205 protein-coding genes, 4 tRNA genes and 4 pseudogenes (1 of these 213 only partly in view) are annotated in these 218,802 nt (G+C 35.6%); 102 read left to right on the forward strand and 111 right to left on the reverse strand.

Annotated elements, in window-relative coordinates:
- Positions 1–209, reverse strand: partial view of a hypothetical protein gene (locus FNOD_RS08255; protein WP_011994730.1) — the 5' end (the start) only. Its footprint begins 487 nt before the window's first position; the window shows 209 of its 696 coding nt (coding positions 1–209); the start codon lies at positions 207–209; the stop codon falls past the left edge of the window.
- A gap of 169 nt (positions 210–378) precedes the next feature.
- Here FNOD_RS08255 and FNOD_RS08260 point away from each other — a divergent pair.
- The 8 genes from FNOD_RS08260 to FNOD_RS08295 all read left to right on the forward strand — a co-directional run bounded on the left by FNOD_RS08260 (position 379) and on the right by FNOD_RS08295 (position 6,093).
- A tRNA-Ser gene (locus FNOD_RS08260) sits at positions 379–468 on the forward strand.
- Positions 469–542: 74 nt separating this feature from the next.
- A tRNA-Arg gene (locus FNOD_RS08265) sits at positions 543–619 on the forward strand.
- A gap of 146 nt (positions 620–765) precedes the next feature.
- Positions 766–1,992: a competence/damage-inducible protein A gene (locus FNOD_RS08270; RefSeq protein WP_011994731.1), complete on the forward strand. Its 1,227-nt coding sequence runs from the start codon at positions 766–768 to the stop codon at positions 1,990–1,992.
- Positions 1,980–2,981, forward strand: coding sequence for a LacI family DNA-binding transcriptional regulator (locus tag FNOD_RS08275; RefSeq protein WP_011994732.1), 1,002 nt, complete (start codon positions 1,980–1,982; stop codon positions 2,979–2,981). The genes FNOD_RS08270 and FNOD_RS08275 overlap by 13 nt, the downstream gene beginning before the upstream one ends.
- A 40-nt stretch (positions 2,982–3,021) precedes the next feature.
- Positions 3,022–3,972, forward strand: a complete 951-nt coding sequence (locus tag FNOD_RS08280) for a D-alanine--D-alanine ligase (RefSeq protein WP_011994733.1) — start codon at positions 3,022–3,024, stop codon at positions 3,970–3,972.
- Positions 3,973–3,999: 27 nt separating this feature from the next.
- A complete protein-coding gene (locus FNOD_RS08285; protein WP_011994734.1) occupies positions 4,000–4,983 on the forward strand; it encodes a M48 family metallopeptidase in 984 nt (327 codons plus the stop codon).
- A gap of 6 nt (positions 4,984–4,989) precedes the next feature.
- Positions 4,990–5,547: a metal-dependent hydrolase gene (locus FNOD_RS08290; RefSeq protein WP_011994735.1), complete on the forward strand. Its 558-nt coding sequence runs from the start codon at positions 4,990–4,992 to the stop codon at positions 5,545–5,547.
- A gap of 36 nt (positions 5,548–5,583) precedes the next feature.
- Positions 5,584–6,093 (forward strand): hypothetical protein, encoded by a 510-nt coding sequence (locus FNOD_RS08295; RefSeq protein ID WP_011994736.1) that lies wholly within the window; start codon positions 5,584–5,586, stop codon positions 6,091–6,093.
- A gap of 67 nt (positions 6,094–6,160) precedes the next feature.
- On the opposite strand, the gene FNOD_RS08300 is transcribed toward FNOD_RS08295, so the two are convergent.
- The gene (locus FNOD_RS08300; RefSeq protein WP_011994737.1) at positions 6,161–7,231 is read right to left on the reverse strand and encodes an ABC transporter ATP-binding protein; all 1,071 of its coding nucleotides are present in this window, start codon (positions 7,229–7,231) and stop codon (positions 6,161–6,163) included.
- A 41-nt stretch (positions 7,232–7,272) separates the two neighbouring features.
- A complete protein-coding gene (locus FNOD_RS08305; RefSeq protein ID WP_337998414.1) occupies positions 7,273–8,640 on the reverse strand; it encodes an ABC transporter permease in 1,368 nt (455 codons plus the stop codon).
- Positions 8,641–8,678: 38 nt separating this feature from the next.
- Between FNOD_RS08305 and FNOD_RS08310 the strand changes: the two genes are divergently transcribed.
- The 8 genes from FNOD_RS08310 (at position 8,679) to FNOD_RS08345 (ending at position 20,057) form a co-directional block, all read left to right on the forward strand.
- Positions 8,679–9,938: an IS110 family RNA-guided transposase gene (locus tag FNOD_RS08310; RefSeq protein ID WP_011993258.1), complete on the forward strand. Its 1,260-nt coding sequence runs from the start codon at positions 8,679–8,681 to the stop codon at positions 9,936–9,938.
- Positions 9,939–10,282: 344 nt separating this feature from the next.
- Positions 10,283–11,905 carry a YIP1 family protein gene (locus FNOD_RS08315; RefSeq protein WP_011994738.1) on the forward strand — a complete coding sequence of 541 codons (1,623 nt, stop codon included), beginning with the start codon at positions 10,283–10,285 and terminating at the stop codon, positions 11,903–11,905.
- Positions 11,886–14,165 (forward strand): DUF5696 domain-containing protein, encoded by a 2,280-nt coding sequence (locus FNOD_RS08320; protein WP_011994739.1) that lies wholly within the window; start codon positions 11,886–11,888, stop codon positions 14,163–14,165. Before FNOD_RS08315 ends, FNOD_RS08320 begins: the two co-directional genes overlap by 20 nt.
- On the forward strand, positions 14,158–15,012 hold the full coding sequence (locus FNOD_RS08325) for a carbohydrate ABC transporter permease (protein WP_011994740.1): 855 nt from the start codon (positions 14,158–14,160) through the stop codon (positions 15,010–15,012). Before FNOD_RS08320 ends, FNOD_RS08325 begins: the two co-directional genes overlap by 8 nt.
- Entirely contained in the window at positions 15,009–15,929 is a 921-nt protein-coding gene (locus tag FNOD_RS08330; protein WP_011994741.1) for a carbohydrate ABC transporter permease, read from the forward strand. Before FNOD_RS08325 ends, FNOD_RS08330 begins: the two co-directional genes overlap by 4 nt.
- Positions 15,930–15,962: 33 nt before the next feature.
- Positions 15,963–18,107, forward strand: a complete 2,145-nt coding sequence (locus FNOD_RS08335) for a beta-glucosidase (protein ID WP_011994742.1) — start codon at positions 15,963–15,965, stop codon at positions 18,105–18,107.
- Between the two features lie 20 nt (positions 18,108–18,127).
- On the forward strand, positions 18,128–18,994 hold the full coding sequence (locus FNOD_RS08340; protein WP_011994743.1) for a glycoside hydrolase family 16 protein: 867 nt from the start codon (positions 18,128–18,130) through the stop codon (positions 18,992–18,994).
- A 49-nt stretch (positions 18,995–19,043) separates the two neighbouring features.
- On the forward strand, positions 19,044–20,057 hold the full coding sequence (locus FNOD_RS08345; protein WP_011994744.1) for a LacI family DNA-binding transcriptional regulator: 1,014 nt from the start codon (positions 19,044–19,046) through the stop codon (positions 20,055–20,057).
- Positions 20,058–20,130: 73 nt separating this feature from the next.
- Here the strand turns inward: FNOD_RS08345 and FNOD_RS08350 are convergent, their stop codons facing one another.
- From FNOD_RS08350 to rho, 8 genes and pseudogenes are all read right to left on the reverse strand, one after another.
- A complete protein-coding gene (locus tag FNOD_RS08350) occupies positions 20,131–20,937 on the reverse strand; it encodes an ABC transporter permease (RefSeq protein WP_004103205.1) in 807 nt (268 codons plus the stop codon).
- Positions 20,931–21,704 carry an ABC transporter permease gene (locus tag FNOD_RS08355; protein ID WP_011994745.1) on the reverse strand — a complete coding sequence of 258 codons (774 nt, stop codon included), beginning with the start codon at positions 21,702–21,704 and terminating at the stop codon, positions 20,931–20,933. Before FNOD_RS08355 ends, FNOD_RS08350 begins: the two co-directional genes overlap by 7 nt.
- A gap of 11 nt (positions 21,705–21,715) precedes the next feature.
- Positions 21,716–22,453, reverse strand: a complete 738-nt coding sequence (locus FNOD_RS08360) for an ABC transporter ATP-binding protein (protein ID WP_004103201.1) — start codon at positions 22,451–22,453, stop codon at positions 21,716–21,718.
- On the reverse strand, positions 22,450–23,697 hold the full coding sequence (locus tag FNOD_RS08365) for a radical SAM/SPASM domain-containing protein (RefSeq protein ID WP_011994746.1): 1,248 nt from the start codon (positions 23,695–23,697) through the stop codon (positions 22,450–22,452). Before FNOD_RS08365 ends, FNOD_RS08360 begins: the two co-directional genes overlap by 4 nt.
- A gap of 407 nt (positions 23,698–24,104) precedes the next feature.
- Positions 24,105–24,377, reverse strand: a complete 273-nt coding sequence (locus tag FNOD_RS08370; RefSeq protein WP_004103200.1) for a hypothetical protein — start codon at positions 24,375–24,377, stop codon at positions 24,105–24,107.
- Positions 24,378–24,390: 13 nt separating this feature from the next.
- Entirely contained in the window at positions 24,391–25,794 is a 1,404-nt protein-coding gene (gene gltA, locus FNOD_RS08375; RefSeq protein WP_004103199.1) for an NADPH-dependent glutamate synthase, read from the reverse strand.
- A complete protein-coding gene (locus tag FNOD_RS08380; protein ID WP_004103198.1) occupies positions 25,785–26,648 on the reverse strand; it encodes a sulfide/dihydroorotate dehydrogenase-like FAD/NAD-binding protein in 864 nt (287 codons plus the stop codon). The genes gltA and FNOD_RS08380 overlap by 10 nt, the downstream gene beginning before the upstream one ends.
- 46 nt (positions 26,649–26,694) lie before the next feature.
- Positions 26,695–27,501 (reverse strand): annotated as a pseudogene (rho, locus tag FNOD_RS08385) (transcription termination factor Rho); the annotation flags it as partial.
- Positions 27,502–27,516: 15 nt separating this feature from the next.
- Between rho and FNOD_RS08390 the strand changes: the two are divergent.
- From FNOD_RS08390 to FNOD_RS08440, 12 genes are all read left to right on the forward strand, one after another.
- Positions 27,517–28,488 (forward strand): recombinase family protein, encoded by a 972-nt coding sequence (locus tag FNOD_RS08390; protein WP_236938446.1) that lies wholly within the window; start codon positions 27,517–27,519, stop codon positions 28,486–28,488.
- Positions 28,489–28,493: 5 nt separating this feature from the next.
- Positions 28,494–28,910 (forward strand): recombinase family protein, encoded by a 417-nt coding sequence (locus FNOD_RS08395; protein ID WP_004103225.1) that lies wholly within the window; start codon positions 28,494–28,496, stop codon positions 28,908–28,910.
- Position 28,911: 1 nt separating this feature from the next.
- Positions 28,912–30,483, forward strand: a complete 1,572-nt coding sequence (locus FNOD_RS08400; protein WP_011994748.1) for a recombinase family protein — start codon at positions 28,912–28,914, stop codon at positions 30,481–30,483.
- Between the two features lie 316 nt (positions 30,484–30,799).
- A complete protein-coding gene (locus tag FNOD_RS08405; protein WP_004103228.1) occupies positions 30,800–31,174 on the forward strand; it encodes an ArsR/SmtB family transcription factor in 375 nt (124 codons plus the stop codon).
- A gap of 13 nt (positions 31,175–31,187) precedes the next feature.
- Positions 31,188–31,709 (forward strand): cation transporter, encoded by a 522-nt coding sequence (locus FNOD_RS08410; RefSeq protein WP_011994749.1) that lies wholly within the window; start codon positions 31,188–31,190, stop codon positions 31,707–31,709.
- 70 nt (positions 31,710–31,779) lie between these two features.
- Positions 31,780–33,039, forward strand: coding sequence for an IS110 family RNA-guided transposase (locus FNOD_RS08415; protein WP_011993258.1), 1,260 nt, complete (start codon positions 31,780–31,782; stop codon positions 33,037–33,039).
- Positions 33,040–33,392: 353 nt separating this feature from the next.
- Positions 33,393–35,384: a glucodextranase DOMON-like domain-containing protein gene (locus FNOD_RS08420; protein WP_011994750.1), complete on the forward strand. Its 1,992-nt coding sequence runs from the start codon at positions 33,393–33,395 to the stop codon at positions 35,382–35,384.
- A 129-nt stretch (positions 35,385–35,513) separates the two neighbouring features.
- The gene (locus FNOD_RS08425; RefSeq protein WP_049751033.1) at positions 35,514–36,767 is read left to right on the forward strand and encodes an ATP-binding protein; all 1,254 of its coding nucleotides are present in this window, start codon (positions 35,514–35,516) and stop codon (positions 36,765–36,767) included.
- A 56-nt stretch (positions 36,768–36,823) separates the two neighbouring features.
- The gene (locus FNOD_RS08430) at positions 36,824–37,240 is read left to right on the forward strand and encodes a transposase (RefSeq protein WP_011993257.1); all 417 of its coding nucleotides are present in this window, start codon (positions 36,824–36,826) and stop codon (positions 37,238–37,240) included.
- A 32-nt stretch (positions 37,241–37,272) separates the two neighbouring features.
- Complete coding sequence (locus FNOD_RS08435; RefSeq protein WP_187146486.1) at positions 37,273–38,223, forward strand: IS3 family transposase; 951 nt, start codon at positions 37,273–37,275, stop codon at positions 38,221–38,223.
- A 55-nt stretch (positions 38,224–38,278) separates the two neighbouring features.
- The gene (locus FNOD_RS10000; RefSeq protein WP_420794727.1) at positions 38,279–38,479 is read left to right on the forward strand and encodes a PD-(D/E)XK nuclease domain-containing protein; all 201 of its coding nucleotides are present in this window, start codon (positions 38,279–38,281) and stop codon (positions 38,477–38,479) included.
- 18 nt (positions 38,480–38,497) lie between these two features.
- Positions 38,498–38,968 (forward strand): pyridoxamine 5'-phosphate oxidase family protein, encoded by a 471-nt coding sequence (locus FNOD_RS08440; RefSeq protein ID WP_011994751.1) that lies wholly within the window; start codon positions 38,498–38,500, stop codon positions 38,966–38,968.
- Positions 38,969–39,289: 321 nt separating this feature from the next.
- Here FNOD_RS08440 and FNOD_RS09880 read toward each other — a convergent pair whose 3' ends face one another.
- Positions 39,290–39,889 (reverse strand): DDE-type integrase/transposase/recombinase, encoded by a 600-nt coding sequence (locus tag FNOD_RS09880; protein WP_158510139.1) that lies wholly within the window; start codon positions 39,887–39,889, stop codon positions 39,290–39,292.
- Positions 39,890–39,913: 24 nt separating this feature from the next.
- Between FNOD_RS09880 and FNOD_RS09885 the strand changes: the two genes are divergently transcribed.
- Positions 39,914–40,342, forward strand: a complete 429-nt coding sequence (locus FNOD_RS09885) for a hypothetical protein (RefSeq protein WP_236938358.1) — start codon at positions 39,914–39,916, stop codon at positions 40,340–40,342.
- Here FNOD_RS09885 and FNOD_RS08450 read toward each other — a convergent pair.
- Both FNOD_RS08450 and hisE read right to left on the reverse strand, forming a co-directional pair.
- Entirely contained in the window at positions 40,284–41,009 is a 726-nt protein-coding gene (locus tag FNOD_RS08450) for a glycogen/starch/alpha-glucan phosphorylase (protein ID WP_033192267.1), read from the reverse strand. The genes FNOD_RS09885 and FNOD_RS08450 overlap by 59 nt on opposite strands.
- Positions 41,010–41,162: 153 nt before the next feature.
- Positions 41,163–41,342, reverse strand: a complete 180-nt coding sequence (hisE, locus tag FNOD_RS10005) for a phosphoribosyl-ATP diphosphatase (RefSeq protein ID WP_082204756.1) — start codon at positions 41,340–41,342, stop codon at positions 41,163–41,165.
- Between the two features lie 195 nt (positions 41,343–41,537).
- Between hisE and FNOD_RS08455 the strand changes: the two genes are divergently transcribed.
- Together FNOD_RS08455 and FNOD_RS08460 are read left to right on the forward strand one after the other, a co-directional pair.
- Entirely contained in the window at positions 41,538–41,948 is a 411-nt protein-coding gene (locus FNOD_RS08455; RefSeq protein ID WP_011994753.1) for a hypothetical protein, read from the forward strand.
- A gap of 1 nt (position 41,949) precedes the next feature.
- Positions 41,950–43,194: a CPBP family intramembrane glutamic endopeptidase gene (locus tag FNOD_RS08460; RefSeq protein ID WP_011994754.1), complete on the forward strand. Its 1,245-nt coding sequence runs from the start codon at positions 41,950–41,952 to the stop codon at positions 43,192–43,194.
- Here the strand turns inward: FNOD_RS08460 and FNOD_RS08465 are convergent.
- Positions 43,195–44,003 (reverse strand): annotated as a pseudogene (locus FNOD_RS08465) (transposase family protein).
- Between the two features lie 188 nt (positions 44,004–44,191).
- Between FNOD_RS08465 and FNOD_RS09520 the strand changes: the two are divergent.
- From FNOD_RS09520 to cas1, 7 genes are all read left to right on the forward strand, one after another.
- Positions 44,192–44,344 (forward strand): hypothetical protein, encoded by a 153-nt coding sequence (locus tag FNOD_RS09520; protein WP_238374586.1) that lies wholly within the window; start codon positions 44,192–44,194, stop codon positions 44,342–44,344.
- Between the two features lie 117 nt (positions 44,345–44,461).
- Positions 44,462–45,856 (forward strand): DUF2828 family protein, encoded by a 1,395-nt coding sequence (locus FNOD_RS08470; RefSeq protein WP_041256981.1) that lies wholly within the window; start codon positions 44,462–44,464, stop codon positions 45,854–45,856.
- Positions 45,857–46,025: 169 nt separating this feature from the next.
- On the forward strand, positions 46,026–46,475 hold the full coding sequence (locus FNOD_RS08475) for a hypothetical protein (protein WP_011994757.1): 450 nt from the start codon (positions 46,026–46,028) through the stop codon (positions 46,473–46,475).
- A gap of 39 nt (positions 46,476–46,514) precedes the next feature.
- Positions 46,515–47,039, forward strand: a complete 525-nt coding sequence (locus tag FNOD_RS08480) for a hypothetical protein (protein WP_011994758.1) — start codon at positions 46,515–46,517, stop codon at positions 47,037–47,039.
- A gap of 19 nt (positions 47,040–47,058) precedes the next feature.
- Positions 47,059–47,406 carry a hypothetical protein gene (locus FNOD_RS08485; RefSeq protein WP_011994759.1) on the forward strand — a complete coding sequence of 116 codons (348 nt, stop codon included), beginning with the start codon at positions 47,059–47,061 and terminating at the stop codon, positions 47,404–47,406.
- 245 nt (positions 47,407–47,651) lie between these two features.
- Entirely contained in the window at positions 47,652–48,095 is a 444-nt protein-coding gene (locus FNOD_RS08490) for a ribonuclease HI (RefSeq protein ID WP_011994760.1), read from the forward strand.
- Positions 48,096–48,163: 68 nt separating this feature from the next.
- Positions 48,164–49,168 (forward strand): CRISPR-associated endonuclease Cas1, encoded by a 1,005-nt coding sequence (cas1, locus tag FNOD_RS08495; RefSeq protein WP_011994761.1) that lies wholly within the window; start codon positions 48,164–48,166, stop codon positions 49,166–49,168.
- Positions 49,169–49,324: 156 nt separating this feature from the next.
- Here cas1 and FNOD_RS08500 read toward each other — a convergent pair whose 3' ends face one another.
- Positions 49,325–50,473: an IS110 family RNA-guided transposase gene (locus FNOD_RS08500; RefSeq protein WP_011994508.1), complete on the reverse strand. Its 1,149-nt coding sequence runs from the start codon at positions 50,471–50,473 to the stop codon at positions 49,325–49,327.
- Positions 50,474–50,791: 318 nt separating this feature from the next.
- Here FNOD_RS08500 and FNOD_RS08505 point away from each other — a divergent pair, with 318 nt between their 5' ends.
- Positions 50,792–52,051: an IS110 family RNA-guided transposase gene (locus FNOD_RS08505; protein WP_011994762.1), complete on the forward strand. Its 1,260-nt coding sequence runs from the start codon at positions 50,792–50,794 to the stop codon at positions 52,049–52,051.
- Positions 52,052–52,366: 315 nt separating this feature from the next.
- Here FNOD_RS08505 and FNOD_RS08510 read toward each other — a convergent pair whose 3' ends face one another.
- The 11 genes from FNOD_RS08510 to ord form a co-directional block, all read right to left on the reverse strand.
- Positions 52,367–53,212 (reverse strand): Fe3+ ABC transporter permease component-like protein, encoded by an 846-nt coding sequence (locus tag FNOD_RS08510; protein WP_011994763.1) that lies wholly within the window; start codon positions 53,210–53,212, stop codon positions 52,367–52,369.
- The gene (locus tag FNOD_RS08515) at positions 53,188–53,997 is read right to left on the reverse strand and encodes an ABC transporter substrate-binding protein (protein WP_337998415.1); all 810 of its coding nucleotides are present in this window, start codon (positions 53,995–53,997) and stop codon (positions 53,188–53,190) included. Before FNOD_RS08515 ends, FNOD_RS08510 begins: the two co-directional genes overlap by 25 nt.
- A gap of 24 nt (positions 53,998–54,021) precedes the next feature.
- The gene (locus tag FNOD_RS09775; protein ID WP_202965503.1) at positions 54,022–54,210 is read right to left on the reverse strand and encodes a hypothetical protein; all 189 of its coding nucleotides are present in this window, start codon (positions 54,208–54,210) and stop codon (positions 54,022–54,024) included.
- 73 nt (positions 54,211–54,283) lie between these two features.
- Positions 54,284–55,312, reverse strand: coding sequence for an L-Ala-D/L-Glu epimerase (locus tag FNOD_RS08520; protein WP_011994765.1), 1,029 nt, complete (start codon positions 55,310–55,312; stop codon positions 54,284–54,286).
- 23 nt (positions 55,313–55,335) lie between these two features.
- A complete protein-coding gene (locus FNOD_RS08525) occupies positions 55,336–56,685 on the reverse strand; it encodes a transglutaminase-like domain-containing protein (protein WP_011994766.1) in 1,350 nt (449 codons plus the stop codon).
- Between the two features lie 171 nt (positions 56,686–56,856).
- Positions 56,857–58,434, reverse strand: coding sequence for an L-glutamate gamma-semialdehyde dehydrogenase (pruA, locus tag FNOD_RS08530; protein ID WP_011994767.1), 1,578 nt, complete (start codon positions 58,432–58,434; stop codon positions 56,857–56,859).
- A gap of 33 nt (positions 58,435–58,467) precedes the next feature.
- Positions 58,468–60,669, reverse strand: coding sequence for a D-ornithine 4,5-aminomutase subunit OraE (oraE, locus tag FNOD_RS08535; protein WP_011994768.1), 2,202 nt, complete (start codon positions 60,667–60,669; stop codon positions 58,468–58,470).
- Complete coding sequence (locus tag FNOD_RS08540; RefSeq protein WP_011994769.1) at positions 60,669–61,052, reverse strand: ornithine aminomutase subunit alpha; 384 nt, start codon at positions 61,050–61,052, stop codon at positions 60,669–60,671. The genes oraE and FNOD_RS08540 overlap by 1 nt, the downstream gene beginning before the upstream one ends.
- Positions 61,052–62,479, reverse strand: coding sequence for a 2-amino-4-oxopentanoate thiolase subunit OrtB (ortB, locus tag FNOD_RS08545; protein ID WP_011994770.1), 1,428 nt, complete (start codon positions 62,477–62,479; stop codon positions 61,052–61,054). Before ortB ends, FNOD_RS08540 begins: the two co-directional genes overlap by 1 nt.
- Positions 62,476–62,811, reverse strand: a complete 336-nt coding sequence (ortA, locus tag FNOD_RS08550) for a 2-amino-4-oxopentanoate thiolase subunit OrtA (RefSeq protein ID WP_011994771.1) — start codon at positions 62,809–62,811, stop codon at positions 62,476–62,478. Before ortA ends, ortB begins: the two co-directional genes overlap by 4 nt.
- A gap of 39 nt (positions 62,812–62,850) precedes the next feature.
- Complete coding sequence (gene ord, locus FNOD_RS08555; RefSeq protein ID WP_011994772.1) at positions 62,851–63,861, reverse strand: 2,4-diaminopentanoate dehydrogenase; 1,011 nt, start codon at positions 63,859–63,861, stop codon at positions 62,851–62,853.
- Between the two features lie 424 nt (positions 63,862–64,285).
- On the opposite strand from ord, the gene FNOD_RS09525 reads away from it, so the two are divergent.
- A complete protein-coding gene (locus FNOD_RS09525; RefSeq protein ID WP_011994773.1) occupies positions 64,286–64,543 on the forward strand; it encodes a hypothetical protein in 258 nt (85 codons plus the stop codon).
- Between the two features lie 51 nt (positions 64,544–64,594).
- Here FNOD_RS09525 and purB read toward each other — a convergent pair whose 3' ends face one another.
- From purB to FNOD_RS08650, 18 genes are all read right to left on the reverse strand, one after another.
- The gene (purB, locus tag FNOD_RS08565) at positions 64,595–65,890 is read right to left on the reverse strand and encodes an adenylosuccinate lyase (RefSeq protein ID WP_011994774.1); all 1,296 of its coding nucleotides are present in this window, start codon (positions 65,888–65,890) and stop codon (positions 64,595–64,597) included.
- A 5-nt stretch (positions 65,891–65,895) separates the two neighbouring features.
- Complete coding sequence (locus FNOD_RS08570) at positions 65,896–66,567, reverse strand: tRNA1(Val) (adenine(37)-N6)-methyltransferase (protein ID WP_011994775.1); 672 nt, start codon at positions 66,565–66,567, stop codon at positions 65,896–65,898.
- A gap of 3 nt (positions 66,568–66,570) precedes the next feature.
- Positions 66,571–67,464 carry a flagellar hook-associated protein FlgL gene (flgL, locus tag FNOD_RS08575; protein WP_011994776.1) on the reverse strand — a complete coding sequence of 298 codons (894 nt, stop codon included), beginning with the start codon at positions 67,462–67,464 and terminating at the stop codon, positions 66,571–66,573.
- Between the two features lie 30 nt (positions 67,465–67,494).
- Positions 67,495–70,038 carry a flagellar hook-associated protein FlgK gene (gene flgK / locus FNOD_RS08580; protein WP_011994777.1) on the reverse strand — a complete coding sequence of 848 codons (2,544 nt, stop codon included), beginning with the start codon at positions 70,036–70,038 and terminating at the stop codon, positions 67,495–67,497.
- Positions 70,039–70,074: 36 nt separating this feature from the next.
- Entirely contained in the window at positions 70,075–70,560 is a 486-nt protein-coding gene (locus FNOD_RS08585) for a hypothetical protein (RefSeq protein ID WP_011994778.1), read from the reverse strand.
- Positions 70,561–70,563: 3 nt separating this feature from the next.
- Positions 70,564–70,851 (reverse strand): flagellar biosynthesis anti-sigma factor FlgM, encoded by a 288-nt coding sequence (flgM, locus tag FNOD_RS08590; protein ID WP_011994779.1) that lies wholly within the window; start codon positions 70,849–70,851, stop codon positions 70,564–70,566.
- 77 nt (positions 70,852–70,928) lie between these two features.
- Positions 70,929–71,390 (reverse strand): 23S rRNA (pseudouridine(1915)-N(3))-methyltransferase RlmH, encoded by a 462-nt coding sequence (locus FNOD_RS08595; protein ID WP_011994780.1) that lies wholly within the window; start codon positions 71,388–71,390, stop codon positions 70,929–70,931.
- A gap of 30 nt (positions 71,391–71,420) precedes the next feature.
- A complete protein-coding gene (locus FNOD_RS08600; RefSeq protein WP_238374587.1) occupies positions 71,421–72,716 on the reverse strand; it encodes an NYN domain-containing protein in 1,296 nt (431 codons plus the stop codon).
- The gene (locus FNOD_RS08605; RefSeq protein ID WP_011994782.1) at positions 72,706–73,218 is read right to left on the reverse strand and encodes a DUF501 domain-containing protein; all 513 of its coding nucleotides are present in this window, start codon (positions 73,216–73,218) and stop codon (positions 72,706–72,708) included. The genes FNOD_RS08600 and FNOD_RS08605 overlap by 11 nt, the downstream gene beginning before the upstream one ends.
- Complete coding sequence (locus FNOD_RS08610; protein WP_011994783.1) at positions 73,191–73,934, reverse strand: 50S ribosomal protein L11 methyltransferase; 744 nt, start codon at positions 73,932–73,934, stop codon at positions 73,191–73,193. Before FNOD_RS08610 ends, FNOD_RS08605 begins: the two co-directional genes overlap by 28 nt.
- 49 nt (positions 73,935–73,983) lie before the next feature.
- The gene (locus tag FNOD_RS08615) at positions 73,984–74,781 is read right to left on the reverse strand and encodes a LysM peptidoglycan-binding domain-containing M23 family metallopeptidase (protein ID WP_011994784.1); all 798 of its coding nucleotides are present in this window, start codon (positions 74,779–74,781) and stop codon (positions 73,984–73,986) included.
- Between the two features lie 118 nt (positions 74,782–74,899).
- Positions 74,900–76,780: a tRNA uridine-5-carboxymethylaminomethyl(34) synthesis enzyme MnmG gene (mnmG, locus tag FNOD_RS08620; RefSeq protein WP_011994785.1), complete on the reverse strand. Its 1,881-nt coding sequence runs from the start codon at positions 76,778–76,780 to the stop codon at positions 74,900–74,902.
- A 1-nt stretch (position 76,781) separates the two neighbouring features.
- Positions 76,782–78,089 (reverse strand): amidohydrolase, encoded by a 1,308-nt coding sequence (locus FNOD_RS08625; RefSeq protein WP_011994786.1) that lies wholly within the window; start codon positions 78,087–78,089, stop codon positions 76,782–76,784.
- Positions 78,090–78,128: 39 nt separating this feature from the next.
- On the reverse strand, positions 78,129–79,088 hold the full coding sequence (pfkA, locus tag FNOD_RS08630) for a 6-phosphofructokinase (protein WP_041256983.1): 960 nt from the start codon (positions 79,086–79,088) through the stop codon (positions 78,129–78,131).
- A 93-nt stretch (positions 79,089–79,181) separates the two neighbouring features.
- Positions 79,182–81,548 carry an ATP-binding protein gene (locus FNOD_RS08635; protein ID WP_011994788.1) on the reverse strand — a complete coding sequence of 789 codons (2,367 nt, stop codon included), beginning with the start codon at positions 81,546–81,548 and terminating at the stop codon, positions 79,182–79,184.
- Entirely contained in the window at positions 81,529–82,347 is an 819-nt protein-coding gene (ispE, locus tag FNOD_RS08640; RefSeq protein ID WP_011994789.1) for a 4-(cytidine 5'-diphospho)-2-C-methyl-D-erythritol kinase, read from the reverse strand. The genes FNOD_RS08635 and ispE overlap by 20 nt, the downstream gene beginning before the upstream one ends.
- Positions 82,302–82,889, reverse strand: coding sequence for an NUDIX hydrolase (locus FNOD_RS08645; protein ID WP_011994790.1), 588 nt, complete (start codon positions 82,887–82,889; stop codon positions 82,302–82,304). Before FNOD_RS08645 ends, ispE begins: the two co-directional genes overlap by 46 nt.
- Before the next feature lie 31 nt (positions 82,890–82,920).
- Positions 82,921–84,327 (reverse strand): GlmL-related ornithine degradation protein, encoded by a 1,407-nt coding sequence (locus FNOD_RS08650; protein ID WP_011994791.1) that lies wholly within the window; start codon positions 84,325–84,327, stop codon positions 82,921–82,923.
- Positions 84,328–84,598: 271 nt separating this feature from the next.
- Between FNOD_RS08650 and FNOD_RS08655 the strand changes: the two genes are divergently transcribed.
- The 4 genes from FNOD_RS08655 (at position 84,599) to FNOD_RS08670 (ending at position 89,699) form a co-directional block, all read left to right on the forward strand.
- Positions 84,599–85,678, forward strand: coding sequence for a sugar ABC transporter substrate-binding protein (locus FNOD_RS08655; protein ID WP_011994792.1), 1,080 nt, complete (start codon positions 84,599–84,601; stop codon positions 85,676–85,678).
- Between the two features lie 131 nt (positions 85,679–85,809).
- Positions 85,810–87,333 carry a sugar ABC transporter ATP-binding protein gene (locus tag FNOD_RS08660; protein WP_011994793.1) on the forward strand — a complete coding sequence of 508 codons (1,524 nt, stop codon included), beginning with the start codon at positions 85,810–85,812 and terminating at the stop codon, positions 87,331–87,333.
- 35 nt (positions 87,334–87,368) lie between these two features.
- Positions 87,369–88,541: a sugar ABC transporter permease gene (locus FNOD_RS08665; protein ID WP_011994794.1), complete on the forward strand. Its 1,173-nt coding sequence runs from the start codon at positions 87,369–87,371 to the stop codon at positions 88,539–88,541.
- Between the two features lie 27 nt (positions 88,542–88,568).
- Positions 88,569–89,699, forward strand: coding sequence for an ROK family transcriptional regulator (locus FNOD_RS08670; RefSeq protein WP_238374588.1), 1,131 nt, complete (start codon positions 88,569–88,571; stop codon positions 89,697–89,699).
- Between the two features lie 87 nt (positions 89,700–89,786).
- Here the strand turns inward: FNOD_RS08670 and FNOD_RS08675 are convergent, their stop codons facing one another.
- The 12 genes from FNOD_RS08675 to FNOD_RS08730 all read right to left on the reverse strand — a co-directional run bounded on the left by FNOD_RS08675 (position 89,787) and on the right by FNOD_RS08730 (position 100,975).
- Positions 89,787–90,347, reverse strand: a complete 561-nt coding sequence (locus FNOD_RS08675; RefSeq protein ID WP_011994796.1) for a LemA family protein — start codon at positions 90,345–90,347, stop codon at positions 89,787–89,789.
- A 67-nt stretch (positions 90,348–90,414) separates the two neighbouring features.
- Positions 90,415–91,341 carry a phosphoribosylformylglycinamidine cyclo-ligase gene (locus FNOD_RS08680; protein ID WP_011994797.1) on the reverse strand — a complete coding sequence of 309 codons (927 nt, stop codon included), beginning with the start codon at positions 91,339–91,341 and terminating at the stop codon, positions 90,415–90,417.
- A gap of 5 nt (positions 91,342–91,346) precedes the next feature.
- Positions 91,347–92,579, reverse strand: coding sequence for a phosphoribosylamine--glycine ligase (gene purD, locus FNOD_RS08685; protein ID WP_011994798.1), 1,233 nt, complete (start codon positions 92,577–92,579; stop codon positions 91,347–91,349).
- Positions 92,580–92,612: 33 nt separating this feature from the next.
- On the reverse strand, positions 92,613–93,569 hold the full coding sequence (locus FNOD_RS08690) for a phosphoribosylaminoimidazolecarboxamide formyltransferase (RefSeq protein ID WP_011994799.1): 957 nt from the start codon (positions 93,567–93,569) through the stop codon (positions 92,613–92,615).
- A gap of 28 nt (positions 93,570–93,597) precedes the next feature.
- Positions 93,598–94,209, reverse strand: a complete 612-nt coding sequence (gene purN, locus FNOD_RS08695; RefSeq protein ID WP_011994800.1) for a phosphoribosylglycinamide formyltransferase — start codon at positions 94,207–94,209, stop codon at positions 93,598–93,600.
- Positions 94,173–95,480 (reverse strand): amidophosphoribosyltransferase, encoded by a 1,308-nt coding sequence (gene purF / locus FNOD_RS08700; RefSeq protein WP_011994801.1) that lies wholly within the window; start codon positions 95,478–95,480, stop codon positions 94,173–94,175. The genes purN and purF overlap by 37 nt, the downstream gene beginning before the upstream one ends.
- Before the next feature lie 109 nt (positions 95,481–95,589).
- Positions 95,590–95,820 carry a DNA-directed RNA polymerase subunit omega gene (locus FNOD_RS08705; protein WP_011994802.1) on the reverse strand — a complete coding sequence of 77 codons (231 nt, stop codon included), beginning with the start codon at positions 95,818–95,820 and terminating at the stop codon, positions 95,590–95,592.
- 75 nt (positions 95,821–95,895) lie between these two features.
- Positions 95,896–96,549 (reverse strand): guanylate kinase, encoded by a 654-nt coding sequence (gmk, locus tag FNOD_RS08710; RefSeq protein ID WP_011994803.1) that lies wholly within the window; start codon positions 96,547–96,549, stop codon positions 95,896–95,898.
- A gap of 3 nt (positions 96,550–96,552) precedes the next feature.
- Positions 96,553–96,834 (reverse strand): DUF370 domain-containing protein, encoded by a 282-nt coding sequence (locus FNOD_RS08715; RefSeq protein ID WP_011994804.1) that lies wholly within the window; start codon positions 96,832–96,834, stop codon positions 96,553–96,555.
- Between the two features lie 58 nt (positions 96,835–96,892).
- Positions 96,893–97,768: a YicC/YloC family endoribonuclease gene (locus tag FNOD_RS08720; RefSeq protein ID WP_011994805.1), complete on the reverse strand. Its 876-nt coding sequence runs from the start codon at positions 97,766–97,768 to the stop codon at positions 96,893–96,895.
- 139 nt (positions 97,769–97,907) lie between these two features.
- Positions 97,908–99,779 (reverse strand): transketolase, encoded by a 1,872-nt coding sequence (locus FNOD_RS08725; protein WP_011994806.1) that lies wholly within the window; start codon positions 99,777–99,779, stop codon positions 97,908–97,910.
- A 38-nt stretch (positions 99,780–99,817) separates the two neighbouring features.
- On the reverse strand, positions 99,818–100,975 hold the full coding sequence (locus tag FNOD_RS08730; protein WP_011994807.1) for an iron-containing alcohol dehydrogenase: 1,158 nt from the start codon (positions 100,973–100,975) through the stop codon (positions 99,818–99,820).
- 81 nt (positions 100,976–101,056) lie between these two features.
- Between FNOD_RS08730 and FNOD_RS08735 the strand changes: the two genes are divergently transcribed.
- A complete protein-coding gene (locus tag FNOD_RS08735; protein ID WP_011994808.1) occupies positions 101,057–102,334 on the forward strand; it encodes a PhoPQ-activated pathogenicity-related family protein in 1,278 nt (425 codons plus the stop codon).
- 49 nt (positions 102,335–102,383) lie between these two features.
- Here the strand turns inward: FNOD_RS08735 and FNOD_RS08740 are convergent, their stop codons facing one another.
- Positions 102,384–104,894, reverse strand: coding sequence for an alpha-amylase family glycosyl hydrolase (locus FNOD_RS08740; protein WP_011994809.1), 2,511 nt, complete (start codon positions 104,892–104,894; stop codon positions 102,384–102,386).
- A 108-nt stretch (positions 104,895–105,002) separates the two neighbouring features.
- Between FNOD_RS08740 and FNOD_RS08745 the strand changes: the two genes are divergently transcribed.
- The 13 genes from FNOD_RS08745 to FNOD_RS08810 all read left to right on the forward strand — a co-directional run bounded on the left by FNOD_RS08745 (position 105,003) and on the right by FNOD_RS08810 (position 117,827).
- Positions 105,003–105,635: a response regulator gene (locus FNOD_RS08745; protein WP_011994810.1), complete on the forward strand. Its 633-nt coding sequence runs from the start codon at positions 105,003–105,005 to the stop codon at positions 105,633–105,635.
- A complete protein-coding gene (locus FNOD_RS08750; RefSeq protein WP_148202118.1) occupies positions 105,613–106,083 on the forward strand; it encodes a potassium channel family protein in 471 nt (156 codons plus the stop codon). Before FNOD_RS08745 ends, FNOD_RS08750 begins: the two co-directional genes overlap by 23 nt.
- Positions 106,080–106,739, forward strand: a complete 660-nt coding sequence (locus FNOD_RS08755; protein ID WP_011994812.1) for a potassium channel family protein — start codon at positions 106,080–106,082, stop codon at positions 106,737–106,739. The genes FNOD_RS08750 and FNOD_RS08755 overlap by 4 nt, the downstream gene beginning before the upstream one ends.
- Positions 106,740–106,768: 29 nt before the next feature.
- Positions 106,769–108,265 carry a TrkH family potassium uptake protein gene (locus FNOD_RS08760; protein ID WP_011994813.1) on the forward strand — a complete coding sequence of 499 codons (1,497 nt, stop codon included), beginning with the start codon at positions 106,769–106,771 and terminating at the stop codon, positions 108,263–108,265.
- Entirely contained in the window at positions 108,252–108,845 is a 594-nt protein-coding gene (locus FNOD_RS08765) for a DUF4897 domain-containing protein (protein ID WP_148202072.1), read from the forward strand. Before FNOD_RS08760 ends, FNOD_RS08765 begins: the two co-directional genes overlap by 14 nt.
- Positions 108,846–108,847: 2 nt before the next feature.
- A complete protein-coding gene (locus FNOD_RS08770; RefSeq protein ID WP_011994815.1) occupies positions 108,848–109,426 on the forward strand; it encodes a DUF6115 domain-containing protein in 579 nt (192 codons plus the stop codon).
- Between the two features lie 5 nt (positions 109,427–109,431).
- A complete protein-coding gene (gene amrA, locus FNOD_RS08775) occupies positions 109,432–109,950 on the forward strand; it encodes an AmmeMemoRadiSam system protein A (protein WP_011994816.1) in 519 nt (172 codons plus the stop codon).
- Positions 109,951–109,988: 38 nt separating this feature from the next.
- Entirely contained in the window at positions 109,989–111,218 is a 1,230-nt protein-coding gene (locus FNOD_RS08780; RefSeq protein ID WP_011994817.1) for an MFS transporter, read from the forward strand.
- A 24-nt stretch (positions 111,219–111,242) separates the two neighbouring features.
- Positions 111,243–112,091, forward strand: coding sequence for a tRNA (adenine-N1)-methyltransferase (locus FNOD_RS08785; RefSeq protein ID WP_011994818.1), 849 nt, complete (start codon positions 111,243–111,245; stop codon positions 112,089–112,091).
- A 46-nt stretch (positions 112,092–112,137) separates the two neighbouring features.
- Positions 112,138–113,277, forward strand: a complete 1,140-nt coding sequence (locus tag FNOD_RS08790) for a S41 family peptidase (RefSeq protein ID WP_011994819.1) — start codon at positions 112,138–112,140, stop codon at positions 113,275–113,277.
- Between the two features lie 39 nt (positions 113,278–113,316).
- Complete coding sequence (locus tag FNOD_RS08795; protein ID WP_187146489.1) at positions 113,317–113,814, forward strand: hypothetical protein; 498 nt, start codon at positions 113,317–113,319, stop codon at positions 113,812–113,814.
- 447 nt (positions 113,815–114,261) lie between these two features.
- Complete coding sequence (locus FNOD_RS08805) at positions 114,262–116,610, forward strand: efflux RND transporter permease subunit (protein ID WP_011994821.1); 2,349 nt, start codon at positions 114,262–114,264, stop codon at positions 116,608–116,610.
- On the forward strand, positions 116,607–117,827 hold the full coding sequence (locus tag FNOD_RS08810; RefSeq protein WP_011994822.1) for a glycosyltransferase family 4 protein: 1,221 nt from the start codon (positions 116,607–116,609) through the stop codon (positions 117,825–117,827). The genes FNOD_RS08805 and FNOD_RS08810 overlap by 4 nt, the downstream gene beginning before the upstream one ends.
- 19 nt (positions 117,828–117,846) lie before the next feature.
- Here the strand turns inward: FNOD_RS08810 and rsgA are convergent, their stop codons facing one another.
- Genes rsgA through FNOD_RS08835 form a run of 5 tightly spaced genes read right to left on the reverse strand, consistent with a single transcriptional unit; the run spans position 117,847 to position 122,344 of the window.
- Positions 117,847–118,755, reverse strand: coding sequence for a ribosome small subunit-dependent GTPase A (gene rsgA, locus FNOD_RS08815; RefSeq protein WP_011994823.1), 909 nt, complete (start codon positions 118,753–118,755; stop codon positions 117,847–117,849).
- Positions 118,755–119,570, reverse strand: coding sequence for a PASTA domain-containing protein (locus tag FNOD_RS08820; RefSeq protein ID WP_011994824.1), 816 nt, complete (start codon positions 119,568–119,570; stop codon positions 118,755–118,757). Before FNOD_RS08820 ends, rsgA begins: the two co-directional genes overlap by 1 nt.
- A 27-nt stretch (positions 119,571–119,597) precedes the next feature.
- Positions 119,598–120,644: a dual-specificity RNA methyltransferase RlmN gene (rlmN, locus tag FNOD_RS08825; protein WP_011994825.1), complete on the reverse strand. Its 1,047-nt coding sequence runs from the start codon at positions 120,642–120,644 to the stop codon at positions 119,598–119,600.
- 54 nt (positions 120,645–120,698) lie between these two features.
- On the reverse strand, positions 120,699–121,457 hold the full coding sequence (locus tag FNOD_RS08830) for a radical SAM protein (protein ID WP_011994826.1): 759 nt from the start codon (positions 121,455–121,457) through the stop codon (positions 120,699–120,701).
- On the reverse strand, positions 121,457–122,344 hold the full coding sequence (locus FNOD_RS08835) for a radical SAM protein (RefSeq protein WP_011994827.1): 888 nt from the start codon (positions 122,342–122,344) through the stop codon (positions 121,457–121,459). The genes FNOD_RS08830 and FNOD_RS08835 overlap by 1 nt, the downstream gene beginning before the upstream one ends.
- A 290-nt stretch (positions 122,345–122,634) precedes the next feature.
- Between FNOD_RS08835 and FNOD_RS08840 the strand changes: the two genes are divergently transcribed.
- Genes FNOD_RS08840 through FNOD_RS09940 form a run of 3 tightly spaced genes read left to right on the forward strand, consistent with a single transcriptional unit; the run spans position 122,635 to position 125,359 of the window.
- Positions 122,635–123,660, forward strand: a complete 1,026-nt coding sequence (locus FNOD_RS08840) for a M42 family metallopeptidase (RefSeq protein WP_011994828.1) — start codon at positions 122,635–122,637, stop codon at positions 123,658–123,660.
- A gap of 2 nt (positions 123,661–123,662) precedes the next feature.
- Entirely contained in the window at positions 123,663–124,643 is a 981-nt protein-coding gene (locus FNOD_RS08845) for a hypothetical protein (protein ID WP_011994829.1), read from the forward strand.
- Positions 124,644–124,675: 32 nt separating this feature from the next.
- Positions 124,676–125,359, forward strand: coding sequence for a ComEA family DNA-binding protein (locus FNOD_RS09940; protein ID WP_011994830.1), 684 nt, complete (start codon positions 124,676–124,678; stop codon positions 125,357–125,359).
- Here the strand turns inward: FNOD_RS09940 and FNOD_RS08855 are convergent.
- The 9 genes from FNOD_RS08855 to FNOD_RS08895 form a co-directional block, all read right to left on the reverse strand.
- A complete protein-coding gene (locus tag FNOD_RS08855; protein WP_011994831.1) occupies positions 125,353–126,768 on the reverse strand; it encodes an HD domain-containing phosphohydrolase in 1,416 nt (471 codons plus the stop codon). The two genes, FNOD_RS09940 and FNOD_RS08855, sit on opposite strands and share 7 nt — an antisense overlap.
- A 33-nt stretch (positions 126,769–126,801) precedes the next feature.
- Complete coding sequence (locus tag FNOD_RS08860) at positions 126,802–128,136, reverse strand: sensor histidine kinase (protein WP_011994832.1); 1,335 nt, start codon at positions 128,134–128,136, stop codon at positions 126,802–126,804.
- A gap of 32 nt (positions 128,137–128,168) precedes the next feature.
- Entirely contained in the window at positions 128,169–129,620 is a 1,452-nt protein-coding gene (locus tag FNOD_RS08865) for a substrate-binding periplasmic protein (protein ID WP_011994833.1), read from the reverse strand.
- Between the two features lie 29 nt (positions 129,621–129,649).
- On the reverse strand, positions 129,650–130,219 hold the full coding sequence (locus tag FNOD_RS08870) for a VanZ family protein (protein WP_011994834.1): 570 nt from the start codon (positions 130,217–130,219) through the stop codon (positions 129,650–129,652).
- A gap of 177 nt (positions 130,220–130,396) precedes the next feature.
- A complete protein-coding gene (locus FNOD_RS08875; RefSeq protein ID WP_041257252.1) occupies positions 130,397–131,713 on the reverse strand; it encodes a TldD/PmbA family protein in 1,317 nt (438 codons plus the stop codon).
- A 5-nt stretch (positions 131,714–131,718) separates the two neighbouring features.
- Entirely contained in the window at positions 131,719–133,116 is a 1,398-nt protein-coding gene (locus FNOD_RS08880) for a TldD/PmbA family protein (RefSeq protein ID WP_011994836.1), read from the reverse strand.
- Positions 133,117–133,233: 117 nt separating this feature from the next.
- Positions 133,234–135,000 (reverse strand): DNA mismatch repair endonuclease MutL, encoded by a 1,767-nt coding sequence (gene mutL, locus FNOD_RS08885; protein ID WP_011994837.1) that lies wholly within the window; start codon positions 134,998–135,000, stop codon positions 133,234–133,236.
- A 106-nt stretch (positions 135,001–135,106) separates the two neighbouring features.
- Complete coding sequence (locus FNOD_RS08890) at positions 135,107–136,306, reverse strand: hypothetical protein (protein WP_011994838.1); 1,200 nt, start codon at positions 136,304–136,306, stop codon at positions 135,107–135,109.
- Between the two features lie 15 nt (positions 136,307–136,321).
- On the reverse strand, positions 136,322–138,865 hold the full coding sequence (locus FNOD_RS08895; RefSeq protein ID WP_011994839.1) for a hypothetical protein: 2,544 nt from the start codon (positions 138,863–138,865) through the stop codon (positions 136,322–136,324).
- Between the two features lie 225 nt (positions 138,866–139,090).
- Here FNOD_RS08895 and flgB point away from each other — a divergent pair, with 225 nt between their 5' ends.
- The 3 genes from flgB (at position 139,091) to fliE (ending at position 140,253) form a co-directional block, all read left to right on the forward strand.
- Positions 139,091–139,474 carry a flagellar basal body rod protein FlgB gene (gene flgB, locus FNOD_RS08900; protein WP_041257253.1) on the forward strand — a complete coding sequence of 128 codons (384 nt, stop codon included), beginning with the start codon at positions 139,091–139,093 and terminating at the stop codon, positions 139,472–139,474.
- A 65-nt stretch (positions 139,475–139,539) separates the two neighbouring features.
- Positions 139,540–139,956, forward strand: coding sequence for a flagellar basal body rod protein FlgC (flgC, locus tag FNOD_RS08905; protein WP_011994841.1), 417 nt, complete (start codon positions 139,540–139,542; stop codon positions 139,954–139,956).
- 6 nt (positions 139,957–139,962) lie between these two features.
- Positions 139,963–140,253, forward strand: a complete 291-nt coding sequence (gene fliE / locus FNOD_RS08910; protein WP_011994842.1) for a flagellar hook-basal body complex protein FliE — start codon at positions 139,963–139,965, stop codon at positions 140,251–140,253.
- Between the two features lie 91 nt (positions 140,254–140,344).
- On the opposite strand, the gene FNOD_RS08915 is transcribed toward fliE, so the two are convergent.
- Positions 140,345–141,292, reverse strand: coding sequence for a hypothetical protein (locus FNOD_RS08915; RefSeq protein WP_011994843.1), 948 nt, complete (start codon positions 141,290–141,292; stop codon positions 140,345–140,347).
- Between the two features lie 336 nt (positions 141,293–141,628).
- On the opposite strand from FNOD_RS08915, the gene rpsO reads away from it, so the two are divergent.
- From rpsO to FNOD_RS08955, 8 genes and pseudogenes are all read left to right on the forward strand, one after another.
- Positions 141,629–141,883, forward strand: a complete 255-nt coding sequence (gene rpsO / locus FNOD_RS08920) for a 30S ribosomal protein S15 (RefSeq protein ID WP_011994844.1) — start codon at positions 141,629–141,631, stop codon at positions 141,881–141,883.
- 109 nt (positions 141,884–141,992) lie between these two features.
- Positions 141,993–143,000 (forward strand): tRNA preQ1(34) S-adenosylmethionine ribosyltransferase-isomerase QueA, encoded by a 1,008-nt coding sequence (gene queA, locus FNOD_RS08925; protein ID WP_041257254.1) that lies wholly within the window; start codon positions 141,993–141,995, stop codon positions 142,998–143,000.
- A 77-nt stretch (positions 143,001–143,077) separates the two neighbouring features.
- Complete coding sequence (ruvC, locus tag FNOD_RS08930; protein ID WP_011994846.1) at positions 143,078–143,578, forward strand: crossover junction endodeoxyribonuclease RuvC; 501 nt, start codon at positions 143,078–143,080, stop codon at positions 143,576–143,578.
- A 213-nt stretch (positions 143,579–143,791) separates the two neighbouring features.
- Positions 143,792–147,826, forward strand: a pseudogene (locus FNOD_RS08935) (PolC-type DNA polymerase III); the annotation flags it as partial.
- A 150-nt stretch (positions 147,827–147,976) separates the two neighbouring features.
- Positions 147,977–148,210, forward strand: coding sequence for a preprotein translocase subunit SecG (gene secG, locus FNOD_RS08940; RefSeq protein WP_011994848.1), 234 nt, complete (start codon positions 147,977–147,979; stop codon positions 148,208–148,210).
- Between the two features lie 50 nt (positions 148,211–148,260).
- Positions 148,261–149,457 carry a tyrosine--tRNA ligase gene (gene tyrS, locus FNOD_RS08945; protein WP_011994849.1) on the forward strand — a complete coding sequence of 399 codons (1,197 nt, stop codon included), beginning with the start codon at positions 148,261–148,263 and terminating at the stop codon, positions 149,455–149,457.
- A 109-nt stretch (positions 149,458–149,566) separates the two neighbouring features.
- A complete protein-coding gene (locus tag FNOD_RS08950) occupies positions 149,567–150,892 on the forward strand; it encodes an S-layer homology domain-containing protein (RefSeq protein WP_011994850.1) in 1,326 nt (441 codons plus the stop codon).
- Positions 150,893–151,043: 151 nt separating this feature from the next.
- Positions 151,044–152,393 (forward strand): hypothetical protein, encoded by a 1,350-nt coding sequence (locus tag FNOD_RS08955; RefSeq protein WP_011994851.1) that lies wholly within the window; start codon positions 151,044–151,046, stop codon positions 152,391–152,393.
- Between the two features lie 163 nt (positions 152,394–152,556).
- On the opposite strand, the gene eno is transcribed toward FNOD_RS08955, so the two are convergent.
- The 4 genes from eno to FNOD_RS08975 all read right to left on the reverse strand — a co-directional run bounded on the left by eno (position 152,557) and on the right by FNOD_RS08975 (position 156,941).
- Complete coding sequence (gene eno / locus FNOD_RS08960) at positions 152,557–153,852, reverse strand: phosphopyruvate hydratase (protein ID WP_011994852.1); 1,296 nt, start codon at positions 153,850–153,852, stop codon at positions 152,557–152,559.
- A 163-nt stretch (positions 153,853–154,015) separates the two neighbouring features.
- Complete coding sequence (locus FNOD_RS08965; RefSeq protein WP_011994853.1) at positions 154,016–155,380, reverse strand: alpha-amylase family glycosyl hydrolase; 1,365 nt, start codon at positions 155,378–155,380, stop codon at positions 154,016–154,018.
- Between the two features lie 45 nt (positions 155,381–155,425).
- Positions 155,426–156,688, reverse strand: coding sequence for a UDP-N-acetylmuramoyl-L-alanine--D-glutamate ligase (murD, locus tag FNOD_RS08970; RefSeq protein ID WP_011994854.1), 1,263 nt, complete (start codon positions 156,686–156,688; stop codon positions 155,426–155,428).
- A 176-nt stretch (positions 156,689–156,864) separates the two neighbouring features.
- Positions 156,865–156,941, reverse strand: a tRNA-Pro gene (locus FNOD_RS08975).
- Between the two features lie 216 nt (positions 156,942–157,157).
- On the opposite strand from FNOD_RS08975, the gene FNOD_RS08980 reads away from it, so the two are divergent.
- The 3 genes from FNOD_RS08980 (at position 157,158) to FNOD_RS08990 (ending at position 159,828) form a co-directional block, all read left to right on the forward strand.
- Positions 157,158–159,005, forward strand: coding sequence for an ABC transporter substrate-binding protein (locus FNOD_RS08980; protein ID WP_011994855.1), 1,848 nt, complete (start codon positions 157,158–157,160; stop codon positions 159,003–159,005).
- 126 nt (positions 159,006–159,131) lie between these two features.
- Positions 159,132–159,401 carry a DUF6364 family protein gene (locus FNOD_RS08985; protein WP_011994856.1) on the forward strand — a complete coding sequence of 90 codons (270 nt, stop codon included), beginning with the start codon at positions 159,132–159,134 and terminating at the stop codon, positions 159,399–159,401.
- Entirely contained in the window at positions 159,388–159,828 is a 441-nt protein-coding gene (locus FNOD_RS08990; RefSeq protein ID WP_011994857.1) for a PIN domain-containing protein, read from the forward strand. The genes FNOD_RS08985 and FNOD_RS08990 overlap by 14 nt, the downstream gene beginning before the upstream one ends.
- A gap of 57 nt (positions 159,829–159,885) precedes the next feature.
- Here the strand turns inward: FNOD_RS08990 and FNOD_RS08995 are convergent, their stop codons facing one another.
- Complete coding sequence (locus tag FNOD_RS08995) at positions 159,886–160,086, reverse strand: cold shock domain-containing protein (protein ID WP_011994858.1); 201 nt, start codon at positions 160,084–160,086, stop codon at positions 159,886–159,888.
- Between the two features lie 159 nt (positions 160,087–160,245).
- Between FNOD_RS08995 and FNOD_RS09000 the strand changes: the two genes are divergently transcribed.
- Complete coding sequence (locus tag FNOD_RS09000) at positions 160,246–160,923, forward strand: endonuclease III domain-containing protein (RefSeq protein WP_011994859.1); 678 nt, start codon at positions 160,246–160,248, stop codon at positions 160,921–160,923.
- Here FNOD_RS09000 and FNOD_RS09945 read toward each other — a convergent pair.
- The 23 genes from FNOD_RS09945 to FNOD_RS09105 all read right to left on the reverse strand — a co-directional run bounded on the left by FNOD_RS09945 (position 160,898) and on the right by FNOD_RS09105 (position 180,468).
- Entirely contained in the window at positions 160,898–161,029 is a 132-nt protein-coding gene (locus FNOD_RS09945) for a hypothetical protein (RefSeq protein WP_274376818.1), read from the reverse strand. The genes FNOD_RS09000 and FNOD_RS09945 overlap by 26 nt on opposite strands.
- A 241-nt stretch (positions 161,030–161,270) precedes the next feature.
- The gene (locus FNOD_RS09005) at positions 161,271–161,756 is read right to left on the reverse strand and encodes a ferritin-like domain-containing protein (protein ID WP_011994860.1); all 486 of its coding nucleotides are present in this window, start codon (positions 161,754–161,756) and stop codon (positions 161,271–161,273) included.
- 30 nt (positions 161,757–161,786) lie between these two features.
- Positions 161,787–163,634 (reverse strand): FAD-dependent oxidoreductase, encoded by a 1,848-nt coding sequence (locus tag FNOD_RS09010; protein ID WP_011994861.1) that lies wholly within the window; start codon positions 163,632–163,634, stop codon positions 161,787–161,789.
- Positions 163,635–163,651: 17 nt separating this feature from the next.
- Positions 163,652–164,755 carry an NADH-quinone oxidoreductase subunit D gene (locus FNOD_RS09015; RefSeq protein WP_011994862.1) on the reverse strand — a complete coding sequence of 368 codons (1,104 nt, stop codon included), beginning with the start codon at positions 164,753–164,755 and terminating at the stop codon, positions 163,652–163,654.
- Positions 164,748–165,311 (reverse strand): NADH-quinone oxidoreductase subunit C, encoded by a 564-nt coding sequence (locus tag FNOD_RS09020; RefSeq protein ID WP_011994863.1) that lies wholly within the window; start codon positions 165,309–165,311, stop codon positions 164,748–164,750. The genes FNOD_RS09015 and FNOD_RS09020 overlap by 8 nt, the downstream gene beginning before the upstream one ends.
- Positions 165,292–165,828, reverse strand: a complete 537-nt coding sequence (locus tag FNOD_RS09025; protein ID WP_041257256.1) for a NuoB/complex I 20 kDa subunit family protein — start codon at positions 165,826–165,828, stop codon at positions 165,292–165,294. Before FNOD_RS09025 ends, FNOD_RS09020 begins: the two co-directional genes overlap by 20 nt.
- A 37-nt stretch (positions 165,829–165,865) precedes the next feature.
- Complete coding sequence (locus FNOD_RS09030; RefSeq protein WP_011994865.1) at positions 165,866–166,741, reverse strand: respiratory chain complex I subunit 1 family protein; 876 nt, start codon at positions 166,739–166,741, stop codon at positions 165,866–165,868.
- A 2-nt stretch (positions 166,742–166,743) separates the two neighbouring features.
- On the reverse strand, positions 166,744–168,558 hold the full coding sequence (locus FNOD_RS09035; RefSeq protein ID WP_011994866.1) for a proton-conducting transporter transmembrane domain-containing protein: 1,815 nt from the start codon (positions 168,556–168,558) through the stop codon (positions 166,744–166,746).
- Positions 168,559–168,560: 2 nt separating this feature from the next.
- Positions 168,561–169,934, reverse strand: coding sequence for a complex I subunit 5 family protein (locus FNOD_RS09040; RefSeq protein WP_011994867.1), 1,374 nt, complete (start codon positions 169,932–169,934; stop codon positions 168,561–168,563).
- Positions 169,931–170,275 carry a sodium:proton antiporter gene (locus tag FNOD_RS09045; protein WP_011994868.1) on the reverse strand — a complete coding sequence of 115 codons (345 nt, stop codon included), beginning with the start codon at positions 170,273–170,275 and terminating at the stop codon, positions 169,931–169,933. The genes FNOD_RS09040 and FNOD_RS09045 overlap by 4 nt, the downstream gene beginning before the upstream one ends.
- Before the next feature lie 3 nt (positions 170,276–170,278).
- The gene (locus FNOD_RS09050) at positions 170,279–171,004 is read right to left on the reverse strand and encodes a Na(+)/H(+) antiporter subunit B (RefSeq protein ID WP_011994869.1); all 726 of its coding nucleotides are present in this window, start codon (positions 171,002–171,004) and stop codon (positions 170,279–170,281) included.
- Positions 171,001–171,288: a hydrogenase subunit MbhD domain-containing protein gene (locus tag FNOD_RS09055; protein ID WP_011994870.1), complete on the reverse strand. Its 288-nt coding sequence runs from the start codon at positions 171,286–171,288 to the stop codon at positions 171,001–171,003. Before FNOD_RS09055 ends, FNOD_RS09050 begins: the two co-directional genes overlap by 4 nt.
- Positions 171,285–171,638, reverse strand: coding sequence for a monovalent cation/H(+) antiporter subunit G (mnhG, locus tag FNOD_RS09060; protein ID WP_011994871.1), 354 nt, complete (start codon positions 171,636–171,638; stop codon positions 171,285–171,287). Before mnhG ends, FNOD_RS09055 begins: the two co-directional genes overlap by 4 nt.
- Positions 171,635–171,922, reverse strand: coding sequence for a cation:proton antiporter (locus FNOD_RS09065; protein ID WP_011994872.1), 288 nt, complete (start codon positions 171,920–171,922; stop codon positions 171,635–171,637). The genes mnhG and FNOD_RS09065 overlap by 4 nt, the downstream gene beginning before the upstream one ends.
- Positions 171,919–172,398, reverse strand: coding sequence for a Na+/H+ antiporter subunit E (locus FNOD_RS09070; protein ID WP_011994873.1), 480 nt, complete (start codon positions 172,396–172,398; stop codon positions 171,919–171,921). The genes FNOD_RS09065 and FNOD_RS09070 overlap by 4 nt, the downstream gene beginning before the upstream one ends.
- A gap of 390 nt (positions 172,399–172,788) precedes the next feature.
- Entirely contained in the window at positions 172,789–174,036 is a 1,248-nt protein-coding gene (locus FNOD_RS09075) for a 5'-nucleotidase C-terminal domain-containing protein (protein WP_238374589.1), read from the reverse strand.
- On the reverse strand, positions 174,024–174,629 hold the full coding sequence (locus FNOD_RS09900; RefSeq protein WP_238374590.1) for a metallophosphoesterase: 606 nt from the start codon (positions 174,627–174,629) through the stop codon (positions 174,024–174,026). Before FNOD_RS09900 ends, FNOD_RS09075 begins: the two co-directional genes overlap by 13 nt.
- 137 nt (positions 174,630–174,766) lie before the next feature.
- A complete protein-coding gene (gene pdxT / locus FNOD_RS09080) occupies positions 174,767–175,342 on the reverse strand; it encodes a pyridoxal 5'-phosphate synthase glutaminase subunit PdxT (RefSeq protein ID WP_011994874.1) in 576 nt (191 codons plus the stop codon).
- A gap of 3 nt (positions 175,343–175,345) precedes the next feature.
- Positions 175,346–176,221 carry a pyridoxal 5'-phosphate synthase lyase subunit PdxS gene (gene pdxS, locus FNOD_RS09085; protein WP_011994875.1) on the reverse strand — a complete coding sequence of 292 codons (876 nt, stop codon included), beginning with the start codon at positions 176,219–176,221 and terminating at the stop codon, positions 175,346–175,348.
- A gap of 39 nt (positions 176,222–176,260) precedes the next feature.
- Complete coding sequence (locus FNOD_RS09090; RefSeq protein ID WP_011994876.1) at positions 176,261–177,925, reverse strand: acyl-CoA mutase large subunit family protein; 1,665 nt, start codon at positions 177,923–177,925, stop codon at positions 176,261–176,263.
- Between the two features lie 42 nt (positions 177,926–177,967).
- Positions 177,968–178,288, reverse strand: a complete 321-nt coding sequence (locus FNOD_RS09095) for a flagellar protein FliT (RefSeq protein WP_011994877.1) — start codon at positions 178,286–178,288, stop codon at positions 177,968–177,970.
- Between the two features lie 30 nt (positions 178,289–178,318).
- On the reverse strand, positions 178,319–179,095 hold the full coding sequence (gene folK / locus FNOD_RS09100) for a 2-amino-4-hydroxy-6-hydroxymethyldihydropteridine diphosphokinase (RefSeq protein ID WP_011994878.1): 777 nt from the start codon (positions 179,093–179,095) through the stop codon (positions 178,319–178,321).
- Positions 179,092–180,468 carry a pyruvate carboxylase subunit B gene (locus tag FNOD_RS09105; protein WP_041257261.1) on the reverse strand — a complete coding sequence of 459 codons (1,377 nt, stop codon included), beginning with the start codon at positions 180,466–180,468 and terminating at the stop codon, positions 179,092–179,094. The genes folK and FNOD_RS09105 overlap by 4 nt, the downstream gene beginning before the upstream one ends.
- Before the next feature lie 238 nt (positions 180,469–180,706).
- Between FNOD_RS09105 and FNOD_RS09110 the strand changes: the two genes are divergently transcribed.
- From FNOD_RS09110 to queD, 26 genes and pseudogenes are all read left to right on the forward strand, one after another.
- Positions 180,707–181,243, forward strand: a complete 537-nt coding sequence (locus tag FNOD_RS09110) for a hypothetical protein (RefSeq protein WP_011994880.1) — start codon at positions 180,707–180,709, stop codon at positions 181,241–181,243.
- Positions 181,244–181,249: 6 nt separating this feature from the next.
- Complete coding sequence (locus FNOD_RS09115; protein ID WP_011994881.1) at positions 181,250–182,527, forward strand: nucleotidyltransferase; 1,278 nt, start codon at positions 181,250–181,252, stop codon at positions 182,525–182,527.
- On the forward strand, positions 182,524–185,295 hold the full coding sequence (locus FNOD_RS09120; protein WP_011994882.1) for a DEAD/DEAH box helicase: 2,772 nt from the start codon (positions 182,524–182,526) through the stop codon (positions 185,293–185,295). Before FNOD_RS09115 ends, FNOD_RS09120 begins: the two co-directional genes overlap by 4 nt.
- A gap of 58 nt (positions 185,296–185,353) precedes the next feature.
- A complete protein-coding gene (locus tag FNOD_RS09125) occupies positions 185,354–186,010 on the forward strand; it encodes a hypothetical protein (RefSeq protein ID WP_011994883.1) in 657 nt (218 codons plus the stop codon).
- Between the two features lie 2 nt (positions 186,011–186,012).
- Positions 186,013–186,297 (forward strand): EscU/YscU/HrcU family type III secretion system export apparatus switch protein, encoded by a 285-nt coding sequence (locus FNOD_RS09130; RefSeq protein WP_238374635.1) that lies wholly within the window; start codon positions 186,013–186,015, stop codon positions 186,295–186,297.
- 32 nt (positions 186,298–186,329) lie between these two features.
- A complete protein-coding gene (locus FNOD_RS09135; protein WP_011994885.1) occupies positions 186,330–187,277 on the forward strand; it encodes a PEGA domain-containing protein in 948 nt (315 codons plus the stop codon).
- A gap of 33 nt (positions 187,278–187,310) precedes the next feature.
- Positions 187,311–188,420, forward strand: a complete 1,110-nt coding sequence (gene prfB / locus FNOD_RS09140) for a peptide chain release factor 2 (protein ID WP_041256988.1) — start codon at positions 187,311–187,313, stop codon at positions 188,418–188,420.
- 20 nt (positions 188,421–188,440) lie between these two features.
- Entirely contained in the window at positions 188,441–189,256 is an 816-nt protein-coding gene (minD, locus tag FNOD_RS09145) for a septum site-determining protein MinD (protein ID WP_011994887.1), read from the forward strand.
- Positions 189,257–189,261: 5 nt separating this feature from the next.
- The gene (locus FNOD_RS09150; RefSeq protein ID WP_011994888.1) at positions 189,262–189,537 is read left to right on the forward strand and encodes a trigger factor; all 276 of its coding nucleotides are present in this window, start codon (positions 189,262–189,264) and stop codon (positions 189,535–189,537) included.
- A gap of 41 nt (positions 189,538–189,578) precedes the next feature.
- On the forward strand, positions 189,579–190,310 hold the full coding sequence (locus tag FNOD_RS09155) for a hypothetical protein (protein ID WP_011994889.1): 732 nt from the start codon (positions 189,579–189,581) through the stop codon (positions 190,308–190,310).
- Between the two features lie 29 nt (positions 190,311–190,339).
- Entirely contained in the window at positions 190,340–190,654 is a 315-nt protein-coding gene (locus FNOD_RS09160) for a hypothetical protein (protein WP_011994890.1), read from the forward strand.
- Positions 190,593–191,426 (forward strand): class I SAM-dependent methyltransferase, encoded by an 834-nt coding sequence (locus tag FNOD_RS09165; protein WP_011994891.1) that lies wholly within the window; start codon positions 190,593–190,595, stop codon positions 191,424–191,426. Before FNOD_RS09160 ends, FNOD_RS09165 begins: the two co-directional genes overlap by 62 nt.
- Before the next feature lie 43 nt (positions 191,427–191,469).
- Positions 191,470–192,384, forward strand: coding sequence for a signal recognition particle-docking protein FtsY (gene ftsY / locus FNOD_RS09170; protein ID WP_011994892.1), 915 nt, complete (start codon positions 191,470–191,472; stop codon positions 192,382–192,384).
- Positions 192,385–192,418: 34 nt separating this feature from the next.
- Positions 192,419–193,021 carry a DUF2225 domain-containing protein gene (locus FNOD_RS09175; protein ID WP_238374591.1) on the forward strand — a complete coding sequence of 201 codons (603 nt, stop codon included), beginning with the start codon at positions 192,419–192,421 and terminating at the stop codon, positions 193,019–193,021.
- Positions 193,000–194,580, forward strand: a complete 1,581-nt coding sequence (locus FNOD_RS09180; RefSeq protein ID WP_011994894.1) for a 3D domain-containing protein — start codon at positions 193,000–193,002, stop codon at positions 194,578–194,580. The genes FNOD_RS09175 and FNOD_RS09180 overlap by 22 nt, the downstream gene beginning before the upstream one ends.
- Before the next feature lie 46 nt (positions 194,581–194,626).
- Positions 194,627–195,052, forward strand: coding sequence for an RrF2 family transcriptional regulator (locus tag FNOD_RS09185; protein WP_011994895.1), 426 nt, complete (start codon positions 194,627–194,629; stop codon positions 195,050–195,052).
- Complete coding sequence (gene mnmA, locus FNOD_RS09190; RefSeq protein ID WP_011994896.1) at positions 195,049–196,095, forward strand: tRNA 2-thiouridine(34) synthase MnmA; 1,047 nt, start codon at positions 195,049–195,051, stop codon at positions 196,093–196,095. The genes FNOD_RS09185 and mnmA overlap by 4 nt, the downstream gene beginning before the upstream one ends.
- Before the next feature lie 55 nt (positions 196,096–196,150).
- Entirely contained in the window at positions 196,151–196,672 is a 522-nt protein-coding gene (gene hpt / locus FNOD_RS09195; RefSeq protein WP_011994897.1) for a hypoxanthine phosphoribosyltransferase, read from the forward strand.
- Positions 196,669–197,871, forward strand: coding sequence for an LCP family protein (locus tag FNOD_RS09200; RefSeq protein WP_011994898.1), 1,203 nt, complete (start codon positions 196,669–196,671; stop codon positions 197,869–197,871). The genes hpt and FNOD_RS09200 overlap by 4 nt, the downstream gene beginning before the upstream one ends.
- Before the next feature lie 31 nt (positions 197,872–197,902).
- Positions 197,903–198,523: a hypothetical protein gene (locus FNOD_RS09205; protein ID WP_011994899.1), complete on the forward strand. Its 621-nt coding sequence runs from the start codon at positions 197,903–197,905 to the stop codon at positions 198,521–198,523.
- 11 nt (positions 198,524–198,534) lie between these two features.
- Positions 198,535–199,044, forward strand: a complete 510-nt coding sequence (locus tag FNOD_RS09210; RefSeq protein ID WP_011994900.1) for a hypothetical protein — start codon at positions 198,535–198,537, stop codon at positions 199,042–199,044.
- Between the two features lie 88 nt (positions 199,045–199,132).
- Positions 199,133–199,217, forward strand: a tRNA-Leu gene (locus FNOD_RS09215).
- A 118-nt stretch (positions 199,218–199,335) separates the two neighbouring features.
- The gene (locus tag FNOD_RS09220; RefSeq protein ID WP_041256989.1) at positions 199,336–200,067 is read left to right on the forward strand and encodes a WecB/TagA/CpsF family glycosyltransferase; all 732 of its coding nucleotides are present in this window, start codon (positions 199,336–199,338) and stop codon (positions 200,065–200,067) included.
- Complete coding sequence (gene rsmG, locus FNOD_RS09225; protein ID WP_011994902.1) at positions 200,033–200,674, forward strand: 16S rRNA (guanine(527)-N(7))-methyltransferase RsmG; 642 nt, start codon at positions 200,033–200,035, stop codon at positions 200,672–200,674. The genes FNOD_RS09220 and rsmG overlap by 35 nt, the downstream gene beginning before the upstream one ends.
- Positions 200,675–200,690: 16 nt before the next feature.
- Positions 200,691–201,778: pseudogene (locus FNOD_RS09230) on the forward strand (Gfo/Idh/MocA family protein).
- A gap of 22 nt (positions 201,779–201,800) precedes the next feature.
- Positions 201,801–202,157 (forward strand): 6-carboxytetrahydropterin synthase QueD, encoded by a 357-nt coding sequence (gene queD, locus FNOD_RS09235; protein ID WP_011994904.1) that lies wholly within the window; start codon positions 201,801–201,803, stop codon positions 202,155–202,157.
- 75 nt (positions 202,158–202,232) lie between these two features.
- On the opposite strand, the gene FNOD_RS09240 is transcribed toward queD, so the two are convergent.
- From FNOD_RS09240 to FNOD_RS09285, 10 genes are all read right to left on the reverse strand, one after another.
- A complete protein-coding gene (locus FNOD_RS09240) occupies positions 202,233–207,185 on the reverse strand; it encodes a DNA-directed RNA polymerase subunit beta' (protein ID WP_011994905.1) in 4,953 nt (1,650 codons plus the stop codon).
- Between the two features lie 120 nt (positions 207,186–207,305).
- Positions 207,306–210,854 carry a DNA-directed RNA polymerase subunit beta gene (gene rpoB / locus FNOD_RS09245; RefSeq protein ID WP_011994906.1) on the reverse strand — a complete coding sequence of 1,183 codons (3,549 nt, stop codon included), beginning with the start codon at positions 210,852–210,854 and terminating at the stop codon, positions 207,306–207,308.
- A gap of 196 nt (positions 210,855–211,050) precedes the next feature.
- Positions 211,051–211,440, reverse strand: a complete 390-nt coding sequence (gene rplL, locus FNOD_RS09250) for a 50S ribosomal protein L7/L12 (RefSeq protein ID WP_011994907.1) — start codon at positions 211,438–211,440, stop codon at positions 211,051–211,053.
- A gap of 61 nt (positions 211,441–211,501) precedes the next feature.
- Entirely contained in the window at positions 211,502–212,047 is a 546-nt protein-coding gene (gene rplJ, locus FNOD_RS09255) for a 50S ribosomal protein L10 (protein ID WP_011994908.1), read from the reverse strand.
- A 236-nt stretch (positions 212,048–212,283) separates the two neighbouring features.
- Positions 212,284–214,044 (reverse strand): peptidoglycan D,D-transpeptidase FtsI family protein, encoded by a 1,761-nt coding sequence (locus FNOD_RS09260; protein WP_011994909.1) that lies wholly within the window; start codon positions 214,042–214,044, stop codon positions 212,284–212,286.
- Complete coding sequence (locus FNOD_RS09265; RefSeq protein ID WP_011994910.1) at positions 214,041–214,301, reverse strand: hypothetical protein; 261 nt, start codon at positions 214,299–214,301, stop codon at positions 214,041–214,043. Before FNOD_RS09265 ends, FNOD_RS09260 begins: the two co-directional genes overlap by 4 nt.
- A 149-nt stretch (positions 214,302–214,450) precedes the next feature.
- Positions 214,451–215,335: a 16S rRNA (cytosine(1402)-N(4))-methyltransferase RsmH gene (rsmH, locus tag FNOD_RS09270; protein ID WP_011994911.1), complete on the reverse strand. Its 885-nt coding sequence runs from the start codon at positions 215,333–215,335 to the stop codon at positions 214,451–214,453.
- A 252-nt stretch (positions 215,336–215,587) separates the two neighbouring features.
- Positions 215,588–216,523, reverse strand: coding sequence for a carbamate kinase (gene arcC, locus FNOD_RS09275; RefSeq protein WP_011994912.1), 936 nt, complete (start codon positions 216,521–216,523; stop codon positions 215,588–215,590).
- 42 nt (positions 216,524–216,565) lie between these two features.
- Positions 216,566–217,447 (reverse strand): bifunctional enoyl-CoA hydratase/phosphate acetyltransferase, encoded by an 882-nt coding sequence (locus FNOD_RS09280; RefSeq protein ID WP_011994913.1) that lies wholly within the window; start codon positions 217,445–217,447, stop codon positions 216,566–216,568.
- Positions 217,448–217,494: 47 nt separating this feature from the next.
- Entirely contained in the window at positions 217,495–218,331 is an 837-nt protein-coding gene (locus tag FNOD_RS09285; protein ID WP_011994914.1) for a M55 family metallopeptidase, read from the reverse strand.
- Positions 218,332–218,802 lie beyond the last annotated feature (471 nt).

Raw genomic sequence — 218,802 nt, forward strand, 5'->3', positions numbered from 1 at the left:
TTAGCGTTTGTTTCAAATGTATAAATGCCAATTAAACGTTTAAACAAGTCGATTTGGTCTGTATTTTCTAGAATTTTTGAAATAGCTGGCGAAGTATCAGTCAAAGCTAATCCATAAAAATCTGCGAATGTGTTTGTGTAAGAAAAGGCAAAAGTACTGAACAATGTAAAGAGAAATAAAACGAATTTGAATAATCTACCAATTTTCATATATACACCTCCAAATTTACTATTTATAGATTACAGTTGCTTACTCAAAAATATATTATAACACATAAATTTATATTTTAATTACTTAGATACTTGAAATTTTTCAAGTCTGTGGTACAATTTCTAAGCGGGCATATTCTTTATTTAATAATTTTACCGTTTTTTTAACGGAGAGATGGCCGAGTGGTCGAAGGCGCTTGCCTGCTAAGCAAGTGTGGAGGTTTCTCCACCGAGGGTTCGAATCCCTCTCTCTCCGCCAAAGTTGTGGTAGATGGTAGATTACTTTTTAAGCCATCTACCATTTATTATTAGAGCTTTCAATTAAAGTTAGACGTGCCCGTAGCTCAACTGGATAGAGCGTCAGACTGCGGATCTGGAGGTTGTGGGTTCAAGTCCCGCCGGGCACGCCAAGATTTTTAATATCTTAATATCAATACTTTAAATGTAAAAACTACACGAAGATTCGTGTAGTTTTTATTTTTTTATGATATAATTTATTTTGACTAACTTTTAAAATTTAATCTTAATCTTTTTACCAACTTGAGGGGGTTTACTTGTGAAGAAAGCTATTATTTTAGCCATAGGAAATGAATTAGTTGAGGGTTTAATTGTTGATACAAATTCTAAATATCTTGCTCAAAGACTTAAAGAATTTGGTTATTATATAGTTCGTACGGAAACACTTCCAGATAATTTTGATATAATGGTTTTGCGGATAAAAGAAGCTATAAAAGATGCTGATTTGATAATTACGAGTGGCGGTTTAGGACCAACAGAAGATGATTTAACAAGAGAAGCTGTGGCTCATTCGATTGGTAGAAAACTTTTAAAGAATGAAGCAATCGCTCAAGAACTTATAAACAGAGCCATAAAATATTATGGTAAAGCGCCTGAAAGTGTTGTAAAGCAGGCCTTTGTGATAGAAAATGCCGAAGTAATAGATAATAAGGTTGGAACAGCACCAGGTCAAATGTTAAAATATGATGGAAAAATAATAATCCTTTTACCAGGCCCCCCCGTCGAATTAATTCCCATGTTTGAAAGTATTTTGGAAAAGCTTAAAACAAACGATTCGCTTTACACGAGAAGAATAAAAACCATAGGGATACCCGAAGCTGTCTTGATGGATGAGTATAAGGATATATTATACTCAAATTCTCGTATTACTATAGCAACAATGGCTTCTTACGAACGAGGTGTTGAAGTTAGATTTACCGGTCCTATTGAAATTAAAGATGAGATAGACTATGTTGTAAACACACTTTTACCAAAGCTTGGTGAGAGTGTGTATGCTTTGGATGACAAGGAAATGCACGACGTTGTATATGAATTACTTGTCAAAAATAATTATACAGTCTCTTTTGCTGAATCATGTACAGGAGGACTGATTTCATCTACTTTCGTTGATATACCTGGGGTTTCTTCTGTGTTCAAAGGTAGCGTTGTTGCTTATTCTAATGAAGCAAAGATAGAAATATTAGGTGTTAGTAAAGAAACCATAGAGAAATTTGGAGCGGTTAGTGAAGAGTGCGTAATAGAAATGGCACAGGGCGCTAAAAAAATTTTCAATTCAAATTTTTCTGTCGCGGTATCAGGTATAGCTGGACCGTCTGGTGGTAGTGAGAAAAAGCCTGTAGGGACAGTGTGCATAGCTGTTTGTAGCCCTAACGGTATTAATTCAGCCACTTATAATTTGAGAGGCGATAGGCAGATGATCAGGAAAAGAAGTACATTAATTGCTTTTGATATGCTAAGGAGAGGGATTATCAAATGCCAAGGTTAAAACAAAAGATTAGGAGAATAACGATAAAGGATGTTGCAGAATTTGCTGGAGTTGGTGTTGGTACTGTCTCTCGAGTTTTGAATAATAACCCGCATGTAGATTCTAAAACAAGGCAGAAGGTTTTAGATGCCATTAAAAAATTAGGGTATATTCCCAACCCACATGCACGACGGCTATCAACTGGTGAGAGTAATCTTATAACGGTAATTACCCCAGAGATGAAAGGTGATTTTTATCAAATACTGTTATCTGCTATCGATGAAGTACTTATTAAAAATGGTTACTCTTCATTACTCTATCCATTGTACAATGAAAGGAAATACGAAGGATTAAAAAAATCATCTGATATATTACTTTCAACGGATGGCATAATAGTTGATGGTGTTAATGTAGACAATATTCTAAAGGGGTTTATCAACCCTCAAACGCCAGTTGTGTGTCTTGAGCAGGATTCAGACAAATATGATTCTGTGATTGTTGATAATTATTATGGTGGTATACTTGCCGGTGATTATTTTTCCGATTTTGATATGGATATATTTGTTGTTACTCATAGAAAATCACATGAACTTGAAAGTACGGTTTTTGACGAACGTTTAGAGGGGTTTCAAGAATCTCTTGAAAGAAAAGGAAGGAGTATAGATAAGATATATTACGTTCCACTCGATTGGGAAAGCACATTTGAAGTTGCAAGGCGCATTTTTTCGAGATACAAAAGATGTGCCATATTTACAACAACAGATTATCTGGCGGTACCTATCATCGAGGTAGCAAGAACTATGGAATTAAAGGTAGGAAAAGATGTTAAAGTTTGTGGATTTGATGATCTTCCAATAGCTCAGATATTGGAAATAACAACTATAAAACAGCCTATATACGATATGGGGAAAATTGCTGCGGATTTATTAATTAAGCGCATTAACGGTCGAATTAAAGAAAAAATAAAAAGGTATGTTTTAAAACCAGAACTTGTTGTAAGATCTACTTAATTAATGAAAAATTAAGACAAGAACTTAGGGAGGCAAAAAAATGTACTTAGGTGTTTTACTTGGTGGAATTTCAAGAGAAAGGGAGATTTCTATTAGGAGTGGAAAAAGGATAGCGCAGGCTTTAAGAAATATGGGACATGTAGTTGACGAAATCGATGTCGATGATAATTTTATCTACAAGCTCTCCGAATTGAAAAAATACGATGCATTATTTAATATTCTCCATGGAACTTTTGGTGAAGATGGTAAAATGCAAGCGATATTGGACTCCATAGGCATACCTTACACTGGTTCTGGAGTAGAAACGAGTGTTATTGCTTTTGATAAATATTTATGCAACCTTTTTGTTGAAAATACTATAGAAAGATATGAGGAACTAAGCGTTGTAAAGATACCTAATTTTCTTTTAATCAGCTCAGAGGAATTTGAAGAATCGAAAATATATATGATTGAAGAAAAAATAGGGTTACCATGTGTTGTGAAGCCAAGGAAAGAAGGATCAAGTATAGGAACACACATTTGTTTTTCAAAAGAAGAACTTTTAGATGCCCTTAAGAACGAATTCAAAAATTATGACGAAATGATTGTTCAGGAATACATTAAAGGAAAGGAAATAACAGTTTCTGTGATAGATATTAATGGTACTCCAACCGTTCTTCCGATACTTGAATTGAGGCCCAAAAAATTATTTTACGATTATGAAGCTAAATACACGGATGGAATGACAGAATTTATTATACCGGCTGAACTTGATGGAGAAACAACGGAAAAAATAAACCACGCAGTATTGAAGATATATAAATCACTTGGTTGTAAACACTTTTCGAGAATAGATGGAATAGTTAAGGATGGTGTTTTTTATTTTCTTGAAGTTAATACTCTGCCTGGTATGACTGAGCTAAGCGATTTGCCAATGTCAGCAAATGCTTTTGGTATTTCTTTCGATGAACTTGTTGATTTGATAATCAAAGAAGCATGCAGGAAGCTTTAGTTTAATAAAAATTCAGGGGTTGATTCAATGAGAGAATTTGGTAAAAAAGTACTTTGGGATAGGCAGAAAATAAACAAGGTTTCAACATACATTATATTATCCATGTTTATAATTTTCGCTATGCTTTTCGGAGTTTTACTTGACATTTGGTTGAAAACAAATGTTTTTTTTACAATACTATTTTTTATCTTCTCTGTCTTTCAAATTCTATTTGGTTTGTCTTTAACAGGCAGTTTTATAATAAAACTCCTTGATGCAAAGCGTTTAGGAGAAGAAAATTTGAGGGAAATAATAAAAAATAGTACTTATTTTTCTGATCCAGAATATATTAAAAACATTATTGACGAAGTTAAAAGAGTAGTTGATTGCGATAGTGATATTGAAGTATTTGTCATTCCATCTCAAATGATAAATGCGCTTTTAGTTGGGAGAACAAAACACGATTATAAATTATGCTTAACATATGGCACAATTGAAAAGTTGCCCCTTAATGAATTTAAAGCATTACTTTATCATGAATTTTTCCATATAATTACCAAAGATACAGAGTATCTTACAACTGTTAGTGGGACATTTGGAAGCCCGATGTTGTTATTTAAACTTTCATCAAATGCGATGAAGAACATTATTAAAAGTAAAAACAAAGTTTCAAATATGGATTTTTATAGAGATTTTATAATTTTTTCTTTTATATGTGCAGTCAGTGTTTTATTCCTTCCTTTATCATTATTAACAAACTTTTTTGTAAGCGTGAGAAAAGAATTCGATGCTGACATGTTTTCTGTAAACAATGTTGGGAAGGAAAGTATGATAAGTTTGTTGAAAAAAATTAAGGAGTCATGCCAAAGTTTGGACACAAGCTATTTCTTTATGCGGCATTTATTCTTTTCACATCCAAATTGTAAAGATATTACCAATAAGGTGAACAAAGCTATTGAAACATATCCAACAATAGATGAGAGAATTGAGTTTATAGAAAAGAGTTATTCTCAGGACAATAGAGTGGAGTGATTGAAAATGCCGAATTTGTTAACTCACCTTAGATTTGGGATGGTATCATACCCATTTTATTTAATTATTTATATTTCATTTTTAAGGTTTTTCAAAACGAATATATCACTATCTGTTTTGGATATCTCGTTAAGTTATTTGTTTTATATAGTTGGAAGTGATTTACCTGATCTTGATAGCAACAATGCTCCTTTGAGGGGTTTTACAAAAGCTTTGTCTTTAGGTTTTTCTATATACATATTTACAAATTTTATAATGGAAAAACTTTCTAATCTTCCCCAATTGAAAATTCCAGAAATTTTATTATTACCTATATCTGTTGCCATCTCGATGCTTATAGGTGCAGGGCTTATAAACCTTTTTTTGTCGATGCCGATATTTTCGCACAGAGGATTTGCTCATTCGGTAACTTTCGCTGGAATTTATGGCCTTTTAATTTATCTTTTCTCAACAGGAAAGAGCGATAACGCAATATTTTTAGGAATAAGTGCCTTTGCTGGAGTTATGAGCCACATGATTGCCGATTATAGAAAAAATCCAACAAAAATATTTAAACTATGGTAGACTTATAAATAATTACACATTTGAAGGAGTGATAAGATGAGATTTTTAGACGGAGTAAATGTTACTTACATTAAAAAGAGCGAGAAAGAAAAATATTCTAAAGTTCTTCGAGAAATTTCAAAAAGTGGCACAAGTTTAGAATTTAGACCAGTGAATGGTAAAGATTATGGTCATTATCGAATAGAATTTTACGAACCAACGGATAAATTACCAACAATGAAGGTCATAGGTTTTCTTACACAAGAAGCACCTTTAGACTGGTTAATGAGTTTGGATAATCAATCCGAAATTACTTTAAATGATGTTTTTCATGTTGTTGACACAGAGATCATTGAGGTTAACCAAGCTGATTTTATACATTCTGTTGTGATTGAACAGTATAAAGTTTATTCAATAATAAATAAGGAAAAAACCCAAGGATTAACGGTAAATGAACTTGTTAAATTAACACTTGAGAAGATGTTTGAAGTATATTTTGATGAAAAGTTCAATGAAGAAGAATATGATATAGAGGTTCATCCTGAGTTAACTGATTACTTTGTTTGATTTTAAAAAATAAAAAACGGTCGGCTGAATAAAATCTTACACCGACCGTTTTGTTTTTTAGTATAATTTAATCTTCAGGTATTATCTTGGCTATATCTGGTACTATATCGATTTTTACTTCACTACCTTCGACTAATTCACTTTCAAATGGTGGAACAATTTTAATCATAACTTCACCAAACTCTGTGTCTATATAGTATTCGATGAAATTACCAAGATAAACCACAGTTTTGATTTTTCCACTTATTGGTCCTTCTTTTGATATCTTTAACCCTTCTGGCCTACAACCTAATATATATTTTTCAGATTTGGCTGTTGGGAGAGCAGAAATTTTGTATGTTTTCCCTTTTAATCTTATCGTTGTTTCTTCTTTTCCAATTTCAAGAACTTCAATTGGGAAGAAGTTGATTTTTCCTATGAATTCAGCTGCAAACTTACTTGCAGGTCTTTCGTATATATCCTCTGGTGTGCCGATTTGCTCTATTTTTCCTTTATTCATTAACACGATTTTATCGGATAATGTCAAAGCTTCCGTTCTATCATGAGTAACATATATCGCAGTGATGCCTACTTCTCTTTGTATTCTCTTTATTTCAACTCTCATCTGTTCTCTCAACAGAACATCTAAATTTGATAAAGGTTCATCAAAGAGCAATACAGATGGTTCAACTACAAGGGCTCTTGCAAGCGCAACTCTTTGTTGTTGCCCACCAGAAAGGCTTGATGGTGGTCTATCGCCAAACCCTTCTAAACCAACTATTTTTAAAATGTTTTCAACCCTTTTATTTATTTCTTCTTTTGGAATTTTTCTCATCTTGAGTCCGTATGCTATGTTTTCTTTTACATTCATATGTGGAAATAATCCGTAGCTTTGAAAGACCATCGCGGTGTCTCGTTTCCATGGTGGAATTTCAACAACATTCGTATCATTTATCAAAATGCGCCCACTTGTAGGTTTTTCAAATCCAGCAATCATTCTCAATGTTGTTGTTTTGCCGCAGCCAGATGGCCCAAGTAATGTTACAAACTCACCTGGTTTGACTTCAAAACTTATATTATCAACAGCTTTTATTTCCCTACCCTTGTAGTCTTTGAATATCTTTGAGACACTTTCTATTTTTAAAGATACTTGCTTCACTCTCTATTCACGCCCCTTCTATAAATGAATAATCTTCTAGTTTACTGTACAATTGTTTTTTCAAGGTATTCGCTTTTTTTGACAAGAATTCTAAGTAGTCCAAATACTGTTAGTATTATTATTATGAGCACTGAAGATAAAACACTTGCAAGTCCGAATCTTAAATTTTCGGAGAAATTGTATATTTGCATTGTTATGTGATACCACTTGGCTGAAATTAAGAAAACCACAGCACTAACTGCTGTCATTGACCTAACGAAAGTGTAAGACAAACTTGAAATAAATGCAGGTCGTATCAGTGGTAAAATAATAGTTGAAAATACTGTTTGTGGGTTTGCACCTAAGTTTTGAGCGGCTTCCTCTATAGATGGATCTATCTGCTTTAATGTTGCAACTCCACCTTCTACCCCAACGGGTAATTCTCTAATAACGTAATTTATTACAATTATTGCGGCCGTGCCTACTAAAATAATTGGTGGTTTATTAAACGCTATAACGTAACTAATACCTATAAGTGTACCAGGTATTGAAAACGGTAGTAATACCAATCCTTGCAAAATCTTCTTTCCTGGAAATTTCTTTCTTACGAATAAAAATGCGACAATCATTGAAAAAATACCAGCTATTGGCATAGCAACACTTGCCAGTATAGTCGTATCTACAAGAGCATCCTTCCCTCTTTGGAGTGCTTCTTTTATATTTGCTGTTGTAAATGTGTAATCGATACCCCAATTTTTGACAAAGCACCCCATGAATATTGTTGAGTAAAGACCTATTAAAAAGAAAACTATAATATATACAAGCGTAGTTAAGAAAATTTTCGTTTTTGGGCTAACTATTTCAACTATTCTTCCACTTGGCTTGCCAGTTACTGTTACGTATGATTTTCTATTTACCACATATCTTTGCAAATAAAACGCTGTCAGTGTTGGTAGGAGCAACAGAAGTGATAATGCCGCACCTCTATCAAGTCTGTTCATACCGGTAACTTCAAGGTAAGCCGTAACGGATAAAACATTGAACTTACCACCAAGCATCAAAGGATTAGCGAAATCAGCAACAGAATTTGTGAATACCAAAAGCCAGGAACTAAGTAAACCTGGAAGTGAAAGTGGTAATGTAATTGTTGAAAAAATTTTCCATCTACTTGCACCAAGGTTCATTGCTGCTTCTTCTAAAGTACTATCAATAGACTCCAGTACGCCAACCATGGTTAAATAAGCTATAGGGAACATACCCATCGTTTGTGCAATCACAAGCCCATCTAACCCGTAAATATCCCAGTTCATTTTTAATAGTTGCTTAGTTATTAATCCGTTTGAACCAAAGAGTAAAATTATAGATAATGTTAATGAGCATTCCTGTAAGGAAAAATAGATTTTGAAAAAAGTATCGCCTCCTGATAATATATAATTACCCCATCACACTAAAATCAGGAGGCGATACCATGGAACAAAAGTATGTTAATCCAAAAGTTTCAAGAATTTCTCAAGACACTCTAATTGTCGGTATTGATGTTGCTAAAAGAAATCATTGGGTTAGGATGACTGATTATCGTGGAATTGATTTGATTAGCCCTTTCAAGATTAATAATACCATAGATGGTATTAAAATGTTAGAGGAAAAAATAAGAATTATTAAGCAAAAGGAAGGGTTAAACAACGTAATCTTAGGCATGGAACCATCAGGGCATTATTGGAAGGTTTTAGCTTGGCAAATGAAATCTAACGAGCAAGTAAATTATCTTGTTGGAGTAAATCCATATCATGTGAAGAAAAGCAAAGAATTTGATGATAACTCACCTAGTAAAAATGACAAGAAAGATGCAGGATTAATAGCCAAATTAATCAAAGATGGAAGATATTTCGATATGCATTTATCAAATGATGTGTATAGTGAGTTAAAAGTATTAACCACGACAAGGGAACAATTAGTAAGTAAGAGAAAAAATTCAAAAAATATTGTAATAGCTATAATAGACGAATACTTTCCTGAGTATGAGAAGATATACAAAAACATATTTTCGGAAGGTTCGATGAAATTATTAAAGACCTATCCATTTCCGGAAGAGATATTAAGAGTTGGAGTAGAAGAAATAGAAAGTGTATTGAAAGAATCGACAAAGGGGAAAGACTGGAAAAGTAGGGCGCGGAAGATATACGAAGCAGCGAGAGAATCGGTAGGAGTAAGAGCAGGGCAAAAAAGTGCGAAAATGAAATTAAGGATGCTATTGGAAGAAATAGAGCTATTAACAAGACAAATTCAAGAGCTAGAAGAAGAGATGAAAAAAATGATAGAAGAAACAGAAGAAGGGGAATATATAGAAAGTGTGCCAGGGATAGGAACGGTAATGACAGCCACGATATTAGGAGAGACAGGAGGGTTAAGCAGGTTTAAAAGCTGGAAACAAATAAGGAAATTAGCTGGATTGAACCTGTACGAAGAAAGTTCTGGAGAACACAAAGGAAAAACGCGGATAACAAAAAGAGGGCGGCCGTTACTGAGGAAAATAATATACTTGATGGCAAAAACGGTGATAAGACATAACCGTGAAATAATGGAAAAATATTTAAAACTGAGGAAAAGAGAAAAAAATCCATTAAAAGAGACACAAGCATTGATAGCAATAGGATTGAAAATGATAAGGATAATATTCAAGTTAGTGAAAAGCAAGACAAGATATGAACCGGAGAGAGTATATGTATAGGTGAGAAAGCCGGTCACCTCCATTAGGAAAGTAACCAGGATACGAGAATAAGCAAACTCACCATACCTCAAATAGGACGAAGGAATGTGAGAGTGTGGAACAAACCAGGTGGGCATAAGAGGGTTAGTTTGAGGGAAAATGGTGGGGAAGTAGTTAAAAAAAATAATCTAAGAAGGAATAAAGCGACATAAAAATAATGAATTAATTCATTAAAGATAAAAAATTAAAATTATTAAGATTTTAGATAAACTCTTTTGGAAAAGAAAGGGAAGTAAGAATTTTTTGAAAAAATAAGAAAAAACGTATTTCAGGAGGCTAATCAAAAATATTTCTTTGAAGAGGAAGTGAAAAGAATAGGTAGACCTACGAATCCACTCTTCGGTGAGACAGCTAATTACAAACCAAAGAAATTAGTCGTAGATAAAAGAGGCAATTTGTACATCGTTAGCGAAGGTACTTTTGAAGGAATTATACAACTTGATAAAGATGGACAGTTTCTTGGATACTTCGGTAGTAATACCGTTGGTTTAACATTTTTAGATAAATTCATAGATTTATTTTACACGAAAGAGCAAAAGGCAAAGTTGTTGAATAGAATTCCTAAACCATATACAAATATCACTATCGATGACAAAGGTTTGATATACACCGTAACACAGAAGGAATCTGGTAATGCAATAAAAAGGCACAACACTATCGGTATAAATGTACTGTCAGCTTCTCGTGATAGAAAGATGATCGATGAAGATAATTTCATCGATATAGCTGTTGATAAAGATGGGAGAATGTACGCATTAACGGAAACCGGTTTGATTTACGAATATGATCAGGAAGGTAACCTTATCTTTTCGTTCGGTGGACGCGCAATAGCAACTGAACGAAATGGACTCTTTTCCGTAGCTGTAGCTATAACAACTGATGAAAATGGGAATTTGTACGTGCTTGATAGAGAAAGAGGCCTTGTCCACATATTTGTACCAACAGAATATGCGAATATACTCCACAAAGCGTTGAATTTATATGAAGAAGGTAAGTACTTAGAAAGTAAGAAGTACTGGGAACAAGTAATGACCTATGATGGATATTCAAAGATCGCACACCATGGACTGGGTAAAGCATACTTTCAAGAAGGAGATTACAATAGAGCAGCTTTGCATTTCAAAGAAGCATTTTCACGTAGAGATTACTCCGATGCATTTTGGGAATTGAGGAATATGTTTTTGCAAAATCATATGGGGTTGATACTCTTTGTTTTCTTACTGATTATCATTCTATTCGTACTCATCGACTGGCTATCAAGAACCGGGAAACTTAGCGTAAAGGTAAAGGTAAAATCAAAGCTCATTTCAGATATTTTATACATGAAAAATATTCTAAAACATCCGTTAGATACGTTTTACTATATCCAAAAGAAAAGGCACGGTTCTGTGTTATCAGCTTCGATTATTTATTTGTTGTTCTTGATTGTTGTACTATTCGATTACTTCGGCAGGAGTTTTATATTCAATTTGAACACAAATGAGAGAAGTGTTGGGTTTGTGATTTTAACGGCAGCTGCACCAGTTGGATTGTGGGTCATATCTAATTGGCTTGTGAGCTCCATAAACGATGGGAAAGGAACGTTAAGGGATATATACATCTTCACCGCTTACACGTTCGCACCATATATACTCTTTCAACCGTTAGTCATTTTAAGTACGTATATACTCACATACAATGAGACGTTCTTAATCGATTTTGCCTCATTAATTATCATATCGTGGGTTGGTGTTTTACTCTTTACTGGTGTAAAAGAGATCCACGATTACAACATCAGAAATACGATAAAGAGTATTTTACTCACACTTGGTTGGATATTCGTGATGATTTTAATATATTCAATAGTATACATGTTGTGGGACCAACTAACGGAAACCGCTTTTGGTATAGTTCAGGAGGTGTTGTATCGTGTCAGGATTTCAAGGTAAATACAAATTTTTATTCACTATAATATACTTGCTTGTTGGCTATCTGTCTTTTTCTCAGGCGATAGGAAATGAATTCTTATCGAACAGGTTTACACGACCAGAGAAGTACGTAGATGTTAATTCTCCATTCACATTGGAAGGTTATACGAAGATAGGTGAATCAAGTGCTTTGGAATTATGGATCGATTTGAAAACAACATCGTTGAGGGTTGTCGATAAAAGAAGTGGATACATCTGGGGTGATGTCGTAACAACGCATGAAGCATTCTCTGAAATGAATGATACGTGGAAGGCAATAGCAAAGTCGATAGTTTTAATCGAATACTTCGATGATCGTGGTATTTCAAATGTGATTGGAAGTGCCGATGAAAGTGTTCAAAAAAGCTATAGTAGAGTCAATGATGGTATAGATTTTAAATTCAATTTCAAAAAAGTAGACATATCTTTCCTGTTGAGCGTAAGACTGAGTGGAGATAGAATTGTCTTTCAATTGAAGAATGGTACCATAAAGGAATCTGGAAAATACACGTTGGCTTCGGTTATCTTTGCACCGTTTCTTGGAAGTACAGTTTCAAATGAGATAGATGGATACGTGTTCGTACCGGACGGTCCAGGTGCGCTTATCAGATTTTCAAAGCCCGCTCATTATCTGAATTGGTTTGAAAAGAGGGTGTATGGTAAGGATTACGGTATCGATAACTTAGCTTCTGTCAACGACCTTCGTTCAAAAAGGCCAAATGATTTCTTACGTGAAGAACCGTCGATACTTACACCGGTCTTTGGAATTGTTCATGGTGTTAAAAGAAACGCTATATTTGGTGTCGTGACATCTGGTAAAGAGTACTCTTCTATCGTCGCTTATCCAAGTGGTATATTAAGCCTTTACAACTGGGTTTCCGCAAAATTTATATACCGCCAAAAATACCTTCAACCAACAAGTCGCAGTGGTGCAGGTATACAAGTCGCTCAGAAAGACATGAATAAATTCGATGCGAAACTTGAAGTATCGTTCCTAGCAGGTAACGATGCGGATTACGTTGGAATGGCAAAGTATTACAGAGATAATTATCTCAAAAACATCTTGGTGAAAAAGATCGTCGGTAGCAACGTGCCTGTTGCAATCTCTCTAATCGCTTCCGATATTGAAAAGAGAGTAATCGGTTATCGTACTATGCCGATAACAACGTTCAAACAGATTGAAAAGATAGTTAGCGAATTGAAAAATTCAGGGATAGGTAATTTGAAAGTGATAATCAATGGATGGCAAAAAGGTGGAATCCACGGGAACAAGATAAGTAAGCTTTCTTTTGAGGATAGCCTGGGTGATATAGACGATTTGATAAACTTTGTGAAGAATGGAAAGAAAAATGGTTACGATGTATACTTATTAGACAATGTGACGAAAGTTACCGAAAAGCAGATCAATTTGAAAAAAGAAGTCGGGATAAACTTGTCTCAGTCGGTTATATACGAAGATAGGGATAATAGGGAACTCTGGATTTACAGAAGTTATTATACAAACATCGTACTTGCAAGCCAGTACGTTTCTGAGAAACTCACAAAGCTGAGCGAAAAGGGAATTTCAAATTTTGCACTTAACGAATATGGTTCGAAGTTGTACGGTGATTTGAAATACGGACATGAATTTTTTAGAAGTGATGCGTTGAAACTTGTTGAAAGAACACTTGAAAACATTTCGAAAAAGACAGATAGCCTATATCTTTCAAATCCTAACGATTACACATGGAAGTACGTTGATGGTATCTTAGATATTCCAATGAATTGCAGCCAATACCTCTTTGAAACAGACACTGTACCGTTTTTACAGATCGTTTTGAGTGGTAGTATAGATTACTTCGCACCTTACGTAAATAATAGTTTCTTTTCACGAATAGATATACTCAAGATGATAGAATACGGCGCATTGCCATCTTTCTTATTAACATGGGTTGATAACTATTTGATAAAGAAGACTCCACTTTGGGATTATCCATCAACAAAATACGAAGACTGGAAAGTAAAAATTACCGAAATTTACAAGGAAGTTAGTGATGCTTTGAAAAATGTTCGCGGATCAAAGATAATTGACAGGTTTGTAGTTGAACCGGGAATCATCGTCGTAAGTTACAATAATGGAAAATCGATCGTTGTTAATTACACATCAAAGACTTACATTCTAAACGATCAGAAAATTAAACCACAATCGTGGATAGTAACTAATTCAAATTCTATAAACGTTGGAGTTGGTCAAAATGAGTAAGAAAAGACGTATGAGAAAAGCTTTGGCTGGATATTTGTATATCTCACCATGGATAATAGGTTTCCTAATATTCACAGCCTATCCATTTTTCTATTCGCTGTATCTGAGCTTTTTCAACGTAAATTTCACAGTTGAAGGTATAAAGGCAACTTTTGTTGGTTTGAAACATTATATCTATGCATTCAAGACAGATCCATCGTTTCCAATAAATTTTTGGAATACGTTATTAAGTATTGTATTGTCAACACCGTTGATTCTCGTATTTTCACTCGTTGTAGCGATATTGTTGAATAACAAATTGAAAGCAAGGGCATTTTTCAGGCTTTTGTATTTCTTACCTGTAGTCATAATAAGTGGACCTGTTATATCTGAACTTGTGGCAAACAACGCAGCACAAATTGTCGATCCGAGAAAATATTTTATATACAACTTCTTTACACTCCTTCCCAATACGATAAGTTATCCGTTTATTTATATGTTCAACAACTTGGTGCTTATTTTGTGGTTCTCTGGTGTGCAGATACTATTTTTCTTGGCAGGTCTTCAAAAAATTAGTGGAAGCATCTATGAAGCAGCGAAGATAGACGGAGCAAATAGTTGGGTGATCTTTTGGAAGATAACATTACCATTGATAAAACCATTTGTACTGATAAATGCGATTTACACGATAGTTGATCTAGCTTCTTTCGCAAATAATCCTGTGAACACGAGTATAACTCAGAGGATGTTTGATATAGACAAGCCTTATTCATACTCATCAGCGTTGTCTTGGATTTACTTCATCGCTGTGATGGTTATAATAGGAGTTGCTTTTTTGCTTTTAAAAGAAGGGAGGAAGAATAAGTGAGCAAAGTAAAGAATTTCAGAACCAGTTTTTATTATAAATATTTGAAGGCTCCATCAACGAAGTTCATTATATATTTTATTCTGATAGGTGTTGGATACGCTTACCTTTATCCATTGCTTTACATGATAACAACCTCATTTATGAGCGTTGAGGATCTTGTGAATCCAACTGTTAATTGGATTCCAACGAAAATTACGTTTGACAACTTTGCAAGAGCTTGGAAAGTATTGGAAGCCACAAAATCTTTGTTGAACAGTGCTTACATGTCAACTATTCCGGCGCTTTTTCAAACTTTCATCACAGCTCTGATAGCTTACGGATTATCACGTTTTGAATTCCCATTGAAAAGGTTTTGGATCGTACTTATGCTTGCGACGTTTTTGATACCGTCACAAGTAACACTTGTTACAAAGTACATGCTGTTCAGCAGACTGAACCTTACCGGTACACCATTTGTTAGTTTCCTTCCATCGCTAACAGGTCAAGGTATAAGGAGTGCTATCTTCATACTTTTGTACTATAACTTCTTCAACATGTTACCAAAGACATTTGATGAAGCAGCTGAACTTGATGGTGCAAATTCTTTTCAGATATTTTTTAAAATCGTCTTCCCACTTTCCATACCAGCTATGGTAACAACGTTCATATTTTCGCTGGTATGGTATTGGAATGAAACGTTACTAACAGGACTTTTGTTGGGAAATAACATAAGAACAATACCGATAGCTTTAAGAGACTTTGTGTCTAAATATTCCATTATGTTCCCATCAGCGGATGGCAGTGCGGCAAATAGGATAAACGAAGGGATAAGGATGTCGGCAACGTTGATCACTATCCTTCCGTTGTTGATTACTTATCTGATTTTGCAAAGACAGTTTGTTGAAAGTCTTGAAAGAACTGGAATCACTGGGGAATAAAATATTTCAACTTTTTGAAAGGGGATGAGTACTATGGATATGTTAGATATTGAAAAGGTCATTAGTCAGATGACCCTTGAAGAAAAGATACACTTTGTTGTTGGTGTTGGTGTACTTGGAATTGAAGACAATCCAAAAGCACGTGTCAGTGGTGCTGCAGGTGAGACTTTTGAAATTCCAAGACTTGGAATTCCAAGAACCGTTTACGCAGATGGGCCAGCAGGTTTGAGAATAGATCCAGAAAGGGAAAGTGATGAAAGAAAATACCATGCAACAGCGTTTCCAGTTGAAACGATGCTTGCTTCAACGTGGAATAAGAACATTTTGAAAAAAGTGGGAGAGGCGATGGGCGAAGAGGTGAGAGAGTACGGAGTTGATGTGTTACTGGCTCCGGCTATAAATATACACAGAAACCCACTGTGCGGTAGGAATTTCGAGTACTATTCAGAAGACCCATTATTGACCGGTGAACTGGCAGCAAGTTTTGTTGAAGGTGTACAATCACAAGGTGTTGGTGCTTGTTTGAAGCATTTCGTTGTCAATGAACAAGAGACCAATAGAATGACTGTAGATACAATCGTTTCTGAAAGAGCATTAAGGGAAATTTATCTTAAGCCATTTGAAATCGCAATTAAGAAATCTAAGCCATGGACAGTGATGAGTTCTTACAACAAATTGAACGGTTATTACACCTCTCAGAACAGTTGGCTTTTAACGAAAGTTTTGAGATACGAATGGCAATTCGATGGTTTTGTTATGACAGATTGGTTTGCCGGTGATGATGGAGCTAAACAGATGGCTGCAGGTAATGATTTAATCATGCCAGGAAAGAGCCACCAGGTTTTGAAACACAGAAGAAATGAGATAGATGATATAAGAAAGGCTATTGAGAATGGAGAGCTAACAGAAGAGGTACTCAACGAGAGAATTCGAAATATACTAAGAGTACTTGTGAAGATGCCTTCTTTCAAAGGATACAATTATTCCAATAATCCGGATCTTGAGAAGAACGCAAAGATATCTTACGAAGCAGGTTGCGAAGGTGTCGTATTACTCAAGAACAACGAAGTATTACCGATATCGAAAGATACAACAATTGCACTCTTTGGCACTGGTCAAATCGAAACTATAAGAGGTGGAACGGGAAGTGGTGAAACACATCCGATGTACACTATCAATTTCCTCGATGGAGTTGTTGAAAGAGGTCTTAATTTCGATAAAGAACTTGCGCAATTTTATAGAGCAAAAATAGAAGAGTTGCGAAACGGCGAGTACAGAATAACACGTGGACAGTGGAACGAAGAAATCAAACCGAAATTGCCAGAAAATCTCTTTATTGTTTCTCAATTGGAAGATATAGCCAAGCGAAACGATGTTGCAATAATCTTCATAACGAGGATATCAGGTGAAGGATACGATAGAAGAGCAGAAAAAGGAGATTACTACTTAACCGACGATGAATACGAATTGATTAAAAACGTATCTGAGACATTCCATAAATATGGTAAAAAATCACTTGTTGTACTCAACATCGGTTCTCCTATAGAAGTTGAGAGTTGGAAAGAGTTAACTGACGGAATATTACTGGTTTGGCAACCTGGTCAAGAAGCTGGGAGAATATTTGCCGATGTAATTTCAGGAAAGGTTAATCCATCAGGTAAATTAGCAACAACATTCCCGAAGGATTACAAGGATGTACCGTCAAGGTCGTTCCCTGGAGAGCCAAAGGAAAATCCTACAAGCGTTACATACGACGAAGGAATATACGTTGGATACAGATATTACGATACATTTAGAGTCGAGCCAAGTTTCGAATTTGGTTTCGGACTTTCGTACACCAAGTTTGAATACAGTAATTTGAACCTGTACAAAGATGGTTCTTCGATAGTTGTTTGTTTCGATGTCAAAAACGTTGGAAACGTCCCAGGAAAAGAGATAACACAACTTTACGTTCGAGCACCAAGGGTGAAAATAGATAAACCGTACCAAGAGCTCAAGGGCTTTTTTAAAACAGACACGCTAGCTCCGGGAGAAATGCAAAAGGTGAAGATAACAGTGCAAATCAGTGACCTTGCTTCTTTCGATGGTGAAAAATGGGTTGTTGAAGAAGGTATTTATGAGTTTAGAGTTGGTGCATCATCGAGAGACATACGTTTGAAGGGTACTTTGAATTTGTAAATCCTGAAGGGAGAGAGAGTATGAAAGTTAAATATTTCTCAAATATTTTGAAAATTGCTTCGATTATCGTTTTGTATCTTTTTTCATCATGCAATATATCGGAGGCGCTCGGCGTGAATGTGATGAATATAAGTGATCCAAAATGGAAATTGGTCTGGTCGGATGAGTTTGATGGTAAGGAGCTTGATAAAAACAAATGGAGATTTGATATAGGAAATAACAACGGATGGGGAAACAACGAACTTCAGTATTACACAGAAGGAAAAAACGTTAAGATAGAAAACGGGATGTTGATAATCGAAGCACGAAGGGAAGATGTCAAAGATGGTAATCGTACTTACAATTACACATCTTCGAGAATAAAAACTGAAGGGTTATTTTCAGTCCAGTATGGTAAAGTGGAAGCGAGGATAAAATTCCCGTATGGAAAAGGACTGTGGCCCGCATTTTGGATGCTTGGTACAAACATCAGATACGTCGGTTGGCCTATGTGCGGTGAGATAGATATCGTTGAATTCTTGGGTCATGATAAATGGACGGTGTACGGTACAATCCACGGACCTGGTTACAACGGTGGTAAAGCCATATCGAAAAGTTTTAAAGCTGATGCCACGAAAGACAAATCCTTCGTTGATGAATTCTATGTTTATGGTATCATGTGGAATGAAGACGAGGTTGTGTGGTACGTTAACGATAAAATCTATCACCGTGTTTCGAGAGAATCTTTAGAGAAACAAGAGAAACTCTGGGTCTTTGATCAACCGTTTTTCATCATACTCAACCTTGCAGTTGGTGGTAACTGGCCCGGATATCCAACGTTCGAAACACCATTCCCAGCAAGGATGTACGTAGATTATGTCCGTGTATACAAGCTTGAAAATGAGTGAGAAGCTCTCTGGAAAATCAAGTTAAAATGAGTCAAAAGAGGTGGGAGTTGTGGCAAATATCCGTGAAGTGGCTAAACTTGCCAACGTTTCGATAGCCACCGTCTCACGAGTACTCAACGGAAGTGATAAGGTATCTCCTGAAACAAGAAAAAAGGTACTCAGTGCTATGAAAAAGTTAGATTACAAACCTTCGTTCTCTTTTAAAGATAGTACAACTAAATTGATGCATACAATTGGTGTGCTCATGCCTGATATCCGTGGTTACCATTACAGCGATATAGTTATGGCTATAGAAGAGTACGCTTATTCTAAGAATTTCGACATCATGCTTGCTCTTCCAAAATGGGAAATCGATATAGAAAAGCATGTACTTGACCAATATTTCCGCAGGAAAGTCGACGGTATTATACTGGGTGAATTATTCGCAGGTCAAAAGATGAGAGAAAGATTCAAAAAAAGTGGTGTACCTATCGTCGTTATAGACTTTCGAGTTGATGAGATCGATTTCGATGTGGTCAACGTGGATAACGTAACCGGTGGTTATCTGGCTATGAAATATCTTTACGACCACGGACACAGAGATATATTGTTTATCCCTGGTCCTGAGTTATCTCCAGCAGCGCAAGACAGGGAAAAAGGTATTCGCAAGTTCCTCGATAAAATATCAAAGAAAGATGAAGTAAAGGTGTACCTTGGTGAACACCGTGGGTACAACTCCGAGCATGGATGGGTTAGTGTAACACAACATCTAAACAAATACGGATTGAACTTCACCGCAATATTTGCCGTAAACGATTGGGCGGCTCTTGGCGCAATAGATGCACTGAAAGATTACGGTATAAAGGTACCTGACGAAGTATCGATAATAGGTTTCGACGATGCACCGTTTGCACAATACACAAACCCGAGATTAACAACTGTGATGCAACCACGCTGGGAGATGGGCACAACCGCAGCACAACTTTTGATAGAACGTATCCTTGACAAACATCTCAGATTACCAAGAAACGTTATATTACCCACAAAAATAATCGAACGAGAATCTGTGAAAAAGATAATGTGATCATATGAAAACAAAACCATCCCCGGAAAGATTGTTTGATAGTCTCTGGGGATGGTTTATTTTTGCAAACATTTTAAAACCCATGTACTCCTTTTTGGCGTGCTTTGTGTTGGAGTATAACGTAACTCAAGTAACCAGCGATAATATAGAGAAAAGATATCACTGTGAAAATCATAAACTCACTTTTCAAATCAAAAATCGTTTTTGTACCCATCAGAAAATGTCTTGATAAATCTAAGCCCCACGTAAAAGGAAAGACGTACGAAACGTAACGTAAGAACTTCGGTAATACGGTCACTGGAAAGAACATCCCACCTATCAAAGGTGCAGCGTTTCCTACCAAGCTTACCAGTTCATCGGCGTCCTTTAAAAGTAACGTTAACCCAAAGAAAAGGAAGACAAATCCGAACGATGCAATAATGGAAATAACAAATGAACATATAAAAAGTAACAAGTTTAGTGGTTTTATTGTCAATAAATTGCTCAAAAGTGCAAGTATTAATATAGGTACAGATTCTATGGTTACTCTTGAAATGCCGAACACACTCCAAGATAGAATGTACTCAAGTCCGCTCACTGGTGTTAAGAAAATTTCTTCAAATTGTCCTATTCTCATGTAACGTCTCAATGTGAAGATTACTCCCCACAGAATTTCAACGTAATTCCAGTAGGCAGCACCAAGCGCAAGGTAACCGAAGATATTCGTTGTATTCGATGTCCCATAGAAAAACTTTACGATATTCGATTTACTACCAAGATAGTACAAGAATAATAACGGAATTATTGTGAGCAATGGCACGAAGAACGAACCGTAAAAATCTATCTTGTACCTTTTAGCCGAAAGAAATTGTGCTTTAATCAAGTACAAACCTCTTACCATTCTTCCCATTCTCCTTTTTGCCTTATCAAGTGTTCTGCTTTTTTCAACATCGCAACACCGACAACAAGATACACTACACTAATGATACTCACTGTAAGTAAATTAAAGAAAAACTTCGTAACATCGTTGGAGTTTAAGATTACCCTTCCAGCTTCGATTAAATACGTTAATGGCAGTAAGTAACTTGCTATACGAATATAGAACGGGAAATTGCTAACAGGATTTACCATACCAGATAGAAGACCTATTCCGTACTGAATCGAATAATTTAAAGTTCCGATGCGTTTGTACAGAAGATTCAAACCAGCAAAAAATATCGAAAAGAAAGTAATATAAAGCCCACTCACAAGTAACAATAAAAAGAAATAGAACGATAAATAAATATCTATGCCAAGCAACCAAAAAAACAAGAGTGTGAAAAGTGTTATGTACAAATTCATAATGAATGTATCAATTGCTTTTGAAAATAAAAATGCAACTGTGGAAATCGGTGATAAAACAATTGTTACAAGTGTTCCTTCCATACGTTCTTCCGAAAAGCCATCACCAACACCGAAAAAGTATTGATTCAACCAATACCAAAGGAGTGTACCAATAAGTATGTTGTTTACTATATCTTGCTGAGTTGTTATCTTTGCACTGAAAACGTACGGTGCAATCATAAAAAATGGAGTGAGCGCCATATTTATCCAGACAAATTTGTACTTCCTACGCACTTTCAAGTCTTTCATCGCTAAGATAAACACACTTTTTAAAGTATCCAGCACGTTCTTCACCTTCATTCGTTTTCAGCATATTCGGAAGATTGCAAAAAGAGTTCAGAAAGCTGGTTGTAAACATCTTTACTTGCGAAAATATCACCGTACCTTGAAATAAGCTCAATTTTTCCATTTTTCAGAAGTACTATCTTTGCATCCTCACTCAAATTGTGCAGTATGTGACTTACCATAACGACAGTCACACCATCTTTGCTCGACTTTTCTAAAAAAGAATTAACCTGAATGACGGCGTTAACATCGAGACCATTCAAAATCTCATCTATGAAGAGAATCTTTGGTTGATGAATTAAAGCTTTACAAAGTAACAATTTCTTACGCATTCCAGTTGAATAATCTTCAACGAGCTTATCTTTGTCATCGTATAAACCAAAAAAGTTAAGTAACTCTTCGGCACGTTCTATTCGCTTCTTTTTTGGAACATTGTAAATTCCACCGAATATGTCAAGGTTTTCCCAAGCCGTTAGCTTCCAATATAAACTTCTTTCGTTAGCAAGCACAACACCGATATACCTTGCGAGTTTTTTCCAGTGCTTTTTTACGTCAAAACCTAAGATGTTCACTTCACCTTCATCTGGTAAAAGTAAACCTACCATGATTCGCAAAAGCGTACTCTTACCAGCGCCGTTTGGACCTACCAATACGGTGAATTCACCTTCTGAAATGTTCAAACTTACATTTTCAAGCACTCTTTGGTCTCCAAAGGATTTACTAACACCTTTCAATAAAACAAGACTCAAGGAACGATCACCCTTTCTTGATTTAATACATATAATTCAATTAAATCTGAACTATACAATGTTTCTAAAAATTCTTTCCAACAATCTTTCGGAGTTTGCTTTAAAAATGAGTTGTATTTACAGCCACCATCACAAATTGGAAGAAAAGTACAACTCATACAAGTTTTATCATGAGAAATGGATTCTAAGAAATTAGCATATTTTTTAATGAATATCTCTTCGTTAGACATTATCTCTTCGTAATTTGCGATTTTGAAATTACTTACTCCAATTCCAGAAATACAATTGTATACATCACCATTCGGAGCTAAGACAAGGTCGGATTCTTTTTTGTATGTGCAAGGCCAAACATTTAGAAAATCGATGATCCTAAAGCCAAAATTAATCACAGATTTGACTGCTTCAACGTATTTTTCGGCGTACTCTTTTTGACAAATATTGATTCCTTTTAATGATAATCCACCATTTTCTGGATTCGTTAATAAACCAATATTAAAAATAACCCTTTCTGATAATACTTTCACTCCGAATATCTCAACGAGCTCGTCTAGCATCTTCTTGTAATAAAAATTAGAGTTTGTCTCATCTAAAACGGTATGAATCACCACAGTTGAATTTGAATAACAAAATATTTTACTCATGTTATCCATTATTCTGTCCCAACTACTTGCCCCATCTTTTCGTGGACGTCTTGCATTATGGAGCTCTCTTGGACCATCTAATGTCAACTGAATAACTCCAAATTTTCTGTGGTTTAATATTGAAAACAAATCATCAAAAACAAAATTTCCATTTGATATTATATTAAACTGTTTAAACTTTTCTTCAGATTCAATTTGTTCAAGAACCTGCTGCAAATAATCAATTTTTAGCGAAGGTTCCCCGCCAAAAAATGTAATAATAAATGATTTTGGATTGAAGATACTGAGAAGTTTTCTGTAAAGTTCCACTTTCTTCACAGTTTCAATTTCCAGTTGGGTTTTGTCTATTTTTGGTCCATTTTGCATGCAATATACACAACTTAAATTACAATCATAGGTAATTGCATCTGTTATTGACAAAGTATCGTTTGAATATTTTATCTTATTATTAATATAATTCATTAATGCAATTCTTTCATCTGAATCATAACTTTCGAATTTTGTGTTCAATGAGTTCTTATTTACTATCTTAATTTCACGCATTAAAAGATCATAATATATTATCTTATCATATTTATCAATTTTTACAACAAATCTACTCATTTCGGTTCCTCCCTATTTCGAATTTCAGTTATTTATTCTGAAATTCAAGTCTTCTAATTCGATCCAATAAAATATTAGACCCGGGTCTAGTAACATTAAACCATTAGGTTATTTTTTACTAATCTCAATGCTCGCACATCTTTGACTTCTATTTATACAACCACCAAGTGGAACATTACCATTGATTAATCTTTTCAAAATATTCATCTGTTATACCTCCTTGTAAGAATCAATAATTTTTAACACGATTTACTCTGCGCAGAGTTATTTTAATTATATCAAAAAAAAAAAAAAAAAAAGTCAATACTGTAACACCATATTCGTTGAATAGAAATAAAATCACCTATAAGATATAAAAAATCCCCCGACGAAGTTAAATGTGTTTCCGGGGGATGTTCATTTCTCAATTACTTTTGCCTTTGAAATTTTTCCGCACTGATGGTGACGATGTATTTGTTGCCATCAACTTCAACTTGGTAATTTATCGAAAAAGTATCAGGTAGGTTTTTCAAAACCGTGTCATCGATCGTTTCCCAAAAGATATTTTCCGCTTTTAATTGGGCTTTCTCTTGCCTTAGTGCTTCTTCAAGCATGTTTCTTTGCATGGGGATAGTTGATAAGACTATTGCAACGAGTATTAGAAGAACAATTATCGCAGATAGTATTTCGATGTAAATCACATCATCTTCACCTTCATCTGTTTTCTGATAGGAATTTCATTATACCTTGCGCAGCTTTTTTACCAGCTCCCATGGCTAAGATAACTGTTGCTGAACCTGTTACAATATCTCCTCCAGCGAAGACTTTCGGATTACTTGTCTGACCGTATTCGTCTGTTATTATGTAACCGTATTTGTTTGTCTTTAAATCTGGAAATTGACTGAGCAGAAATTTATTCGCTTCAGTACCTATCGCTTCGATAACTGTATCCATTTCCAAGATAAAGTTACTGTTTGGAATCTCAACAGGTCGTCTTCTACCACTTTCATCAGGCGCGCCAAGTTCCATCCTGATACATTCGATAGCTACCAAATTACCATTTTCATCACCGATGTACTTGACAGGTGTTGCGAGTGTGTAAAATTTAACACCCTCTTCTTTCGCATGTTCGATTTCCGCTTTTCTCGCTGGCATTTCTGCTTCTGTTCGACGGTATATTATAGTGACGTCTGCACCAAGTCTTAGAGCACTTCTTGCTGCATCCATTGCGGTGTTTCCACCACCGATTACAGCCACTTTTTTGCCGATTCGTATAGGTGTATCGTACTCCGGGAATTTGTACGCTCTCATAAGGTTTATCCTTGTTAAAAATTCGTTGGCAGAATACACACCGTTCAACTCACTTCCGGGTATGCCCATAAATTTAGGTGTGCCAGCACCGACACCGATGAAAACGGCATCGTAAGATTCGAGGATTTCCTTAACGGATATAGCGTATCCAACTGGTATATTCTTGAAAAATCGCACATCGAGTTTTTCAAGTGCGGCAATTTCTTTTTTGACTATCGATTTTGGTAATCTGAATTCTGGTATACCGTACGTCAATACACCGCCGAATTCGTGCAGGGCTTCGTATATATCCACGGTGAAACCATATCTACCAAGTTCAGATGCAACCGTCAATCCGGCTGGTCCAGAGCCGATTATAGCCACTTTCTTATCTTTTGCTTTGCTTATGTTGAATTGAAATTTAGTATTTTCATTTTCGTATTCGATGTTGTTTTCATCCGCCCAATCTGCGACGAATCGTTCAAGTGCACCTATGTTGATTGATCTTCCAATTTTATTTAAAATGCATAACCCCTCGCATTGTACCTCTTGTGGACATACACGTCCACATATTGCTGGCAGATAATTGTAAGATTTTAAAATCTTATACGAACCTTCGAAATTACCCTTAGCTATCTCTTTAATAAAGCCCGGTATATCGATACCGACCGGACAACCGGATATACACGTTGGTATTTTACATTGTAAGCATCGTGAGGCTTCCTGTTGCGCCAATTCTGGTGTGTAACCGAGCGATACTTCCAAAAAGTTAGTTTTTCTTATTTCAGCAGGTTGTTCTGGCACGTGGACTCTGTCTTTCACAGCCATGTAGGTTCACCAACTTCTTTCAGATATCTTTCAAGAGCCAATTTTTCTTGTTCTTTGTATTGGTTTAGCCTTTTGATGAAGCTATCCCAATCAACGTATCTACCATCGAATTCTGGTCCATCAACGCATACGTACTGTATCTTTTCGGAATTATCAGTTTTTATCACCGTTCGGCAACCACCACACATACCAGTACCATCTATCATGATAGAATTCAACGAAACCCAAATGGGAATGTTGTATTTTGTGGCAATTTCACTTGAAAGTTTCATCATGATAGCTGGTCCTATCGACCAAATTACGTTGTAATTTTCTTTTTCAAGCTCGATTTTCATGGCATCTATCACGTTACCTTTGTATCCGAAACTTCCATCGTCTGTTGTTGGTAAAAGTTTATCGGCAAATGTGAATTCATCTCTTAATATCAAATCTTGGATTGTTCTTGCTCCAATTATAACTGTTATGTTGTTGCCTGCACTTTTTAGCGCTTTTGCAATTGGTAATATAGCGGCTATTCCAACTCCACCACCGATTATTAGTACGTTTCCATGATACTTAATTTCACTTGGCTTACCGAGTGGTCCAACTACATCGTAAAGTATATCGCCTTCGTTGAGCGAGCACAGTTCGTATGTGGATTTCCCAACCGCTTTGACAACGATTCTGAACGCTTCACCATTGGACTCGGCTATCGTTAGAGGTATGCGTTCGCCTTTTTCACTTATCCTCACTATAACAAACTGACCAGGTTTAGCTTGTCTACCAATGAGATCATTTTTAATCCAGACATCATGAACTCCGTAGGCTAATTTACGCTTACGCAATATCACGTTGTTAAGCTCTTCTTGGTTCATTGATAATTCCTCCTATACTTAGGTGAGCAAAGAAAAAAATGTATTGTTATACTGTTTTCTGGGCGTCTATTAAAGCTAAGAACTCTTCGTTCGATTTCGTTTCTTTCAATTTTGAAAGTATGAGTTTGAGACCTTCTTCTTCAGACATAGAGCTCAACATACGCCTAAGGATCCACACTTTCTTCAATTCGTTTTGCCCAATCAATAATTCTTCTTTTCTTGTACCCGAAAGTGCAAGATTGATGGCTGGGAAAATCCTTTTGTTAGCAAGCTGTCTTGAAAGCACAAGTTCCATATTACCTGTACCTTTGAATTCTTCAAATATCACTTCATCCATCTTCGATCCAGTCTCTATGAGTGCGGTTGCGATGATGGTTAAACTTCCACCTTCTCTTGTGTTTCTTGCAGCACCGAAGAAATGTTTGGGTTTGTAAAGTGCAGCCGGATCAACACCACCAGTCAACAGTTTACCACTTGGTGGAACGGTTATGTTATAAACCCTTCCAAGTCGTGTAAGACTATCAAGGAGCACAACAACGTGATTTCCATATTCAACAAGTCTTTTGCACATTTCAAGCGTAAGTTCAGCAATTTTTATCTGCTTATCGGAAGGCATATCAAACGGGGCTGCTATAACCTTTGCATCTACCGATTCTTTGATATCTGTAACTTCTTCAGGTCGTTCATCGATGAGTAATACGATTCTAATTGTATCAGGATGGTTAGTTGCAATTCCGTTGGCAATTTCTTTGAGTATCGTGGTCTTACCGGTCTTCGGTGGAGCGACGATCATTCCCCTTTGTCCTTTACCTATCGGTGTGAACAAGTCAATCAACCTTTGGTGGTAAACCCTGAGCAGGCAGAAATCGTGAAGTATATTTTCGCAGAAGTATTATCGGGCAAAGGTACACAGAAAGTTGCAGATGATCTTAATCAAATGGGTATACCTACTAAAAGAGGTGCTCGTTGGACTGCTACTACAATTCGAGGGATATTAAAAAATGAGAAATATACTGGGGATGCTATACTGCAAAAAACTTATACAGATTCCCGATTTAATAAGCGCACCAATTATGGTGAGAAAAATAAATATTTAATAGAAAATCACCATGAGGCAATTATCAGCCATGAAGTATTTGAAGCAGTAGAAGCTGCCTTAAATCAAAGGGCAAAAGAAAAGGGCATAGAAAAGCGTAACAATAAATACCAAAACCGGTATTCTTTCTCTGGAAAAATTATTTGCTCGGAATGTGGTAGTACCTTTAAAAGGCGAATTCATTCATCTGGTGCAAGAAAATACGTAGCCTGGTGTTGTAGCAAACACTTAAAGCAGATAACAGAATGTTCCATGCAGTTTATTCGAGATGAGGATATAAAGAAGGCATTTGTTACGATGATGAATAAGCTGATTTTCGGCAGAAAACTTATTCTACAACCACTATTAGAGGCTTTACGTGGAATGAACAAGTCTGATAACCTTTCAAGAATTCAGGAATTAGAGAAGCAAATTGAAAAAAACGCGGAACAGAGAGAACTGCTTGTAAAGCTTATGGCGAAGGGATATCTAGAACCTGCCCTTTTTAATCGAGAAAACAATGAACTGCAAATGGAAGCAAACAACTATATGGAGCAAAAAGAAGCATTAATTCATGCCTTAAATGGAGAATTATCAAAGGTGCAGGAAGTCAGTAACTTAATAAAATTTACAAATAAGGCTGAAATGTTAAGTGACTTTAACGACCAACTTTTTAATGATTATGTTGAAAAAATAATTGTCTTCTCAAGAGTAGAGATAGGTTTCATTTTAAAATGCGGAATCACACTAAGGGAAAGGATGTGAGAAAAGTGGCACATACGCCTTACGGCTATAGGATAGAGAATGGTAGAGCAGTTATCGATGAAGAAAAAGCTGAAAAGGTTAGGAGTTTGTATAGGGGATACTTATCAGGCCTTTCTTTATCGGTCGCAGCAAAGACTGCTGGAATAGATGCTTATCATGGAACTGCTGGAAGGATGCTAAGAAACGAACGTTATCTTGGTGATGATTATTACCCTGCCATCATTGATAAAGAGACCTACGAAAAAGCAGAAGCAGAGAGGGTAAAGAGAGCGAAAAAGCTAGGTAGAATCTTTGAACCCAAGAAAGAAGACAAACCTACTATTTCTAAGAAGTTTACCATAGGACAAGTAATTCAGAAGTATACAAATCCTTTTACACAAGCGGAGTATGTTTATAGCTTAATAGAAAGTGAGGGACAGTAAGATGGCAGTTAGTAAAAATGTAATGATTATACCTGCAATAAAACGCATGGGCAACAATCGAAAAGAAGATGAAACACCAAAACTTCGGGTTGCTGCTTATTGTCGAGTTTCTACCGACAGCGATGAACAAGCTAGTAGTTACGAAGTGCAGATTGAACATTATACTGAATTTATTAAGAAAAATTCAGAGTGGGAATTTGCAGGGATCTTTGCTGATGATGGTATCAGCGGTACAAATACAAAAAATCGTGATGAATTTAATCGAATGATTGATGAGTGTATGGCTGGGAAAATTGATATGGTTATTACCAAATCAATAAGCCGATTTGCTAGAAATACCTTGGACTGTCTACAATACATCAGAAAACTTAAAGATAAAAATGTTGCGGTATATTTTGAGAAAGAAAATATCAATACACTGGATGCCAAAGGTGAAATTATGCTTACCATTATGGCATCCTTAGCGCAACAAGAGAGCCAGTCACTAAGCCAGAATGTAAAGCTTGGTTACCAATACCGATACCAACAGGGAGAGGTAATGGTCAATTGTTCTAGGTTTTTAGGATATACCAAAGATGAAAATAAGCGATTAGTAATTGTGCCGGAGGAAGCTGAAATTGTTAAAAGGATTTACCGAGAGTATCTTGAAGGCTCCAGTATGGATAAAATCAAAAAAGGACTTGAAACTGATGGCATACTTACGGGAGCGGGGAAAAAAAGGTGGCATACCAGTACTATAAGGAAAATATTAAGCAATGAAAAATACATTGGTGATGCATTGCTCCAAAAAACTTATACGGTAGATTTTCTTACAAAAAAGAGGGTTGTGAATAACGGAATCGTACCTCAGTATTATGTAGAGAATAACCATGAAGCCATTATCCCGCGTGAAATTTTCATGCAGGTACAAGAAGAGTTAGTTCGTAGAAGTAGAGGACATATAAGTACTAGTGGAAAGAAAAGAAACTTTAGTTCAAATCATGTATTTTCGCAAATTATCTTCTGTGGTGAGTGTGGCGAAATATACCGTAGAGTTCATTGGAATAATCGAGGTAAAAAATCGATTGTTTGGAGATGCGTCAGTAGACTTGAGAATACAGGGTTAACTTGTCATTCCCGAACCGTGCTGGAGGATATGATAGGTATTGCTACGGTAGAGGCAATTAATAAACTAATAGGGCAAAAGGATGGCTTTTTAACTATCTTAAAGGAAAATATAGAAACAGTGATAAGTGAAACGGGCAATAATGTTGTTTCCGAGATAGATAAAAAGCTAGAGGAATTACAAAAAGACCTTTTGAGACTGGCCAATTCCAAAGAGGATTATAACGATATAGCCGATGAGATTTACAGGCTCAGAGAGGAAAGACATAAGGCTTTAGCAGAAGAAGCTGGCAAAAAAGGCTCCAAGCAAAGACTAGAAGATATGGAAAAGTTCCTAAATGAACAATCCACCCTCCTTGAGGAGTATGATGAGCAACTAGTAAGGAGACTTATAGAGAAAATAACGGTTTATGATGACAAACTAACTATTGAATTTAAATCTGGTGTAGAAATTGATATAGAAAAATAAAACGAATTTGACCGCCGATTGAGGAGAAATACTTCTTGATGGGCGGTTCTTTTCTATTTATACTTGGGGATAATCTAATAAGTGAACTCGTTTCAGCAAGCTGAAACATCGGGGAATCAGATGGAGAGTCTACTCCACCTGATTAAAACCCACCTACGCTGCGCTTAGAGGTGGCGGTCTTGACCGTAAAGCTAAAAGATAAACACACTTGAACAATTACTCATATGTTTTTATTGACAAACGGAGAATTGAGGTTTATAATATATATGAAAGCTTATTCAAGTGTTCAATTGAATGATAAGGAGGTGATATAAATATGGCAAAAAAAATTCAACCAATTGAAAGATGCGACTGTGATGTAATACATGAGGAAATTGTAAATAAAGTGCGAGAAAAAATGCCTCAAGAAGAAACTCTATATGATCTAGCAGAACTATTTAAAGTTTTTGGAGATTCAACAAGAATTAAGATACTCTGGGCATTAGATGAATCAGAGATGTGCGTTTGCGATATTGCATTCTTATTAAATATGACCCAATCAGCAATTTCACATCAGCTAAGAGTCTTAAAGCAGGCTGGACTAGTAAAGAGCAGAAGAGAAGGAAAGATTGTATTCTACTCTCTTGAAGATGAACATGTAAAGCAAATATTTGACCAGGGATTAATTCATATTTCAGAAGAAAGTAAGTAAAGGAGGGTCAGTAATGTTAAAGAAGGAAGTAATTTTAGAAGGTTTAGATTGCGCAAATTGTGCAGCTAAAATTGAAGATGAGGTTAATAAATTAAATGGAGTCAAAGCCTATATGAACTTCATGAACAAGACATTGACTTTAGAAATTGAATCAGAGCAAGAGTATAAGAATATATTACAGCAAGTTAAAACCATAGTGCACAAGCACGAACCGGATGTGGTAGTGAAAGAAAAATCCGTTAACAAGAGCAATAAAAAAGTATTAATACTTGAAGGACTTGGCTGCGCGAATTGTGCAGCTAAAATAGAAAAAGAAATAAGCGGTCTAGAAGGAGTTGAATTTGCTGCAGTAGATTTTGTTTCGAAGAAACTAACACTGGAAATAAGTCCGAAAGTCAACCGCTCTGAGTTAAATGAGAAGATTGAAGCCATAGTAAAGAAAATAGAGCCAGATGTAAAGGTCATTTTTGAGGAGAATACATCTAAGGCCAACGTAAAAGAAAATAATGAAGAGCATTCCTGTAAGGAAAAATAGATTTTGAAAAAAGTATCGCCTCCTGATAATATATAATTACCCCATCACACTAAAATCAGGAGGCGATACCATGGAACAAAAGTATGTTAATCCAAAAGTTTCAAGAATTTCTCAAGACACTCTAATTGTCGGTATTGATGTTGCTAAAAGAAATCATTGGGTTAGGATGACTGATTATCGTGGAATTGATTTGATTAGCCCTTTCAAGATTAATAATACCATAGATGGTATTAAAATGTTAGAGGAAAAAATAAGAATTATTAAGCAAAAGGAAGGGTTAAACAACGTAATCTTAGGCATGGAACCATCAGGGCATTATTGGAAGGTTTTAGCTTGGCAAATGAAATCTAACGAGCAAGTAAATTATCTTGTTGGAGTAAATCCATATCATGTGAAGAAAAGCAAAGAATTTGATGATAACTCACCTAGTAAAAATGACAAGAAAGATGCAGGATTAATAGCCAAATTAATCAAAGATGGAAGATATTTCGATATGCATTTATCAAATGATGTGTATAGTGAGTTAAAAGTATTAACCACGACAAGGGAACAATTAGTAAGTAAGAGAAAAAATTCAAAAAATATTGTAATAGCTATAATAGACGAATACTTTCCTGAGTATGAGAAGATATACAAAAACATATTTTCGGAAGGTTCGATGAAATTATTAAAGACCTATCCATTTCCGGAAGAGATATTAAGAGTTGGAGTAGAAGAAATAGAAAGTGTATTGAAAGAATCGACAAAGGGGAAAGACTGGAAAAGTAGGGCGCGGAAGATATACGAAGCAGCGAGAGAATCGGTAGGAGTAAGAGCAGGGCAAAAAAGTGCGAAAATGAAATTAAGGATGCTATTGGAAGAAATAGAGCTATTAACAAGACAAATTCAAGAGCTAGAAGAAGAGATGAAAAAAATGATAGAAGAAACAGAAGAAGGGGAATATATAGAAAGTGTGCCAGGGATAGGAACGGTAATGACAGCCACGATATTAGGAGAGACAGGAGGGTTAAGCAGGTTTAAAAGCTGGAAACAAATAAGGAAATTAGCTGGATTGAACCTGTACGAAGAAAGTTCTGGAGAACACAAAGGAAAAACGCGGATAACAAAAAGAGGGCGGCCGTTACTGAGGAAAATAATATACTTGATGGCAAAAACGGTGATAAGACATAACCGTGAAATAATGGAAAAATATTTAAAACTGAGGAAAAGAGAAAAAAATCCATTAAAAGAGACACAAGCATTGATAGCAATAGGATTGAAAATGATAAGGATAATATTCAAGTTAGTGAAAAGCAAGACAAGATATGAACCGGAGAGAGTATATGTATAGGTGAGAAAGCCGGTCACCTCCATTAGGAAAGTAACCAGGATACGAGAATAAGCAAACTCACCATACCTCAAATAGGACGAAGGAATGTGAGAGTGTGGAACAAACCAGGTGGGCATAAGAGGGTTAGTTTGAGGGAAAATGGTGGGGAAGTAGTTAAAAAAAATAATCTAAGAAGGAATAAAGCGACATAAAAATAATGAATTAATTCATTAAAGATAAAAAATTAAAATTATTAAGATTTTAGATAAACTCTTTTGGAAAAGAAAGGGAAGTAAGAATTTTTTGAAAAAATAAGAAAAAACGTATTTCAGGAGGCTAATCAAAAATATTTCTTTGAAGAGGGAGGGAAGGGTATGAAAAAGATTAAGTTTTTTGCTTTGATGGTGTTGATACTTTCTGTATTGTCACTTGCGGCATTGAAAATTGAAGGGAACAAAGTTGTCTTTACATTCAACTATCCTCAGGCAAATACGGTGCATCTTGCCGGTACATTCAACAATTGGTCAACAAACGCTAACCCAATGAGAAGAGAAGGGGATCTGTGGGTTACCGAACTTGAGCTTAAACCAGGAACATACCAATACAAATTTGTTATCGATGGTGGAAAAGTGTGGAAAGAAGACCCAGACGCTCCAGGTTACACGGATGACGGATTTGGTGGGAAAAATGGTGTTTTTACACTTGCACTCAAGGATGATCAACTAGTTATCGTTGCTCCAGCTACAGAAATTAAAGAAAAAGTTGAAATCAACACGGAAAGAGAAGAAAACTTTTATATAGAAGATAACACGTACGTTGTTATAAGATTTTACAAACCCGAAGCAAGGTACGTTTTTATTGCGGGGTCGTTCAACAACTGGAGCATGAACGATACAGAATGCTACAGCTCAGGAGATGGATGGTGGGAAGCTGTTTTGGAGCTCACACCTGGTGTGTATCAATACAAATTTGTTGTTGATGGAAAAGATTGGCTCTTTGACCCAAACGCACCTGCATTTGTTGACGATGGATTTGGTGGAAAGAACGGGATATTTGAAGTTTGGAAGGAAGATGGACAACTAAAAGTTGGAGCACCAAGAGTCAAACAGGAGGAAGAGCCAGCTAAAGTAGAATTACCAAAGGAAAATACTGTTAAAAGTGTTGAATACGAAATAGACGGGAAACTTTCCGAAAAAGAAAAATCAACTGCCATATTTACAGGTTCAACATTGAAAGAAATTTACGTTGCAAGAACATCAACTGCAGCATATGTGGCAGTTGTACTTGACAAACCAGCTAGAGATTACGTTGGACAAAATGTTCTCTTTGAAGTTTACACCGACGCACCAAAAATGACAGCGTCGAACAGAAAAACATCCGGTGGTACAATACTCAGTAAACCAGTTGGTTTCAGATTCTCACTCAACATGAGAACATGGCAAACAAGGAAACGTGGTACATTCTTCGCAGCTGCAGGAGACGATTCTTGGATACTCCAAGCAAATGTCTTCAAATCAGCAGTTGATGATGTTGTCGAGATTGAAATACCATACGATATACTCGGAATCAAAAGTGGGGAAAATTTCAACATTTACATCGTATGTTCTGTTGATGGAAAAGATGAAGTACTGCCGCAAGAAGGCATAGCTATAAAGACACCTACGATGCTTTCTGGAAATGTGATAGCAAAATTCGCCGATAAAATTGGCGATGATTACGGCTTTGGTACGTACGTTTATCCAAAAGATCCAGCTTTTGCGCCTTACAAAGGACTTTGGGACATAACAGAAGTTACCGTACTTGAAAATGACGAAGCGTACGTTTTCAGCATCAAATTTGCTGAAATGACCAACCCATGGGCGTCACCAAAAGGCTTTTCACACCAACTTGTGAACATTTACCTTGACACAAAGGCTGGTGGAAAGACGTCAACATACAAAGAAGGGGCAAGGGTACAATTCAAAGAACCTTGGGATTACTTCATAAAGGTTGCAGGATGGCCAGATGATAGAATAGTCTTTGCCACAGCCGATGGTAAAGAAATACCAGAAGCTATAATATACGAAGCCGATCCAGCAGATAAAGTGATACATATAATCGTATTCAAGAAATACCTTGAAGTGAAAACTGGTATAAAAGCATACATCTTATCACTTAGCCAAGACGGATATGGTACTGATCACATCAGACCTGTTTCAAAAGACCCAACACAATGGACACTCGGTGGATACCCCGTTGATTCAAAAGACTTTGCACCATACGTACTTGATACAATAGTTCCAGAAGGTCAAAAACAAGAAGACATACTTAAATCATATGTTCCAGGACAATCGTACGCAACATTGATACCAATCGTGGTAAAATGACATAAGCAAACATAATTTGAAAACCTCGCTGGTGTAAAACCAGCGAGGTTTTTGTTTTTTTGATGAATTAGAAGAGATAGTGATATAATATTTTCGAGATTTAAACTTCAAAACAAAGAGGTGAGAATAATGAAAGAACTGCCGATAGGTGTAATAGATTTCAAAGATTTAATAAATGGAAATTTTACATACGTGGATAAGACAAAGTACATATACGAACTGGTGAAAAGAGCAAAAGGATACTATTTTCTTTCCCGACCAAGGAGATTTGGGAAGAGTTTGACAGTGAGTGTACTTGAGTATTTATTCAAAGGAGAGAAAAAACTATTCGAAGGCACATGGATATACGACAAATGGAATTGGGAAAGCTTTCCTGTTGTTAGGCTGGATATGAACGAAATAGATACAACTTCACCGGAAGATACGTACAATTCTCTTTTCTTAAGATTAAAACGTATAGCCAAAGATTACGATGTTTCATGTGTTGACGGCACTATTTCCGATGTATTCTATTATCTTGTGCAGGATATAGGTCGGAAATACAACAAACCCGTTGTCTTACTCATCGATGAATACGAAAAGCCGATATTAGATCATATTTCAGACAAACAAAAGGCACACGAAATGAGAGAAATACTCAGACAACTGTACACAAAAATCAAAAGTCTTGATCAATATCTTCGCTTTGTCTTTCTCACTGGTATTACCAAATACACCAAGGCTGGTGTGTTCTCCACTTTGAACAACCTTGTTGATATATCTTTCCATGAAGATTTTTCTCAAATGCTTGGATATACACAAGAGGAAATCATTCAATATTTTCCTGAGTACATTGATATGGCTTGTCAAAAGTTAAATATGAGCAAGGATTACTTACTTGAGCAACTTGAGAAATACTATGGCGGTTTTTCTTTCGATGGAAAACACTTTGTGTTCAATCCATTTGCGGTACTTTTGTTTTTCTTTCACAAAAGCTTTCTTGTATACTGGAACGATTCAGGAGCACCGAAGTTTTTACATGATTATCTACGTGCAAGGAAAGTCAAGCTTGAAGATATCCTCAAAAAAGATTTACTCATCTCATATATCGAATTGACAAGTAGAGAAATAGAAGAGAGCGTTGCTAAATCTTTCCTTGTTCAAGCAGGATATCTGACATTTTACAAGGAAATAGACAGCGGACTGTACGGGTTAAAAATACCAAACATAGACGCTGGGCAATCATTGTCTCAGATGTTACTTGAATTGAATTACGAATTGGATATAGATGATTTAAACAGAATAGGAGTAAAGATAAAGGATGCTGTGAAAAAAGAAAACGTTGATGGGTTGATAGGTGGATTAAAAGAGATACTTGGTAAGATGAGCATATTCACCCCATGAAGGATTTGGAGGGAAATTAGGAGAGTGATAAAATTCATCTTAGAGGGGTGAGTCGTATGCAGAGCAGGAAAGAGTATTCTCCAGAGTTCAAACTTACTGTCGTCAAGGAATATCTTAACGGTGATAAGTCACAAGCGCAGATTTGTGAGAAATATTCAATCTCTCCCAGCATATTCTTCAGATGGTTGAAGAATTACAAGGAATCAGGATACGATGATTCAGTATTCAATGTCAGCAGAGGAAGGCCGGGATCAATCATATCAGATTATTCAAAGATACCGCCATTCATCTTTGAATCGGCAGGTGTTCGGAGAGACGATTCAACCAATCCGAACGACACAATTGCCTTGAAACGGAAACTTGAATACTACGAGAAGATACTGCTCGAGAAGGAAGTACAATTGAGGATAGCATTAGACCAAATAGAGTTATTAAAAAAAACAAACAGCAAGAAAGAGAATCAACAAAAGTAAAATCGACAAATGTTGGAGAATTGTTAATAAGTTTGAAGTACAAGAGAATTGGAGTATGCCTAAGATATCTTTTAGGGAAGTTTCAAATGAGTTCAAGCACATTTTACGCAACAACACGAACGTTCTTTTCAATAGATTGGATAAAGGGAAAGAGCAAAAGAAGATGCAAAGGCTACTCAACAAAGGTAACAGGGGAAACAATCAGCGACGAAGAAATAGAGGGACTTTTAGTTACGATATACGAGAATGAGAACTGTAATGATCCAGAATACTACATCAAGACACTTGGAGACAAGAAGCTCTCGAAAGTACTGAAGAGAAGATACGGAATAATAGTAAATCACAAGAAAATATACAGAATGAGGAAAGAACTCGGACTAATACGTAAGTACAAGAAACATGCAAAACATCCAAAGAAAAGGCCAAAGGATCATGAAATAGGAGAGACAAATAGATATTGGGAAGCAGACATTAAATTCATACCGACAAAGAAAGACGGATACGTACCGATGCTTGACATAATAGACGTGAGAGACAAAACGATAGTAGGGACACATTTGGGACAGAAGAGCAAATCGAAGAACTTCATAGAATGCATAGAAAGAGCGATAGAATACAGGAAAGTAGATACGAAGAAACTGACGATAAGGACAGACAATGGGCCACAATTCAAATCAAAAGCAACGGAAGGATACCTGGAAGAAATGGGAATAGAGCATGAATTTGGATACAAGAACAATCCAAACAGCCAAGCATACATAGAGTCACATCATTCAGTAGTAGAGAGAGAATTCGTACAAATGAATGAATTTGAGTACATAGAAGACGTATACAATGCATACAAAGCATACATATACTTCTACCAAGAGATAAGGCCGCACGGATCATTAGGATATATGACACCGAGCGAATATGATGAACTATTAAACGAGCAAGAAAGTAGGAAAGGCGCAATTAACAGAGTGGTGGTTGTGAAAAAATGAGACTCGCTTAATTATTCTCCAAAAACAGGGGGTTTAACCGGGAGGGATAATAGACATTCTGATAGAAAACAACGGGGTTGCGTATATAATTGAGCTGAAGGTTGACAAAAGTGCAAAAGAAGCGCTTGAACAGATAAAGGAAAGAAGATATTATGAAGGATTCACAAGCAAGAAATGTTATCTTATAGGTGTGAGTATAGATAGTCGGTTAAAAAACATAAAGGAATGGACCTACGAAGTTATCGAGGCAAAGTAAAAAGCGAGGTTGATAACGATGGAGAAATTTCCACCTATGCGTAGAAAAGATAGAGAATTACCAGAACAACAAACGTTTGAAATACTCAAATCCGGTGATTATGGTGTCTTAGCAACATTTAACGGCGAATATCCATATGGGATACCAGTAAACTATGCATTTGATGGAGAGTATATCTATATTCACTGTGCTAAAGAAGGTCATAAGATAGAAAACATAAAAAAATTTTCAAACGTATGCTTTACTATTGTCAAAAGCTACGAAATTTTGCCTGATGAACTATCAACTGCATATGAAAGCGTAATTGCCTTTGGAAAAGCTTCAATAGTTGAAAATGAAGACGAAAAGCGCGGAGCACTTGAACTGATAGGAAAGAAATATTCAAATAACTTAGAGAAAATAAAAGGCGAAATCGCAGATTCAATACAGAGAGTGAGCATTATAAAAATAGAAATCGAACACATATCTGGTAAATCAAGAAAAAGATAGTATATCGCAAAATGCGATATCGCATTTTGCGATATTTTTTTCATTTGTCAGAAATTTCCATCCTGGGTGTCTATATATATGAAAAGGAAAAAATCCCAATAGACTGTTCGGTGATATGAAAAAGTAGGGCAAAAAAGTAAAATTCTTGTTCTTCATCAAGATTTGTTTCTGAAAACCTTTGTCGTTTTTCTTCGTCGGTTTTTGAAATTGGTAATTTTCGTTCTTTGATAGTCAATTTCTAAGCTTTTTTCACTAAAAAATATCTTCACTGTCTCCACATTGCTTTTTTACTTGGATTTGATTTTTCTTTACTTGTTTGTTTTACTGTAGTGCAAATAGTTCTTGATGGTGTTCAAACAAGTAATTCAGTAACGGTTTTTGTATCTTTGTCCAGTTTTTTGCTTGATGTTTTATTCTTAGTTCTCTTTTGATATTGTGCATTACCACAAACGCTTTGATGTAATAAAACACATTCGATAATTTTTTGAATCCTCTTCTAACTTGAGTAAACATTGCAAGAAGACTATTTCTTGATTCAGCTGGTTGATTTTTCTTTGAATCGATGATTTTGTGCTTGATATTGAGTTTTTCGCAAGCTACAGCATAGGAAGGTAGACCGTCAGAGTAAACAAGTTTAGGTTTACATGGAAAGATTAGTTGCAAAGCTTCAAAAGTATCACGATTAGTGGAAACAACAAAGTTAACGATTCTGTACTTACTCACGGCAAAGAAAATGTACAAATTACGTCTTTCATCACCGATTTTGATTTTCTCAAACTTCTCATCGACGTTGATAATATCAGACAGGATAGGAGAAAATACGATAGCTTTAGAAAGATTGATGATCCACTGATAAATAGTAGATACACTTGGAGAGTAACCTTGAGAAATTAAAACATTTCTAATTTGTCTGATAGACAAATTAGAATAGAAAAGCTCAAAGGCATGCAAGCAGACAGAAATAGGATACTTAGGCGAAAAACGGATAGAAGAGAAATACTCAACCAAAGAAAGAGTAAAAAGGTCAACGTTAGTTTTGAAATCACAAGTGCGACAACGGAAACGGACGTAAGAATGACGGACTTTGGAGATTTTCATGGGGCGATCACAATGAGGGCAGCGAGGATAAGGGAAATCGAAGCGTTTCTTACGCTGAGCTTTAGGGAAAGAGAAAGTGCGTTTACATTCAGAACAGATGAAACTGGTAACTTGAACCAAAGAACCATCGGGAGCACGACGATGATAGTGAGCGTTGATGTAGACTTTAGTTGGATGATCGCAGTAAGGACAGCGAGGACGATTGGAGAAGTCGGATTTACGTGGCATAGGGTAATCTACTTTCGTGAGGATGGAGGGGGGTGTACCCCTCTTTAAGAATTATACAACGAATTCGGATGGTTATCATAATTTTATCGAACAGTCTAGAACAGTCTCTAAATTTCAAATTACCCTTTTCATCTGTATAAGGTTCACTTCTGCCAAAAAATCTAACCTTTACCGCTTCTTCCGGCTTTGGAAATTCCCATGGATATCCATTCTTTAGCCAATCATCTGGGAGTTCCTTTTGAAATCCATTTTCGATAGCTTGTTTAAACAGGCCGTATTGATACCTAATCGTGTATCCGTAAGAAAGGCAACCGAGGGTGGCTAAGGAATCGAGAAAACAGGCGGCAAGTCTTCCAAGTCCACCGTTACCAAGCGCTGCATCTTCTTCCAAAAGCGCAATTTCATCGAGAGATACGTTGTATTTACTCAAAAGTTCTTTAACTTCATCTTCCGCTTTCAAGTTCAAGATATTGTTGTACAACAACCTACCTATCAAAAATTCCATCGATAGATAATTGACTATTTTCAGATCTTTCTTTTTGTAGATTATCTCTTCTGTGTTGAGCCATTTTTCGGCAATCAGGTCTCTAACAGAGTAGGAAAGTGCAAAGAATTTCTGTAGCAACGTGGAATACTCCGTTTTTTCCGCCAAGGAATGATGCATGTGGTACTTAAATTGCGTCGATAAGTCTAGTTTTTTGCTATTTCTTGCCACCATCCGCACCCCTTTTCTAAAACTTCAGAACCGTTTCCAACAAAAATCCATCTTAAAATTTACACTAAATTCGAAAAATGTCAAATACACAAGGAAAAACGAACATACTCTTGAATTCTCAAATTTTAGACGATTAAATGTTGTTTTGTGATGCTAATGCCTCCTAATCAGTTCATTTACAAATTCACTCCATTCAATATCCTTCGCCGACAACAGTAACGTGAGGTGGTACTTCAAATCGGCTAATTTGTATATCAAATGCTCTCTATCTTCTCCCATGGCTGCCAATACAACTTCGATACTTTCTTCACCGAATTTTTTGAATCGTATTATAACAAGAACCTTCTACAAGCCAAAATAATAAATAATCATAAGATTAGAAAATATATTGAGCATTAATTAATTAGATTTCTTTTTTTTTTACAATTACTCGCGATTGTCATCAAAAGAAGTTGTACTATAATAAAATTAGTCAGAACATCAAACCGGTTTGATGGATATAAATCAATATTACGGGGAGGAAGTATTATGAAGATTCAAGAAAGAAGTAGATTTCTTTTGATAATGGTAACATTATTTTTTTTGTTCATTAATGGCTCTGTCCTAAAAGCGGAAACTCTGAGATTGCAAAATAATTCGTTCAATAATTCGTTCTCTGATTATCAATTAAATTCACCTTGGCAAGGATTTATAGTGGTAGCAAAGTATGTGTATAAATTTTTTAATATCGTAGGTGTAGTAGAAACTGGAATCAAGACTGTCAGAGCAATTGGGCAAACTACAGAAGAAGCTATATGGAAGCTTTACAATGCAATTCAAGAGGAAGAGATGATGGAGTATAACAAAAAGGTTATTTCAAGTACATTGACTATAGAACAAATATATCCAATCTCTTACTTCACAATGAATAACTTTGAAAAAACCGAAAATGGAGAGTGAAATGAAACAGTCAAAGGATAGTTTTTTAAACCGATTTTTGAGCCATCGTGGTAGAATTTTTGAATATGTAATTTTCGTAACCTTATTTGTAATATTCTTTTCTTTAATAAACGGAGCACAAGAAAGCTTTGTCCCCACATATGGTGGGGTATTTTATATGTTTGTTATTGCATTTTTTGAAGAGCTTATATTCAGGAAATTTTTGTATGGTTTTTTAAGAAAAAGGAAAAATTCCATAATCGCCGCTATATTTTCGTCAGTTATCTTTTCAATTGCGCACACACAATATTATTCTTCACCTCTTTTGTTATTTAACATTTTCATTTTGGGGTTAAAGTATTGTGTAATATTTGACTATACGAATTCCGTTCTTTTTACTTCCTTAATGCACTTTTTGGAAAATGTATTTAGGCAAAAAATTCCAAAACAATTTTTCCCTATTATATCAGTTTCCTATTCAGATTCTGCAGTTATATCTTTTGTTTCGTTCTTTTTAGTTTTGTACTTTTATTATAAGAAAAATTCAACTTTACCTATTCAAAAAGAAGAAAGAAAAAAGCTCAATTTTATGGATTTTTTGCAATGGTGTTATCTTCAATCTCAGCATTTTCTCATTATTTTGTCAATTCCGTTTTTGTACGGGTATGATTTAAAAAAAGAAGAGATATTTATTGATCCTAAGTATAACAATATTCAAACGTACGTGAGCGTTCTTTTTGTTTTAACATCAGTATCGATCTTTATTTTCTACTTCTCTGAAAAATTCAAAAATTTCTTTTCGGTGTTTATGGCATACACTTACACAACATTTTGGTACATATTTTTAAACCTCTTTCTGAATGTAAAAGAAGGAAAAAACATTATAAACTTTTCTATTTTATACATATTTCTTTATGTTCACCTAAGAAAACAAAAGATTATACATAAGCTTGAATACATTCTTATTCCAAGCCTAAGCACTGTATTAATAGTAATCGAAATTGTTTTGAAAATGAAACTTAGTGTAATACTTCTATCAGTAGCAATTTTAGTAGCAATTCTCGTACGTGAAAACGGTTTGTTGTATAATTTTTTAGCTTTTACAATTTCATCACTTATTTCAAGGTTCAGTGGGGATGAATTTCAAATTTTTTACGCTTACTTTTGGGTAATTTATTCTTCAATACTGGTTTTTATTTTTTCATTGAAGTATTTAAAACTTGCATCAAATTCTTCAAAAGTTACTGTCTCCCAGGATGCCTGCTAATTAACTGGTGGTGGTGAAGACATATTTACCAGTTAATTTATTGAAAAGATGATACAAACTCCCCACTTTTCTGAATACCTCCTCAAGTAATACCACAGGATATTCGTATACATGTCCTGATACCATTATTTTGCTTTCTGTAAATTTTTCATATGGCGTCATCCCTTTCATCCCTTTTCCGTTGCTTGGTCTGGCTTTGTTCCACGTGTCTTGCCATCTTTGTGCCTTGTCTAAAAATTCAACCTTATTCTTGCATCTTTCAGCATGGTTCATCAAAAAGTATTCATCATCCGCTCTATGGCTGTTCTCTATTACTCCCATCAAGTGTTTTGCTCTCGGTGGTATTGGACTTAACTGTAAATCTAACTTTTCAAATATCTCGTTCCATTCGTTCAATTTCCTTTCGCTTCCTGCGCAAAACTCCATTCCGTTATCCATCCGTATTTTCATTCTCCATCTTACATTGTGCACTCTTAACCATAACGCTACTATCGAAATGAACATAAATCCAAACGTTGAATTTAATTCATATGAGTATGCTGTAAATCTTGTCCTGGTTGCTACGTCTATCATATTCCATTCGTATCTTGGCAATCTGTAATTTTTCATGTGCTGATATACTTCTTTGGGTAAGCTTTCTTTGTCTAATGGGAGTTTTTCGGTCTTCTTGACTTATCTTCCAAACAATCGTATACAGCTCTTCTTACTGTTGCTCTTGCAATACCTAATATCTTTGCTGTCTTTGATACATTCTGGTTGTTAGCTTCAAAAACTTTACGAACAACTTCTCTTGCTTTTTGAGGGGACAGTTTTCTTAGTTCATGATATGATTATTCATAGGCTGACCTCCCATCCTGGAAGGAATTTGGTAATACGATAAAAGGGGATGTTACATGTTTTAATTATATCAAACAGGATGGAGGCAGCCTCTATTCTTTTTAGAGTTCCATTTATGTTATTTTGTTTTTCTATCTGGTAAGTATGTCCATACCCATTCGTGGATGAAAAGCGCTATGCACTTGAACTGATAGGAAAGAAATATTCAAATAACTTAGAGAAAATAAAAGGTGAAATCGCAGATTCAATACAGAGAGTGAGCATTATAAAAATAGAAATCGAACACATATCTGGTAAATCAAGAAAAAGATAGTTATATCGCAAAATGCGATATCGCATTTTGCGATATTTTTTTCATTTGTCAGAAATTTCCATCCTGGGTGTCTATATATATGAAAAGGAAAAAATCCCAAGGATGGGGGTGCTTGGCATGATGAAAACTAACGAAGGTGGAAATACATACGAATTCTCTCTCAATCACCATCTTGAGTTCTTCTCTAAAGCTGGAAGCCTCTTTGAAGGCAGATACTCATTTTACGGACAAGAAGAATCCGCACTTTCTCTTTTCCAGAAGATGTGGGCAATCGATAGAATTGAAGATAGAGCACTTGCCATGAAACTACTCTTCTGGCTTAGAGACTGCCGTGGTGGGGCGGGTAATCGCAGTGGCTTTAGAAAATGTGCCAGATGGCTTGCCAAAAACGACTCAAAATGGCTTGAAGTAAACATGCATTTAATCCCAGAATACGGTCGTTGGGACGACCTTAAGATACTCTTTGGTACACCACTTGAAGACCAAGCAGCTAAACTTTGGGCTGAAGCCATAACTGAAAAAAACGTACTTGCAGCTAAATGGGCGAAAAGAGAATACAAACCCGTTCAACGTGCTCTTGGTCTAAACGAAGCAGGCTTAAGAAAATTACTTGCTAACATTAGAAAACAACACATAGTTGAGCACAAAATGTGCCAAGACATGTGGAAAGAAATCGAATACGAAAAGGTACCTTCAGTTGCAATGGCAAGATACACACGTGCCTTCTTAAGGCATGATAAAGAAGGCTTTGAAACATACAAATCCAAACTTTCTAACGGAGAAGCTAAGATAAATACACAAGCACTCTATCCACACGACTGTGTAAGAACAGTCTTCTTTGGCGATAAAGAATTAGCAGACCTTCAATTTGAAAATTTACCAAACTTCATGCCGGAAAATTACAAAGTCATAGTAATCTCCGACACCTCGGGAAGCATGTCAGTTCCTGTTAGTGGTTCAATACAGGCAGTCGATATTTCCATAGGACTTGCTCTGTATTGCTCTGCAAAAATCCCACAAGATAACCCATTCCACAAGAAATTCATAGCTTTCGAATCAGAAAGTGAGTTTAAGAACTGGAACGGTATGAAATTCAGCGAAGCGGTTACGAACAGAGAAATTTTCGATGGTGCTTGTGGTGCCACGAGGATAGATAAAGCATTGAAATTGATCCTTGATACGGCAAGATTTTACAACCTAAGACAAGAACAACTACCAGACGTCTTACTCATCGTCTCAGATATGCAATTCCACATGGGTGTGGAAGGGGAAGGAACAGAAGTTGAAAAAGTCTTAAAACAATTCCAAGAAAATGGATACATACCACCGAAAATCGTTTACTGGAACACAGCAGGATACGCAGGAAGCCCTGCAACGGTCAACACACCAAATACGGTTCTAATCTCAGGTTTCAGCCCATCAGTACTAAAATACGTCTTTGCATCGGATTTCTCACCAATGAGCGTGCTCTACGCTACAGTTGAAAAATACAAAGTTAACATACCAAACTAACCATCCACTCTCTAAAAAAGCTACTTTCTAACACAATTAGAAAGTAGCTTTCTTACGCCCAAAGATAACCTCTACAATCACGTCAATTATCAACTTTCCCACCATAACAAATGTCCTGTTTAATTTGGGAAATTCCATCCTGAAATTCAAAGCAAGGAGGTGTATTATTTTGGACAGACCAATAGAGATCTACGTTGATGGTGCGTTTAAAGGAGGACTGATCGCATACGGATATGTAATTCACAACAGCGATTGCTCAAAAGCTATCGACGTACAAGTTAAAAGACCAACTACGCACTTTCAAAACGTAGAAGCCGAAATCACAGCTGTACTTGAAGCACTTAGACACATTTACAGAAACTACTGGACTACAAATACCGGAAAAATAATACTATACTACGACCTCAACCTGATAAAGGACATTATATACAACAGAAAACTGCAGCTTAAAAACCCATATTATGAAAACTACGCCACGGAATTTAGAACACTTGAAGAACACCTTAAGTGCGAAGTGATCTTTAAGAAAGTAACAAACAACCCAATACACAATTATATTGACGAAGAAATTAGGAAAAAACTAAACTCCTCACTCAAAAACAAACTACAATCACTATGACTCCAACTCTGAAAATAATCAAAAAAGGAGGTAGAAAATATGTTTGGTTTCATTCCTTTAACAGAACCTGAAGTAAAAGAAATGCTTGAGATTATGACCCAAAACGACGCATCACACAAAAAATTCATGTTCACTCTAATTAACAACAACGACATTATCGCATTTGGCTTATCAATTCTAATCTCGTTTGTTATCGATCCAGTAATAATAGCTACTATTTACGGTGGTAGCATACTCAAATTTCTTTTAGCAACGTACTTTTCCTACATGATAGCTAATTACATCATTAACGGTGGTATATATTACACATATATAGCAATAAAATTTGCAAGTACGAGAAAACTAAAATTGAAAGTAACCCTAAACAGCATACTGAACTCCGCGTTTCACGTTGGTCTTTTAACAATAGCTTTATTTCTCTTCGTATTTGTATTACGCATCAACACATTACAATTTGCGGCAGTTGTAAACGACAAATACAACGTACCATTTGAAGATTTCAAAGCTATATTTAAACATGTACCATTCGTAGTTCTGCACTTTGCGTTCTTATTTGGAATATAGAAAAGAAAGGAGGAAGAACATGGAAAGAATGGAAAGAATACTGTTTGGTAAATTCATAGGTGACGTAGGCATGATGACAATACTTGTCAAAGCTGAAGAATTAGACAATCTACCAAACTGGATTTGGATAGATTGCGAAGAAGACTCTCAGAAACCAGACTACGTTTTATTTGAAATCTTAGACTCAGTCCCCGAAGTTGGTGAAATAGATGGAAACATATACTACATTTACGGTGAATTCAACGAAGAAAAGTACCAACATGCTGAACCGATTACTACTTTCCAAGATTACAGTATAGACTTAGACTTTTTTCAAACAATACAAGACGAATGCGAGTGGGAAATTGTACATTATTTAGATTACTAAATTAAGAGCGCTATCGCTTCTGAAATTGAACCTCCACACAAACCCACACTATTACCCCCACACCCCGAATAAATAATGTCCCAACTAATTTGGAACCCCCTAACAAATTACACTTTCACTACTCTCACTACATACTAAAATACTAAACTTTGGGTACAGGATCAAACCGGTACCCATGCTTTTTCAAATTAATGTCCATCTTAATTTGGAAAACAAAAATAACCTAAAAATTGGAGGTGTAAAGTATGAACGGAGTAATAAGAGTCTATACTGACGGCTCTTACAAGAACGGCATGATCTCCTACGGATTCATGCTTTACGGCTTTGGTTTTGACGGAACAATAAAAGTTTCAACGTCAAGACCTGGTACTACACTTCAAAACGTTGAAGCTGAACTCAAAGCCGTCCTTGAAGCACTCAAATACCTTAAAAGAAATTACGGTGAACTAAACAACTACACCATCATACTCTGTTATGACCTTGAACTAATTAAAAGCATACTTACCAACCCAAGAGCACAAGCAAGAAACGGATACTTACGAAACTACGTTGAACAATTCAGAATACTCCAACAATCCTTAGGTTGCAAGATACTCTTTGAAAAAGTAAAAGGACACTACCACGAAATACACAACAGACTCGATAGAGCTGTAAGAAGAAAACTAAACGAAGTACTTGCGTCAGCTTAGTAAATTACTCTCCCTTCCCCCGACGCAAGTCGGGGTTTTTCTAACAACCTAACAAGAAGGTGGAAAAAATGACAATATATGTCTTAGAACAAGGAACAGTACTCGCTAAAAAAGATGGCAGAATGATTATAACCAAAGCCAAACAAGTATTAGACGAAATACCACTCAAAAAAATAGAAAGAATCAACCTACTTGGAAACATCACGCTAACATCTCAAATGATTAACTACTGCCTCGATAACAAAATCGAAGTAATCTTCATGACACAACACGGAAGATACAGGGGAAAACTCTATACAGACGAATACAGAAACGTACTCCTAAGACTTAAACAATACGAAAGAGCAACCGACAAACAGTTCCAACTCGAAATATCCAAATCGATAGTCCAAGGCAAACTACAAAACTACTACAACTTCCTAACCCAGAAAAGCAAAAACCTCCCAAAAGGATTATTAAGTGAAGAAAGAGCTGGAATAAGAACAGTAATAGAAAAAGTCAACAAAGCGAAAACAGTCGATGAAGTCAGAGGTTATGAAGGAATAGGCTCAAAAATATACTTCTCTGGTTTCAAAAAATGCATACGAACAGAAGAACTCACATTCAATGGAAGAACAGCACATCCGCCGAAAGATGAAATAAACGCAATGCTTTCACTTGGATATTACTTTCTGTATGTAGAAATGTTATTAGCAATAAATGCAGTTGGACTTGATCCATACTTTGGGAATCTACACACAATAGATGTTTCAAAACAATCACTATTATTTGACTTAGTTGAAGAATTCAGATGTGTGATAATCGACAACTTTGTTTTGAACCTAATCAACCTAAAAACAATAAAAAAGGAAGACTTTGAAAAACGTGAAAACGATATCTACTACTTCACAAAAGACGGTATGAAAAAATACATAACTGAATACGAACAAATGATGAAACAAAAACTCAAATACCACTTAGATTCAGAAGAAAATTACATACGTACAATATTCGAAAAACAAGCACGACATTATGCAAGAGTCGTATTAGGCGACGAAGAAAAATACCAGCCATACTACTTAGAAAAAATTTAATGTCATATATAACTTGGGAACAACCTCAAAAAAGATTTCCGGTAATAAGTCAAGAGGAGAAAAAATAGAAAAATAAAAAACCTAGTCAACACTTTGACTTTCAATAACTTAATATTTCACTTTCATTCTTCACATACTTGATTTCGTTCTTTTTACCTATTTCATCGGTACATACGGTACGTTGTTCTTTAGTAAATAATACACTAAATTTACTAATTTCCTTGCAGTTAATATTAGCGCTCTCATGTGTTTGTGTGTTGTTGCTTCTGCGTACTTTTTGCGATAATATTCTTTGTATACAGGATCGTATGTCTTTACTCCGTTCGCTGCCATTACTAGGTATGTTCTTAGATACTTGTTCCCTTTTTTCGTTAGTTGGTTGTTTTCTGATTTGTAATTTCCACTTTGATTGATTGTCCATACAAGCCCTGCGTATGATGCTAACGCTGAGGCTTTTTCGAAACGATTGATGTCTCCTATTTCGGCTATAATTCCAGCTGCAGTTATTTCTCCTATCCCTTTGACTGTTGTTAGTGTGTTCGAAATTACTTTAAGTAATTTACTTATTTCTTTCTTTACTAGTTCGATTTGTTTTTCATAGTGCTGTATCAAATCGATAGTGGAAACAATAGATATTCTCAGAGTGTTTGAAGGATTAACAGACAACCTCAAGGCATCTTTAGCAAGAGTTTGGAGTTTTTCTGCTAAGACTTGTGAAGAGACATTGTGTCTGGAAATTTTCGCAATATATTCAAATAACTCTTCAATTGGCATGTTTGCGATTTCTTCGATTGTATAATCTTTAAGCAGGCATTCGAAAGTCTTATTTAGTTTAAAGTCAAGTTTAGGGAAATAAAGAGAAACATACGAATAGAGCCTAAGTTTCAATCGAGCGATATCTTCGTTGAACTTTAAATAAAGTCTGGTGAGATTACGAAGCTCAGAGATGATATATGAGTTATTGACAAAAGGGACTAAAGACTCAGGAAATTTAGAAGCGATAGAGAAAATAAGTTCAGCATCGATTTTGTCAGTTTTAGGACGATTGAGAATTTTGCGATAGAGCTTAATGTTATCAGTTTTAACCCAAAAGACAGGTACGTTGTTTTGAAAGAAGAAGTTAGCGACATTAAAAGAAAAAACACCAGTTGATTCAAGGACAAGAGAAAAATCGGAAGAAGAAGCAAAAGCTTTGTTAAAAAGTTCAACAATACCTTGAGGAGAGTTCTCAACAGTCCCACTACCGATGAAATCAGAAAAGAAAGAAAGATAGTTCTTTGAGACATCAATAGCTAAAATAGCCAAAGGAATCACCTCCGGATTGAGTACAGCCTTACAACCTCGCGGTACATAAGAAAACGAGGCAAAACATTTTCCGGCAAGTAAAAAGCTGTACTCTAGTTAGGCAATCTTATTTAAGAGAACAAAGTCTCAAGGAGGGGCAACCTGAAACTATTTTACCAGAGGTGTTAAAAAATATGCATTCAATTTTCAAAGACCAATTTTAATTTTTACCGAACTTATTATACGAGCATTCCTGTAAGGAAAAATAGATTTTGAAAAAAGTATCGCCTCCTGATAATATATAATTACCCCATCACACTAAAATCAGGAGGCGATACCATGGAACAAAAGTATGTTAATCCAAAAGTTTCAAGAATTTCTCAAGACACTCTAATTGTCGGTATTGATGTTGCTAAAAGAAATCATTGGGTTAGGATGACTGATTATCGTGGAATTGATTTGATTAGCCCTTTCAAGATTAATAATACCATAGATGGTATTAAAATGTTAGAGGAAAAAATAAGAATTATTAAGCAAAAGGAAGGGTTAAACAACGTAATCTTAGGCATGGAACCATCAGGGCATTATTGGAAGGTTTTAGCTTGGCAAATGAAATCTAACGAGCAAGTAAATTATCTTGTTGGAGTAAATCCATATCATGTGAAGAAAAGCAAAGAATTTGATGATAACTCACCTAGTAAAAATGACAAGAAAGATGCAGGATTAATAGCCAAATTAATCAAAGATGGAAGATATTTCGATATGCATTTATCAAATGATGTGTATAGTGAGTTAAAAGTATTAACCACGACAAGGGAACAATTAGTAAGTAAGAGAAAAAATTCAAAAAATATTGTAATAGCTATAATAGACGAATACTTTCCTGAGTATAAGAAGATATACAAAAACATATTTTCGGAAGGTTCGATGAAATTATTAAAGACCTATCCATTTCCAGAAGAGATATTAAGAGTTGGAGTAGAAGAAATAGAAAGTGTATTGAAAGAATCGACAAAGGGGAAAGACTGGAAAAGTAGGGCGCGGAAGATATACGAAGCAGCGAGAGAATCGGTAGGAGTAAGAGCAGGGCAAAAAAGTGCGAAAATGAAATTAAGGATGCTATTGGAAGAAATAGAGCTATTAACAAGACAAATTCAAGAGCTAGAAGAAGAGATGAAAAAAATGATAGAAGAAACAGAAGAAGGGGAATATATAGAAAGTGTGCCAGGGATAGGAACGGTAATGACAGCCACGATATTAGGAGAGACAGGAGGGTTAAGCAGGTTTAAAAGCTGGAAACAAATAAGGAAATTAGCTGGATTGAACCTGTACGAAGAAAGTTCTGGAGAACACAAAGGAAAAACGCGGATAACAAAAAGAGGGCGGCCGTTACTGAGGAAAATAATATACTTGATGGCAAAAACGGTGATAAGACATAACCGTGAAATAATGGAAAAATATTTAAAACTGAGGAAAAGAGAAAAAAATCCATTAAAAGAGACACAAGCATTGATAGCAATAGGATTGAAAATGATAAGGATAATATTCAAGTTAGTGAAAAGCAAGACAAGATATGAACCGGAGAGAGTATATGTATAGGTGAGAAAGCCGGTCACCTCCATTAGGAAAGTAACCAGGATACGAGAATAAGCAAACTCACCATACCTCAAATAGGACGAAGGAATGTGAGAGTGTGGAACAAACCAGGTGGGCATAAGAGGGTTAGTTTGAGGGAAAATGGTGGGGAAGTAGTTAAAAAAAATAATCTAAGAAGGAATAAAGCGACATAAAAATAATGAATTAATTCATTAAAGATAAAAAATTAAAATTATTAAGATTTTAGATAAACTCTTTTGGAAAAGAAAGGGAAGTAAGAATTTTTTGAAAAAATAAGAAAAAACGTATTTCAGGAGGCTAATCAAAAATATTTCTTTGAAGAGGAGAAATGACTGGCAATGTTGCCATAGTTGATATAAATTTTTTGCCTTTGATGCTAGTCCTTGTAACTAAGAACGCGAACAAAAATCCAATGATTGTTGAAACTGTTGCAGTCAATGTACCAAGCAATATACTATTGAAAAATGCTTTTAAGTAGTTTTTTTCAGTCAAAATGGTCTTCCATACATTAAATGTAAATGTTCCGGTCCGTGTGAATGTCAGTTTAACAGCTTCGTAAAGTGGGTAGACGATGAATACTAATACAACGACGAACGTAATAATAATTGCGTAAGTTGTCACAGGATTTGTCGAGAATATCCCTATAGCAAATCCGATAACAAATATTGTAAGTGCTATTAAAAACATTATATCTATTGTGTTAAGCAATTTGATAGTATCTTCTGCGTTGTGAAGTTGCACCATTATTGCAACTACTTCATAGTCTTTTACAATGGGTGAAAAGACAACGAAATACTTTTTATTATTAATCGTTATTATTTTTGGAGAAATGTAAATTTCTTCATACAATGCGTGTTCTTCGCCATAAGAAAAATCTGGTAGATTTTTTATAGTATTATTTAAACCCTCCAAGCTTTCCTCATAATTACCTTCAAAGTCATAAACATAATATTCCAAGCCCTGATAATTCTCTTTAATTTTTTCTGAGTCGGTCATAGAGATTGAATTAGCAAGTTTAAGTAAATTCTCCCGCTCCATGCGGGAGAATTCGTTCTTTATGGTTGTTCTAATCCAGAAAAGAATTATAAATACTATGGTTATAACAGCTAAAAATTTTATTATTTTCCAATTTCTTTGTTCCATTTTTCTACTAACCTCTCTCTATTTTGAGCTTCCCAGAGTAAATCTTGTTGAATTAGGTTTATATCTTCAAGTTTGTAAACTAATTTATTTTTTGGAGCTTTTGGTGAAAGTGGTATAACATACCAACTTGCGATAATTGCTTGTGCCTTATCCCCAAGTATCCAGTTGTACAATTTTTTAGCTTCAAGAGGTTCTTTTCCACCTTTTATAAGTGACATAGCTGCTATTTCGTAGCCGGTTCCTTCTCTTGGTAGTGTTATAACAATCGGTGCACCTTCTTTTTGTAGTTTTACTAAGTCATGTAAATAACCAATAGCTATAGTTGTTTCACCAATTGCACAATCTTTTCCTGGTGCTGAACCTGATTTTGTGTACATGTTGACGTTTGCATCAAGCTTTTTCAAATAATCAAAAACTTTAGCTTCATCTCTTTTGTAGATGTTTACAAGTGTTGTAATAACGTTGTAAGCTGTACCAGATGTGTTTGGGTTAGCCATTCTAATTAATCCTTTGTACTCAGGTTTGAGTAAATCTGCCCAACTTATTGGAGGATTAATTCCGAGCTCTTTTGCTTTGTTCTTGTTTGTTGCAAAAGCTAATGGCCCCACGTAAAGTCCTATCCAGTAACCATCTGGATCTTTAAATTTTTCATCAATGAATTGACTGTAGGGAGCTCTGTATGGCGTGGTTAAACCTTTTAATTTTGCTTCAACGTGAAAGACACCAACTCCACCAACCCATATCGAAGCTTGTGGGTTTTGTTTTTCCGCTTCCAATCTCGCTATGACTTCACCAGTTGAGAGCCTTACTCAGTTGACTTTTATTCCTGTTTCTTTCTCAAACTCTGCAAATAAAACTTTTGCTAATGGTTCTTCAAGAGTTGTGTAAGCATTTACATAATTTGCTGCAAAAACAAAAAATGTGGTCAAAATCACAACAAGCAAAGCCAAGACTTTCCTCATAGTTGCTATGATGAAAAAGCGCGAGAAATTCAACATCGATCATACATTTTCGTCTTCTACTCAAAATTTAATTTTACATAGTTGACTCCTGTTTTTTGGATTGAGAATATTATACACTATAAAATGGTAAACTTATTTTATACTTTCCTCTGAAATTTGGTTCTTTAAGCATCAAAGAACTATCAAGGTCATGGAAATCAAAAGCTCCTGTGCCGAGTGCGAAGTGTACGCTTTGATTTACTCCAAGGCTCGACTCAGCCATGCAACCTAGCATCAATCTTATATTGGCGGCTTTTGCAATTTCGACGATTGCAAGCGCATCGCTTATGCCAGATTTCATTAGTTTGATATTTATATAATCAACCGCTTCTTCTTTGATAAGTCTTAAGACGTCATATTTCGTTCTTGCACTTTCATCTGCTGCAACTGGGAATGGGGAGTTCCATCTAACGTATTTTAAACCATCGATATCGGTTATCGCGACTGGTTGTTCAAATACCGATATATCCACCCCTGCGCGGTACACTTCCGTTACAAATCTTACAGCTTGTTTTGGAGTGTAACCTGTGTTTGCATCAACTATGTATTTGCAACCTTTACTTACTTCATGTATCGCTAATATAGCTTGTATATCTTCCTCTAAGTTTTCGCCAACTTTTATTTTTATAACTCTGTGCCCTTGCGAAATTATCTTTTTTACATCTTCTAACCTTTCTTCGATTGTACCTATACTCACAGTGTAATCTGTTTCTATTTCTCTTTTTGCCCCGCCTAATATTTGATAAACCGGAACGCCTATTTCTTCACTAAACGCATCGAGTACGGCGTATTGTACAGCAGCTTTTATGCTTGGAACGCCTTTTAGTGAGTCGGTAATATCGAAAATTTTCCTGTACTCTCTTACATCCATTCCAACAATCATTTCTTGAACAGCGTTTTCAAATCCCATCAAAGCTGAGATTTTCTCACCGTTAACTCTAAAAGATGGTGATGCTTCACCGTAACCTACAACTCCATTCTCAAGTTCTAAAATCACTTCGATATTTTGTGTCTCATATGAAATGTTGTTTGTAATGTGAAATGGTTTAACGTATTCAAATCGATTGAGCTTAAATTTTACGGATTTAATCTTTGCCAATTCGCATTCCCCCTTTTGTTTATTTATTTTTTACAAGGCTGAAATTTAAGTACTTCTATTTTACTTTCGAGGTCAATAACGTATCCATCTTCTTCTTTTGTAATGATTTCCATTTCACCTGTTTGATTATCGTAAGGGTCAAGTCTCCAAGAGATCTTTCGTGGTTCAAAATCACCTTGGAACTCTGTATTCGCAAACATTCTGAAACCATCAAGGTTTGTGAAATAAAATAATCTAAGGTCCTCGTTATCCTTTCTTCCTCCACCGAACGATAAATCAACCGGTACCCAACCATAATCTTCCAAATAAATTATTGCCCAATCATGCGATGAAGCGCCAATTGACGTAATACTCCATCCAGATTGCCATTTTGCTGGAACTCCAACCATTCGGCACAAAGTTATAAATAGCAAAGCTTGAAAACCACAATCACCTTTGAAAACAGTTGCAACATACTCTGGTATATTATCATAGATAGCATACGGTAGCACATATGAATAATTAACATTTAGCGTTACAAAATCGTATATCCTTCTTGCCTTTGCTATATCACTGACATTTTCTATGTTTTCATCGTGAAAAATCAAATCGATGAGGTTCCAAAGGTATGGAGTGAATCTTATATGTGGAAGTTTTTCCGAGAGGTCTTCGCTGGACGGTTTGTTTTTATATAGCCCATCGAAACCAATCCACTCGTGGATTTTATAAGAAAACTCAACGTAAAATTCTTCGTTATCTTTTCCTTCCATGTAAACTGTTCTTTGTCCAACTGAGTTTGGGGCTATTTTTACATCGTGACTTGCGGATATCAATTTTACATCAGATTGCTGAAATTCTTCTTTTGGAAACGGTAACCAAACTCTGACTTTTGTATCGGAGGGATGCTCTCTTTTTAGAGTTATCTTAGCTTGGATTTCGTATGTTTTAGGTTTTCCACCATCTATTAACCTTGTAATTGCTTTGTTTATAATATTTCTTCTTTTTTGAGTTAACTTCGTATTTTTATCTATTTTTTGACGTTCCTTAAAATGTGGATAATTGAAGAATAAATTACTATCGAATCTTTTTTCAAAGTATGGGGTATCATTTACATACATCCAATCGAGAATACCGTTTTTCATCAATTGTTTGAATTCACCTTTAGTAAGATTTTTTACTTTCTTTTTTAAAATGTTATACGCCTCTTTTTCTGAGATGCTGTATGCTTTTTTTAATAAAACTATCCGGTAAAGTTCGAAGTGCAATTTTTTGTTTAAGCCTTTAGGAATCTTATGTTCGATTCTTTCTTTTATTTTATGTTCGGCACGTTTGAATTTTCCAGCTAAGATATCGAACTTTATATCCTCCGGTGTTGGAAAGATGAGAAATTCCAAAACAATCCCCCCAATCAATAGCATAATTTTACATATTACCATACTATAATTTTACTCTGTTTTTTTAAATTCTCAAAATTTATTTTCAAGTTCTTATGTTAATTTTTCAACAAAACAATATCGCAGCCCATTGCTACGAGCTGCGATATTGTTTTTTAGTTTTTTGGAAAATTATATCTTTTCGCTTATCGCTTTTGCTTGCAAGAACAAACCGAGGTAATCTCTTCCACCAGCCTTGCTGTCAGTACCAGACATGTTAAATCCACCAAATGGATGTACTCCAACAAGCGCTCCTGTAGACTTTCTGTTGAAGTAAAGGTTTCCAACGTGGAATTCCTCTTTTGCGCGTTCTATTCTGTTTCTATCTTTGCTGTAAAGCGAACCAGTTAGACCGTATTCTGTTGCATTTGCTATTCTTAGAGCGTCGTCAAAATCCTCTGCCTTTATAATAGCAAGAACAGGGCCGAATATTTCTTCCTGGGCAATCCTTGCGTCCCATGGAACATCTTTAAATATAGTTGGTTCAATGAAATAGCCACCAAGGTCTTCTCTACCGTTTCCACCGTATATGAGTTGCCCTTCCTTCTTCCCTATTTCTATATACGCAAGTATTTTTTCCATTGAGCTTTTATTTACAACTGGACCAAGCCAATTTTCTTTGTATCTAACATCTCCCATTTTTATCTTTGATATTCGTTCGATAACTTTTTCGATAACTTTATCGTATACTTCTTTTACTATAACTGCCCTGCTACCTGCGCTACATTTTTGACCTTGATAACCGAACGCGCTTACAACTATTCCTTCAGCAGCAGCATCTAAATCCGCTGTTTCATCAACAACTACGGCATCTTTTCCACCCATTTCAAGGACTGTACGTTTTATCCATATCTGACCAGGTTGAGGTTTAGCCGCAAGTTCGTGTATTCTTAGTCCAACATCTTTTGAACCCGTAAAACTTATAAACCTTGTTTTTGGATGTTTAACGAGAAATTCACCGGCGAGTGCACCACTTCCTGGTAAGAAGTTAACAACGCCATCTGGTAAACCAACTTCTTGGAGCACTTCAAAGAACTTAGCCGCAATTACAGGACTATCGCTTGCAGGTTTTAAAACGACAGTATTTCCAGTAACAACCGCTGCACTTGTCATTCCTACCAAAATGGCAAGTGGGAAGTTCCAAGGTGGTATAACTATACCTACACCTAAAGGTATATATCTAAGTTCGTTGTATTCACCAGTTATTCTTACCAATGGTTGTTCTGAAGCGTACCTTACCATTTCTCTCGCGTAAAATTCTAAGAAATCGATTGCTTCAGAAACATCTGCATCGGCTTCTACCCAATTCTTTCCAACTTCGTACACAAGCCAAGCATCGAATTCAAATTTCCTTTCTCTTATTTTTTTGGCAGCTTTTAACAAATACTCTGCACGAACATGGGCAGGAGTTCTGCTCCACGTTTTAAACGCTTCCCATGCATTTTCCAAAGCTTTTTCTGCAAGTTCCTCGTTTGCGCTGTTCACATAACCAACGATTTCATCAAATTTACTAGGATTTATCGATTTAATCTTTTTCTCTGTTTTGTAAGGTTTTCCCCCTATAAAAATATCGTACTCTTTTCCAAATTCTTTGTAGACTTTTTCAAGAGCTTCTTTCATCTTTGTTTCATTTTCTGGTTTGGAAAAATCTGTTACTGGCTCATTTTTAAATGGTGGAATAATTGTCCAATCTGTTACTTCGTACCCCACAACGCTCCCCCCTTTTTTTGAATTTGAGTTTTATTATTTTTGAGATTCTCTTTCTTTTAGTTTTTTGACAATAAACGATGCTACATGGATACCTTTCGTCCCTCTGCCAAAACCTGCGTCTACTCCATTTTCTATTGCCATGTCGTTATTTATCTGTGTTCCTCCGACTATGATGAGTACTTTATCCCTTATTCCTTTTTCTATCGCCAGTTCGTTTAATCTTCTCATATTTTTGATGTGCACATCGTTATGTGTAATTATCATCGATGCCAAAATAGCGTCTGCTCCGGTTTCTATGGCAGCATCAATTAATTTTTCTGGTGGCACGCTTGTACCGAGGTAAACATATTTTATACCATACTTTTCTATACCACCGTGTTTTATGTCAAGTACTTCCCTTAAGCCAACTGAATGCTCGTCTTCACCAACAGTGGCAGCTACAACTTTAATTGGGCGTTTTTCGACGAAGCTGAAAAGTTCTTCTTCAGGTAAAGTTTCTGGTTTCTTAGGAAGTTCAAGTTCATCGATTTTAATTTCAAATGGCACTTTTGCTTTTACTTCAACGTATGTACCTTCAGATGGGTGAAGTACTGTCTTAGCTATAATTGTTGGTTCCTCAAGACCAAGTTTTTCACATACGGCAAGTGCCGCGGCTTCTGCGTATTCTTCGGGCAATGAGAAAGTCATATCTAGCTGTATCCAACCATCGGCAAACCATTCAACTTCAGGTTTTATCACGTTTCGTTTTTTCATATCTTTAATTTTTTCAAGTCTTAAATTAACGTTATCTGTTTCATCAAGCTCATCAATGAACTGTATTTTATCAGGATTATGGAACGTACATCCGTTAATTAAGTCGCATGGTTTTTCCAACCCTTCAGGTAAGTTATTGTAACCAAAGTGTTCACAAACTGGTGCCATGTAATCGTGGTCTCTTGGTACAACCGTACCGGCGGCTAATTCTCCATCTTTTTTTCTCGCTATTCCATCGCCGAATCTTTCTGGATAATATCCATTGTCAACGAACATTCCAGCTTCAAGAGCTTCGAAATAGCCTCCCATTTCGATTATCTCTTCGAGCATTAGTATAGCTCGCATTTTTAGTTCTCTAACTTTTTCCCTTATCGCTTCTTGGTCTATCTTTACGTATTTTTTAATTCCGTCCATTGCAAGCAATGTATGCTTTGCAGTTTCCACACCACGTATGGAATTTATATGCCATGGAACGTTTCTTCCTTCGTCTGGTGTAATTGTTGATTGTAAATCCGCGCTTGTTAGTCTTGAAAGTACTGCGTTGAGAACATGCGCTCTTGTTGCGTCGAATAAGTCAGATTCAATGTATCGTGTATTCATCTGCGCTCTAAATCTGTAGCCTTGGAAAAGTTCTCTAAGTGCGACAGCGTATGGTAAATCGATACGCATTTCTGGAAGTGGAGCAATTACTGGTGGGACTGTTGAAAGTGCGATGTTTTCTTTTGGCATACCAACTTTGACAGAATACATACAATTGATACCATGCTGGACCAGTAATTCTGGCATAACGGTCCATGCCAATTTTGCTGATGCATTGGCGTTATGTGCACCATCTATTTGGAGCATATTTGCCCATGCCATTATCTTTTTTGCAACTGCAGCATCTACAAATGACCTGACTGGATTGACACCCCTGTATAAGACATTGTACTGTGGGTCTTGGTGTGCGCCGTTAACTCCTTCTTCAGCGAATAAAACTGCAATTTCTGGACCTGCGACGCCCGAAACGTAGCTGTGGAAATTTATCGGTCTTCCAACTTCTTCTTCGATTAAATCAAGGGCTTTTCTTGTTGCTCTAACTTGTTTTCTTGTTATAGGGATTCCACCTACACCTTCTGGTGTCCCTTCTATAAGACCATCGAAGTGTGATTGACCAAGTGTGCGGATAACCATAATATGGTCAGCACCATGCCATGCCGCCATTCTCATACGCCTAATATCGTCTTCAAACCTTCCTGAAGCGATTTCGGAAGTTATAACAACATCTGGTTGAGGATCTATGTTGTTGAAATAGTGAGCAGCAGGTAGTGGTATACTGTTTTTCAAAAGCTCACTTATTTGGTGATAATCGTATCTGTCTATTTTTGTCCCTTCTGGCAATTTCTTTCTCCAAGTCCAACCTCTTCTCTTAGGTCTATATTTATCTAAGTCTTTTAATATTTCTTCAACGTCGATTTGTTTTCTTGGGTCGAGTTTGTCCATTATTTACTCACCGCCCCTTTATTAATACCTTTGAATATTCTATCCACATCATCCCAGTATTGACCGTTAATCATTCTTCTACCTGCTTCTATATAATCGATGTTATGCTCCTTTGCAATTCGCCAAACAATATGGCCAGCACCTTTGCCAAGAAGTCCTTTTTCGAAAATCATATCAACTAGTTTCTTAGCTTCGATACTGTTAAATCCCATTCTCAAAAGTACTGACCTTTCAATCGATGGTGAAGTATGTGTTCTAGCGAGTTCAACTAATGGATCGACAATTTTTTCAACAAGACTCCAAAAATATGCGTTTAATTCTTCGTCTGTCATGTTTTGCAAGTGTTTTGACCTTTCTACAAAATCGTCCGGCCTTGGTTTCATCATAACACCTCCGAAATTTCTGAAATCCATTTTTTAATTTCTTCTTCAGTGGCTCTCAAATCTTCTTTGAGAAATTCCAATTCTTTTTCTGTAAATTGGTTCCTTCCTTCACGTTTTATAAGTTCTTTCAAGTAACTTTTTTTCATTTCTTCAACAGGATATTCTATGTATCCTATCTGAGATGGGTGCTCAGGTATTGCGATTACTTTACCTGGTTTATCCTCCTTTATTGGATCTCCTCTTTTTACTACCATTCCCATCTTTTTGGCAAAAGTTAATTGAGCAGATGGTAATTTTCCAGCGCCTGTGTATTCTGTTTCGTTAACAACAATTGTTTGGTCTTCGTCCATTTCTAAAGCAAGAGCTATTGCCGCAGTTAAAGATGTGTTACCCGCAGGCCCTCTTTGTAGGCCTTCCAAGTTTGCAAGCATTTCTGTAACGTAAAATACTTCGCCTTGGGTAACTAAAACATATCTATCCATGTATCTGAGAGGTCTTGCGGCATTTTTTGGGACATCCGATCTGTCTGGGAATACGGCAAATGGTATGCCAAAACCAGTATGGCCAGTTGTGAAGTACTTTTTATTAAAATCGTTGTCACTTGCCATATGCAGTCCTCTCAAATCAACGCTTGCGCCAATTATCTTTGTTTCTGTTGCTCCAGCTTTTTTCAATCCTCTTGCAGTTCCAGTAATTAGCCCACCACCTGCGTGTGTAACTACAACTGCATCTGGGAATTTTCCTGTGAGTTCTTTCATCTGTTCCGCAATTTCGTATCCTAACGTCTCTATCCCGGCTATTGCGTACGGAGAATAAAGTGACGCGTTAAAATAACCTGTTTCTTCCAAAAGTCTTAGTGTGTAGTAAAAAAGTTCTGGACCGACGGTAAGTTGAACAACTTCAGCACCATAAGCTTCACACGCTCTACCTTTCTCCAAAATTTCCGGTTGGCCTCTCCAGTGGCTGTCGTAACATTCTTGGACGATAATGCATTTCAAACCTCTTTTAGCTGCTTGAGACGCGACCGCTGCACCATAATTTCCACTTGTTGCTGCAATAACTCCTTTGTAACCTAACTTTTGCGCGTGATAAACACTAACGGCTGCTCGCCTATCTTTGAAACTTCCCGAAGGATTTGTTGCTTCATCTTTCAAGAATATTCTTGCTCCTTTGCCCTTAGGTGCTAATTTTTTGATGAGTCTGTTTATATTCTTGAGTTCGACAAGAGGTGTGTTTCCAACGCATGTTTCGGCTTGTATCTTTCTAACTTCTTCTATTGTGTACCCTACTTCTTGCATCATGCGTTCGTAATCGAATGCAAAATTTTGAATTATGAACTTTTCGTAATCTATGCCAACAGCTTTTTTCATTATTTCGGCTCGACGGGCCATAACCGCGTTGTATGAATAATCTCTTGTTGGTGTCATTTTTGATCACCGCCATTTTGCTTACTATTTCCTTCAGGGGATTCTAAAATCTCTCTCAATTCTTTTCCAATGGTTATTAATTCTGGAATTGGCTCTCCAAAATCATGTTCGTATTTTGGATTAATTGCAACCAATCTCCCCGTGACTATTCGCCCAGTCATTGTTTGAATGCTTACGGTTGCGTCAAGTGAAGCTATTTCATTTATAAGGAAACCTTTTACGCGCATTTGAAGAGGAACTTTTTTTGTATCTTCAGGTACTTGTGGAGCTCTTTCTTCCGGCGATAAGATGGTCACTTCTATTTGGACCCAATCGCCTTTACGTGCAAGCATTTTAAAATACCACCTTTCATCTTTGATTTTAGTTAATCATCATTCCATTTGAGAAAGGATTGACCTTGGAACTGGCAAATCTGCCATACATTTAAGTCCGGGTTGCGCACCAATTACTATAGGTATCATGTTGGTTGCTATAGCTATAGTTGCCTTCCCACCAGGGATTTCGGGTTTTATCGAAAGGTTGATGTTTATATCTCCGTAAATCTCTATGTAATCACCTGTTTCGACACCTTCCAATTGTGGATGAATTTGTTGTGGGTGGTAAAGTTCTATAACACATTTATCGCCAACATATGCTTTTGCTGAGTGATTACATCCAGCAACCATACCAGGTTGCACCTTCACGACAGGTGTTTCTCTGTATACATTCGAAATTATTGGTTTTCTTTCTTCTTCGATTTTTGTTATGCTCCAGCCTAACGCTCTTGAAATCATAGCTATGCTTTGTGGAAAACCGATGTGTCCAACTATATTTCCTTTCTTTAAGCCTTCTTCAAATTGTTCAGGTGTTGTACCAACGCCCTGTGTTTCCATAACTGTTTTTCCAAATGGTGAAAGGTCATTTATTCTCTTTGCTATAATTTTATTAACTTTTGTGCATACACCAGTGAGAGATATGATAAGCGTATCAAGAACGAAGCCTGGATTGACACCTGTCCCAAGTATGGTGACTCCGTACCTTCTTGCGAGACTGTCCATGTAAAGTGATTCTTCAGGGTGTGAATCAAAAGGAAATGCCATTTCTTCCGCTATAGTAATTACGTTTGCGTGATTCTTAACAGCATACTCGATTTGTGGAAGGACATCTCTAACGAAAGAGCTAGTTGCTATAACAACTAAATCAGGATTTGTTTCTTCTATAACATCTATGGAATCTCTCACTCTTACGCCATATTTACCTAAACCGAGGAGTTCTCCAACATCTTTTCCTATGAACTCTGGATTTTTATCGATGACACCAACCAATTTCATAAACTTGCTTTCAATAACATTCTTTGCGATACCTCTACCCATCGCACCAAATCCCCAAGTAACTATACGCATTCTAAAACCTCCTTTTTTTTTTTACAATAATGCCTTCCCTATATAAATTTTAACTTTTATACATGTCTATTTCCAAATTTCCACCTTACAAGCAATTACAATATAATACGAATAGAGAGCATGTATCACTTTTATACTCTTTTTCCCACTTTTTTGCTTAAGTATACTCTCTTTAGTTAATTTTTTCTTTGCTCCTTTACCAGAAATAATGATTTTGATACAGTCTAAAAAAATATTTTTTGAAAAGAGGTGATTATCGATAACCATTTAAAATAGATGATAAACATAATAATTAATTTTAATGTAACAAACAATTTTCACTAATAGACCATTGAAAGTAACACAGCAAATGATATAATAAAGGCGAAAGAAGTTAAAAAATAAAATCGTGCAACTCAATTACACTTACAGGGAGGTTGGAGCTATGGCATCCAAAAAAGGTTTGACAGTAACACTTATAGTTATCGCTATTATCGTTGTAGCTATCATTTGGGCAGTAGCAGCAAACAAGAGTAAAGCAGCTGCAACAACAGAAGAAGCAACAACAACAGAAGAAGTAACAACAGAAGAAACAACAACAGAAGAAATGCCAGCTGAAGAAGTAACAACAGAAGAAACAACAACAGAAGAAATGCCAACAGAAGAAACAACAACAGAAGAAGCAACAGAAGCAACATACTAATTTTTATTTGTTCATAACGGAAAAAATATGCGGGCGTTCAGCCCGCATTTTTTATTCTTGTCTTCCGAATCGTTTATAAATTTCTTCAATATTTCTTAAATAGTAATCTGGTTTGAATATTTCATCAATTTTGTCTGCTAACAATTTAGAAATGTTCTCATCTTTTTTCAACATTTCCTTGAAACTTTTACCTGTTTCCCAACATTCTAATGCATATTTTTGAACTATTGTATAGGCTTCTTCTCTACTCATTCCAACATCTACAAGCGCGAGCATTACTCTTTGTGAGTAAACTAAACCGTTGGTTATATCTATGTTTTTTACGATATTCTTGTCGAAAATTTTTATGTTTTCAATTATGTGTCTTGTTTTTTCTATCATATAATATATTGTCATAGTTGAATCTGGAAGTATGTATCTCTCAGCTGATGAATGAGAAATATCTCTTTCATGCCAAAGAGCCATATTTTCGAAACCAACCTGCGCATAACTTCTTATTAATCTTGCCATACCTGTTAGTCTTTCGCACAGAATTGGGTTTTTTTTATGTGGCATCGCCGATGATCCTCTTTGTCCTTCTTTGAATGGTTCCATTGCCTCAAGTACTTCAGTTTTCTGTAGATGCCTTATTTCTATCGCTATTCTCTCAATCAAACCTGCTAATACAGCAAATACAGAGAGCATGTGTGCTATATAATCTCTGGATATAACTTGTGTGGCTACTGGCGTAGGTTTTAAGCCAAGTTTTTGGAGTGCTATTTTTTCGATTTCAGGGTCTATATTCGCATAGTTTCCAACGGCACCGCTTAATTTTCCAACTGCTATTTCTTCTTTAACGTATTTTAGTCTTTCTATATTTCTTGTCAATTCAGCATACCAAGAAAGAAATTTTAAACCAAACGATGTCGGTTCTGCGTGTACTCCATGTGTTCTACCAATCGTTGGAAGTTTTTTGTACTCAATGGCCTTTTTATACAACGATTCGCCTAATTTTTCACAGGAATTTATAATTGTATCTAAACATCGAACTAACGCCAGTGAATTTGCTGTATCTACGATATCAGATGAAGTTAATCCATAGTGAAAATATCTTGCCTCATCACCCATATTTTTCGTAACAGACTTGATAAACGCTATAACATCATGGTCAACTATCTTTTCTGTTTCAAGAATATCGTCTACATCGATGGATGCACTTTCTCTTATCTTTTGAGCGGTACCTTTTGGAGCGATGTTTTTTTCTTCGTAAGCTTCCACAACAGCAAGCTCTACTTCTAACCATCTTTCGTACTGTGTCTTCAATGTCCATAAGCTTTTCAAAGGTTCAAGTGCGTATCTTTCTACCATTTCAACTACACCCCCCACTGTGGTGGATCAATTATCACCTCGTACCCACCATTTTTCTTTCCTCTAATTGCCACTAATTTCGCATTTTTTTCAAGTGTACCGTGGAAAAAACACATCCTTTGAACTATCAATTTGTGCTCTGATAGAATATTGATAACAGGCACAAGTAACTTAGGTGACATAACGAATACAAAAGTGCCTTTATTTCTAAGAAGGTATGATGATGATTTGATAAAGTCATTAATCAGTTCTAAGCCAGCACTTCGAGACATATTTCTAATTTTATCAGGACTCTTTTTACCAACATGAAAGGGGAAGTTTGAAACGACCATGTCAAAGCTTTCGGCTTTGAAATAATTTTCCACATCTCTAACATCACAGTGAAGGAATTTAACTTTATCTTCAAGATTATTTACATGGATACCTTCAATTGCCAATTCGTACAATTCATGTTGGATTTCTATTCCGGTTACATAAAGATTATACAGCTTGGCTAATGCAAATGCAACTATCCCTGTTCCGCTTCCCAATTCGATTACGTTTTTTATATCACTTGTTGGTTTTGAATACCAAACTAAAAAAGCCGACGCATGCGTCGGCTTATGTGAAGGTATATCGATTGTTTTAATATTTCTTAGAATTTCTGCTGAGAATTTTTCTGGTTGTTTAATGTTCATTTATTATCCACCCACAAAGTCAACTAATGATTTTTGGATAGCCATAGCGGCAGACTTAAGCGCAGCTTCAAGAACGGATTGTTGCATTGATAGATCTGTCAACACTTTTGTTAAATCAGCATCTTGTTCTTTGGAAAGATATTCGGTGTTAAACAATTTTAAATCCTCTATTCTTGATGAAACCATTTCCGCCATTCTTGATGTGGAACCGACGTTTGCGAAGTGTTCCATAACGGATTTTTCCAAAATATCTATTTCTTTCAGAGAAATATTTGAAAGCTTTTTTTCGTCACCTTCTTGCAAAGCTTGAATTGCATCATCGATTGTTGAAAAAACAGTCTTTCCATTATTCAATGTGAATACGTCGTATACAGTTACACCGTAAGTTATACTGTATCCTAACACGTTTGCTTTTCTTCGAACATTTGCTTCAATAGGTGTTACTATATTTCCATTTTCGTCTACAGGTTTTAACTCGGATCTTGCGCCGCCGAATATGAACTCATCACCAACACGTGTATTTGATACTTCTATCAAATGTTCTTTAATGGCTTTTAACTCAGCAGCAATTGCGTTTCTTTCATCTACTGTATTTGTCCCATTTGCACCTCTTACCATCAATTCACGAACACGGTGATATAAGTCTGACAATTCTTGTAGAGTGGTATCGTAAGATTGGACAAAGTTGTTTATATGATCGACATTCCTTTTGAATTGTTCAAGTTCTCTGAGCCTGCTTGATATATTTGAAGCTCGTGTTGCGATAACTGCGTCATCGCTTGGATATTGAACTTCTTTTCCGGAAGATAACTTATCATGCATCCGAGCAATTCTGTATAAACTTTGTTGTATATTAAAAAGCGATCTTTCATTAATCATATTGTTTGTTATACGCATTTGTGCCCCTCCTTTTTATTAATCTCTCGATTATCTTCCAACAAGTCCGAGTTTATCTATAACTCTTGATATCATGTCATCTACAGCTGTCATCACACGTGCCGCTGCGTTGAATGCTTGTTGGTATTTAATCATATTTGCCATTTCTTCATCGAGTGAAACCCCTTTAACGCGTTCCCGTTCTCCATCAATTTCTTTTTTCATCAAGTCTGTATTGCTCTTTATCTTCATAGCTGTTTCACTTTCAACACCCAGTTCTGCAACGACACTGCCAAGGTATTCGTTGAAAGATTCCAATCCGTCATTTAGTAATTTTTTGTTTCTTAACGCTGAGAGCATCTCAACTATCTTTGTGTTAGCTCTTCCAGAAGGTTTAAATACTTTCGCATCCCAATTTGGGTTCTCTTCTGTGTAACCTATATCAACAGCGATAGTTTCAGGGTTGCTTTGAATAGTTGAATTAACCTTTAATTTTTCGACAAATCTGTAAGGTTCCTTTGGTAATTGTTTGTCTATAAAGAGCGCGTCGGCTTTTATATACCTTATCCTTTGGTCTTCAGGTTTTTCGAAAGGATTCACGAACACAAATCCTTCATCCCAATCGTTTAGTGGATTACCGTCTGGATCAATAAAGCCAAGAGCTGTCCAAAGCGCTTCTGGACCTTGAATAACTTTTTTTAGTTCGAAGCCTAACGAACGTGAACCTCTTAAAACAAATTTACTGTGTGGCGTGACTTCAGCAATTATACCTGTATTTGCTTCATTTATTTTATCGGCAAGATCTCTTATAGTCATTTTTGTCGGATCGATTCTTATCTCAGTCGCACCTATTCTTATTGAGAAGGCTTCGCTTCTTTGAAGTATATTTTCAAGCGTTTCTTTGCCTGTATCGAGTGCTTTGTACGTTTCGATATGGAGATTTGATTGGGTGAACAATCCTCCGGAATCTGATATTTTTAAGTTCTTGATGTTAAATTCGTTGGATTTGGTTGGTAGTATAAGCAACTTATCTTCATGGACATAGGCGGTTATATGTGAACCAAAATGTGTATTTAATTGTGTGGCAAGGTCTTCAAGTGTAGTGCTATTTGTAATGTTAATTACTTCTTCTGTACCATTAATTGATACTTTGTACTGCCCAGGCATAACTTTAAAATCTCTTCTATCTATAGTAAACACATCAATATTTTTAGTTGCAAATCCCATTGTGTTGAACATATTACCATTGAAATCCAGTGCCAACGTGTTTCTTAAATTTTCAGATGATTCGAAATACAATCTATAACCACCGTCACCGTGCGCGCCGATTTTCAAATCGAACCATCTATCTGTGATTGTAGAGAGAGTGTTTTGGAAATCTTCAACATTATCGTATGGGTTAACGTTTGCAGAAAATACTTTGTTAGTACCGTTGAAAAATACAATTGCTCCCTTTTCTATGAATGGTTTTGTGGTTATATCGGAAATCTCTATTCTGTCGCTCATTCCGGATATCCTGTTTATCGGACCATTTTCAACGCGCTTCGCGCCGGCAAGCCTATAAAGAACTGAATCCTTAATTCTTTCCGCTTCAATGTCGTTAAAGAATTTTAAACCGGTAACACTTCCATCTCCATTGAAACCGTCTTGATGAATGAGATTGAACTCATCTGAAAGCGAAAGGGCAAATTCATCTAACCTATTCATGTACCTAACAAGTACTTCGTCTCTCAAGTCAAACAAACTTTTTAACTTTCCGTCGTTTATTGAGACTATAGAATTACCTGCAAATATTTCTTTGAATCCTTTTCCAAACGGTCTTTCAAGGGCTCTGAGATCAACAACATTCTGACCTGTTAGCACAATTTGATTTCCCAAACGTAAAGTGATTTGACCTGCTGCATCTTCGTAATAGTAAATATCAGCAAGGTCTGATAATTCATCTAATATCCTATCTCTTTCGTCAAGTAAATCATTCGGTGTATATTTAAGACTAACAGCAGTTCTTACTTTTGCATTTATATCGGCTAGTCTTTTGACCATTGCATTTATTTGTTGGGTTCTTTGTGCAATTTCATTGTCTATATCTGTTCTTAGCTGTTCAAGTCTTGTGTATAAGTCTTGCATATGCTGTACAAGTTCTTCGGTTCTGCTAACTAATCCTCTTTTGGCGGCAGTATTCGTTGGATCGGTTATAACCTCTTCGATACCTGACCAAAAAGAGTCAAATAAGTAACGTATACCAGCTTCTGATGGTTCTGCGAAGAGCTGTTCAACGAAATGAAGGTTTGAAGTGATTGTATCCCAGTAATTGTATTTGTTATTTGTTTGGCGGTACTGAATATCTAAGAACGCATCTCTTACCCTTTTGATATCTCTGACATATACTCCAGTTCCTATTTGAAGTGGTACTGCAGGTTGAGTAAGTGAGGTTATAGGGATTGGAGGCATTGTAAGTAATTCCGGTCTTTGCCTTGAAAAGCCTGGAGTATTCGCGTTAGCTATATTATGAGCAACGACATTCATCGCAAGTTTACTCGCGTAAACACCTAATAATCCAGTATTTAATGTTCCAAAGAGGCTAATATCTGGCATTTTCGCACCTCACTTACTTGCTCCAAGTTATATTTCTCACTTTAATTTATCGTATCTTGATTGACTTTCCATCTGAGTATAATTCTTAGCATAATTTTTCTCCTGAGAACTTTGCGAATTTTTCGAAAAATTGTAAGTTGGGGCTTGGACGCCCTTAATAAGATTGTTGAGAAGCCCAGCGTATTGATTTTCGAATTCAATAATCTGTCTTATTCCATCCATTACAATTGTCAATTCGTTGAGCTTCTCAACAATCTCTGCGGAAAGAAAAGCAATCTCCGGTTTTTCCGGAGTATCATCTTTTTCCAAGTATTCTCTTACAGTTTTGACTTTATACTCATTAAGTATCTTTTCTCTTTCTTCTTCAATTTTTAATAATTCTAAACTTTTTTCTTCTATTGTCACAGCATACTGTGAAATTTGTTCGAGGTTTTTTGATACCACAGAACCCTCAAGCCCTTTGAAAGCTTGAATCATTTCATCCAAAACTGTTATTTGCTTTTTGAGGTTTTCTTTAAGCAAAAATCATCCCTCCAAGATTTTTTTAGCTATCTTCTCCGCATCAACAACGAAAGTGCCATTCTCAATAGCCTGTTTTATCTGCTGAACAAGTTCGCTTCGAACTTCCGGGTAATTCTTTGCCATTTCAATATATTCTGCAACTTTTTTACCTTCTTCTATAACCAAAGAGTCCGATTTTTGAGTCTCCACTTTTGATTTTTCTACATTCTTCTCTTCCTTTCCTATTTTCTTCGTTTCTTGGATATTTTGATTTCCAAGCAATTGGTTGAGCTTATTGATTTTGTCTATCATACCTTTTCCTCCTTTCTGTTTTTTTCATACATAATTATCGTCTATTTTTTCGATTGCTAAAATTTAAAATAGTTGAATTAATAATGATATTTTTCATTTTTCAGTATTTTAAAAGCTCTAAAAGTTTGTTCCAAAAATAGAATCACGCACATTTCGTGCGTGAATGTCATTTTTGAGAGTGATATTTTTGCCAATGCATTTTCTCTAAGTGAATCGTCGATACCTAAAGGTCCACCTATCACAAAAACAATTTCTGACAATTTATTTATGGTATTTTCCAGAAATCTTGCGTACTCAATACTTGTTAATTCTTTCCCCCATAAATCGAGCAATATGAATTTTCTATCTTTCAATCTTTTTTTAATGTGTTCTGCCTCTTTTTTTAGAATAGTTTTTTCATCTTCCGTATTTAAATCTCCACCAAGCTCAACAAAATGAACACTAATTTTTGCAAAGCGATTTAATTTTTCAACATAGTAATCAAATGCTGGTTGCAAGTGTTTGGATAATTTGCCAGGAACAATTAATTCTATCTTCAATTTTTATCACCTTCATTTTTAACTAATTATTTATCCATTGACAGGTGTATAAAAGTAAACTCCTCCAATTTCTGTTATTTCACCGTTCGAAATTAATTTTTCCAAACATTTATTAAACAAGTTTTCATCATTTGAGAAAACAAGTTCCTTTATGTATTCTAATTCCTCTTTAAATATGAATGTTATAGCGAGAATTCTCTTTAGATAATAAGCGAAAGTTGAAAATTTAAGAGTTTCTAGATCCGTAACAATTTTTGAAGGAGTTGAATAAGATATGTAATCACTATCATCTATACCTTTAAGACAACCGCTTCTTTTAATTGCTTCAAGGTATGTTTTAAATTCTGAGGTTGGGATTTTAAATTCAGACTGTAATAATTGATTTAAGGCTTTTACTTTTCCTGAGTTAAACGCTTTGTATGTTTTTTCAATGAATTCAACAAGATGAGTATATACGATTGGGTACTTATCAAGTATTGTGGAAAAGAAACTTTTGTTTCTATTTATTTCAAAAGTTCTATCTTTTATATAGATAACATTGTCATGAATCAAAGAGTCAATTGCGGTTTTTACATCGCTAATGTCAAAATTATGTGATTGAGCAAATTCAAATAGGCTCTCTTCACGCAAGTTTTCAAATATTATAGCTTTTATCAAATCTATTTTTAAGTTTTTTAACCGTTCTGGTCTTTGGACTTTTCTTTCATATATTATTTCTCCAAGTTCATGTAATGAGTTTACGCCGTATTTATTGGGATTTATATTGAAAGAAGATAAAAACCTTGAAAGGTTTTCCAATGTGAAGTCTTTTCCGGACCTTTTTAGAAAAATCTCTAATTCTTCAGAAATCCTATCTATTGGATCGGCAAGTTTTTCGTTTTTTACGATATCTTCGTATGGTATAAATAAATCAACAGCTGATACTAACTCATAACTTGCTGACTTTGTCCGTGCCAATGCGATTACTTTTTTTCCATAAGATTTAAGCTTATACACCAAAGCGGTAAAATCCGCATCTCCTGTTACAAGAAAAAAGGTGTCTATTACGTTATTATGTAGAGCTATTTCAACGCAATCAACTGCAAGCCTTATATCGTTACCTTTCTTATTTGGCAAGAACTCTGCTTCAGGAATTTCTATTAATTCAATTCCGTAGTTGTATAATACAAACGAAGGCATCTTATGCTTAGACCATGAACCGTAAGCTTTTCCACCGACAATTCGACCGTATTTTTGGGCTTCGTTATAAACAAGTTGGACGTCTACGGGTTGATTTTGAAAGTCGAACATAATGAAGATATTATTCTCATGATTTTCATACTTCACCACCACATCCCCCCGTATCACACTCTTTTTTTTCAATTAAATCGTAAACTTCTTTACCTATTGGATTTTCGATACCGGCAAGATAATCTGCAAGATGCAAGTGAAGGCATTTCACATTTTTAAAATCTTTTATACCACCCGTTCCCACACTTTCAAGATGTTTTGCCCACTTTTTATCTTCTTCCATGAGTAAGTTAAGACGTTTTTGAATAACACTAAAATGGGCATTTTCATATGCCCTTGAAAACTCAGAATCTTCTTTTATTTTAATTTCAAATTTAGAGATATAGCCTTTTTCTTCAAGACGCGAGACTTCTTTTACTAAATGTGGGCAAGTGAGGTAATGAATTGTTGGGAAAGGTGTACCATTTCTGATAGGATAGCTTAAAATAACAACCGGAAATCCGTAAGAACAGTACTTGCAAACGGCTATAACATTGTTAATTTCTCTTCCAAGTTGCTTTTGGATAACTTTTAAATCTTTATCACTAATGCGTTCCACTCGTCCATCACCATTTTTTCTATAACGTTATATTGGTCAAATAAATTCACTTTTGGTAAAATTATTCCAGAAAGAATCAATATACCGCCTTCCTTAAGGTAATTTCCTGCATTTTTCAACATTTCTACAAGTATTTCGGCGATTATATTAGATACAATTATATCGAATTTTCCGTCAACATTAGAAAATAGGTCAGAGAGCCTAACTTCTATGTCTACTTTATTTCTTTCTGCATTTTCCATCGCAACCTCGACAGCTAACGGGTCGTTGTCAACAGCTAAAACCCTATTTGCACCAAGTTTTTTTGCGAGTATGCCTAATATTCCGCTACCACAGCCAAGGTCTAGGACATCCATACCGGGTTTCAGGTATCTCTTTAAGTACATCGCTGACATTTTTGTCGTTTGGTGAAGACCTGTTCCAAATGCGAGTCCTTGAGGGATGCGCAGAACAATTTTATCTTTAAGATGAGATAAATCGTGTTCTAAAGGGTCAATCCAAACATCTTCAATCATCTCAAAAGGCTCAGTAATTATATTTTTCAACCAATCTTCTGGTTTACTCTCGCGTGTACCAACAAAAGATAAACCAATTTCTAATAATTGATTTTTCAAGGAACTTAAATCGTCCATATATGGTGAAACAACAGCGAGGAATTTTCCCTCGCTGCTATCTATTATGTAATAATCGTATTCGCCATAAAGTAGATCGTCCACAAATTCTAACTGTTCATCTTTTATATTAAATATCCACTCTTTAAAACTTTTATTCAGATATAACCCTCCTCATAACGTACGTTGTTGTTCTTGGGAGATACGCAACGGGGTCATTTGCTTCTCCATATTTTCTAACTTCAAAGTGTAGATGTGGACCTGTTGACGTACCAGTACTTCCGGACCTTGCTATGAAATCACCCTTCTCAACTTGCAATCCAACGTAAACGTTTATCTTGGAAAGGTGCGCATAATACGTTTCAAAACTTCCATGATCGATTATTATTAAATTGCCATAGCCGCTCATCCAACCTGCATATTTTACGACACCAGACTTCGAAGCAAAGACCGGTGTACCTGTTGGCACGGAAATATCTACTCCTGTATGGAAAAGGTTCTTGCCGTATATTGGATGTATTCTCCAACCAAACTCTGAAGTTATTCTTCCATAAACGGACCATATGAAATCAGATATTTGAGCAAAAGATGTATTTGTTTTTCCCAATGGTACAAAAACTTCTTTATTTGCTGGTATTGTTGAACCAATAGATGGATTAACTGTGACTATCTCTTCAGGATCAATGAAAAAATACTTAGCAAGTTCTGATAAACTAATACTCTTAGTGCTTTTGAACATTATACCTGGGACAACAGGTACTTTAATTGAACTCCCGGCTCTTAAATTTGATGGCGCTAACCCTGTATTCCAATCAAGAAGTATAGGAATTGGTATACCAAACCCCTTTGAAATACTATAAAGAGTATCCCCCTTCTGAACTTGATAGTTTATATAGAAAGGAAAGATTGTTGCTACTATTGATATCAGCGCTAAAGCTAATATTTTTCGCATTTCTCCCACCCCTTAGTTTATTTGTTACAAAAAATCCTGTTATATTTTACCATAAAAATTTTCTTTGTCAAAATCAAGGCTTAATCTTGTAAAAAATGAAGAAAAGTTGTCGAAATCCTTATTTTTTCTTGATATAAGTCAATAATGCAAGAATATCAGCCGGGGTTACTCCGGGTATCCTTGAAGCTTGACCTATGGATAAAGGCTTGATTTTTTCAAGCTTTTCGCGCGCTTCTGTTGATAGATTAGGCACTTCTGAAAAAATTACGTTAACAATAGGTAAATTTTCGTATTCCTCAAATATCTGAACTTGCTCTAGCATGGAGTTTATATAACCTTCGTACTTTAGTTGTATTTCTATTTGTTCAATTACATCCGTATCGCTTATTGGTTCAGGATCTAAATGTTTCAAAGCGTTGTAACTAACTTCCGGACGTCTAAGTAATTTTGCAAGCCTTGTACCTTCTGTTAATGGTGTTGTCCCCAAAGACTGTAGTAATTCATTTACACTGGATGATGCTGGTACTTTTACGTTTTCGAGTCTTTCGATATGGTATTTGATGTTATTTTCTAAGTTTATAATTTTGTCATAGAACCATCTTGGAATCAGCCCAACTTGGTAGCCGTATTTTGCAAGTCTTAAATGCGCGTTGTCATGTCTTAATAGCAATCTATATTCTGCTCTGGAAGAGAGTAATCTGTAAGGCTCATCTACTCCCTTTGTGACTAAGTCATCTATCATTACTCCGATATAACTTTCTGAGCGCTTTAGAACAATAGGCTTTTCACCTCTTAATTTTAATCCCGCATTTATTCCTGCTATTAATCCTTGTGCTGCCGCTTCTTCGTATCCGCTTGTTCCATTGATTTGCCCTGCAAAATAAAGATTTTCAATGATTTTTGATTCGAGTGTAGGGTAAAGTTGAGTTGGGTCGATGTAATCGTACTCAACTGCGTATGCTGGCCTTACGATTTTAACATTTTCTAGGCCTGGGATTGTTCTGAGCATCTTTATTTGGGCAGCATAAGGCAAACTGGTAGATAATCCGTTAAGGTAGTATTCTTGAGTGTCTTTACCTTCTGGTTCGACAAATATTTGATGACTTTCCCGCTCAAATTTTACAACTTTATCTTCTATCGAAGGACAATATCTTGGCCCTTTTGCCTGTATGAGTTTTACTTCACCGTATAACGGGGAAAAGATTAAATAGTCTCTTATTATCTTGTGAGATTCAGGTGTAGTGTGGGTTAGCCAGCAAGGATAGTCTTTTTCTAATACTTTAGGCTCATTGAAATGAGAAAATGCCCACGGTTTATCGTCAGTATCTTGTCTTACCATTTTTGAAAAATCTATACTCTTCTTAAGCACACGAGCAGGCGTGCCTGTTTTAAATCTTCCAACCGTAAATCCAAGTTTAATCAAAGAATTCGTCAAGCCGCGTGCCGAAAAGTCCCCCATTCGTCCAGCTTCCATCGTTTCTCGACCAATAAATATCTTTCCCCTAAGAAAAGTACCAGTCGTTAATATGACAGCTTTAGCCATATAATCTATTCCGAAGCTATCGACAACACCTTTCACCTTACCATTTTCAACAAGTATTTCCTCAACAATTCCGTATCTTATTAATAAATTTTCTTGTTCTTCCAATTTTCTTTTCATGGTTCTTGAGTAAGAATATTTATCGATTTGAGCTCTGAGTGCTTGCACAGCGGGTCCTTTGCTTGTATTTAGCATTCTTACATTTATCATTGTTTCATCAGTAGTCTTTGCCATTTCTCCACCAAGTGCGTCTATTTCTCGAACAACGATACCTTTAGCCGAGCCACCAATGGCTGGATTACATGACGCCCATCCAATGTTGTCTGGGTTACCTGTTATAAGTAGTGTTTTAAAACCCATGCGCGCACTTGCAAACGCAGCTTCTATACCAGCATGTCCACCACCAACAACTATTACTTCAAATCTATAATCATCATCTGGACGTGTAAAAAAATTCATATTATTCCTCCTTTGTCTCTTTGCCTCCAATGAAGACGGATATCGGTAAATTGGTAAATGGATCATCTTCATATAAGCAAAAATCAGCTAAATATCCCTCTTCTATTTTTCCAGCTTTTATATCAGCCATCCTAGCTCCGTTTTCGGTGTAGAGTTTTATCGCATCTGCTTTTGAAAAACCCATTTTCAGTGCACTTTCCAAAACATACCTTGGATCAACTGGTGAAACAGGCGAATCTGTTGAAAATGCGATATCGTAACCAGATTGGTACATTTTTAAGAATGGATAAGCCAATTCATAGCGAACGTATATTAGCATATCTAAGTCTTCGTAATAAAAGTGTGGTTGGACAGATAAATAAAATTTTTTCAATTTTCCAAAATCGTCCATTTTTACAAATTGAAGATGTATGAGTCTGTGTTTTTGCTTAACATCGTGCTTTTCAAGAATTGTGATAATTTTGTGTAAAGCCTTGTCACCAATGGCGTGTATGTTCAATTGCAAATTATTTTTTTCAGCGTAGTTTATAATCTCATCGATATTTTCAGGCACAGTGAAAAGCCCAAAATCATTAGTATCAACGTATGGTTCAAACATATAAGCAGTTCTGGCACCAAGTGAACCATCCGCGTAAATTTTTATTCCTTTGACTTTTGAAATTCCAAATTCTCCGAATTTGTATTTCCAAGGTTCGTTTGTACAAAGTTTTTCAAAAACCCTTATCTGGCTTTTTTCCAAAAGTTTTTTCAGAGATTCAAAGGATATTCCGTGGAAATCATCCGAATGTACTTGTGTTACACCATATTTCAGAAATTCTTTTTGACCAATTCTGAAAGCATTTTCGTAAAACTCATCACCAAAATATTTCCATACTTGGTCGATAGCACTTTCGTATATTAAATTCTCTTTGTAATTTAACTTACTTTTGAGGTAGTTATTTATCCAAGCTACATGACCACATTTTCGAACTAATATTATAGGTTTTTGAATAATATTTGCTAGTTGTAAATAATAATTTTCAGGTAACTCTTCCCAACCACGTGCAATGATAAAATTTTCTTTGACATTAGGGCTTAATATGTCTTCTATTTTTTCTTTTGACATATCATGTGTTAGAATCTTCATACCTGTGCCAATGATATGTGCGTGGGAGTCAACAAAACCGGGTAAGACAAACAGACCTGTGGCGTCAACCACAGGTCCAGCTTCCGTGTAATTATTAGCATTCACGAATTGCCCATTTTGTATAAATAAATCTTTTTTTTCAAAAGATCTCCCGTTCCAAACCAATCCATTTTTTACTATCATTTTTCATCACCTGGCTTGCAAAGTCTTAACTTAAAGATATTAAGACAACAAGCCAGCTAATTTTACTAAGTCCATATCCAATCTTTTCTTTTCTTTCAGAACCTCATCGAGCTTGACGGTAACAATTTTTCCACCTTGTAAAGCTGTCATCACGTAACTTTCTCCGTTCATAAGGGCATCGACTGCGGCTACTCCCATTCTTGAAGCTAATAATCTATCAAATGCGGTTGGAGAACCACCTCTCTGGATATGTCCAAGGATCGTTATTCTTGTTTCATAGCCAATTCTGTGCTCGAGATGTCTTGCAACTGTGTAAGCGCTTGCGGCACCTTCAGCGACCACAACAATACAATTTATCTTGCCTCTTTCTCTTTCTTGCAAAAGCTTGTTGCCTAACTCCTCGTAGTTTACAGGTACTTCTGGTATAATAATCGCTTCTGCACCTGTGACAAGACCACTAACAGTTGCTATATATCCAGAATGTCTACCCATAACTTCTATAATGAAAGCTCTTTCATGCGATGTTGCAGTGTCTTTAAGTTTTTGAATAGCATCAACAACAGTGTTTAAACAGGTATCTACACCAACACTCATATCTGTCATTGCGATATCGTTGTCGATAGTTCCTGGGATACCAACAACTGGGATTTTTTGTTCTTCTTCAAGAAACATAGCACCATGTAAACTACCTTCTCCGCCAATTACGACAAGTCCTTCAATGCCGTGTTTTTTCAAAATCTTTGCAGCCTCTGCTCTTGTTTCTTTTCTAACGAATTCCGGACATCTGCTCGACCTAAGAATCGTTCCACCTTTTTCCATGATGCCACCAACGGAAGCAAATGTCATTTCTTCTATGTCTTCGTCTAAAAGACCTGCGTAACCTCTTTTTATACCATAAACCTCAAGTCCTTGCTTAATACCATACCTAACAACTGCACGTATAGCGGCATTCATTCCGGGAGAATCTCCACCACTTGTCATAACAGCTATTCTCTTCAAGTCAATCGCCTCCTTTAGTTGAGCTTCAGTCAAATAAATAAGCGCCATTAATGAATTATAACACGTTTTATTGGATTAGTCTACTATCGCTTGCTATTTCTTTTTCTTTCTCACTCTTTCTTTTCCTTCCGAAAGATTGTGTGAATGTTTTAATGTTTGCACAACGTAGTAGTTCACAGTACCGCGTGGATATTCGTAATTTTTATTCATCTCGCCTGCGGGTTTGTCTGTCATAATTTCTATTGCTTCGTCTACTTCGTCAACTGTCCATATGTGGAATTTACCTTCCCTTATAGCTTCAATCACTTCATCATCGAGCACAAGATTTCTAACATTTGCCTTAGGAATTATAACTCCCTGTGTTCCTGTTAAACCTTTGAGTTTACAAATTCTGTAAAATCCTTCAACTTTTTGTGTTGTACCGCCAACAGGTTGAACGTGACCATGTTGATTAATTGAACCAGTGACTGCTATATTTTGTTTTAATGGGACTTTTGAAAGTGCGGAAATTATCGCTAAAACCTCGGCTAGTGATGCACTGTCGCCTTCTACATAACTGTAAACTTGTTCGAAGGATATGGAAACCCCTACAGAAAATGGGACTTTTCTTGCATACTTACTTCCAAGGTAACCAGTTAGTATCATAACCGCTTTACTGTGAATTTGCCCGCTTAAATCTGCTTCTCTTTGTATGTCTAATATTCCAGACGTACCAAGGTACGTTTTGGCGGTTATCCTTACAGGCAATCCAAATTCGTAATCGCCAAAGTTTACAACGGTGAGTCCATTTACTTGGCCAACGACTCTACCTGAGACATCTATCATTATATCTTCCTTTTTAAACATCTCGTCGTATTTTTCAACAATTAATTTCATTCGTTCTTCTCGTTCTTTTAATGCTTTTTTTACGTCTTCATGGTCTATATATTTGGAATTTCTTTCGTTTGCAAAATAATTGGCTTCTTCTATCAAATCAATTATAGAACCTAATCTCATCGAAAGTTTTGTTTTATCACCTGAGAGTCTCATCGAATACCAAACTGTTTTCTCAAGTGCGCTCTTCTTTAATGGCAATATTTCTTTTGATTTCACATAATCTGCAACAAAAGAAAGTAAATCTTTAACATTCTCTACAGTTGTATCGATTTCCCAATCGAGTTCCACTTTTACTTTAAAGAGTTTTTCAAAATCTGGGTCATATTCGTATAGAATTTCGTAAATTTCAGGAGTACCTATTAAAATGACCTTTAATTTTAACGGAACAGGGTCAGTTTGCAGAGATGCGATAACTGAATAGCCGTATGCCGTATCTATATTTTCTATTTCTAATTGTTTCGAAAAGAGCACCTTTTTCAGTCTATCCCAAACGAATGGATGAACAAGAAGTTCTTGAGCATCGATTATTATATACCCACCATTTGCAATGTGTAGTGCTCCCGGTTTTATAAGACCAAAATCTGTATATAACATACCATCTCGTTCTATGTATTCTATTTTTCCAAAAAGATTGTGATAAGTGGGTGTATCTTCAAAGACGACAGGCGCTGAGTTCAAAGCGGAGTTATCGACTATCAAGTTAATTGAATATGCACGTTTGAAATAGTATTCTAAATCTTGGATTTTCTTTGATGAAGTAACTTTTTCAATTATATCTTCTTTTATTCTATGGATAAATTCAATTACATCACTGTATGGATATTTCTTTTCGATATTAGAAAAAAGTTCCTCTGTTGCAAATAATAGGGCGTATCGGTTTAAGTCTCTTATCCTTTCTTTGTATTTAATTTCAAGCTTTCGAACATTTTCAATTGCTGCATCTATCAGGAGTTCAACCTTTTTTTCATTTTCTTGGTAATATCTTTTTTCATTATCACTTAATATTTCAAATTCTTCATCTTTTAATATCTTCCCATCTTTAACAGGGTAATAGTTAATACCTGTTGATGTTATTTTTATTGCAAATCCAAGAGCCGATGCTTTTTGCATCAATTCTTGGGTGAATATTTCCTGTTGTTGCTCAAAATCGTAATCTATTTCCCTCCGCCTTGCTTTATAATCTTCGCTTTCAAATATTTTTGTTATCTTCTCAGTGAGTGTTTCAACAAGTTTTTCCATATCCTTTTTTAAATCTATTCCTTTTCCTGATGGTAAGAATATCACTTTTGCTCTCATCGGATTTTCAAAATCCATAACGTAAGCTACGTCAGGTGGAACTGGTTTTCTCTGTGCATATTCATTTACAAAATGCCTAACGAAAGTCTTTCTTCCTGTTCCAGAAGGTCCAACAACGAAGATATTGTAACCTTCTCTTTCCATATCAAGTCCAAATCTTAGAGCTTTAACTGCCTTCTCACGACCAATAAATGACTGAACTTCTTTTATGTCCTCAGTCGAATTTATGTTTCCCAACATATTGCTATCAACAGCTAGTTCTTCAACTCTAACTTTTCTCAAAGGCATTTATCTCGACCCCCTTTGGAACAAAAGAATACTTCCCATCTTCTTTTAAAGCAAAATAAGTACTTCCAGAACCCGTAAGTGCTGCTGGAAAATCTCTTCTCAAGGATTCGATTTTTTCAAGCAAGTCCATTGGTATTACTCTCTCAAAGATATTATATGTACCTTTTTTAATCATTTCGAAATTTCGTGTTTTGTAAAAATCGTACAATTCTTCTGGTGTAATTGGTGCTTTTCCAAACCATTCCGCTTTGAGTTTACTGTACGCTTCTTTTGTAGAGATAGAAAAATTTGGTAAGTGCAAATCGACTTTGAATTTACCAAAATTTGTCAAAGGCTCAACTGGAAGAATAACTTCTCCCCTTCCTTTAACGATAGCTGTACCTCCAAACAAGAAAAATGGTACGTCACTTCCAACTTTTTGTGCAATTTTTAGTGACTGCTCTTTTGATATTATTCCAACTTTTTCAAGTGCTATTATAAAACCTGCTGCGTTGCTACTGCCTCCGCCAAGTCCACCACCCATAGGAATATTTTTTTGTAAATTTACATAAACATTTTTGTTATCGCAATTTACTAGTTCCCATACGGAATTGAGAATGTTGTTTCCTATATTAACATTTGAGTTAATTAATAACTTACCTTTGCCATCGGATAACGTTATATCCATCTCATCAAATAGTGAAATGTTTTGAAAAAGAGAATTTATCTCATGATATCCATCTTGCCTTTTTCCTAAAACATCAAGGCACAGATTTAACTTTGCATATGTTCTAAGTACAATGCGGTAACTTTCGCCCATCCTTCCATCTCCTCTAAGTAATCGGATAGTTTTCTCGAACGAATTTCTATAAAATTCTCAGGTTCGGCAAGACCATGGTATTTAACATGCGCTATATACAAAACACCAACGTGGACACGGCTTACAGGATTTTCAATTTCATTTATCAATCCAATATATTCGATGTTTTCCACGGAAACATTCACTTCTTCCTTTAATTCTCTCCATAGACCATTTTTCAAACATTCTACAGGGTCAGTTGAATCTTCCACGTTTAAATGACCACCAACACCCAAAGTTATTAAGTTATGGAGCCGTTTTTCCGTTTGATTAGTTGTTCTTTTAAAAAATATATATTCATCATTTTCTTTCAAAACAATGTATGGAATTACTTGCCTTGTGGATTCATCGTATTCTGCAATTGAACGCTCAACGAAAAAACCATTTTTTAAGACCTTTAAAAATTCGTCTTCTGGTACTTTGACAACTCCCGTTTTTCCATCACATAATCTCTCAACATCAGTCGTTTTAATTACTAAGACTTTTTCATCCATATTTCCCATAACTGCAACCTCCATGAGATTAGTATTCTTTTTAGTATTCTTTTACATCGTTTATCAACAATTCTTTAGCGATATCTTTGTCTATTTTGCTTGCTATTAAACCAATTGCGGCAAATATATACCTTTCATCCCTAAATAATTTAATATTTTCTGACGGAAGTAGCTCCATTGGATGCAACCTAGAAAGATGTCTGATACTTTCAAGGGCTTCTTTTGCATATTTTGACCTTGAAAGAAATCCACCAGTACCAAAGACATATTTAACTGCCGTTAAATCTTTTCCTTCTGCTATTGTTTTTCTTCCTGTTGGTGTGTAAAGATGTTTTTTACTTCCCGCGTGTCTTCTTATACCTTGTTGCACGCAGAATGTTGCAAGTTTACTTATAAAATATTCATCCCTGTCACCTTGTGGATATGGACTAATTCTACTTAATAGTTCATCATAATCTTCAAATTGCTTTCTCAAATTTTCTTCTCCCATCATTTCTATGACGTTATGTGCGTTTACATACAAGCCCAAATCACCTTCAACAGTTCTTTTTGCAAACGGTTCAGGTGAAATCATCATCTCCTGAATTTCTGGAGAACCTTCTGTGACTGAATCGACATCTGTTGTGGCCCCACCGATATCTATTGTTAAACAATCACCGAAATGTTCGTATGCAAGTTCTGTTGTTTTCATAACAGCTGCAGGGGTTGGGATAATTTCGTAATTGACCATATCTTTTATTTTTTCCATTCCCGGTGCTTTGATTATATGCTCTGCGAAGACCTCTTTTATAACGTTCCTAGTTGGTTCAACGTTTAAGTAATCTATCCTTGGGTAAACATTCTCTGTGATGTAAACTTTCTTACCGGCGCTTGATAATATATACTCTACATGCTCAGCTGCTGCAACATTACCTGCGTAAATTATCGGAACATCTAAATCAAGTTTTGCAAGCATTTTTGCGTTATGAACCACAGTCTCGCTTTCACCATAATCTACGCCACCGGCTAATAAGATGAGCTTTGGTTGGATAGATAGAATTTTCTTCAAATGAAAATCGTCCATCTTTCCGGCAGTAACGTACTTTATTACCGCACCAGCACCAAGCGCAGCTTCACGTGCAGCCCGAACAGTCATATCGTACACAAGACCGTGAACGGTCATCTTTAACCCACCAGCTGCACTACTTGTTGCAGCAAATTTTTCCCACGAAATTTTACTACCTATTTTCTCTTCCATCTTCTTCAACGCAGTTTCTATACCTATTGTTACATCGCCTTCGTTCACAGTTGTCCAATGTTCGGCTTGTGCAATTACTTTAGGTTTAATTCCAAAATGGAAAGCTGTTAAAACAGTTGTTGTTGAACCTATTTCGGCAAATAGCAAATCAACTTTCTCAGTTTTCATACCTATCTCCCTTTCTTTAACGATTTTAAATAATTTATCCAATACAATTATACACCTTATAAACAAATTTTTCGAATGAAATTTTACGTAAAGTAACTCATCATAGTTGTTTTAAATACCATGAATATATTGAATACTATGAAAAATCATGAAAAAAATAGAGATTTGAAGATTTATTTAATTTTGGATAATTTATTTCTTTCTGAAAGAAATATTTTCAGGTATGCTGTATTTTGTTTCACAGATTTTATATGGTATATTTTTGACAACGAAATTGTGATATACCCACACTAAAAACAGGGAGGTAGAAGTTATGAAAAAGTTTTGGCTATTAGGTATTCTTTCAGTATTGTTACTTTCTGCGGTTTTAAACTTTGCAGTTGATGTTGGTATAGTTCTTCCAACTAACGTCGAACCAAGATGGATTCAAGACGAAACAAGGTTTAAAGAACTTTTGAAAAACACGAAGTACTCTGTTGAAATTTTATTCAGCCAAGGTTCACCAGCTAAGGAAAGAGAAAACGTTGAAGCCTTACTTTCAAAAGGTGCGAAAGTTATAATTATTTGTCCACACGACGCGGTTGCGGCAGCAGCAACGGCAGAACTTGCAAAGAAATCAGGAGCCTACGTTATTTCTTATGACAGACTTATCATGAACACATCAGCAGTCGATTACTATGTAACATTTGATAGTGTTGAAGTTGGTAGAGCAATGGGTAGATTCCTTGTTCAAAATGTAAAATCAGGGACAAAGAATAATCCATTGTATCTCTACGCAGGGGCACTTTCGGATAACAATTCATTCTTATTCTTCCAGGGCGCTTGGGAAATTCTCCAACCAGAAATTGCAAAGGGTACTTTTAGAATTATAAACTCCAGTGAAGCAGAAAAGGTTAAAAATAAGAAAGATTTAACGAGAGATGAAATGGCAAGAATTATAGGTCAAGTTACAACAAACTGGGACTTTAACGTTGCGAAGAAGAAAGCTGAGGATGATCTTACAAGAGCAAAAGCAACGGATAAAGGAACAGTCTACATTCTTGCACCAAATGATGGTACAGCAAGGGCTATAGCCGATGCCTTCAGAACAGATAAAGATGTTAAGGCATATTACATCACGGGTCAAGACGCAGAAAAAGCATCAGTACAATACATAATCGATGGAAAACAATCGATGACAGTATTCAAAGATACAAGAGTACTTGCTGGCGACGCAATAAAAGTTGCTCAACTTCTCTTAGAAGGTAAGAAACCAACAACAACGGCAACATATGACAACGGAAAAATTAAAGTACCAGCAATCCAATCAGAAATTCAAGTTGTTACAAAGGACAACGTTAAGAAAATACTTATCGATTCAGGGTACTACAAATCTTCAGATTTCAAATGGTAATAAAAATTTGCTATAATTCATAATTTGAGCAAGGTGGCGTGAAACACCGCCACCTTGTTCTTAGAAATTTAATAAGAAACTTTTTATATCGAAGATATTGAAAAATTTGACATGTGAGGTGAAGTTAGGGGATGAGTGAGTACATACTTGAAATGAAAAAGATAACAAAAACTTTTCCGGGTGTGAAAGCCCTTGATAATGTTGATTTCAAAGTGAAACGTGGAGAGATTCATTGCCTTGTTGGTGAAAATGGTTCGGGAAAATCAACACTTATGAAAATTCTTAGTGGTTTCTATCCTTATGGTGAATACGATGGTGAAATAATCTTTGATGGTAAAGTCCAAAAATTCAAGCATATCCATGATAGCGAAAAAGTCGGTATTGTAACTATTTATCAAGAGCTTGCGTTGATTCCAGAACTTACTGTATATGAGAATATCTTCCTTGGTCATGAGATAAAAGATAAACTCTTTATAGATTGGAACAAAACAATCAAATCAGCAATTGATGTGCTCCAGAAAATAAAGCCAGATTTAGATACTTCAAGAAAAGTTAAAGACCTTGGAGTTGGCCACCAGCAGATAGTGGAAATAGCTAAAGCGCTTACTAAAAATGTTAAATTGCTGATTTTAGATGAACCTACTTCTTCGCTTAATGAAGACGACAGCGAAAATCTTTTAAAAATAATAAAAGATCTGAAAAACCATGGGGTAACATCTATATTAATATCCCATAAGCTTAAAGAGGTTATAGAAGTTGCCGACAGTATAACTGTACTCAGAGATGGAAAAATGGTTGCATACCTTGATAAAAAAGAAGAATTTACAGAAGCAAATATAATTAAATACATGGTTGGTAGAGAAATTGAAGATATTTATCCGAAGAGAAAGAAAAGAGAATTTGGTGAGAAAATTTTTGAGATAAGGAATTGGAAGGCTTTTGATCCAAAGCTTGATAGATATGTTGTTAAAGATGCTAACATGTACGTTAGAAAAGGTGAGATTGTCGGTATTGCAGGTCTTATGGGAGCAGGACGTACAGAGCTTGCTTTAAGTTTATTTGGAAATGCAAAAGATTACAAAGTTGAGGGTGAGATGTACTTTGATGGTCAGTGGAGAAGATTCAAATCACCGAGCGAAGCTATAAAATCAGGTTTTACATACCTTTCAGAAGATAGAAAAGTACTTGGGTTGATTCTAGATTTCGATGTTAAGACAAATACTACACTTGCAGGGTTAAATAAGTTAAAGAAAGGCTTATTTATAGACGAAAACGAAGAAATAATCATTGCTGAAAAATATAAGGAATCACTAAGGATTAAAACGCCGACAGTTGAACAAAAGGTTATGAATTTGAGCGGTGGAAATCAACAGAAAGTCGCAATTTCAAAATGGCTGTTTGTTAAGCCAAAATTACTTATCCTTGATGAACCAACAAGGGGTATAGATGTTGGTGCCAAATATGAAATATACGCACTGATGAATAAATTAGTTGAGGAAGAAGGAATGAGTATCGTAATGATTTCATCTGAATTACCAGAAGTTCTCGGTATGAGTGATAGGATATACGTTATGTCTGGAGGAAAAATAGTTGGTGAACTTGACAGAACGGAGGCAACTCAGGAGAAGATAATGGCAATGGCTGTTGAATATTAATTTTATTGATTAAAAATAAAAAAGGAGGATGCAGTATGGGATTTTTTGGTGAACTAAAAGTGCTTTTGAAAAAGAATATACGTGAGTACGGGATGTACATTGCACTTGGTTTTATAATGGCAATATTTACTATTCTTACAAATGGTTTGTTCTTTTCTTCAAGAAATATAAGTAACCTTTTCAATCAAATGGGGTATATAGCTGTTCTTGCTGTAGGTATGACACTTGTTATAGTTATACGCCATATCGATTTATCAGTTGGATTTATGGCAGGTTTTTTAGGTGCAATAGCTGCAAGGTTGCTTAGAGATGGTTTGCCTGTTATACCCACAATTCTTATTGTAATTGGACTTGGAACTATCTTTGGGCTTATGAATGGATTTTTAGTTGCAAATGTAGGATTGCCTGCATTTGTTGCTACTCTTGCAGGTATGATGATTTTCAGAGGTGCTCTCTTGTTATTTACGCAAAGTACAGGTACAATTATTGTAATGAACGATAATTTTAACCAAATAGGTAATGGATACATACCGGAATTGTTTAAAATTGGTGAATTGCATGGTTTAACGATAGTTGTGGGTTTGGCTATAGTTACTTTGTACATTTTGAATGAAATAAAAGTTAGAAATAACAAGTTAAAATATAACTTTGAAGTACTTTCGATGAGAATGTTTATTTTGAAAATACTTTTTGTTAGCGCAATAATATTTTATGTATTTTGGGTATTGGCAAATTATAATGGTCTTTCTTGGACATTTGTTATAACACTCCTAATAACTTTTGTGTACCATATTATGACGACTAAGACTGTACTTGGTAGGCACATATACGCAGTTGGTGGAAATCCAGAAGCGGCAAAACTTAGTGGCATAGATGTTAAAAAAATCACACTTTTTGTGTTCGGTTCAATGGGATTTTTGACTGCAATATCTGGGATTTTGTACACGTCAAGATTGCAATCAGCAACCCCAGACGCTGGTACTTTGTTTGAACTTGATGCAATTGCTGCTGCTTATGTTGGTGGTGTTTCTGCTGCTGGTGGAGTTGGTAAAGTAGCGAACTCACTTATCGGTGCATTAGTTATGGCTTCACTTATCAACGGTATGAATTTGTTAGGTGTTGGTATATCTTTACAATACATAATTAGAGGACTTGTATTGGTATTTGCTGTTGTCTTTGATATCAAGACAAGAAGCAAAGTTAGCTAAAATTAGCTGAAAGATAAATATATTTCTTTGGGAGGAATTATTTCTGAAAAAATACTACACTCAACAATGAAAGAAAACAATTACTTTCTTATATTAAGAACGATATTTCACAACAAAACGATAGATCGTGTTAGTCTTACGAAAATAACAGGGCTATCTCCGAGTACTGTTACAAGGTGCGTTACTCAACTTCTCGAAAGAGGCGTGATAACTGAAACAAGTCGTTTAGAAGAAAAAACTGGTGTTGGAAGGAAATCAATAGGATTAGCAATAAATCCAGATGCACTAAAAGTTTTATTAGTTGATATTGGCGCTCAAAATACAAATTATGCTCTTGGAATGGCGAATGGAGAATTTGTAAAACTTGAATCGGGGAAGACACCAAATAGTTTTGATGAGATAATTGATAACGTTAATTCATTAACAAAAAGTTATAACGATGTTGAGGTAGTTGCGTTTTCCATACCCGGTATGGTTGATACAGATAACGATACTATTCTATTTGTACCAAGCAAAGGGTGGAAAAACATAAAAATAGAGATTCCAGAAAAGGTAATTTACGCAGATAACGAAGCAAATCTTGCGATGATAGCGGAAGCGTTTCAAAGAGAAGAAGTGAGAAAATCAAAAAGTTCTGTCTTTGTAACAATTAGAGAGGGACTTGGTACAGGTTTGTGGATAAATGGAAATATATTCCGTGGTCCGTCTTTTACAGCTGGTGAATTTGGTCACACGATATTTGATTTAAGTAGTAATATCAAGTGCCGTTGTGGGAACAACGGTTGCATGGAAGGTTACGTTTCTATCACCTCATACTTTGGTAAGTTGCAAAAAGATTGGGGAAAATACCTGAGCGATTTGTACTTAAGAAAGGATAAAAGAATGCAAGAATACATCGAACTATTAGCTAAAGCACTTATGAATATAGTGAATTCTATAAATCCAGAGTACCTTATAGTTGGTGGTGAATTGTCGGGACTGCCTTTGGATTTTTACAAAGATTTGGAATACAAATTGAAGTCGAAAGTGCTTGAACATTCAGCAAGTATATTAAAAGTTCTGCCAGCAACCTTTACACATGATACTTACTTATATGGTGCGCTTTATGCAGTTATTGAAGAATATTTCATACCAAATGTTATAACAATTATAAGTTAAACTTGTATAGCTAAAAACAAGCTAAAAACATAAAGCCCAGGTTAACCCTGGGCTTTGATTTTATAATTTGGTAATTTTCGCTATCTATTAGAATTTTACTTCTGGTGCGTTTTCTGCACCTGGTTTTGCTTCAAAGTACTGTTTTTCTGTAAATCTACTACCGGCAATTAAGAAATATGGGAATTTTTTGATCAATGTGTTGTATTCTTTAACCGCTTCGTTGTAATCTTTTCTTGCAACTGCTATTCTATTCTCTGTCCCAGCAAGTTCGTCCATGAGCTGTCTGAAATTTGCATCTGATTTTAACGTTGGATAATTTTCAACGATAACAAGTAATCTCGATAGCACATTCGAAAGTTCGGCATCTGCTGTTGCTTGTTCTTGAGGTGTTTGCGCACCGGCAAGTTTTGCTCTTGCGTTTGCTATGGCTTCAAAGATTTCTCTTTCCTGAGCTGCGTAACCTTTGACCGTTTCGACAAGGTTTGGAATCAAGTCAAGCCGACGTTGGAGTTGATTTTGAATTTGACTGTACTTTTCATTAACATTTTGTTCCAAAGCGACCATTTTGTTATACGCACCGATTATCCAAAACACTATAATTAAGATAACAACAACAATACCTAAAATTACCAAAACACCTTTTTTCAAAAAATCGCCCCCTAAGTGCAGTATAGTTATGTACACTAAAGATTATACCACAACTTATGTTTTTTTACTAAAATAATGTTATTTCCCTTTTTTCATCAACTCTTCCTATTATATCTCCAAAGCACTCGCTAGCAACTTCTTCTGCATTTTTTTCATCTGTAACTAATATCATTCCATAGCCCATGTTGAATGTTTTTAACGCTTCTTCAGTTTCTACGTATTTTAATATCCATTTTATGTATTCTGGTAATTTAATTGAAATACTCCAGCCTTTATCTTTGATTATTCTTCTAAGCGCTCTTAGTATTCCTCCTCCGGTTACGTGCGCTATAGCTTTAACTTTGTCGAATACTTTTGGTACTTCTTTGTATATTTTTGTTCCAGCTAATAAATCAAATGGTAAATTGCTTATATCTATATTTTCATCTGACAGTATCTTTCTTATCAAAGACCACCCATTTGAATGAAATCCACTTGCTTTGAGGCCTATTATGACATCACCGAATTCTACGCTTTCTACAGGAATTCTTCTTTGAAGTACACCAACGCAGAAACCTGCGACATCCCAATCTTTTTCGGTATAAATTGAAGGTATTTCTGCAGTCTCTCCCGCAACTAAAGCCATATCTAGTCTTTCGAGTTCTTCTTTGAGGGACTTTATGAACTCATAGTGAGGTTTGTCTATGTGGTGTACACCTAAGTAATCTACAAAAGCCTTAGGAATAGCACCTGTGCAAATTATATCGTTGTAATTCATTCCAATCAAATCTTTTGCTGCATCGTTCCATCTTTGATGTTCTATATGGAGCAGGAGTTTTGAACCAACTCCATCAGCTGTTAAAACGACTGGTGGATTTGTAAAATTAAGTATCGTTGCGTAACCGGTTGGTTCTTTCATAACCCAGTCTGGAAAGTTAATAATCGATTTTATGTAATCTGTAAACTCGTCGTTTCTTGTAACGTCTACACCTGAAGATGAATAAGTGTATTTCATTGTACTCACTCTCCTTGATAAAGCGCTATATCGTTTCTGTAAAACATTCCTTCGAATTTCACTTTTTCTATATTTCTATATGCTTTCTCACGTGCCTGGGAAAGTGTTTTTCCAATGCCAATTGAATGCAAGACTCTTCCACCATTAACGAGTAATTTTCCATCTTTTTCAGTAACTCCTGCGTAAAATATCATCCAGTCTTCGCATTCATCGTGTTCTATATAGATTTCCTGACCTTTCATAGGATTTTCAGGATATCCTTGCGATGCCAGAACAACATCTACAGAATAATTATTTGGTGTGTATTCTTCGAATCTTTCATTATTAAATGCTTTTAATATATTTTCAACAAATTTTCCTGGATCCATTGCGACAATTACTTCAGTTTCCGGATCGCCTAATCTAACATTGTATTCTAAGACATAAGGTTCATCATTTACAATCATCAAGCCTATGTAGAGAAAACCACGGTAATATATGCCATCTTCTTTTAAACCGTTAAGGGTTTTTGAAAATAGATTTTTGATTTTCTCTTTCAACTTGCTATCAATTTCAACAGGACCAAATGCCCCCATACCACCTGTATTGGGCCCTTCGTTGTTTGTAAACGCGCGTTTATAATCTCTTGTAAATGGTAGCAAAGCAAAATCTGTACCATTTACAATTGCTATTGCCGAAAGTTCCCAACCTTTTAAAAATTCATCCACAACTACTGGACCTTTTACATTCGGTATCAGTTGCCCTTTGATTAGTTTTTGCCCAATATCCATAGCTTCATCGAAAGTGTCGCAGATTACGACACCTTTACCTTGTGCAAGGCCATCGGCTTTTATCACGTAAGGCGGTTTGAATGCTTTTAGAGCGTCATATAGAGATATTTCGTCAGTTGCTATTTGAAAATTTGCGGTTAGAATGCCGTGTTTTTTCATAAACGTCTTTGCAAAGCACTTTGAACCTTCTAATCGCGCACCTTTTGAATCAGGTCCAAAAACATTTGCTTTTCCATCCGCTATGCCTTTAACTAAGAACTCTTCAGAGCCAGGAATGACCATATCAAAATTGCTCAATTCGTCAAAGTTATTTATTTGAATATTTTTTCCTATATTTTTTGTTCCAGCATTACCGGGATAAAAATACACATCAAATCCAAATTTTTTAAATGCCCATCCTATTGCGTATTCCCTACCACCGCTTCCAAGTATGCAAATCCTCTTTACTTTCTCCTTTAAATTCTCCATTGTTATTACCCCTCTTCGATTTTTCATTTAGTTTCAATGCCTAAAAACTCTGATAGGTGATTTATAATACGTTATCCCTTTACTTTTTGCAAATTCCAATACTTCTTCATCACGTATAGAGCCAAGCGGAGCAACAACACATTTAACTCCTGCGTTTATAAGTATCTCAAGCCCGTCTGTAAACGGAAAGAACGCATCAGAAGCCGCTATTGAACCATATGCTTTTTCACCTGCTAAAGTGGTTGCTATCCGGCAAGATCTTTTTCTCGATGGTTGCCCACCGCCTATGCCTACTGTAACACCATCTTTAACAAGGACTATTGCGTTTGATTTAACTGCTTCGGCAACAATGAGAGTGAATTTTACTTCGTTTAAATTGAATGGTTCACCAAATAACAATTCAGGTTCGCCTTCAAACTTTCTTTCAGAAACGACAAGCCCACCAAATGCCACTTTGCCAGCGTAGGGTGTATACTCTTTTGGTTTTATAAGTCGTACCTTTTTATTGCTGAGATATTCAATTGCATCAGTTGTGAAATCAGGTGCAACGATAACTTCAAGGTATGTTTTAATAGATTTTGCCATCTCCAATGTGAATTCAAAACTTGTTGCTAATATCCCACCATAAGCTGATTCGCTATCAGCTTCTATAGCTTTTTTAATGCATTCTATCTTATCTGCTTCATCAAAGCTCTTTAAATACGCGGCACCACACGGTGTTTGGTGTTTGATAACACAAGCACCACCACCCACAAGTTTTAAGTTCTTTGCGAGTACCCAAGCAGCTTCCGCATCCAATATGTTGTTGTAGGATAGCTGTTTACCTTCGTGTAAAACTTCAAATGATAACTCTCCGTAAACGTATGCTCTTTCGTGTGAGTTTTCTCCGTAGCGTAACTCAACACTATTTTTGTGAAGTTCAATCTTATCTTTTCCTAATTCTACATTTCCAAGATTTACCAATGTTTTTTGTTCTCTTAATTCATCCATCTTTACTTCCCCCCACGTTTTAATGTTTTTAATAGTTTTTATTAAAAAGAACCTTCCTATTTTCTATTCTGTAATCCGAGTAAAGTAGTTTTTCAATAACTTGCCAATAATATTCATGTTCAAGCTTATGGATTTCTTCTTCAAATTGCTCAAAGGACCATTCATCTTTAACTTCTATAGCTTTTTGGAAAATTATTGGACCTGTATCAACACCACTATCGACAAAATGAATTGTTATGCCAGTAACCTTAACTCCGTACTCATACGCTTGTTTGATACCTTCTTTACCGGGAAAAGATGGAAGTAACGATGGGTGTATGTTAACAATTTTAGGAAAGTATTTTTTTACTATATCTTCCGGTATTATTCTCATAAAACCTGAAAGAACAATCAAATCCGGTTTAACGTTATCCAACACTTCTTCGAAATGAACATACCAAGGTTTATTTAGCTTTACAAATGGTATATCAAGTCGTTTTGCCCGCTCTATTGCGTAGCATTCTTTATCGGCAATTAATAATTCTATTTTTGCTTTAAGTTTGTTTTCTAGGCTTGCTTTTACTAACGCTTCAAAGTTACTTCCACTTCCAGAAGCACATACAACTATGCGGGGTAGTTCAGATCGAAACAGCCCATGCATATCCCTTTCACCCCGCTTTCTTCAAATACTTTTTTGTAATTCTCAACAGAAAGGTAGAATAATTTATCAGCTCCAACATACGCTTTAAGATTTTCTATATCTCTTTGGGAAGCTATTAGCTCACTTCGTCTTGACGTGTCGATTCCGTAATTACATGGTCCAACAACAGCTGGCGAATGGATGCCGACGTAAACTTTCTTTGCTCCGGCTTCTCTTACCATTTCTACGATTACTTTCATAGTGGTACCTCTTACAATGGAATCGTCTATTAGTATAACTTCTTTGTCTTGAACAACCGATGAAAGCGGAGAAAGTTTTCTTCTAACGATATCTTGTCTGTTTTTTGGCATAATGAAACTTCTACCGATGTAATGATTCCTGATAAGTCCATAATCTATCGGAATTTTTGAAGCCGTGCTGTATCCAAGTGCTCCTGAAAATCCGCTATCCAAAACAGGCACGATAACATCACCAATCACTTTATGTTCTTCAAAAAGTTTCATTCCAAGCTTTTTTCTAATCTCATGTACATTTACACCGTAAAAATTACTATCTGGACGTGCGAAATAAACAAATTCAAAAGAGCAAAATCTATCGTTTCTTTGACCAAAATAAATTATTTCCGGAGAATTTCCATCTGTGAAGAAAACTATACTCCCCGGCTCTATTTCTATGATGTCTGTGCATCCTATTGAACTTAACGCAGAATCTTCCGAGGCAACAACGTAACCGTTGTTGAATTTACCATAGAAGAGAGGTCTTATACCAAATGTATCCCTTGCTGCGGCAAGAAAAGTATCGTGGAGCATTACAATAGAGTATGCAGCTTTGATTCTGGATAGGGTCCATTGGAGAGAATCTTTTGGACTACGGTATGGGGCTATTGAAAAGTAATGGATAAATATTTCCGAATCTAATGTAGTAGAGAATATACCGCCATTTTCCATTACAAATTTCCGTCTTTCGTCAGCATCGACGATATTTCCGTTGTGTGCTAAGGCAACTCTTCCTTTGAAGGTATGAGCGATAAGTGGTTGGATTTCGTCTATAGAACCGTATGTAGAATATCTGACATGACCTATAGCGCAACTTCCAGGGATAAATTTTTCATCTGTTATTACATTTTCGACAAGTCCTTCGCCTTTGATGCTTTTGAATCCATTCACTACTATACCAGCCGATTGCTGGCCTCTGTGCTGTAATGCTAATAATAAATCATGAACAACGTTGTAAGAATCTTCAACGTTCCATGTCCCTGCTATACCACACATAATTTTTACCCCCACGGAATTTTTGATTTTTATTCTTTATTTGTAATTTTTTATTGTTTTAGGTTTTTTTAAAACTGCAGAGGGACCCCATTGGTCCCTCTGCTAAATTTCATTTCACATTTGGTATGAGTATTTTTAGTATATCTTCATTTTTAATCCTTAAATACCCTTCTTGAAGCTCTTTAAAGGCTATGCTTACAGAGTATCCATCCGGAGTTTCAACAAAAGGCTTAGCGAAGTCATTTATTGCCTCGGCTCTCTTAGCAACAACGATAGGAATTGCGTATTTATATGGAATTTTCTCAAGTAATTTATCGTATTGTATAACGAGTTTACTCAAGTTTACTCACCTCCGCAGGTTCATATTAACATATTTCATAAACGATTATATTATATTAAACGATGTTTATCAATACTAATCAATGCTAATTAATTTTTTTACTTTTGTTAAGTTTTTTTGTCGTTCATACCTTAACCTTTCAGCATATATTATCGAAGAGAGATTATGTATGGATTCTTCAAGATCTTCGTTTACAATGAGGTATTCAAATTCTGGTATGAATTTTAATTCATTCTTTGCCGTTTCCAATCTTCTTTTTATTTTGTCTTCCGTTTCTGTACCTCTTTTTTTAAGTCTTTCACTTAGTATCCCATAACTTGGAGGAGCGATAAATATAAATTTTGCACCTTGCCAATTTTTTTTAACTGTTAATGCACCTTGAACATCTATATCAAGTATAACATCAAAGCCTTTCTTTATATTCTCGGTAACAAATTGAGCGGGGGTTCCATAATAATTATCATGTACTCTTGCCCATTCAATGAATTTGTTCTCCTCGATCATTTTCTGAAACTCTTCATGTGATACAAAGAAATAATCAACACCATGGACCTCTCCAGGACGTTGCTTCCGTGTTGTACAAGATATAGAAAAAACAACACGGTCAACTCTTTCCAAAACTGACCTTATGATACTCGTTTTTCCAACGCCACTAGGTCCGCTTATCACAAATAATATGCCTTCTGAAATTTCAGCTTGTTCAATTTGTTCAATCGAACTGCTGAACATACTTTAGCCCTTTCTTATTTTTTCGAGCTGTTTTTCAATTTCAACCATTGATTCAATGAATCTTTGTGCAATTGTTTCTGGTTGAATTGCGCTTAGGATTATATGGTTCGAGTCTGTTATGAGTATTGACCTTGTCTTTCTACCATATGTTGCATCTATAAGTTTACCTTCTTCTTTTGCATCTTCCTTTAATCTCTTTAATGGAGCGCTTTCTGGATTAACGATTGCGATGACCCTGTCACCTGCAATTACGTTACCAAAACCGATGTTGATTAAACCAAACATAGGTAACACCTCCTAAGTATTGTGGGTTTTTACTATTTCTAAAGTTTATTAGAAGAAATTATTCTATATTCATTATTTGTTCTTTGAATTGAGATATTACATATTTGCCTTGGAGCGCGAAATTACTTATTTCTAATGACCTGCTTTTTGAAAGGATAGTATTAAACTCCCTTTGTATCTCTTGAGATAAAAAGTTAAGCATATCTCCAACTGGCTCATCTTTTTTCAGAAGTTCTCCGACACGTTGCAGGTGACTTTTTAGTCTTGTCAGTTCCTCACGAATATCAGCCCTATCTGCTATTATTGCTACAGCGTTCTCGAATAATTCTCTGTTTATTTCAACATCATCCGGAAGTATTTCTTTCATGTTGTTGCGAATTTTTTCGGCAACGTATTTTGGTACATCATCTGCTTTTTCAGAGATTTTTTCAACCAGTTCTTCCATCTCTTTGACCATTTTAACCAAGTCGGCTGTAATTTTTTGCCCTTCTATTTTCCGTTCTTCTATGAGTTTAATCAACGCATCGTCAAGTACTTTAATGACAGCATTCCATGCAGATTCAATTTCCTCGTTTGAAAGCTCAAATTGAAAAATATCTCTAAAGCTTAATAAATGACTCAATTCAACTGGAACGGGTATACTAAGGTTTTCCCTAATTTCAGATAATAAGTCATAGTAAGTTCTGACTAATGTATGGTCAACTGAGATTTGAATAGGTTTAATGAACCTTAACCATATTCGAACGGAAACTTTACCCCTATTTATGTACTCTTTGACCTTTGAGAAAATGTCAAGTTCTTTGGAATTTAAAAAATACGGCAACGAGACGTCTATATTTAGTCCCTTAGAATTGAGAGACTTAATTTCACACGTAATCTTATAATCATCAACAATTGTTTGGATTTTTGAATATCCAGTCATACTTTTAGGCATGTATTTTCCTCCAAAATTCGTAAATTCCAGAGATTTAATCTTTGTATTTAATATTATACACGATAATTCCAAAAAATCCAAGTATTTCACAAAAAATTAAAAATATGTGCAGAAGTTACCCTTCTGCACATTTATTCTATTATTTACAACTTAGTTTGTCGAGAATTGTTTCAGCAATTTTTTCTCCACTCAAACCATAAATTTCAAATAACAATTTAGAGTCGCCTGAAACAGGGAATTCCGAAAGTCCAAGTTTTATGAATTTACCTGGCAGTATACCAAGCTCAAAATATTTTTGAGCAATTAAACTGCCCAATCCATTGAGTACGTTATGGTCTTCGACAGTAACTACGAAATTTGAATATTTTTTCAAAATATTTTCGTCTAAATCATATGGGCAACTAACATTTATTACTGCAAAATTTATGCCTTTTGATTTAAGAATATCATGAGCTTTTAGCACGTTTGGGACGACGGACCCAAGACAGTAAATTACTCCATCATTGCCTTCACGTAAAACGTCCATCTTACCGTACTCAAATTTATAATTTTCATCGAAGAAAATTTTACCGTCTTCTTTTCTAATCGGTTCAAGTTTACTTCTTCCCATCGCTATTACATAATTGCCGTATTGACTTGCGACATATCTAACAGCTCTATCTGTTTGGTTTGGATCTGCTGGAACGATGACTTTAAAGCCATACCATGCCAATGGGGCACCTATATAATTAAGTGCGTGGTGTGTTTTTCCATCTTCTCCGACATCTATTCCACAGTGTGTTACAACAACCTTTAAGTTTGTATTGTTAATTGCATTTAATCTGTGTTGATTGAATGTTTCATCTACGCCAAATACGCCAAAATCTGCAAAGAAAGTAACTATGCCATCAGCTGATAAGGCTCCCGCAAGTGCTGCTGCGTTATGCTCTTGAACGCCAAGTTCAACGATTCTATCTGGTCTTTCCTTATCAAGAAAATCTAATTTTACAGAACCTTTGAGGTCGCAATCGACTGCAACAACGTTATCGTTTATCGTTGCAAGGTCAGCGATAGCCCTTCCAAGTGTACTCCTATTATCTGTTGATTTGTCATATATCCTTGGAACTCCGTTATTTATATTTATCTCATAAGAAAGTTTAACTTTTTCATGAGCTTTAACAGGCAATTTCTTTCTCAATTCTATATATTTTTCTACGTCGTTTTCTATACCTAATTGTTGTAATGCTTTCTCAAGTTCATCTTTACTTAATGGTTTTCCATGGTAGTCAGGTTTGTCTTCCATAAAATCAACGCCTTTTCCGATGGTTGTATGAGCAATTATAGCAGTTGGTTGTCCATCGTTTTTCGCTATTTTAAGAGCGGAAAGAATTTGTTCGTGGTCGTGCCCATCTATTTCTATTACTCTCCATCCAGCTGCTTCAAATTCCGACTTTATATCAACGTACATTACTTCATGAGCATGGCCACTAATTTGGATATCGTTGTAATCTACCATGACTGTTAGATTGTCAAGATTGTACTTTCTTGCTGTTCTTCTTGCCTCTTGCACTTGTCCCTTTGCACTTTCACCATCACTCATGACCACAAAGACGTGATAGTCTTTATTTTTGTATTTTGCAGCTAACGCAAACCCTACACCGGCGCTAAGCCCTTGTCCTAAATTTCCAGTTGTCCACTCGACACCTGGTATACCACGCGTTATGTGTCCTTCAAATATTGAGGCTGGATGTCTGAAACCTGCGATTACTTCTTCCCTGTTTACAAAACCATACGCTGCGAGTGTCGAATAAACACCTGGTGAGATATGGCCATGGCTAATGACTATTCGGTCTCTATTCTCATTCCAAGGATCTTTTGGAAAGACATTTGCAAAAGAATAGAGCGTTACTAAAATATCGATGGAAGACATCGAACCTCCGGGATGACCGGAATTCGCAACGTAAGTCATCTTGAGTATGTCGCCACGACACTGTTTTGATATCTCCTTGAGTTTTTCTAAATGGTCTGTCACTATAATCCCTCCATGTCTTAAATATTTCAGTTTAATTTTTATTCAAGCGCTATTTCGTAAATCTTTCTAATATCTTCTTTATTTAACGAAATAACAGTACCAAATGGCGCATGTTTAGTAGCGTGTTCAACAAGAAAATCGATATCATCTTTTTTTATACCAACTTCTTTTAAACTTATAGGAGCACCAATTGAAGAGTACCAATTTTTCAATTCTTTGATGGTTCTTTCCGGTGTAATTTCATCTTTAAGATTTAATATGTGCTTTCCAAATGATATAAGTTTGTCAGAAATTTTATCTTTAACATAAGTTAACCATGCAGGGAATATAATTGCGAGTCCGGCACCGTGCGCAACTTCTGGCTTCAATGCGCTGATAGAATGCTCGAGTTCGTGAGATGACCAATCTCCACCGTTTGTTCCCATGCCTGTTAAACCATTCAACGCAAGTGTTGTTGCCAAACAATAATTCGTCCTTGCTTCATAATTTTCTGGTTCTTTCAATATGATTTCTGTAGTTTCAATGAGCGTTTTTATTATTCCCTCGTCAATTCTATCGATTAAAGAGCTGCCAACAGTATCGAAATAGTATTCCATTACGTGGCTTATCGCATCAATAGCACCATAAACAACTTGCTCTTTTGGAAGGGAAAATTGAGTCGTTGGGTCGACTATCGAAAGTACAGGGTATGTGTACTTTGAACCAAAGTAAAATTTTTCACCTGTTTTTTCATTTGTAACAACCGCATTTCCGTTCATTTCTGTACCTGTTGCTGACATTGTTAATATAGCATACAAAGGAAGAGCCTTTTTGATGTTATATTTACCGATAAAAGCGTCCCATATATCGCCTTCATAATAAAAACCTGCTGCAACTGCTTTTGCACTGTCAACTACACTCCCGCCACCCACAGCTAAAATAGCCTGTACCTGTTCTTTTCGTGCCACTTCAATTGCCTCGTGTACCTTTGATAAAACCGGATTTGGTCTTACACCAGAAACTTCTACTTTTTCAATGCCATGTTCTGTGAGAGATCTAACAACTTTTTCGTATACACCATTTTTCTTTATTGAGCCACCACCGTACAGCAAAAGTACTTTCTTTATACCATCTTTTTTTAAATACTCGCCTATTTTCTCGACCGTACCTTTTCCAAAAACAAGCTTTGTCGGGTTATGAAACACGAAATTGTTCATCTTAGGCACCTCCTCTAATGTGATTCTTTATCACAATTATACCATAATTTAGTGATATAATTTTTGCGGAGGTGATAATACATGAGAAAATTGATAGTTATTTTGATAAGTGCCTCGGTTTTTTCGGTAATATTTGGAATAACTCTCTCTGAATATATACTAAGTTCAGGGCAGCCATCTTATGAGTTAACCACCTCTACCAATAGTATTGTGGGTGGTAAATTATTTATTTTGGATATGAAAAGCCAGATTTGGCGAGGTATCGAATGGAATCACAAAGTAGTTATATATGTACCAAAAAAACTTTTGTATAAATCTGAAGCGATACTTTTTGTTTCCGGGTCTGCGCCAAAAAATATAATTGGTGAAGCTAACAAATACTTAGGTATAGCAGAATTGGTTGGTGCGCCGTTGATAATTTTATTTGATATACCCAATCAACCACTCTTCGGTTTGCGTGAAGACGCTCTTATTGCGTACACTTTTGCGAAATACTTTGAAACTCAAGAAGAGGACTGGCCATTACTTTTACCAATGGTCAAAAGTGTGATATCCACTATGGATTGTACACAAGATTTTTTGAAATCTCAAGGGATTAAAATAGAAAAATTTCTTGTAACTGGTGCTTCTAAGAGAGGGTGGACAACATATTTAACTGGTGCAGTTGACAACAGAGTTTTGGGAATAGTTCCTATAGTGTATGATAATTTAAACATGAGGGAGCAAATGAAAAAACAACTTGAATACTATGGAACTTTTAGTGAACAGATAAGGGATTATACAAAATATGGATTTACCGAAATGGTTGCAAAATCTGAAGAAGTTCCTGAATTGGTGAAATTGGTTGACCCATATTACTATGAAATAAATGTTCCGAAATTAATAATCGCTGGTACAAATGATCCGTACTGGGTTATAGATTCTTCTGAGTTATACTTTTACGATTTGTCTGAGCCTAAATATGTCAGATTCATACCAAACGATGTTCATAACTTAAAGAATACTATGGAAGTTTTTAGCGCGATAAGAACATTCTTTATACTTTGCGTTGAAAGAAAATTACCAGATTTCAGTTGGGAGATGCTCGATGATGGTGTAAAGATAGTTACACACGATGAAGTTGAGTACGTTAAAGGTTGGTATGCTACTTCAGAAAGTTTGGATTTTAGAAAATCTAAATGGGAAAGTGTTGATTTAGAATTCCATAATCAAGATGGTATAATAACTTCATTCTTTTCAAAATCTTTTATAAATTCAATAAATACGAATATAGCGATGCTTGTGGAAGTTGGAATTGTTAAAGGAGATTATGTTCTTACTTTAACGACAATTCCAAAAGTTTACAAGAAGGCGAAATAAAAACAAAGGCTGCTTTTAAGCAGCCTTTGCTTTTGTTTTGATTATTTTATTATTTAATTTCTAACCAGCAATCGTCCATAATCAGTGGATCGTTTGGATTTCCACCACCCATAATGTACGCCTTTGGTTCTTGTTGTAATGGTCTGAATTTACTTTCAATTCCATCGTAGTCCCAACTTGTTATGTATATTGTCCAATTGGTGAAATCAGATGGATTACCGATCCAATCGCCTTTTACAATTATCTTTACCCAGCCATCTTCAACGAACACTTCTGGTGAACCGATTTGTGTTCCAAATTTATCTTTCGAAGAGCCTTTTGCAGTATAAATGGCACTAAGCCAACCTGTTGCGAAGATTTCGTAATCCCAATCCCAATCAGAAAATTCGTAATTCTGCAACGGGAGATAACTTACGCCTTTCTTATTTGGGTCGTCTATGAATATCTGATAAGTTACATGGTCAAAACCGTAAGGAGGTCCCCAGCTCTTTGTGAGATCTCTTGGTTTTATTGAGATAACCAAAGTACTGCCTATACTCTCAGCTTTTGTCTCAAGTATGTCCATTTGCCTTTTAAATGTTGCATCTGTTGGGTAAACGTAAGAATAATTTAGACCTGAATCATCGTCCATAGGGTCTTTTACTTCCGCAAGGACTTTCTTTTCTAAGGTTATATTTATTTTTATTTCTTCCGTGTACACAGTATCTTTTAATGTTTTTCCAACCGCTCTGACAAGTAATATGTGCTCGCCAGGGTCGAATTTCATAGGGTCAATTGTGAATGAGAACTTTCCGTCTTTTGGCTCAATTTTCTGCTCGCTCTCAACTTTTCTATCAATGTATAAGTAGACAGTTCTTGCGTTTGTTTCACCTTTTATTTCTCTAAGTTGCGAGATTGATTCGCCAGATTTCATTTCAAGTTCGACTTTAACGTTAGGTGTGTACACATCGCTTTTTTCAGGTGATATTGAGAATAAAGTCAAACTTCTTCCGGGTATTCTTAGAGTTATGTATCCACCTTCTTTAACAACTATAGGAGTGCTTGTTCCACCCACTATGTTGTAAATTGGTTCAAGTGTGGTGCCTGATTCATATGGTGATTTAAAATTAGTTATCCTTGGCTCGTTAGATGTGTTAAGTACAACGAATAATTCTTCTTCAGAACATTTTAATGTGTAAACTAACAATCCAGATGAGCGTTTTTCAGATAGAAGAACCTTTACCTCGCCATAACGTGTTGCCGGATGATTTTTTCTGAATTTGATTGCTTCTTGTATAAATTTATACATATCGCTATTTTGATTGAAATGATCTTCTCCGAAAGAACCCCAGCCATTTTTGAACATCGACGCGCGTGTTTCCTCAAAGTACTGTTCTGTTCCGTAATATATCACGGGTAATCCTGGTAATGTTAATATTAACCCCAAAGCTTGTTGAGTGATATTCGGGGTAACACCCTTTCCAAACCTTTCCATATCATGGTTATCTATAAATGTAACAAGCAATCCTTTTTTCAATATCTCGTTTCTTAGTTCGAGTCTGTATGCAAGGAAATCCGTGGGTTGTCCTCCTTTTATAACCCTTCTTAATTCTTCCATAAGTGTAAAATCAAGCATAGAGTTAAATCCGTGGTCAAAGAATGAAGCGATTTCTTTATCAGATTCCGACTCATATGGTTTAGAAGAGAGCCAGGTTTCCCCAAAAGCTATAAAATTCTTTTTTAAGCTGAATATTCCATCTGGAGCGTTGAAAAATTCGTCAAAGAAGGATTTTGGTACGTACATGGCTGTATCAACTCTGAATCCATCGACACCAACTTCTTGAACCCAGTATTTGTAAGAATCTTTAAGAGCTTGTATAACTTCCGGATTTTCCGTATTTAAGTCATCAAGGCCACTCATTTGATAGTTCAATTTTTGAACAGGGTCACTGTAGTTATTTATATCAGGTGTCCAATGATAAATTGCACGTTTCTGTTGTTCTGGGTCGTTGTAATTGTTTAGATTAAAAGGATATTGTGTTGGAGCTGAAGTTGGTATACTCCCAGTATTTAATTCGAAATTTCCGTTTTTAAATCTAAAATAATTTCCGACGTGATTTACTACGATATCTTGAATGAGGTACATATTGCTCTTATGGAGTACTTCAGCTAGTTTTTTATAATCATCTAGTGTGCCAAAGTGTTCATCAACTTTCTTAAAGTCCCTTGCCCAGTAACCATGGTAACCACCGTAATTTACCCATGGATCCCACCATTGGTTAGCGATAGGAGGTGTAATCCAAATACCATCGACACCTAAACCTTTAATGTAATCGATTTTATCGATTATACCTTTCAAATCACCACCACTGTACTTTGCGCCATCTTTTGGGTTATATTCAACGTTTGCTTGGTTATTGTTCGATGGGTCACCGTCGTTAAATCGGTCTATCATAATCATATAGAGAACCTTGTCTGCCCACCCACCTTTCATGTATGTTGCTACATCCGCAAATGAAAGAATTACTAAAGTTAAAAGAATAATCACTAAAAATCGCAAATGTGAACTTTTAAGCCGCATAAATCTTTCTCCTCCTTTTCACAGATAGGTTAGCTTTTCAATTATACAATGAATCTGAACAAGAAAATTAAAATTGTGGTATAATTTCCAAAGGGAGGCGATAAAAAAATGATAGAAGTATTGGTAGTTGATGATGAAAAGCATGTTAGAAATTTAATTTCTAAAATGATTTCAATATCTTTCGAATGTACTCCTGATGAAGCCGAAAATGTGGAAGAGGCTCTCCAAGTGTGTGAGAAAAAGAAGTTCGATTTGATTACAACTGACATAAAATTTGGGGATAATGAGGAATTGGACGGTATAGAGTTCATTAAAAGACTTAGACTTCGTGGAATTTTTACCCCCGTTCTTATCGTTTCAGCTTACGCTACTGCTGAAAAGATAGTAGAAGTTTGCAGATATTTCCCTATAGATTATCTTTCCAAGCCTTTTACACAGGATGAACTAAAGAAAAAAATAAGAGGTTTGTTGGAAGTAAGAAAGGATAGTTTCGAAAGATATTTGAGAGAAGCGGAAGGATTTATCCATTCTAATTTCCCTGGAGATTTAGAAAAAGCTGAGCAGATTGTGAGACATATGTTTTCTATAATGCCATCTTCACCTATGCCACACTATCTTATGGCTGAAATCTTGGAAAAGAGAGGAAATACCGAACTTGCTCAAAGGCACAGAGAAGCAGGACTAGCTCTTGACGTTAATAAAAAAGGTTACAGAAGAGGTGAAAACGTTGAGAACGATTAATTATAAATTCTACGTGATAGTTGTTGGTTGTGGTCGAGTTGGTTTGGAAGTTGCTTATAGATTATCCAATATAGGATTTAATGTGACTATTGTAGACAAGAACCCTGAAATGACGGAAAATCTACCCGAAGATTATGGTGGGTTTGTAATTGTTGGTGATGCTACAGAACGTGAAACAATGGAACGAGCTAAAGCTGATAAGGCTGATATATTGATAGCAACTACTGACGATGACACAACGAATTATTTTGTTTGCCTTGTCGGAGCAAAAATATTTGGCATACCAAACGTTCTTTCACTTGTCAATAACAGGGAAAATGTTAATCTTTTTGAAAAAAGTGGGATAAATGTTATCTCACCAGTTAGCCTTGCAATTGAAAGCTTTGAAAGGAGTATCCTTGAAGGTATTGAGCACCTTTCAGATTTTATGGTAGGTGAAAAAAGGTGAAAGTTATAATTATAGGTGGCGAACGAGTTCCTTATTTTCTCGCAAAAAAACTAATAGCTCAAGGATATGATGTATTTTTCGTAAACAAAAACATCGAACTTTGTAAAGAATATTCAAGAACGTTGAATGCGGAAATCATAAATGGTGATGGAACAAGCAAAGCGGTCCTTGACCAGCTACAAATTGAGGAAGATGACATAGTAGTACTTTTAATGGAAAGAGATAGAAAGAATTTCTTTATAGCAAGAATGGTTCAAGAGTATTATGGTGTGAAAAATGTTGTCACGTTGTTGAATAACACCGAGAACGAAGATTTATTCGAGAAATATGGTATAAGAATATTAAAAGTAACAGATTTAATAATGAGCAATATCGAACCTCTGCTTTTTGAAAACGAAGTTGTGGAATCTTTGGAAAGCGAGGTTTCTTCAAAAGGAGCAATAGTTTTAAAAATTGATATAGATTGGGAAGCCAAAATATTGAGGAAAAACATCCGTGACATAAATGTACCAGAAGGTATAATCGTTGTTGGAATTGTTAGAGGTAGTGAATTTATTATCCCACGTGGCGAAACTACAATTGAACCTGGGGATAAACTAATAATTGTTTGCAACAAAGAAAAAAAAGAACAAGCTTTGGAATTGTTCAGTTTTTGATTTTTATTTAATTAACGGAGGGAATAAAATTGCTAAAAAGATACACAAAAATTTATAAAGCTTTTTCTATAATTATGATACAATACGCATTTATGGCTTTAGTACCACTTATCTTTTGTTTTTTCTATCCGGAGGAATTGAATCATATTAACGGCTTTATTGTTACTGCAATTACAGCTCTTTGTTTATATTTGTCTGGCTACTTAATCAAAGGAGAAGATATTGGCAGTATAAATTATAAAGAGGACGCCGTATTAACTATTTTTACTTGGATTATGGTTGCATTACTCTCTGCTATTCCCCATATGTTGGAGGGGCATTTGAATTTTTCTCAAGCGGTATTTGAATCCGTAAGTGGTTTAACAACAACGGGGCTAACTATGTATACTGATGTTACAAAAATTTCAAAACTAATTCTATTTTGGCGTTCTTTCACGCAGTATGTTGGTGGTGCAGGTTTTGCTCTTTTGATGCTTTCGATGGTTATAGGTCCTAAAGGAGTTGGCTTTTACAAAGCTGAAGGTAGGGTGGATAATCTTGTGCCAAACATAAGACGCTCAACACAGATAATTTTACAGATTTATGTGGCTTATACAATCGCTGGTACACTTGCATTGAAATTAGCTGGATTAAACTGGTTTGAGGCTTTGAATCATACTATGACGGCCCTTGCGACAGGTGGATTTTCCACGAGAAATGGTAGTGTTGGAGAGTTTAACAACCTTGCTGTTGAAATAATAATCATGGTACTTATGTTTCTTGGTGCAACGGGTTTTGCTATACATTATGCATTTTGGAAAAGGAATTGGAAGGCCGTTGTAAAAAACGGCGAACCGTGGTTGATGATAATTTCGATAACTGTTTTTAGTATAATTACAGCTGTGAATGGTATTGGAAAGTACTTTAAAGATTTCAACCAGGCAATTAGGTATACGACATTCCAAATAATGTCTGCAATCAGTGGTACTGGTTTCCAAACGTTACCACTTAGTGAAGAGAAGTGGTTTTCATTTTCACCTTTGATATTGTCGCTTATAGTTTTAATGATAGCTGGTGGCGATATGGATTCTACATCAGGTGGTATTAAACAATTCCGTGTATGGGTTATCCTAAACACAATTTTGGAGTCTATAAAAGGCTTTTTGTTACCTAAAAATAGGGTTAAAACACGTATAATTTACAAAGGAGAGCAGCAGATCGTTTTGTCTAATGAAAATGTTAGGGAAGCACTTATTATATTATTTTTGTACATTATAGCTTTTATAATAGGCTCTTTTGCATTAACATTACATGGCTATGACTTGGAACTTTCTTTATTTGAATTTGCTTCCGCAATGGATGGTGTTGGATTATCTGTTGGGATAACATCGCCAAATATGCCTTTAACGGCAATGTGGACGCTTACAATTGGTATGTTTACTGGAAGATTTGAGTTTTTAATTATTATATACGCTATATCTAAGTTGGCTAGTGATTTTAGGATGACATTCAAAAAAACAAAAAAAAGGAGAGATGTTGTTGCCTAATCGTACAGTTTTATACGTATTGATTTTTGTAGTTTTATTTTTCTTGGCTGTTGATATTATCACTTTATTAATGAGAGGACCTAATTTTGACGTAGTTTACTATGATTCCGACATTTTCTCGGATTATTCAAAAATTGCGACGATAACTACGGTCAGTGGACTTAAGTTCAAATCTGAGAAAAAAGAAAGTGAATATATAAATACTTATAAAGAAACATCTAAGGAAACTTTCGAAAAGTATTTTTCTCAAGTTTCCAAAGAGATAGGTAAAGATATTAAGGTCTTAGATGTAGATTTTTCTTGGAGAAAAAGGGAAGGAATACTTGAAATCACAGAAAAAGTTACATTATCTGGTTTGGTTCAAAATCAAATAATGGATGGTAAAGAAATATATATCCTTGATATGGGAAAGGTAAAGATGAATGCAATTGGCAACGCAAATTTAAAGGTTCATTTACCTGGTGATGCGGTTCTAATTACTGTAGAACCAACTCCAACGACGCAAAGTGCGAATTTTGTTGTATGGTCTGGAAATGATATATTGTATTTCCCTGAGATAAAATATAAAGGTGGCGAATAAAGATGGGAATACTAAATTGGCTTGTTGTTTTTTCTGCTATTGGTTCATTGTTGCTTTTGTGGTCATTATTTATAGTTCAAACGTTTAATAAAAAACACGAAAAATCAGCAATCGACGAAGAGGAAGAAAGACTTATAGAACTTATGGGGAGAGTTAGGGTTTTTGTTGATTCCAAAATTGAACAGCTTGATAGAAAAATGGACGAGGTAAGAGAGCTTATAAAGGCTTTGAACGACCAATATATAACTTTCTCTGCGATGTCTTTAGAGAAAATTGATAAGACTGAAGGACAAAAAATAGAATTTGAAGATAATTCGGTAACTTTCAACAATGAGAAAACAAGGAGTTCTGTGGACTCCAAAAAGAATATCGAAATTTTAGAAAATCTTTATGAAAATTCTTTTGAAGAAAAATACACATCGAATAACTCAGAAAATAATGATGAAAATAACGTTGAAAAGAGAATATATGAAATGTACCTTAATGGTATGGAGCCTATTGAGATTGCGAAAAATTTGAAAATGGGAGTTGGTGAGGTCCAGTTAATAATTGACCTCATGAGTAGACAGCAACGGGGGTGAATTTTATGATAGGTGAACACCCTTATGTAAAATGGGCTATCGAAGTTATAGAAAATTACATTAAACACAGCAAAGTAATCGAACCACACGAAAGTTTGCCAAAAGAACTCTTTGAAAGACGTGCAGGAGCGTTTGTTACGCTCCATAAGCTTGATGGTTCTCTGAGGGGATGCATTGGTACAATTATGCCTGTAAGGGAAAATTTGGCACTTGAAATTCGTGATAACGCGATTGCAGCTGCTACAAGAGACCCAAGATTTGAACCCGTTAGTCCTGAAGAATTAAATAATATTGTTGTCAACGTTGATATTTTAAATCCGTTTGAGCCAGTTAGTAGTATTACTGAACTTGATCCGAAAAAATATGGAGTAATTGTACAGAAAGGCTGGAAGCGAGGACTTCTTCTTCCTGATATTGAAGGAGTTGATACAGTAGAAGAGCAAATAAGAATTGCAAAGATTAAAGCGGGAATATTTGATGATAATTTTGAAATATTTAAATTCACCGTCGAAAGATACCGATGAGTTAAGTAAAGTTAATAATAAAAAGTTGGGTGAGCGGTGTGAGAGTTAATGGGAAAGAAAATAACAAGAATTTTTTTGAAAATGTTAAGAATATTGTTATTCTTTCTTTTGGGTCATTTGGCCTAAATTTCATGCTTTTAGTTTACATATTAACAACTTCAAGATTGCTTATCGAAAGGTCTGCCTCTGTAACGCTTTCTTCTGTGTTTTTGTTTTCTGAACTCATAATTTTTGCTTTTACTTATCCGTTTTTTACTTATCTTTACGATATAACCAGGAGCGCAATAGGAAGACGCACACCGTATCTTATAATCTTTGGTATTTTGTCATCTTTTAACCTCACGCTTATACAAAAGTTGTCTTATATTTCTCTTTTTCCATTACTAATGGTCATTGCACTTTTCAACTTTTGGCTTTTCTTGTACACATTAGCTTTTTTCGGAATGGTAAAGGATAAAATTGTATATCACTTTAGAAACATAATGATTTTACATATAAAATTATGGGAAATTGTAGGAAGTATAACCGCTTATTTATATATGCTTAACTCTGATAAAGTTCAGTTAGGAATTGAAACTCCGGTTGGAGGTTTTCTTTTTCTTATCTCGGCTTTAACAGTAGCTTTCTTTATTGTCGAAGACAAAAAATACAAAGTACCATTATCCAGAGCGGAAAAACCTTCTTATAATTACAATGTTATTGATACGTTTAGATTTTACAATTTGGAAGTAAAAGATATAAAGGAATCTATGATATTTTCTCTCATATATATTTATGAATTTTTCATACTAAATTTTTTGAAAGATTCATCCTTTAAGGTTCTTTCAATTAATCTTTTATTATTTTTATTAGGAACTATATTCGCTTACTTTATTTCTTTGTTTTCCGATAATTTCAGGAAAATTGTAGGAGAGAAAAAAGTTCAAAATTTAGCGATTATAATTCTCTCTATAGCTTATTTGGTTTTCAATTATGCTAATATAAAAATAATTTTGGGATTACAGTTTTTCGTTGGCTTTCTTTGGGGAGTAATTCTATTAAGTCAATTAGGATATATTGTTCCTGGGAAGTCAGAAAGATTTATAATTTACTCAGTGGTTATTGAAGACGATTCTTTAAAGCCAGATACAAAAAAATTGAAATTTTTCTTTCTTTCGTTTATACTTATTATTGTTCTTAGTTTTATATTAGACATTGTAGGTGTTCAAAATGCAAGTTTGGTTTATTCTATTATTCTATTTTCAACTCTTATTCTTGAGAAGCGATAAATTGATACTTGTGAGGTGAACATTTTGGTAAAATCAGGTGATAGAGTAGTACTTTACGGCGAAGACGGCAAAAAATTTATAGTAAAGGTTGAAAGCGGTGGGAAAAAGGGTACACATTTAGGTGTAATAGAATTTGATGAGATAATCGGTAAGGAGTTTGGTGACATAGTAACGATTGGTAAAACGCAAAAGTCTTATTACATACTTCCGCCAACTTATATAGACGATGTTTTTTCAATGAAGAGAAAAACACAGATTATTTATCCAAAAGATTCGAGCTATATTTTGATGAAATTGGATATTAAGCCTGGAACGCGTGTTATAGAGACCGGTGTTGGAAGTGGAGCAATGTGTGCTGCTATGGCGAGGCTTGTGAGTGAAAATGGGAAAGTATACGCTTACGAAAGGCGAGAGGAATTCTACAATTTAGCATTAAATAATTTAACAGAATGGGGGTTAGCTGATAGAGTAGAACTTAGATTAAAGGATATATCTATGGGTTTTGACCATTCCAATGTTGATGCTTTATTACTTGATGTTCCTGATCCGGAAAATTATATTCATTTGTGTTGGGAAGCTCTCGGTGGTGGTGGAAGACTGGGAGTGATATGTCCCACAGTTAATCAGGTGTCAGCTGTACTTGAGAAGCTTTACGAGTATCCTTTTATAAATGTTGAGGTGTGGGAATCGTTGATGAGACAATACAAACCTTATCCAAATAGATTGAGACCTGTAGATAGGATGGTAGCGCATACAACATTTATGATTTTCGCTAGAAAAGTCAACAAGTTTCTTCCAACTCAGATGGATCAGCAGGATGAATCGCAAGTTATTGAACAGAATGGGCAAAACGAAAATCTAAAAATTGAGTAGTATAAAATATAAAATAAGTTGTTTTTTACAGAGAGGGGTGAAAAGTATGAAAAATTTTTGGAAAGGATTATTATCGTACTTGTTTGTAGCTTTGGTCGTAGTAGCTTCTAGCGTGATACTTTCTGGAGCAACAAATACAAAGTTGCTTAATTACATATCTCCGCTTTATGAAACACTTTACAGGATAAATGAAAACTATTACGAGATAAACAAGGTTAATTTTGATGACCTTATTGATTCCGCTATCGATGGTATGGTAAAAGGCCTTGGAGATGATTTCAGTTATTATTATCCAGCAAAACAAATGACTGAGCAGCAAATTGAAATGGAAGGACAGTATGGAGGTCTTGGTATAGAGGTTACGTATGATAATGAAAACCGCGCCGTAAAAATAATAAGCCCAATGTATGGGACACCTGCATGGAGAGTAGGTTTACAGGCTGGAGATTTAATAATAGGTATCGATGATCAGCCTGTTAGCGAAATGGAATATGAAGTAAAGGTAGTTAGAGAGATTATACAAATAATTCCAGTAAAATCTGGAACAACTATGTACAATGGAAAGAAAATTGGTTACATATTATTAACAAAATTCAATGAACCTGTTCCGGCAGAACTTCAAAAGGCACTAAGAAAGTTGTACGATCAAAAAATAGATGCTTTGCTTCTCGACCTAAGAAACAATCCTGGCGGTTTGCTTGATGTTGCAATACAAGTTTCTAATTACTTTTTAGACGCTGGAAAGATAATAGTGTCGGTAAAAGATAGGAATGGAAAAATTACAGATAGGTACATTAGTCAAGGCAACAACTATCCAAAAGTTCCAATGGCGGTACTTGTAAACAATGGTTCGGCATCTGCATCAGAAATTGTTGCCGCAGCTTTGAAAGAAAATGGAAGAGCTATACTTGTTGGCCAGAAAACATTTGGTAAGGGTTCTGTACAAAGGGGCTTTCCACTTAGCAATGGTGGAACTGTGTTTCTTACTATTGCTCATTATCTTACACCTGCTGGTAAAGATATACACAAAGTTGGAATTCAACCTAATATAACAGTAGAAGAAGCCACGTCTACATCAAGGAAAGTTGATGCAAAGGTTTACACGCTCACTGAAATAGAAGTTGATGTAAATGATCCGGTTATAAAGACCGCTATTGAGAGCATCTTTAAAAATACCGGAAAATAGTTATAATTCAAAATGAAGCTCGAGCTTTTTGCGTTAGTTTTGTTTCTAGTTTCCGTTGTATTAGTTTTTTTCCTTGCTATAGAAAAAAAAACATCGATAGAGGAGGAGGTTTTTCCTTCTCCCTATCTTTTTCAGAAAAATCCTTATGCTAATGTTATTAAAGACCGCATTAATGAAATCAATAGGCAACTCTTGTTTTTAGAATATGATGTAAGAATACCTCAAAAAAATTTGAATTCAAAAGAACTTGAGAATATAATTTTTAGCATAAATGATCCGAGAGCGAAAAAAATTGCAGTCAAGCGCATTTGGAAGTATTGGTGGGGGTATGGTGTAGAAGAAATCACCTTTAAAATAAAACACATAGAGATAAGGTGGTATCCAAAAATTCATTTCTCCAAAGCAGCTCAAATAACTTTTGGGGAAGCACTTTATAAAGCACTTAATGGTGAAGAGTCTTATTTTTATCCAGGTAAAGCCGATAAAGATATAATTAAAAATATTTCAGAAAAATACAAAGTGCTAATTTATTATTAAAAGCTACTTAGATAATACATTAGATGATTGCGAGGTGTATTGAACCTGAAAAGTAAATCATTTGTAGAAATGTTGAAATCTATAACTTCGATATTATTTTTGATTTTTCTTTATTCATGGTCTGCAAAAAAACTTCATCTTGAGATATTTTTGCTCGACAATTATGTTTTCAACTTTTTTTTGTTGTATATTCCTTCTCTTGTATTTTTTTCGAGCATGTTTCTCAATCTTGAGGATGTTTTTAAAGAAGTCCAGAGAACGATATTGTATTCTCTTGTGCCGATTATAGCGTTTTTGGTAGGGTGATATGGTCGCTCATTTTATTCCTCGTTTGTTATATGCTATGCAATTTCTAATCTTATACTTCCAAATTTCAAAAAAAGATACCCTGTAATAATATTTAATGGATCAGCTATAATACTATTTTTAATATGGAGGGTATGAAAATTGGAAAAGTTCTCAAAAAAATACGTGGAATTTATATTAAAAAATTCTAATAGAGTTTTATTAATATTAGTTATACTATCCATTTTATTAGGACTTTACTCTCTTTTTGGGTTAAAAATTAATGCTGATATAACAGGACTGGCTCCAAAAGATGATCCGAGATTTAAAGATCTTGTGAAGTACACCAATGAAAAAGTGACTTCCAATACTCTGCTTGTTGCAATTTTAAATGTTGAAAATAAAAATTTTGATGCTATAGCTTCAGATTTAAAAAGATTATTTGAAAGCACACCTTATATTCATCAAGCTGAAGCTTTTGATAATCCAGAAACGTTAGTTAAATACGGTATGCTATCGATAAGCGAAGGTTCTATCTCAGAAAGTTTGAATTATTACCAAAGTTTAGCGAAAATTGAGCCACGCACACTTGTTGATTTTAGATTTTGGAGAAACATAGGTAATGCGCTTTACGATTTAAACAGTTATCTTGAAGAACTTGTGAAAAAAAGTGGTATCAAAAAATATTATTTGACATCACCAAATAACGATCTTTTAGTTATGAATTTTTCTATTTCAAAGCCTATGTCCGATGTGAAGTTCGTTACTGAATGTGTGGAAAATTTAAAGAATGAAGTTAAAAAAATAGAGAAAAAATACGGTGTAGAGATAAAATTTTCTGGTGGAGTAATGGGGACGTATGAGGCGAATAAACAAGCATCCAAAGACTTTACTATCACAAGTATTATTTCAATCATTGGAATTGTAATTGTGCTTATTTTAGGTTTTGGAAATCTTTTGGAATTGATCTTGCTTTTCGTCGGTCTTCTGATGTCCATGGCTATAAGTTTAGGTGTGATAGCACTGCTCTTGCGGGAATTAAATATAGTAACTACCTTTGTTAATGCTATGTTGCTTGGATTAGGAATTGATTATGCGATGTACATAGTTACAAGGATTCAGGAGAGATTTAGTGTAGAGGGAGTTAGTGAGAAAAGCATAGTAGATGCGTTTATAGAGAATTTTAGACCATCATTCATTTCCATGTTAACAACTGCAATAGCTTTTGCTATTATGGTTTTAAGCCCTTCAAATGCTATAAAACAAATGGGTATATCAGTATCTGTAGGTATAGCTATATATTTCTTTACTTTCAATACATTTGTTCCTATAGCTCATTACAAGCTTTTAAACAAATTCAAAAGAAGAGAACGAGAAACTTATATACGCGTTGTTGATTTAATAAGAAGAAGCAGAATAATATACATTTTTACAATCTTTGCTACTATTTTGTTTGCTTTGGTTGGTATATATTCAGTAATGAATTTCTCATATACTGCTTCGAGTTTAATTTCCAAAAACTCAGAATCCACAATAACTTCCGAATTAATATCTAAGAAATTCGGAGCGGTTGGTGCAAGCGACGTTGTTATAGCGGAACCAGATGTTCAAAAATTAACCATGACTCTTTCTAAATTGAAAGAAAAAAATATTATTAATGCAGACTTTTCTATTCTTTCATTCATACAAGACCCAGAGAAAATAGCTAAGGAAAAATCGAATATCTATGTCCAAGTTCTTCAGTTGACCAATATACCAATTCTTGAGGTAATTTTCAAAAAATATGGTCTTTACGAAAGTTTTGTATCAACAGTCGATGTTATAAAAAATATTTCCACCACTCAGGATTTATTTAATCTAATGGAGAAAGACATTCCTAGTTTATTCTATAAGGATATAAACGGTAATAGATACCTGCTTGCCTATGTAACCCCATCAATTAATATTTGGGAAGGAAATAATATTAAGAAATTCTTTAATTCTGTCGGAAATTACAAAGTTTACGGCTACACAGCGCTTTTTTACAACATAATTGAAGAATTAATTAATTCCACAATTTGGGTTTTTGTTCTAGTGTTTATTGTAGAACTTATAATTTTGTACATAGATTTTAAAAATTTCAAAAGGTCAATTGCTATTATTGTTTTAACAGTCTTAAATACTCTTTCTGCTTTTGGAATTTCATACCTTGTTGGAATAAAAACAACGTTTATTACTTTCATCGTCTTGCCAATCTTTCTTGGGATAGGTGTTGATAGCCTTGTGGAGATCGATCACAGCATTAAATTTGGTCGAGAAAGTATTATAAAAACTGAGAAGGCAATTATAATGTCTATACTCACGACAGTAGTATCTTTCGCAAGTTTTTTAATTGCTGGTGGACAGTTGCTAAGAGAATTTGGTTTTGTAACATCGGCAGGTTTGCTTGGAGCACTGTTTATTTCAATCTTTTGGTATTTGAATATTGTTGATCCACATTTTGGATTTAAGAGAAAGGTTGATAAAAAATGAATATACTGATGGTGTCAGATACGTATTTACCACAGATAAACGGTGTTGCGACATCGATATATTTGTCTAAAAAATACCTTGAAATGAAAGGGCACGAGGTTTTTGTTGTTGCCCCAGTTTCACCAGATAACGATAAAAAAGTATTAGTTATTCCTGGGGTACCTTTTCTTTTGGAAAAGCAACATAGGATAGTTTTTGCAAATCATTTGAAAATATTGGAATTTGCTAAGAATAATAATATTGAAATTATTCATAGTCATGATCCGTTCGCTTTAGGGATGAGAGCTTTGAAGGTCCAAAAAGATTTAAAAATTCCACACATCCATACATACCATACTTTACTAACCGAATATCGTCATTATGTTCCACCCCCTTTTACACCTGATCGAAAGACTGTTGAAGAATTTTCACGATGGTTCTGCAATAAAGTTAATTTTGTTATTGCACCAACGAAAGAAATAGAAGAAGAATTATTGAAGTACAAAGTTGAAAGGCCTATAGAAGTTATACCAACAGGTATAGATACTATCGAGTTTTCTAAACCTGCTGAAGAGGATGTAAGAAAATTATTTAACATTCCAAAAGATGCTATTTTATTAATGTACGCAGGAAGGCTTGCGAAGGAAAAGAATTTAGAGTTCCTATTTAAAGTCGTTGGGAAATATATGAATAACCATCAAGACGTATGGTTTATGGTTGTAGGTGATGGCCCTGAGAGAAAAGAATTGGAACAATACTCTGAAGATATAGGAATCAAAAACAGGGTTGTTTTTACAGGATACGTGCCACATCAAAAGATAAAAGATTATTATAAAGCTTCTGATTTGTTTGTCTTTGCTTCTTTAACAGAGACGCAAGGCTTAGTTGTACTTGAGTCTCTTGCAAGTGGAACACCTGTTGTTGCAATTGCTTATAAAGGTGTTGCAAATGTGCTTGTAAACGGTGAAGGTGCTATCACAACAGGCGTTAGCGAGGACGAATTTTACGAGGCTATAGAAAAAGCGTTATCAATGAAAGAAACACTAAAACACAAAGGTGTCGAATACGTTGAAAAGTATTGGTCGATGAACACAATGGTTGAAAAATTAGAGAAAATATATGAAAATGCCTTAAAAGAAGGATACATTGATTTTAATATGCCATCTATAATTAACACATCCTTACAATTAAAGATAAATGCTTTATTCAAAAAACTTACCGAAAGGTTTAGTGATTAATTTTCGATTTTAATGAAAACTACTCCAAAGCTTCTTTTCTGAGCTCTTGAAGTTCTTCTAGCATCCTTTGATAGCTTTCGTATCGTGAATATGGAATTTTTCCTTTTTTGACCATTTCTTTTACGTGGCATCCCGGTTCATCTATATGATAGCAATCTGGGAAATAGCATTTATCATTTTCAAATTCTATAAAAAGTTCTCTTAAAATATTTTCAGAAATATGGTCTATATCTAAGCTTGCGAAACCAGGTGTATCTACAACCCAACCACCAAATGATAACCTTAGTAACTCTGCGGCGGTGGTTGTATGCTTTCCTCTGCCAAGCTTTTCGGAAATCTCACCAGTTCTTAATTTCAAATTATTTTCAATCGAATTGAGCAAACTACTTTTTCCAACACCAGACATACCGGCAAAAACAGATATTTTTCCCGAAAGTTGCTGTTTTAATTCTTCTATACCATAACCTGTCATCGCACTTGTCTTTACTACGGGGTAAAGTTTTTTGTAAATACTCTCGAATTCTTTTATTTGTTCTTCTTTTAGCAAATCTACCTTGTTCAACACTATAACAATTGGAAGTCCCTCGTATTCCACTAAAACGATGAATCTATCCAATATATCAAGTGGGACTGCAGGCTTATCTATAGTTGTTACTATAATTACCTGATCAATATTAGCTACGCTTGGTTTTTTTAGTTCAGATTTTCTATTTAATATATTCTCAACAACGCCTTCATTTCCGACAATTTTTGTGTATTCCACTATATCGCCTGTTATTGGTCTTATCCCCTGCTTTTTAAATTTCCCACGTAATTTGCATAGAAATTGTTCTCCTGTTTCAATGTCCTCGACCACTAAAAGATTTGAATAAAACTTAACGACTATCCCTCTCCTTCTCAAAGCTTTATTAATAACTGTATCGCTCACTAAAATTGCCCTCCTTCTGTTCCAATTCCATTTTCTGTACTTTCTGTTGAAGATTGGTTATTTTGATCAGGTTGTATTTGTATTGGTTGAGAAGTATTACCTGAATTTGGTTCAGTTGATTGCTGGACCTCTTCATAATTTTTTACATCAACGCTTGGAGGAATAATTTCTATAGGAGTACTTGAGGTACTACTCTCTTCTTGATTAATACCTTCTTGATTAATACCTTCGTTTTGGTTTGATTGATTGGAAATGGAAGAACTTCCGGAACTTACAAATAAAGTTATACTATCCCAACTCTTAACTTGACTTTTCGGAGTTGGAGACGTAGAGATTACCGTTCCATAAAACTCTGATGCTGGTACATATCTAACAGATGGTATTATGTTCACTTCTCTCAATATAGTTTGTACAGTTTTATACCAAGCGTATTTAAAGTCAGGTAATTCCATCGTAACTGTCTTAATACTTTCCGTGAAGAGTTTAACTTCACTTCTAATCTTAACTCTTGTATTTGGTGGTGGATCCATTTTAATCACTTTTCCTTCTCCACCAATAACTATTACCTTAAAGCCCTTATTTTTCAATATCTCACTAGCTACTTTGGAATCTTGATTGATATAGTTTTCTAAAATGACAGTTCCGCGCCTTGCTTTTATGTAAATATTAAAGTAAAACAGTAATGAGCCAAAGATTATGCCGATTATTAAACCGATTATGATTAATGAAAAAGTTGTTGTAAATTGTACGAAGAATCCACCTTTTTTTCCAAATTTTCTATTAAACGAATCTTTTCTAACTCTTTTATCTATCAAATTTTATTCCTCCTTTTCACTTTTTGGTTATTTTTTATTAGTTATATATCTTCTTCTAAGTTGACCACATGCAGCGTCTATATCTGTCCCTTTTTCTCTCCTAATCTCATTTTCTATATTGTGTTTATCTAAAACTTCTTTGAATCTCTCTATTGCCCAATGGTGTGGTCTTTCAAATTTCAGTTCCCCTGAAGATGGGACCGGATTTACCGGAATTAAATTCACATAGGCCCCCATTCCTTTGAGTAACTCAGCGAGTTTTTCAGCATCGTCGACGAAATCGTTAAATTCTCTTATAAGTATGTACTCAAACGTGACTCTATTCTTTGTTATCTTCTGATATTCTTTCGCTGATTGTATTATCTCTTCAACTGAGTATTTTTTGTTCATAGGCACAATAATATCTCTTTTATAATTATTTGGTGCATGTAAAGAAATTGCGAGTTTTACTTCTGGTAAATCTTGTGCGAGTTCAACAATTTTTTCGGGAATCCCAACTGTTGATATGGAAATCCTCCTCATGCTTATATTCTTACCTTTTTTATGATTCAACATTTTCACGCTTTTTACAACTTCTTTGTAGTTAAGTAATGGTTCACCCATTCCCATGTAAACGATATTCCCTATATTCACTTTTCTGTGTTTCTCCATGGCTATAATTTGTGATACTATTTCTCCTGCGGATAAGTTCCTAACAAATCCACTTTGCCCGGTTGCGCAAAACGCACATTTAGCTGGGCATCCGACTTGTGTTGATATACACGCTGTAACCCTATCTGGGTGGAAAAGTAAAACGGATTCTATCGTGTTATCATCTTCAAGTTTCCATAAGAATTTTGTTGTTTTATCTATTTGGGAAATCTGCATATCTAAAAGTTCAGGGACGTAAATATAAAACCTTTCAGAAAGAGTGTTTCTATGTTCTTTTGAAAGATTTGTCATTTTATCAAAATCGAATTCATGCTTTTTGTAAATCCAGTCCCAAACTTGGTCAACCCTAAATTTCTCTAACCCAATTTTTGAAAATTCGTCAACTAACTCTTCGTAACTAAAATCAAGAATATTCTTGCGCATAAACGCACCTCCAAGCTTATCTTTATCTATTCGATATTTTCAAATTACTAATTTTTATTGATAAAACGCACAACAACCGTCAAAAGCATAATTCTTATCAAAAGGTTTTACTATAAAATTTGCGTAATTTGACACAATTTCTTGTAATTTTTTTCTATAATCTCCTTTTGGTTGCATACAACCTAATGTTATTTTCTCAAACTTTTTTGAAGCCAAATCAAAAATTTTCTCCACCTCTTCAAGTAATGGTGGTTGGCAGTCACTGTATTTCGTACCGGTAGTTGGTATGAAAATGTTAAGAACAATTGAATTGAAATATTCAGAGAGAATATCTATAGCCTTTGGTTCATGTGTAATTTTACCACATATTACACCTATTGTTACATGCGGTACTTTTTTCACATTCAAAGGCAATATAGAATCCAATATTTCTTCAGGTGTTCTATCTATGCCGTAAAGTTCTTTAAGTACATCTTTATCGCCAAAGAAATCAAAACTAATAACATCGGCGATTCCCTCAAGTTCATATGGTGGATTTTTTGGAAATCCTATGTGAAAATTATATTTTAAATCATGAGTTTCTTTCAACTGGCGAAGTTTTTCAAGATAAGGCTTGAAAGGTATCTCGCCACTTGGGAACATACCACCGCTTACAAGAAAAGAATTGTACCTGTCTAAATACTTTTCAATATCATCTATATGCACCATATGTTTTATATAATGCCCACCACAATGTCCACAATTCATAGGGCATGATTTTGTAACAGATATTGGAAGTGTGCTTGATGGGTCTATACCAATTGCTGATTTCATCACTTTTCACATCTCCAATCTATTGGAAAGGTTGTGACTCTTTCTTTTTCATCAAGTTGCATCCAACCATCCAGATCGAGTTCAATAAGTTTGTCAAGGGCATCTTCATACTCTTTTTTTGTTATTTTCCTTCCTATCAACGTATCATTCTTTGCCCCGAAATGTGGTATGTACTGAGACATCAAAGCTACTGGGATTCTCTTATCCAGATTCGCTATGAATTCTAAGGCTTTTTCGTGTCCACTTACTTTGTTTGGCATAACAAGAATTCTTATTATGAGTCCTTTCATCTTTTCTTCATCAAATGGGCCGACTTGATTGTACATCTCTTCAATTGCTTTTTGAGCTATATCCCAATAATTTTCAACTTTTGAATATCTTAAACCATATGCGTTATCTGTGTAACGTATGTCAGCTAAATAGATATCTACATAACCAGATAGTTCTTTTAAAATTTCAACTCTTTCATAGCTTGACGTATTGTATACAACAGGGAGATTAAATCCGTTTTCTTTAGCTATGTCAAGAGCCATTAAAATCCAAGGGATATGAGGTGTTGGTGTAACTAAGTCGAGAGTTTTCGCTCCAGCCTGTTGAACTTTAAGAAAAGCATTCGCGAGTTCTTCTAAAGTTATCTCAAATCCTACACCTTTTTGAGAAAATCCCATATTTTGGCAGTAAATACATTTCATAGGACAACCAGAAAAGAAAACAGCACCTGCACCATTTTCGCCAGATAAAGGCGGTTCCTCGCCCTTATGTAAAACTATATTTGAAACTTTAGGTAGATAACCTACCGTACAAACACCTATTTTTTCTCTTCTATCTACTTTACACATCCTTGGGCACAATGTGCATTCATTTAATATATCAAGGGAGATACCCACTGTATTTTTTCCTCCTTTTTCAATTCTAAGAGTTTTCCAAATTATAATTATATCATTTGATAAACGAAAATAAATGTACTCTATGTATACATTGTTTTACATTCAATTACCTGTGAAGATAAAAGATAAAGTTGATATGTCTGAAACAAATTAAAAAATAGAAGAAATACCAAAGACTTTAACACTTAATGAATATTGAAGATTATAAAAAAAGTGTGGTATAATTTTAAAGTAAGTGTCTTCATCAAATTAGTAAAATAATAATGCAAAAATTTGGGGGTGTTTGGAAAATGGCAAAATCTATGAATTTAGCAGATTTGGTAAAAAGATTAACGATGGCGAAAAGTCCAAGTGGACGAGAGTCGGAAATTACGAACATTATTCTTGAAGAGCTTGAGGGGTACATCGATGGTTACAAAATAGACAAACTTGGAAACCTCATAGTATGGAAAAATGGAAAGAGCGATAAGAAAATATTACTCGACGCACATATGGATGAAATAGGAGTTGTTGTGACAAATATTGACGACAGAGGCTTTTTAAAAATAGACAGGGTGGGTGGAGTTTCGCCTTATACAATTTACCAATCGAGATTGAAATTTGGTGATATTATAGGTATTGTGGGCGTTGAAGGCGAAACGTCCGAAGAATTGCAATTTAATATTCAAAAGTTATCATTTGAGAAGTTATTTGTTGACATAGGTGCAAAATCGAGAGAAGAAGCGGAAAAGATATGTCCAATAGGGACGTTTGGAACATTTGACAGCTATTTTTACAAGCAAGGTGAATACATGGTTAGTAAATCCATGGATGATAGAATAGGTTGCGCTGTTTTAATAGAGACGCTTAGAAGGTTAGGTTCGCCGAAGAATACCATATACGGCGTATTCGCGGTACAAGAAGAAGTAGGGCTTATAGGTGCTTACGTTGCCGGTTACGATATAAATCCAGACGTAGCGGTAGCTCTTGACGTTACCGCTGTTGGAGACACTCCAAAAGGTATGAAGAGAATACCAATGGAATTGGGTAAAGGCGCATGTATAAAGGTGAAAGACATGGCCTCTATAAGTAACAGACATATCGTTAACAAGCTCAAAGAAATTGCTGAAAAGTATAACATACCGCATCAAATGGAAGTACTAATATTCGGTGGAACTGACGCTGCTGGTTATCAAGCAACAAAAGCTGGTATTCCAAGCGCTACAATATCAATCCCAACAAGGTATATACATACACCAAGCGAAATGGTGTTTGAACCAGATGTGGAAGCCTCTATACAATTGACTATGAAATATTGTGAAGAGGGGCTTGAATAAAGGTGAAAAAGAATATTCCAGTTGGTCCAAAATTTAGCTCAAAAATCGGCTCGAGAAGATGGCGCGAAGTCACAGATTTTGACTTGAAAATTCTTTCTTGGATAATAATATTCTTCAGTTTGGCGACTATAACGTTAGCTTTGTACGCATTTTATCTTAAAATCCAAAAATCACAGGTGGAAGTTGTTGTTAAGGAGATAACACCAGAAAACAAACCACCTGTAGAAAAGGTAATTAACACTGCAACGGAAACAACCATAATACTTGAAAGTGCTAAAGACATCACTAATAAATTTCCAAATAGCGAAACAACTATCACAGTATTTGAATCACCAACTGATTCACCTGATGAACCAAAAGAAAACCAACAAACCTCAGAAATTAAAATACTGGTGACAAAGCCCAACAATGAAATTGGTGAAGATTTAAAATCAACAACATCAACAAAGCCTGCAACGGAAGTATCGATGCAGACGGATAATCAGCAAAATCAAATTGCCCAGTCGGAAGAGAATAAATATCTAAAGGATTTAACAAAGTTTGACTATAATTTATTAGTTTCAAGGATGGCGGAAAATCTTCCCTCGTCTGCGATGAGTAATGTGTATGTCTACAGTGTAGATGGAGAGAATGCTCTAAAAATAGCTAAATCAACTCAGAATTACGTTATAGATCAAGATAACAAATCATACGTTGTGTTGACATTGTCGAATGTTATGCCAGAGGTAAAACCTATGCAGAGTGCTTACACGGTAATAACTGAACCTATCAAAGATTCGAAGGAAGCGTTCAAATCTGTTGTTAATTTTAGAGCCCTTGGTATAAGCTCGTTTAGTATAAGTACAGCTAATGGATATGTTATTTGTTTAGGTGTTTTTACACGTGAAGACAAGGCGAAAAGCTTTTATTATTCTCAAGATTGGGTTGAACTTTCAAAATACGGATACGTAAAAGGTGCAAAAGTAACGAAAATAGGTAAATGATAAATCACAGAATCTATGGGGAGGATTTTTTAGTGGACTTTCTCAGGGGGATTTGGGAGAAAGTAAGAAGTATAAAAGATGAAAAAAGTTTCTTTATTTTGTTTGCATTGTTGATAGTTATCTTGAGTATATTTTATAGACCTTTTTATTATTCCAAAGTTTTGGCTCAGAAAGAACAACAAGTCAACACTTCTGTTAAAGAAGCGAATTTTCAAAAAAGAGAATACGCTTCACCAATTATTGATTTGAACACAGCCAGTGTTGAACAATTGCAGACACTTCCTGGAATAGGTCCTTCTAAAGCAAGAGCTATAGTTGAATATAGGGAAAAGCAACCGTTTTCTAAGCCGGAAGATTTAATGAACGTATCGGGGATTGGTCCGAAGACATTCGAAAAAATAAAAGATAGGATAACTGTTAGCACGGTTAATACGGTTAATATGGCAAACAACACGCCAAGTACAACTCAAAGCACAACTCAAAATAATCAAAGCCAAAATGGCAACAAAAATATTTCACCAGAAAAGATTAATATAAACACAGCTAATTTAGAAGAATTACAAAAATTGCCTGGGATAGGTCCTTCCAAAGCCCAGGCAATTATTGATTATAGGGAAAAGGTTGGAAAGTTCAAATCGATTGAGGAGATTAAAAATGTAAAAGGCATTGGTGAAAAAACGTATGAGAAATTGAAGGAGTTAATAACTATTTATTGAAAATACATTTTTCTTATTTCCTCGTACGAATCAAAGAACACCTTCGCAACTTTTGGATCAAATTTCTTCCCAACATTTTCTTTTATGTACTTAATCACTTCTTCTTCCTTCCAAGCAGGTCTGTAAACCCTATCTGACAACAACGCGTCAAAGACATCTATCAAACTCACTATCCTTGCTTCCAAAGGAATTTCTTCGCCTTTTAAGCTATTTGGATATCCACTACCATCCCAATTTTCATGATGGTTTAACGCAACCGTACTTGCGAGTTGAAAAATTGGGTGATCGATTGTGGAAAGGATTCTATAACCAATTAACGTGTGTGTTTTCATAATTTCGAATTCTTCTTTTGACAATTGCCCAGGCTTGTTAAGTATACTATCTGGAATACCTATCTTTCCAACATCATGGAGCATAGCCGCTATTTCAAACATACTCGCGACTTCATCGTTGTAACCAAAAAACGGAATCAACATCTTTGCTATCTTACCTATGCGTTGTACGTGTTCTCCAGTCTCAGACGACCTCGTCTCTGTAACTTCTGATATAATGTATACAATTTTATAAAGTGTGTCTATAAGGTCTTGAGTTAACAAATGGTTTTCCATAACAAGAACAAACTTTTCGAAGAACATTTCTATTAGATTTTTATATATTTCATCGAATGGCTTTGAGAATTCAATAGATATTTTTATGTATTCGTCTATTTTGGTTCTAAATTTTAAATTCAAACTTTTTTCAGAGCTCCAAGTAAGATGAGAGTTTCGATTTAATTCTTTTTCGTTGTTTGATAAAAGTTCATATGATATACTAAAGTTATTGTTTAATATCAACGAAACATTATCCACGGCTTCGTTTAGTACGTCTATATACTCTTGTTCAGCTAATTGGTTAGAAAAGCGAGATGTGTAGAAATTTAACCTTTCAAGTAATTTTTTCTGTGTTTCGAGAAAGGTTATGTATTTATATTCTCTAAGCTTAGAGACAATCAATGTGAAAAGAGCGTTGCTTGAAAGCTCAGATTTTTCACGATAGTCATTTATATCATACCTTAATATTATCTCTCTTGGTGGAGCGTAACCTGGTTGACCGGTTCTTATTACTAGCCGCATTTTCTTATTATCAAGTTCTTCCCTTATGAACTGAACCAACGTTAACCCAGAATTATCGCTTTCCATGACAACGTCTATCAAAGCAACGGCTATATCTTCGACATTTTTCAAAATCTCCATTGCCTCAGAAGCAGAGTAAGCGCTGTATATTTTTACAGGGCGTGACTCAAAAATTATATCTTTGGCTATCAGAGACGTGACTGCGTGGATATCAGGTTCATCGTCTACAACAAGTATTTTCCAAGGCTCATTGTATATCTTTTGCTCAGCCTTTTTCTTTAAAAATTCCAACGCCAAGATTTATTCACCCCCTGTTAAAAATTCAGATTTTCAAATTTCACAGGGTACCAAAATCTTAAATGTTGTTCCCTTGCCTTCCTCACTTTCCAATGTTATTTCTCCTCTTAGTAACTCTGTCACAAGCTGATAAACGATACTTAAACCTAATCCACTACCTGAGAATGTGTCAGTTGTATAGAAAGGCTCAAACGCGCGTCTTTTTGTTTCTTCGTTCATACCTTTTCCATTGTCAGAGAAAATCATTAAAACCTTGCTATTAATTTTTTCGAACTTTACAACTATCTCTCCAGGATTATCGTATTCAAAACCGTGTATGATGGAATTATCGATTAAGTTCATCAATATCTGTGCCCATGCACCAGGAACGGTTTTCATTTCTAAATCGTCTGGCACATCTACTTTTATAGATATTTTTGTTTTTCTCAATTTCGGATGCATAGCGTTCAGTACATCGTTAACAACATCTTTAATTTTTACGGTAGAAACAGTTTGGGTAAGCTCATTCACAGCTACTCTCTTCAGACTTTGAACAAGGTCTCTTATTCTTTGTGCATTTCTTATCATAATATCAACCAAGTCGTTGCAAGTATTCAAGCATTCTCTTAATTCTTCTTCTGTTAATTCTTCGCTGGCTAACTTTTCGGTAATATTTTTAATCCTATCTTTGATATCCGTTAAGGAAGAATATATTATTCCTATTGGAGTATTAACATCGTGGGCGATGTTTATCATCAATTTGCCAAGTACTGCCATTTTCTCCGAGTTTATAACTCTCTGTTGTGTTTCCTCAAGTTCGGATAAAGTTACCTCAAGTTCCGAATTCGCTTCATTTAGTTCAGAAATAAGATTCTTGAGTTTTTCACTTTTTTCAATATTTTTCAAAAGCAAGAAGATTACAAAATAAAGCGCCACAAATATCATAGATATGATGAAAAGTAATTTTGCAGGTTCAATATCCGAATATTCAAAAACAACTTTTCCAGCAAGGAATCCTTTGTAATCCATCAAATATTCTTTAAATTTTGTGCGAAGGCCGAATATCGAATGGATCATTGTTATACTCTCAGATTTTGATATTTTTCCAAGAACTTCGCATTTATCATCGTAAACCGTAATTGATATTATGTCTTTTTTCTTTATCATAGGGGTCATAGTCATCTCAACAAGATTTTTATTCAAAGTCCAAGAAGGATATGTAAGTGCTTCGGTGAAAGTTTCGAAAACATTGTAAAGCTCCTTTTTCCAAGATTCGATGTAAGAAAAGGTTATGAATAAAAATGATACTATTAATACAGCAGCGGATAAAGAATTTAAAATATAAAATTTCTTTTTATTAGAATTGGTATTTATTTTTGTTTCTTTCACAATTCCAACCTCCTGAAATTAGAAAATGAAAATTAAAATTGTAAATCCTTCAACGTCAAACCATATTTCTTAAGTATGTTTTCATAGTCCGAGGATTTTTTAAATTTTTGGAGTTCAGGTGTGAATATTTCGCTTAAGTATGTACCATGGAAATTCTTTGAAAAAGCTACGTAATAAATCATCTTCTCACTGAAAATTTTTGAATATTCAACATCGTTTTCTATGCCAAGGTCTTTTGCTATTGACTTGCCGACCAAAAGATTGCATACGAACAGATCTATTCTACCATTTTTTAAAAGCTCAAACCCCGTAACATCATCTATTACTGGTTCTTTTTTGAATTTGGCATTCCAAAACCAATCACCGTAGGCATACCCAATGGAGTATCCACAAATGATATTGCTAGGTATGTTTTCCAATGAAGAAATATCTATATTTTTGTTTTTCATTTTGAAGAGCACATCGTAACCAGTACTGAGTGGTTCGTCAGGAAATACAAGGTAAGTTTTTCTTTCATCGTTAATTCTCAGCGACATTATACCATCGTAGGCTGAATTTTTCATCGCGTCCAAGCATCTTTCCCAAGGGAGTGTCCGGAAAACTACTTTGTAACCTAATTTTTCAAAAACCTTTGTAACGGTATCAACATCGAATCCTTTCCAAATTTTTTCTTTTTCATCGTACCATTCGTACGGTTTCCAATCAACTGTTAGTATTTCGACAACATTTCCCGGTAAGACATAATCTTGCAATTTGTACTTATTTATCAAAGATGCTATTGTACCTTTTTTGTGAAAGCTTTTAATAGCTTCTTCTATTTTTTGAGATACGTAATTGTTAACTTTTTTGCTGAGTACAACGTAATGATAGTACTTTTCGTCCACCAAATTTAGCTTCTCATATTTATTTGGATTTTGGCTTAAGATATATCCAAGCACGATAGAAGAGTAAAATAAAGCATCTATTTTATTTTCATCCAATGCTTTTAATGCTTCATTTATATTTTTAAACGCTGTTATTTGAGACTTGTTGAATATATTTGGCAGACTTTTAGAAGTGACAGTATCTCCTATGACCCCTATTCTTGTTAATGAGCTAAAGTGAATAACATTCGAACTTCTCTTTTTAAGGATAAACATTTCTCTTAATCCATACAGTGGCGTTTTTACATACTGCACTTTATCTTTTCTATCTTCGGAATATGCAGCTCCGATGAAGATATCTATCTCATTTTTTTCAAGTGCGTTAAATATCTCGCTTATAGTTAAAGGATTTTTAGATTTATATTCGATTTTTATATTTTCCTTTGAAAGTTCACTATTTAAAGCTTTAATTATATCATTGCACAAACCACTTAAGTCATCTCCCAATTTGAAATACTTTGGGATTGCATCTTGTGGATATGTGTATAAAACTATGCCGAATATCGAATATGTACCAAAGATTAGAAGAAATAAAAACAGTATACTCATTTTTACTTTCATTTTTCCACGCCCTTTTTAATATGACGTTTTTATTTAAACTGTTTATGAGGTTTTTTAAGAAGAAAAATATTAAAGACTTTATAGGTTCCTATTGAAACAATTACAAGAATCATTCCAAAGATTGAGCCTGATATGTCTATGACAACATCGTTTAGCGAAGACCCTCGGTTATAAAACAACTGGTTGTATTCATCGAGTACCGCGAAAAGTGCTGGTAGAGAAACTCCAATAATCGATGAGACTATAATGTCTGATTTCCAAATATAAAAGAATATCGTCGTGATACTACCAAATATAAAATACAAGCCAAAATGCGCAGTCTTCCTTATGAGCATTTCAGCAGGTACATATTCAGTTTTAAACCAAATCATCTTTAGTTTTCTTTCCATTTTTTGAAATAGCGTTGTATTTGAGAAATCAATTACGTTATCGACTTTTTTTAAAAGTTTGTAAACAAAATGCGATTGCATCGAAGACTCTGTCGGTGATTTGGAAGAAAAATAAAAAATCAAAAATATCCAAAGCAAAAATATTACTCCAAAAATAATTATCACAGATAACCTTTCTTGACTTTTACCTGACTTACGGTTCTTTTCCATACCTCTCTCCTTTGTTTATTAAAAATTATCTCTAAAATATTAGACAATTTTTTATTTAATTTCGATTAGTATTTTTTAATAAAATTATATCACTTTATATTTAAAAAAGCAAAAAAGCGGGCATTCGGAATGTGCCCGCTTTCTGGTATGTTTCTTTGTTTAAATCTATATTTGAATTTATGCATTTCCAGCTATATCAAGTTCACTTATTAGAACAGATGGTACAATCATTCCATTCATACCGATAAAGCCCCTCAAATCGTTTCCAACTTCTTCAATTTTGTGCATTATTTCAAGGAAGTTACCAGAAATTGTTACCTGTTCAACTCCATGAACAATCTTACCGTTTTCTACTTTTAGTCCTTTCGCACCTAAGGAGAAATTACCTGATATTGGATTTGCGCCAGAGTGCATACCTTCAACTTCGATGATTACTATTCCATTATCAAGGGTTTCAAGAAGCTCTTCAAAATTCTTTTCTCCAGGCTCTACGTAAAGATTTATAGGTGCTATACTTGTCCCATATGCGTTTCCCGTTGGCTCAACGTTATCTTTTTTGGCTGTTTTTAGATTATGGAGGAATGTCTTAAACACTCCATTTTCAATAATAACTTTTTCTTTTGTGGGTACACCTTGTGAGTCGAATGGCGTGGCGACAATACTCAGTTCATGTACTGGTAAGTCTTTTACTGTAAACTTTTCGGAAGCGATTTTTTCGCCAATTTTACCTTTGAGTGGTGACAAGTTTTTATGCGCATTATCAGCATTTATCATAGACACAAGCATGCCTAAAATGTCGGAAAATACGTCGTTTCTTAGTATAACTCTGTACTTTCCACTCTTTACCGATTTCGAACCGATTAAAGTGATTGCTTCATCTTTTGCTCTCTCGCCAACGTGCGTGGGATTTATTTCTTCTGGTTTTTTACCAATAGCAAATTCAAAAGCGGATCTTGGTGATACATCTTTTGCCACTGCCATTGCGTACATAAAACCTCCACCACTGACGAATGAAACATCAAGTCCAAGGGTGTTTACTATCTTTGATTCGCTCATTTGGTCTCCGTATACGGCCATATCGTTTATAATTCTTTCGTCTTCTCTAACTTTTCTGTGAGCTATCTCAACGTAATTCAATCTTTCTTTCACGGAGAGAGTTTCAAAAGCCCCATTGTAAGGTTCAATGTTTGGGTACGTTCCTTTCCCATCGTAAAAGTATTCTATATCTTCTGTGTCTACAATCGAAATATTTTCGTATGCGTCTATAAAAACTTTTTCTGGATTATCGAGTGTTTCCGTGTAAGACATGCCGATTTTCCCATCTTTAAGGACTTGAACGTTTATCCTAAACTTCCCTGCGTCTGTATATTGGTCCATCTCACCGTTTTGATATCTCACTTGGAAATTTCTTGATTTTGAATAACTAATCTGTACTTCTACACCTTTTTCCTTTGCAAGAACAAATATTTTTTCTTTGAATTCTTCAAAATTTATTGGTCTCATTTATTTCGCCCCCCAACAATTATTTCACTTACCTTTATCGTTGGTTGACCAACGTCTGCCGGTATTGAACCACTGTAAGAACCGCACATACCTTGTCCTCTCGCAACGTCGTTACCAACCATTTCTATCTTTTGAATAATTTCGTACCCTTTTCCTATGAGTGTTGCGCCTTTAACTGGCTTAGTTATTTTTCCTTTTTCAATTAAGTATCCCTCGTTCACCGCAAAATTAAATTCACCAGTCGCTGGATTGACGGAACCGCCTCCCATGGTCTTTGCATACAAACCGTAATCGACAGATGCTATGATTTCTTCGGGATGATAATCTCCAGGAAGAATAAATGTATTACTCATTCTTGATGTTGGCGCGAATGTGTAATCTTGTCTTCTTCCACTACCTGTTGAAGGCATTCCCATTCTTCTCGAGCCCAATTTATCTATCATATATCCTTTCAATATACCTTTTTCGATTAAAACAATTCTCTGCGTAGGTGTTCCTTCGTCATCTACATTTGCGCTTCCCCAAGCGTTTGGTATTGTTGCATCGTCAACAGCGCTCACGCACTCTGCTGCGACCTGCTGACCTAATTTACCAGCGAAGACAGACATACCACGCGCGACGGAACTTGCTTCAAGAGCGTGTCCGACAGCCTCATGGAAAATAACCCCGCCAAATTCGTTGGATATTACAACTGTCATTTTACCAGCTGGCGCTGCTTCCGCATCAACCATTCTTGCAGCTATCCTCGCCGCTCTAATTCCGGCTTGCTCAACATCGATCTTATCTAAAAATTCAAATCCCATCGCCGCGCCTGGCCCATAGAAACCAGATTCCATCTGCCCATCTTTCATCGCGACAGCATTAATCATGAGCCTTGTTCTAACACGATTATCAGTTACGTAAACACCTTCAGAATTTGCGATTAAAACATTTTGATTGTAATCCCAGTAATTCACAACAACTTGTGCGATTAGAGAAGAATAATTCTTTGCAGCTTCGTAAGCACGTTTCATATAAGCAACTTTTATATCTTTTCTGACTTCTTCAGGTTTGAGTAGTATAAAGTGTTTGTTGTTTAATTCTTTCTTTCTTAAATCAAAACTTGTTCCAGATAGTTTTACCTCTCCTAAAGCTTCACCGACTCTCTTCGCAACAGATAAAACACTTTCTTCTGACAAATCGTTGGTGTAAGCGTATATTGCCTTATCGCCTAAAAATCCCCTAATACCTATTCCAAACATTCTTCCAGTTTGCGCGTTTTCAACCTTACCATTCTTAAGTGAAATATTTGTTGAGAACCTATCCTCAACAAACACTTCGGCGAAATCTCCGCCATACTTTAGTACAGTTCCTAAAATTTCCTCAACAAATACCTTATCAAACCTATCAAGCACCTTTATCCCTCCCTTGTGAACAGAAAAGCGTGTAATATAATTCGTTATACGAACAATTTTACACCTTTGAATTATACAAAGTCAATAGTGATATTTTATAAAAATAACCAAAAATAACTAAATTCTTTCAAAAAAACTATCAAGCTGTGAGAATGATAATTTCATCATTATTGGTCTTCCATGGGGACAAGTTAGTAGATTTTTACTTTTTATTTCTTTTATTATTTGCTGTACTTCATCGTGAGAGAGTTTATCTCCGGTTTTTACAGCGGATTTACAAGCTTTGGAAGCAAGAACATACGTTAAGCCTTTCGGCTTTTCGAAAGGAATTCTGTATTCCTCTAAGACTTCAAGAAAAACATTTGAGGCGTCTGTAACCTTTAAAATTGATGGAATCTGTTTTATTACAACCTCGCCACTTCCATCTTCTAACGTTTTTATTTCAAAGTCAAAACCGTATTTTTTGAATTCATCTGTCAATTGTTGCGATAATTGCAAAAAGCTTTTTCCGAGTTTTATGTGTAATGGTATAAGTAATTGTACGGTTTCAAATTTATTTTCTTTGAGTTGTTCATATATTATTCGCTCATGGGCTGCGTGGAAATCGATGATAACCAATCCATCTAAATCCTCAAAGACAATGTACCTATCCTTAAGTACGATAAATTCTTTTGGGAGCGATTTTTCATTTAATTGTGGGAGTAATAAATTTTGAGATATTGAAGATAATGGTTCATATGGTCTGTATGTTTGAGGAGTTTCTTTTTGGTACAAATTTTTAAATTGATTTGGATACCATTCAGAATCTGTGTGTTGGTAATTTTCAGCCTTTAAATTTTGATTTGAAATTTCACTTGAATATTTTTCTTCTTCCTCTGAATTTTTTGATATAGACATCTGAAAAAAGCTGAATTTTCTCAAAGTTGTTCTAATAGTTCTCGCTATCTCGTTATACACATTTTGAGGGTCGGAGAATTTTACCTGGAGTTTTTGAGGGTGTATATTAACATCTATTTTATCTGGTAGAAAGTCCAAGAAAATCACACCATACGGATGTTCACCTTGTGCTAAAGCTTCACCATATCCCCGCTCAAATGAAAGATTAAGTAAGTTATCTATTACGAAGCGTTTGTTGACAAAAAAAATCTGCCCAGAACGGTTTCTTCTTGTGTATTGTGGTGAAGAGATTATACCTGAAATCTGCATTATCTCACTTTGAAGTGGTTCAATTAAGCTGAATTCCTTTACTTCCGGAAATATAATGGAAAACCTATCTTCCAAACTTCCTTTTGACGCATTGTAAACTATTTCATCTTCTATCTTAAAAACAAAACTTACACTTGGTTGTACCAACATAAATTTCTCAACAATTTCGGTTACCATTCGAGTCTCAACTTTTTCAGAAGAGAGAAATTTTCTCCTCGCTGGGATATTGAAAAACAAGTCGTAAACCTCAACAGTTGTACCTCTTTCTCTGTGAGTTTCCGTAATTTTTATAATTTTTCCGCCGATTACCTCCAACCTGTGTGCGTTATTTCCATCTGAAGATGTGATAATTAAGCGGGATACTTCGGCAATTGATGAAAGAGCTTCACCACGAAAACCGTAAGAATGTATATTATATATGTCTTCTAAGGCAGATATCTTACTTGTTGTAAATCTATCAATAGCGATAAGCATATCATCTCTTGACATGCCTATACCATTATCTGAAACCTTTATATATGACTTTCCACCATTTCTAATTTGCACTTCTATGCTTGTTGCGTTCGCATCTAAACTATTTTCAACAAGTTCCTTTACAACGGAAGCTGGATTAATAACAACCTCTCCAGCGGCGATTTTTGAAACAACTTCCTGAGGGAGTTTTTTAATAACCGACAAAATACCACCTCCTGTTTTTTCTATTATATCACTAAAAAAAGGCATCCTGCTTTTAAGCAGGATGCCTTCTATGGAATTATTTAAAACAAGAAGTTAGAAACAAAGATTACAGTCCACCTGAAAAAGTGAATGCGATACCAATTCCCGGCGTAGTTTGACCAATAGGAATAAATTGGTCAGTTGTTGCTGTTAGTTTCAAATCTGCATTTGCAAAGAACAAATTAAAACCAAAACCAATCGTGTGAGCGTATCCTGCTGGATTCATTCCAAGCATGTAGTATAGCTTTAAAAGTCCAAGATTGAATCCCGCGTAACCTTTTGCCATCCAATTCCCATCAAGCCAATAGCTACCTGCAACGCCCCACATTAATGGGTTTTGCCCTTTGAAATAGCCGGTTATTTGTATTGGTGGTATAACATTGACAGGCTCGGTCAAATAAGATAATGGAGAATTATAAATATTGTAAGTTGCATCGAGTGTCAAATTTGTACCTTCTGCTGTGTAATTTACTTTTCCATCGGATCTAATAGCTATAACATATGTTGCTTTTGCGGGTGATATTGTTATATTTCTGACTGCAATTCCAAAATTATCAGTTCCAAAGCCGAGTTCCAAAGATATACCCGAATTTTGGAAATTGAATATCTCGTTTTCAATATTATTAAGATTATAACTGCTCAAAATACGTGCTTGAGCTTGGATATTTAGTTCGGCGTAAGACGGTGATGCTGAAGAGGTGTAATATGCATAAGCATATGTAGAATTTTGGTCAGAAAAAACTATTGGTGAATAAAGATTTACACCGACGTAGAATTTTTCGAAAACTATTGAATTTCCAAGGTTCATAGTAATATTTGTCTTAAGGAAATTTGTTATAGTTGACTCATTTGTTTCACCTATGTTCGTTTCACCGAATAGAATGTTTGAAACAGTTTTTGGAATTGATAAACTTAAATTACCATCTATTCTTAAGTATGGAACAAACCTAAAACCAAACAAATTTAAATGAGCGTAAGTACCAGCATTTGCGTTAAAAAACGCTTTTAAACCATTATTTATAGCTGATTTCATTGTTTCAGTGTTGATTATTAATTCCTCTTCGTTCAATAAAGCATTTAAATTATCCATTGTCAAAAAATTTTGAGATAGTTCAATATCAGCAAATGCTCCAACTTTAAGTAAAGCAGTCATATCTTCTTTTACAAGTACGACATTTCCGTAAGAGCTGAATGGTTGAATAATCATTGAAAAAGACAAAACAGATATTAAAGAAAGAACTATGATTGTCAAAATTTTATTTTTCATATCTTATCACCTCACTTAATTTGACTTCAAACTAACGCTGGTTGCAACTTCAAGTTCAACTGCCAGGTATGGCGCTATACTCAAAACTCCATTGTAATTCAAAGATACAGTTTCACCTTCTGGAACTATTATCTCCCAAGGTGTGGAAGATGTAGCTAGTGCTTGCAACTTTTCTTTTGGAATATCTATAACTGTATTTCTGTTATCACCCGGTTTAAGTTCTACGGATACTATTGGTTCATTGTTTTGATCTTTACCTAAATATAGTTTCCCTACAATTCCAGTAGTATTATTGAAGCTACCAAACTTTAATTTAACAGATTTTATTATATCTTTTAATCTGCCAAGTTCTGACAAATTAACATTTTCGCTCTTAATTTTGACATCTTTTGTTGCGGTTATCTTTAAAGGAATATCCATATCTAATGAAAACACTATTTCGCTGTCATTACTCAATTCACCGCCTCCTGTGTTCATTTCAACACTCAAACTTAAAATTTGCTCATTTTTTATAATGTTCTTTAAAATATAGCTTATATTTTTTTGCTCACCTTTTTTTAAATGCACAGGATTTCCTAATATTGTTATTGTTACTTGAGGATTTATTGTGGAATTAATAACATTAAATGATACAGTAGCGTTTGGTGTAATATCAAAATCCTTTAAGAACGCAAAATCACCTGTGAATAGGTTGGAAAAATCATATAAATTATTAAAAGTCTGTGTAAATGTAGTGCTTTTTAGATTTATTTTAGATATCTCAAATTGTTTTATTTCAGGTGTAATTGAAAGACTTATACCGTCTTTTAATGGAACGTTTGTAACGGTTATAGGTGTTGATAATGTAGGTATTATTTTCAAGTAGAATTGATTGAATGTAGTAAAATCGATATTTTTATTTAAAGCCTTAAGGGATATGGTTCCACTACCACTGAGTGTGTGTTCGCCTTCACCTTCCGTAAGGAAATTCGATTCAATATTCATTTTGACTTCTGATGTGATATTTGAAACATTGTAATTCAAATTAGCGATTAGATTAATTACAGCACTATTGGCAAGGTCTTTAACAAAATCTGGAATGTCTTGAGTAATTTCAATTGGATTCAGCGCGTTTGGTGGGTTAATTGACGCCGAGTGAATATAAGCATCATCGGAAATAGTTGAGCTGTAACTTACAGTATTTGCACTTACATCGCCAGTTATTAAAATGTTGACATTCGCTGGTAGGTTTAAATCTTCGAGATTTACTAATATTTTAGAATTTTCTAATGAAACCGGTTTACCTCCAAATGTTTCAGAAACAGCTGTTGGTGTCAAACCATTAAACGATAAGCTAACAATTCCTGCACCAAATTCAATAGAGTCCACATTTGGTATTGTTACAGTTAGTTCCAATGGAAAGTCCTTCACAGCTGTAACGTTAACCAATGGTGTGACTTTTATTTTTGGATTTTGTGTTCTAAAATCAAAGTTTACTATTCCCGTAAGTGTTATAGTTCCTTCAATGTTTATTCCATCGCTCAATTTGAAATAGTTTGTGCCAGGAAGGTTTATCGATGCTGTTTTTCCGGTTCCATTGCCACTTCCGATTTCTGTTCCTCCGGATTTCAATTTGATATTTTGAGATATCGTTTCACTTATATTGGCGACTATCTCTTCATTAATGGTTCCGGAGAGTTTAATTTGGTAATCTTGTGGGAATGTAAAGAGTGTTTCGTTTATGTTTATCTCTATTTTTTCTGAATCAAGCTTGCTTGTGTCAAAATCTTTCGCATAATTTACCAAGGGATCTACAAATTTGAAGGTTACTTGTGCTATACCGCTTGTGCTTGAATTGAACCTGAGTTGTAGATTTGAAGATTTTTTAACTAACAAGTTAGACACTGATATTTCTTGATTATTGCTAAGAGCAACAGTTCTACCGTCTAATACCATTGAGATGTTAGATGCTGTTATGTTGGAAATTTTTACGTAAATTTTCACATTCTTTAAATTCGCCTCGGTGAAATTGAAAAGACTTTGAAGTGTGGTTACAGGAATTTCGAACGAGTTTGTACCACTTGATACAGGAATGTTTTCATCGTTTAAAAATGTTATACTATTGATATAAATTTCCGTAGCTGATTGGGGTATTTCTAATTCACTTTGGGATAACGTCGGCAATGGGATTGTTCCAGAGAGCATATTTGCGAAACTTGAAGTGTCGATTGTTATGTTGAAATTCTCAGATAATTTTGCAAGTTCATCTTTAAGCTTATTTTCTAAATCTTTCAATAACGTTTTTGGTGAATACTCTACTTGTGTTGCCAAGCTTAACTCAAGCGGATCCGTTTTTTCAAGTGTCAAAGAACCAGAGATGTTGTTTTCAAGTGGTGATATAAAATCTTTGATTTTTAAGTTGTAAGTTGTTATAGGAAATTCCAAATATTTCGTGTATTTAACATTCACCTTTTCAGGCGCTTTTTGCGGAATTCTTAACCCACAAGAAAAAATGAGTGAAAGTGTTAGAATGAGTATTAGAACCCATAATATCTTCTTAATTTTTTTAATACCTTTCATACTACTACCACCTCCCAATTTTTTCTATTATATACTTTTAGACAATCTAAACGTTGATAAGTTCAAAAAATAAAAAATAAAAATGGCTTGTAGGAATTATACATTTTATGGTAGAATATCTAAATAGAAAAAGGTTAAAATTAATTATACTACTATACCATTATACCATATTCTGGCTTTAAACACTTTTCTATTATTTAGGAGGAAAAAGTCATGGATAATTCAATCTTCAATTCCAATTTTGATACACTCAAGACGGCTCTTGACGTTCAAATGAAAAGACAAGAAATACATGCCCAGAATATTGCTAATGCGGAAACTCCTGGGTATAAAAGGAAGTACATAGCTTTTGAGGAATATCTTCAAGAATCGAAGATGAAGTTACAGATGGCAAGGACAAGTGAAAAACACCTTCCATCATCGATAAAAACTATCACAGCCAAGCAAGTTACGGTAAAAAATACAACTTTGACAAACGACAAAAACAACGTTGATATCGATATGGAAATGACAGAGATGGTTAAAGATGCGCTTAGATACCAAGTTCTTTCAAGGCTTATGAGTGCAAATATAGATAGGTACAACACTGTCTTAAGGAATACAAGATAATAATGGAGAAAAATATTAGCGTAGATTGAGAAATTATAAATATAGAGAAATGAGGTGTATTCGCTATGCAAAGTGAATTCAACATAATGAACATATCTGCCACAGGTTTGTCAGCCCAGAGGTTTAGAATAGAGGTAATTTCTACAAATATAGCGAATTCCGAGACAACAAGAACGGAAAACGGTGGGCCGTACAGGAGAAAAGTGCCTGTTTTTCAGGAGGTTTTGAGAAATATAAAAGGTAATCAGGAAAATGGTGGGGTTATGGTGAAAAGTATATACGAAGACCCTTCCGAGTACAGGATAGTGTATGACCCAACTCATCCAGATGCGGATGAAAATGGTTATGTGAAATTACCAAACGTTAACATTGTCCGTGAAATGGTTGATATGATTAACGCACAAAGAGCTTACGAAGCGAATGCAACAGCAATTAACACAACAAAAGCTATGATAAACGCAGCCCTTCAAATCGGGAGGTGATGCTAAATGATAGAAAGAATAAATGGGGTTAACAACCAAATTCAAAATATTTCCAACACTCAATCTAAGTCAGGCAATAGTGAATTTAGTAAAATTCTCTCCGATGCGTTACAATCTGTCAATGAACAACAGAAAAATGTTGAGCAGATGAGTGATGATTTTGCCAAGGGGAAGATAAGCAATATTCACGAACTAGTTGTAGAAGCAGAAAAAGCTTCGATATCTTTGAGACTTACCGTTGAAGTTAGAAATAGGATAGTTGATGCTTATAGAGAGATAATGAGAATGCAATTCTAATTTTTTCCAAAGTAAATAAAAAGCGGGAGCGAATGCTCCCGCTTTTTTGTATAGTTTGTATAAACACTAAACTATTTTTCAAATTTTCAAATTATTTTGCAATCGAAAACACAACTGCAACTACTCCCAAAATAATGCCAAACCATGCTATTGTATTTACATTGTTCAATTTTTCATCGAATTTCTTTTCAGAGTCACTGAGCATCTTTGTTACTTCTTCTCTGGTTGCGTAATTTTCAAGTGCGGTTTCAATTTGATCTACTTGTTCTCTGTCTGCTTTTTGTGAGAGATTGTCGTAAATATTCACAATATCTTGATCATGCATGTCAACTTTGAGTGTGAGTGTTTCTATTGCTTCTGGATCGATAATTTTTTCCTCAAGTGCTGCGATTTGGTCGGACAGTGTGCCAAGTGTTTCGTAAATCTTTAATATGTCGTTGTCGTGGATGTCAAGGGTAACCTTTATATCTTCTAAAGCTGTTTCAAAGTCATTATTTGGTGCCTCAGTGGTTATTCCTTCTTTAACCATTTCTTCTTTTAGAGAATTTATTGATACTTCAATATATGATGTAAGTCTTTCTTCCAGTGCAGCCAAATTGTCTGAAAGTTCGTATAACATGTCTCTAAGAGCTGGTAAACCTGTATCGATAGTATTTTTTATATTCAAAATATCTGTTTCAACAGCTGAAATTCTTTCGTCGTATGCTTGCTGATTTTTAGCGTATTCTTCTAATTTAGAGTTAAAATCTTTTTGGGTATTTTCAATCTGCTTTCTGAGCAAATAGTCTGTGTCGCCAATTTGTGCAGCAAGACCTGTGAGAATTTCATTTAATCCATCGATCGAATCGTAAAGCTCCGTGACAGATGCCTCTAATAAACATACCTTTTCCAAATCTGCTTTTGTGCCAACGGTGTCGTAAATCATGTTTGCATATTCTTCAAGTAGTTCAATCCTGTTGACAAGACTGTCGATGTCTACCTCTGCAAAAACCATTAAACCGAAAAGAACGACCGCAAGAAGAATCCCCAACTTTCTCATAATGTTCCCTCCTTTTTTAAAGTGTGATTAAAGAATAGAAAAACCCACACATATGAATTATATAACATTCTTATACAATTAACAAAATACATAAATTATCTCAAAAAATATTATATCACTTTTAATAACCGTTTTGCAAACATTTTTTTAGTTTTTTGAAAGTAATTCACCAAGTTAACTTTCTTATTTGAAGTTTTATAGCTTCCGAAATATTTCAAAACCAATATTGTCTTGACAAATTGAATTTCTTGGTATATTATAATTTCTGCCCTTGCTCAGTTGTGGGTGAGATTCCCCTACTTGGCAAGTGGACAAATTCTATGGAGGTGTAAAAGGATGAACAAAGACGATATCATCAAGGAATTTCAAATTCACGACACTGACACAGGCAGCACAGCTGTCCAGATTGCCCTTTTGACAGCACGCATCAGACATCTTACAGAACACCTTAAGAACCATCCAAAAGATTTCCACTCAAGACGCGGGCTTATGAAAATGGTCGGAAGAAGAAGAAAAATGTTGAAGTACTTGATGAAAAAGGATCCAGAGCTTTACAAACAACTTCTCGAAAAACTCTCATTAAGAAAGTAAGAATACAATCTCTTAACATAATGGGCGGGTAACCGCCCGTTATTTTTAGCTAGGAGGAGAGTTTAACATGGACAATATAAACAATAATTCTCAACTTTACAACCTTGAAATGTATGATTATTACCTACCAGAAGAGTTAATTGCACAATCGCCCGTTGAACCAAGGGATAGTTCAAGATTGATGGTTCTAAACAAAGCAACTGGTGAAATACAACATAGGATATTTAGAGATATAGGAGAATATATTCACGAGGGGGATTTATTGGTTTTCAACACAACTAAAGTCATTCCTGCAAGATTGTTCGGTAAAAAGACAACTGGTGCTAATATCGAAATTCTTCTACTTGAGAAGTTAGGATTAGGCATTTGGAAATGCCTTGTCAAACCTGGTAAAGCTGTAAAAGAAGGAACGGAAATAATTTTTGAAAATACGAATATGAAAATGTATGGTAAATGTCTTTCAAGAGCAGAAGAAGGTACAAGAGTTATCGAATTTTCAGAAAAGGAAGATGAAAAGATATTCTCTTTTGGAAACGTTCCATTGCCACATTATATAAAAAATCATAACGTTAAAATAGAAAGGTACCAAACTGTTTACGCAAAGCATGAAGGAAGCGTGGCGGCACCAACAGCTGGATTACATTTTACAACAGAGCTACTTAACGAACTAAAAAACAAAGGCGTTAAAACAGCGGAAGTTGTCTTACACGTTGGAATTGGGACTTTTAAGCCTGTTAAAGTTGGAGACATAAGACAACATAAAATGCATGAGGAGTATTACATTGTTTCTGGAGAAACCATAAGTGCTATTAATGAAGTTAAAGCCTCTGGTAAAAGAGTTATAGCTGTTGGAACAACTACTGTAAGAACACTTGAAACGATAGCTAGACTTCAAAAGAGTGATTCTTACTCTGGAAAAACCGATATATTCATATACCCTCCATTTGAATTTAAAATTGTGGACGCGTTAATAACTAATTTTCACTTGCCGAAATCTTCATTAATAATGCTTGTTAGTGCATTCGCTGGTTATGATTTAACGATGAGAGCGTATAGGATAGCTGTGCAGGAAAGGTATAGATTTTTCTCATTTGGTGATGCGATGTTTATTTTTTAAGTTAACAATGTTAACATTTGAAATTGTAACCGACGAAAAAAGAGAAATAAAGTACAATTAAATTAGCGGGGTGCATTATGCGTATTCTTGGTATAGATCCCGGTTATGGCATTGTTGGTTACGGTGTCGTTGAAAAACTAGGCAACAAGATAGCATACGTTAGTCATGGGGCAATAAAGACAGAAAAAGGTGAACATTTTGAAGATAGACTTGATTACATATACAATCAAGTGAATGAGATTATAGAAAAATACAATCCTGAACTTGTGGCTATTGAGAGTCTTTACTTTTATAAGAACGTCAAAACGGCTATCTATGTTGGTGAAGCTCGAGGGGTTATCCTTCTTGCGATTAAGCATTCCAATATCCCATTTGTTGAGTTCACACCACACCAAGTTAAGCTTACGGTGACAGGTTATGGTAGGGCGGAGAAAACGCAAATACAAAAAGTTATGAAAATACTTCTTAAACTCAATGAAATACCAAAACCAGATGATGCGGCGGACGCCCTCGCCATCGCTTGGTGTGCTGCGGTGAGTGGTTCTGATTATTCTTCGTATAAGAAAAACACAAAATAAGTTGATAAATAGGATCAAATCGATAGTAATTATATGTGTTGTCATTTGTGTTGTCATTGTTATGGAGGTGTAATGATGATCCACGTCTTTGATGTCCAGCGTCCAATAGAAAATATAGCTCAAAAGCTTGGAATAAATGCCAGTGGTATTTTAAAAAAGGTTATTTACGATAAAAAAAGAGAAGCTGTTACTTTTGTTATAGAAAATTTTTCAGGAGATTCTGAATACTTTAAAAATGCTCTTAGTGAGTTCATAGGAGTGCACATAGATATTACTTTTGAAAACACAATTAATGAATCAAGTCAGAGTATAGAAGAATTTATTTACAAACAGTTGAATGGTTCTGGAAAATATATAGATAGGATAGAAATCATTGGTAAAAGCTTAAAGATATACACAATTGGTGAGTTCGCAAAATCTCATGTCATGAACAGAATAAAAAAGGTAAAAAACACATTACCTTTTCAAGAATATATTATTGAGACTGTGCAGGAAAGCATACAACATTCAGAACAGTTGATTCAAAATACAGAAATTGTTCAGAACGTAGAACAAAGAAATTCTGAATTTAATAGTATAAAAGGCGATGTCGAGGAGAACAATAAAATCGAAAAAAATGATGAAAGCGAACTAAAAAAAGTTTTAAACTCAATATACTCTCCATCTACGTTGGTTTTATCACCAAATTCCAAGAGACAGATAAAAGTTTATGGTAAAGTGTTTAAATTCGAGAAAATAAACGATGATTTATCAACAATATATATAACAGACAAGAAAGATTCGACCATTTTAAAAGTTTTCGATTCCAGAAAATTGGCAGTAGAAGAAAAAGTTAATGTAGGAAGTTGGTATATATTCACAGGTAAAGTTCTTACAGATAAGAACAATTCCCCATTTTTAAAAGTGGAGAATATTACAGAAATCCCATCTTTAGATAGGGTTGACAACGCTGTAGAAAAAAGAGTAGAACTCCACGCACATACAAAAATGAGCGATCTTGATAGTGTAATGGACATCTCAGAGTACGTGAGCACAGCAAAAAAATGGGGATGGGAAGCTATCGCGATTACCGACCACGGTAATGTCCAAGCCATTCCAGAATTTTTTGATATTGCAAAATCAGCAGGTTTAAAACCAATATTTGGCTCGGAACTTTATTTGGCTAATGATCCCAAAAGGATAATGATGAACGAAATAGAAGGCAACGTTGACGATTATACTTATGTTGTACTTGATTTGGAGACAACAGGCTTAAACCCTCGTTCTGACGAAATAATGGAGATTGGTGCAGTCAAAACAAGAGATGGAAAAGTTATAGATGAATTCCACACATTTGTTAGGCCTAATAAATTAAATAAGAAAAGTCTTAATATAACAGGTATTACAGAAGATATGCTAAAAGATGCTCCTGATATAATGCAAGTCTTGCCAAAACTATTAGAATTTATAAAAGACAGCATATTAGTTGCTCATAACGCTGATTTCGACATGACGTTTTTAAAGAATATCCTTTCAAAAAGTGGAATTGAATTTAACCCGCCGTATATAGATACTCTCAGACTCTCGCAAGCATTACTTAGGAATAAAATTAAATCATTCTCTCTCGATAAACTTGTTGACCATTTTGGGTTAGGTGCTTTCCAACATCACAGGGCGTTAGACGATGCCAGGGTAACCGTAAATGTTTTCTGGAAGTTAATAGAATTGGCTAAGAAAAAATCTATAACAACGTTTGAAAAATTGAACAAATTAGTTGAAAATATAAATCCACTTGTAAAACATCCTCAGCATGTGACCGTTCTTGTCCGAAACAAAACAGGGCTTAAGAATTTGTATAAATTAATCTCAAAAGCTCACACTGAGACATTTTTTGTTGTTCCTCAAGTATTGAAATCTGAGCTTGAAAAACACAGGGAAGGCTTACTCATAGGTACTGGTTGTGCAAATTCAGAGATATTTGAGCTTGCCCTCCAAAGAGACACAGGCGCGTTAACAGAAGCGCTTAAATTTTACGATTACATTGAAATAATGCCACTTGATACTATAAATTCCGAAGAATTTACCAGAGAAGAAGCCAAAGAAGCGTATAAATTGCTTTATCAGGTTGGTAAAGAATTAAACATGCCTGTTGTAATGGTTTCAAATGCTCATTTTATCGACCCAGAGGATATAAAGGCACGTAAAGTATTGCTTGCACCTCAGAGTAATATAGAAGATGAAGAGGCAAACTATTATCTTAGAACAACGCAGGAAATGATAGATGCCGCTTTAGAAATTTTTGAAGATGAACAAATTGCTAAAGAAGTTGTTGTCGATAATCCAAAGAAGATTGCAAATATGATAGATACAATTCAACCACTTGAAAAGAAACTTCATCCACCAAAGATAGAAGGCGCAGAGGAAAAACTTCGAACAATGACTTACGAAAAAGCTTATCAACTATATGGGAACCCGCTTCCGGAAATCGTTGAGAAGAGAATTGAAAAAGAACTTAACAGCATAATTGGACATGGATATGCTGTATTGTATATGATAGCTCATCTCATAGTCAAAAAAGCTGGTGAAGATGGATACGTTGTTGGTTCTCGAGGTTCCGTTGGTTCTTCATTGGTTGCACACCTTGTTGGAATAACGGAAGTAAATCCTTTACCGGCCCACTACAGATGCCCAGATTGTAAATATTTTGAATTACACGAAGAGTTTGGTTCAGGTTACGATTTGCCAGACAAACTTTGTCCAAAATGTGGCGCAAAACTTGAAAAAGTTGGGCAAGACATACCATTTGAAGTCTTCATGGGATTTGAAGGAGACAAAGTGCCTGATATAGACTTAAATTTCTCTGGCGAATATCAAGAAAGAGCGCATAAGTTCATAGAAGAATTATTTGGAAAATCGAAAGTTTTCCGTGCTGGAACAATAAGTACCATAGCCGATAGGAGCGCTATTGGTTACGTTAAAGCCTATATGGAAGACAAAAATGGAAATATAGTTAATCCGCTAAATCCTGCTGAACAAGAACGACTTACAATGTACGTAACGGGTGTAAAGAGAACAACAGGACAACACCCCGGTGGATTGATGATAGTTCCAAATGAGTACGAAATATATGACTTTACGCCATTCCAACATCCGGCGAACGACAAAAAATCAGGAGTATATACCACGCACTTTGCTTACGAATTTATCCACGACGATTTAATAAAATTGGACGCGCTTGGTCACGATGACCCTACGATGATTCGTTTACTTTACGAATACAGCGGAATAGACCCCATGACAATACCTATGGATGATAAAAAGACTATAAGCATATTCTCATCGACAAAAGCTTTGGGAGTTGATCCAGAAGAACTTGGAACAGACGTAGGAACTATAGGCATTCCGGAATTTGGCACAGATTTTGTTATGGGCATGCTCAGAGAAACAAGGCCAAAGACATTCGCTGAACTTGTTAGAATATCAGGACTTTCTCACGGAACAGATGTTTGGCTTGGTAATGCGCAGACACTTATCAACAAAAAAATAGCGACACTGTCTGATGTCATATCCTGTCGTGATGATATAATGATTTATCTTATTCACAAAGGGGTACCGCATTCAAATGCATTTAAGATAATGGAAAATGTTAGAAAGGGGAAAGGATTGAAAGAAGAAGAAATAAACATAATGAAAGAACACAATGTACCGGATTGGTTCATTGAGTCGTGCCAAAAGATAAAGTATCTTTTCCCAAAAGCACACGCAGTTGCTTATGTAAGTATGGCGTTTAGAATTGCGTACTTTAAAGTTCACTACCCATTGGCATTTTATGCGGCGTATTTTTCAACTAAAGGTGATGAATTCGATGCAGAGCTCATTTTAAAAGGCAAGGAGGCTATAAAGAAAAGACTCGTCGAATTGGCAGCTAGTATGAAGAAGGACGTTAAAGAAAAGAATGAAGAAAAAGTCTTACAAGCAGCACTTGAAATGCTATTGCGTGGGTATGGATTTAAGAAACCTGACTTGAAACGTAGCGACGCGAAAAGATTTATAATAGACGGCAAAGATTTACTCATACCGTTCAACAAAATACACGGAATAGGCGAAAACGTTGCAAACTCTATAGTAGAAAAGCGTGCCGAAAAACCGTATACATCTATTGAAGATTTAATGAATCGTGCACGTGTTACAAAAGCACAAGTCGAGGTATTAAAAAGAATAGGAGTATTAGATGGACTTCCAGAAACCGACCAAGCTATGTTGTTTTAGCTTTAAAGATAAAATACAATCTTTATACAATCTTTGATGACCGACTAAGGATTAACGAAAATTTGTTGCATAAATTGAAAAATATATGATATAATAACTTTTGACAATTATTCCAAATCATTTAGAAATACAAATCGGAGGTGTAGCGAGATGTTGGGAGTTGTATTAATTGTTGTACACACGATTATCGCAGTGGGGCTTATTTGGATGGTATTGCAAGAAATGAGTAAGTTCGCAGAACTTGGTGGTGCATTTGGTAGTGGAGCAGCTTATACCATGTTTGGGAGGAAAAAAGGTTTAGATACATCTGGTAAAATAACAGTTGCCCTTGCAATTGCGTTCTTTGTTATGTGCTTCTTAACATCATGGGTTTTATCAAGATAATATTTTTATTATCACCCTATTACGAAGTTAAAACATTTGGAGGGTCATGAATGCACCTTAGTCCCGAAGAACAAATTAAAATATTGAAGAAAAACTGTGTTGATTTGGTTTCTGAAGAAGAATTATTGGAACGATTAAAAGAAGGAAAGCCTCTAAGAGTTAAGTTGGGTGTAGATCCATCAAGACCGGATTTACATTTAGGGCATGCTGTTGTTTTGAAAAAACTCAAACAATTTCAAGACCTTGGGCATCAGGTTATCCTTATCATCGGTGATTTTACAGCAATGATAGGTGATCCATCTGGTAGAAACACAACTAGACCGATGCTCTCAAGGGAAGAAGTTGTTGAAAACGCAAAAAGCTATGCTGAACAAGCCTTTATGATTCTTGACAAAGAAAAAACAATAATAAGATACAATAACGAATGGCTTGGTGCGATGACATTTGCGGATGTTGTAAAACTTGCAGGAAAATACACAGTTGCCAGAATGCTTGAAAGAGAAGATTTTGCAAAAAGGTATGCGGAAGGTACACCAATAAGTGTCGCAGAGTTTTTGTATCCGTTAGCTCAAGCGTACGATTCAGTTGCTATTCAGGCAGATGTAGAACTTGGCGGAACTGACCAACTCTTTAATCTTATGGTTGGCAGAAAAATACAGGAAGAATATGGATTAAGACCGCAGATAGTCATGACAATGCCTATAATTGAAGGAACAGATGGAAAATTGAAAATGAGCAAAAGTTACAACAACTACATAGGCTTTACAGATGAGCCAAGAGATATGTACGGAAAAGTAATGTCTATACCTGACGAATTAATAGTAAAATACGCAAAATTACTTACAGACGTTGATGATGAAGTGTTGAGAAAAATGGAGAAAGAAATAAACGAAAAAGCTGTAAATCCAAGAGATTACAAAATGTGGCTTGCGAAAGAAATTGTTAGACAATTCCACGGCGAAGAGAAAGCAAAAGATGCTGAGGAATATTTCATAACAGTTTTCCAACGTAAAGAGATTCCCGAAGAAATGCCAGAAGTGAAAATTCAAGCAGGTGTTTACAACATCGTTGACCTTCTTGAAACTTTAAAAATTGGTTCAAGGAGTGAAATAAAAAGACTCATAACTCAAGGTGGAGTTTACTTCGACAACAACAGAATTGACAATTTTAAAGCAAATGTTGAAATAAGCAAAGAACACATACTAAGAGTTGGGAAAAGACAATTTATAAAGATTTTAGCAATTTAATGTTATAAAATATCTTTGGAAAATTATCAAATTGTATTTTGCTTTACGTACTAAATGTGTTATAATTTTTTTGTAAGTATTTTATATTCTAAAAAGGGGGTAGTTATTTATGAAAAAATTTTTAACAGTTATTAGCATTTTGATTTTCATTGTCACAGCTATGGCAGCTTTCAGAGATATTCCAAAAGGCCACTGGGCTAAGAATTATGTTGAAAGGCTTGAGCAGATAGGTATAGTTACAGGTTTCCCAGATGGAACATACCGTGGTGACGAAGCAGTAACAAGATATCAAATCGCTTTGTTTATTTCCCGCACACTTGACTATGTTGAGCAATCACTTTCTTCTTTGAAAACACAATTGAACGAAAACAAAGGGAACATTGAAAATTTGGAAAATACCATTCAAGATATGAAACTTACACTCGAACTTCACGATCAAGATATTATAAAACTTTACGACCTTGTTACACAGCTTGGAGATAAATTCGTTTACACAGACGAAGAAGGCAATCAACAAGAAGTTAACGTTGTAGAATTGAAGAACGATATAGCAAGCATAAGTGATATCCTCAATGGTCTTGCGGCTCAGCTTGGAGATGTTGATTACCTTTTGAGAAAACAAATTTCAGATTTAGACAAGAAAACATCCGCAAAAGACGATGAACTTTCCAACTTAACAGCTGAATTATCACAAAAAGTTTCAGATTTAAGCGAACAAATTGAAACCTTACAAGCAAAAATCGAAGATTTGAACGACACGGTAGTAAACATATACAACACCCTTTCTGAAGCCATAATGGGTTTACAAGAATCTTTGGCTACTTTGGAAGCATCTTTAACTGAAAAAACAGATGAAATTGAGACAAGAATTCTCAATATAGAAAATACACTTGAAACAGGATTACCAGTATTAAGAGACGCGATTTACGGACTTTCAGAAGACTTGGCAAACGCTCAAGAAGCACTGAAAACTTACACAGATGTAATTGCTGAAAATTTACAAAATCAAATTGACGAACACGCGCAGGCAAATGATGAGGAATTCGCTAAAGTTTATGAAGCGATTAGCAACCTTCAAGACATGTTGGCAAGAGCTATCCTTGGACAACAAGAAGAAATAGCCAATTTGAGTACCAAACTTGACAAACTAAACGAACTTGTGGTAAACTTTAGTAGCGAAACTAACGAAAAGATATCTGTTCTTGATGAGAGATTAGGCCTTTTAGAAAATCAAGTTGCAAGCTTAAGCCAGGTGGTTGAAGAAGTAAAAGCAGATAAATCTGATGTTGAAGAAATTAACAAAGAGCTCGCGAAGAAAGCAACAAAGGAAGAACTCGAACAAGCAAAAACGATAGCAACTTGGGGTGTAGTTACCGGTGTCAGTGGGCTTTTAATAGGTATAATAGCATTAGGTAAAATTTTAGGTTGGTTCTAAATTTTCTCAAAGTTTTAGATTTTTATAGAAATTCATTAAATTTTATTATTCCTACAAGGGGGGATGATAAAAGAAAAATTGAAAAATAAAAAGCTCAACATTTTAACTATATTATTTTTAACCTAAACTCACAGGAGGAGGGAGAAAGGTTATGAAAAAGCTTTTTACGGTACTTGTAGCGCTTCTCATGGTAGTTAGCATCTTCGCAGCAGAAAAACCATTCACACTCGGACCAAACGTAAAGTATACCGGTACAGTTACTTTCACATTGACGGCTGATAAGGATGGGGTAAGCTTTAATGGAGCTCTATCAGATGTTTCAGCAAGTCTTTCACTTTCACCAACATCAGACACGCAAGCAGGAGCAACATTCGGAATTACCTATACACCGTTCAGTGGAGTTACACTTACTCTCAGTTCAATAACATTCTCAACACCATATTTTGGCGCATACTACACAACAGGAAAACAGTTTGTCAATGACTACTTCACAGGTATAGTTTACAATTCAGATGGTTCTATATCTGATTGGGATTCAGAATTTAAATCAGAATTTGCTGACGCACTCAAACTCACATTCCCAGCAGTAGCAGGTCTTGAAGTTTATATTGAAGATAACACAACAGAAATTACAGGTACACTAGACTACGCAAATTGGTTCAGCGACATGCTTTTAGTGAAATACCCAGTTGCACCATTCACACTTGTTGGCGGTATGTACGTCGCTGGTGGTTACTACACAGTTGGTGCCAACGTATTTGGTACAGTTGATCTCGGTATATTCAAGCCATCAGTTGACGTCTTTGCAGGTATGGTTGATGCATCTTCAGCAAATCCAAAAACAGTTTACGGTGTCACAGTATCTGGAAGCCTTTCACCAGTTGCAGGTTTAACACTTGCGCCGACACTCAAATACACCGATGGTATTGCAAATCTCGTTTACAAGAGCAACACCAAAACAGATGGTAAGTTTGCAGAGCTTGGCGTAACATACACAACAACATTCGCACCAGTAACAGTAACAGCAAAAGTAACACCAAAGTACGATATGCAGCCAGCAACACCAACATTTAAGGTACCACTTAACGAACTTTCAGCAAAAGTAGCAGTTACACCTGTAACACTCTTTGTAAAGACAACAGAAACAGACTTAATTGATTCAACAATGAAATTCACACTCTACACACAAGCAGATTACGCTGATGCGATGCTCTCTGCTACAGCAAAAGCAGAATGGGCAGATGTAACAGAACTTGCAACGTACAAATACATCCACGTCAATGGTTCTGTTAATGTAGTGCCAGGTGTCTTCACAGTAGGCGGAAACTTCAGAATGACTCCAAGTAACAACGGCTTCAATGCATCATTTAAATACGTCTTAACACCAAATGTAAATGTAACAGGATTCTACGGAACATTGACAGGCGATGATAGTGCTGGTTGGACAATTAATTCAGATCCAACATGGAATCTTAAACTCACATACTCAGCAAGCTTCTAATACAATCAATTATCGATAAGACGTAACACCCCGCCGGAAGGCGGGGTGTTGTTTTGCCATTTATCGCGATTGTTCATTCTGGACATACACGTAACGTAGAAACAAAAACTCCCCCTTTCATTTTCAGGGGGAGTCTTTCAATAATTAAATCTCTTTTCGATTCTTATCTTTTTATCGAATAGAACGCTCCTAATCCTTTGTATATCGCCGCATCGCCGAGTTCTTCTTCGATTCTGAGGAGTCTGTTGTACTTGGCTATCCTTTCGCTTCTTGAGAGTGAACCTGTCTTTATCATGCCCGCATTTGTTGCTACCGCAAGGTCTGCTATGAATGTGTCTTCCGTTTCACCGCTTCTGTGGGATATGACGTTCGTCATTCCTGCCGTCTTTGCCATTTCTATCGCATCGAGCGTCTCTGTTACCGAGCCTATCTGGTTGAGTTTTATGAGTATCGAGTTGCTTGCGAAGAGCTCAATACCTTTTTCGAGTCTCTTTACGTTCGTAACGTACAGGTCGTCTCCAACTATCTGTACTTTTCCGCCGACTTTCTGCGTGAATTTCACGTAGCTATCCCAGTCTTCTTGCTCGAATGGGTCTTCGATGGAGATTATTACGGGCCAGTATTTGTCTATGAGCATTGAGTAGTATTCAATCAGTTCGTCGCCTGTCTTTTCAGTTCCATCGATGTTGTACTTTCCCGTCTCTTCGTTGTAGAATTCACTTGCTGCGCAGTCGAGCGCAATGTATATGTCCTTTCCTGGTTCGTACCCTGCCTTTTTAATTGCTTCGATAAGCACTTGGATCGCTTCTTCGTTCGATGAAAGGTTTGGTGCAAATCCGCCTTCGTCACCGACTGCTGTAACGTGTCCTGCGTCTTTGAGTATCTTCTTGAGCGTGTGGAAGACTTCTGCACCGTACCTGAGAGCTTCTTTGAACGATGGTGCTCCCGCTGGAACGAGCATGAATTCCTGAATATCGAGGCTGTTGTCTGCGTGCGCACCGCCGTTAATGACGTTCATGAATGGAACTGGGAGAATTTTTGCATTCGCTCCGCCGAGGTATTTGTAGAGCGGTACTCCTGCGCTCTCTGATGCTGCCCTTGCGACTGCCATCGATACGCCGAGGATTGCATTTGCGCCGAGTTTTGATTTATTCTCTGTGCCGTCGAGCTCAAGGAGGACTTTGTCAAGGTAAACCTGATCAAATGCATTCAATCCGACAACTCTTGGTGCGATGATTTCGTTTACGTGTTCTACCGCTTTGAGCACGCCTTTGCCCATGTACCTTTTCTTGTCGCCATCCCTCAATTCGAGTGCTTCGAACTTTCCTGTAGATGCTCCACTTGGAACGATAGCACTGCCAAAGCTTCCATCTTCAAGCAATACCTCAACCTCAACCGTTGGGTTTCCGCGGGAATCAAGTACCTCACGTGCCCTAACATCGATAATTTCTACGTACATGCTTACACCTCCATCTTTTGAGTAATGAACGAATTTCTGCAAAATTTTAAAAATATAACCAAAACAAACAGAAATTGAGTGAAAAGTTTCACTTTTTTAATTATACCACTTAAATTTCTCTTTTACAACTTGATATTTGTTTATTTTTGCTTATTATACCATATCACATTATCTTTACTTCGTATGGCTTTAAGGATACACCTTCATGTGATTCATGATGACCTGAGATGTTCACGTAGACTCTGATGCCGTTTATTCCATCGGTTACCGTGTAAGCTATTGTGAATGTATTGTGAGTTACATTCTCAATCCAAGCGTTTTCAAGCCATTCGTTTTCTTTTCTAAATTTCGTCCAATTGATTACTTCCTTTAAAAGACTATTTTCTCTGCTTAGTTGTTCTTCTACAGATACTCCTGTAAATGCTCTGTTGAACCTTACGGCTTTCCAGAAAGATTGTCCTTCACCAGATAAAGAGGCATACCAAGGGAACGGTTCTATAACATCTTCTGTGAATGTTGAGTCGTACATACCTTTCATCCCTAGTTCGTCTCCATAGTAAATAAACGGTACGCCTGGTGTGGTCATTAACAAGCCGAAGAATACTTTTCTCTGTTCTTCTTGTGGAAGCATTTGCGCAAGTCTGTGCATATCGTGGTTACCTGTGAAATTACTCGGTTTGTAAGGTTTTTTAGTGAGCGTTCTTTGGAAGCAGTCAACGATTTTGTACACTGTACCGTGTTGCATCGATTCACGTATCGCTTCCGTAAAATAGAAATTAAAAGAGCATCCTATCGTTTTTGCGTATCTGTCAACTATCTCTGGATCGTCCCAAACTTCCGTAACCGCAAATACATTCCCACCTTTGACACTTCTTGCTTTATCCATTACCAATTGCCAGTATCTAACATTTTTATCATGGTCGTATCTAAAGCGCCCTTCTTTTACGTCGTAATCGTAAATGTGTTTTGCTGCGTCGAATCTAAATCCATCAACACCTTGTTTAAGCCAGAATTCGACAATTTCTAACGATTTTTCAACTACTTCAGGATTTTCGTAATTCAAATCTGGTGAGGAGCCACCAAAGACACCGTAATACACTTTACCGTTTCTATTGTGCCAAAGTAATTCTTCATCCCAGTGCCTTTTTTCCAGAAGATTGAAGTGTGGCTGTGCCCAGAGGAAGTAATCGACGTACGGTTTTTCACCTTCCATAGCGGCTTTGAACCAAGGATGTCTATCAGATACATGGTTTAGTGGTAAGTCTATAACAACTCTTATACCATTTTCATGGAGTGTTTCCACCATGTACCTGAAATCCTCAAGAGTGCCAAAAGAAGAATTTGTGTCTAAATAATCGATAATATCATAGCCGTGGTAACTTGGAGATTTAAAGTGTGGTGTTAGCCAAATTAAATCGACGTTGAGCATTTTGAAGTAATCTACTTTTTTTGCGATACCTCGGAAATCACCAATCCCGTCATCGTTTGAATCGGCAAATGATCTTATGAATATTTCATAGCCTATCACTTTTTTTGCCTCCTTTTATTCAAATGTGATTTAAAATTGAATTTCTTATCCTTGCATCAATTTTTTCACTATCTCTTTGAAATGATTACCTCTCTCCTCGAAGTTTTTATAGGCGTCATAACTTGCTCCCGCAGGTCCAAGGAGTACGTAATCTCCTTCTTTTGCCATTTTGCTTATTTCAAAAACGGCTTCTTCGATGTTTGAAAATCTTTTGTAATTGACATTCCTTTCTTTTAAATAGGGTTCCACCGCATCGGAAATTGGTCCGACGATGGCAACGAATTTACATTTTTTTGATATTTCGTTAGCCAACTTTGAGTAATCTTCGTTCTTTCCTTTTCCTGCTATTATGAGATACAAATTATTATCGAAATTCTCAAGTGCTTTAACAACAGCGGCTGCGTTTGTTGCCTTTGAGTCGTTATAATAATGTGCGCCGTTTATTGTACCGCAGTATTCCATTCTGTGTGGTAACGGAGTGAAATCTTCCAGCATGCTCATTGAGAAAGGTAATCCAAGTACTTTCAATACAGTCTTTGCAGCGGCGATATTTTCCATATTTTGTTTTGTTCGTATATGGAACGGTATCTCTTCGAATTTAAAATCAACGGTGAATGGAACTCTCTTCGCTTGGACAAGGGCTAATCTTTTGAATGTTTCCATATCTTTTGGGTTGTAAACAAAGTGGTCTTCGTTATCTTGGAATTTCGTTATTTTGAATTTCGAATCAACATAATGCTCCATACTTGGATGCCAATCTAAATGATTGGGATAAATATTAGTGATAACCGCGACGTTTGGCTTAAAAAACGGAGTCCAATAGAGTTGGAAACTGCTTATTTCTACTACTATGTATTCCGGTTTCTTGCCTTCCAAAAGCACCTGAGCAATGGGGATCCCAAAGTTTCCAGAAATTTGGGATGATGCTGATTTCGAAATGAGGTGGTTAATCATCGCTACAGTTGTACTCTTACCGACTGAGCCTGTCACAGCTATTATTTTCGGTTTCCAATCGAGAAATTTCATGAAGTAGGTTATTTCGGTATCGACATATTTGCCCATCTGTTGAGCCTTTAAAAGAATTGGATGGTTGTGTGGAACGCTCGGACTTGTGAGTATAACATCGGCTTCTAATATTTTCTCAGAATTTACTCCTTCCTCGTATGGTATGTTGTTTTCTTCCAAAAATGCCTTATCTTCACTGGAAAGCTTTCCAGATTCGCTTACAAAAATCTTTTCTCCTAATTTCAAAAGAAACTTCGCAGCATACTTATTACTCAACCCCAAACCGAGCAGTGCGTACTGCATTTAAATGCCTCCTTTTAATTGTTTTATCTTGTTAACCTAATAAATTATATCACAACGAATTACAACATATTTTAATAAGTTGTTATTTTTCAAATAATTTCCACAAAATAGTTTGAATATGAAAACTAATGAAAACAAAAAACGGCATCCTGAATTGGATGCCGTTTTTCTTTTTTTGGTCGGGGTGACTGGACTTGAACCAGCGACCTCTTGCGCCCCATGCAAGCGCGCTAGCCACCTGCGCTACACCCCGACACAATTCAATTATAATTATCTCACAGCATTATGAATTTTATCATGTGTAAGAATAAAAATCAAGTGTGAAAACAAAACTGAGATTTGTAAATTGTGTATATTATAATTTTTTTGCTATCTTTACGAATTTACACAATAATTTTACTTTTGATTTTGAATTTTTAAAATAAAGTGGTAAAATATCAATTAGCCTTACGCAAAGGGAGGGGATAGAATGCTAAGAAGGTTGCTGTTAGTGTTTGTTGTTTTGGCTGCTGTTTCAATATTTGCCGCTTTTGATCCGACAATTTACGTATCAGTTGGTGTGGGAGAACCTGACACACTCGATATTCACCAAGCGTATGATACTGTAAGTGGGGAGGTTATTTATAACGTATACGAAAGTTTGATAGCTTACAAAAAGAGTAGTTTAACGGAATTTGAGCCAAGGCTTGCCACAGAAGTACCATCTGTGAAAAACGGACTTATTAAAGATGGTGGGAAAACTTATGTGTTTCCAATAAGAAAAGGTGTCAAATTCCACAACGGTTCTGACCTGACACCAGAAGATGTTGAATACTCTTTTGAAAGAGGGCTTTTGTATGATCCAGCAGGCGGACCTATGTGGATGCTCTGGAATGCGATATTTGGTGTTAACTCACTGAACGAGATGATAGAAAAGTACGTTGGGAAGCCAGTATCAGAAATATTTAAAGACGGAGAGCCATTACCACAGTATAAAGATAAACTTGTTGAGATGTACAAAAACGTTATAGACCCAGCGATAGAGGTTGACGGAAATAATGTTGTTTTTAAACTTGTAAGGCCATACGGTCCATTCTTAACGATTATGGCACATACCGTTGGTTGGTCCGCTGTTTTGGATAAGGAGACGTCTATAAAACTTGGTTTGTGGGATGGTAAACCTGATACATGGTGGAAATATAGGAATATCGCAAAAGAGAAATCACCAATTTATGCCACAGCTATAGGTACAGGACCGTATAAACTTGTCGAATGGGATAGAACTAATAGAAAAGTTTTGTTGGAAGCAAATAAAGATTACTGGAGAGGCGAACCAAGGATTAAGAAAGTGGTTATAATGACGGTTAGCGAGTGGGGAACAAGAAAATTAATGCTTGAAAAAGGCGATGCAGATGATATAGCGATTGTGCTCGAATACCTTGACCAAATTAGGGGAAATAAAGACATCCAGATAATTGAGAATATTCCTTCACTTTCTGTAACGGTAGTTGGATTTTCTTGGTCTGTTTCACCAAATAGTAAGTATATTGGCAGTGGAAAGTGGGACGGGAATGGAATGCCACCTGATTTCTTCAGCGATATAAATGCAAGAAAGGCAATATCTTACGTTATAAACTACGATGCAGTTGTTAGAGATGTTTTAAAAGGTTATGGAATAAGAGTTCCTGCTGCTTTGCCAAATACCTTGCTCGGTTTTGACCCTACACTCCCACTTTACAAATTTAACGTTACAGAGGCAAGAAAAGCTCTTGAAAAAGCGTGGGATGGGAAGGCTCTCAAAGTTGGTTTAAAATTCTCAATTGCTTACAACACAGGTAACATGATGAGGCAAAGAATTGCGGAAATGATAAAGACGTATCTTGAAATGATTGGATCGGGTAAGATAAAAGTTGATGTTGTTGCACTCAACTGGCCGAGCTATCTTGATGCGATGAGAAAGGCAGAACTTCCAATGCCTATATTCAACTGGTTAGCTGACTTTCCAGACCCAGATAACTTTATATTCACCTTCTACCATTCAGCAGGTACATATGCACCAAGGCAAGGCGAAAACTTCAAGAAATTTGTCAGTGCACCTCGAAAAGAACTTGGTGGAAAGAGTCTTGATGAACTTATCGAAGCCGCGAGGAATTCTTCAGACCCAGATGAAAGAAAGAAGCTTTACGTACAAATTCAAAAATTTGCAATTGACAACTATATAAGCATTCCAGTTTATCAACCAGTTGGAGTTAGAGTCCAGAGGGCATGGGTAAAAGGTTGGTATGAAAATCCAATGAGGCCGGGAAATGATTACTTTGAATTGTATAAGCAGCAATAACAATTGAATAAAAATCCAACAAAAAAGCCCCCGTATGGGGGCTTAAATTTTCAAATAACATTAAACACATATTTTGTTGATTTTCATATAAATAAGTGATAAACTAATTTATATGGAGGTGAGATTATGAGAAAACGTGAAAGCCACAAAGAAGAATATCAAAACATTACGCTTTCAATTCCTAAAAATCTTATTTTGCAAGTAAAGCATATAGCTGTTGAAAGAAATACATCAATTTCGGCTTTGGTTAAAGGTTTTTTAGAAGAGCTTGTAAAAAAAGAGAGTTTGTATCAAAAAGTTCAACAGAGAGCCCTTAAACTTTTGGAGAAAGGATTTGACTTAGGAACAGAAGGGAACACATCTTGGAAGAGAGAGGATTTGCATGAAAGAGTATAAAGAAACAAAATATGAATTCGTTGATACTAACATTTTGGTATATGCGTACGATGAATCGGCCGGTCAAAAACATATTACAGCCAAGCGCATTTTAGAGAATTTATGGAAAAAAGGAAATGGAGCATTAAGTACTCAAGTTTTTCAAGAGTTTTTTGTTGTTGTGACAAAGAAAGTTAAAAATCCTTTAGATTACAACACCGCAGCTCAAATCATATCGGATTTAAGTTTTTGGAAGGTATACACAATAGAAGTTAGTGATATTTTGGAAGCTATCAAAATTTCACAAAGATATAAAATTTCATTTTGGGACTCTTTGATAATTTGTAGTGCTAAAAATTTAGGATGTTCAATATTGTGGAGTGAGGATTTGAATTCAGGTCAATACTTTGGTAAGTTAAAAGTATTAAATCCTTTTTTACAGAGTTGAACTTATAAAAAATAGCAAAAAAGCCCCCGTATGGGGGCTTGATTATCCTCTTAGCTATTATTTTACTAATTTAACGTTTGCTGCTTGAGGACCTTTTTGTCCGTTTTGGATGTCGAATTCGACTTTGTCGCCTTCTTTGAGTGTTTTAAAACCATCCATTTGAATGGCGCTGAAGTGAACAAAAACGTCTTGTCCGTTCTCTCCTGTGATGAATCCGTAACCCTTTGAAGAATCAAACCACTTAACTGTACCTTTCATGTGTACTGCCTCCTAAAATCTTTTTTGCTTTTTTCACTTTGCTTTTCCCCTCGCAACGTGATGATTCATTATACACCTCTACGGAAAAAAGTCAATAGATTATTTTTGTGGTATAATCTTTTTGGCTAAATTAATAACTAAGTATGCGGGGGAAGGACTGTGGAGAATTTGGAAAATAAAAAAATAGCTTTTCAGAATTTTTATTCCATCCTAAAGGGAATTCACGGATCTTTGGGGAAATGGTGGCCTGGAGAACGTGAAGAAATAATTGTATCTGCTGTTCTTACTCAGAATACGAATTGGAAGAACGTCGAAAGGGCTTTAAATAATATAAAAGAAGTGTGTTCAGGTGATATATTAATTTGTTTACACAACCTTCCAGATGAGCAGTTAACTAATTTAATACGCCCTGCGGGGTTTTACAATATAAAGGCTAAAAGGTTGAGACAATTATTAAATTGGCTTGAAAATTACGAATTTAAATTAGACAAAATCGCTGGGAAAGATGCCTTTGAATTGAGAAAAGAATTACTGGAAATTAACGGAATAGGCAAAGAAACTGCCGATTCAATAATTCTTTATGCATTTGAAAAGCCTATATTTGTTATAGACGCTTATACAAAAAGATTACTCAAACGGATTTTTGGTATAGAATTTAACGATTACGATGAATACAGAGAATTTTTCGAGGATAATTATGAAAAGACCGTGGAGCTCTATCAAGAGTTCCACGGCCTTATTGTTGAACACGCTAAATTATACTGCACAAGTAAACCAAAATGCGATATTTGCCCAATTGATTTTTGCTTGTTTAACCGCCAAGATAAGCCTTTCTAACGCGTTCGTCTTCCAAAAGGTCTTTTCCTGTGCCTTCAAGTACGATTCTACCGGTTTCAAGTACGTAATCAGGGAAAATTTTTGTATGAAAATCAAGGTTTAACATATTTTTCTAAACATTGCTCTGATACTTATTTTTCCATTTTTGAAATTCTGATAATTCACATTTTTTAAAATTGGCAAAAATGCTAGCCTGTTATGGGAAAAAGGATATTTATATGTGAAATGTTTTCAGTTGAGAATTGATATAATGCTTCTTTTAAAAAATATTAAAGATTGTAAAGAAAAACAAAAGCCCTCATTGGATAATGAGGGCTTTTGCTGTGGTTTTTCTAGCTAAGTTGGTTTTAAAATGGGTAAAATCCTAAATCAAGGTGATTTTTCTCGATTATATAATTCATCTGCTCTTCGATGATTTTTTTATGACCTTCTTCCCACTTGGCTAGTATCTCAAGTATTTCTTTTACTTTTTCGTTTTTCTCATTTTGTGCGGCTTTTGCGTAAAATTCCATGAAATCTTTTTCAATCAAATACGCCATTCTCAATACCGAAAGGTCAGCTATATCGTCTTCTTGTGATGTATCAGAAACTTTTTGGGATTCGTATCTTTCGTTGAAGAATTTTGTATCTTGCGATGGTATTTTTTCTATCTCTCGTCCTTCCTCCAAATTTTTCATTAATCCTCTAATGAATTCCGTGTGTTCTTTTTCCATATTTGCAAGGTATTCAAATATTTCCGTTATCGCTTTGCTTTTTACTTCTGTTGCTTTGCTTTTGTAGAATTTGTAACCTTCTATTTCGAAACTTTCGGCTAACTTTAGGACATCGTACATATTCTCCCCCCTTTTTTAACACTGTAATTTTTATTGGTTACTTAGGTACTGATCTATACCTCTTGCAGCCCAATAACCATCCGCTACTGCATGGATTATATCTGGACCGTTGACGATATCTCCACCAGCAAATAACCAAGGTATCTGCGTTTGTCTTAAATTATTTGTGAGAATCCTTGGACCAACAAATTGGAGTTTTGATTTCCATTCTTCTGGCAAGAATGAGTAATCTGGCGCTTGCCCGATAGCTTCTATTATCATATCGCCGTCGTAGTAACAAATTTCTGTTTCATCAAATTTTGGGTTGAATTTTCTATTTTCGTCGAATACTTCAGTACATTTTACGCACTTAATTCCCTTGATTTTATCTTCGTTAGGATAAAAAACAACTTCACGTGGACCCCAACCCGGATATATCTTCACGCCTTCTTCTTGCGCTTCTTCGATTTCTTCCATATCCGCAGGCATTTCGTCAAATGTTCTTTCAAGACAAGTTACAGTGACGTTTACTTCTCCGTATTTCATCTTCTGTAATCTTGCCAAGCTTCTTGCTATATCCATTGCCACATTTCCACCACCAATTACAACAACGCGCCTTGCGATTTTTGGTTCTGGTCCTTCGCCACGTAGATAATCTCTGATTTCCCTTAACAATGGTAATGCTTGGACTACGTTAGGATGGTCGGAACCTGGCATCCTTGTTGACCTACCTAAAGTAAGACCTGTTGATACGAAAATCGCATCGTACTTTTGTCTAAATTCTTCGAAGGGTATATCTTTTCCAACGGTTACTCCTGTGTAAATTCTAACACCAAGTGCTTCAATGAATGCGATATCTTTATCAAGAGCTTCATCTGGCAGTCTGTATCTTGGAATACCGTATCTCATAACACCACCGGGGCGATTGAGCGATTCGTAAATGTCAACTTCGTAACCCATTGTTGCAAGAAAGTACGCTGCGGATAAACCAGCAGGACCGCTACCAATAATCCCAACCTTTTTGTTCTTCTTGGGTGATTCAAATTTGACAATTTCACTCCATTGATTTGCTGGAACATTATCAACGATGTACCTTTTCAACCATCTAATTGCTATAGCTTCTCCACGATGTGAAATGGCACAGACTTCCTCACATCTATGTGTACATACCCTACCACATACACCTGATAGCGGGTTAGCGCCAAAGTTATTTTGCTCTTCAACACCTTTCAAAAGCCACTTTAGTGCATCTTTCAAATCATCTTTCCATATAGATTTTATGTATTGTGGTATCTGCATGTGTTCAGGACATCTATCAACACATATAGCGCATTCAACACACCTTGCCGCTTCCTTAATTGCTTCTTCTTTACTGTACGCTTTAACAAATTCGACAAATGAATCAACTCTTTCTTCAGCTGGCATGTGCTCAGGTACAACTCTGTCTAAATCAAGTAAGTCGTTTGTATCTTCTCTTGTCCAACCTATCTTGATTTCTGATGGTTCCTTCTTGAGTATTCCTTTTTCAGTTGGAGCATAGTAAAAATCTTCTGGATTTGGTGATACGAATATGTATTCTCTGGTCATTTGTAATGAGCCTGTTGTACATATATCAACGCACATTGCACAGAAGCTACATCTTCCGTAATCAATAGCTGGTCTTTGTGGTTTCATACCGTACTCTTGCTTCATATCTGGGACTTCAACCATTGTTATTGCATCGGTTGGACATATTTTCGCACAAGTACCACAACCGATACATTTATTCCAATCATTTATGTGAAATCCCCTGTATCTCTCTGCGGCTTCTCTTTTTTCCTTTGGGACTCTTATTGTTACTGGCTTTTCAAACAAATTTTTCCATGCTATCAAAGGAGCGAAAAAACTCTTTTCAGCCATTTGAACACCTCCCAACTTTACCTATCGATTTCTGGAGCGCAGACGCCCATTGTGTCAAGCCAAATTGGAACATCATCGATTCTTGTACCTGGTAAGAAGTGTTCAACACCGTAAAGCCCTTGAGGATACGAAGCACCACGCACCGCTACTCTGTACGGTGTTTCTCCACCATCTGATACAACAAGATAACCATACTCACCACGAGTAGATTCTACACGTGCGTATGCCATACCTTTTGGTACTCTTATCCTTAAACCGTTGCCATCGGATATTCTCACATTAACAGGTCCGGTAGGCATCTTCTCGAGGATTTGCCTTATAATCCTTATACTCTGTCTGATTTCCTTTGGTTTCAAGCTTATTCTTGCGTAAGCGTCTCCTTCTGTTGCTGTTGGGATATCAAATTCAACTTTATCGTAGAATAGATACGGATCAACTTTCCTTATATCGTAAGGTACACCAGTTGCTCTAAGACCTATACCTGTAACACCGATTTTGAGACATGTTTCTGTATCTATCTTTGCTATACCTTTGAGCCTTGTATGGAGTATTCTATTTTTCAATATGAACGTTTCGTATTCAGGTAATTTTTCTTCTATGTAATCCATAAGTTTTCTGATTTTATCTTCCAATCCTGGTGTCAAATCTTTTCTAACACCACCAGGTATTATGTACATGTGGTATATCCTTGCTCCAGTCAATTCTTCGAATATATCGAGCACCCTGTCCCTATCACTAACAGACCAGAACATGCTTGTGTACATACCAAGTGCTCCACCAATTCCTCCAAAACTCCACAGGTGATTTGCAATTCTTGCCAATTCTAAGACAAGCATCCTTATCCATTGCGCACGTTCAGGTACCTCAACTTTTGCAATCTTTTCTATTGCCATAGCGTAACATGCTTCGTTTATATCAGGTTCAGGAACACAAATTCTCGGTATAAGCGCTAAATTTTGATACCAGAGTCTTCTTTCCATAAGTTTTTCAAAACCTCTGTGCAAAAAGCCTGGAAGAGGTCTTGCCTTTACAACTATATCTCCTTCAACGTACATGTGTACGCTGAAATTACCGTGCATTCCAGGGTGGTTAGGTCCAAAGAATAGTTTTACTTCACCCATTTAACTCGCCCCCTGTTTGTTTTTCAATATCAGCTCTGATAATCTTTGCTTCGTGTATGACATCTTTTTCGTATTCTCTATCTGGATAATGCTCTTTTGAGTATTTCAATGGGTCGAAATCTTTTCTCAAAGGTGGTAAGTCGTTCCATACTTCTAATATCATCGGTTTTTTGCAGTTTTCGTTACCTTCAAATTCGACACCAAAGAACTCATGAACATCTCTTTCATACCATTCTGCTGTTGGCCACATATCTTTTACTGTTGTGAATACAGGGTTATCCCTATCTATGAACGTTGATACAAGGAATGTGACGCCATTCGACCAGTTCATGAGTATGTATACCAACTCAAATTTCTTTTGTTCTATCCAGTCAACGCATGTGAGAATAGATAAATGTGAATAACCTTGTGATTTCAGATGCGTAAGTAATGGTATAGTCTTTTCTGGTTGAGATATTATTTTGTATTGTCTTGTGTCGATTTGTAATATTTCAACACCGTAAGCATTTTTAATACTTTCAAGTATTTCTTGAACATTATTCATGGAATTCGTCATGTACAATCACCTCACCGAGACTCCTTATTTGGTTCTGCTTGTACCATTCGTAATTTTCTTTGTATCTCTTCCAGCCATTTGCTTCGCCTTTTCTAATCATCTCCATCAATTGGTTGAATGCGTTGAGTATCGCTTCAGGTCTTGGCATACAACCTGCAATGTACAAGTCAACTGGAATGTAATAATCGAGCCTATTTATCGTTGAGTAGGAGTCGTAGTATATACCACCGTTGATTGTACATGAACCAAAACCGATGACGTATTTTGGGTCAGCCATTTTTTCGTATGTGTATATAACTCTCCTGAGTGTCTTTGCACTTAGGTAACCAGTGATTAAAAAGATATCGGCTTGTCTTGGTGTTGCCATTGGCCCCATACCTAATCGTTCCATATCAAATCTCGAAGTCATTGATGGTGGAAGTTCTACTGCACCGCAACCTGTACAGTAATGCAACATCCACATTGAACGACTTCTGAGTTGGTCTGCTATCTTCTCCCAAACACTTCTTTCGTCTATCTTTGACATTCATTACACCTCCCGACTTGTTGATGTTTCATTTTAGATTAACTACGATAAATGCTTGGACAAATGCCAAAATTATAGGTACAGTCCAGTAGAATGCAACTGCTTGCTCTATTCTAAAGCGTGGTAACACCGAGGATATCATAACTGCCAGAATCCAAACGATTAAATACTTCAAAAGGAACACAAAGTACGTTCCGCCACCAAGGAAGAAATCAACAAAGAGACTGATTTCAACAAATTCCATGAATGAGTTCATGAGCATGAGAAGTCCCATGTATTTCGCTGAAAGTTCAACCATCGGACCTGACGCGATTTCCGATGGAGCGATTGGTGCTTCGAATGGTTCTTTGCCAAGCATGCCTTGGAGTGAAATAAACGCTACTAACGCACCAATTGGGAATTTGAAAAGGTTCCATCCATCAGCTTGAGCTTGTATTATCGCAGTTATATTCGATGTTCTGTAGAAATACAAAAGTGAAGTTATTGTTATTAAGTAAGGTACTTCGTATCCAAGCATTAGCGTAAGTGCCCTTGCGACACCTATGGAAGCCCATGGATTGCCTGTACCGACCATACCCATAGCCATACCCAGCGCACCTACTGTGAATAAGTAGACTATGACGAAGAAGTTATCAAGCCCCGGAAATGCGACGAGATTTCCAAGTGGTACAAAGGAGAGTGTAGCGATGACTCCACCGAGAGCCATTAAAACACCGAAATCAAATATCCAACCGTGTGTCCAGCCATGTTTTGTGAGTGTTTTGAACAAATCTATGAAATTTTGATACCATGGTGGTCCATATCTTTTTTGAATTCTTGCTGTGACTTTTCTACCTATACCTTCGAATGTGATTCCAAAGAAAAATGCTGTTAATAAAACTCCGGCAACTCTAAGTGCTGTCATGGTTACCACCTCACCCACAATAGTAATGCAAGAACGACCGCTGTCCAGAATAGATAAGCTGAAGCAGTCCTACGTGCGAAGTAATCGATGCCTTTTCCTACCGCTTTCAATACGTTTACAAGAGACATATACAGGTTTTCAAACGAAGGATGTCCTTCGTATTCTCTTTCCAAGAAAGCATAGAACTTTGTTGCATAATGGTACAGATCGAAATTGTGTAAAAATTCTCCAGATGTGTACTGGTCTTCGAGAGGGATTTTCTTACCCTTTGGCATGAGTACGTATATGACTGCCGCGATTATGAATCCAACAGCGAACATTACGAAGACTGTCCAAGTATCCCAATATCCCATACTTGTGTACAATTTTGTGCCTTCGAATTTGAATGGTTCCATGCCAAATTCTTTTTGAATGTCTGTTATCCACACAAGCACTTGCTGTGGGAATACGCCCCAAAGAACTGTTAGAATGACCAATATAATCATTGGAATTGTCATAAATATCGGTGCTTCTTTTACTTCTTTATGTGCACTTTTCAACTGACCGAGAAATACACCAGCAAGTGGTCTGAAAACGTACAAGAAAGAACCGATGCTACCTATAAAAACAAACATCTCGGTTACAAACATGCCTCTTGAGACAAGTGATTGGAAAATCATCCACTTTGATATAAACCCACTTGTCGGCGGGATTCCAGCTAAGGAAATGATACCAACAAGGTATGTGACAAATGTTATAGGCATTCTGTGGATAAGTCCACCTAATTCATCTATCTTTGTTGTGCCCGTTCTATAAACAACTGCCGCGAAGGATAAAAATATCATCGTTGCTGCTAAAGCGTGGTTTATAACATGGAACAATCCACCTGCGTATCCTACATTATCAAGTGTCGCGAGACCTATGAGTATATATCCGCCATTTGCTACTGTTGAATATGCAATGAGCATCTTCATATCGTTCTGTTTTATTGCCATAAGTGTTCCTATGAGTATAGACAGATTGCCAAGCCAGATGAGTATGTAAGAGAGTAAATTAACTCCATGGTAGAATTCACTAAACATTGATGCGATTGGGAAGACAGTAAGAACAAGAGCGAGGATGTATGACCCCATCTTCACAAGCTGACCTGAGAGTACCGCACTGAATGTATCTGGTGCATTACCGTGTACATTCCTGAGCCAAGTGTGGAGTGGGAATATACCACTCTTTGCTATACCTGCGCTTAACAACAAAAGAACTACTGCCCATCTAAAACCTAAGGATGTATTTTGTAATTCATTTCCGATTTCAAATATGTTGAATGTACCGAATTTTGAGTAAAGTAAAAATGCACCGTACAGGAACATATAAGTACCAATCGCACTTATAACAACGTACCATATTGTTGCTTTCCTTGACTCTTCTTTACCCATCGGAACTATGAAAAGTGAGCCTAAAACAGCAATTTCCCAGAAGATGTAAAGCACTATCAAATGTGAGGAAAAAAATACTCCAATTGTACCAAGCATGGTTATTACCGAAAGAGCGTTAAACGCATGTGGATTTTTTGCTTTTGAAATCCAAGAAATGTTAAAGAACGAAAAATTTGCAAAGACGATTAGTGATAGTATTGCAAAGTACTTTCCCATTGCTGTAAGTTGCAAAACGTTTTCAAAACCAAAAAGTGATTCTACCGTATTTGTCGGCATATTCCAAAGACTTATAAGAGCGTATATAGAAAGCGCAAACATTACAACAGGGCCGATGTGTTTATTTATCTTTGAAAGCAAAAAGCTAACTAACGAACCGATTGCCATATAAAGTATAAGTGTTTGCATTATCACATACCCCCTTTCAATATAACGTCCATGTATGTTTTTGCGTCAAGGACATGAGTTGCTATGCTATTTGTCTGGGAGTAAATAATATCTGGTAAGAATCCAACTAAAACAAGCACCATTGCTAATAACAACAAGACAAGCTGGCTCGCAAATGGTATGTAATTTTCTTCTTCACTTTCTTGAGCTTCATGCTCTTTATACCAAAGGTCGACATTCCACTTAATAAGATATCCGGCTTCGATGATTGTTGATATTAATATAACTGCTGGAAGAACATAATTTTCTGTTTCGAATAACGCTTTAATCAAATAGAACTTTGCCCAAAAACCCGTAAAGAGTGGGAATCCTATCAAAGAGAGCGAAGCGATTGTGAATATAATGCCTGTTGTCTTATCATTTTTAAATCCCCTATGACCTGTGTAAGCGAATACTGTAAAGAGTATTATCTTTGAGATAGCATCGTTGAATAGATAAAAGTAAGAAGCTGATATAACTTCTTCGTTTGCTGTTGCCAAACCTGCAACAACAACACTTACCCCAGCGATAGCTGCAAAAGCAAGAGCCCTTCCAAGATTTTTCTGCTTTAAAGCACCAAGTTGAGCTATTATTATAGAAACCATAGCAAGTATACTTACTAATTTTGTATGCTCAAATCCAAGGACATTAAAGAATATCCTTGAGAAAAGATAGACCATAGACACTGTGACAGCGCTACCAAGTACAACAGGGGTGATTGAGCTACCATTAGAATATACATCCGGAGCCCATAAACCAAGCGGTAAGACTTTTAATTCTATTAAGAGAGCTATCAAGAAAAACACAGTTATAACTGGAACCACAGAAGGATCGATGATAAACCCAGCGTATGCCATATTCAAAGTTCCAGCTTTTATGTACGTCATAACCGCGCCGATTAGGTAAAGTGTTCCACCTACGCCACCGAAAATCAAGTATTTAAATGCACCGTAAGAATTATTCTTGTGACTTGCAATTATATAAGCGACTGCAGCAATTATTTCAAAGAAAACGAACGAATTGAAAAAGTCGCCAGTGAGAATAATACCATTCAAAGCAGCTGTTAGAACAAGCATTAAGGTGCCGTATTTTTCCTCAAGGTTTGCTGTCAAAGAAATAACTAACAAGATAGCGTTTACAAATATTAAAAATGGATAACTGACACTATCAAGTACGAGTGCGATACCGTATGCAGCACTCCATCCGCCAATTTCAACTAATTGCGTAGGTTTCAAGTAAAGCAAAAGTGCCAATATATTGAACAACGTTACGAACGTGAAGAAGTAATTTCCTAACTTTTTGTGTGGTAAACTTGCAAATGCGAAAGCCAACGGAACAGCGATAAGTAATGCGCTCATTCTATCACTTCCCTTGCTGCGCGAATTTCATCAGCGTTTAGACAACCATATTCCTCTTTCAAATGTACTAAAAGCATTGAGCCAATTGCCAATGTTCCAACACCTATAACGATGGCGGTTAAGATAAGTGCTTGTGGTAATGGGTCAACAAATTTTGCTGTTGGAGTGACCATTGAATATATTGGTGCTTCCATGCCTTCCAAATAACCAAGTGAAATCACAAAGATGTTTACAGCAGTATCAATGATTGAAAGAGAAATGAGCTGTTTAAACATGTTTTTCTGTGAAACTATACCGTATATACCAATTCCCATTATTATAAATGTAATGTAGTATATCATGTCTCATCCCTCCTTCATTTCAGAGACTATACTTGAGAGTTCAGCGCCAACTTTGAAACCGATAATTACGTATACGATAGGAACAACACCTGCGCTAAACAAGTTCCCAACAACACCTGTTGGTAAGAAATTCATCAAGAACACCCCACCAAACGCCATTCCCAAAAGACCAACGATAACGTATCCTGCACCGGCTGATTGTTCGATATGTTTCGCAACGCCTGTGACTTTGAATTCATTATCAGCCAACATGAGTAGTAAAACACCTAAAGCTATAACTGTTCCACCAGGGAATCCTCCACCAGGTGTCAAATGCCCGTGGATAAATATGTAAGCGCCAAATAATAAAATCAAAGGAAAAACTATACCAGTTGACACTTTTAGAACAAAGTGATCTTCAAACTCCAATTTGTTCTTTCTTCTTAAGAAAGAACTGAGTATTCCAACACCTAAAGCTGCGGTGAAAAGGACTGTTACCTCGCCCAATGTATCGAAAGATCTGTAATTTACGACAATTGATGTGACAACATTGGCACTTCCTTCTTCGAGATTTGCGGATTTTTTGAACTCAACAGGAGAATATCCTGATTTCGTTGATTTACTTATGTAATCAAATGAAACCCTTGTGAACATATCGAAGTTACCAAAGTCTGGAACGATTGGTAAGAGTTCACCTATTAGAAAGTAAAGGAAGATACTAGCAATAAGGATGGCCCATACTCTTCTCATTTCTTTTCACCTGCCTTTATCTTCCAAAGCGCAAAGAGCATAACTGCGCTAGCAAGACCAGAGCCAACAGCGGCTTCCGTAATTGCCACATCAGGCGCTTTAAGAACAATGAAAATCAACACTGAAAGCAAACTAACTGCGGAAAGGGCAATCAGAGCATCTAATATCTTCTTTGTCTCTACTGCAAAGATAGAGAATACAATCATCAAAACACCGACTAAAAAGGAGACAGTGTTTGTTAAACTTGAAAACACATCGGAAAAGAAATTATAGATGCTTGTCATTTAGCATCACCACCATTTGTGCTTGTTACTTCCTTTATCTCATCAACAACTGTCTCTTCACATTTTGGAGCGTTATTTTTGTAAGCAGCTCTTGTCATGAGAGAAGCCGCAACTGGGTTTGTGAGAGCGACAAAGACGATGACCAAAATTGCTTTTCCGAAAAACGAGAAATCCAGTATACCAACACCAAGAGCTATTGAAAACGTACCCAAAGTTGTTGCTTTTGTAGAAGCTTGTAGCTTTGTGTAAATGTCAGGCATTTTTAAAAGACCAAGACCAGCTAAGAAATAAAATAGCGACCCTAATCCTATCAAAACATATCCAACCATTTCTCTTATCATCTCTATCATCTTTTACCACCACACTTATCCGTCTGGCTTTCGAGATACCTTGCGAAGACGACAGTTTCAATAAATGCCAAAAGTCCGTAAAGAATAGCTATATCCATATACATGGAGTTTTTGAACATAAAAGATATAAGAACAATGATGCCAATAAACATTACATTCATCATATCAACTGCTGCGAGTCTTTCGAAAGAAGTTGGCCCAAGCAAAAATCTGAGAAGAGAGAAGAAAATACCGAAACCAGTTAATCCGAAAACTATTAAGTCAATAATCAATGAGCCACTCATTCGTACACCCCCTTCAAAATTTTTTCAAACTTGTCGTAAAAAGATTTCTTACTTTCTTCATCTGTACCTGCGACATCGATCCAGTGTACGTAAAGTTCATCATCAACAACATCAAAAGTGATTGTTCCAGGGGTGAGAGTGATTGAATTTGCGAGAGTAAGTTTAGCAACATCGCCTTTTAAAGCCGTTTTAACCTTGACAAAACCAGGCTTTACATTTCTTCCTGGGACAAGAACTCTGGAAGCAACATCCAAATTAGCTTTAATCATTTCCCAAACAAAAACAGGTATATAGACAAACAAAAACTTAAAAAGACCAGGTATAAACTTACCGTTGAACTTGATTCGATAATACTTGGTAAAGATAAGAGAGATAACAAGAGAAACAACTAAACCTATAACCACTTCCTGCCACTCGACTGACCAAGTTAACAATAGCCAAGTGAAAAAACTCACAATAAAAACAGAAAAACTCATAAAAAGCCCTCCCTTCTTTAAATTAAATTATCTTTTAAAACCAGGACTATTAGAAAAATATGGAATTTTTTAGTTTGTTTAAGATTTCACAAATAACTCAAACAAAAGACAAATTAGACAAAATAAATCTAATTTACATGTTTATTGTACCAAATAATTTTGTTTTTTACAATAACAAAAATAGACAAAATAAATCTAAAAATGAAAAAAATTACACTCAGTGAATAATCAAGCGATGTATTTTATGAATTTTTGGAATTTCCAGCTACTGAAATTATATCAAAATTTATACTTATAACAAAATTAATCATAAAAGTTTCATGCAAAAATTGTGTATGAAAAAACCACGCCCTCTTGGGCGTGGTTTTCTGTAATTTGTAAAATTTATATTTAAAATCCAGAAGCATTTTTCAGTGAGAATAAATTATCTAAATAGCTCACATAGTATATCAATTTCATACCTGGTGTTAAATTCGAATCTTTTATGTTATTCCATTTTATAAGTTCATTAGTTGAGACTCCTAAATTTTTTGCAATGCTTTCTAATGTGTCGCCTTCTTTAACTGTGTATTCGTATTGCACTACTGCCTTCCAGTTGTTATCAACGGTTGCTTCTATGACTTTATTTTCAAGCACATAGTCCGCCATTAATTCTGCTACTTCTATCATTACTTCTCTTACAACTGGTTTGCCTTTGAACATGTTGTATCCTCCACCGCCACCCGCACGGTAGTTGTTTAAGACTATTTCGTATTCCGCATCCATATCGATTGGTTTTCCTTCAAACTCGAGATCTACTATTCTATCACCTGAAGGCCTGTTTAAAACTATTTTGTATGTTATTCCTTCCCACATGTCATAATTATAATGTTTGGGCTTTGGCTCAATCCAAGTCTTATTTACATCGACTTTGTTGTTTTCATAAACAAAGTAATCCGCGCTGAGTTCTAAGGCGTCTTTAATGTCTTTTCCTTTTACTTTTATAACTTTAAGAGTGTTAGCGTATATATATACTCCATAGATGTCTCTTAAGGATACAGGTCCTTCTTTCCATCCTTTTATGTCGTTGGTAAATAAAGCTGTAGATGATATTTTCGCTCCACTATAGTGCATTTGGACTTTATTAACAAACTCTATCAAAGCATTATCTTTTAATCTTGCAAATAATGGATTTTCAACCCAGAAATCTCCTTTTGCGTACCCAACAGGTTGGTCAAGCCATGCTTGGACTTTATCTTCGTATTTCTTTGCTAATGAAAGTATTTCTTCATCTGGTTGAACACCTTTTACCGAAAGTGTTTCTACTTTGCTATCAATAATTTTCCAATTGTCTTCTTCTTTTTCAAGTTTTAAAGTAACTTGACCAAGGTATGAACCCCAATTTCCTGGCATAGATACAGGTATGTTGTTTATTTTTGTTGCGATAACCCTATGCTGATGACCTAATAATAGGACATCTATATTTGGGACATTGCTTAAGATTTCATAAGCTTGGTCTTCGCCTGTTAATTCCTCAGTTGGTTGGCCAGTTTGTGGATCTCTTTCTAATCCACCATGATAGACAGCTATAACAATATCAACTTTTTCTTGATTTTTTAGAATGTTAACATATTCTTTGGCTACTTCTACAGGATCCAAAAAATCAAGCCCTTGGCTACTTCTACAGGATCCAAAAAATCAAGCCCTTCTATGTTTTTTGGATCTTCCCAGTTGGGTATAAATTTTGTTGTGAGACCTAAGATCCCTATTTTAACACCATCTACGGTTACAATATGATAAGGTTTGAATGCAGGTTCTTTTGTGCCTTTCTTAACTATATTTGCACTTAAAGCTGGAAATTGTGCTTCAGATATTGCTTTGTTTAATATTTTTAGTCCATAGTTGAATTCGTGGTTACCCAAGGTCCATGCCGAATAACCAAGTTTGTTCATTACCAAAATCATGGGATCGATAGGTTCGTTGTCAACTTTTGCGTGGTAGTATTCTAGAGGTGTACCTTGAATTAAGTCACCTGAATCAATCAGAATAACGTTTTTGAATTTGCTTTTTATTTGCTTTATCAGTGTGGCAACTTTGGCTAGCCCAACATCGGAAGGTTGATTGGTAGCATAGTTGATCGGATATATGTTACCGTGAAGGTCTGTTGTGTGCAAAATAGCAATTTCAGCCGTTTCTGCAAAAACTATCAATATGAAACTCAAAACAAGTAAAAGTGTAAGAAACTTTTTCATACCCAATCCCTCCTTTTCGATATGGTGAAAAGTTAGTATTTTATTAGATTCACAAAAAATTATACAATAAAAATTTGTTCAAGGTGCAGTGAATTATAAAAAAACCTACCACCGGAAAACCGGTGGTAGGTTTTTGCTTATTTTCTATATTCTTCAACCATTTTTATAAAGTATTCGTGCACCCTTGTGTCATCTGTAAGTTCTGGGTGGAATGAGGTGACAAGTACATTTTTCTGTCTAAGCATTATTGGGTGATTATCTAATGTTGATAACACATCAACTTCTGGTCCCCATCCATCAACCCTTGGTGCCCTTATGAATATCGCTTTGAACGGTTTGTTGAATCCTTTAATTTCTACCATTTCATCAAAACTGTCAACTTGTCTGCCGTATGCGTTTCTCATTACTTTTATATCTATGACCCCCAACGACTCTTGCGGGTAGTTTTCGATTTCTTTAGCAAGAACAATTAATCCTGCGCATGTGCCGTATACAGGTAGTCCGTTAAGTATTTTTTCTTTCAATTTTTCGAATAACCCTATTCGTTTCATTATGCGAATCATTGTTGTTGATTCGCCACCAGGGATTATTAGCCCGTCAACTTTCTCCAAATCCTCTGGTGTGCGAACAACGTATGATTCGTGTCCAAGTTTTTCTATCATCCATTTGTGTTCTCTAAAGTCACCTTGTATTCCCGAAACTCCTATTATCATTTTTTACCATCCTCTTTCTTGAAGTCTGACTTCTAATGTCTCAATTTCCAATCCTTCCATTGGCTCGCCAATATCTTCGGAAATTTTCAGGAGCATTTCTGGGTCGTTCCAATATGTTACAGCCATAACTATTGCTTTAGCCATTTTCATTGGGTCTTTTGATTTGAATATTCCGCTTCCTACAAATACACCGTCTGCGCCAAGCATCATCATTAATGCGGCATCTGCTGGTGTTGCTACTCCACCTGCCGCGAAGTTGACAACCGGTAATCTACCGAGTTCTTTAACTTGCAATACTAATTCAACAGGTGCGCCTATTTCTTTAGCGTATGTCACTATTTCTTCATACGGCAAGTTTTGAACTTTTCTTATCTCCGACATGACTGTTCTCATGTGTTTTACGGCTTCTACAACGTTTCCTGTTCCAGCTTCTCCTTTTGTTCTTATCATTGCAGCGCCTTCGGATATTCTTCTTAATGCTTCTCCGAGGTTTCTTGCACCACATACGAATGGTACTTTGAATTCATGTTTGTTGATATGGTATTTGTCATCCGCTGGTGTTAAAACTTCTGATTCGTCTATGAAGTCAACACCAAGCGCTTCGAGTATCCTTGCTTCCGCAATGTGACCAATTCTCACTTTTGCCATTACTGGTATGGATACTGCTTCCATTATTTCTTTTATTTTTGCGATGCTTGCCATTCTCGCAACTCCACCAGCTTTTCTTATATCCGCTGGTACTCTTTCAAGCGCCATGACGGCAACTGCTCCTGCTTCTTCTGCAATTTTTGCTTGCTCTGCTGTGGTAACATCCATAATGACGCCACCTTTGAACATTTCAGCAAAGCCTTTTTTGATTTCAAATGTACCCTTTTCCATGTTTATACGCCTCCTTTTAATCAATTAATTAATTTATTTTTAAACTATGACTGTTTCAGTGTATTCTCCGAATACTTCCCTTAATGCGTTGCTTATTTCTCCAACGGTGGCATATGCTTTTACTGCTTCAAGTACGTATGGGAAGAGATTTTCATCTGTTGCTGCTACTTCTTTTATTTTATTGAGGAGTTTCTTTACTTTTTCATTGTCTCTTTTTTCTTTGAGTTTTTTGAGTCTTTCTTTTTGTTTTTGTTCAAGTTCTGGGTCGACTTTTAAAACTTCTTTTTGTTTTAAATCCTCTTTTATTGTGAATTTGTTTACTCCAACGATTATTTCTTCACCTTTCTCTACTGCAAGTTGGTGTTTGTATGCACTTTCGTGGATTTCTTTTTGTACATATCCCATTTCTATGGCTTTAACCATTCCACCAAGTTGGTCTATTTTTTCGATGTATTCCATGGCTCTCTTTTCTATCTCGTTTGTCATAGCTTCTATTACGTATGAACCCGCTAATGGGTCAATTGTATCAGCAACACCTGATTCGTAGGCGATTATCTGTTGTGTTCTGAGAGCAATTCTTGCTGATTCTTCGGTTGGTAGAGCTAATGCTTCGTCATAGCTGTTTGTATGTAACGATTGCGTACCACCGAGAACGGCGGCAAGTGCTTGGATTGTGACCCTTATTATGTTGTTCATTGGTTGTTGTGCTGTAAGTGTGGAACCACCCGTTTGAGTATGGAAGCGGAGTTTCATTGCTTCTGGGTCAGTTACACCAAATCTATTTTTCATAATTTTTGCCCATAGTCTTCTTGCGGCTCTGAATTTCGCTATTTCTTCTAAGAAGTTGTTGTGCGCAGCGAAGAAGAATGAGAGCCTCTTACCAAATACGTTTGGATCCAGTCCTTTTTTGACTGCTGATTCAACGTATGTTATTCCATCTGCCAATGTGAAGGCTACTTCTTGCACGGCTGTTGAACCTGCTTCTCTTATATGGTACCCACTTATGCTTATTGGGTTCCATTTTGGCATGTATTTTGAACAGTATTCAAATATATCTGTAATTAGTCTCATTGATGGTTCTGGTGGGTATATGTATGTGCCACGTGCGATGTATTCTTTGAGGATATCGTTTTGGATTGTTCCACTGAGTTTTTCCTGTGATACGCCCTGTTTTTCAGCAACTGCTATGTACATCGAAAGTAATATCATCGCGGTGCTATTTATGGTCATTGATGTACTTACTTGGTCTAATGGTATACCATCAAAGAGTATTTCCATATCTTCGAGTGAATCTATTGCAACGCCAACTCTTCCGACTTCGCCTTCTGCCATGGGGTCGTCTGAGTCATAGCCTATCTGTGTTGGAAGGTCGAATGCAACAGAAAGTCCCGTTTGCCCTTGCTCAAGTAGATATTTGTAGCGTTTATTTGATTCTTCCGCGGTACCAAACCCGGCGTATTGTCTCATCGTCCAGTGCCTTGCACGGTACATTGTTGGTTGAACACCACGTGTAAATGGGTATTCACCAGGGAAACCTAGGTCTTCAACATAATCAAGGTTGGCTATATCTTCGGGTGTGTATAGCCTTTTTATTTCGTATCCTGATGTTGAATAGAAAGTTTCTTTTCTTTCAGGAACTTTTGATATTGATTTTTTAACGACCTCTTCATATCTTTTTTTTGCTTGTTCGAATTTTTCATCCATAGTATAATAGTCCCCCTTTCAAATTTTCTCGTTGATTAAGGTTTATCCTTGTCTGTTTAATATCTGACCTTTATCATCCTGTTGTATGTACGATTGGACCATACGTTTGCCATCTTCAATGTTTTTAGTTAGGCTTTTTAGTTCTTCGAATTTTTGTTTTAGATTTTCTTGACGTTTTAAATCTCTTTCGTAGATTTCTCGTAGTGTATTTTCGGGTAATATAGGGAGTAACTTTTCTCTTTGATCGAGTAATGTGTTAAGCTTTTCGTAATCTTCATCTTCTATCGCCAGATCTATTTGTTTTTCTATTTCAAGAATATCTAATGTTTCTTGTGTCTCATTTTTTGCGTTTTTGTCTTCCACGAAGCTCACCTCTGAGGCTTCTAATTTTTTCTAAAATTCATCGATTTTCTTAAGTAATATTGGATGAACGAAATTTGGCGCTATTTCTTTCATTGGGTTTATGAAGAAGTCTCTATTTTGAAAGTCATAATGTGGGACAGTTAATAATTCGTTTCTTATGACAAGATTGCCGTAAAAGAGTATGTCTAAGTCTATTATTCTCGGTCCCCATTTTTCTGTTCTGACGCGTCCTAATTTTTTCTCGATTTCAAGTAGTGTTTCCATTAATTTATCAGGTGGAAGTTTCGTATCGATTTCAACAACGCAATTTAAAAAATCTGGTTGGTCTGTTTTTCCGTAAGGTTTTGTTTCTATTATACTTGATATTTTAACTATTTTTGAGATATATTCAAGTTCTTTTATAGCTTTTTTTATGTTATTTTCTCTATCTCCAAGATTAGTTCCAATTGCTATAAATATTTTTCCTTGTTCTTTCTCAAGTATGGTATTTGCCATTGCGAATTTGTCGTGTGAGAGTGTTGCGTGTACAAAGTTGTAAGTGCCAAATTTTGCCATATGGTATTTGTGGATTTTTATGTATAAACTGCCGTCTTCTCTATTGAGAAAAGATATATCCTTGAACGAATGACCGTTTAATCCCGTACCAAGTGCTTTAAAAAAGCTTTCTTTTAATGCAAACCTTCCAGCTAAGTACTCATGGGTTACTTTAGCTTTATTTGTTTTTTCTTCCTCAGTTAGTATTCTTTCAGAAAGTTTCAAGTCAATTCTTGATATATCAACTATGTCATTTCCAATTCCAATAATCAAACTGGATAACCTCCTTCAAAGTTTTCGACTAATGTCCAATCAACCTGTATTTTCTCGTCGTATTTTTTCTTGAGGTATTGTTTTCCAATTTCACCAAGTATGGCGTATATTAATAATTCTTCATCTGTTTCTGCTAAAACACCTATTTCTTTTCTGCGTTTTTCGAGTTCTGGTTCTATGTAATCGGCCGGCCTGCCTTCTATCGGTCTTTCATCACCGAGGATTTTTTGTATGAGTTCTTCGTTGATTGGAGCGGGTGGTTTTCCATACAAACCCTTTACGTAATCTTTTACTTCTCTTGTAACTTTTGCGTATCTCTCACCTGTCATAACGTTTAAAACTGCTTGGACACCAACGATTTGGCTTGTAGGGGTAACAAGTGGTGGATAGCCAAGGTCGGCGCGAACTTTAGGTATTTCTTCAAGTACGGCATCTAATTTGTGGAGCAGTTTTTGCTCAGATAATTGTTTGACAAGGTTTGAGTACATGCCGCCAGGTACCTGCGATGTTATTATTCTGTGGTCTATACTGTACATTTTCACATCATAGTTTTCGTGTTTTTTCCTTACATCCCATAAGTATTTTACTATTTTGTCGATCTTTTTCCAATCTATTTCCGGTAATTTTTTGTATTCTGAGAATGAATAATATATAGCTTCAAACGCTGGTTGACTTGTTGTCATTCCAAAAGGAGATATCGCTGTATCAACTATATCAGCACCAGCAAGAAAAGCTGATAAATAAGCAAGTTCTCCCAGTCCCGCTGTTGCATGAGTGTGAACTTCAACTGGTAAGTCAAATTTTTTCTTTAATTGACTGACAAGTTCACCTGCCATCTTTGGTGTCAAAAGTCCCGCCATATCTTTTATACATAATGAATTTACACCTCTATCAACAAGCTGTTGTGCGTAGTCTAAATAGTATTCGACGGTGTGGACAGGACTTGTTGTATACGAAATTGCTCCTTGAACGTGTGCTCCACATTTTAGAGCTACCTCTATGCTTTTTTCCAAATTTCTTATATCATTTAACGCATCGAATATTCTTATTACTTGTACACCATTTTCAATGGCTTTTTTGACGAAAAGTTCAACTACATCATCGGCATAATGCCTGTAGCCAACTAAATTTTGACCTCTAAGTAGCATCTGGGCTTTTCCGTTTTTTAACCTTTTTCTTATTTCCCTTATTCTCTCCCATGGGTCTTCGTTTAGAAACCTTACACAGACGTCGAATGTTGCTCCACCCCAGACTTCAAACGCTTGGAAACCTATGCTATCTACTTCTTCGATTATGCCAAGTATTTCTGAAGTTTTCATACGTGTTGCTATAAGTGATTGGTGTCCATCTCTAAATGTTGTATCTGTAAACATGCTAAGCATTTGATAACACCACCTTTTGTATATTTAATGTTTTTTGAATATCAATTTTAATTATACCACCTATCTAAGAATTGTTAAATTTGCTAAAAGCCTAAATCCACCAAATTGGTATTTGAAAGTTTGAGAATTCCTTACTTTGTGTTTAAAAGCTTATGTTTATAAAAAATCATGGTATAATTGGTATGCATTATTTATATAAAGCTTTTTAGATACTCGAGGAGGTTGAACCATGCAGGTAGATAAATTGGTCGAAAAACGTGAAAAACATGTAATTGCAAGAGGCGATTTAGCAAGAAAAAGGGTTGAGATAGGCAAAGGCGAATACCTTTTTTTGATATTAGTTGGATTTATAACTTTTGTTTTTGGGTTTATTTCTTTGACAGTTTATGTCGGTGTTATGTATTTAGCACCAATTGTCTCTAATTTGACTGGTTTGACTTTTCTTGATTCAAGATTTCTGTTGTTTGTTTTAATAGCAATTACAGTAAGTGGTTTTTTCACAAGTACTTATCCTTTTTCTAAAGCGATTGGTGGGAATGCTTCTTTTCACATAATTTTAGCGTTTATGATTTCAGCTGCGGCTTTGGGTGTCCAAGTTTACAAGCTTGCTTTCACAGGTCCTACATGGATAGGCATAGATCTTTTAGGCGAACATGGAAATAATATTCAAATGATGTATCTCTCAGCTATTTATTTTGCGTACAATTTGATATTGCTTGCTTTGCAATTTACAGTGTTAAGAAAAGAATTTTCGCACCAGGAGTAAAACAGTATGAGAGTACTTGGAATAGTTGTAGAGTATAATCCATTTCATTTTGGACACTTGCATCATCTTGAAGAAGCAAAAAAGCTTATAAATCCAGATTATGTTGTTGCGGTGATGAGTGGCAACTTTTGCCAACGTGGTGAACCCGCGATTGTAAATAAATTTGCACGAACAGAAATTGCTTTGAAAAATGGTGTTGACGTTGTTTTTGAGTTACCTGTTGTTTATGCTATTCAAGATGCTGGTGGTTTCGCTTTAGGCTCAGTCGGCGTTTTAGATAGAACAGGGGTTGTTACCGATATAGTCTTCGGTAGTGAGAGTGGAGATGTAACTTTTCTTAGAAAAGTTGCTAATCTTCTCACTAACCAAACACCTGAGTTTGAGAAAACTTTTAAGAGACATTTGAAGATGGGATATTCGTATCCAAACGCAAGAAAGTACGCTTTGATGGATGTTTTGAGTAACGATGTTGAGAAATTGTCAAAATCTAACGATATACTGGGAATAGAATACATCAAAGCCTTAATAAAGTATTCCAGTGATATCCAGCCGCATGTTATCAAAAGAATTGGTGCTGACTACAATGATGAGCAATTTAAAGGGAAATTTTCATCTGCGAGCGCGGTGAGAAAGGCTATAAAAGAGAATAAATTTGAACAAACGAAAGAAGCTTTACCGGAATGGACCTTCAAAATTCTTGAGCGAGAGTTTTCTGAAGGTAGGGGGCCAGTTTTCCTTGAATATTTTGATTTTGTTATAGCGATGTTTAGGAAATTAAAACGCGAAGATTTTGAAAGGATTTATAGTTTTAACGAAGGACTCGATTTGAGGTTTTACGAAAGCGCAAGAGAAAGCGGAAACTTGCAAGATTTTGTTGAAAGAGTGAAAGCTAAAAGATTTACATATTCACGCATTAGAAGAGCTATTTTTCATGTGTTGTTTGACATGGAAAAGTCTTTTGTTGAGTTAAGTAACGAAAAAGGACCACAGTATTTGAGGGTCCTTGGTTTTACCAAAAGGGGAAGAGAGTTGTTGAAAGCGATGAAAAAAAATTCAAAGGTGCCAATTATTTCAACTGCGTCTTTGTATAGAAACGTGCTTGAAGAAGCAAAGAAGAAAATTGCCGAAGGAAAGGTTAGCTGGGAAATCGATGAGTCGTTATACATTTGGCAATTTGAGAGAGATTTGCTTGCAAGTGATATATATACGTTTTTGTATCCAAATAAGTTTCAGCGGAAAGCTGGCATGGATTTTGAATACAAAGTTATTGAGATGTTAGGGTGATTCTTTTGTCAAACGAAATTTTGATTGTACCGAGTGAAAAAGAAACTAACATAGAAGGTTACTATTACATACCTGATTACGATGTCTTACCATATGAAAATCTAAGACCTTCCTGGTATGTCCGTTCAAGAAGAATTTACGCGCTTTATCTTGCTGTCCAGGGTAAACTCAAAGGTATTGCAACGTTGAGGGCTTTACTCCATTATGTTATGAAACCTTCAGAGTTTAAGAAGTATATCTATCATTTGAAACCTGGTGATGAGCTCTCGTCACCAGAAGAGTTATTTGCAAAACTTGGTTATGAAAGGGTTTTTAATGTACGTGAAGGTGGCACATTTTCCATTCGTGGCGAAATAATAGATTACCTTGGACCAGATAATATGCCCGTGAGAATTGAATTGTACGGTAATTTAATTGAAGAAATTAGAAGGTTTGATTTGAAAACACAACGAAGCCAAGAAAAGCTTGAAAGTGCGTTACTTTTGCCGGCAAGAGAATTTGTTGTTGAAGAATTCAAAAAAATAGAAAAATTAGAGCCTATAGATGAGCAGTTAACTGGAAAATACTGCGATGGTACGTTTTTGGATTACAATGTTAATTTTTATATATACAATAAGAAATCTGTTATTGAGCATTTTTCATCTTTTGAAAGGGAATTGAGAAATTCTATACAGGATATATATCAAAAAGACGAATACAAAAAATTTGGAATAATAAGCTACGAAGATATTCTTTCGAAGGCTCAAGAAATTGAACTAAAACAGCCAATAACTCAAGAAAAGTTATTGATTGAAGAAGAGTATATTCCTTCAGCTCCTGTTTTATCTGAAGATGAGCTTCAGGTTGGTGATTTGGTAGTTCACAAGAGATATGGAATTGCCCGCTTTACAGAAATAAAGAAAGTTGAAACGATTTCTGGTGCAAAGGAGTTTCTTGTTTTGAATTTTGCAGATTCGACTTTGTACGTTCCAATAGAGAGAATCGATTTGATAGATAAATATATTGGCGATGATGTAAATGTTAAGTTGGATTCTTTAAAGAAAGGAACATGGTCAAAGAAGGTATCAAAAGCGAAAAGAAATATAGAGACGATTGTAAGGGATATGCTTTTAATACATTACATTAGAAATAATACAACTGGAGTTGCTTTGCCTGGTGACTCTGAGCTCGAAAGTGAGTTTGCGAAGACGTTTCCGTATATAGAAACGGAGGACCAGTTAAAAGCTATACAAGATGTTTTTGAAGATCTTGTAAGTGGAAAACCTATGGATAGGTTACTTGTTGGTGACGCCGGATATGGAAAGACGGAAGTAGCAATTAGAGCTATATTTCGAGCAATTGTCTCAGGTAAACAAGCGGCATTGTTAGCTCCAACAACTGTTCTTGCAAGACAACATTACGAAAATATCGCTGAAAGGTTTAAGCCGTTCGGTATAAGAGTTGCGCTGCTTGATAGGTTTGTGACAAAGAAGGAAAGAGAAGAAATATTACGCGATGTGAAAAATGGAAAGATAGACTTACTCATTGGCACGCATAGTATCTTAAATAACGTGGTTTTCGCTGATTTAGGGCTTGTTGTAATTGACGAAGAGCAAAAATTTGGTGTTGAACAGAAAGAGAAGTTCAAAAAGCTTAGAGTAAATGTCCATGTTTTATCTATGAGTGCTACGCCGATACCAAGGACACTTCACATGGCACTCTCTGAATTGAAAGAATTTTCTGAAATTAAAACACCTCCATTTGGAAGAAAGGAAGTGCAGGTACATATTGGACCTTTCGACGATAGGATTGTTAGGATAGCGATACTTCGTGAAATAAACAGAGGAGGACAAGTGATTTATGTACACAATAGAGTGAATACGATATACGATGTGTACGAAAGGTTAAAAGAGCTTCTACCTGAGGTATCGATAGTCATTGGTCACGGTCAACAATCTAAAAGCGAATTGAAGAGGGCAATCGATATGTTTTTCCATGGTAAGGCAGATGTTCTTTTGTGCACTACAATAGTTGAAAATGGCGTTGATGTTCCAAACGCAAATACGTTGATAGTTGATGATGCTCACAGATATGGACTTGCTCAGTTATACCAGCTCAGGGGAAGAGTTGGAAGGAGTGATAAGATATCTTTTGCGTACTTTTTCCATCCAAAGCATGTTAACGATAAGGTACTTGAAAGGTTGTACGCGATAAAGTCTTACGTTGGACCTGGAAGTGGATTGAAGATAGCGATGAGAGATATGGAAATTCGAGGTATTGGTGCAGTATTTGGACTTGAACAACATGGTTATATTAACGATATCGGTTTGAATTATTATCTTGAATTGCTTGATGAAACAATAAAAGAAAGCAAAGGTGAATTGATTAGCAAGGTAGATACGGAGTTAGAAGGTATACCTGGTAGTATAATAATACCAGAAGCCTATATATACGATCCCTTCGAACGTATGAGGTTTTACAGAAGAATAGCTTCAGCAACAAGTATTGATGAATTAATGGATATAAAACTTGAGTTAGAAGATAGATTTGGGAAGATTCCAAACAGTGTCGAAAACCTTTTGAAGTATGGAATGTTACGTGTACTGTTATGGAAAATGGGAGTTAAAAAGGCAACTATTGGAGATTCCACGATAGTCGTTGAATTTAAGAATGGATTTTTTGAAAAAATTTCTGAAAGGTATATATACAACGAAAAGGAAGATAGCTACATATTTTTCTGTGAGGTCGAAGAGGTATTGGAAAAGTTCTCAACGGTCCATGCTAAATGATTGGTCAAATATATAGATAGAGTCTAGTAAAGTGTAAATTTGGAGGTTTAAACATCAGATGAGAGCCTATGGATTTGTGCTTGAATCCTATGGAAAGTATGTAAAAGTAAGAACAAGAGATGGAGAGTTTATAGTAAAGAGTGATAAGAAGCCTCCAAAGGAAGGGACAAAGATTGAGGTTAAGGACTTTGGAAAAGGTGATTATTTGGCGAAAGTTGTTGCCAAAAAACCCGGTGAGTTTGAAGAACTTCCTAATGTAAAGTTTGTCGAGATTTCCGAAAGAATTACTTCTGGTTTGAAGTTTAAGCACATGAATACGATTTCTGTAGCCGTTGCTTTGTTTCTTGAAGAAATATCAAAGAGAATAGAAATAAGCAATCCATTTATTTTGAGAATTCAAAAGCTTCTTTCCGGTAAAGATTTGGATGATGAAGATAGAAAGTTTGAAAGATATTTGAATGTGTTGTCTGGTAGGTACGGTTTGAAAAGTGATAGTGGAACAATAATCTTTATGGATAGAAAAACCAGTACATTTCATGTTTTTTTAGAAGACAACAAAATTTTTGGTAAGGTTGAAGACGGTATTCAAAATTCCGTGGTTTTGTATTTTGAAAAATTTCCAGAAAATGTACAGTATCTGGAAGAATCTTTGAGAAAACATTTTCAGATAGTGTCTATAAAACTTGAGGGTTTTTCAGAGGGAGCGTATGTGTGAGTATGAGTACAAATATGAATTCGAAAGATGATTGCACGGAGAAGTTAGCCGTTGCTTTAAAATATCAAATGGGGAAGGATTTTGCTCCCTTTGTTGTAGCTAAGGGGAGGTGTCAGTTAGCCGAGGCTATAATAAAGAAGGCGGAAGAAAGTAATGTTCCGATCGTTAAATCACCAGATTTGGTTGAAGAACTTTTCAGGCTTGATATATTAGAGATGATACCATCAAAATTATATGTTGCAGTCGCTGAGGTACTTGCATTCGTACAATTACAAAATAAAAAATAATAATAAAATAGTATCTACAGGAGGTGATATTCATGAAAAAGATATTTACGATTATTATTTCGATTACTTTGCTTGCGGGTGTATTTGCTCAATTCAGTTTTCAAATAATCATTGGTTTTGGAAACACTCCAACACCTAACATAGATAGTTTAGGAGATTACTCAGTAATTATATACACAGGAGAACCATTCGCAACAGTTTATATAGATGAGGTTTTTGCGGGAAAGACAGATGCTTTTGGAAAGCTTGTTGTTCAATTTTCTTCAGAAGGCTACCACACCGTATGGGTTGTAAGCTCAAATCAGTCCGTAATATATGAAAAAATTATTTTTAAAGTTGAAAAACAACCAAAGTACGTTTATGTTTTTGGTACGGGTCTTGGAAAGCTAACAGTGTTTTCAAACGTTTACCCTGTGTATGTTTACACACTTGATGGAAAAGGAGCCGGTGTTATCGAAAAACGCGGCGATAGTTTGTTAGTACCTACTGGAAATTATAAAATCAGGCTTGAATCACCTGGATATGAAACATTGGAAAGCCAAGTGTCAATTGCGTACGCTAAAGAGACGCCAATTTGGGTTGAGTTTAAGCCCTTACCGTTTAATTTGGAACTTATAGTAAAACCTGAAAAATTCTCACCGAATGGTGATTGGAAAGATGATGAGTGTTACATTAAGATTTATTCTTCAAGAAGTGCAGAAGGGACACTTCAAATAACTGATTTTTCTGGTAAAATAGTATTAGAAAAAAGTTTGACTGTTAAACCCGGAACAACTGAGATAAAATGGGACGGTGGAGGAAATAAGGACGGTACATATACCGTCAGTGTTTTGTTATCTGATGGAATCAGCCAGGTTGAAAAGAAAGCTAATGTAATTATAGACACAAGCACGTATACATACACAAAAGAAATTACTTTGACTTTTTTGACTGTATTTTTGGCAATAATGGGATACTTGATTTATACAAGTATAAAATAACGGATAGTGATGGTAAAGTTGGAGGTGTAAGTTGTGATTACTTATGAGATGAAACAACGAATCGATGAGCTTAAGAAGAAGTATGATGATATTATCGAAGTTTTTCACCCTGAAGATAAGAAGGAAAAGCTCAAAGAACTTGAATCAGAGACGTTAAAACCAGATTTTTGGAACGACCAAAAGAAAGCTCAGCAGATAAATAGAGAAATTCAGAGGATTAGAAGGATAGTCGAAGACATGGAAAAGATTAAAGTTTTGTTTGAAGATATTGAAGTTGGTATTGAACTTGCCGAAGAAGATCCTTCTATGCAAGAGCATCTGGAACAAATAGTTGATGAAGTTGGTGAAAAGATAAGGGAATTTGAATTAGCTTTGATACTTAATGGAAAATTCGATGGTTCTAATGCGTATCTTTCTATACACCCAGGTGCTGGGGGTACCGAATCGCAAGACTGGGCATCTATGCTTTTAAGGATGTACATGCGTTGGGCAGAAAGAAAAGGTTTTTCTGTAGAATTGGTTGATTATCAAGAAGGCGAAGAAGCGGGTATAAAGAGTGCGACGCTGTATATAAAAGGTGATTTTGCTTATGGATATCTTAAGTACGAACGTGGTGTACATAGGCTTGTGCGTATTTCACCTTTTGATGCAAATAAGAGAAGGCATACGTCTTTTGCTTCTGTAAACGTACTCCCTGAAATAGAGGATGATATAGATATAGAAATTAGACCAGAGGATTTAAGAGTTGATACGTACAGAGCAAGTGGTGCAGGTGGACAATACGTTAACAAAACGGAGTCTGCGATAAGGATTACTCACTTGCCAACCGGTATAGTTGTTACATGTCAAACGGAACGTTCGCAGTTGCAAAATAGAGAAACAGCTATGAAGATGTTAAAAGCACGGTTATACCAACTTGAACTTGAAAAGAGAAGAAAACAGATTGAGCAAATTCAAGGAGAGTTAAGGGATATCAGCTGGGGAAATCAGATTCGCTCTTATGTCTTCCAGCCGTACACTATGGTTAAAGACCATAGAACAGATGTTGAAACTGGAAACATCGAAGCTGTGATGGACGGAGAAATTGACATGTTCATCGAAGCAGAATTAGTTTACTATGCTAAGCTTGGAATAAACGAGTAAATTACGGGGAGTGGGATGTGATGGCGGGTAAACAAAAAGTATTTGTTGTAACTTCCGGTAAGGGTGGAGTCGGTAAAACGACTTTCGCTTCTAATTTAGGTTGCACACTCGCGAAAATGGGTGAGAAAGTTTGTCTTATAGATGCTGATATAGGTCTTAAGAATCTTGACGTTGTTTTAGGTTTGGAAAACAGGATTATATACACATCGTTCGATGTTGTCAATGGTACTGTTTCGGCAAAAGAAGCTCTTGTAAGACATAAGCAATTGAAAAATCTATATCTTCTTGCAGCATCACAAGTTGCAACTAAAGAGATGATGTCTCCAGAAGATATGAAGAGGATCGTTCAAGAGCTTTACGATGATTTTGATTACATACTTATAGATTCTCCTGCCGGTATTGAAAGGGGATTCAGGAACTCCGTTGCACCTGCAGAGGCTGCATTTATTGTTACGACTCCAGAATTACCTGCAATCTCTGATGCCGATAGAGTTATTGGATTACTTGAGAACTACGGATTCTCCGAAGATAGAATGTATATTGTCTTAAATAAATTTAAACCACACATGGCAAGACGTGGGGAAATGTTGGATAAAACAGATGTTGAAAAAGCCCTTGCAATGAGGATTATCGGTGTAATTCCTGACTCGGAAGAAGTTATTATAGCAACGAACAAAGGAATTCCTGCTGTACTTGAAGATGGAGTTGTAATAGGAAAGAGTTTTGAGAATATAGTGAAGAGGGTTAAGGGGGAAGACATACCAATAGAAGAAGACCTCAAAGGTGTTTCCAAAGGATTTCTCTCTTCATTACTTTCTGTATTTAAGAAGAGGTGAGAGCGATGTGGATTATCGATATATTCAAGAAGAAAAAACACAAAAATATAAAATCTCCAAAAGAGGAAGCTGCTGAAAGACTTGAAACAATGCTTACAAGAAGAAGAGAGATAGTGAGAATGATACCTGTTGAAGAGTTTGAAGCTAATTCCGAAGATATAAAATACGCAGTAATTGAAACAATAGCAAGAAAATTCAACATACCACCAGAAAAGGTTAAGGTGGATTACCACGAACAAAATGGTTACGTTGTAATTGTAACAAACGTTAATTTCAAATGATTAAATACAATTAAATCAACTAAGAAAGAGGTTGAGAAAATTTGAAAAGAATAGTTGTACTTTTATCTATTATTGTTATAGTTCCGGTTTTGTTCAGCAGCTGTGGTTTTTTACTGAATCAACTGATTACCGGAACTAATCAAAGACAGTATAATGTACAATTTTTTATTAACGGTTTGCCAAGAGAATTCTTAAATTCCGGTATCAGTAAATTTCAAGATGTAAAAATCGATGAAACACGTATAGAGATTAAAATCTCTATAGGAGGTGTTGATTACAGTATCTCTGAAACTAAAATTTCGTCATTTGTTAATGGATTTGGTGGTACTTTTAATGCTCAAGAGTCTAAAAACATAAGTATCGAAGGAACTGTCACTATCAGATACAGTACTGATACTTCTTTTGAATCAACGGAAGTAAGATTGAGCTTTCCTAAAAGTACTTATACTATTCCAAATAAATCAAAGAATTTTTACGTAGTTTTTGACGTTCCGTATAATAGCAATGTTCCAACGATAAGAATTATCGATTATCCGTATACTTACAGATTCATTCTCATTACTTCAGATGAGCAATTTGTTAAAATAACAGATGGAACAAATGCTTACAGAATGTTTACAAGTGAACTCTCTGGAAGGAAGCAATGTACGTTTGTTACTGAAAGAGGGACGACGAAATTTTATATTTTTGAATCTGAAAAAGGAATTACAAACTCGGGAACTCCTAAACCAGTTGGTATCTCACCAGACTATGAAGAAATTGATTTGAAATAGTTTTGAAAACACAAAGAGGTGTCCTAAATGTGAGATTAAAAGAAAAAAAACAAAGAAAGCAGTTGAATATCATTATACTTTTCTATATTGTTGTGTTTATAGTATTCCTTGGTTACTTTCTCACAAGTTATCTTAGGTATAAGGCTATACTTGAAGAATATAGAACTATAAAAGAAGCTTACGAGAAAGAAAAAAAGGAACTGAAAGACAAAGAGGAAACTTTAAGAAAATTGGAAAGTATCATCAAGGCACTCGAAGAAAAGGAGGCAAGTAATACAAGCAATGAAATATCACAATCAACAGATACATCAAATAACATTCCATCAGACTCAAAAATATACTAATAAAGTAGTTATAACTACATCGCATAAGGCATCAAATGAAGCTGTCGGACTTGCAAAGTTTTTATCAAAAGAATTTTCCATACCTTACTATAATAGAAGGCATGTCGCGGAAAGAGTTAAAAACGGAGAAATTGATTTTTATTATGTTGTTGATAATAATCTTAATCTTTCGATTCATATAGGTGATCAGAAACTTTTCTTCCATCCAGGTATAGCAAAGATAAGGATGGAGAATTATAAAAGAGATGGTAGAGATTATCTCATAGAAGCTTTAAAACCTGATGAAAACGATGTCGTTTACGATGGAACATTTGGGCTTGGTATGGATGCGGTATTTATGGCATATTTTGTAAAAAAGGTTGTTGGGACAGAAGTCTCACCACATATATTTAGGGTTGTTTCCTATGGCCTCAAGAAATACGTTTCAAAGGAAAATTGGATAAATGAATCAATTAAAAAGATAGAACTTTACAACGAAGATATGAAGGAATTTATCAAAAAACAACCAGATAAGTCATTTGATATTGTTTATTGCGATCCAATGTTTGAAAATCCTGTTTTTGAAAGTTCTTCACTCAATCCTATAAGACCTTTCGCAAGCTATGATACGATAAATGATGAAACAATTCAGGAAATGATTAGAATAGCACGTAAGAGAGTAGTAATAAAATCCTTAGAAAGGGATAGATTAATTGATAAATTGAATATTAATTTTAATAGAATAATTATGAGTAGGAAAAATGGTCTAGTGTTTGCATGTTTGGATCTTTAACGTTTTTATATTTTTCATATTTCGGATTTTGGAGGTGTCAATTGTGGGTTTTTTCGATAAGCTAAGAGACGGACTCAAGAAAAGTAGAGAAAGTTTTTTTAACAAGATAGGACAAATATTGAAATTTAAAAAGTTTGATAAGGAAACAAGAGAAGAGATAGAAGAATTACTTATACTTGCAGATGTTGGTGTTGAAGCAACGGAGTATATCATTGAAAAACTTGAAGAGATGAAACCAGAGGATGCTTTTAGCGCGTTGAAAGAAATACTAGTTGATATATTGAAAGGTAAAAACGAATTGAATGTGCCATCTGAAAAACCTTTTGTGATAAGTCTTGTAGGTGTGAACGGTTCTGGTAAGACGACAACTTGTGGAAAATTGGCATCGATGTTTAGAGGTGAAGGTAAACAGGTAGTTATAGGTGCATGTGATACATTTAGAGCAGCAGCGATTGACCAATTAAGAGTTTGGGCAGATAGGTCTGGTGCGACTTTTATAGCACACATGGAAGGAGCCGATGCTGCTGCAGTCGCGTATGATGCTGTTAATCACGCGATTTCAAAAGGAAAAGATGTTGTACTTTTAGATACAGCAGGAAGGCTGCATAATAAAAAGCATTTGATGGATGAACTTCAGAAAGTAAACAGAGTTATTCAAAAATTAATGCCGAATGCTCCTCATGAAGTATTGCTTGTACTGGATGCAGTTACAGGGCAAAATGGTCTCCAGCAGGCTAAAATATTTAAGGAAGTTGTTAATGTAACAGGAATTGTTCTGACAAAACTTGATGGTACGGCAAAAGGCGGTATTGCTATTGCAATTGCGAAAGAATTAGGAATACCAATCAAATTTATAGGTGTTGGAGAAGGGATAGATGACCTTAAACCGTTTGACCCTGTGGCTTTTGTTGAAGCCCTTATGGCAGGGGATGAAAACAATGCCGGATCTTTGGGATAAAAAGTATGTTTGCCCAATCTGTGGGAGTCAGGTTGTGAGTAAGAAAGTTTTTACAGATAAGGTGAAGATAAAAGAATACGAACCGGATATGAAACCAAATTACGAAGGTGTTAATGCACTTTTGTATTCTGCTGTTGTATGCAATCAGTGCCATTATGCGGCACTTGATACCGAGTTTGAGAATCATGTTTCGCCGATTTATCTTGACCAAATAAGAGATATACAAAGGAAGATTAAAATACCAGACAATGTATCTTTTTCTGCTGAACGTGACCACAGAGCAGCTATTTTATCTTACGCTCTTGCAGCGCTGTTTTATGAAGCGAAAAAGCAACCATGTAGAACTGCAGAGATGTATTTACGAATCGCATGGCTTTATAGGGAACTAAAAGATAAAGAAAATGAATACAAAGCTTTAGCAAGGTCATTATTGAGCTTTGAAGAATGTTATTCTAAAGCAAATATATCTGAAGAGAAAGAACCAATGGTTATATTTTACCTCGGAGAGCTTTCTTACAGACTTGGTAAGATGGAAGATGCAAGAAGGTGGTTTTCTATATTGATTAATAAATATAGAAATTCTAATTCATATTATGTTAAGGCAGGGAGAGATAGATGGCAAGAAATAAAAGAGTAGGTATTTTAAAAACGATGATTCTTTTCCTTCTTTTCATTATATTTTTATCGCTTTATGGCTGTTTCCCTCTAGGAAATTATTTTGAGCTCTCCATGAGAATTGAAGAATTAGAAAGTAGGGTTGATAATATAGAACAATCCTATGGCCAGAGTGTTTCTGATAAGATAAAAGGAGATAAGGAGATTGTTGGGATAAAAAATAACATTTCTGAAATTAAATCAAATGTAGAGATGATTGATAAAAAAGTTGTAAATTTAAACTCTCAAGTTATTAATTTGAATGATAAGGTTTCAAGCTTGCAAAAGGATGTATCCGCCATAAAAGCAGATTTACCTAATGTGAAAGCCAATTTGAGTGACCTTGAAAAGAAATTAACTTCGACCAATAATTCTATGACAAAATTAAGTAATCAAGTAAGTGATTTGGACAAAAGATTGAGTAATTTTGAAAATAAAACGGTTAGTGATATATCAACTTTGTCTAAGAGAGTAACTACTCTTGAAAATAATAACTCTTCAATAAATACCAAGCTATTCTCAATAGAGAATCAGCTGAAAGTTATTGATAATATTAAAAAGGATTTAGATGTTTTAAGTGCTCAAATAAGGGAATTAAAAAGTCTCAGTCAGCTGAGTATTCAACAGAGTGATATAGAGTTTATTAAGCAGCTTCAGCAAGAAATTCAAGATTTGAAAAGTACTATTCAATCAATGTCGATAGAGGAACTTTTAAAGATAAAAGAAGGGTATATATACTATTTAGTTAAATCCGGTGATACTTTGAGTAGTATAGCCAATGCGTACGGTGTTAAAGTTGACGCTCTTTCTCAAGTTAATAATATTAAAGATCCCTCAAAGATAGCTATTGGGCAATTGATAAAAATTCCTGTTAATGACCCTTCTAAATATTATAGAGTGCCTGTTAAAATAGTACCCTCTGATATTTTAAAGTATCATGGTCAAGAAGTAAATGGGAATAAAACTGTAGGTATCGATATATACGCTAGAGGTCAAGATGTTTATCCAATTCTTCCAGGTAAAGTTATAAGTGTAGATAGTTACAGAGTAACCATAGATCATGGAAATATGATTATGGCTGTTTACGATGGTATCAACACAACGGTTAAACAAGGAACCTTTGTCACAAATAACAAACCACTTGGTCAATGTATCGACGTTTTTCATTTCGAGCTTTACATAGATGGTGAACCTAGAGATCCTTTGAGACTCTTTACGGAATACAAAGGGATTTTCACAGTTACATTTTATTCTGAGTGGGACGACGGAAAAGTGCCTTCACATCCAACATTCAGGATTGCAAGAAACGGTAGAGTTCCAAGTAGTTTTAGGACAATAGCGGTTGATCCTACCGTTATACCTTTAGGTTCACTTGTTTATATACCTACGCTTAGTAATGTTGTTTTTATAGCCGAAGATACTGGTAGCGCCATAAAGGGTAATAGGATAGACGTTTATGTCAGCGATGTCAGATTGGCTCTTAATCAAGGCATTTCCGCACATCCTGTTTATATTCTTTACCCTCAAAAAAATGTACAATAATGTGTTTAAGAAATGAGATGTAAACTTTAGTGGAGGCGAACGTCTTATGGCTATAACGATGAAGAGTGAGTATGCTATTAAAATAATGATTTTGATAGCAGTTGAAAATAAAAGGGTTAACGCGAGGGAAATTGTTAAGAAGTGTCGTGAAAGGCTTCCCCTTGAATTTGCTGAGAAAATATTAGCTGATCTCGCACGAAATGGTATATTACATGCTTATAGGGGTCGTGGTGGCGGTTACGAACTTGCAAAAAAACTTGATGAGATAACAGTTTACGATGTCGTTTCATCGGTTGATAATCCAAGTGATACTATAAAATGTTTTGTTGATATAAATGATAAAGCAACCAGTCCTGAAAGCTGTACAGTTAACAAAATTTGGGAGTCTGTTTTGGAAAAGATGCAGGAAATACTCAAATCTATAACTTTAAAGGAACTTACTGAAGATTACCTAGCGAGGTGCCAAAGTTGAGTGCTAAAGTAGGTGTTTTGCTTAGTGGAGGAGTAGATAGCGCTGTTGCTTTATATCTTTTAATTGAAAAAGGTTATGAAGTAACTGCTTATCATATGAAAACTGTAAGAGATGAGTTGTATATAACAAAGCAGATAAAGCATAAAGTCTGTTGTAGTCCGTCTGATACACACGATGCACAGTTAATAGCAAAGAAATTTGGCGTGCCTTTTAAGATAATCCATGTTGAGGATGTGTTCAAGGAGAAAATAATAGATTATTTCATATCCGAAAATCTTGCGGGTAAAACACCAAATCCTTGTTTTTTCTGCAATGATTATATAAAGTTTGGATTTGTTATGGATGTTGCGCTTTCAGACGGTATGGATTTTGTAGCATCAGGTCATTACGCAAGGATATTAAATGGAAAGCTGTACAGAGCTTTGGATAAAGAGAAAGACCAATCGTACTTTTTAGCTTCAATAAAGAAGGAAAAACTCAGCAAAATTTTGTTGCCAAACGGTGAATACAGTAAGGAAACAATTAGGGATATAGCTGAAAGAGCTGGGATTCATGTAGCTAAAAAGATTGATTCTCAGGATTTGTGTTTTCTTCCAGATAACGATTTTAAGTCTTTCTTTGAAGAGCGTGGTGTTAAAATCGAGCCTGGGAATATAATCACAAGTGAAGGAAAGATAATAGGTAAACATGAGGGGCTGCCATTTTATACGATTGGGCAAAGAAAACTTGGAGTGGCCGCTGGACAAAAACTTTATGTTAAAGCAAAAAATGTGGAAGGGAACTTTATAGTTGTTTCTCCACTTGATGAAGTGTATCAAAATGAAATGCGAGTTAAAAATTTAAATATATATGTAGATTTACCTGATGAGTTTTTGGCAACTGTAAAAATACGCAAAAAGTTTAAGGAAGTTCCTTGTCGTGTGGAATATTTGAAAGATGAACTGAAAGTACAATTCCTCGAACCAGTTTTTGCTGTCACCCCCGGACAAATAGCTGTGTTTTATAACGAAGACGAAGTGCTTTGCTCAGGAGTTATAGAATAAAATAAAAATTTTACTGTTGTTGTTTATTGTTGACTATTCGAAGGAGGCGATTAATTTGATAGAGGTTATGATTTCAAAAGATGAATTGAGAAAAAGAATAAGGGAAATGGGGAAAGAAATTACGGAATATTATAAAGGCAAAACCGATACATTACATGCTGTATGTGTTTTGAAAGGTTCTATTCATTTCTTTAGTGAATTAGTTCAAAATATAGACATGAATGTTGAGTATTCGTTTATACAAGTTTCAAGTTACTCTGGTGTTTCATCTACTGGAAGAATAAGGGTTAAAAGTTGGATAGACGAACCCATAGAAAATAGGCATGTAATCGTTGTTGAAGATATACTTGATACAGGATTAACACTTTCGTATGTGCTTGAGTACCTTAGAAGGTACAGACCTGCAGATTTGAAAGTGGTTACTTTGCTGAAAAAACTTGGGCGTAACCCTCAAGTTACACCAGATTTTGTAGGTTTTGAAATCGAAGATAAATTTGTAATAGGTTACGGACTTGATTACAATGAGAAGTACAGAAATTTACCTTACATAGGTTGGGTAAAGGGAGACATAGTATGAAAGGTTTTCTCTACGCTCTTGTAATATTTCTCGGTATTGCTGCCGCGCTCTTTATTTCCGGTGTATGGATTGAACTATTTATAAAATTTCTTTTCATACCTACGGAGAATCCAGTTAATATTCTTGTGCTTGGATTAGATAAAGACATTTCTGGTACTAGAAGAACCGATGTAATTCTTGTAGCAAGTATTGACCTTGATAAAAAAACGATATTGATTTCCAGTATACCAAGAGATTTGATTATAGATGGTAAAAAAATAAATGCGTATTATCAATCAGAAGGACTTGAAAATTTTAAAAAGCGTATAGAAGATTTAACAGGAATAGAAATTAAACGTTATTTTATAGTCGATTACGATATATTTAAATTTCTTGGTGACGAACTTGGACCTATTGAAGTCTTTGTCGATAGACCCATGCATTACAAAGATGTAGCTCAAAATCTCGAGATAAATTTTTCACCCGGATATTATAAAATGAATGGCAAGGAATTGCTAGCATACCTGAGGTTTAGGAAAACAGCGGAGGGCGATATAGGTAGGTTGGACAAACAACGAGTCATAATTGAGAAATTAGCTCAGAAAGCTCTTCAGAAAAATATTTTCTCACTTACTGCTCTTTACAAGGAAATCCGTGAAAGAACGGAATTTAATATAGAAATTGGCGAAATAGTCTATATGTTTTCAAAGATTAAAAATGGATTTAAATTGGATAGTGTAACCTTTCCATTTAATATAGGAACAGATGGAAATTTGTATATCGATGAAGCAAAGTTGGATAAATATAAGGAATCTTTGCAGTTAGGAGAGAAGAAAACACAAGAAACTTACAGATATTATGTTATCAATAATACTTCAAAAAGGAATTTGACAACTTTAAGCGTGATTGAGAAATTGTTTAAAGACAAGGGCTATTCACCAAATAAGATATTCTACGATGGTGTAGATGTTGATTTTAAAAACGACACAGTATTAATTTTGAGAAAGAATGAGGGATTAAGGATTTATATTGAAGAGATGATAGGGAAAGTTTTTAAAGATAAGAAGTTCGATATAATCTTTGTCGATGATAGAATAGATTATATCAGTAAGTATCTTTCAGTTATTGGAGAGCTTACAAAAAGTGGAAGACAGGTTCTTTTTCCAATAGATTTTATAGTAATCTTGAAAAACGATTCGACGATTTTAACGGATAAATGATAATGTTAGAATTGTTAGGGAGTGAGTTTTTTTGAAAAAACATTTAAATCTTTATAAAACGCTCATTGTAATATTTTTACTATTCATATCTTCTTTGCCAATTAAGATGTTTTCTCAGGAAAAAAATGAAGGCATTAGTGTTTACGGGTTTATTGAAAAAATGGCTGGTCAACGTGATTTTTCTATCTCTGTTAAGTTGACCTTTGAAACATTAGATGGTGAGAAAAGGAAAGTCTTTACCACAGCTTTCGATATGAAAGTTGATAATTTGGAAAATTTTAATTTTAAAATGAAGCAACCTGAAATTTTAAATGGGATTGTTATAAATTATAATATTATTTCTAAGAGAATTGAGTACGTTTACAAAAATATAAAAACGTCAGAAATAGCTAAAGCTGAGACTACTCAAATTGGTGGGATTGTTCAGAATATTACGGATTTCCTCTCATCTCCGCTCTTTGATGCAAAGGAATATAAAGATTACGTGGAGTTTAGACCGAAAAATTTTCAAGTACTTTCACGTTTTGGAGTTCAACCTATAATAGTTAGAATGTATGTTAAAAACGATTTACCAGAAAGAATAGAAATAACTAATGATAAAACCGATGAAAAAGTAACCTTAAAGTTTGAAAAGTTCATTATTGGAAAATAGGGGGGATTAACATGTCAAAGTCGAAATTTTTTATCATTTTTCTGACGTTATTTTCTACCGCAGTTTTTGCATTTGTAAATATTGGTGTAGGATATGGAATAAACAACAATAACTGGGTTGTTCGTGTAGGTTACGAAGATAATATGTTTTCGTTAAATGGGAATTATTTTGTTAATTTAGAATGGGGTATAGATGGTTCAATATTATTCGAAACGCCGTTGGGCGTTTCAACGGGTCCGATGATAGGGATAGTTAACGATTTCCAAAACAATAAAATTTACATGAATTACGGAGGATTTATAGGTTACGAGTATAAAGGGCAAAAAGGGCAATTTGACATAAAGTTTGCTCTTTTAATGGAATATGGTAGTAGTTTGAATTTTTTAGATAATCTTTTTGCGAGTTTCAGAACGTACATACCAGATCCGCCGGGAATGAAGATGAAGGATAAACTATATGTGGAAATGAGCTACTTTAAACAAAGGATTTATATAGTTGTTGGTTTGCTTGAACCGTTTTAATAATTCAATGAAGTACACTTGGTCTTGAAAGTATTATATTTAATGGTATAATAAGGTTGCTAAGATTTTGGAATGTTATTGTGAATGCGCCGAGGTGGCGGAATTGGCAGACGCGCATGACTCAGGATCATGTGGGGTGACCCGTGCGGGTTCAAATCCCGCCCTCGGCACCAAAAGGTGAATTTGTTTTTTTAGTTTTTTAAAAGCTTGGGTCGGAAATATAAAACCGACCCGGTTTTTTTGTAAAGTTTAAATAGAAATACCAGAAAATATATGTTTGGTGGTGGAATTTTGGAACAGGTTTCTTTTTATTCTTATAACTTGCTATGTGGCAAAGCTGAAGAGTTACGCCGGTATCTTGTTGATTCAATAGTTTCAGGTAACAAACTTTTTGTTGTAACTTTAAATAGTCAAATTTTTTTGAGAGCTCAACAAATTCCTGATTATGATGAAGCATTAAGACATGCCACATTTCATTTACCTGATGGATCTGGAGTTGTTTGGGCCGTTAAACGTCACTGCAATGTGGTTACTGATAGAGTACCAGGAATTGATACTATGCTTTATTTATGTGAGGAAGCAAAGAACAGAGGTTGGAAAGTTTATCTTTTGGGAGCAAGACCGGATGTAGTAAATAGAGCAGCTGAAAATTTGAGAAATAAAGGGGTCAACATTGTTGGGTACCATCATGGATATTTTGAAGACCAAACGCCTGCGGAAGAAATAGAAAAATTAAAACCGGATTTACTATTCGTTGGTATGGGCGCGCCAAGACAGGAACTTTGGATTTACCAACACATGCAATTACCATTTAAGTTGGCAATGGGAGTTGGAGGTAGTTTTGACGTAATTGCCGGTGTTAAAAAGAGAGCTCCTAAATTTTTCCAAAAGACACGTTTAGAGTGGTTTTACAGATGGATAACAGAACCAATATCAAGGTCTCGCGTGCCTTTAGATGTGGCTAAATTCTTTTTCAAGGTGGTGCTTGATGGAAAAGACGGAAATTGTGAGAAAATACGTTGAAAAACTGATAAATTCACCGATTAATCTTACTGCATACAAAGATTTTGACGAAGCCATGGCATTTTTGTATCTTGATTCCGTACTACCGGTTAAATCAGAAGACCTCGGAGAGTTTTTTTTAGACATTGGAACTGGTGGGGGTGTACCCGGCGTTTTTCTTTCGGTTGAATTTGATAAAAAGGGTTTGTTAGTTGATAGTATATGTAAGAAAGTACATTTTATCCAACAAACATGCAAAGAACTTGGAATCAAAAAAGTAGAAACATTATGCGCGCGAGCCGAAGAATTGAAAGGAAAAGGTGATTTTTTTGAAAAATTCGATAGTGCTGTTTCTCGTGCTGTTTCAAAAATAGCAACAGTTCTTGAGTTAACAGCTCCTTACGTTAAAGTTGGTGGAAAGTTACTTTTGTACAAAGGACCTGGATATAACGAAGAGCTTGGGCAATCTGTCAATGCCATGAAAGAACTTGGTGTTAAATTATCTGAGGTAAGAAGATACTCAATACGTGGTAAAGATAGATTTTTGTTAGTTTTTGAGAAAATTTCTCATACACCCGATAAATATCCAAGAAGGATTGGTATTCCAGAAAAAAGGCCAATAAGATAAAGGGGGTTTTTAGAATATGAAAAAACTGAAAATGGGATTGATTGGTTGTGGAAGGATAGGCTCTTCAAAACATGTCGAGGCGATAATAAGAAATAGTGATATAATTGAAGCTATTGCTGTATGTGATGTAATTGAAGAAAAAGCTATTAAATGCGCTGAAAAAATTGAAAAAGATGCTGGTTACACCCCTAAAGTTTATACCGATTACATAAAGATGCTCGATGAAGAAGAAATTGATTTTGTAGCCATCGCCACCGAAAGTGGGTATCACTACGAGATATCTATAGAAGCACTAAAAAGAGGTAAGCATGTTCTTGTTGAGAAACCTATGGCTTTGTCTACAAAGCATATGGATGAGATGATTGATACGGCTCGTAAAAATAATCTTAAATTAGGTGTTTGTTTCCAAAATCGATTTAATCCTCCTATAGTAGAACTTAGAAAAAAGATAGAAGATAATAGCTTCACAAGGATAAATTACGGTGTCGCTAGTATCAGATGGAATAGGGATAAAAATTATTACGAACAAGCAAAATGGAGGGGTACTTGGTTGTTAGATGGTGGTAGTTTGATGAACCAATGCACGCATAATATAGATTTGCTTCAATGGATGCTTGGTGGTGAAATCGATGAAGTATATGGTGTAATAAAGAATTTCCAACATCCATATATAGAAGCTGAGGATTTCGGTGGGGCACTCGTGAAATTTAAGAATGGCAGTGTTGGTATAATAGAAGGTACATCGACAATTTACCCAAAGAATCTTGAAGAAACTCTTTCGATTTTTGGTGAAACAGGTACCGTTGTTATCGGTGGACTTGCGGTTAATAGAATCCAAGTATGGAGATTCACAAATGAAGATAGCCATCCGTTTATGAACTTACCGGACCCTGATACAGTTTACGGTTCAGGACATGTGCCTTTGTACAGAGATTTTTACGAAGCGATTGTAAACAACAGGGAACCCAAAATTTCTGGTGAGGAAGGAAGGCTGTAGAAATAGTTTTAGCGATATACAGATCGGCTATTGAGAATAAGCCTGTTAAGTTTCCATTTGAGTTTAGTGCGGAACAAATGCTCAATTTCAGTGAGAAATGGAGATAGGAATTTTGTTGAGGTGAGTTATATGTTTTGCGTAGTTAAAGAGTTCACGTTCGATGCAGCGCATAATCTTGTTGAGTATCATGGCAAATGCGAGAAATTACACGGACATACTTATAAATTGCAGATAATGGTTTGTGGTGAGAGGGATAAAGAGGGAATGGTAATTGACTTTATTGATTTGAAAAAGATAGTACAAGAAGAGGTGTTGAGTTACTTAGACCATGCCTACATAAATGAAATAATACCTCAACCAAGTGCGGAAAACATCGCGGAGTGGATATGGAACAAACTTGAAGAAAAGCTCTCAAGCGAAAGATACAAACTAAGTGAAGTAAGGCTTTGGGAGACACCTACTTCTTTTGTAATATATAGAAAATAAGAGAATATAGGAACAAAAAAAACAAAAGCGCCCGTGTCAAAATCGTACGGGCGCTTTTGCTTTGCTATTGTATTATCATGCGAATTTTTCTTTTTCTTCTTTTGCAAGCCTTGGTGTTTCTTCGTATTGAACGGATGAGAATATATCGAATCCTGTACCTGCTGGTATTAGTTGACCGACTATTACGTTTTCTTTCAAACCTTTTAGATAATCTACAGCGCCTTTAATTGCAGCATCTGTTAGAACTTGTTGTGTTTGCTGGAAGCTTGCCGCACTTAACCAGCCTTCGTACTCGAGCGATGCTTGAGTAATTCTCAATAGTCTTCTTCTGTATTTTACAGTTTCTTTTGGAAGGATCTGATAAACTTCTTTTTCTTTATCGTGATTCATGATAACTACTTCTTTTATTCCGTATTCAATAAGTTTTTCAAGGAGTTCTTCTGTGACCTCTTCACCTTCAGCGGCAAGTTCTACAATTTCTCCATCTTCATTTTTCACAATGATATGTTTGGCAAGTTCTCTACCGATAATTTTCTTTCTGTTCATTTCAACTTTTGCATTGCCTTCCATTATTTCCCTGTTAACCTTGTTAAGCAAGCTTATCGGTACAAGGTCACCTGGTAAGAATTCTGTGTCGCCGGAATCTATGACTTCTGCTTTATTCAACATTTGCCTAATTATAAGTTCGAAGTGTTTGTCGTGAATGTCAACACCTTGTTGTACATAGACTCTCTTTATTTCTTTGAGTAAATACGTTGCTGTTTCTTCTGGTCCAAGTTCTTCCAGAATTTTTCTAACTTTGAGAGAACCACTTGTTAGCGATTGACCAGGTAATACTTTTTGACCAACTGTAACATTAACTCTTACTCTTGAAGGTACTTCGTATTCATGAATACCACCAAGTTCATCTTGTATATAAATTTTCTTTGGTTCATCATTTGAAATATCAACAACTGTACCTTTTACCTTTGAGAATATACCTTCTGGGTCTTTTGTTTTCTTTCTTGCCTCAAATAATTCCTCAACCCTTGGTAAACCTTGTGTGATATCTGCTGTAGTTGCAATACCACCAGTATGGAATGTACGCATTGTGAGCTGTGTTCCTGGTTCACCGATTGATTGAGCAGCAATTATACCAACTGATTCACCAACTGTAACTACTTTGTGGTTTGAAAGGTCTAATCCGTAACATTTTGCACAAACGCCATGTTCTGATTCACATGTGAGTACTGACCTGACATATATTTCTGGTCTTACATAAACGCTGTCTATATTGTTTTCTTCAAGTAATTTAGCAAGTGCAACGTCAACTTGCTCTTCTTCAACGGCTATCTGCTTTTTCCTATCTTTATCCCAAACTATCTCTTCTGATATTACAGAACCGACTATCGGATAAAGCTTAATTTTTACGTTCTTTATACCTGCGTCTCTTAGTTTTCTTACAACATCCCAATCGATTTCTGTTTCAGATGGTATTAGCCCTGATGGAGTGTCAATGTCTTCTGCAAGTTCAGCATAAACTTCTGGAATGTTTCCAACTGAGAGATCTAATATACTTTCTTCGACAACATTTACTCTCTTTTTGTAATTTGATAAGAATTTTGCATCCTCATCAAGAATTACGGTATCTCTTGTGTAAGACTTGTTGGTGTTGGGGTTGACTAATATATTTCCTGTACCGGGTTCATAAATATCTTTTGCGAGTACGCGACCAAAGATGAAGTCCTCTATTTTTTCAACAACAAAATTGTCAGAACTCTTAAGAAGTGTCGCACGAACACCTTCGTGTGTACCACAATCTGGTTCTGTTACAACAACGCTTTGTACAACATCAACAAGTCTTCTTGTTAAGTAACCTGCTGAACTTGTTCTCAATGCTGTGTCAGCGGAACCCTTTCTTGCACCATGGGTACTGATGAAAAATTCAAGAACCGATAGACCTTCACGGAAGTTTGAAATGATTGGTATTTCGATAGTTCTACCTGATGGGTCAGCCATGAGACCTCTCATACCTGATAGTTGTTTGAGTTGGTCTTTGTTACCTCTTGCACCAGAGTCAACCATTATGTAAACGGGGTTGAATGGATTTTCTCCAAGGTATCTGTATGTTTCTTCCTGGACTAAGTTTGTTGTTTCTGTCCATATTTTTATTGTTTCTTTATACTTTTCCTCATCACTTAGCAAGCCATCATCATAGAGCTTTTCGATATACTCTATTTTTTTCATTGCATTTGTTATAATCTCATTTTTCTTTGGAGAAATCATAAAGTCTTTAAGACTTATAGTAAGTCCTGAGATAGTTGCATAATGGAATCCAAGATCTTTTATGCTATCAAGTAGATCAGCTGTTCTGTCGATACCATGTGTTTTAAATGTTTTGTAAACAACGTCTTTTATGCCATTTTTACCAAATGTTTTGTTGTAATCTCTAAGTTCTTCTGGAAGTATGCTATTGAATATGACCCTTCCAAAAGTTGTTTTTATTGCTTTATCATTGATTTTTATAATGATTGGTTCATGTAGTTTGATAAAACCAAATTCGTAAGCAAGTTCGGCTTCTTCTGGATTTGCAAACTTCCATTTAATATTTTCCGGCTCTATTTTATCGTAGTTCTTATCAACCATCGTCAAGTAGTAAACACCAGCAACAATGTCTTTTCCAGGCATTGAAATAGGTTTACCATGAGCAGGTGATATAATGTTGTACCTTGAAAGCATTAATAATCTTGCTTCTGCTTGCGCTGCTGGCGATAATGGTAGATGTACCGCCATTTGGTCACCATCAAAGTCAGCGTTGAATGGCGGACATACCAATGGGTGAAGTTGTATAGCGTTGCCCTCTATTAATTTTGGCTCGAAGGCTTGAATTGACATCCTGTGTAGTGTTGGCGCTCTGTTAAGTAAAACAACTCTTCCTTGTATAACTTTTTCGAGTTTTTCCCAAGCTTTTGGATCTTCTCTTTGGAGTTCTTTCCTATATTTTTTGACTTTTGTTTGTGGTGCTTCTGTGTTTTCTTCTTTTGAAAGCTCTGCAATAACAAATGGTTCAAAGAGTTCGAGTGCCATCTTCTTTGGTAAACCACATTCGTGGATTTTCAAATGTGGACCTACAACGATAACCGCGCGTCCTGAATAGTCAACACGTTTACCAAGAAGGTTCCTTCTGAACCTTCCTTTTTTTCCACGGATAAGGTCTGTCAATGATTTTAGTTGTCTTCCGTTTCTGTCAACGTAAGCTTTTCCAATTTTTCCATTGAAAATGAGGTTATCAACAGCTTCTTGTAACATTCTTTTTTCGTTTCTTACGATAACCTCTGGCGCATTCATTTCAAGAAGTTTCTTAAGTCTGTTATTTCTCATTATGACTCTTCTGTATAGATCGTTAAGATCCGTTGTTGCGAATCTACCACCATCTATTTGAATCATAGGTCTTATTTCTGGTGGAACTACTGGTAAAGCTTCAAGAACCATCCACTCAGGTTTTGTTTGACTATCTATCAAGTCTTTAACTATTTTCATTTTTTTGAGTAATTTCTTTGCCCTGACACTGCTCTTTGGTATTTTCTTAAGTTCTGCTTCGATTTCTGCTTTCATTACTTCAAGGTCAATTTTTTCAAGAAGTTTTTTGATCGCCATTGCACCTGTTTCTGCTTCTATCTTACCAGGGTATATTCTCGAGTATGCTTCGTAATCTTGTTGAGTGATAACTTGTCCTTTTTTTATTCCCGTTTCCTCTGACACAGAAGGATCGATATCGGTTATGACCATTATTGGTTTATCGTTTTCTATTTGTTCTTCAACTACAAACATTCCAGGATAATATTCGCTAAAGAGTTTATATTCTTCGATAGTTAATTTCTCTTCTTCAAATAAAAATCTATCGGCGAGTATATCGCCAGCTTTTACCATTTGACCGTCTTCAACTTGAATAGGTGCTCCTTCAAACACAGGGTATTGTTTTATATTTTGAACGTTTTCAATGTATATAACTCCATTTGTGAGAACTTCATATAATCCGTTTTCTAAAGGTCTTAAATTAAGTTGTTTGCTGTATCTAATTGTACCTGAGACTGGAGCAACAATAGAGTTGAGAATGGTTTCTGTTGTAAGTTGCTGCCCTTTCTTAACTTTTTCATTGTTTTTTACCAAAGCTCTAACACCGTACGGAAGTGAAAACGTTATTGGATTATTTTTGCTTGTTGGCAATGGATTTATAGTTATAGTTTCTGAAATCTCATCTACTTCAACGGTACCATCAAATGGTGCAAATATTGCTTCGACTCTTTTTTCAGATACAATTTCATCTCCTTGATTGACTTGGTCGTTGTCTTTGAAGTTTAGTACCATTCCAGTGTAAACTTTCAATTCGGTTCGAGAGATGTTTTTAACAACTATCCAGTAAAGCTCTCTATCTGTGTGTGTTTTTTCGTGTTTTATGTGTACTTCACCATCTATATCAGATACTAAAGGTGAACGTGGTTCTTTAACTATATACGCTGGTGAGACTTCAAAATCCCACTTTTGTGCGTAAATTTCATATTCAGTTTGATTTAATATAGAACCTTTTATGAAAGGTGTATTTTTGGGATCGGTAACGATAACAACACGTTCATTAACTCTTCTACTTCCAAAATAGACAATTGTCTCTATATCTTTTACGGTCATGTCGAGGAGAGTCGCTATGACACTTGGAGAATTTTTTAAGTACCATACGTGTGTGACAGGCGCAGCAAGTTCTATATGTCCAAATCTCCTTCGGCGTGCGTCTTTTGATTCAACTTTAACACCACATTTTTCACAAACTGTACCTTCATATTTCTTTCCACTGTACTTTCCACAAGCGCATTCGTAGTCTTTTACAGGTCCAAATATCCTCTCACAGAAGAGACCATCTCTTTCTGGTTTGAAGGTACGGTAATTTATTGTCTCAGCTTTCTTTACTTCACCGTTTGACCAGTTTCTAATAACTTCGGGTGAAGCTACTCTAACGTTCACACTTGCAATTTTTCTTTTGAAAGAAGAACTCATTCAGTTTCCCTCCTCATCATGAATAGGGGTTCACAACCTTTGATACTCATTTTGATCAATAATCAGCGGTCATAGAAGGTTGGTTAAATTTCTAACCTTGACCGCTGATTCAATAAAATATTATAATTTTTCAATATCTATTTCATTTCCGTGTTCATCGTATACTCTTACATCCAAAGCTAAACCTTTAAGTTCTCTGACAAGAACTTTAAAGCTCTCAGGTAACCCGGGTTCTGGGAGATTTTTACTCTTCATTATAGCTTTGTAAACTTCTGTTCTTCCCTTTATGTCATCGCTCTTTACTGTTAACATTTCGTTGAGTGTGTAAGATGCTCCGTAGGCTTCAAGTGCCCAAACTTCCATTTCACCAAATCTTTGACCACCAAATTGTGCTTTACCACCAAGTGGTTGCTGGTGAATAAGCGAATATGGACCTGTTGCTCGTGCGTGTATTTTATCTCGAGCTATGTGGATAAGTTTCATAATGTACATGTAACCAACTAATACTGGGAAATCAAATTCTTTACCTGTCCTACCATCTCTGAGCGTGACTTTTCCAGATGGATTATTTGGATCATCGCCATGATGTAAGTTAAGTGTTTCTCTTACTTTGTAAAGTTCTGGTAGTATGTCATCTTCTTTTGCTCCATCAAATACAGGCGTTGCAAAGTATCTGTTAGTTAATTTTGCGAGCCAACCAAGCGATGTTTCAAGCACCTGACCGATATTCATACGTGATGGAACACCAAGAGGACTAAGCACAACTTGAACCGGTGTACCATCTGGTAAGAACGGCATATCTTCTTTTGGAAGAATCATCGAGACAACACCTTTATTACCGTGTCTACCAGCGAGTTTGTCACCGACTTCTAATGGTTTCCTAGTTGCCAAGTAGACTCTCACAAGTGTATTTACGCCAGGTCCCAAATCACCGACTTCTTCTTTATGGAAAACGTGAACGCCTATAACTCTTCCTTCAACACCATGTGGTACCCTCAATGAAGAATCCTTTACATCTTTACCTTTCTCACCAAAGACTGATCTCATAATTTTTTCTTCTGGACTTGCGTCACTTTCACCTTTTGGTGTTACTTTACCAACTAATATATCCTGTGATGTAAAGTATTTTTGTTTACCAACGTACGCACCTATCCTTATTATTCCATTCTCGTCAAGGTTTCTAATATTTTCTTTTGAAACATTTGGTATTTCTGATGTAATTTCTTCTGGACCAACTCTTGTTTCTCTTGCTGTTGTTTCGTAAACCTCTATATGTACGGATGTAAATGTATCTTCCTCAAGAAGCTCTTCACTTACCAATATTGCGTCTTCAAAGTTGTAACCTTCCCATGGTAAAAATGCAACGAGTACATTCTTTCCAAGTGCAAGTTCTCCATTGTCAGTTGCTGGACCATCAGCGATTGGCGAGCCTTTCTTTACGAAATCACCAACATTGACGATTGGTTTTTGCGTTATTGATGTATCTTGGTTTGACCTTACATATTTTAGAAGTGTGTATTCGTCAATTATTGGGTTACCTTTTTTATCGTACATTAGTTGACCATTTTCATCTATTCTGTGAATGATAATTTTTCTACCATCAACCTTTTTAACTACACCATCATTCTTTGCTAACACTACGTGACCTGAGTAAATAGCCGCTGCGTATTCCATTCCTGTACCTACAAATGGTGCTTCTGGCTTTATAACAGGAACAGCTTGTCTTTGCATGTTTGAACCCATCAACGCGCGATTTGCGTCATCGTGTTCCAAGAATGGTATAAGTGATGTTGTAACACTAACTATCTGCTTTGGAGAGATATCTACAAGATCTACTTCATTTTTGTGAACGTAAACTATTTTTTCAAGGTACCTTACGGGGACCCTTTCTTGTATTATATTCCCTTCTTTGTCAAAAGCGATTGTTACAGATGCTATTTTGTAGTTTTCTTCCTCATCAGCAGCTAAATAGACCACTTCGTTTGCTAATTTTCCATTGGTGATTCTTCTGTAAGGTGTTACCAAAAATCCGTATTCATCAATAGTCGCATAAACTGAAAGTGATGTTATAAGACCAATGTTACCACCTTCAGGTGTTTCGATAGGACACATCCTCCCATAGTGTGAGTGGTGAACGTCACGAACTTCAAATCTTGCTCTTTCTCTTTTTAGACCGCCAGGTCCAACTGCAGTTAGCCTTCTTTTGTGCGTTAATTCAGCAATTGGATTTACTTGGTCCATAAATTGGGAGAGTGGGTTTGTAGCGAAGAAGCTATTCAATGAAGCTATAACATTTCTCAAGTTTATTAAACTTGGAATAGATATTTTATCTAAACTTGTATAGGTAGCTAATTTTTCTTGTATTTGATGTATTGATTTCGAAAATGCTCTTTCAAATTCTGAACCTATAAGTTCACCAACTGTTTTAACTCTCTTATTCGATAGATGGTCTTTGGTATCCAACGTTTCTGGATGTTTTTCTGTTTCAAGGAGCATTCTAATAACCAAGATAATATCTATTGGTGTAAGAGCATTCGATTTTTCTTCGTATTCTATCCGTTCAACACTTTTTGGATTTCTTCCTTCTATTTCAATCAAATATTTTCTATAGGCATTTGTCAATTTTTTATTCATTTTATAGCGACCGACTTCTGAAAGTTCAAACCTTTCTTCATTAAAGTAAAGGTTATTCCAATATGATTTTGCGGCATTGTATCTGAATACTTCTCCGGGTCTTAATTCCTTGTATATTTCCATGAAAGCTCTTAACTCACTGATATTTTCTTCTAATGGCATTTTGAGTTTTTCTTTAAGCTTCATGTATGTTTTGAACATATAGTTATTAACAACTTTAATTTTTTCAATTCCATGTTCTCTTAATATTTCGACAAGTGTCGAAGTTAGAACTGACCCTTTTTCTGCAATTACTTCTCCGCTTTTTGAAACAATTTTCTCGAGAATAATTATTCCTTCAGATTGTTTTAAAGAATAGTCGTCTTCGACATCTAAGTAAGCCGGGAAGAGCGAGAGTATATCTATATCATTTTGAAATCCAAGTGTTTTTAAGACAAGGAATAGATTGAGTCTTTTTCTTCTATCAATTCTTGCGTAAAGTGTTTCATCGTTTAAGTTAAGCATTATTTCTAACCATACGCCACGAACCGGTAGAAAATGAGCAAGGTATATAGGTTTAGCACCAATATTTTTTGTTGGTTCTTCGACAAAATATACGCCAGGGCTTCTAACAAGTTGACTTACAACAACTCTTTCAACACCGTTAATTACAAAAGTTTGATTTTCAGTCATTATTGGGTAGTTTCCAAGAGAAACCTCTTCTTCACGCATTTCTCCGGTTGAAACATCTGTGACCCTAACTGTTGCATAGAATGGAGCTACATAAGTTAACAATCTTTGCTTACATTCTTCAACACTGTGAAGTGGCGCACCAACTCTGAAGTTTACAAACTCAAGATTGAAGCCCTTCTCTCTTCTGCCTTCAACTTTTGCAGAAGTTATAGGGCTAAACTTCTTAAGAATACGTAAAATACCATGGTTCAAAAGCTCTTCGAAAGACTTTCGCTGGATTTCAACAAGGTCGGGTACTTGGATAATCTCATCAACCTTACCGAAAGAATACCTTGTACGTTTACCAATTTGGTAGGTTTTCATCTCATCACCTCTTCCTCAATCATTGCACATTTGCACATTACAATCTGGATGGAAAAATAATCACCGCGGAGGTTTAGAAAGAAAAAGGATTGGAAAAGTCAATAATAAGCCAATTATATATTAAACCATAAAAACCCCGCACTGTACAGTACTGTGCGGGGTTTGATACACAATATTCTTTATTTTGAAAAGTATGTTACTTTATTTCAACTTCTCCGCCAACTTCTGTAATCTTCTTCTTGATTTCTTCTGCTTCTTCTTTCTTTACGCCTTGTTTAATGAATGCATCTGCTGCTCCTGCTTTTTCTACGAGGTCTTTTGCTTCTTTAAGACCGAGGCCTGTTATTTCTCTTACTACCTTTATAACTTCAACTTTCTTTGCTCCGAAGCTCTTGAGGAGAACATCGAATGAATCTTTTTCTTCAGCTGCTGCAGCTGATGGTGCTGCTGCGCCTGCAACGGGCATTGCTGCCATTACTGGTGCCGCTGCGCTTACTCCAAATCTTTCTTCAAGCATCTTGACAAGTTCTGCAAGTTCTGCAACTGTTAAACCTTCAATAGCTTTTACAAGTTCTTCCAATGTCATGATATACACCTCCATAATCGTATGTTCTTAAATTTTTTAATTAAAACAAATCTTGTGTTTATCACTGCTTTTCTTTTTGCTCTTTAATAGCATTAAGCGCATAAAGTACGCTTCTAAGCACACCTGCAAGAGAGTTGACAAGACCGCGTATCGGAGCCTGAATTCCTCCAACAACCATTGCGATAAGTTGGTCTCTGGATGGAAGTTTCGAAAGGTCTTCGAGTTGTTCCCCGGCAAAGAACTTTCTTTCAAGGAATAAACCTTTACATACTGGTGTACCCTTGTTTTCTTTAACAAAGTTGTAGAAGACTTTGATAGCTTCTACTGGATCTCCCTCTGTTACATACAAAACCGCTGTGGGACCAAAGAATGAACTTTCATGAGAATCAACATCGTAACCAGAGTTCTTCAAAGCCATCTTTAAAAGTGTGTTTTTTACAACGGTTAACCTTGCACCACTACCAAGTTTTTCTCTTAAAGCTCTTCTTAAATTTGTCATTTGTGCAACGGTCAAACCTTTAAAGTCTGTGAAAAGAACAAGTGATGAATTTTGAAACTCGCTGGTAAGTTCTTGAACCAACTGTTCCTTTTCTGGTCTTCTAAGCACATCTTCACCTCCAATCTCTAAATAAAAACAAAAAATGCCTCTTTCCGAGGCATAACAAAAGAGAACTCCAGCTAAAAAGCGGGTTTCTCTTTTGTGCCTCCTGCAGGCGACCACTTGGGTCTTTTTTGTACCTGCATTCTTCGGCAAACATTGAGATATACCAATGCTATATTTTACCAGATATTGATTTTTATTAGTGAAAAAAATGTAACAAAAGCATGAATTTTTATTTTGGGTTATAGGGGTGGTAAATCGGAAAGCCATACGTTTAATGCGGTTCCTTCTGACGTAATTTCGAATTCGTATTTATCCACATAGAGACCTTTTTCATGAATCTTAATGTTTAACTTTTTTTCATTTGCCAATGAGATGAGTTGTTTAATTGTCCAGCCTTTTATATTTGGAATTTCTGCGTTATTTGAGTTTTGTGAATTCTTAGTTTGATATTGTATTAACTCTTCAACCACATTTTTAAAAAGTGGTGCTGCGACTATACTGCTTAACTTTTCTTTTTGTGGAGAATCTACCCAAACAAGGATTGTGTATTCTTTATCTAACTTAACTTGACCAATAAAGAGTGCTGTAACATCCTTTTTCCCATTTTTTTGTGCTGTACCAGTCTTACCTAAGATTTTTATTTCATCAACTTTTGCATTTACTCCTGTACCTTTCTCTACAACATCAAGAAGCATTGTCTTAACTATTTTTGCTGTATCAGCCGAAAGAATTTTTTTAGTTCTAATTTCACCTGATTCATCAAGTGTTGGAGAAACGTATATACCATCATTTACAATTGAATTGAAAGCAGCTAATAATTGAATAGGTGTAACTCCTATTGATTGGCCAATTCCAATGAACGCCCAATCTGCACGATACCATTTGTCAGGTGGATTAAGCTTACCGGGAATCTCTCCTAACAATTCAATTCCAGTTTCTTTTCCAAAACCAAAAGATGTTAGTATCTCATAAAGTTTCTCTTGACCATATGTATCAATTATTTTTTTAGTGGTTAAAATAGAGACAACGTTACAGGAATGGACAAGTCCATCGTAAAGCGTTATATTTTCGTGTTTTTCAAGGTCTTTTATTGTTAAATCAAGTCCTTCTATGGGTTTAATGTACCCTGGACAATAAAAATTTGTTTCTGGTGTAACTAACCCAAGTTCAAGTGCAGCTGCAAAAAGTATAGGTTTTATTGTAGAGCCTGGTTCAAGATATCCCATATAGTATGTTGGCCAACTTTGAGTAGTTAGTGCGACTCTTATTTTCCCGGTTTTACTCTCCATCAATAATATTCCAACTTCAGTTGCTTGTTTTTCTAATTGATATTTTTTAGCAAAATCATAAAGTTTTTTTTGAAGAGATATATCAATTGTTAATCTTATATCTTTACCATTTTCTGGTTCAATTCTTACTGATTTAACTCTGTTTCCTATAAAACTTGAATAGCTAATAGAAATTATCCCATCTCTAATGGGTCTCAATAATTTATCAAAGTACGCTTCTGCCCCACTGATGCCACATCTTTGTTCAGTACGGCCTACGATGAAATTCAAAGCAAAATCTTGGATAGAAATTCTCCGCTCCTCTTGCTCTATGTTGACAAACTTTAAATACTGGGGCGGTATCTTTTTTTGTATTTCTTCTCTTTTTGAAAAAGAACCAAGTCTTAAGATGTTCTTATTATCTAAGTCAACGAGCTTTTCGGATAATCCAAAATTAGAAAGCATCTTTATAAAATCCGGATCACGCTTAAAGGCATTACCGGCAATTGCTTTCAAATATCTAATATCTAAGTATGCTGTATAAACGACTTCACTTGTTGCTAAAAGCCTCCCACGTGAGTCATATATATTACCCCTCAGTGCAACTACTTTGCTGTTTATAGCGTATTGATTAGTATATATATTATTCCATATTTTGAAAATTAGTATTGATAATATTAATACAAAAGATATAAATGCAATTTTGTATCTCTTATTACTCAACTTATTCAATTTATTACATCACGCCCCATAACAATTTTTGTAATTTGTAACCCAAGTACCTCGCTTTGTTGTTCAATTATTGAAAGATTTTCTCTATAAATTGAAAGTTCTTTACTTAATTGGACCGTTCTCCAATTAAGTATATATGCACTAAGAGCAAGTATAACCAACAAAACAATAGGAATCAAGTATTTGAAAAAAGTTGAAATAAAACTACTTTCTTTTTCAAGGATAACTTCTCTCTGTTTGGCCCTTACTAAAGTCATAAATATCCCCCTTCGCTCCGCTAGATTTTTAAATAGATAGAATAAAATAAAATGAATAAATGGATCGACAAGGAACGGTCTAAGTGAAAGCTTCGTTCGGACTATAAACCACTTTGAACTGGTTTTGTAAATTAAAGTTTTAATGGGGATTAAACTCGCTCCGCTAATCTAAGTTTGGCGCTTCTAGCTCTTGGATTTTCGGCTACTTCAAAAGTTGTTGGACTGATAAAATCACCAATAGGTTTTAACCTCTTATCATTCTTAAATACGTGTTTTACAATCCTATCTTCTAATGAATGGAAAGAAATAATAGCTAATCTACCACCAGAATTTAGATAATCTGGTGCGAATTCAAGAAATTTAGAAATATTCTCAATTTCTTTATTTACCTCAATTCTTATAGCTTGGAAAGTTTTTGTGGCAAAATGGCGTTTCCTATTATGCACTTCCTTGTACGGGAGTGCCCTCTTAATTACTTCAACAAGTTGTCTTGTTGTTTGTATAGGTCTATTTTGGACAATTGCTCTTGCAATTCTTCGGGAAAAATTTTCTTCACCATAGTTGTATATAATATCGGCTAATTTTTCCTCAGGATAGGTATTAACAATATGGTAGGCTGTTAAATTATTCTCGAGGTTCATTCTCATATCAAGAGGTTCATCTTGATTAAAAGAAAAACCTCTACCCTCAGCTTTGAGTTGGTAGGTTGATACTCCCAAATCAACAAGTAGTCCATCAACTTTATGGACTTGTAATAAACTCAATAAGACGGGTAATTCTACGTAGGAGAATTTAAAAAGCTGAACATTAGGGTAGGACAACAAATTGTGCTCTGCTATTTGTAATACTTCACTATCGACATCAATTCCAATAACCCTACCACCATATGGTAACACACGTTCTGCTATAGCTCGAGTGTGTCCGCCTTCTCCTACAGTGCAATCTACATACACCCCGTCCGGCTTCCAAATTAAATTTTCAACAACCTCATTTAATAATACCGGGATGTGATGATCGTTATATACTCTATTCATCTTTTCTCCGCTCCGCTAAAATTAGAAAAAGACTGTTTATATTGTAAAGTAAAAGAATAACAAAATGCAATTTTGTATTAAAAAATAACATGTTGTAAGATGCTTTATTTATGGTGTTTTTTGACAACTTTTTAAAATATACTTGGGTATAGTAAAAATTAACATTTTGTTAATCAGAAAAATAAAAATAGCGGTTGCCAATATTTTGAATTGAGCAACCGCTATTTTTTAATTATTTTTATAATTTATGTTTTATGGAACAATCTTTGTTCCAGTTTCACCTTTTAGGGCTTTATCGAGTACTGCCATATCTGTGATTATACATTCGCGACCCGTTGATGAAACAAAATCAATGGCCGCTTCAATTTTTGGCCCCATGCTTCCAGATGGAAATTGCCCTTCAGCAAGGTATTTTTTTGCTTCTTCAACCGTTAGTTTATCGACTTCAAATTGATCTGGCTTTTTGTAATTTATGCAGACTTTTTCTACACCTGTTAATATTATTAAAATATCTGCTTCTACTTCCTTTGCTAATAATGCACTTGCCCTGTCTTTATCTATAACTGCTTCCACGCCTTTGAACATGCCGTTTTCTTTGACAACGGGTATTCCACCACCACCAGCTGCGATTACTATAACGTCTTTTTCTACTAACATTTTTATAACTTCTTTTTCAACAATATCTAGTGGTATTGGTGATGGTACGACTCTTCTATAGCCTCTTCCAGCATCTTCTTTCATTATCCAGCCTTTTTCTTGTGCAAGTTTTTCAGCCTCTTCTTTGGAATAGAATGGTCCAACAGGTTTCGTTGGTTTTTGAAATGCGGGATCGTTTTTATCTACTTCTATTTGTGTTACTATAGCAGCTATTTGTCTTTCAATATTTCGCCTTTTTAGTTCATTTTCTAAAGTAAGAGCTATCATATAGCCAAGACTACCTTGCGTTTGTGCATCGTTTACGTCGATTGGGAATGGTGGAATTACATGCTTTGCAAGATCTTGTTGTACAAGCAAGTTTCCAACTTGTGGACCGTTCCCGTGTGTGATAATGATATCGTACTCATCAAGCATACCTGCTAAGTAGTGTGCTGTTTCTGAAAGATTTTTAATCATGTTTTCTGCTGTTGGTTCCTCACCAGGTCTGTTTACTGCGTTTCCACCAATTGCTACAACTGCGAGTTTTTTCATTGCTTTACACCTCCAAAACTTAGATATTTTTGGTATTTATCATTATGATAAAGCAATTGCCAATGCTATCGATGCAAATTTAGAATCGCTTGTGTCGGCTCTTGAAATAACTATTACTGGTACCTTGGCTCCAGCTATTATACCTGCAATTCTTCCGTTAGCAAAGTATACAGCTGATTTACCAAGGAAATTTCCACTGTGTATGTCTGGAACAACTAAGATATCTGCATGCCCTGCTACATCCCCTTTCACACCTTTTACTTCCGCAGCGTAAATACTAAGCGCATTATCGATACCAAGTGGACCATCTATTTTGCAGTTTTTTATTTGTCCTCTTTCGTTCATTTTAGCAATTATTGCTGCCTCCATTGTTTCAGGCATATCGGGATTGACTGTCTCAACGGCAGCTATAAGACCAACTTTTGGTATTTCATAACCGAGTTTTCTTGCTACTTCCACAGCGTTTTGTATTATCTGCACTTTTTGCTCCAATGTTGGTCTTATAACCATTCCACCATCAGTGACAAATATCAATCTATTTACACCTGGGACTTCAACAACAGCAACGTGTGAGAGTAATCTATCGGTTCTTAACCCAAATTCTTTGTCAAGTACAGCTTTAAGTAATGTTGATGTTTTAACTAATCCTTTCATAACTATGTGTGCTTTTCCTTCTATTATACTTTTAACTGCTTGTTTGGAAGCGTCTTCTTCTGTTCGGCAATCGACGACAGGAAATTCGGCGCCTATCTCTTCTAGGTTTTTTTCAATGATTTCTTTTTTTCCAAAGAGTATTGCGGAAACTCCCAAATCTTTTGCTTCGTGTACCGCTTTTATTGCTTCTTTATCCTCTCCACCAGCAATAGCAATAATCTTGTTTTTTCCTTTTGCCAATTCGATGATATCGTCAAGGGTTTTAAGCACTTTAAACACCTCCGCTATACAAAATATAAAGTTTATAAATATAGAATTTATGAAAGAATTTTTGCTGCTGCACAAATATAGGTCATTGCAAGAAGAGCTTCAAATATTACTTTATAGTCTTCGTGAATTATCCTTACCTTTCTTCCATCTAATCTTTCTACAAGTGGCATAGAAGAAACTAAATCAGCTCTAAGTGTATCTGAAAACTCAACAATCATTTCAATCGGTTTTTTGAAGCCGAATATATCAAACTCACTTTTTTCTCTTTGGATAAGTGCTTTTGCATTCTCTTCAAGTTCGGTTAGTAAGTCTTTCATCGGTCTCATAACGGCACTATGCCTACCTATTGACTCTTTTGTAACAGAATACAAAGCCTTTGGAATGTATTTTTTCGTTTGCTGAACAACTTTGTCATCTCCAACGATACAACCTACGGGTACGTTATACAAACCACCGAATGCAGCATTTATGAGCGCTTCATTCATTTCCAAACCATTTATCCACAAATTGTGTATAGACGAACTTGAATAAGTATGGTCCATGTTTGCACTTTCAGTGCCAATACCTGCATGATAACCAAAGAAAACAATGTAATCAAATGATTCATCTATGCCGTACATCATGTAATATCTTCTTATTCCGCCGCTAACCAAGTTTACATTTGGAAATTCTGAAGTGATTTCCCAAGGAATATTGTCGCCTGAGGCGTGGGAATCAACAAGAAGTATCTCTGAATTTCCAAGACCGTTTAAAAACGCTCTGAGTTGTTTTAACATATATTCTCTTTTGTAATCCGCTGATCTTTTGTCTACATCTGACCAATTTGTAATACCGGCTAATCCTTCAAAGTCAAATGATATAAATATTTTTTTATTTCTGCTCATATCCTTCCCCCGCTTTTTGAGAAAAATAATAGAAATAATTTTTCATTACAAAAAATATTATAATCTCTTATGTGAAAAATTAAAGTATTGCATTTTTTCAAAAGAAAAAGCATACATGCGCATACTTAAGATTTTTTTAACCACGTTTATTAGTTTTGAAGTCTTTATTTTTTTTCTGTTACTTGTAAATCTTTAGAAGTGCTTTTTTAGAAAATTAAAAATTCTAAAAGATTAAATTTGGGGACTTCTATTGAATTTTTTCTCATTTAAAACTAAAGGTAACATATTGTCATAAATTAGTATCACTCTGAAAAATATCATTTAGATGTTAACATAAACTTTGACTTGATTTTTAACATAGACCTGTGAGATAATACATATTGCTCTCTCCCAAATATAACTTTTTTCTCTTTATAATTATCTACCTATATATGTTTATGTCCAATATCTTACGCTAATGGCAGCCCACAG

Origin of the sequence: Fervidobacterium nodosum Rt17-B1, from assembly GCF_000017545.1 — a bacterium.
In the GTDB taxonomy this organism is placed as follows: domain Bacteria; phylum Thermotogota; class Thermotogae; order Thermotogales; family Fervidobacteriaceae; genus Fervidobacterium; species Fervidobacterium nodosum.

What these genes read in the sequence shown, in the direction of transcription:
- FNOD_RS08275 (WP_011994732.1), top strand. Translation starts at nt 1,980, where the DNA reads ATGCCAAGGTTAAAACAAAAGATTAGGAGAATAACGATAAAGGATGTT.
- FNOD_RS08280 (WP_011994733.1), top strand. Translation starts at nt 3,022, where the DNA reads ATGTACTTAGGTGTTTTACTTGGTGGAATTTCAAGAGAAAGGGAGATT.
- FNOD_RS08285 (WP_011994734.1), top strand. Translation starts at nt 4,000, where the DNA reads ATGAGAGAATTTGGTAAAAAAGTACTTTGGGATAGGCAGAAAATAAAC.
- FNOD_RS08290 (WP_011994735.1), top strand. Translation starts at nt 4,990, where the DNA reads ATGCCGAATTTGTTAACTCACCTTAGATTTGGGATGGTATCATACCCA.
- FNOD_RS08295 (WP_011994736.1), top strand. Translation starts at nt 5,584, where the DNA reads ATGAGATTTTTAGACGGAGTAAATGTTACTTACATTAAAAAGAGCGAG.
- FNOD_RS08310 (WP_011993258.1), top strand. Translation starts at nt 8,679, where the DNA reads ATGGAACAAAAGTATGTTAATCCAAAAGTTTCAAGAATTTCTCAAGAC.
- FNOD_RS08325 (WP_011994740.1), top strand. Translation starts at nt 14,158, where the DNA reads ATGAGTAAGAAAAGACGTATGAGAAAAGCTTTGGCTGGATATTTGTAT.
- FNOD_RS08335 (WP_011994742.1), top strand. Translation starts at nt 15,963, where the DNA reads ATGGATATGTTAGATATTGAAAAGGTCATTAGTCAGATGACCCTTGAA.
- FNOD_RS08340 (WP_011994743.1), top strand. Translation starts at nt 18,128, where the DNA reads ATGAAAGTTAAATATTTCTCAAATATTTTGAAAATTGCTTCGATTATC.
- FNOD_RS08350 (WP_004103205.1), bottom strand. Translation starts at nt 20,937, where the DNA reads ATGGTAAGAGGTTTGTACTTGATTAAAGCACAATTTCTTTCGGCTAAA.
- FNOD_RS08365 (WP_011994746.1), bottom strand. Translation starts at nt 23,697, where the DNA reads ATGAGTAGATTTGTTGTAAAAATTGATAAATATGATAAGATAATATAT.
- gltA (WP_004103199.1), bottom strand. Translation starts at nt 25,794, where the DNA reads ATGGCTGTGAAAGACAGAGTCCACGTGCCAGAACAACCTGCTGAAATA.
- FNOD_RS08380 (WP_004103198.1), bottom strand. Translation starts at nt 26,648, where the DNA reads ATGAACCAAGAAGAGCTTAACAACGTGATATTGCGTAAGCGTAAATTA.
- FNOD_RS08400 (WP_011994748.1), top strand. Translation starts at nt 28,912, where the DNA reads ATGGCAGTTAGTAAAAATGTAATGATTATACCTGCAATAAAACGCATG.
- FNOD_RS08405 (WP_004103228.1), top strand. Translation starts at nt 30,800, where the DNA reads ATGGCAAAAAAAATTCAACCAATTGAAAGATGCGACTGTGATGTAATA.
- FNOD_RS08410 (WP_011994749.1), top strand. Translation starts at nt 31,188, where the DNA reads ATGTTAAAGAAGGAAGTAATTTTAGAAGGTTTAGATTGCGCAAATTGT.
- FNOD_RS08415 (WP_011993258.1), top strand. Translation starts at nt 31,780, where the DNA reads ATGGAACAAAAGTATGTTAATCCAAAAGTTTCAAGAATTTCTCAAGAC.
- FNOD_RS08420 (WP_011994750.1), top strand. Translation starts at nt 33,393, where the DNA reads ATGAAAAAGATTAAGTTTTTTGCTTTGATGGTGTTGATACTTTCTGTA.
- FNOD_RS08425 (WP_049751033.1), top strand. Translation starts at nt 35,514, where the DNA reads ATGAAAGAACTGCCGATAGGTGTAATAGATTTCAAAGATTTAATAAAT.
- FNOD_RS08430 (WP_011993257.1), top strand. Translation starts at nt 36,824, where the DNA reads ATGCAGAGCAGGAAAGAGTATTCTCCAGAGTTCAAACTTACTGTCGTC.
- FNOD_RS08440 (WP_011994751.1), top strand. Translation starts at nt 38,498, where the DNA reads ATGGAGAAATTTCCACCTATGCGTAGAAAAGATAGAGAATTACCAGAA.
- FNOD_RS09885 (WP_236938358.1), top strand. Translation starts at nt 39,914, where the DNA reads ATGCAAGCAGACAGAAATAGGATACTTAGGCGAAAAACGGATAGAAGA.
- FNOD_RS08455 (WP_011994753.1), top strand. Translation starts at nt 41,538, where the DNA reads ATGAAGATTCAAGAAAGAAGTAGATTTCTTTTGATAATGGTAACATTA.
- FNOD_RS08460 (WP_011994754.1), top strand. Translation starts at nt 41,950, where the DNA reads ATGAAACAGTCAAAGGATAGTTTTTTAAACCGATTTTTGAGCCATCGT.
- FNOD_RS08470 (WP_041256981.1), top strand. Translation starts at nt 44,462, where the DNA reads ATGATGAAAACTAACGAAGGTGGAAATACATACGAATTCTCTCTCAAT.
- FNOD_RS08480 (WP_011994758.1), top strand. Translation starts at nt 46,515, where the DNA reads ATGTTTGGTTTCATTCCTTTAACAGAACCTGAAGTAAAAGAAATGCTT.
- FNOD_RS08485 (WP_011994759.1), top strand. Translation starts at nt 47,059, where the DNA reads ATGGAAAGAATGGAAAGAATACTGTTTGGTAAATTCATAGGTGACGTA.
- FNOD_RS08490 (WP_011994760.1), top strand. Translation starts at nt 47,652, where the DNA reads ATGAACGGAGTAATAAGAGTCTATACTGACGGCTCTTACAAGAACGGC.
- cas1 (WP_011994761.1), top strand. Translation starts at nt 48,164, where the DNA reads ATGACAATATATGTCTTAGAACAAGGAACAGTACTCGCTAAAAAAGAT.
- FNOD_RS08505 (WP_011994762.1), top strand. Translation starts at nt 50,792, where the DNA reads ATGGAACAAAAGTATGTTAATCCAAAAGTTTCAAGAATTTCTCAAGAC.
- FNOD_RS08510 (WP_011994763.1), bottom strand. Translation starts at nt 53,212, where the DNA reads ATGGAACAAAGAAATTGGAAAATAATAAAATTTTTAGCTGTTATAACC.
- FNOD_RS09775 (WP_202965503.1), bottom strand. Translation starts at nt 54,210, where the DNA reads ATGTTGAATTTCTCGCGCTTTTTCATCATAGCAACTATGAGGAAAGTC.
- oraE (WP_011994768.1), bottom strand. Translation starts at nt 60,669, where the DNA reads ATGGACAAACTCGACCCAAGAAAACAAATCGACGTTGAAGAAATATTA.
- FNOD_RS08540 (WP_011994769.1), bottom strand. Translation starts at nt 61,052, where the DNA reads ATGAAACCAAGGCCGGACGATTTTGTAGAAAGGTCAAAACACTTGCAA.
- ortB (WP_011994770.1), bottom strand. Translation starts at nt 62,479, where the DNA reads ATGACACCAACAAGAGATTATTCATACAACGCGGTTATGGCCCGTCGA.
- ortA (WP_011994771.1), bottom strand. Translation starts at nt 62,811, where the DNA reads ATGCTTGCACGTAAAGGCGATTGGGTCCAAATAGAAGTGACCATCTTA.
- ord (WP_011994772.1), bottom strand. Translation starts at nt 63,861, where the DNA reads ATGCGTATAGTTACTTGGGGATTTGGTGCGATGGGTAGAGGTATCGCA.
- FNOD_RS09525 (WP_011994773.1), top strand. Translation starts at nt 64,286, where the DNA reads ATGGCATCCAAAAAAGGTTTGACAGTAACACTTATAGTTATCGCTATT.
- purB (WP_011994774.1), bottom strand. Translation starts at nt 65,890, where the DNA reads ATGGTAGAAAGATACGCACTTGAACCTTTGAAAAGCTTATGGACATTG.
- FNOD_RS08570 (WP_011994775.1), bottom strand. Translation starts at nt 66,567, where the DNA reads ATGAACATTAAACAACCAGAAAAATTCTCAGCAGAAATTCTAAGAAAT.
- flgL (WP_011994776.1), bottom strand. Translation starts at nt 67,464, where the DNA reads ATGCGTATAACAAACAATATGATTAATGAAAGATCGCTTTTTAATATA.
- flgK (WP_011994777.1), bottom strand. Translation starts at nt 70,038, where the DNA reads ATGCCAGATATTAGCCTCTTTGGAACATTAAATACTGGATTATTAGGT.
- flgM (WP_011994779.1), bottom strand. Translation starts at nt 70,851, where the DNA reads ATGATAGACAAAATCAATAAGCTCAACCAATTGCTTGGAAATCAAAAT.
- FNOD_RS08615 (WP_011994784.1), bottom strand. Translation starts at nt 74,781, where the DNA reads ATGCGAAAAATATTAGCTTTAGCGCTGATATCAATAGTAGCAACAATC.
- mnmG (WP_011994785.1), bottom strand. Translation starts at nt 76,780, where the DNA reads ATGAATTTTTTTACACGTCCAGATGATGATTATAGATTTGAAGTAATA.
- FNOD_RS08625 (WP_011994786.1), bottom strand. Translation starts at nt 78,089, where the DNA reads ATGATAGTAAAAAATGGATTGGTTTGGAACGGGAGATCTTTTGAAAAA.
- FNOD_RS08635 (WP_011994788.1), bottom strand. Translation starts at nt 81,548, where the DNA reads ATGCCTTTGAGAAAAGTTAGAGTTGAAGAACTAGCTGTTGATAGCAAT.
- ispE (WP_011994789.1), bottom strand. Translation starts at nt 82,347, where the DNA reads ATGGGCGAAAGTTACCGCATTGTACTTAGAACATATGCAAAGTTAAAT.
- FNOD_RS08645 (WP_011994790.1), bottom strand. Translation starts at nt 82,889, where the DNA reads ATGGGAAATATGGATGAAAAAGTCTTAGTAATTAAAACGACTGATGTT.
- FNOD_RS08655 (WP_011994792.1), top strand. Translation starts at nt 84,599, where the DNA reads ATGAAAAAGTTTTGGCTATTAGGTATTCTTTCAGTATTGTTACTTTCT.
- FNOD_RS08660 (WP_011994793.1), top strand. Translation starts at nt 85,810, where the DNA reads ATGAGTGAGTACATACTTGAAATGAAAAAGATAACAAAAACTTTTCCG.
- FNOD_RS08665 (WP_011994794.1), top strand. Translation starts at nt 87,369, where the DNA reads ATGGGATTTTTTGGTGAACTAAAAGTGCTTTTGAAAAAGAATATACGT.
- FNOD_RS08680 (WP_011994797.1), bottom strand. Translation starts at nt 91,341, where the DNA reads ATGAAATACACTTATTCATCTTCAGGTGTAGACGTTACAAGAAACGAC.
- purD (WP_011994798.1), bottom strand. Translation starts at nt 92,579, where the DNA reads ATGGAGAATTTAAAGGAGAAAGTAAAGAGGATTTGCATACTTGGAAGC.
- FNOD_RS08690 (WP_011994799.1), bottom strand. Translation starts at nt 93,569, where the DNA reads ATGGATGAATTAAGAGAACAAAAAACATTGGTAAATCTTGGAAATGTA.
- purN (WP_011994800.1), bottom strand. Translation starts at nt 94,209, where the DNA reads ATGCATGGGCTGTTTCGATCTGAACTACCCCGCATAGTTGTATGTGCT.
- purF (WP_011994801.1), bottom strand. Translation starts at nt 95,480, where the DNA reads ATGTGTGGTATAGCAGGGACATGGAACGTTGAAGATTCTTACAACGTT.
- gmk (WP_011994803.1), bottom strand. Translation starts at nt 96,549, where the DNA reads ATGTTCAGCAGTTCGATTGAACAAATTGAACAAGCTGAAATTTCAGAA.
- FNOD_RS08715 (WP_011994804.1), bottom strand. Translation starts at nt 96,834, where the DNA reads ATGTTTGGTTTAATCAACATCGGTTTTGGTAACGTAATTGCAGGTGAC.
- FNOD_RS08720 (WP_011994805.1), bottom strand. Translation starts at nt 97,768, where the DNA reads ATGCCTAAAAGTATGACTGGATATTCAAAAATCCAAACAATTGTTGAT.
- FNOD_RS08730 (WP_011994807.1), bottom strand. Translation starts at nt 100,975, where the DNA reads ATGAACAATTTCGTGTTTCATAACCCGACAAAGCTTGTTTTTGGAAAA.
- FNOD_RS08735 (WP_011994808.1), top strand. Translation starts at nt 101,057, where the DNA reads ATGAGAAAATTGATAGTTATTTTGATAAGTGCCTCGGTTTTTTCGGTA.
- FNOD_RS08740 (WP_011994809.1), bottom strand. Translation starts at nt 104,894, where the DNA reads ATGCGGCTTAAAAGTTCACATTTGCGATTTTTAGTGATTATTCTTTTA.
- FNOD_RS08745 (WP_011994810.1), top strand. Translation starts at nt 105,003, where the DNA reads ATGATAGAAGTATTGGTAGTTGATGATGAAAAGCATGTTAGAAATTTA.
- FNOD_RS08765 (WP_148202072.1), top strand. Translation starts at nt 108,252, where the DNA reads ATGTTGTTGCCTAATCGTACAGTTTTATACGTATTGATTTTTGTAGTT.
- FNOD_RS08770 (WP_011994815.1), top strand. Translation starts at nt 108,848, where the DNA reads ATGGGAATACTAAATTGGCTTGTTGTTTTTTCTGCTATTGGTTCATTG.
- amrA (WP_011994816.1), top strand. Translation starts at nt 109,432, where the DNA reads ATGATAGGTGAACACCCTTATGTAAAATGGGCTATCGAAGTTATAGAA.
- FNOD_RS08790 (WP_011994819.1), top strand. Translation starts at nt 112,138, where the DNA reads ATGAAAAATTTTTGGAAAGGATTATTATCGTACTTGTTTGTAGCTTTG.
- FNOD_RS08810 (WP_011994822.1), top strand. Translation starts at nt 116,607, where the DNA reads ATGAATATACTGATGGTGTCAGATACGTATTTACCACAGATAAACGGT.
- rlmN (WP_011994825.1), bottom strand. Translation starts at nt 120,644, where the DNA reads ATGCGCAAGAATATTCTTGATTTTAGTTACGAAGAGTTAGTTGACGAA.
- FNOD_RS08830 (WP_011994826.1), bottom strand. Translation starts at nt 121,457, where the DNA reads ATGAAATCAGCAATTGGTATAGACCCATCAAGCACACTTCCAATATCT.
- FNOD_RS08840 (WP_011994828.1), top strand. Translation starts at nt 122,635, where the DNA reads ATGGCAAAATCTATGAATTTAGCAGATTTGGTAAAAAGATTAACGATG.
- FNOD_RS08865 (WP_011994833.1), bottom strand. Translation starts at nt 129,620, where the DNA reads ATGAAAGTAAAAATGAGTATACTGTTTTTATTTCTTCTAATCTTTGGT.
- FNOD_RS08870 (WP_011994834.1), bottom strand. Translation starts at nt 130,219, where the DNA reads ATGGAAAAGAACCGTAAGTCAGGTAAAAGTCAAGAAAGGTTATCTGTG.
- FNOD_RS08890 (WP_011994838.1), bottom strand. Translation starts at nt 136,306, where the DNA reads ATGAAAAATAAAATTTTGACAATCATAGTTCTTTCTTTAATATCTGTT.
- FNOD_RS08895 (WP_011994839.1), bottom strand. Translation starts at nt 138,865, where the DNA reads ATGAAAGGTATTAAAAAAATTAAGAAGATATTATGGGTTCTAATACTC.
- flgC (WP_011994841.1), top strand. Translation starts at nt 139,540, where the DNA reads ATGCAAAGTGAATTCAACATAATGAACATATCTGCCACAGGTTTGTCA.
- fliE (WP_011994842.1), top strand. Translation starts at nt 139,963, where the DNA reads ATGATAGAAAGAATAAATGGGGTTAACAACCAAATTCAAAATATTTCC.
- FNOD_RS08915 (WP_011994843.1), bottom strand. Translation starts at nt 141,292, where the DNA reads ATGAGAAAGTTGGGGATTCTTCTTGCGGTCGTTCTTTTCGGTTTAATG.
- rpsO (WP_011994844.1), top strand. Translation starts at nt 141,629, where the DNA reads ATGAACAAAGACGATATCATCAAGGAATTTCAAATTCACGACACTGAC.
- queA (WP_041257254.1), top strand. Translation starts at nt 141,993, where the DNA reads ATGTATGATTATTACCTACCAGAAGAGTTAATTGCACAATCGCCCGTT.
- ruvC (WP_011994846.1), top strand. Translation starts at nt 143,078, where the DNA reads ATGCGTATTCTTGGTATAGATCCCGGTTATGGCATTGTTGGTTACGGT.
- secG (WP_011994848.1), top strand. Translation starts at nt 147,977, where the DNA reads ATGTTGGGAGTTGTATTAATTGTTGTACACACGATTATCGCAGTGGGG.
- tyrS (WP_011994849.1), top strand. Translation starts at nt 148,261, where the DNA reads ATGCACCTTAGTCCCGAAGAACAAATTAAAATATTGAAGAAAAACTGT.
- FNOD_RS08950 (WP_011994850.1), top strand. Translation starts at nt 149,567, where the DNA reads ATGAAAAAATTTTTAACAGTTATTAGCATTTTGATTTTCATTGTCACA.
- FNOD_RS08955 (WP_011994851.1), top strand. Translation starts at nt 151,044, where the DNA reads ATGAAAAAGCTTTTTACGGTACTTGTAGCGCTTCTCATGGTAGTTAGC.
- eno (WP_011994852.1), bottom strand. Translation starts at nt 153,852, where the DNA reads ATGTACGTAGAAATTATCGATGTTAGGGCACGTGAGGTACTTGATTCC.
- murD (WP_011994854.1), bottom strand. Translation starts at nt 156,688, where the DNA reads ATGCAGTACGCACTGCTCGGTTTGGGGTTGAGTAATAAGTATGCTGCG.
- FNOD_RS08980 (WP_011994855.1), top strand. Translation starts at nt 157,158, where the DNA reads ATGCTAAGAAGGTTGCTGTTAGTGTTTGTTGTTTTGGCTGCTGTTTCA.
- FNOD_RS08985 (WP_011994856.1), top strand. Translation starts at nt 159,132, where the DNA reads ATGAGAAAACGTGAAAGCCACAAAGAAGAATATCAAAACATTACGCTT.
- FNOD_RS08990 (WP_011994857.1), top strand. Translation starts at nt 159,388, where the DNA reads ATGAAAGAGTATAAAGAAACAAAATATGAATTCGTTGATACTAACATT.
- FNOD_RS08995 (WP_011994858.1), bottom strand. Translation starts at nt 160,086, where the DNA reads ATGAAAGGTACAGTTAAGTGGTTTGATTCTTCAAAGGGTTACGGATTC.
- FNOD_RS09945 (WP_274376818.1), bottom strand. Translation starts at nt 161,029, where the DNA reads ATGTTAAACCTTGATTTTCATACAAAAATTTTCCCTGATTACGTACTT.
- FNOD_RS09005 (WP_011994860.1), bottom strand. Translation starts at nt 161,756, where the DNA reads ATGTACGATGTCCTAAAGTTAGCCGAAAGTTTCGAAATAGAAGGTTAC.
- FNOD_RS09010 (WP_011994861.1), bottom strand. Translation starts at nt 163,634, where the DNA reads ATGGCTGAAAAGAGTTTTTTCGCTCCTTTGATAGCATGGAAAAATTTG.
- FNOD_RS09015 (WP_011994862.1), bottom strand. Translation starts at nt 164,755, where the DNA reads ATGGGTGAAGTAAAACTATTCTTTGGACCTAACCACCCTGGAATGCAC.
- FNOD_RS09020 (WP_011994863.1), bottom strand. Translation starts at nt 165,311, where the DNA reads ATGACGAATTCCATGAATAATGTTCAAGAAATACTTGAAAGTATTAAA.
- FNOD_RS09030 (WP_011994865.1), bottom strand. Translation starts at nt 166,741, where the DNA reads ATGACAGCACTTAGAGTTGCCGGAGTTTTATTAACAGCATTTTTCTTT.
- FNOD_RS09035 (WP_011994866.1), bottom strand. Translation starts at nt 168,558, where the DNA reads ATGCAAACACTTATACTTTATATGGCAATCGGTTCGTTAGTTAGCTTT.
- FNOD_RS09040 (WP_011994867.1), bottom strand. Translation starts at nt 169,934, where the DNA reads ATGAGCGCATTACTTATCGCTGTTCCGTTGGCTTTCGCATTTGCAAGT.
- FNOD_RS09045 (WP_011994868.1), bottom strand. Translation starts at nt 170,275, where the DNA reads ATGATATACTACATTACATTTATAATAATGGGAATTGGTATATACGGT.
- FNOD_RS09050 (WP_011994869.1), bottom strand. Translation starts at nt 171,004, where the DNA reads ATGAGAAGAGTATGGGCCATCCTTATTGCTAGTATCTTCCTTTACTTT.
- FNOD_RS09055 (WP_011994870.1), bottom strand. Translation starts at nt 171,288, where the DNA reads ATGACAAGCATCTATAATTTCTTTTCCGATGTGTTTTCAAGTTTAACA.
- mnhG (WP_011994871.1), bottom strand. Translation starts at nt 171,638, where the DNA reads ATGATAGAGATGATAAGAGAAATGGTTGGATATGTTTTGATAGGATTA.
- FNOD_RS09065 (WP_011994872.1), bottom strand. Translation starts at nt 171,922, where the DNA reads ATGAGTGGCTCATTGATTATTGACTTAATAGTTTTCGGATTAACTGGT.
- FNOD_RS09070 (WP_011994873.1), bottom strand. Translation starts at nt 172,398, where the DNA reads ATGAGTTTTTCTGTTTTTATTGTGAGTTTTTTCACTTGGCTATTGTTA.
- FNOD_RS09900 (WP_238374590.1), bottom strand. Translation starts at nt 174,629, where the DNA reads ATGAAAAAGTTTCTTACACTTTTACTTGTTTTGAGTTTCATATTGATA.
- pdxT (WP_011994874.1), bottom strand. Translation starts at nt 175,342, where the DNA reads ATGATAATAGGAGTTTCGGGAATACAAGGTGACTTTAGAGAACACAAA.
- pdxS (WP_011994875.1), bottom strand. Translation starts at nt 176,221, where the DNA reads ATGGAAAAGGGTACATTTGAAATCAAAAAAGGCTTTGCTGAAATGTTC.
- FNOD_RS09090 (WP_011994876.1), bottom strand. Translation starts at nt 177,925, where the DNA reads ATGGATGAAAAATTCGAACAAGCAAAAAAAAGATATGAAGAGGTCGTT.
- FNOD_RS09105 (WP_041257261.1), bottom strand. Translation starts at nt 180,468, where the DNA reads ATGTTTACAGATACAACATTTAGAGATGGACACCAATCACTTATAGCA.
- FNOD_RS09110 (WP_011994880.1), top strand. Translation starts at nt 180,707, where the DNA reads ATGCAGGTAGATAAATTGGTCGAAAAACGTGAAAAACATGTAATTGCA.
- FNOD_RS09115 (WP_011994881.1), top strand. Translation starts at nt 181,250, where the DNA reads ATGAGAGTACTTGGAATAGTTGTAGAGTATAATCCATTTCATTTTGGA.
- FNOD_RS09125 (WP_011994883.1), top strand. Translation starts at nt 185,354, where the DNA reads ATGAGAGCCTATGGATTTGTGCTTGAATCCTATGGAAAGTATGTAAAA.
- FNOD_RS09130 (WP_238374635.1), top strand. Translation starts at nt 186,013, where the DNA reads ATGAGTACAAATATGAATTCGAAAGATGATTGCACGGAGAAGTTAGCC.
- FNOD_RS09135 (WP_011994885.1), top strand. Translation starts at nt 186,330, where the DNA reads ATGAAAAAGATATTTACGATTATTATTTCGATTACTTTGCTTGCGGGT.
- minD (WP_011994887.1), top strand. Translation starts at nt 188,441, where the DNA reads ATGGCGGGTAAACAAAAAGTATTTGTTGTAACTTCCGGTAAGGGTGGA.
- FNOD_RS09150 (WP_011994888.1), top strand. Translation starts at nt 189,262, where the DNA reads ATGTGGATTATCGATATATTCAAGAAGAAAAAACACAAAAATATAAAA.
- FNOD_RS09165 (WP_011994891.1), top strand. Translation starts at nt 190,593, where the DNA reads ATGAAATATCACAATCAACAGATACATCAAATAACATTCCATCAGACT.
- FNOD_RS09180 (WP_011994894.1), top strand. Translation starts at nt 193,000, where the DNA reads ATGGCAAGAAATAAAAGAGTAGGTATTTTAAAAACGATGATTCTTTTC.
- FNOD_RS09185 (WP_011994895.1), top strand. Translation starts at nt 194,627, where the DNA reads ATGGCTATAACGATGAAGAGTGAGTATGCTATTAAAATAATGATTTTG.
- FNOD_RS09200 (WP_011994898.1), top strand. Translation starts at nt 196,669, where the DNA reads ATGAAAGGTTTTCTCTACGCTCTTGTAATATTTCTCGGTATTGCTGCC.
- FNOD_RS09210 (WP_011994900.1), top strand. Translation starts at nt 198,535, where the DNA reads ATGTCAAAGTCGAAATTTTTTATCATTTTTCTGACGTTATTTTCTACC.
- rsmG (WP_011994902.1), top strand. Translation starts at nt 200,033, where the DNA reads ATGGAAAAGACGGAAATTGTGAGAAAATACGTTGAAAAACTGATAAAT.
- queD (WP_011994904.1), top strand. Translation starts at nt 201,801, where the DNA reads ATGTTTTGCGTAGTTAAAGAGTTCACGTTCGATGCAGCGCATAATCTT.
- FNOD_RS09240 (WP_011994905.1), bottom strand. Translation starts at nt 207,185, where the DNA reads ATGAGTTCTTCTTTCAAAAGAAAAATTGCAAGTGTGAACGTTAGAGTA.
- rpoB (WP_011994906.1), bottom strand. Translation starts at nt 210,854, where the DNA reads ATGAAAACCTACCAAATTGGTAAACGTACAAGGTATTCTTTCGGTAAG.
- rplL (WP_011994907.1), bottom strand. Translation starts at nt 211,440, where the DNA reads ATGACATTGGAAGAACTTGTAAAAGCTATTGAAGGTTTAACAGTTGCA.
- FNOD_RS09265 (WP_011994910.1), bottom strand. Translation starts at nt 214,301, where the DNA reads ATGACTTTAGTAAGGGCCAAACAGAGAGAAGTTATCCTTGAAAAAGAA.
- rsmH (WP_011994911.1), bottom strand. Translation starts at nt 215,335, where the DNA reads ATGAATAGAGTATATAACGATCATCACATCCCGGTATTATTAAATGAG.
- arcC (WP_011994912.1), bottom strand. Translation starts at nt 216,523, where the DNA reads ATGAAAAAACTCGCAGTTGTAGCAATTGGTGGAAACGCAGTAAACAGA.
- FNOD_RS09285 (WP_011994914.1), bottom strand. Translation starts at nt 218,331, where the DNA reads ATGAGCAGAAATAAAAAAATATTTATATCATTTGACTTTGAAGGATTA.